We start from the raw sequence: 230,686 nt of genomic DNA on the forward strand, positions 1-230,686 counted from the left end.
TGGATATCCGCCGCCAGCAGGGCCGTGCGCTGTCGTTCGGTGGCGGCATTCACCACTGCCTGGGCAACCGGCTGGCGCTGATCGAAATGGAGGCCGCGCTGGCCTGCCTGCTGGCGCGTCTGCCGGCGCTTCGGCTGGAGCAGCTGGACACGCTGAGCTGGAACGATCGCGCCAACCTGCGTGGTGTGGACGCGCTGCTCGCCTCCTGGTGAGCTGCGGCCAGGCGGCGCAGTGCCGGGCCGGGCCAGGTCGGCACGCATTGTTGCTGCAGTCGTAGTGCTGGCAATCACCGCGGCAGATGACGCAGGGCCGCTGCACGCGAATCGAGATGCCACAACGACAAACACCGCCGATCACTCGGCGGTGTTTGCGTTGACGCAGGCGCGGATCGTCAGGTCCGCTCAAACCCGCCAATCAGAACCGGTAGGTGACCCGCCCGTACCAGTAGCGGCCGTTGAAGCCGAACGGCGACAGCGACGAATACTGCAGGCCGCCGGCGCGGTCGTCGTAGGCGGTGGTCAGCTGCGCCTTGGTCGGATACTGATTGGTGAGGTTGTCCGCGCCCACGGTGAAGGTGAACGCGTTCCAGGTCTGGCTGGCGGCCAGGTTCAACAACCAGCGCGCGTCGTAGGTCTGGTCCTGGCTGCCATCGGCCGGGTCGCTGATGCGCTTGATCGATCCGTAGCGGGTGGCGTTGAAGTTCAGCGCAAAACCGCCCAGCGTCCAGTCCGCCGCCGCCATGTACTTGGTGCGCGGGGTGGCGTCGGTGAGCAGGCCCTGGCTGGCGCGCCCGAAGTTGGGGTTGGACAGTTCCAGGATCGTGGTCTTGTTGTAGTTGGCGCTGGCACTGAGATTGAGCTTGCCGTAGCTGCCCAGGTCGGCGAGATAGCTGTTGATCCAGTCCACGCCACGGGTGCGGCTGGTGGCGCCGTTGACGAAGAACTGCACCGCGGCCACCTGACCGATCGGCTGTGCCAGCTGCAGCTGGTCCGAATACAGGATCTGGTCCCAGATGCGGATCTGGTAGACGTCCAGGCTGGAAGTGAAGCTGGCGGTCGGCTGCCACACAGCGCCCAGGCCGTAGTTGGTGGATTTCTCCGGGCTCAGCGGGCCGGCGCCCAGTGCCACCGCGACCGGGTCGGAGGTGCGGTAGGTACCGACCTGCACCAGCTCGCCGTTCTGGATCAGCGTCACCACCGAGGCGTAGTTCTGCTGGGCCAGCGACGGTGCGCGGAAGCCGTTGGAGATGGTGCCGCGCAGCGAGAAGGTGTCGCTGAAGGCGTAGCGCGCCGACAGCTTGCCCGAACGCGTGGAGCCAGCGTCGCTGTAGTTTTCGTGGCGCCCGGCGATGCCGCCGGACAGCTTGTCGGTGATGTCCGCTTCCAGGTTGGCGTAGACCGCATTGCTGTGGCGTCCGAACTTGCCGGCCACCGTCGGCTCCAGGCCGGAGAACACCTGTGCGCCGCCCGGATACGGCGCGCCGTCGTCGGGATTGATGGTATTGGGATCGAAGAAGTACGACTCCGGCGAGCCGGCGGTGATCTGGTAGCGGTCCTGGCGATGTTCGGCACCGAAGGCCACATTGACCGGATACGCCAGGCCCCAGTCGAAGGACTTGTTGACGTCCAGGTTGATCGTGCCCTGTTCGGTTTCGAAGCCACCGGAATTGAAGTTGGTCGGCGAGCTGCCGGTGGTGTAGTACAGGTTGGTGTTGATGCTGTTGAGGATGTTGAAGGTCATGTCGTTCTTGCCGTAGGTGGCCGACACGTCCCAGTTCCATTCGCTCTCGGTGCTGCCTTTCAAACCCAGCACGGCCGAGCGGTCGTTGGTGGGGTTGTAGATCTGCGGCAGGAAGCCGTTCGGGTAGATCGCCTGCACATTGCGCGCGGTGTTGTCGGCGGCGCGGTAATAGCCGTTGGAGGTGACCTCGCGACGGCTCATGCTGAGATGGCCGTACAGTTCCAGGTTGGGCGAGAACGCGTAGCCGAATGCGGCCAGCCCCTGGTAGAACGTGGAGGCCGGGTCGCCGTGGCGCTGGTAGGGGACACCGCCCGGATTGGGCGTGCCCGGCACGGTGGTGGCGCGGTTGGTGTTCTCGCCGCGGTTGGTGCTCATGGTGTTCTGGTAGTTCCACGACAGCCGCACCCAGCCCGGTGCGGTGTCGCCGCCGCTGCCGCCGAACGGCAGGCCGACCGAGCCGTCGATGCCGTTCTGCTCGCCATCGCCCTTGTCCATGATGCCGCCATTGACCGACACGCTGTTGCTGCCGGCATCGGCGCCATGCTTGAGCACGATATTGACCACGCCGGCGATCGCATCGGAGCCGTACTGGGCCGAGGCGCCGTCACGCAGCACTTCGATGCGTGCGATGGCCGACATCGGCAGCGAGTTCAGGTCGGCCGGCGCCGAGCCGCGGCCGACGTACGGGTTGTAGTTGATCAGCGAGGAGGTGTGATAGCGCTTGCCGTCCACCAGCACCAGCACCGCATCCGGCGACAGGCCGCGCAGCGTGGCCGGGCGCGCGGCATCGTTGCCGTCGGAGATCGCCGGGCGCGGGAAGTTCAGCGACGGCAGCAGCTTGCCCAGCGCGGTGGCGATGTCGGTGGCGCCGGTGGCCTGCAGTGACTGCTCGGTGATGATGTCGATCGGCGATTCGGATTCGGCCACCGTGCGGTCGCTGACGCGCGTACCGGTGACGATCAGGGTGTCCAGGGTCTTCTGCGGCTGGGCAGGCTGCGATTGCGCACTGGCAGCGAACGTACAGACGGTGAGTGCGACCGAGATCGCAAGCGAGAGTGCGTTGGAGGTGTGCATGGGAATGGGGACTCAAAGGGGATGGTGGACGCAGCGATGCGCTGCGCGCATTGCCGGGGGAAAGACGACGGCGGACTGCGTGATCCGTGTTGCCTGCGCGCAGCGCGTGTGCGCTGGCAAGGCGACGTGCACAGCAAGACAGCAGACTGCAACGCAGCGTCTGCTGCGTGGCGCATCCTTGCGAAAGAAGGGGGGGGAACTCGCCCTTTCGCGACAATCGGAAAGGGCGAGTGATGCTGCGGGCGTGCTGCCTCGTCTCAGCGAGGCGGGACGAGGTGATCGACATGCCGGTCGCTGCCGACCGGCACGCGGCGATTTACCACCTGTAGCTCACGTTGGCGTACACCAGCGCACCGTTGAAACCGAACGGCGAGGCGCTGCTGTAGGGCAGGTAGGTGCGCGTGCCCAGGCCGGCTTCCTGACGGTCGGGATACTCGTTGAGCACGTTGTCGCCGCCGATGGTGAAGTTCCAGTCGTTCAACTTGTAGGACGCGGCAAGGTCCAGCGTCCATTTGGCCGCATAGGTCTGGTCGCTGCCGGCGTTGGTGCCGAAGGTGCTGAACTCGCCCCAGCGCGTGGCGGTGCCGGTGAACGACCAGTTGCCCGGCGACCAGGTGCCGCCCAGGAAGAACTTGTCGCGCGGCGTGCCTTCGGTGATGCGACCGAGTTCGGCGCGGCCGATGCGCACCGCACCCGGATCGATCGCTTCCAGCGCTGCCGGGTTGTCGGCGACCCGTTCCACTTCGGTCTTGTTGTAGTTGTAGCCGGAGGTCAGCTCCGCGCTGCCGCCGTCCAGGTTCCAGCGATAGGTGCCGACCGCATCCACGCCCTGGGTCTTGGTGTCCACCGCGTTGGTGAAGTAGCGCCCGCCACCGATGCCCGGGAAGCCATTGGCCTGCAGGTAATTGCGCGCTGCATTGGAGGTGAGGTTTTCCGACAGCACGATGCGGTCATCGATATCGATGCGGTACGCATCGACCGTGATGTACAGGTTTTCGATCGGCTGCAGCACCACGCCAAGACCGTAGTTCTTGGATTCCTCGGCCTTCAACGGCTCGGCGCCGAGTGCGATCGCGGCCGGGTTGTCGGTACGGAAGGTGCCGATCTCGAACGGGATCGCGGTGACCGTGCCGTTGGGCTGGGCCACGTTGAGGAACTGCGTGGCGATCGACTGGAAGTTCTGCTGCTGCAACGACGGCGCACGGAACCCGGTGGAGGCGGTGGCGCGGACGGCCACCTTGTCGGTGAACGCGTAACGCAACGACAGCTTGCCGGTGGCGGTATCGCCGAAATCGCTGTACTTCTCGTAGCGCCCGGCCAGGCCGGCCGAAAGCTTTTCGGTCAGATCCGCTTCCAGGTCGACGTACGCCGAATGGCTGTTGCGGTTGTAGTAGCCGGCGTCGGAGAGTTTGAAGCCGGGAAACACCTGTGCGCCCGGGATCAGTGTGCCTGCCGCAGAGGGAATGCCGCCATTGGCCGAGGACGCCGCATCGCCGGGCGACTGGTTGAACTTCTCACCGCGCCATTCCGCACCGAAGGCCAGCGTGACCGGATACGCCAGGCCCCAGTCGAGCGTCTTGGTGAAGTCGGCATTGAGCACGTTCTGGGTCACTTCCAGCGTACCGGCATGGAAGTCGGTCGGGCTGGCCAGGCCCAGGCTGTTGTTCAAGCTGTTGCGCACATCGAAGGTGAGATTGTTCTGGCCGTAGTTGTAGCTCAGATCGATGTTCAAGCCGCCTTCGGTGGAGGTCTTCAAGCCGCCCACCCACGACACGTCCTTGCTGACGTTGTAGATCTGCGGCAGAAAGCCGTCCGGATAGATTTCCGGGCGGTTGCGGTTGTCGCCGGCAAAGCGGAAGTAGCCGTTGGACAGCACTTCGCGGCGGCTGACCATGCCGAACGAGTAGAAGGTCAGGTAATCGGTGGGGCTGTATTCGCCGTTGAAGGAGATCGCGCCCTGGTCGATGTCCGGATCGCCGTAACGCTGCTCCACGCGGCCCTGGAATGGCAGTGCGCGGTTGGTCTGGTCCGAATGTCCCGCCTGTGCGGCCAGATGCACCTTGCCGGTGCCGGCAAAGCTGAAACCGGCATCGCCGGACAGCTGATATTGCTCGCCATCGCCGGCGCTGTACTTGCCGTAGCGGCCATTGACGCTGCCGCCTTCGCCGCTGCCCTTGAGCACGATGTTGATCACGCCGGCAATCGCATCCGAACCGTATTGCGCCGATGCGCCGTCACGCAGCACTTCGATGCGCTCCACTGCGGCGATCGGAATGGTGTTGAGATCGGCCGGCGACGAACCACGGCCCTGGGTGTCGTTGAGATTGATCAACGCGGTGCTGTGATAGCGCTTGCCGTTGACCAGCACCAGCACCTGGTCGGGCGACAGGCCGCGCAGCTGCGCCGGGCGCACTGCGTCCGAGCCGTCGGAGATGGCCGGGCGCGGGAAATTCAACGAGGGGATCGCGCGTGACAGCGCGGTAGCCAGCTCGGTGGTGCCGGTCGATTCCAGTGCCTGTGGCGAGATGATGTCGATCGGCGATGCCGATTCGGCCACGGTGCGATCGGCCACGCGCGTGCCGGTCACGATCAAGGTATCGAGCGTTTTCTGGGTGGGAGCCTGTGACTGCGCGGACGCGTTTGAAGCGGAAAACGACAGTGCAAGAACAACGGCAACTGCGAGTGGACTGGTCTTGCAATTCATGCGGTGACAACTCCGAGTGGGGAACGGATGCATCGCAGGGGGCCCCCTCCCGGGCCGCGTCCGTTGCGGCAGCTGCGGTGCGTTCCCAACCATTAACCACGTGTAACCGCATGTCAAATTTTGGTTACGTTGCGCAAGTAACTGTCATGTATGACGTGCTACTGCCATCGTTGTCATCGTGCACCAAAGTGATGCGTGGTTTGCACCAGACCTGCGGTATCAGCCGCTTGCCTGCACCATCATGGACATCGATACGAGATATGAAACTTCTGCATCAGAACGTGATCTGCACCGCATCGACACTGCGTTGCGCAGGACCATGGAACACCGCTTCGATGTTGTTGCCATCCGGGTCGAGCACGAACGCGGCGTAGTAGCTCGGGTGATACGGGCGCACGCCCGGCGCGCCGTGGTCGCGACCGCCGTGGGCGAGGGCGGCCTGATGGAATGCATGCACCATGGCCACGTCGTGCGCCTGGAAGGCGAGATGGTGGCGGCCAGTGAGTTGGCCTTGCGCCATCGTGTCGCGATCGGACACGAACAGCTCGTCGGCCCAGAAGAATCCCTCGCCTTCGCCACCGATCGGAATGCCCAGCACATCGAGCACCGCCTGGTAGAAATGTCGGCTCGCTGCCAGGTCGTGGACGACCAGATGCAGGTGATCGATCAGGCGGCCACGTGAGAGCTGCGCTGCGTCCATGGTGGGTGCTCCGGCAGGGTGGAAGCGGTGTTGATACCACCGCGGCCGCCGGCAGCTCTTCACGGCGCATCGATGCCCGCGCCTGGATGGCTGCATCAGAACGCCGCACGGACAACGGGCAAAAACGCACACGCCCCGGGCAGGCCGGGGCGTGTGGTCAGGCGTCAGGATGCGGCCGTGCCGCATGCGTCAGCAACCAACGCGTGGCAACACCGCAGCAGTGTGGATCGCTGTCTTGATTACCAGCGATAGTTGATGCGGCCGTACACGTAGGCACCGTTGAAGCCAAACGGCGACAGATTGCTGTACGGGAACTGCCCGCTGGTGGAGTTGGCGAAGTTGTTCTCGTCCGGGTACTCGTCCAGCAGGTTGTCCGCACCCAGGGTCAGCGTCCAGCGATCGATCTTGTAGCTGGCCGAGGCATCCACCACCCACTTGGCGCCGAAGGTCTGGTCGTTGGTCGCCGCGGCCGGACGCGTGCTGTACTTGCCATAGCGCGTGGCACCCAATGCCAGCGTCCAGTGCTCCAGGTTCCAGCTACCGTTGACCAGGAACTTGTCGCGCGGGAAGCCTTCCTCGATGCGACCGCGTTCGGTGCGGTCGATGCGCTCCAGGCTCAGCCCGTTGGCCGACAACGCAGCCGGGTTGGCGGCGACGCTGCGCACTTCGGTTTCCGAATAGTTGTAGCCGGCGGTCAGGTCCACGCTGCTGGCGGCGAGCTGCCAGCGGTAGCTGCCGACCACGTCCACGCCGCGCGTACGCGTGTCCACCGCATTGGTGAAGTAGCGCCCGCCGTTGATGCCGAAGATGCCCTGCGCTTCGAGCAAGTTACGCACGCCGGTGCCGGTGAGGTTGGACGACAGCACGATGCGGTCGTCCACATCGATCTGGTACGCATCCACGGTGAGGTAGAGCGCATCGGTCGGCTGCAGCACCAGGCCCAGGCTGTAGGACAGCGAGGTCTCGGCATCCAGCGGCTCTGCGCCCAGCGCGCGCGCCACGTTGCTGTCGGCCGGGAAGGTGCGGATCTCGAACGGGTTCGGATTGCCGGCCAGGAAGGTGGTGCTGGTGGACTGGAAATACTGCTGCGCCAGCGATGGCGCGCGGAAGCCCGACGCCACCGTGCCGCGCAGCGCAATCTTGTCGGTGAACGCATAGCGCCCGGACAACTTGCCCGATGCCTGGCTGCCGAAGTCGTTGAAGTCTTCGTAGCGCCCGGCCAGGCCGGCGGAGAACTTGTCGGTGAAATCGGCTTCCAGATCTGCGTACAGCGCGTAGCTGTCACGCGAGTATCGCCCGGACACGCTGGGCGCGAATCCGCCAAAGCCCTGCGCGCCACCGGCCAGCGTGCCGGCCTGGAAATACGAGCCCACTTCGCCCGGCGACTGATTCCACTTCTCGTTGCGGTATTCGGCGCCGAAGGCCACCGTCACCGGGTACGCCAGGCCCCAGTCGAAGCCGCGCTTGACGTCCAGGTTGACGATGTTCTGCGTGGTCTCCAGCGCGCCGTCGTAGAAGGAGGTCGGCGAGCTCGGCCCCAGGCTCACGTTGAGCGTGTTGCGGGTGTGGAAATCGATCTTGTTGTAGCCGTAGTTGTAGCTGGCATCCCAGTCCCAGCCGCTGGCGGTGGAGCCGCGCACGCCGGCCACCAGCGAGCGGTCCTTGGCGTAGGTCTGGATTTCCGGCAGGAAGCCCTGCGGATACACCGACAGGATGTTCTGGCTGCTGCCCGGCGCGCGGAAGAACGCGAACGAGGTGATGTCGCGGTTGCTGGCGGTGGCGAAGGCGTAGCCGGTGATGCTGTCGCTGAAGGCGAACTCGGTATTGGCCGACACCGCCTGCGCATTCACGTCCGGGTCGCCGATCTTGAACGCCTTCTGGCCCACGGCCGGCTGCGAGGCGCTGGGTGCGCCGGCATAGCCGCGCGCGCGGTCGGTGGGGTCCTGCTGGTTGAGCTGGGCGGCCACGTGCAGCCAGCCGCGCTCGTTGCCGTAGGCCACGCCGGTGTCGCCGGACAGCTCGTAGTTGCTGCCGTCGCCGGCCGAATACTGGCCGAAGCCGGCCTGCAGGCTGCCGCCCTTCTCCGCGCCCTTGAGCACGATGTTGACCACGCCGGCGATGGCATCGGAGCCGTACTGCGCCGAGGCGCCGTCGCGCAGCACTTCCACGCGCGCGATCGCCGCCACCGGAATGGTGTTCAGGTCCACTGCCGCGGCGCCACGGCCGATGGTGCCGTTGAGGTTGAGCAGCGAGGAGGTGTGGCGGCGCTTGCCGTTGACCAGCACCAGCACCTGGTCCGGCGACAGGCCGCGCAGCTGCGCGGGACGGATCGCGCTGGTGCCGTCGCTCAGGGCCGGGCGCGGGAAGTTCAGCGACGGCAGCGCGCGGGCCAGCGCGGTGGCCAGCTCCGAGGTGCCGGTGGCCTGCAGCGACTCGGCGCTGATGATGTCGATCGGCGACTGCGACTCGGCCACGGTACGGTCGGAGACGCGGGTGCCGGTGACGATGACGGTATCGAGCGTATTGGCGGGCGCGCTGGCCGGGGTGGCGGTCTGGGCGAAGGCGGGGGAGGCGAGCAGCGCCGCAACGACGGCGGTTGCGAGCGTGGACAACGGGTAATTCATGACAACTCCGAACGGGGGTCCAGGCAGGACCAGCAAGGCTGGGCGGGGTCTGGTCGCGGCGATGCGAAGGGAACGACGGCCAGCCCGAAGGCGCTAATTATTCGTTAACGCTAGAATGGCGTCGCAGGAGTGCTGCTCATCTGCTCATTCCTTTTCGTTCTATCGGACTGTCCATCAATGATTTCCCTGCGCAACTTCTCCATGCGACGCGGCGAGCGTCTGCTGTTGTCCAACGTCGACCTGACCATGCATGCCGGCTACCGCGTCGGTGTGGTGGGCCGCAATGGCACCGGCAAGTCGAGCCTGTTCGCCGCGGTCAAGGGCGAACTGGAAGCGGACAAGGGCGATGTCGACCTGCCCGGCAAGGTGCGCACCGCCAGCGTCTCGCAGGAAACCCCGTCGCTGCCCGATCCGGCGCTGTCGTTCGTGCTCGGTGGCGACATCGAGGTCTCGGCGATCCTGCAGGAAGAGGCCGCAGCCACCGCGCGCGAGGATTGGGAAGCGGTCGCCAACGCGCACCAGAAGATGGCCGAGCTGGGCGCCTACGACGCCGAGGCGCGTGCCGGCAAGTTGCTGCACGGCCTGGGCTTCCCGGCCGACACCCATCACCGCGCGGTGTCCTCGTTCTCCGGCGGCTGGCGGGTGCGCCTGAACCTGGCGCGCGCGCTGATGATGCCCAGCGACCTGCTGCTGCTGGACGAACCGACCAACCACCTGGACATGGATGCGGTGCTGTGGCTGGAGCAATGGCTGCTCAAGTACCCGGGCACCTTGCTGCTGATTTCGCATGACCGCGAGTTCCTCGACAACGTGGCCACGCATACGCTGCATCTGCACGGCGGCACCGCCAAGCTGTATGTCGGCGGCTATACCGATTTCGAGCGCCAGCGCATCGAGCACCTGCGTCAGCAGCAGATCGCCCACGACAAGGAACAGGCCGAGCGCGCGCATCTGCAGAGCTTTATCGACCGCTTCAAGGCGCAGGCCAGCAAGGCCACCCAGGCACAGAGCCGCATGAAGCGCCTGGCCAAGATGGCCGGCACCGAGGCGGTACGCGCCGAGCGCGAATTCCGCATCCAGTTCGCCCAGCCCAATCGCTTGCCGTTTTCGTTGATCCGGCTGAATCACGCTGCTTGCGGGTATGCGGCTGCGCCGCGGGAATCGGGAATCGGGAATGGGGAGTCGCAAAAGCGCGGGTCCAGCGATGCGATTACCGTGTTGCACGATGTTGGATTCGGATTGGAGGCGGGTGACCGGATCGGGTTGCTGGGGCCGAATGGTGCGGGTAAGTCAACGCTGGTCAAGACGCTGGTGGGCGAGCTGCAGCCGCTGTCGGGCGAGCGCAGTGCGCATCCGGATCTGCGGATCGGCTACTTCGCGCAGCACACGGTGGAATCGCTGCACGAGGGCCAGTCGCCGATGGATCACTTCCGCGAACTGTCGCCGGATGGCGCCAATCAGGCGTTCCGTGATTTCCTGGGCAAATGGAACTTCGCCGGCGACCGCGCCTTCGAAGTGGTGGATGGGTTCTCCGGCGGCGAGCGCGCGCGTCTGGCGCTGGCGCTGATCGCCTGGCAGCAGCCCAACGTGCTGCTGCTGGACGAACCGACCAACCATCTGGACCTGGAAATGCGCGAGGCCCTGGCCGAGGCGCTGAGCGACTTCGAGGGCGCCATCGTGATGGTCTCGCATGACCGCCATCTGATCGGCCTGGTCTGCGACAGTTTCTGGCGCGTGGCCGATGGCGTGGTCGAGCCGTTCGCTGGCGATCTGGACGAATACGCCGCCTGGCTGCGCAGCCGCCCGGCCGCCCAGGGCACCAAGCAGAAGATGGCCGAAGTGGCGCCGACTCCGCCGCCGCCGACCAAGCCACTGCCGCCGAAGAAAGCCGTCAACCCGCACAAGCTGGCCAGCGCGGAAAAGCGCGTCGGCGAGCTGGAAGCCGCGTTGGCAGAGCTCGACCGCCAGCTGGCCAACCCGGCGAACTATGCCGACACCGACAAGATGGCGGTCCTGGGCCGCGACCGCGAGGCGACGGCGCAGCAGCTGGCCACAGCCGAGGCGGCGTGGATGGAGTTGATCGAAGGCGCGTAACGCGCAGGCGTTACGATGCGCGTGGGGCCAAGCACAGGGAGGTAGGCAACATGATCAGCGCCACCATCAGTCTGGAAGACCATCTGGCCGCGCAGCGCCTGCATGCGCGACAGACGGCCAAGCTGTTGATCGTGATCCTGGTGGTCCTGCTGTTGATCGGGGCGGGGTTGCTGCAACTGATCGGGGCCGGCGAAATCATCGGCCCGATGCTGATCGGTGCCGGAGGCGGCGGCTTGATCGGCCTGGTGGTGTTGCACGTCTGGGGCTTGCCGCGGAAGATCAAACGCCTGCACGCGCAGCAGGCCGCGCTGCGGCATACCTACACCTTTGCGTGGGACGAGACCGGGCTGGAGATCACCTGGGCAGACGGGCGACTGCGCCGGCCCTGGTCCGATTACATCCGCTACCGCGAGAACGAGCGGGTGCTGCTGCTGTATCACAACGACCGCTTGTTCGAGCTGTTCGCCCCGCACTGGTTCGCCGACAGGGCGCACTACGAGGCGTTTCGCCGCGTGGCGGTGCAGGGGATCGCGGCATCCGCGCGCCGCTGAGCGCAGCGGCGGGCTCGCTCAACCGGAGCGCTGTTGCTCCGTTGTCAGCCAGTCGCGCAATCGTGCATCGGCATCGCCTTCCGGGCGCGAGCGCAGCCGGGTGAGCCAATAGCGTCCGGCGTCGATCTGGATCGGGAACGGGCAGACCAGGCGCCCGGCATCCAGATCCTGGCGAAACATCGGCAACGGCAACAATGCCACGCCGGCACCGGCGGCCGCCGCGCTGGCCAGCGTCAACGACGAATCGAACATCGCCCCGCGTGCGGCGACTTCGGCCACGCCCGCCGCGCGAAACCACTGCGGCCATTCGTCCAGACGGTACGAGCGCAATAACGGCAGCTGGGCCAGATCGGCCGGTGTGCGCAGGCCCCGCGCCATGCTGGGCGCGCACACCGGCGCAAACGGCGCCTCCATCAGCGCATGGGCGATCTGGCCCTGCCAGTCGCCGTCGCCAAAACGGATCGCCAGATCCAGCCCTTCGCCAGCCAGATCGACCCGGTTGTTGTGGGTGGAAAGGCGCAATTCGATATCCGGATGCGCGGCATGAAACGCTGGCAATCGCGGCAGCAGCCAGCCGGTGGCGAAGGTGCCGACCACGCCGACGCTGAGCACCTCGCGATAGCGCCCGTCGGCAAAGCGCTCCAGGGTCGCCGCGATGCGGTCGAAGGCCTCGCCGAGCACCGGTGCCAGCGCCGCGCCCTCGTCGGTGAGCGCCACGCCGCGTGGCAGGCGGTGGAACAGGCTGCTGCCCAGTTGCTGTTCCAGCGCCTTGATCTGGTGGCTGAGCGCGGCCTGGCTGACGCACAGCTCGCTCGCGGCGCGGGTCAGGTTCTGGTGGCGCGCGGCGGCCTCGAAGGCGCGCAGGGCATTGAGCGGAAGACGGGGCCGGGGCATGCACAGAGATTAGTTCAATTCATGCCAGGGATCGAAACATCGCAATAGTCCGGTGGCCGGCATGCGCCGATACTGCGGGCTCTCACCGGGAGGCTGCTGCATGTTGAACCGTCGACAATTCTTGTACGCAACCGGCGCGGGCGTGCTGCTTGCTGCCTCCAGACCTGCATGGGCACTCACGCCGGCGATGACGCTGGACGATGTGCTGCGGGCACAGTGGGCGGAGATCGAACGCCGCACCGGCGGCCACCTGGGCATCAGCCTGCTCGACAGCGCCACCGGCAAGCGCCTCGGCCAGCGCGAGGACGAGCGCTTTCCGATGTGCAGCACCTTCAAATTTGTATTGGCTGCGGCAGTCTTGCAGCGGGTGGACCAGGGCAAGCTGACGCTGGTGCAACGGGTCAAGATCCGTGCCTCCGACATGCTCGAGCATGCCCCGGTCACCGAGCGCCATGTCGGCGGGGCGCTGAGCGTGGCCGAGCTCTGCCGGGCCACGATGATCTACAGCGACAACCCGGCCGCCAACCTGCTGTTTCCGCTGGTCGGCAACCCGGCCGGCCTGACCGCGTTCCTGCGCGGCATCGGCGATGCGCACACCCGCAGCGACCGCCGCGAGCCGGAGATGAACCGGTTTGCCCCGGGCGACCCGCGCGACACCACCACGCCGGCGGCAATGGCCGCCACCTTGCGCACCCTGCTGCTCGGCAACGCGCTGCAACCGGCCTCGCGCAAGCAGCTGACCGACTGGATGATCGACAACCGCACCGGCGATACCTGCCTGCGCGCCGGCCTGCCGCGCGGCTGGAAGATCGGCGACAAGACCGGCAGCAACGGCAGCGACACCCGCAACGACATCGCCATCATCTGGCCACCGGCAGGCAAGGCGCCATTGCTGCTCACCGCGTACTTGAATGGCGCCAGCGTCGACAGCGATGCGCGCGACGCGGCGTTGAAGGCAGTGGCGGCCGCGGTGCGCGACAGCATGGTGGGGTGAGCGCAACGACCCGCTGCCTCCCGCGTTATGTCGCGTGTGAGTCCGCAAGCTGCTTGCGGTTTCCTGCCAGCTGTTCGAGGTACGACCGTGCGCATCAGGGGGTGTCATTGCCATCGCCGTCTATCCGGGCCATCTGTGGGCGCACGAGCACGACGACCGCGCCACACGCGATCCTACCCATCTGTCGCTGCGGCCAGACAGCACCGTCACTGCACGGACGCCGCCAACCTTCTTGCCGTAGGCCGAGGACTGATGCGGTGAATGGCGTGAGTCAATCGCTGGCCTACTACATGGCGCTCAAGCAAGCCGGCGTACCGGCAGAAAGGCGTCTCTATGCCGAAGGTTGGCATGCGTTCGGTCTACGCGCAGTTGCACTGCCGATCGCGCAATGGCCGCATCTGGTGGAAACCTGGTTGGGGACGATCGGCATGCTGGATGCGGCCGACGCGCACTGAGCGCGACCGTGCGCAGCAAAGCGGGCCAGCCAGCCACATGCGCGCTCACCGCATGCCCGGCTGCAAGGTTCAGCCGGGTGCGCCGATCGGCAAAGGCAGATCTTGCTGCAGCCGCGCCGGCCCGCCCATGGCTGGATCACTGACGCTGTCTGCACCGGTTTCGATACGTCCGGCCAGACGCTGGGCTGCGCCGGCGTGGTGCACCCACAGGTCGTACCAGCCGCCAGTTGCCGCCGCTTTCCAACGGCGCTGCTCGGTGGTGCCGGGTGCAACGCTCAGGCGTTCGTGCGGCTGCGCGGCTGAATATGCGGCCGGTTGCAGCTCCACCTGCACGGCAGTGCTGCCGGCATTGCGCAGCGATAACGACACGGCTGTAGGATCGTTTGCATCCTGTGTGATCTCGGTCACCAGCAACGGTGCGCTCAGATCGCCACGGTAGTGACGATGGAATCCGTTGGGGCCGAGCAACCACAGATCGTAACGGCCATCGGCGGTGGTCCACGTGGCGTCCACTGCTGCGCCGCTCCCTACGGTGTAACGGCGCGGAATCGCCGCAAGATCGAAGCGGTCGTAGACATGCAGGACCACCGCAGCACCCGCGTTGGACATGCGCAGCTTCACCTGGCCACGCTCGGGCAACGGGACCAGTTCCACGCCTGGGCGATACGGCAGCGCCCGCGAACGGCGTGTACCGAAGGGCTGCTGCGGCGGTTGCAACGCGGCAGGCAAGGGTGGCAGTGCGTGTTCGCGCAGGGCTGCTGCGCGCGCTGCGGTCGCGCTGACATCGGGCAGCGTCGCGGCGAACGGGCGCGCATCGGCCTTGCGGAAGTCGAACGCATTGACCAGGTCGCCACAGACCGCGCGCCGCCACGGCGTGATCTCCGGTGCGGGCACGCCGAAGCGGCGTTCCAGCAGCCGCAATACCGACGTGTGGTCGTACACCTGCGAATCCACCCAGCCGCCGCGGCTCCACGGCGAGATCACGTACAGCGGCACACGCGGGCCCAGGCCATAGGGGCGGCCGCGCAGCTCGGGCAGATCCACTTTCTGTTCGCCCGGTGCCGGGTGGCGGTGGTAATCGTCGTCGGTGGCAATGCTGGATGCGCCCGCAAAGCCGCCGGCCGCGCGTGGGTCCGGCGACGGCGGCGCCGGCGGCGGCATGTGATCGAAGAAGCCGTCGTTCTCGTCGAACATCAACAGCAATGCGGTGCGGCTCCATACCTGCGGATCGGCGGTGAGCGCATCCAGCACGCGTGCGGTGTAGGCCGCGCCTTGCGCTGGACTGGAGGGATCAGGATGTTCGCTGCTGGCCGCATCGGCAATGATGAAACTCACCGATGGCAGTTGCCCGCCCAGCACATCGGCGCGCAGCTGCTCGACACCGCGCGTGCTCACGCCACGCGCGCGCAGTTGCGCATCGTGCCCGGGCGCGGCAGTGAAGGCCTGCCGGAATGGCGCGAAGCCCGCCAGCGGGTTGTCGGTGAAGTTGTCGCGCATGTCCTGATAGATCTGCCAGGACACGCCGGCGTTCTGTAGCTGCTCGACGTAGGTCGTCCAGCGGTAGGAGTCGGGGAAACCGCCCAGCTCCGCAAAGTTGTCGTGCGAGTTGCCGATCACCGGGCCACCGGCACGCGCCTGCGGGTCGTTGCCGCCGCTCCACAGGAACACGCGATTGGAATTGGTGCCGGTCTGGATTGAGGCGTGGTACGCATCGCAGATGGTGAAGGCGTCGGCGAGCGCGTACTGGAACGGAATATCCGCGCGCCGGTAATAGCCCAGCGCATGGTTGTGCTTGGCGGCGGCCCAGTGGCCGAGCCGGCCGTGATCCCAGGCGTGTTGCGCATCCACCCAACTATGCGGCGTGCCTTGCACGCGCATGAAGCCGAATTGCGCTGCCGTATCCAGCGCAAACGGCGTCAGCCATTGGAGGCCGTCCTCGCTGGGCTGCAGCCACACCGTGCGCGCGGGCGCGCCCGGTAGCGGCGGTGCGGGAATCGGAAAACGATCGCCGAACCCGCGCACGCCGGGCAGGCTGCCGAAGTAATGATCGAAGGCGCGGTTTTCCTGCATCAGGATCACCACATGCTGCAGATCCTCCAGCGTGCCGGTGCGGCGGTCCGGCGCGATGGCGGCGGCCCGCGCGATGCTGGGCGGCAGCAGCGCGGCGGCGGCACTGGCAAGCCCGGTCTGCAGAACGCGGCGGCGGGGAAGGTCGATCATCGTGTCACCTGGTTGGCGTTCCCATCCTGTCTGCGCTGGAGCGGGCTGAGCGTAACCGACGCGTCAGCGGGTTTATTGTCTTGCGCTTGCAACACCGCCGATCCTCTCCGTTTGCACCTGCGTGGCAGGCGATGCAGGGAGCGGATCGGGCGGCGTGTCTTCAACCCGATCCGCTCGCGCACGTTGCAGGCCCATCTCGCGCAGATCGGCAATGCGCCGCCGACGTTAGAGATCCAGCGTCAACGTCAGCCCGACCGTGCGTGGCGCGGCGATAAAGGCGCTGTCGCTGCCGTCCACGCCTTCCAGGTAGCGTTTGTCGGTGAGGTTGCTGACGTTGAGCGCCAGCTGCAGGCCCTTGAGCTGCGACGACAGCTGCGACAGCTCCACCCCGAGGTTGGCATCGAAGGTGGTCACGCCATCGAGTGCGGCGCGGTTGGAGGCATCCAGGTAGCGCTTGCCCAGATAGCGCCCGGACACACCGAAGCGCCACGCCTGGCCGCGCCAGTCCGCCGACATCACCAGGGTGTTGCGCGGTTGGCCGATCACCTGCGCGCCCGGGGTGATCTCCAGCGCGGTATCGCGTGCGGCGTCGCCGCTGCCCAGGTAATCGGCCTTGTTGTAGGTGTAGGCACCGTTGATGCGCCAGCCGTTGTCCCAGCCATAGCCCAGTGCCGCTTCCACGCCGCGCGCATGCACGCCGCCGAAGTTCTCGTACACGCCGTCGGTTTCGCCCAGGTAATCGATGCCGGTGACGAAGTTGGCCGGCACATAGACGATGCGGTTGTCGAAGCGGATGTCGTACAGGGTCACGCTGCCGGTCAACGGCCAGCGGCTGAGGCGCAGGCCGAGTTCGACGTTGTCGGCGGTTTCCGGTTGCACGCGGCTCAGTGCGACCGGGTCGGTCTCGCCGAGCACGCCGGAGGGAATCGCAGCGAAGTTCTGCGAGTAGCCGGCAAAGGCTTCCAGGCCCTGCACCGGTGTGGTCCAGGTCAGGCCGGCCGACAGCAGCGGGTCCGAATGCGAATCCGATTCCACATGCTGCGCATCGCCGATGCGGCGGTCGCGGGTCTGGTCGACGAAGAACTGCTTGACGCCCACGCGCCAGGCGAAGGCGCCGTAGCGCATCACGTCCTCGACGTAATACATCTGCTCGTCGGTCTGGTAGTTGTCCTTGAACTGCACCCAGTACGGCTGATGATCGAAGCTGATGTTGGTGCCGACGTTGAGCAGGCGATGCCAGTCGCGGGTGACACTGCGGTCGTAGCGCTCCAGCCAGGCGCCGGCGCGCACGGTGTTGTCGATGGCGCCGAGATCGGCGCGCCATTCCACGTCGGCCATCGCACCGGCGCGGTGGTTGTCGTAGTGGCTGTGCCGATACGACTGCACCGGCACCGAGCCGGCCGGATAGCAGGCCGGGTTGGATTCGGCCGGCACCGCATCGCTGCCGGCGCAGCCGGCCAGCATGGTCGCGGCCGCGCCGCCGGGCGTGAGGTAATACAGCTTGCCCAGGTCGCTGCCGGCGTACACGGTGTTGCCGCCGCGGGCTTCGGATTCCGGCGCGCCGGAGCCATCGTTGGTGACATCCACCAGATACGGCGGAATCCAGTCGCCGCGGCCCTGCATGCGATGCGCATAGCCGGTCAGCGTGGTCTTGAAGCCGTTGCCGCCATCGAAGGCGCCACGCAGGTAGCCAAAGGTGTTCTTGCGCAGCGCACGCGAGCCGGAGCGGTAGTTCTGGTCCAGGTACGGAATGCCGGTGAGCGTGCCGGTCAACAGATCGTGCTCGGGGTCGCGCGCGAACTGCTCGGGCGTCACGCTGGTGTATTCGGATTCGTCGGCATCGTCGTAGGAGGCGTAGCCGCTGAGGGTCCACTTGTCCAGGATGCTGACGAACTTGCCGGCCAGATGATCGCGGCTGGTGTGGCCGCTGCCGTCGATCCAGTCGTCGTTGCGTGCCGACGAGCCGCTGACCCAGGCGCGTGTGCTGCCCCCGAGCAGGCCGGTGTCGTAGCGCGCGTAATACTTGCGCGCCTGGTTGTCGCCGATGCCGCCGATCACGCGCACGCGCTGCTCTTCCAGCGGCTCGCCGGTGAGATAGTTCAAGGTGCCGCCCAGCGCTTCGTTGGAGCGCGAGGCGATGTCGGCGGTGCCCTGGCTGACTTCCACCGTTTCCAGGTCCGGCATGTCGATGAAACGGTTGGCCTTGGAGCCGCCGCCATACGCCGAGCCGCCGTTGGGCACGCCATCGATGGTGGTGCCGATCTGCTGGGTATCGCGATTGCTGACAAAGCCGCGCATGCTGATCTGGGTGCCCCAATCCGACGAGCCGAAGGCATCGGCCTCGGTGACCACCACGCCGGGCAGTTCGTTGAGCGCATCGTTGACGCTGCCGAGCACGAACTGGCGGTCCAGCATTTCCTTGCTGACGTTGGTCTTGGAATACGTCATCGCCTGGCCGACCACCTGCACCTGGTCCAGCGTGGACACCTGTTCGCCAGCGCTGCCCGGTTCGGCCGCAGCCGGGCCAGACGCTGCGCCATCGGGGACTTGTTGCGCGTAAGCGGGCAGGGTGAGCGGAACCAGCAACAAGGCGAGCGTGGCCGGACGGCGCACGCGCGAGGAGGACGTCGAATCCATTGCAATCCAACAAGCGGGGAGGGTCTGCAAAGACTGCCGCGCTTGCATTGCGTGATGATGACCGCGCTAAAGGTGTGGACGGGATCACCAGATGGACTTGGGAAGTCCTAACGTCGGGACGATGGCGATTCAGCGCTTTTTCGATGTTTCTGGGCTGCGCTATTGCAAGACACCCGGAGTTTCGTGTTGCAGCGTTGTCTCCACTTCAAGACAAGCGATTTCGAGTCGTCGCGTTGTTGTAGATGCACTCAAGTGCTCAGGTCAAAAGCCTGCTGAGTCGAGTGCGCAGTGCCCTCACCACTTGCGAGACACGCCGTGAATCCGTCCATGGAGGCTCCTTGGCGGCATCCATGCCGCCAAGGTTCCCGCAACCGGTAAGGACACCGCACCAGGAAGTTGGTCGATGCCCGCGCGAAAAGCTGCTTGTCGCACGTGTGTCGGGCTTCGAGCGGCACGCCACTATCGAGCAGCGCGCATCACGCACTGCTCTTAACCATGCACACCGACCATCTCGACTGGTCCTTGTCCGCTCACCGTCGCGGGACCTTACGCGGCATGGATGCCGCGTAAGAGCCTACAAGGACGTACTTGCGGCGTGTCCTGCGATGGTGGGCGGGCAAGGGCCTTGCAGCCAAGCGGCAGATCGACCGCTCCATAGCTGATCCATCCAAAAAGTCGTCCACCAGCTGCTTCGCCTTGCGGCGCCCCTCGCAATGGTGGGCGGGCAAAGGGGCCTCTGCAGCAACGCTGCAGATCGCCTGATCAGCAGCGCAGCGACTGACGACGGTGAAACAGGTGTGTCAGCCGCCCTTGACGTGCGGCGGTGCTTCGGCCTGTTGTGTTTCCGGCATCAACTCCAGCGCCGATGGCGTGGTGCGCAACATCGGGCGGAACGAGATCGGATGGGTGCGGCGGCGCGTGAAGCGCAGCAAGCGTGTCAGGGTAAATCCGGACAGCGCCAGCAGCATCACCGCGAAATACACCGGCAGTGCCGCTGGTCCGAATTTCTGCATTGCGCCACCGGCCAGGGCCGGACCGATCGCTGCGCCCACGCCATGCACCAGCAGCAGGCTGCTGCAGCCGGAGAGCAGATCTTCGCGCGGCAGGTAATCGAGCATGTGCGCCACCGCAAACGGATACAGCGAGAACGCCAACCCGCCGTACACGAAGAACAGCACGAACAGCAGGTGGGTCTGTGCCTGCACCATCGGCACCGCGGCAGCGATCGCAATGCCGGCCGCCAGCACGCTGATCGTGACCAGGCCGATGCGCCGGTCATGGCCATCGCTGATGCGCCCGATCGGCCACTGCAACACCGCGCCGCCGATGATGGCGGTGAGCATGAACATCGCCACGCCATCGGCATCCAGCCCGAGGCGGTTGGCGTACACCGGCAACAATCCCCAGAACGCCCCCATCGCCAGGCCCGACAGTCCCGCGCCGATGGTCGCCACCGGCGCCAACGCGTACAGCGTTTTCAGGCGCAGCCGCGAGACGTGCGGCACTTCGGGCGGAATCAGGCGCGTGGTCATCACCGGCATCACTGCCGCACAGATCAGGATTGCCGTCAGCGTGAACATCGCCGGTGCGCCCGCATCGCCTACAGTGAGCAGGATCTGGCCCAGTGCCAACGCCGACAGATTGATCGCCATGTACACCGAGAACACCCGGCTGCGCCGACGCGCGTCCGGCTCGGCGTTGAGCCAGCTTTCGATCACCGTGTACAGGCCGACCAGTGCCGCGCCGGTGACCAGGCGCAGCAGGCCCCAGCCCCAGGCGTTCAACCAGATCGGATGCAGCAACACGGCAATCGCCGCCAGCGCCGCGTAAAAGGCGAATGCGCGGATATGCCCGATGCGCCGAATCAGCGGCGGTGCGAAAAAGGTGCCGAGAAAGAAGCCGGCGAAATACCCGGACATGATCAGGCCCAGCGCACGCGCATCGAAACCGGCCTGGCCGCCGCGCACGGCAAGCAAGGTGCCGAGCAGCCCGCTGCCGGTCAGCAGCAGGGCAACGCCCAGCAATAAGGCAGTCAGCCGCAGCATGGATGCGGTCCTCGTGGGGGGAGAGGCGCGTCGATCACGTGTTCGAGTGTAGCAGCCCGGATTGTGCGGCTTGATCGAAACGACCTGGCTCAGTGGCTCTCGATAGCGGCCGGTGTGAGGTCAGGCCGATGCAAAGCGTGAGTTTGTGGCGTGCGGGATGGTCGCCTCATCTCTCTGCGCGGTTCGCGAGATCACGCCGATTTGATGACTGCTCGATGCGTAGGCTGCTACCTTCGATACGCGCGCGACACTCCGACCTCGTGTTTCTGCCGATTGGAACGGCGATGTCGAGCGAGCGCACCTGGCGCGCAAGCGCCACCCAGCCACCATCGATCGATGTCTCTCGCCCGCAAGATGTTCGCGCGCGTGCAGGGTCGCAGACGGCCCACTGCACCTGCCCGCCCGCATCCGTCTAGAATCTGCGCCCCGCATCGTCTTCAGCTGATCCTGCCATGCCCATCTACGGTTTCCAGTGCACCACCTGCGGTCACGCCTTCGACCGCCTGCAGAAGATGGCCGACCCCGATCCGCAGACCTGTCCGGCCTGCGCGGCGGCCACGATCAAGCGCCAGATCACCGCGCCCTCGTTCCGTCTGTCCGGCAGCGGTTGGTACGAGACCGACTTCAAGTCGGCGGGCGAGAAGAAGAAAAACCTCACCGAAAGCAGCAGCGCCGGCGGCGATGCCAAGCCGGCGGCCGCCGCCGAGAGCAAGCCTGCTGCCAAGCCCGCGGCCGACCCCGCCTGAGCCGGACCAGCGCGCCGCAGCCGCTGGCAGGGCGGACGTCCCAACCCCTGGGCCCAGCCGCCCGCGGCGCGCCTGTTCGCTGCTTCAACGCGCCTCGAAGCGTGCCCGGCAACCATCGTTGACCCACACCGTCGCGCGGCGCTCGTCGTACCCCCAGCTGCGGCCTTCTTCGCAACGGGTGTCGGACAGCTGGCGGGTCAGCACCGGGCGGCCATAGCGGCCATCCCAGCCGCAGGTACGCAGGCGGCGGTCGTCGCTGGCGCAGGTGATGGCGTAATCGTTGCGCGGGCGGTCGTCGCGGCCACCGTAGCCGCCGTCACCCCGGTCCCAGCCGCCGCCGCGTGCCTGCGCAAACTCGCCCCGGCAGCCGTCGTCCACCCAGATCCGGCCCCCATCCTGGCGCCAGTTGCGGCCTTCCACGCAGGGCGTATTGGACAGCTGGCGCACCAGCATGGCGCGGCGCCAGCCGGTGTCGCAGATCTTCTGGCGCTGGTCGTTGCTCTCGCAGCGCACCGTGCCGGCCACCCCGCCGCCGCCGGGGCCACCGGTGCCGCCCCAGCCGCCGCCGTTGCGGCCATCGACAAAGCGCGCGCGGCAGCCGTTGTCGACCCAGACGCGGCCGCGCTCGCTGCCCCAATTGCGGCCTTCGATGCAGCGCGTGCCGGAGATGTTCTCGACCAGCACCGCGCGGCCGCGGAACGGCGTATCGCACTCGCGGCGACGGTTGTCGTTGCTGGAGCAGGTGATGCTGGGGCCGTTCCAGCCGCGGTCCTGCGCGGCGGCAGGCGCGCTGGTCAGCAGGCCGGTCAGGGTGATCAGGCCGAAGCCGGAGAGCAGCAGGGCGGTGCGCAGCATCGTGGCGTCCTTGGTGCGGAAGGGTCTGGCGCCTATTCAGCCGGGCCCTGACTTAAGCGGCCATGAGCGCCCGCCGATTTGCTCCTGCCGCCCGCCGGCCCCAGAATATCCGGCTCTCCGGCGCTGTCCTGTGTCGGGTTTTCAGCGGAGCTTTCGATGCGTACCCACTTCTGCGGCCTGGTCGATGAGACCCTGATCGGCCAAACCGTCACTCTCGCCGGCTGGACCGACGTGGCCCGCAACCTGGGCGGGGTGTGCTTCATCGACCTGCGCGACCACGAAGGCATCGTGCAGGTGACGGTCGAACCGGTGGCCGGCGACGACGCCAGTGCCGAGCTGTTCAAGGTGGCCGCCAGCCTTGGCTACGAGGACGTGCTGCAGGTCGAAGGCGTGGTGCGTGCGCGGCACGCGGTCAACGACAAGCTGCGCACCGGCAAGGTGGAAGTGATCGCCACCCGCATCAGCATCCTCAACAAGGCCGCGCCGCTGCCGTTCCACGCGCACGAGAACCCGGGCGAGGAGACGCGCCTGAAGTACCGCTATCTGGACCTGCGCCGTCCGGAAATGCAGCGCATGCAGCGCACCCGCATCAAGCTGGTGCAGGCGCTGCGCCGGCACCTGGACGCACGCGATTTCCAGGACATCGAAACCCCGATCCTGACCAAGGCCACCCCGGAAGGCGCGCGCGACTTTCTGGTGCCGGCGCGCATGCATCCGGGCGAGTTCTACGCCTTGCCGCAGAGCCCGCAGCTGTTCAAGCAGATCCTGATGGTGGCCGGCTTCGACCGCTACTACCAGATCGCGCGTTGCTTCCGCGACGAAGCGCTGCGCGCCGACCGCCAGCTGGAATTCACCCAGCTCGACATGGAATTTGCCTTCGTGCGCGAGCGCGACGTGCAGGATTTCGTCGAAGACATGATCCGCGCCATCTTCGCCGAAGTGGTGGACGTCGAACTGGCCGCGCAGTTCCCGCGCATGACCTGGGCCGAGGCGATGCGTCGCTATGGCTCGGACAAGCCGGACCTGCGCATCGCGCTGGAACTGGTCGACGTGGCCGAACTGGTCAAGAGCAGCGAGTTCCCGGTGTTCACCGCCGCCGCCAACGATGCCGACGGCCGCGTGGCCGCGCTGCGCATCCCTGGTGGCGCCACGCTGTCGCGCAAGCAGATCGACGAATACGCCGCCCACGCTGCCAAGTACGGCGCCAAGGGCCTGGCCTACGTCAAACTGTCGGAGAGTGGCGAAGTCAGCTCGCCGATCGCCAAGTTCTTTAGCGAAGACGCCTTCGCTGCGCTGCTCAAGCACGTCGGGGCCGGCAACGGCGACATCGTGTTCTTCGGTGCAGGCGGCTACAACAAGGTGTCCGACTTCATGGGCGCGCTGCGTTTGAAGGCCGGCAAGGATTTCAACCTGATCGCCGATGGCTGGGCGCCGCTGTGGGTCACCGATTTCCCGATGTTCGAGTGGGACGAGGAGGCGCAGCGCTACGTCGCCCTGCATCACCCCTTCACCGCGCCGGCGGTGGACGACATCGCCGACCTGCGCGCCAATGCCCGCACCGCGGTGTCGCGCGGCTACGACATGGTGCTCAACGGCAATGAAATCGGCGGCGGCTCGATCCGTATCCACCGCCCTGACATGCAGAGCGCGGTGTTCGAACTGCTCGGCATCGGCGCCGAGGAAGCGCGCGCCAAGTTCGGCTTCCTGCTGGATGCGCTCAACTACGGCGCACCGCCGCACGGCGGCATCGCCTTCGGCATCGACCGCATCGCGGCGCTGATGGCAGGCACCGACTCCATCCGCGACGTCATCCCGTTCCCCAAGACCACCGGCGCACAGGACCTGATGACCGACGCCCCGTCGCCGATCGCCGCCGATCAGCTGGCCGAAGTGCACGTGCAGGTACGCCCCAAGCAGGTCTGACCTGCCACCCACACGGCCACCCCAGCGTGGCCGTGCAGCCGACACGCTGCGCCGTGCAGCGTGTCGCGTGCAGAGATGCCGCGGGCGCATCGCGCCCCCGCTCAACGATCGATGCCCGCATCTGCGGCCGCGCCTGCCGCAGAGCCCCGGCAGAGGGCCGCGCCCCTCGCTCGCCCTTATCAACGCACTGCGCGTAATCCAAACCCGCGCCGGCCCGCAAACGCGGATCGGATCGCGGATGCTCTTCCGATTCCCGATTCCCGATTCCCGATTCCCGAATCCCGAATCCCGAATCCCGAATCCCGAATCCCCGCTTGCGACCCCACCACCGCATGCGCGAAGCTGCCACGTCCACCCGGCACGAGACGCCCGCATGACCCGCATCCGCCGCGCCACACCGGACGATGCCGAAGCCTTGTCGCTGCTGGCTGCGCAGACCTTTACCGAAACCTTCGGGCATCTGTACCCGCAGGAGGATCTGCACGGCTTCCTGCAGGAGACCTATGCGGTCGAGCGCGCGCGCATCGTGCTGGCGCATCCGGACTATGCGATCTGGCTGCTGGAGATGGACAACCTGCTGGTCGGCCACGCTGCCGCCGGCCCCTGCGGGCTGCCGCACCAGGACGTGCGTCCCGGCGACGGTGAGCTCAAGCGGCTGTATCTGTTGAAGGACTACCAGAACAGCGGCTGGGGCAGCCGCCTGTTCGAGACCACGCTGGAATGGCTGGAGCGCGACGGCCCGCGCACGTTGTGGATCGGCGTGTGGTCGGAGAATTTCGGCGCGCAGCGCTTCTACGCCCGCTACGGGTTCGAAAAGGTCGGCGAATACGATTTCCCGGTCGGCAAGATCCTCGACCGCGAATTCATCCTGCGCCGCACCCCGCGCGTTGCGGCCGATTGAACGGCGCGCCGATGCCCGGCTGGCGCGGCGTGCGACCACGGTTGCCCGCGCCCGGCCACGCTGAGTGCCACCGGCACCATCCCTACCTCGGTCGCCTGCAGGCCGGCACGGGCATCGGTTGCCGGTCTGCCGGCCCGGCGCGGGTGGCGTTGATTCGCGCGCACCTGACTCACTGCAGATCCGGCACGCCGTCGCGCTCACCTGAAGCCGGCGCCAAGTCGCGGTCATGACCTCCGTGTCCGGCGCATTCTCGTTCATCCCGGGTCACTCCCAACGCATCCTGCGTGAGCGGGCGAGCGCCGCGACCGCCGACGTGCTGCTGGTGCACGGCATCTGGAACACCGCGCACTGGCTGTTGCCGCTCGCGCGCCGGCTGCGTGCCGAGGGCCTGGCGCCGGCGCTGTTCGGCTACGCCAGCGTGCTCGGCGGACCCGAACGCGCCGTGCCACGGCTGATCGAACGCCTGCAGGCGACCGGCGCGCAATTGCTGGTCTGCCACAGCCTGGGCGGGCTGGTCGCGCTGCAGGCCCTGCGCGCCGCGCCCGAATTGCCGGTGCGCCGCGTGGTCTGTCTGGGCTCGCCGTTGTGCGGCAGCGCCGCCGCGCGCGGCCTGGCCCGCCGCGGCGGGCGCTGGGCGCTGGGGCGCAGCGCGGCCTTGCTGCAGCACGGTGTCGTGCAATGGGAGGGCGAGGCGGAGATCGGCCAGATCGCCGGCACCGTCGCGCGCGGGGTGGGGCGATGGCTGGCGCCGCTGGACGGCAGCTCGGACGGCACCGTGGCGCTGGCCGAAACCCGCCTGCCCGGGCTGCGCGACCATTGCGTGGTGCAGGCCAGCCACAGCGGCCTGTTGCGCTCGCCCGAGGCGGCGCAGCAGGTGCTGCGCTTCCTGCGCCAGGGCCGGTTCCGCCACTGAACGCCGCCGCCCCGGTGCGGGCGAGCAATCAGGTAAAATCCGCGCCCTGTCATCCAAGCCAGTCTGGAACCACCCATGGGTAGAGGCCCCTCCATCGAAGGCCGCAAGAACGCCTCCGACGCCAAGCGCGGCAAGATGTTCACCAAGATCATTCGCGAGATCAGCGTCGCCGCGCGCGGCGGCGGTGGCGATCCGTCCAACAACCCGCGCCTGCGCGTGGCGGTGGACAAGGGTCTGTCGGCGAACATGTCCAAGGACGTGATCGAGCGCGCCATCAAGAAAGCCACCGGCGAGCTGGAAGGCGTGGAGTACGAGGAAGTGCGCTACGAGGGCTACGCCCCCGGCGGCGTGGCGGTGATCGTGGACTGCCTGACCGACAACCGCGTGCGCGCGGTGGCCGACGTGCGCCATGCCTTCAGCAAGTGCGGCGGCAACATGGGCACCGACGGCTCGGTGGCCTTCATGTTCAAGCGTCTGGGCGTGCTGAGCTTTGCCGCCGGCACCGACGAAGACACCCTCACCGACGCGGCGATCGAAGCCGGCGCCGACGATGTGGTGGTCTACCCGGAAGACGGCGCCATCGACGTGCTGACCGCCCCGGACGCCTTCGCCCAGGTCAAGCAGGCGCTGACCGCCGCCGGCCTGGAGCCGGCGCACGCCGAAATCACCTTCCGCGCCGAAAATGACATCGCCGTGGACGGCGACACCGCCGTGCAGGTCCGCAAGCTGCTCGACATGCTCGAAGACCTGGACGATGTCCAGGACGTCTATTCGAACGTCGATCAAGCGGCGCTTGGCGCCTGATGATGGCCGGGATGGCGGGATTCGTTATTCGGGATTCGCAACAGCAATGCGATCGCCGCACGGCAGGTGCGTCACCAATCCCGAATCCCGACTCCCCAATCCCGGCGTTTCGATGACCCGCATCCTGGGCATCGATCCCGGCTCCCAGCGCACCGGGCTCGGCATCATCGACGTCGACGAGAGCGGTCGCAGCCGGCATGTCTATCATGCGCCGCTGGTGCTGCTGGGCGAGGGCGACTTCGCCCAGCGGCTCAAGCGCCTGCTGCACGGGCTGGGCGAGGTGATCGAGACCTACCGGCCGCAGGAAGTGGCGATCGAAAAGGTGTTCATGGGCAAGAGCGCCGATTCCGCGCTCAAGCTCGGCCACGCGCGCGGCGCGGCGATCTGCGCGGTGGTGCTGCGCGATCTGCCGGTGCACGAGTACGCTGCCACCGAGATCAAGCTGGCGCTGGTCGGCAAGGGCGGGGCGGACAAGGTGCAGGTGCAGCACATGGTCGGCATCATGCTCAACCTGAAAGGCAAGCTGCAGGCCGACGCCGCCGACGCACTGGCGGTCGCCATCACTCACGCCCACGTGCGCGCCACCGCGCAGCGCCTGGGCGTCAATACCCAACAGGCCTGGAGCCGCAAGAAATGAGAATCGGGAGTCGGGAGTCGGGATTGGGGATTGGCAACGGCAGGTTCGTTCGCGCTGAGCTGATCGGGCTGTACGCGGCCGTTGTCAACGGCCGCGAGGGAACTAACCAATCCCCAATCCCCAATGCCCAATCCCGGCATCTCCTTGGAGGTGCCCAATGATCGGCCGCCTGCGCGGGCTGCTGGCCTACAAGCAGCCGCCGTGGCTGGTGATCGATGTCGGTGGGGTGGGGTATGAGCTGGAGGCGCCGATGAGCACCTTCTACGACCTGCCCGATGTCGGCCGCGACGTGATCCTGTTCACCCACTACGCGCAGAAGGAAGACAGCGTGTCGCTGTACGGATTCCTCCGCGAAGGCGAGCGCAGGCTGTTCCGCGACGTGCAGAAGGTCACCGGCATCGGCGCCAAGATCGCGCTGGCGGTGCTGTCCGGGGTCAGCGTGGACGAGTTCGCCCGCCTGATCACCAGCGGCGACATCACCGCGCTGACCCGCATCCCCGGCATCGGCAAGAAGACCGCCGAGCGTATGGTGGTGGAGCTGCGCGACCGCGCCGCCGACTTCAGCAGTGGCGCGCCGATCACCGGCCAGCTTGGCCCGGATGCGGTGTCCGAAGCCACGGTGGCCTTGCAGCAACTGGGTTACAAGCCGGCCGAGGCCGCACGCATGGCACGCGAGGCCGGGGCAGAAGGCGACGAAGTCGCCACGGTCATTCGCAAGGCCCTCCAGGCCGCGCTGCGTTAGGTCGCGCCGTCCTCCTCTCCTTCACGCCACTTGGCGATACCCTGCCCACTTCATGTCCCAGACCCCCACTTCCGCAGCTGGCCACGGCCATGCGCCTGCCAATAGCCATATGGCCTTGGTCATCGGCGCCATCGGCGTCGTCTTCGGCGATATCGGTACCAGTCCGCTGTACACCCTCAAGGAGGCGTTCTCGCCGCACTACGGGCTGACCAGCGACCACGACACCGTGCTGGGCGTGCTGTCGCTGGCGTTCTGGGCGCTGATGGTCACGGTGACGCTCAAGTACGTCACCATCATCATGCGCGCCGACAACGAGGGCGAGGGCGGCATCATGGCCTTGATGGCGCTGACCCAGCGCACCCTGCGCAGCGGGTCGCGCTCGGCTTACGTGGTCGGCATTCTCGGCATCTTCGGCGCCTCGCTGTTCTTCGGCGATGGCGTGATCACCCCGGCCATCTCGGTGATGGGCGCGGTCGAAGGCCTGGAAATCGCCGCGCCCAGCCTGCATCCCTTCATCGTGCCGATCACCGTGATCGTGCTGCTGGTGGTGTTCATGGTGCAGCGCTTCGGCACCGAAAAGGTCGGCAAGGTGTTCGGCCCGATCACCTGCCTGTGGTTCCTGTCGCTGGGGGCGATCGGCGCCTGGAACATCGTCGACGCGCCGGAAGTGATGAAGGCCTTCAACCCCTGGTGGGCGATCCGCTTCTTCATGGAGCACGGCTGGCACGGGGTGTTCATCCTGGGCGCAGTGGTGCTGGCGGTGACCGGCGGTGAAGCGCTGTATGCGGACATGGGCCACTTCGGCGCCAAGCCGATCCGCCATGGCTGGTATTTCTTCGTGTTGCCGATGCTGCTGCTCAACTACCTGGGGCAGGGCGCGCTGGTGCTCAATCACCCCTCCGCACTGAAGAACCCGTTCTTCGAAGCGGTGCCGGGCTGGGCGCTGTATCCGATGATCATCCTGGCCACGCTGGCGGCCGTGATCGCGTCGCAGGCGGTCATCACCGGCGCCTATTCGGTGGCTCGCCAGGCGATGCAGCTGGGCTACATCCCGCGCATGCTGATCAAGCACACCTCGCGCACCACCATCGGCCAGATCTACGTGCCCGGCATCAACTGGCTGCTGATGGTGATGGTGATCGCGCTGGTGCTGATCTTCCGCAGTTCCACCAATCTGGCGGTGGCCTACGGCATCTCGGTGTCGATGACCATGCTGATCGACACCCTGCTGCTGGCGCTGGTGGCGCGCTCGTTGTGGCCGCGCTGGCGCAACTGGGTGCTGCCGCTGTGCGTGGTGTTCTTCTTCATCGAGCTGGCCTTCGTCATCGCCAACGGCGCCAAGCTGTTGCAGGGCGCCTGGTTCCCGCTGGCGCTGGGCATCGTGGTGTTCACCCTGATGCGCACCTGGCGCCGCGGCCGCGCGCTGCTACGCGAGGAAATCCGCAAGGACGGCATCCGCATCGACAGCTTCCTGCCGGGCCTGATGCTGGCCCCGCCGGCGCGCGTGCCGGGCATGGCGGTGTTCCTCACCGCCGACCCGATGGTGGTGCCGCATGCGCTGATGCACAACCTCAAGCACAACAAGGTGCTGCACGAGCGCAACATCTTCCTCAACGTCGACACCTTGCCGATCCCGTACGCGCCGGCGGACAAGCGCCTGCAAATCGAGTCGATCGGCGACGAGTTCTACCGCGTCTATGTGCGCTTCGGCTTCATGGAAACGCCGGACGTGCCGCTGGCGCTGATGCGTTCCTGTGACCAGGGCGGCATCCATTTCGACCCGATGGACACCACCTTCTTCGCCAGCCGCGAGACCATCGTGGCCAGCGCCAACCGCGGCATGCCGATCTGGCGCGACAAGCTGTTCGCGCTGATGCATCGCAACGCCGCCCCGGCCACCGGCTTCTTCCGCATCCCCGGCAACCGCCTGGTCGAGCTGGGCGCGCAAGTGGAGATCTGAGCATGGCAGCGCTCAAGTGGATGATCTACGGTCGTTCGCCGAGCCTGGCCACCTTCTGGGACGAAGCGCTCAACCTCGGGCGCGTGCCGGCGAGCGAGGCCGCCATCGCAGCGGCGCAGGCGCGGCTCGGTATACGTCTGCCGGCGTGGCTGCGCAGCCTGTATGCACGCTATGACGGCGGCGCTGTGCAGATGGCGCGTGGCCAGTCGCTTGAGGAACCGGACAACTGGCTCAAGGCCGAATGGCTGATCCCGCGTGCACGCCTGCTTGGCAGTGCAGAATTGTTTTCCTTTGCACAGGTGCGCGCTCGCGAGGACTACCGCGATGACGCATTTGCCGGTCTGGCTGCCGGTCGCGATGACGGCCGCCTGATCGTCATTGCCGCCGATGACCGCACGCCCAGCCGCGCGCTGTGCCTGGACTACTCCGCATCCGATGTTGAGCCCACCGTGGTCTATGTCGACGCAGGCAATAATCGCAGGCTGGCGGAGTTCGCCAACGTGGACGCTCTGCTGTCGCAGTTGGTCGATGTCCACTACTGGTCGCCCGCCTTGCAGGCCAAGCACGATGGGGATGTGGTGCGTTGGCAGCCGCAGCCGCCCGCGTTGACCACGTTCTGGAGCGGCGCCGGGTACTGGAACGACGGCGGGGCCGCTGCGGACGCCTCTGTGTTGGCTGCCACCGAAGCGCGCCTGGGCGTGCGCCTGCCGGCGTTGTTCAAGCAGCTCTACAGTGTCCAGGACGGCGGCGACACCGGCTGGTGCTGGGTGCCGCGGACCCGCTTTCCCTCCGATCTTTACGTGGATTGGGAATGCGTGCTGGTGGATCGGTATCTGTCGCCGCTGGCGAAGATCGGCAGCCTGCTGGATCTGGCCGCTGCCTTCGAAGACCCCGACGACTTCAGCGCGGCGGCCTGCCTGCACGCCGGCCTGGATCGGGTGCTGGTGCTGTCAAGCCATAACATTGACTGTCTGTTGTGCCTGGACTATCGCGCGCGCGGCCCGCAGTGCGAGCCGGACGTGGTGTATTTCGATCGCTGGGAGGGGCTGGTCCCCACCTGGCGCGCGCCCAGCTTCGACGCGTTCTTCAGTGTGCTGCGGCAGGCCGATCTTGATTGCTAGATGCTGCGCCGCCCGCACGCGGCATGCGAAGATGGCGGGATGACCGAACAGCGCATCATCGCCAGCAGTGCCACCCGCGAAGACGATGCCGCCGATGCGAGCATCCGCCCCAAGCGCCTTGCCGATTATCTGGGCCAGCAGCCGGTGCGCGAGCAGATGGAGATCTACATCGAAGCGGCCAAGGCGCGCGGCGAGGCGATGGACCATGTGCTGATCTTCGGGCCGCCCGGTCTGGGCAAGACCACGCTCAGTCATGTCATCGCCAACGAGCTGGGCGTGAACCTGCGCTCGACCTCCGGCCCGGTGATCGAGAAGGCCGGCGATCTGGCCGCGCTGCTGACCAACCTGCAGCCGCACGATGTGCTGTTCATCGACGAGATCCATCGCCTCTCGCCGGTGGTGGAGGAAGTGCTGTATCCGGCGATGGAAGATTTCCAGATCGACATCATGATCGGCGACGGCCCGGCCGCGCGCTCGATCAAGATCGATCTGCCGCCGTTCACCCTGATCGGTGCCACCACCCGTGCCGGCCTGCTGACCGCGCCGCTGCGCGACCGCTTCGGCATCGTGCAGCGGCTGGAGTTCTATTCGCCGCAGGAACTGACCCGCATCGTGATCCGCTCCGCGGCGATCCTGGGCATCGACTGCACGCCCGAGGGTGCGGCCGAGATCGCCCGCCGCGCGCGCGGCACCCCGCGTATCGCCAACCGGCTGCTGCGGCGGGTGCGCGACTTTGCCCAGGTCAAGGCGGCGGGGCATATCGACCTGCCGGTGGCGCAGGCGGCGATGCAGATGCTCAAGGTCGACCCGGAAGGCTTCGACGAGCTCGACCGCCGCATGTTGCGCACCATCGTCGATCATTTCGACGGCGGCCCGGTTGGGGTGGAGTCGCTGGCCGCCTCGCTGTCGGAAGAGCGCGGCACGCTGGAAGACGTGATCGAGCCCTACCTGATCCAGCAGGGCTTTTTGATCCGCACCGCGCGCGGCCGCATGGCCACCCACAAGGCCTACATGCACCTGGGCCTGAAACCGCCACGGGACCGCGCGCCAGGATTCGGCGAGCCGGGAGAGCTGTTCTGATGATGCTCCGTTCATCGCGCGCCCAGGCCGTCTCGACCAACAATCCGTGCCCATGACCGCCGATTCCCGACTCCCGATTCCCCAATCCCCGCCTGTATTCAGTTGGCCGACACGCGTGTACTGGGAAGATACCGACGCCGGGGGCGTGGTCTACCATGCGCGCTACGTCGCTTTCATGGAACGGGCGCGCACGGAGTGGATGCGCGCACTCGGCTACGGGCAGGAGCGCATGCGCCAGCAGCACGATCTGGTGTTCGCGGTCCGCTCGATGCAACTGGATTTCCTCAAGCCGGCCCGGCTCGACGACGCGCTGTCAGTGTCGGCGGTACTGCTGCGATGCAAACGGGCCAGCCTGCTGTTTGCGCAGTCGGTACGTCGCGAGGGCGAAGTGCTGCTGACCGCCGAGGTGCGCATTGCCGCACTCGGCACCAGCGACTTCCGCCCGCGCGGGATGGACGATGCGCTGTATGACGTGTTGAAAGCTCTAGAAACCCCAGAATCCGATTACTGAGGAACAAACGGATGTCGATTGCATTGCTCCTGGCCCTGCAGGACACGGTAGTGGAAGCACTACCGCAGGACGTTGCCGCCGCTGCGGCACAGACCGCCAGCGTGGCGCACAACAGCAGCATCAACTATGTCGATCTGATCCTGCGGGCGAGTATCCCGGTCAAGATCATCGTGTTGCTGCTGCTGATCGGCTCGTTCATCAGCTGGGTGATCATTTTCCGCAAGGCGCGCGCCTTCAAGCAGGCCAACCGCGAGGCGGACGAGTTCGAGAACCGCTTCTGGTCCGGCGCCGATCTGGCCAAGCTCTACGCGTCGGCCACCGACCGTAACCGCACCGTCGGCGGCCTGGAGTCGATGTTCGAGAGCGGCTTCCGCGAGTTTTCGCGGCTGCGCGACCGCCGCCGGCTGGACGGGCGGGTGCAACTGGAAGGCGCACAGCGCGCCATGCGCACCGCCTTCACCCGTGAAGTCGACCAGCTCGAGCGCAATCTCGAATTGCTGGCCAACATCGGTTCCACCGCCCCGTACGTCGGCCTGGTCGGCACCGTGTTCGGCATCATGGTGACCATGCACGACATGGTCAGCAGCGGTGAGCAGGCCGGTATCGCTGCGGTCGCACCGGGTATTTCCGAAGCGCTGTTCGCCACCGCCATCGGCCTGTTCGTGGCGATCCCGGCGGTGTGGGCCTACAACCGCTTCACCACCCGGGTGGAACGGCTGTCGGTGCGCTACGAGACCTTCGCCGACGAGTTCAGCTCGATCCTGCAGCGCCAGGCCGGCGCGGACGAGTAATGCGCGTGCCCTGCGACAGCCGGCAGCCAGGCGAATGCCCCATCACGGCACGCACATCCCGCTGCGTGGACGTGGCAGGTGCGGCGTTCGCACATGCGCGTCTGGCGTGGCGCAGGGATTGGACAGGCAAGCCCCTCGCGACAGCGCGCACACGCATGTGCGATGGATTGGATGGGCGAGTCCCTCGCAAGAGCCCGCACATCCATGTGCGGGGGATCAATAGGAACGTTCCGCGATGATTTCCGGTATTTCCCGCCGTAAGAAGCGCAAGCTCAAATCCGACATCAACGTCGTGCCGTATATCGACGTGATGCTGGTGCTGCTGATCATCTTCATGGTGACCGCGCCGCTGCTGACCCTGAGCACCGACGTCAACCTACCCAGCTCGCGCGCCAAGGCGCTGGAGAGCAAGCAGGATCCGGTCGTGGTGGTGGTCGCCGCCGACGGCCAGCTCGCACTGCAGCTGCCCAAGGGCAAGCCGCAGGCGATGGACGTGGCGGCGCTGCAGGCGCAACTGGCCGCCATCGTGGCGCAGGACAAGGACGCGCGCGTGGTCGTGGCCGGCGATCGTGCCGCGCCGTATCAAAAGATCATGGACGCCATCGACGTGCTCAAGCAGGCCAAGGTCGAGAAGGTCGGCCTGATCTCCGACTCCGGCGGCACTGCAGGCAGCGATGCACGCTGACGCACTCCCCACTCAGACGGCGCGCGAGGATGGCTGGCTGCGGCCAGTCGTGCTGGCCCTGGTCGTGCACGTGCTGGTCGCGCTGGTGTTCATCGCCGGCTGGCTGTGGTCGCCCGAACGCTCGGTCGAGCCGGCCGCGGGCGACCCCAGCATGGACGCCTCGCTGGACGTGTCCGCCGCCGAAGCGCGCGTTGCGCGCCAAGCGCTGAAGGCCACGCCGGTGGAGGCGCCGCCACCTCCGGCACCGCTGCCCGAACCGGCGCCGGAAGACACCGTGCCGCCGCCGCAGCCGATTCCCGAACCGCGTCCGCAGGATGCGCCCACGCCGCAACAGGCGCAGGCGCAGGAACGTGTCGCGCAGCCGGACAAGGTCGACCAGGACCGCGTCGACGCGCTGGCGCTGTCGGCGGAAAAGGCCAAGCAGGAACAGGAGGCCAAGCGCCGCCAGGAGCAGATCGACCTGACCGAGCGCAAACGCCAGGAAGAGGCCGAGCAGAAACTGCGCCTGGCCAAGCAGCAGGAAGAAGCCGACGCCAAGAAGAAGCAGGCCGCAGCGCAGCAGGCTGCCGCCGATGCCGAACGCGAAAAGAAGATCGCAGAGATCCGCCGCCAGCGCGAACAGGCCACCAAGGAAGCCGCGCTGGCCGAGCAGAAACTGCGCCAGGTCGCCGCCGCGCGTGCGCAGCAGGCCTCGTCGGCTGCCGCCGCCACCGCGCAGCCGACCGCAGGGCAGGGCGGTACCAATACCGATCTGTCGGCCAAGTACGCCGCGGCGATCCAGCAGAAGGTGCTGGCGCAGTGGGTGCGCCCGCCGTCGGTGCCGCCGGGCCAGAAATGCAGCATCAACATCCGCCAGTTGCCGGGTGGCACCGTGATGGAGGCCAAGGTGGCGCCGGGTTGCCCTTACGACGAGGCCGGCCAGCGCTCGATCGAGGCCGCGGTGCTGAGCGCGCAGCCATTGCCGTACCGTGGGTTCGAGTCGGTGTTTCAGCGCAACCTGACATTTGTGTTCACCCCCCAGGATTAGTCATCCCCCTGATCCTGGATGGTCGGGGCGCGGCAGCATGACCTGCGCTGCGCCCCTCGTAGGAAGGTAGATTTGCGGGATGTGGCCGACTGCCTGGCGCAGTTCCGGCGGGTGAGTATTGCTGCGCCACCGCACGCAAGCTCGCTCGCTGGCCGCCGGAATCCCCAGTGGGCGACCACTCGCTTCATTTTCACGCTGTCTCGTTCACGATTGCGAGTATGTTCACTCGCTGATTGGTATCCCTTGCACACTTTTCCTGCCCGATCCGAGCCGTCCATGAAAAAACCGCTGCGTTGGCTAGCTGCCTTGACCGCCCTGTTGTTGCCGCTGAGCGCGCTCGCGCAACAGCAAGGGCTCACCATCGATATCGTCGGCGGTAGCGCTTCGGCGACGCCGATCACCGTCGTGCCCATGCCGTACCAGGGCTCCGGCACTGCGCCGCAGACCGATGTGTCTGCCGTCGTCGGCGCCGACCTGGACCGTTCCGGCCAGTTCCGCACGTTGCCGGTTGCGCAGATCGTCGAGAAGCCGACCCGCGGCACCGAGGTGCAGTTCCAGACCTGGCGTACGCTCAAGCAGAACTACATTGTGGTCGGCCGCGTGATGGATGCCGGCGAAGGCGCCTACCGCGTCGAGTACGAACTGTTCGACGTGGCCAAGGGCGAGCGTCTGCTCGGCCTGGCCATGACCGCACGTGCCAATGCGATGCGCGATGTCTCGCACCAGATGGCCGACGCGATCTACGAAAAGATCACCGGCGTGCGTGGCGCGTTCTGGACCCGGATCGCCTATGTGACCGCCAGCGGCAAGGGCGGCGCCATGCGCTATGCGCTGATGGTGGCCGACTCGGACGGCTACAACCCGCAGACCATCGTGCGTTCGGCCGAGCCACTGCTGTCGCCGAACTGGAGCCCGGACGGCAAGAAGCTGGCCTATGTGAGCTTCGAGCGCGGCAATTCCTCGATCTACCTGCAGGACATCGCCACCGGCGCACGTGAGCTGGTGTCCAGCTTCCGCGGCATCAACGGTGCGCCGTCGTTCTCGCCGGACGGCCGCCGCCTGGCGCTGGCACTGTCGCGCAGCGGCAACCCGGAAATCTACGTCATGGATCTGGGCAGCAAGCAGTTGACCCAGCTGACCAATCACTTCGGCATCGACACCGAGCCGACCTGGGCGCCGGACGGCGGCAGCATTTACTTCACCTCCGACCGCGGCGGTCGTCCGCAGATCTACCAGGTGGCCGCAAGCGGCGGCAGCGCCAACCGCGTGACCTTCCAGGGCAACTACAACGCCACCGCCAGCGTCTCGTTCGACGGCAAGAAGATCGCCGTGGCACAGGGCAGCGGCAACAGCTACCGCATCGCCATGATGGACCGCAGCCTGGGTTCGCCGAGCTGGAGCACGCTCTCGCCGGGGTCGCTGGACGAGTCGCCGAGCTTTGCGCCGAACGCCAGCATGGTGCTGTACGCCGCACGTGAAGGTGGTCGTGGCGTGCTCTACGCCGTGTCCGCCGACGCTCGTGTCCGCCAGCGCCTGGTCCTGGCGGATGGAGATGTGAGAGAACCTTCGTGGGGGCCTTACCGAACCGCGCATTAATGTTAATATTTCGCTGCGTTAAACCACTCATTGGCCCAGAGCCTCCATAGGTATCCCATGAACAAGTCCACCCGCGTCTTGCTTGTCTCCCTGTTGTCCGTTGCCGTGCTGGCCGGTTGTTCGAAGAAGGTGAAGGAAACTCCGCCTCCTGCGACTGACACCACCGCTGGTTCCTCCGTTCCCACCGGCCCGTCCACCTCTGGCCTGTACGGCCCGGGCGACCTGGATACCGATGCCTGCCTGCGCCAGCGCGTCGTCTACTTCGATCTGGATCAGGACTCCCTGAAGCCGGAATTCCAGGCCATCATGGCGTGCCACGCCAAGTACCTGCGTGACCGTCCTTCCTCGCGCATCACCCTGCAGGGCAATGCTGACGAGCGCGGTTCGCGTGAGTACAACATGGGTCTGGGCGAGCGTCGCGGCAATGCCGTGTCGTCGTCGCTGCAGGCTGCCGGCGGTTCCGCCAGCCAGCTGACCGTCGTCAGCTACGGCGAAGAGCGTCCGGTCTGCACCGAAACCAGCGAAAGCTGCTGGTCGCAGAACCGTCGCGTCGAAATCGTGTACACGGCTCAGTAAGAAGCGATGCGCTTTCGAGTGACATCCCTGTTCGTCGCGGCGGCCCTTGTGGTCGCCGCGCCGGCACACGCGCAGCGAGCCAGTCTCGCTGATCGTGTTGCCGTTCTCGAGCAGCAGCAGGCCAACAGCCAGGCCAACAACGATCTCCTCAACCAGTTGCAGCAGGCGCGTTCGGACCTGCAGGGCTTGCGAGCGACCGTGGAGCAGCTGCAGCACGACAACGAACAACTCAAGCAGCAGTCCAAGGATCAGTATCTGGACCTGGACGGACGCCTGAATCGGCTGGAAGGTGCAGGTGGCGCAACCCCGCCATTGCCATCTCCCACCGGCAGCGTCACACCCGCCCCGGCTCCGGCCGCGCGGCCTGCAGCGGCGGCAACTTCCGAGAAGCCGCCCAGCGTGCATGGCGACCCAGGCACCCTGGCCGTCAGCAACGAGGAGCGCACTGCCTACAACGTCGCTTTCGATGCCTTGAAGAACGGCAAGTACGACGATGCCTCGCAGTTGTTCCTGAGTTTTCTGGAGCTGTATCCAAACGGCGTCTACACCCCCAATGCCTTGTACTGGCTGGGCGAGAGTTACTACGCCACCCGAAATTTCCAGCTGGCCGAGGCGCAGTTCCGCGATCTCGTCAGCCGCTATCCCACGCATGACAAGGCCTCTGGCGGCCTGTTGAAGCTTGGCCTGTCGCAGTATGGCGAAGGCAAGAACGATCAGGCCCAGCAGACCTTGCAGCAGGTCGCAGCGCAGTATCCCGGCTCCGACGCAGCGCGCGTGGCCCAGGAGCGTCTGCAGTCCATCCGTCTCGGCCAGCAACTGCGCTGAGCCCGCGCGTGCGCGCCTTCGGGCGTGACGCATACTTTGCCAATGAACGCCGCCGCCGTCCCCAGCGAGATCGTCCAGTCGCCGTTGCCGCGATTGAAGATCACCGAAATCTTTCTGTCCCTGCAGGGCGAAGCCGAGGCCGCCGGCTGGCCGACCGTGTTCGTGCGTTTGACCGGTTGCCCGCTGCGCTGCCATTACTGCGACACCGCCTACGCCTTCCACGGCGGTGAATGGCATGACATCGATGCGATCGTCGCCGAGGTGGCTAGCCACGGCGTGCGCTATGTCTGCGTGACCGGCGGCGAGCCGTTGGCGCAGAAGCGCTGCCTGGTGCTGCTGCAGAAACTGTGCGATGCCGGCTTCGACGTCTCGCTGGAGACATCCGGCGCGTTGGATGTGTCGGCCGTGGATCCGCGCGTCTCGCGCGTGGTCGACATCAAGACGCCCGCCTCCGGCGAGGAACAGCGCAATCGCTGGGAGAATCTGCCGCTGCTGACCGCACGCGACCAGATCAAGTTCGTGATCTGCAGCCGCGCCGATTACGAATGGTCGCGCGAGATTGTCGCCGCGCATGCGCTGGACCGCCGCTGCACGGTGTGGTTTTCGCCCAGCAAGAGCGAAGTCACGCCGCGGGAGCTGGCCGACTGGATCGTGGCCGATCGTCTGCCGGTGCGCTTCCAGATGCAGCTGCACAAGCTGCTGTGGAACGATGAGCCGGGGCGCTAAGCCCGGGCGATAGAGCGACCGCGCTCACCCAAGAAAGGCAGGCGCGGCCGGTTGCCCGCAATCGGCGTGTACCACGCATCCGTTGCGGTTGCTGGCATGCCGTCCGCTCCCGCCTGACGATCACCCGCGACGCTTCGTTGGCTGCTTCCGGTCCCCCGTGCAAGGCGAGCCAGGAGGCAGCCGCCTGCGTTTACGCGGCGATCCTGTTCAACTCTTCGACGGCATCGGCCGGCAGTTTGAGTTCCGCCGCGAACAGATTGGCGCGCAGATGCGCCACCGACGAGGTCCCCGGAATCAGCAAGATGTTGGGCGAACGCTGCAGCAACCACGCCAGTGCCACCTGCATCGGGGTTGCGGCCAGGCGCTGGGCAACAGCGGCAAGCGTGGACGATTGCAATGGCGAAAAGCCGCCGAGCGGGAAGAACGGCACGTAGGCGATGCCGTCGCGCGCGAGCGTGTCGACGATTTCGTCGTCGTGTCGATGCGCGATGTTGTACATGTTCTGCACGCAGACGATATCGGTCATGGCGCGTGCCTCGGCCACCTGCGTCGCGGTGACGTTGCTGATGCCGATGTGCCGCACCAGGCCATCGCGCTGCAGCTTGATCAAGGCTTCCAGTTGCTCGGCGATCGAGCCTTCAGCTGGCTCCTGCGTCTTGAACATCACGCGCAGGTTGACCACCTCCAGCGTTTCAAGCCCCAGGTTGCGCAGATTGTCGTGCACCGCCTCGACCAGCTGCTGCGGCGAGAAGGCAGGTAGCCATGAACCATCCGTGCCGCGCGCGGCGCCGATCTTGGTGACGATGGTCAATTCCTGCGGGTAGGGATGCAGTGCCTCGCGGATCAGCTGATTGGTGATGTGCGGCCCGTAGAAATCGCTGGTGTCGATATGGTTGACGCCCAGCGCGATGGCTTCGCGCAGCACCGCCAGCGCACCCTCGCGATCCTTGGGCGGGCCGAACACGCCAGGCCCCGCCAGCTGCATTGCGCCGTAGCCGATGCGGGTGAGCTTGCGGTCTCCAAGCAAAAACGTTCCGGCTTTTTCGATGTTGGTCATGGCGTGGCGCTCGCGTGTCGTTGAGCCAACAACGATAGGAAACGTGGCGCGGCATGTGAATTCGCATTTGCTGCCGCGCCAGTCCACTGCCGCCAGGGCTTGTGGCATATGGGCGCAGCCGCAGCGCCCCGGGCCGATCGTCCGGCGGGATGTGCTGGAGTTTCAGGTTTTGCTGGCTGCGCGGGCAGTGCTTTCGCCGCGTTTCTTCGCGGCTGAAGCCGCCGCGTTGCACGTTCTGCATTGACAGGCGCCAAGCGGCGGCGCGAGTATGCCAACGTCGCCGCACAATCGGCGGCCGGGATTGGCGTCCCGAACCAAAAGGCGCACCAGCGCCCATCGACCGATGCACGGCGCTTTTTTATCGCCCGCATCGTCGCGGGCGCATGCCGGCCAGTTTTATGGCGGGCGGTGCGCGGGGGCCGCAAGGCCCACCGGGTCCTTTTGGCCGGCACGCCAACCGCGTACCGTCCGCCACCCCGATTGGCGTCTGGGTGGCGGATTCCAAAACACAAAAGGAATCCAGCATGTCTCACGACACCCATGAAGCACCCACGTCTGTGGCGTACCAGGTCGTCCATGATGTGGGGCCGATCTCCAATGCCCTCGAAGCGACGCGTGCCGCTTGGCGAAGCCCGAATGCCCATCTCGGCGTCGCAGGTAAGGCTGTGCATGCGCTCACGCTTGCCGGCGCCGATGCAATCGCTAGCGTCGATAGCGCGTTGACGGAGCCGCAGCGATGAGCCTGGGCAAACAGTTCCGCGTCTGCACGGGCGTCGTCCTCAGCGTCGAGATGATGCAGGGCTATGTGCTGGCCATGCTGCATTCCGACGCGCAACCCGGTGCCTCGCCCGTCCTGATCGCCTGCGAAGCCACTGGCTTTGACGATATTTTGCCGGGCGGCGATGCGCAGAGCGTCGTGCTGGGCCGCCTGCATGTCTGCATGCGCGTGGACGCTGCAGTGGACGTCCTCAGCTGGTTGCGCAAGCAGGCACGCGCCGCAGGAGCTGCGCGACGAACGCGGCGCGTGCAATCGCGTATCCAGAAGACGGGAGCCGCATGATTGGCGAGAACGCCACGGCCGCCTGCGCCGGGCCCACCACCTGCAAGATGACACGCGCGATCGGCAAAAGAGGAGCCGGCGTTGACGGCAGCGCGCCAGTCGCGGCAGATGGTGCATGCCATCCGACTTCGCGGCCGTGACGCAGGGTCCCTGGCGACGCAGGTCCCGGCAACTTTCCGGCGGACAAACAAAAAAAGCGCCTTCGGCGCTCTTCAAGTTGCTGATTTGATTGGTGGGCCGTGATGGATTCGAACCATCGACCAAAAGATTAAAAGTCTTCTGCTCTACCGACTGAGCTAACGGCCCACTGTCCCGGCAGTGCGCCGGGGTGCGCATTCTACCCTACAGCGGCGTCAAGGCGAAATGGCGTAGTGGGTGGGGTCCGCGACGCCGGCGTCGGCGAAACCGGCGGCACGCAGGCGGCAGGCGTCGCAGTGGCCGCAGGCGCGTCCGTCGGCGTCGGCGCGGTAGCAGGACACGGTCAGGCCGAAGTCCACGCCCAGGCGCACGCCTTCACGCACGATGTCGGCCTTGCTGAGGAACTGCAGCGGTGCGTGCACGCGCAGGCCGGCGCCTTCGACGCCGGCCTTGGTGGCCAGGTTGGCCAGCACTTCGAAGGCGCGCACGAATTCGGGCCGGCAGTCGGGGTAACCCGAATAATCGACCGCGTTGACGCCGCAGAACAGGTCGTTGGCGCCGATCACCTCGGCCCAGCCCAGTGCCAGCGACAGCATGATGGTGTTGCGCGCCGGCACGTAGGTGACCGGGATGCCGTCACCGCCGGCATCGGGCACGTCGATGTCGTCGGTGAGCGCCGAGCCGCCGATGCTGCGCAGGTCCACGTCCACCACCTTGTGCGCGATGACGCCCTGCGCCGCCGCCACGCGCGCGGCGGCGTCCAGCTCGGAGGTATGGCGCTGGCCGTAGCGCACGCTCAAGGCATGCACGGCAAAGCCCTGCTCCTGCGCAAGCGCGATGACGGCAGCGGAATCCATGCCCCCGGACAACAGAACAACGGCTTTTTTCATGACGGATCGGCAATCACAACGGAATAAGCGGAAAGGCTAGCAGGCTCGGCGTGGCACGGCGACCCGGCTGTCGCTGCGGCGGCAGCGGGATGCCGGGCAACGCGGCTGTGCCAAGCGTGCGCGGGCAGGGCAGCGATGCACCTGCAGGCCAATCCGGTGCGATAGCCTGCCGGCAGTTGCGCGCTCGTTCATGGGTATTGCCCGCCCGTTTCGCGTGCGGCACGGCCGGTCTCAGCGCAGGCTCGCAGCCGCGGCCTTAAGCAGGGCCTGGCCCAGCTGCTGCAGGGCGCTCGAGCGCACTGCGGCGCATTGCCAGTACAGCGGCACATCGAGCCAGCGTGTCTGGTCGATGATGACCACCTGTCTGTTGCGCACGGCAGGTACGACCATCGATTCCGGCGCCAGACACCAGCCGAGTCCGCGTGCGGCCGCTTCGACGAAACCGGTCGAGGTCGGCAGGTAGTGGATCGGCGGCGCCACCTGTGTGCGGGTGATGCGGCGGACGAAGCGGGTCTGCAGCGTGTCCTTTCGGTTGAACACCAGCATCGGTGCGTGGGCCAGGGCCGCTGCGCTGAAGCCCTGTTTGAAATGCGTCGCAACGAATGCGGGCGATGCGATGGCGTGGTAACGCATCACTCCCAGCGCCTGCACATTGCAGCCCTGCAGCGGCTTGCGCTCGGCGGTGACGGCACCGAGCACCGCCCCGGAGCGCAACAGCTCCAGGGTGTGGTCCTGGTCGTCCATCTGCACATCGAAAAGGACGCCGTGCTCCCGGTGCAGCGCCGACAGGGCCGCCAGAAACCAGGTCTGCAGCGAGTCGTCGTTGACGGCGATGGCCAGCGTGCGCGGATGCCCGGCGCTGCTGTCGCCAGGGAGGAAGTCGGCGATCGCTTCGGATTCCAGGACCTGCATCGGCTTCACCCGGCGTAGCAGGCGTTCGCCGGCCGGGGTAGGGCGGCAGGGGGCTTTGCGGATCACCAGCACCTGGCCGAGCCGGTCTTCCAGCGCCTTGATCCGCTGCGAAATCGCCGACGGCGTCACCGACAGCCGCCGCGCAGCGGCGTCGAAGCTGGCTTCCTCGAGAACGGCAGCGAATGCGGCCAGTTGCGGATGCAGAAGATCCATGGCGTTCGGCGGGATTAGAAGTTCTAAGCAGGATACAGAAGATTTAGTTTTCCTAATTGCAGCGGAACGCCCAGCATTGGCGCCTGTGATCCGGGAGGTGCTCGTGTTCCTTCAAGCCGCAATCTCTGGCTTTATCGCCAGCGCAGGTCTCATCATCGCAATCGGTGCGCAGAATGCATTCGTGCTGCGGCAGGGACTGCAGCGCCAGCATGTCGGTCTGGTGGTGGCGATCTGCGCGTTCGGCGATATCGCGCTGATCGTGCTGGGCGTAGCCGGGATTGGCGTGCTGGTGACGCAGTGGCCGGAGTTGTTGCAGGGACTTCGCTATGCGGGAGCTGCATTTCTCGCGGCATATGGCGCGCTGGCTGCGCGCAGGGCCTGGTGTGGCACCAGCGGGTTGGCGCCGTCGCAGGCGGGTGCGCAACGCTGGCAGCGCGCCATGCTGGCGTGCCTGGCATTTACCTTTCTCAACCCGCATGTCTATCTGGACACGATGCTGCTGCTGGGCAGCCTGGCCGCGCGTTACCCGGGCCAGCTGCGCTGGGCATTCGCGTCGGGTGCGTGCCTGGCCAGCATCGCCTGGTTTTCCGCTCTGGGCTATGGCGCGCGCTTGTTGCAGCCGGCCTTCCGCGATCCGCGCGCGTGGCGTGTGCTGGATGCGGCGATCGCAGGATTCATGCTGGTGCTGTGCGCACTGTTGCTGCTGCCTGCGCAGGCGCTACCCTGAGGCCCACTGTTGCCGGAGCTGTCGTCATGTCGCCGCTGCGCGTTTCCACCGATCACTCCGAACTCGATGTTGCGCTGGTCCATCGCTACCTGGCCCAGCACAGCAGCTGGGCCAGGGACATCCCGCTTGCGGTAGTACAGCGCTCCATCGCCAACTCGCTATGCTTCGGCGGGTTTCTGCAGGGCGGGCAGGTGGCCTTTGCGCGGGTGGTTTCCGACTATGCAACCGTCGCCTATCTGGGCGATGTGTTCGTGTTGCCCGAGCATCAGGGCAAGGGCTATGGCAAGGCAATGATGAATGCGGTCATGGCGCACCCCGATCTGCAGGGGCTGCGCCGTTTCAGCCTGGCCACAAGCGATGCGCATGGTCTCTATGCGCGCTACGGCTTCACGCCGCCGCTGGCTCCGCAGTCGCTGATGGAACGCTATCGTCCCGGTCTCTACACGCGCTAGCCGCGGCGGGCCGGCTGTTGCGCGGCCGCACCGGCATGGCACTGCGTCGGGGCAGAAGGACGGTTCAACGCGCTGCCGCGCCGCGTGGTATTAGGCAAGCACTGCGACCTCGTCACCGCACAGCGCCGGCCAGGCATCGGCAGCGCGCATTGCCGCCAGTGATGAATCGCAGTTGCCGCCGCACAGGTGTCGATCCTGCAGCAGGTCGATGGCTTCCCACTCCCAGCGCAGCGAATGCGGCATCTGCCAGGCCGCCAACAGCACCGACATGCCGCCCTGGAGCATGAGCTGCCGCCGCCAGATCACGCGCGTGTCGAGATGGGCTTGTTGCCAGTGCGAGAAGGCATCGTCGTATGGCTTTGCGTCTGCGGCCCCTGCGTATGCGCAAGCATGCACGTTGGCATGCTCATCGTTGATTGGGCGATGCAGATCATGACTGTCGATGCTGGTGTTCACGGGTGATCCTTCCTGATTGAGAAGGCGTGCCGAGCGGTGACGAGAGCAAGTACGGACACACCTGCAGTGCCGGCATCGCCGGCTGCGGATGTCGTGGGTACCGATGGCTAAGATGCCGCCTGCGCTGCAGACGGTGGCCGGGCTACCATCCGGCCTGCTCTCTTTCGACCGGCGCAGCGTAACCAGGCATGGCGCTGGAAACAAGCGCTTTTGAGTGACTTGAGCGCTTGTTTTCCAGCTTATTTTGTGAGCACTGGGCGCGCGTTGCGGTGCCTGAGCTGTCTGCGCCGAATGCCGGTGAGCGTGCGGGATAAACGCAGAAAGCGCCCTGGCGGGCGCTTTCTGTGTGTGCGATGGCATCAATGGCTGCGGGCACATCCGCGGTGTTGCATCAGCGTGCCTGCACCGACAACCGGTCGACGGCGCAGTACCGGCTGCTGGCTCAGGCGTTGCGGACCTTGCTCAGCAGCTGTGCGACCGGTGCCGCTATGCGCGAGGCGGCCTGCCGTGTCTGGCGTGCGTCGATCTTGAAGATCGCCACCGCATCGGTGAGCTGCACCGCCTGCTCTTCCATCGCGCGCGCGGCGGCAGTGGCTTCTTCCACCAGCGCAGCGTTCTGCTGGGTGGTTTCGTCCATATGCGTGATGGTCTGGTTGACCTGCTCGATGCCGGCCGACTGTTCCTGCGAGGCTGCAGAAATCTCGCCCATGATGTCGGTGACGCGTTGCACGCTGGCCACCACATCGCCCATGGTCTTGCCGGCGCTGTGCACCAGTGCCGAACCCTCGGCCACGCGTTGCACCGAGTCGTCGATGAGGTCCTTGATCTCCTTGGCGGCGCCGGAGGACCGCTGCGCGAGCGTGCGCACCTCCGAGGCCACCACGGCAAAGCCGCGGCCTTGTTCGCCGGCGCGCGCGGCTTCCACCGCTGCGTTCAAGGCCAGGATATTGGTCTGGAAGGCGATGCCGTCGATGACGCTGATGATGTCGGCAATCTTCCTGGACGAGGCTTCGATACCGGTCATGGTGTCCACCACCTTGCCGACCACGTCGCCACCTTGCGAGGCAACGCGTGCGGCGCCGATCGCCAGCTGGTTGGCCTCGCGGGCGCTTTCGGCATTCTGCTTGACGGTGGAGGTCAGCTCTTCCATCGATGCTGCGGTTTCTTCGAGGTTGGCTGCCTGCTGTTCGGTGCGCTGCGACAGGTCCTGGTTGCCGGCGGCGATTTCGCTGGCCGCGGAGTTGATCGACACGGCCGACTCCTGGATGTTGCCGACGATCTGCGCCAGCTGGCTGGCCGTGGTGTTGGCGTCATCGCGCATCTGTGCGAACACGCCGCGGAATTCGCCGCTCATGCGTGCGGTCAAGTCGCCGGCGGCGATGGACTGTAGCAACGACGACAGCGACTGCAGATTGCCGTCGGCCGTGGACATCAGGTGGTTGAGGCTTTCGACCATGATGCGGAAGTCGAACTGGAAGCGCTCGGCATCGCCGCGCGCGCTGAAGTCACCATTGGCGGCGGCCTGGGCGAGATGCTTGATCTCGTGGTTCATCGCCGACAGGTTGAGCTTGACCTGCGACATGGTGTCGCTGAAAACGGCCTTTTCGCCGGGCAGCGGCTGCATGTCTTCGGAGAGTTCGCCAACCGCATACCGGCCCATGATGCGCGCCAGATCGGTCTGCACTGCCACGTGCGAGGCAACCAGCAGGTTGGTGTCGTTGGCCATGCGCCCATAGTCGCCCGGGAATGCTGCCGCATCGATGCGGAAGCTGATCTGGCCGTTGTCGTGATGCCTGGCCATGTCGGTTTGCGCGGCGATCAGGTTACGTAGCTGCAGCTGCATCTTGTCCATGGCCTTGAGCAGACGGCCGGTTTCATCGTTGGCGTTGGTGTGCACATCGTTGTGCAGATTGCCGGCCGCGATCGCTTCTGCAGTGCGTGTGGCCTGGCTGAGCGGCTGGGTCAGGCTGCGTGTGATCAGCCACGCGAGCAGGCCGCTGATGACCAGTGCGGCAATGCCGCCGGTAGCCAGGGTGATCTTCCCTCGATGCATCGATGCAACCGCGGCCGCATAGGCATCCTTGCTGAGGCGGCGCTCCAGTGCAGCGTTCTCGCGGATCGCCGTCTGCTGCGCATCCATGGCCGCTGCGGCGTCGCCTTGCAGCAAGGCCTGCGCTTCCTGGTTCTGGTCGCGGAGGCCGTATTCGAGAATCTGGTTATTGAGCTTGACCGAGATGTCGCGCTTTTCCTGCACCAGGTCGAGCGCCTGTTTTTCAGGAACGCTGCTGGGCAGTGCGGCCAGGGCGTCGTGTGCCTGCTTGTAGCGTGCGCGGTTCTTCTCGATCATGTCCATCGCACGGCGATTGGCCGCGTCGCCAGCGACCATGACGATGTCGCGCAGGCCGATTGCCACGTTGGTGTTGGCGTCGAGCATTTCCGAGGACAGCTGGATCCTCTCCATGTTGCTGTTGACGATGGTGTCCAGTTCGAAACGCGCGTTGGACATGGTGACCAGGCCGGTGGCCACAAGCAGGCCCGACAATAGGATCAAGATGCCAAAGGCCATGCCCAAGCGGCGGCCGACATTGAGGCGTTGCAGATATGTATTCATGACCGCATCCAGGTAGTGCAACTGAGGGGCTCGATGAATGGGTCATCCACCAGAGCGTCTTGCCCCAGCTAGCGGCCGGATCGCGACGAGCTAAAGGCTCGTATTTGAAATTACTTATATTGAATTCATCGGATGGAAGAAATTTCCCGACAGCCGTCCGCAGCGGCCTGACATACGCGCAGAAATTGCTTGTTTATTGCGTTATGGCTGGATCGAAGCGTGCCAACGGCGGAACGATTTTCCGACGTTCTGGTGACAGGTGGCGATGCACCCAGGGCAAAGACGTTGCTGGGACAGGGTGCAATTCCTCCCGTGTCGCGATACCGGCAATGCGCTTGTCTTCAAGCAGCGGCGGCGCCATTGCTGCCGAGTGCTCAGGTGCTTGGATCGGCCGTGATGCGGTGCGACAAGCCCACGTTGCCGCGAGCGATTTGCGGGCCCGCACGTGCTGGCTGCTCTGCCGGCAACGCCCATCGCGCGTGAGGCATCACGCGCGTGACGGCACTGTGGGTCTTGCGCTCAACCTTCCAGTGCAGCGAGCACCTCTGCATGCAGCTGCTCGGCGCCGCTTTCGGTATTGAAGCGTGCAAAGATTTCCTCGCCGGAGAGCAGGCCGACCCGGACCGAGTGGCAATACGAGCCGAAGTTTTCGCCTGCATTGAAAGGGTCGCTGATGACGGAGATATGGTTGAGGCGGACCCGGGTGGTGCCGAACTTGATGAACATCTGCAATCTCCTGTGTGAGCGCCCAGTTTCCCATGTTGTCGGGCGGTGCAGAAGCCGGCCTCACGCATCCATCGACCCAGCACGTACACTGCCGTGCCCTGAAACCGAGCTCGCCCGATGTCCGATCCGATCCGTCTCGACAAATGCGTGGCCGCGCTGTTCGGCTGCTCGCGTGGCGAGGCGCAGCAATACATCGAAGGCGGCTGGGTCAGTGTGGACGGGGCCGTGGTCGAAGAGCCGCAAGCCTTGGCCACTGCAGCGCAGGTGACGCTGGCGGAAGACGCCGTGCTCGCAGCTGCCGAGCCTGCCACGCTGCTGCTGCACAAACCGGCAGGCATGAGTGCCGAAGCTGCGCTGGCACTGGCCACGCCGGCAACGCGCAGCGCACTGGACCAGCTCGAAATGCGGGTGCTGAAGCGGCACTTCCTGCGCTTGAACGCGCTGCTGCCGCTGGAGGACGAGGCGAGCGGCTTGCTGGTGCTGAGCCAGGACGGCCGCGTGCTGCGCAGGCTCAGTGCCGATGCGACCTCGATCGAACAGGAATTCCTGGTGGAGGTGCGCGGTGAGCTGCGCCCGTATGGCATGGCGCGGCTTGCGCATGGTCTGGTGTATCAGCAGCGCAGCCTGTCGCCGTGCAAGGTGAGCTGGCAGAACGAGGAGCGCCTGCGGTTCGCGATCAAGCATGTGCAACCCGGCCAGCTGCGTTACATGTGCGCTGAGGTGGGGCTGGAGGTGGTCAGCATCCGACGCCTGCGCGTGGGCCGTGTATCGCTGGGCAAGCTGGCCATTGGTGAGTGGCGCTATCTGCCGACAGGCGAGCGGTTTTGATCGGCGTCGGTTTTTTCTGCGCGCCTAGTCGCAACGCGGTCGTGTGCAGATGCTGCTGACACGTGCTGGTGACACGGCACATGCATCAAATTCCGCGCAGCCTCAACGCAGCGATGTCGCTGCGGGGCCTCGCTTTCCAGACAGCGTTAGCACTGCTGCGCTGTCACGCGGGAAGTAGTGGGTGTTAGCCGTGCCAGGCAGAGTCCGGCCTGGACCGGCGCCCGATATCAGCAACTCAGGGTAAGTGCGCATCGAGCGCGGGATATGTCGCATCCCGATGTCTGGCGCGCTTCCTGTGTTGCTTACTTCTTGTTGCGCTTCTTCTTGGCGCGGGTCACCAGCCAGAACACCACGGCAATCACGCCGATAACCAGAATAACGAAGGCCGGTGACAGAAACGAATTGTCGCCCATGGGAATTTCCTGAAAGTCTTCGCAGCCAAGTGCTGCACTGACATCAGCCTAGCGAGCGGCCTGCTTGATGGCGTGAAATACACTGCATTCGTCCCTGGCAGCAGCGGTGCATCGCCATCCGCGCAAGAGCACGCTACAGCTGCGAGTGCGGTTGCTGGGCATCTGGCTGCCGGCGCTGCCGTGGAGATACCGGCGCAATGATGCTGTGCTGGCGGTAACCGCAAACCGATAAGTCTCAAGCCACAAGCGCATGGGCAGCAGCGTTTGGAGATCGCTGTGCAGGTGATCAATTTAATGCGCATGCAACGCCGGCGCTTGAGCTCAGCCACGATAAGCATCAGCACAATCGAGCTGCAGGACAGATCGAGCTGCAGGTTGGAGCTCGTGACGTTGGAGCTCGGACACAGGGCTGGCGTGTCACCGAGCAGTTCGACTGCAAACCCAAGTGAGCCGTCTGCGCCTGCGCGAATGACTCTTTGTCCGAGTAAAGCGCGCGCAGCCAGGCTGATGGACGAACAACTCACCACGATGTGGGAGCCGCTTGCCCGGTGCCGGTAATGTCCCGGCAGGGGCGTGCTCAGCGCCCCGCGAGTTGAGCGGCCCAACAGGCCTCGCGTCCGGTGGCTGCAGTCTAAATGAGGTGTACATCACGTAAATCGGGGCCGCGCCGACAGCTTGTCGGGTCATCCCCGACAAGTGTCGTGCCGTCCGGCTGCACCCGCACCCGGGCGCAGCCTTGTCAGGTCACGGGAAGCTCGCGCTGCAGCGGAAGCCGGCGCAATCGATCTGCACCGTACTGCCGCCAGTGCAACTGGCGGTGAAGCGCGTGGCGCTGCGCGCCTGCACCGCGCCGCAACTCAGGCCAGTGCTGATGCCCTGCGCGCGCGTCATGGCCGATTCGGTGGACATCGCCGGGCCTGCAGGTGCAACGGTGGCTGCGGCGTTGCCGGCTGGTGCTGCTGCGCTGGCCGGTGCAGGCGGGGCGACATCGCCTGCCAGCGGCAGCGTGACCGCTCCGCCGGGCGAATTGCCGCGGCTGGAATCGATTGCTGCGACAGCGCGCCCTTGTGCCTTGTCGCCCTGCAACGGTTGGCCGCGGTCCTCGCGGTGGCGGTCGAAGCTCAGCGTCTGTCCGAATACCAGCTGGATCCAGCTCGGGTAGGTGTAGCCGGTACCTTTGCTGTGGTCGACGATGGCGCCGATCGCGCCGCCGATCAGGATGTTGCCCCAGATCCCGATGTTGGCGCGCGAGATGGAGCGGCCGGCGGCATCGCGCTGACCGGGCAGCACGCAGCTGACCTCCAGATCGCGCGAGGACCGATGTACCTGCACGGTCTGCCCAGACTTCAGGGTGAACCGGCCCTTGTCGTTGCTGAGCGCGCAGTCGGCGCCAGCGATGACGTGCCCGTCGGCGGTCTTGGTATCCACACGGATGGGCTGGGTCGCGTCGTTCATGACCGTCGCGCAACCGCTCAACGCAGCCATGGCAATGGCTGCGGTCACTAGGTGTTTCATGTTGTCCCCTGGCGTAAGACATGGTCGGGCCAGGTGGGCATGGCGCCGCGTCCCTGGCACAACCGTGTCGTGATCAATCCCCGTTGCCGACGCATCGCGCCGGCCGCCACTTCATACCGGGATTATGGGTCGCCGTCCAGTCGCGACCGTCTGCGTCATGCAACCGGGGTGGAGAGCACCCGGTGCTTGGCCATCACGCTGCGGATCGCGCTCAACAACTGCTCAGGGGTATAGGGTTTCTCGAGGAAGGCCACGCCGTCCGGCAGGATCTCTTCCACATATTCGACCGCCAGGCCGGAGGTCAGCAGCACGGGCAGGTTGTAGGGCGCGTGCGCCGTCTTGAGGGCCAGGTCCACGCCGGTCAGGCCGCCTGGGAAATGGATGTCGGAAAACAGCACATCCACGCGTGGGTCGCTTTCGATCAGGGCCAGCGCTTCTTCGACCGAGCCTGCGCTACGGCAGGTAAAACCATAGCTTTCCAGCACAAGGCAGCTGAGTTGTCGGGTGCCATCGCCATCTTCGACGACAAATACAACTGGCCGTTCCTTGTTCTGTGACATGAGCACGTCTCGTAAGGCAGGCCACATTCTCAGCGATGCGGCAGTGAACCCTCTGTCAACGCAGACGGAGCCGTACGGTTACCAGCCAAACGGGCCGGGGCCATAGCCGCCGGGGCCGTAGCGCGGCCCGAACAGTGCGCCTTCGCCGCGTCCGACGCTGATGCTGACGCCGATCTGGTGCGCCTTGCCGTCGTCGTCGTAATAGGTCTTGCAGGAATTCAGGTTGACGGCCTGCCAGTTGCTGTTGCCGCCGCGGTTGGAATAGCCCATGCCGGTTTCGACCGCGCCATGTAGCTTGCCCTGGCACTGCTCGGCGCGTTCGGCGGCAAGCGAGGCCGCGCTGGGGCGGCTCAGCGCAGGCTTGGGGCCGCTCTTGTCGCCGTAGAAGGTGCCCGGCGGGTCGGTGCTGTATTCCGGGTCGGAGCGGTACTGCACCGGGGCTTGCGGAACGCTCAGGTCCAGCGACCGCGCCGACCCCGGCTCGGCACTGCTCTCGCCGGCCTGGGCAAGCGCGCTGCCGGCGGCAAACAGAGTGGCCAGGACAAGCAGGCTGCGTTTCATGGGTGGACTCTACTCAAGAGGGACTGACAGCGCGTGCCAGATCGCCTTGTGAAACTAGCAATGGCTGATTGAATGCGCGCTGTCGATTCTGCGGATTTTTGTGCCAGCGCCGCCACCGCGATGACACATGCCGTTGCATCAGCCCTGCTCGCGCACGATCTCGATCAGTTGCGCGCCATAGCGGGCCAGTTTGCCGCCACCGATACCACCGACGCGCGACAGTGCATCGATGCTGGTCGGCCGCTGTTCGGCGATATTGCGCAGCGTGCTGTCGTGGAAAATCACGAAGGCCGGCACGTTCTGCTCCTTGGCCAGCTCCGCGCGCAGGCCGCGCAAGGCATTGAACAGCACCAGATCCTGCGGCTGCACCGGCAGGCCGGTCCGCTGCGCGCTGCGCTCGCGCCCGGCAGCCGGGTTCTCGCGCCGCATCATCACCTGGCGCTCGCCCTTGAGCACCTGGCGGCTGGCATCGGTCAGGCGCAGCCCGCCGTGGCCCTCGCTGTCGACCTCCAGCAGGCTGGCCGCCACCAGCTGGCGGAACACTCCGCGCCAGGTGCGCTCGTCCAGGTCGCGGCCGATGCCGTAGGTACTCAGCTGGTCGTGGCCGAGCTGCTTGATGCGCTCGTTCTCGCTGCCGCGCAGGATGTCGATCAGGTGGCCCACACCGAAGCGCTGCCCGCTGCGGTACACGCAACTGAGCGCCTTCTGCGAGGCTACCGTGGCGTCCCAGGCGGCAGCAGGCGTCAGGCAGTTGTCGCAGTTGCCGCAGGGCTTGGGATAGGTCTCGCCGAAGCCGGCCAGCAGCACCTGGCGGCGGCATTGCATCGATTCGCAGTAGCCGAGCAGGTGATCAAGCTTGGCGCGCTCCAGCCGCTTGCGCTCCTCGGCCGCTTCGCCCTGTTCGATCATCTGCTTGAGCAGCACCACATCGCCCAGGCCATAGCAGAGCCAGGCCTCGGCGGGGTCTCCATCGCGGCCGGCGCGGCCGGTTTCCTGGTAGTAGCCTTCCAGCGATTTGGGCAGGTCCACATGCGCCACGAAGCGCACGTCCGGCTTGTCGATACCCATGCCGAAGGCGATCGTGGCGGCCATGATGATGCCGTCCTCGCGCAGGAAGCGGCGCTGGTTTTCCGCGCGCACCTCGGCGGGCAGGCCGGCGTGGTAGGGCAGGGCATTGAATCCCTGCGAGCACAGATACTGCGCGGTCTCCTCGACCTTGCGCCGCGACATCGCATAGACGATGCCGGCAGAGCCGCGGTGGCGGCCCAGGAACTCCTGCAGCTGCTTGCGCGCGTTGTCCTTCTGCACCACGGTGTAACGGATGTTGGGGCGGTCGAAGGAGCTGACGAAGTGACGCGCGTCGACCAGGTCCAGGCGTTCGGCGATCTCGCGCTGGGTCGGCGGATCGGCGGTGGCGGTCAGCGCCATGCGCGGGATATGCGGCCAGCGTTCGTGCAGCACCGTGAGCTGGCGGTATTCGGGGCGGAAATCGTGACCCCATTGCGAGACGCAATGCGCCTCGTCGATGGCGAACAGCGCGATGCGGCTGCGTTCCAGCAAAGACAGGAAGCGCGGGTTCAGCAGGCGCTCCGGGGCGACGTAGAGCAGGTCCAGGTCGCCCGACAGCAGGGCACGTTCGACCCGCTGGGCGTTCTCCGCGTCCAGCGTGGAGTTGAGGAATTCGGCGCGCACGCCGAGCTGGCGCAAGGCCTCGACCTGGTCCTGCATCAGCGCGATCAGCGGCGAGACCACAATGCCGATGCCGTCGCGCAACAGCGCCGGCACTTGATAGCACAGCGACTTGCCACCACCGGTGGGCATCAGCACCAGGGCATCGTTACCCGCAGCGACGTGTTCGACAATGGCTTGCTGTGGGCCGCGGAAGTCGTCGTAACCGAAGACGCGGCTGAGCAGTTCGTGGGCGGGGGAAGACATCCGCTTAGGATACCGCGCGGGTCAAGCCCTGGTCGGTGTCAGGCTGGCGGTGTTGCGCAATGGTGCGTCGGGGATTGCCGCGATGTGGCGGGTGCGCCCACGAGTGCTGATGCGGACGTTGCTTGGTAGGGGGCGTGCGGCGTGGAAAATGGCCGGTGGCCGAGCGTTGCCTGAGGCGACTGGAGCTTCGCTCCGTACCCTCACCCCAAGCCCCTCTCCGCGCCCCGGCCCGCGCTTGCGGCGCGGGCGCTCCAAGGCACGCGCGCCCATGGCGCTCCAGCAGTGCCTCCTCGTCCCGAGGGGAGAGGGGCTCTGTGTCTAGCTTATGGAGCAGGAGCCCAAGGTTTCGGCGCAGCGAAACCTTGGGTAAACCCGCAGGGGTGAAGCCCAGGGGATTACTGCAGCAGCGAACGCAGCATCCAGGCGTACTTCTCGTGGGTCTGCAGGCGCTGGGTCAGCAGGTCCACGGTCGGATCGTCGCCGGCGTCGTCGGCGGTACCCAGCACCTTGCGTGCGGTGCGGCAGACCGCCTCGTTGCCGCTGACCAGCTGGCGCACCATTTCACGCCAGTCGGCGCTGTCGCTCAGCCCCTGTTCTTCCGGGATCGAGGTCAGGGCGACGAACTCGCTGTAGGAGCCCGGTGCGTTGTAGCCCAGCGCGCGGATGCGCTCGGCCACTTCGTCCAGCGCGGCCCACTGCTCGGTGTACTGGGTCTCGAACATGGTGTGCAGCGAGTTGAACATCGACCCGGTGACATTCCAGTGGAAGTTGTGGGTCTTCAGATACAAGGTGAAGGCGTCAGCCATGTAGCGGGCCAGACCGTCGGAGATCTGCTTGCGATCGCCGTCCTTGATCCCGATATCGATGTGTGGCGCCGATGCTGCGGCGACCGGCAGTGCACCCGCTGCTTCATTGATGACGACGGGCTTGTTGGCGTTCTTTTTCTTGGACATGGGAATGGTCCTCCTGAGGAACCTGATATCGGGTCACAATAGACAGGCTAAAGGATCTGTTGTCATTCAATCTTTCACATTTTTCCATCAATGAGCGCTATCGACACCGACCTTGCCAACACCTTGCGTGAGCGCCGCCGCGCCGTCGATGGCGCGATGAGCCGCGACCGGGGCCGGCTGCTCGGTCTATGGTCGCGCTGGCAAGGCAAGCCCGGCAACCCGCAGGTGCGCGCGGCGTTCGAGCAGGCGCTGGCGGCGTCGCAGGCGCAACGCCAGGCGCGCGCCGAGCAGCAGCCGGCCATCACGCTGGATCAGCAACTGCCGATCGCGCGCGAGGCCGAGCGCATCATCGCGCTGATCCGTGACCATCAAGTGGTTGTCATCGCCGGCGAAACCGGCTCGGGCAAGACCACCCAGCTGCCCAAGCTGTGTCTGGCGGCCGGGCGCGGTGCGGCCGGCATGATCGGCTGCACCCAGCCACGCCGGATCGCCGCGCGCGCGGTGGCGGCGCGGGTGGCCGAGGAGCTGAAGACGCCGTTGGGCACCACGGTGGGCTTCCAGGTGCGCTTCACCGACCGGGTCGGCGAGCAGTCGCGGATCAAGTTCATGACCGACGGCATTCTGCTGGCCGAGATCGCCAGCGACCGCTGGTTGTCGGCCTACGACACCATCATCGTGGACGAAGCGCACGAACGCAGCCTCAACATCGATTTTTTGCTCGGCTATCTCAAGCAGTTGCTGCAAAAACGCTCCGATCTCAAGTTGATCGTCACCTCGGCCACCATCGATACCGAGCGCTTCGCCCAGCATTTCGACAATGCGCCGGTGATCAATGTGGAAGGCCGCACCTTCCCGGTCGAAGTGCGTTACCGGCCACTCGAAGGCGAGGCTGGCGGGGCCGACGACACTGGCGACGGCGAGCGTGGCAATGGCCGCGATGGCGAACGCACCGTCACCGATGCGATCGTGGCGGCGATCGACGAGATCACCCGCATCGATCCGCGTGGCGATGTGCTGATGTTCCTTCCCGGCGAGCGCGAGATCCGCGACGCGCACCAGTCGCTGGAACGGCGCAAGTACCGCGAAACCGAAGTGGTGCCGCTGTACGCGCGGCTGTCGGCGGCCGACCAGGACCGCGTGTTCAACCCGGGGCCGCGTCGGCGCCTGGTGCTGGCCACCAATGTGGCCGAAACCTCGCTGACGGTGCCGCGCATCCGTTACGTGGTGGACCCGGGTTTTGCGCGGATCAAGCGCTATAGCCCGCGCCAGAAGCTGGACCGCCTGCATATCGAGCCGATCTCGCAGGCCAGCGCCAACCAGCGCATGGGCCGCTGCGGGCGCATTGCCGAGGGCATCTGTTACCGCCTGTATGCCGAAGCGGACTTTGCCGCGCGGCCGGCATTCACCGATCCGGAAATCCGTCGATCGTCGCTGTCGGGCGTGATCCTGCGCATGCTGCAACTGGGGCTGGGGCGGATCGAGGATTTCCCGTTCCTGGAAGCGCCGGACGAGCGCGCGGTCGCCGATGGCTGGCAGCAGCTGCTGGAGCTGGGCGCGATCGACGGCAACCGCCGCCTGACCGCGACCGGCCGCCAGATGGCGCGCCTGCCGGTGGACGTCAAGCTGGCGCGCATGCTGGTGGCTGCGCAACAGCACGGCTGCCTGCGCGAGATGATCATCATCGCCGCCTTCCTGGGCATCCAGGATCCGCGCGAGCGTCCGCCCGAGGCACGCGAAGCGGCCGACAACGCGCATGCGTTGTTTGCCGATGCACGCTCGGAATTCGTCGGCATCCTGCGCTTGTGGGAGGCCTACCGACAGGTGCACGAAGATCTCACCCAGTCCAAGCTGCGCGACTGGTGCAACCGGCATTTTCTCGGCTTCCTGCGCATGCGCGAATGGCGCGAGCTGCATCGTCAGCTGCGCCTGTTGTGCGAAGAGCTGGGTTGGAGCGAAGAGCCGGCCACCGCGATGCTGGCACCATTGCTGGCCGGTGCCAGCGCGCCTGCGCGCGAGGATGGGCACAACGCCAACCGGCCCACGCGCGGGCAGCTGCATCGCGCTGCGCGGCTGGCGCGCGAAGGCAAGCCGGATCCGAACGCGCCACCTGCACAACACGCTTCTGCTGCTGCCGCCAGGCAGGCCGAAGCGGCCGAAGCGGCGGCACGCACCAGCGAGCGCGAGCGTGCAGCGGCGTATCAGGCCCTGCATCGCGCGCTGCTGGCCGGCCTGCCCACGCAGATCGGCCATCGCACCGAAAAAGGCGACTTTCTCGCCGCGCGGCAACGCCGGTTCGTGCCGTTCCCCGGCTCGGCACTGGCACGCAAGCCGCCGCCGTGGATTCTGGCGGCCACGCTGCTGGATACGCAAAAAGTCTGGGGCATGACCAATGCCGCGATCGAGCCGGACTGGGCGATCGCTGAGCTGGGACATCTGCTGGCACGCAAGCACTTCGACCCGCATTGGTCGCGTGCGCAGGGGCAGGTGGTGGCGTCCGAACAGATCAGCCTGTTCGGCCTGGTGCTGGCACCGAAGAAGCCGGTCCATTTCGGCAAGATCGATCCGGCCGGCGCGCATGACCTGTTCGTACGCCAGGGACTGGTCACGGGCGAGATCAATACGCGTGCGGCGTTCATCGCCGACAACCTCAAGGTGCTGGAGCAGGCGCGCGAAGAAGAAGCCAAGCTGCGCCGGGCCGGCATCGTGGCCGACGAGGACTGGCAGGCGCGCTGGTATCTGGACCGCATCCCGGCCGAACTGCATTCGGCCAGCGGGCTGGATGCGTGGTGGAAAACCCTGCCGCCGGACAAGCGCCGCAGCCTGCACTGGACATTGAACGACCTGTTGCCGGGCGAAGGCAGCGAGGCCGATCGTTTCCCGAAGTATTTCCCGCTGGGCGATGCGCGGTTGCCGCTGCATTACCGCTTCGAGCCGGGCGCCATCGATGACGGCGTGACGCTGGACGTGCCGCTGCACCTGCTCAACGCGCTGGATCCGGCGCGGCTGTCGTGGCTGGCGCCGGGCTTCGTTGCCGACAAGGCATCGGCCTTGATTCGCAGCCTGCCCAAGGCGCAGCGGCGCAACTATGTGCCGGCCCCGGATTTCGGGCGCGCGTTCTACGAGGCCTACAGCATCGCCTCGGCCGACGACATCCGCGGCGAGCTGGCGCGCTTTCTGACCAAGACCACCGGTACGCAGGTGGCGGCGCTGGATTTCGACGAAGAGTCGCTGGACACGCATCTGCTGATGAACCTGCGGCTGCGCGATGACGACGGCAAGGTGCTGGCCGAGTCGCGCGATCTGGACGGATTGCGCGCCCGCTTTGGCGAGCGTGCCGGCCAGGCCTTCGCCGCGCGTGCAGGGCGCGCGCTGGCTGCCGAGGGCTTGCGCGATTTTCCGTCCACGCCGATTCCCGAACAGGTTGCCGGCGAAGCCGGCGTGCCGGCTTATCCGGCGCTGGTGGATCAGGGCGACGACGCGGCGTTGCGCATCTTTGCCGACCGCAACGAGGCGGCGCAGGCGCATCCGCGCGGCGTGCGCCGGCTGCTGGAAATCGCGCTGGCCGACAAGATCAAGCAGGCGCGCAAGCAGTTGCCGGTGTCGCCCAAGACCGGCCTGCTGTACGCGGCGATCGAGTCGCAGGAGCGCCTGCGCGGCGATCTGGTCGATGCCGCGCTCAACGCGGTGCTGGCCGATGGTCTGGGCGCGATCCGCGACCCCGGTGCCTTTGCGCAGCGCCGCGACGAGGCGATCAAGCGCCTGTTCGGCGAGGCGATGGAACGGCTGAAGCTGGCCGAAAGCATTCTCGCTGCGGTGGCCGAGCTCAAGCCCCTGCTGGAAGCGCCGTTGATGGGCTGGGCGCGTGGCAACCTGGACGATATGGAGCAGCAGCTGCGTGCGCTGGTGCACGCCGGCTTCCTGCGCGAAACACCGGCCGAGGCGCTGGCCAATTACCCGCGCTATCTCAAGGCGATGATCCTGCGGACCGAGCGCGCCAAACGCGACCCGGCCCGCGACCAGGCGCGCATGCTCGAACTCAAGCCGTTCGTGGATGCATTGGACCAGGCGGCTGCGCGCGGTCTGCAGCAACGTGATGAATGGCAGTCGCTGCGCTGGGACCTGGAGGAGTTGCGCGTATCGGTATTCGCGCAGGAGCTGGGTGCCAAATCGGGCGTGTCGGCGAAGAAGCTGTCACAGCGGGTGGCCGCGTTGCGCAACTGACTGGAGCCGGAGGCGCTGGTGACGACGGCTTGCCGCCATCGCCATCGCCATTGCGTTGTGTTGGCGCTGCTCCTGCCACCGACTGGTCACTCAGGCCAAGCACTGCGCCTTGAGCGGTGAACGCGACCCAGCGCGCAGTGGTCAGCTGGGCGTGGACGATGCGCGGAACCGGCGTGTACACCCGGTACATGCCGGTTCCGGATATCGGCCGCACCGCCTGGCGGTGCGCGCCGTCCGGTTGCCAGCCGCTGTCAGAACTTCATGTGCAGGCTCGCCATGTAGCGGCGCCCGCTCCTGTAGCGGCCGGCCAGATGGTCGGTGTCGCCGAGATACTGCAGGTATTGCTCGTCCAGCAGGTTCTGCGCGTCGACCTGCAGCGACCAGTTCGGGCTGAACGCATAGCCGATGCTCGCGCCGAGTTCGGCGTAGTCATCCACGCTTGCCGGCGCGGCGCCGGCCACGTAACCGCCGGCCAGATAGCTGTCGCGCCAGTTGTAGGTCAGCCGTGCGTTGAGCGGGCCTTTTTCGTAGTACGGGCTGACTGCCACGCTGTTGCGCGACTGGTAGGGCAGGGCATCGCCGGTGTTGTTTTCGCCATTGGCGTAGGTGTAGTTGGCGGTCAAACCAAAGCCGCTGTCGCCGAACGGCTGCTGGAACGCGATGTTGAAGCCCTTGACCTTGCCATCGCCGGCATTGCGTGGCCGCTGGATGCTGTAATCGCAATAACCATCGGCGCTGCAGCCGTTGCTGCCGAGCAACTGCGCCCAGCTCTGCGGTGCGGTATCGCGCAGCGCGTTGTACTGGCGCTCCACGCTGGCGCTGGTGTCGATGTAGTTGTCGATCTTCTTGTAGAACAGCGACCACGCCACCACCGACTGCTGCGCGAAGTAATACTCGGCCGACAGGTTGAAGTTCCAGGATTCGTACGGCGACAGCTCGGCATTGCCACCACTGCCGGTCAGTGTGGTGTCGTTGAGGAAGGTGTTGTTGACCATCTGGTTGTAAGGTGCCCAGGCGATCACCTTGGCCGCGGCAAAGCGGAACACCCAATCGTCGGCGGCCTCGTAGGAGAGCGTGAGCGAGGGCAGCAGGAAATCCTCCTTGCGCGTACGTGTCTGCCACAGGCTGTCGGCGTTCTGCAGTGTGGGCGTGCCGCTGTAGACGAAGCCGCTGCCCTCGGTTTTCGAATCGACATAACGCAGCCCGAGATTGCCGCGCAGGCCGCCGCCGGAGAAGTTCAACTGGGCATAGGCGGCGTTATTGGTTTGCTGCAGCGCCCAGGTGTTGTTGAGGTAGCTGGCCGGATCCGGCGCGCCGTAGTCGACCGGGCTGTTGCGGATCCAGTTCAGCACGTTGTTGCGGCCTGCCTGCACATGCCGGCCGTGGTCCGGATAGAACTCCTGCAGATCGGTCAGCCCGATCGTGCCCACGTCGACCAGCGTGCCCGGCGTTACGCCGCCATAGACGTTGAGCTCAAAGCGCTCCTCATGCTTGCCATGGCGCACACCCAGCAGCAGTTGGTTGAACACGCTGTCGAACTGCAGATTCAGATCGAGTTGGCCGTAGGTGTCCTTGCTTTCGGTGGAAAAGATGCCGTTATTGCCGAACCAGCCGCCGGCCGAGCCCCAGTTGGCCGGATCGCGCGCACGCGCCGGATCGTCGAAACGGATGCCGCGCCGCGTGTCCCAGCTGAAGCCGCCGTTGTAGAACGGCTCGATGAAATACTGCGACAGGTCCTTGTTCTCGGATCTGCTTTGGCCCACCTGCCCATTCAATCCCCAGCCATCGCCGCGGAATGCGCCGCGCAGGTCCAGGCCCTTGGTGGTGACTTCCGATTCGCGCACGTTGTTGTCGTAGATCACGGTGCCGCCGAGCGGGTCGGCATTGGCGCCGGAATGCCCGCTGGTCACCACGCCATTGCGCAGGCCGCCGAGTTGGTCCACTGCCGCCACCGTGCCGGCATTCCAGGTCAAAAAGCTGTACATCGACTGGTTGTAGTTGTCGAAGTTCTCGTTGATGTACAGGCCGCTGAGGTTGAATTCCAGGGCCTGGCTGGGCTTGAGCTGCAGGTTGACCACGGCGCTGTCGCGCTCGCGATCCTGCTGGAACCAGGCCGCGTTGATGGAGTTGGGCACGTCCGCATCGGCGGGCACGCCGCCTGCGGCATTGGCGAAGGTACTGGCTGGCGCATAGCCGAACACTTCCATACCGCGACGATCGACGCGTTCTTCGTAATGCTGCGCCGACACCGCGATGCCGAAGGTGTCGGCCGCGTTCTTCCAGCTATACAGCAGTGCCGCGTTCGGCTTGCCCTCGCTGGCCTGCGCGCTGTAGCTGTAGCCGATGGAGGCGGCCACCTCGTTGACGTCCAGGTCCAGCGGTTGCCGGGTGTGCATCAACACGGTGCCACCCAGGCTGCCTTCGGTCAGGCGCGCTTCGGAGGATTTAAGGATTTCCGCGCGGCCCAGGATCTGCGGCGCCAGCAAGGTGTAGTCGAATCCGCGGCTGGGTTGCTCGCCGTAGAGCCAGATCGCCTGCGCCACCGGGTGGCCGTCCAGGAAGGACAGATTGAGGCTGGGGTCGGTGCCGTCGATGCTGACGCGCTCGCCCTGGCCAAAGCGCCGGTCCAGGGTGACGCCGGGAATCTGCGACAGCGCCTCGGCCACGTTGGTGCTTGGAAACTTGCCGATGTCTTCGGCGGTGATCGCTTCGGAAATGCCGGCGTTGTTGCGTTTGGTGTCGAGCGATTTTTCCAGGCTGGCACGGATGCCGACGACCTGCACGGCATCCAGATCGGTGGCCTGGTCGACCGTGTCCTGGGCTTGCGCAGCGAATGCCAGCGACAACGCGATCGCGCTGGACAGCAGGGTGGTGCTGTATTTCATGATGTCTCTCCTCATCACGCACAGGGATGGACGGCGGGCTGCTGCTCGCCGGATGCGGGGTCTTGCAGACGCGCGCCCGGGGCCGAGCGCGTGGTGGATCGCTTACGTCAGGTCAGCGTGGTGTTGCAGATACCAGTTGGCCGCGCCGAGCACGCCCAGTTGCCCGTGCTCGACCAGCTTGACCGGAATGCGTTCGAGTACCGCGCGCATGCGTCCCTTGGCCAGAAAACGCTCACGAAAACGGCTGTTCTGCAGGAACGGCCCGATCGTCGGCAAAAAGCCGCCGGCCAGATAGATGCCGCCGGCGGCGCCGTAGGCCAGCGCCATGTCGCCGACCGCGCTGCCCAAGATGGCGCAAAAGACCTGCAGGCAATCGCGTGCCAATGCATCGTCTTCGTGCAGCGCGGCATGCGTGATTGCGGCCGGCAGCCGATGGCGGGGCGTGGCGCCCTGCAGTTCGCACAGGGCGTTGTACAGATGCAGCAGGCCGGGCCCGGACAGCACATGTTCGAGCGGCAGATAGCGCTCGCCACGCAGCAGGATCCGCAGCACCTGCAGTTCCATCTCGTCGTTGCTGGCCAGGGCGACCTGGCCGGCCTCGGTGGCGAGCACGATCGCCCGCGGCCTGGCATCGATCCAGACCGCCGCACCCAGCCCGGTGCCGGGGCCGACCACCAGGATCGGGCCGCTGGCGCGCGCATGCCGCGGCGTCGGCCCGCTCAGTTGCAGCGCGGCGCGTTGTTCCATCAGCGGTGCGGCGTAGGCCACCGCTTCGAAATCGTTGACCAGGTGCACGCTGGGCACGGCGAGCGCGGCGCGAATGCGGCCAGGCGAAATCGTCCACGGCAGGTTGTTGCTGATGAAGCTGCCATCGTCCAGCGCGACCCCGGCACTGGCGATCACCACCGCCTCGACGTCGCGCCGTGGCTGCAGGAAGTCGGCAAGAATGGCGTCCAGACTGGCGTGTTCGGCGCAGCGGTAGGTGCGGTAATGCGACAGCTCGGTCGCAGCAGTACCCGCCCGCGCGATGTGGCCGACCCGCACATGCGTGCCACCCACGTCGGCTGCGATAAAGCCGGTGGCCACCGGTGCGGTGGGCAAGCCAGAAGCGAGAGCAGAACGCGAAGTCGCAGCCACGTGCAGTCCTTTGGAGTCGTCCGAGCGGCCAATGCGATCGGCGAGTAGCGGCCTGTGTAGAAGTTGGTGACAACGATGTCAATGGTTCAGTCGGGTTGGATCGATCTTGCTGGCGGACTCAAGTGCAGAATCGCCCGTTTCAGGGCTGTGTGCATGGGCGTGATTGCGCAGTGCGGGAGAGCGCGCACGCCGCATTGCGCCGTCGCAACGGTCGCGTCTGTTGTCGCCATCTGGACGCTGAGCGGCGCTGGCATCGCTCCGTGACATCGACACTGCTTCGACGGTGGCTACCGCCAGCCTGATCGCGTCAGCGCTCGCGCAGTCGCCAGCTCAGCGCGCAGCCGCCGCAGAGGCAGCGCCCGGCAAGGTGCTGCAGGCCGCGCCGTCGCTGGGTGGCGCCTGCGTCGGGTAGCGCTGCTTGCCGAGCACGTAGGTCTGGCTGGTGGCGACGAAGCCGTCCGCGTAGGTGGCCTCGACGAAGTACGCGCTCCAGCCAGCGTCGGGAATCTGCACCGGTACCGACACCGTGTTGCCGCGTACAGGTGTGATCGGCGTGGCGCTGTAACGAATGCCGCAGGCATAGCGGAAATCGCGCGCCGCCGGATTGCGCGCCTGCCACAGACGCAACTGCGCAGGGCGCTCGGACGACTGGAAGCGGATCTGCGGGTGTTCGCCTGTGTGCAGGGAATCGCGCACCTTTGGCAATGCACGCTGCTGCTGCAGCCGGGTCACGAAGGGCACCAGGCTGTCGACGATGGAAGCGCGGATGCCGTTATGCGCGCTGTTGGGCACCATGCGCAGCGCCTTGCTGCCGGGCAGCGCGTCGTAGAAGAACTGCGTGTTGTCCGGCAGGAAGAAATCGTCGCCGCTGGCATTGACGATGTACTTGGGCACGGCCAGGCGTTTGCGCTGCGGCGTGTGCAGATAACTCAGCGGGTCCTGCAGTTGCACCAATTGCGCAAATGCCGGCGTGTGCAGCTGCGCGGTGATTCCCTGCCTGGCGTAGGCGCCGAATGCGATCGGCCAGTTGCCGCCATAGGCCCGGGACATGTGATCGAGCACGGCCGGCATATTGAGGATGTCGATCACGAACGGCACCACGGCCTCCACGCGCGCATCGGCGATGGTGGCGTGCCAGCTGGCCCAACCACGCTTGGAGGCACCGGCGAGAATGAAGCGACGAATCTGCAACGGCGCCAATTCGCGTTTGGCCAGGCTCATGGTGCGCGCGATCGCCGCAGCCATTGGTACGTGCAGCGGCATGGTCTTGCGTCGTTGCGGCGACGCCAGGAACAGCGACCAGCTGTAGGCGACGCTGTCGTCCTCGCGGCGCGGCGTGCCATCGTTGCGGTAGGTCAGTGCCTGGCTGGGCAGATCGCCGAGCGCGATCACCACGGTGCGGCTGCGCCGCGCCAATGCGGCCAGGGCCTCGGGTGGCAATTCGCTGGGCGGTTGTGGCGCGCCGCCATCGGCCGGTTGGCGGGTGCCATTGGTGGAGATCAGCAGCGCACGCGTCGGCAACGCATCTGCCGGGACGTAGATCGCCACATCGTGCTGCCAGCTGGCCGGCTGCACCAGGTCCTCCGGCGACCACTGCTGCGAGGTCAGCAGGTAATCGCGCCTATCGACACCGTCCACCGTGCGGGTGGCCACGCGGCGGTAGACCAGCGGCTGGCGCTCGATGGCATCGTGATAGCACACCAGCGCCTGGTCGATGCCGACCTCGGGCGCATCGGCGCACTGCTGCGCTGACAGGGTGGGCGCAGTGGCCGCATCGGCAGGCGCAACGCCTGCGAACCAGGCCAGCGACGCCAGCAATGCCAGGCTGCAACATGGCATCCAACGCATGCGTGTTCTCCGGGTGGCCTGCTCAGGCTGCGGTGGCGGGCCGGCAATGCCTGGACGCGCTTACTTGACCCGGCGCACCTTGGCCTGCGTGTTGTAGCCCTCGATCTGCAGATACCACACGCCGACCAGACCCGGCTTGATCTTGACCTTGGGTGACGCCTTGCGCACGCCCGACAACGTCGCAGCGTCGGTCTGCTCCCAGTCCTGGCCATTGGCCAGGGTGTACACGCGCCCCTTCGAAAAGCCTTTGAACTCGCCGACGATGTTGCTCTCGATCGGCTCGTTGCTGCCGAAATCGAAGAAGCCGCGGTTCTTGACGATCACTTCCTGGCGGCCGGCTTCCTTGGCTTGTTCGACCACGACCGCAGCTTCCTTGGCGACCTTGCCCTGCAGCCAGTCGTTGAGCGCGGCCAGTTCGCCGGCATCGAGCTTGTCCAGGCCGGCGGCCTTGAACTGTTCGGCGCTCATCTGCGACTGCAGGTCGCCCTGCACCGCGCGCTGCGCGAGGGCCGGAGCGGCGTTCAGGGCGAGGGTCAGGCAGACCAGCAAGGGAATGCGGCGCGCGAGCGACATGGATGCCATCCGATCAGAAGAGGCGGCTAGTGTAGACGCTAGCCCGCGCCTGCCGCAGCCGGCTACGGTGCGTCGGGGGTTCGTGGGTCTGCGCTGGCCGAAGCCACGCGTTCGGTACGGCCGGGGCGGCGGTAGACGAACTCCGGCGGCGGGGCGGCGGCCTCGCGTTCGGCGGTGGCGCGCACCTCGGTGTGCCGCGGCGAGCGTTCGCAGACCGGGTCCAGCGTGGCGGCATCGCCACTGAGCGCGAGCGCCTGGCAGCGGCAGCCGCCCCAGTCGATCTCGCGTTTGGGGCAGCCCTGGCAGACCTCCGGCATCCAGGCGGTGCCGCGGAAGCGCACGAAGGCCTCGCCGTTGTTCCAGATGTCGGCCAGCGACCGCTCGCGCAGGTTGTCAAAGCGCATGCCGTCGATGGTCTCGGCCGCATGGCAGGGCAGCACATCGCCACGCGGGGAGATATTGACGAAGCGCTGGCCCCAGCCGCCCATGCACGGCTTGGGCTGGCGGGCGTAGTAATCGGGGGTGACGAAGTCGATCGCCAAGCGGTCGCCGAGCTCGCGGCGGGCGGTTTCCACCGCGTCAATCGTGGCCATCAGCTGCTCGCGGCTGGGCATCAGCGCGGCGCGATTGCGCAGGCCCCAGCCGTAGTACTGGGTGTGCGCCACTTCGATGCGTTCGGCCTGCCATTCCAGCGCCAGCGCGATCATGCCGGGCACGCGCTCGGCGTTATGGCGATGCAGTACCGCATTGAGCGTCAGTGGCAGGCCGCGCGCGCGCACGGCGGCGGCGAACTCGCGCTTCTTCGCCAGGCTGTTGCGATAGCCGGCGATACGGTCGGCACCGGCCGGGTCGACGTCCTGCACGCTCAGCTGCACATGCTCCAGTCCGGCGGCCTGCAACTGGTCCAGCATCGGCTCGCCGCCGGCCACGCCGGAGGTGATCAGGTTGCTGTACAGCCCGAGCGCACGTGCATGCGCCACCAGCTCGGGCAGGTCCTTGCGCAGCATCGGCTCGCCGCCGGAAAAGTGTGCCTGCAGCACGCCCATGTCGGCAGCCTGCTGCAGCAGCGAGCGCCAGCCGGCGGTATCCATTTCCTCGCGCAGCGCCGCCAACGCGATCGGGTTGGAGCAATACGGGCAGGCCAACGGGCAGCGATGGGTCAGCTCCAGCAGCACCGACAGTGGCGGCGGGGCGATGGTCATAGCCGCAGCAGACGCTTCTGATGCAGCGTGGCGGTGAGTTCGATCACATCGACCTCGATATCGGCCGCGTCAGCATCGAATTCGCCTGCCAGTTCCTGCGCGATCTGCGCCAGCGAGCGCGTGCCGTCGTAGCGCTGCGCCACCACCAGTGCGATCTCGTCCAGCTCGACCACGCGTTCCGGCGCCAGCAGCACCCATTGGTCACGCGCGCGGTCGTGTTGCAGGCGCACGCCTGCGCGTAGGGCCGGCTGGCTGTCGCGGGTGATGCTGCTCACGCCGCGGCCCGGCCGGCGTGGCGGTCGGGCACGAACGCATCCGGCCACACGATGCCCGGGGCGACGTAGGCCACGTGCAATGCATCCAGCTGCGCCCACAGCACCGAGCACTTGAAGTGCAGCGCGGCCTTGACCAGGGCCTGTTTTTCGACGGTATCGGCGTGCTGCTTGACGTAGTCCAGCGCAAAATCCGAATCGCGTGGCGCCTCGGTCAGGCGATGCTCGAAATAGGCCAGCGCTTCGGGCGAGACGAAGTCGTAATGCTTGAGCATGCCGGCCACCCGCCGGCCGATGATGTTGGGGGCGAATAGCTCGGTCAGCGAGGAGGCGATCGCCTCGAGCAGGCTTTTTTCGCGCACGAACTGCAGGTAGGCCTGCACCGCGAAACGGGTACCGGGCAGCAGCGCACGGCCGGATTCCACCAGCGTGCGCTCCAGGCCGAGCGCGTCGGTCAGGTGCAGCCAACGCGCGATGCCGCCATCGCTGGGGCTGTTGCCGTCGTGATCGAGAATGCGTTGCCGCCAGATCCGCCGCAACGCCGGGTCTTCCATGCGCGCCAGGATCGCGGCGTCCTTCAATGGAATGCAGCGCTGGTATTCGAAGCGGTTCAGCGCCCAGGCCTGGACCTGGCCGCGATCGAGCTTGCCCTCGTGCAGGAGCGCATGGAAGGGATGCTGGTCGTGGTACAGGCGGGCGCCGATGGCACGCAGGTCCGCTTCCAACTGGTCCGGGGTGAGCAGGGTGGTCACAGGGTGATCTCCAGGCCGTCGTGCGCGACTTCCCAGCCGCTGGCACGCGCGCTGGCGTACTCCGGCGAACGGGTATCGAGCACGGGATTGGTGGTGTTGAGATGGATGAAGATCTTGCGCGCCACCTCCAGCGGGGCGAACGCGGCAATCGTGCCGTCGGGGCCGTCGATGCTCATGTGGCCCATGCGCTGGCCGGTCTTCTGGCTGATGCCCAGTTGCACCATCTCGTCGTCGCGCCACAGCGTGCCGTCGAAGAACACCAGTTCGGCGCCTTGCAGGCGCGCGCGCAAGGCATCGGTCATCGCCGCGCAGCCGGGAATGTAATGCACGCGGTGTTGGCCATCGTCGATGGTCAGCCCGAGGGTTTCTTCGTTGGAGCCGGCCAGGTCGCCGCCACTGCGCGATTCCATGAACAGCGGTACCTTGCCGGGCACCGAGAATGGCGTGAGTTGCAGGCCCAGTAGCGACACCGGCGTGTCCAGCGCAAACGGCTGACGCTGCACGTAGGCGGGATTGACCGCATCGAAGATGGGGTTTTGCGACAGCAGATCCAGCACGCGGCTGCTGGCATGCAGCGAGAACGCCTGGCTCTCGCGCATCGACAGCAATCCGGCGATATGGTCGATCTCGCCGCTGGTCAGCAGCACCGCTTCGATCGGCGAATGCCGCAAATCGCGCTGCGGCCAGAGTGCGGGCGTTGCAAGGATTTGTTGACGGAAGTCGGGGGAGGCGTTGATCAGGACCCAGCGCTGGCCATCGGCACTGACGGCGATGCTGGCCTGGGTACGACGTTGGGCACCGTCGGCTTGTTGCCACGCCCGCCTGCTGGCGGGTGTGTGGCAATTCCACTGCGGGTGCCCACCGCCGGCCGCCGATCCCAGAACGATGATGCGCATGGAGAACTTTTACCTATCTGCCGGCGATTGCCGGTCATGCATCGGGAGGAGGGGCGGCAGGTGAGCTCAGAATTCGCCGGAGACGTAGCAGTTGATCTCGGCGCCACAATTGACTTCACGAACGACAGGCTTCTTCCAGGTCTTCATCGGCTACCTCGCAGTTGGTTGGAATGACGTGGCCGCGGCAGAACGCAGCGACAACGCCACTGGAGGATAGGCAGGCGGTTTGGGCGAGTTGTAAAAAGCACGTAAAAACCCGATTGAGCGTGCCGATTGGCCTGCTGCGTTGCGGCACAAGCGGCGCACAGCGGTTGCGAATCAAGACGTTGGCGGGTGAACCGACCATAAGCGCAAGCGTGCGGGATTGCGCCGACGATGCAGCGATTGCGCGTTGTGGAGAAGGTGACGCGCACGTTACCGTAGCTGTCAGCCCCCCGTTGTTGCCCATCGCCGTGTCCACCGCTGTGACCAGTTCCTCACTCGAGCGCCTGCATGCCTTGCTGCAGCGTCCCGCCATCGCGTCGATCGCGCCAGATCTGCGCGACGCCCTGGCGCAGGCCTGGCAGCAGTTGCCGTCGCCGAGCGAGGACGTGGCCTGGACGCTGCTGGCCGATACGCTGGACGCGCTGGCGTTGCTGGCCGCCGATGAGGCCACCCTGATTGCGGCATTGCTGTTCGACCTGCCGGCATTGCGCGGCGCGATCGCCGGCCTGCCATGGCAGCCGGCCGAGCGCAGGGTGGCGGTCGAAGGCCTGCTGGACGGGCTGGATGCGGCCGACCAGGTCTGGGCCCTGCACGCCGGTCGCGAGGCCGGGCGCAACAGCGAAGGTCTGCGGCGGCTGCTGCTGTCCATCATCCACGACCTGCGGGTGGTGCCGATCCTGCTGGCGCGGCAGTTGGCGCGCATGCGCGTGGCCGACCGCCTGAGCGAAGAGCAGCGCCGCGCACTGGCCCAGCTCACCCGCGACATCCATGCGCCGCTAGCCAACCGGCTGGGCATCTGGCAGGTGAAGTGGGAGCTGGAAGACCTGGCGTTCCGGCATCTGGAGCCGGACACCTACCGCCGCATCGCCCGCGAGGTGGACGAAACCCGCGTTGCGCGCGAGCGCTATCTGGACGCGGTCAAGCGCACCCTGTCGACGACGCTGGCCCAGCAGGGACTGCGCGCGGAGGTGAGCGGGCGGCCGAAGCACATCTACAGCATCTGGCGAAAGATGCAGAAGAAGCGCCTGTCCTTTGACCAGCTGTACGACATCCGCGCGGTGCGGGTGATGGTCGATGACGTGGCCGCCTGCTATGCCGCCCTGGGGGCGGTGCACTCGCTGTGGGCACCGGTGCCGAGCGAGTTCGACGATTACATCGCCCGGCCCAAGGCCAACGACTACCGCTCGCTGCATACCGCGGTGGTCGGCCCGGAAGGGCGCACGATCGAAATCCAGATCCGTACCCACGAGATGCATGCGCAGGCCGAGCTCGGCGTGGCCGCGCACTGGAAATACAAGGAAGGCGGCAAGGGCGGCGAAAAAGCCTTCGACCGCAAGATCCTGTGGATGCGCCAGTTGCTGGAGCAGGTGCAGGAAGGCGACCACGGCGAGCTGGCCGGCGCGCTGGACGCCGAGCTGATCGAAGACCGCGTGTATGCACTGACCCCCAAGGGCGAGGTCATCGACCTGCCGCAAGGCGCCACGCCGCTGGATTTCGCCTATCACGTGCACACCATGGTCGGGCATCGCTGCCGCGGCGCGCGCGTCAACGACCGCATCGTGCCGCTGACCTACCGGCTGCGCAGCGGCGACCGGGTGGAGATCATGACCGCCAAGGAGGCCGACCCACGCCGCGACTGGTTGCTGGCGTCCAATGGCTTTCTGGCCAGCGGGCGCTCGCGCGACAAGGTGCGTGCGTGGTTCCACAAGCTCGACCGCGCGCGCAACGTACAGGCCGGCAAGGACCTGCTCGATCGCGAGCTCAAGCGGCTGGGCCTGCAGCACGCCGATCTGGGCGTGGCCACGCGCAAGTTCCATGCCGAGAATGTCGATGACCTCTACATCCAGGTGGCGCTGGGCGATACCGGGCCCAACCAGGTCAGCCGTGCCCTGTTGGAAGCCGAGCGGGCCGCTTCGCAGCCGGCGGTGCCGGCGCCGCCACGGCCCACCGCGCGCCGCGAGGGCCTGGGTAAATCCAAGTTCACCGTGCAGGGCGTGGGCAATCTGCTGGTGCAGCTGGCGCGCTGCTGCCAGCCGGTGGCGGGCGAGCCGATCGCCGGCTATCTGACCCGCAGCCGCGGCATCACCGTGCACCGCACCGATTGCGCGGCACTGTCGCGCCTGGCCGCAGCGCATCCGCAGCGGGTGTTGCCGGTGGAGTGGGGCCAGGCCGGCAGCGGCTACGAGGTGGATGTACAGGTGCGCGCGGTCGACCGCCGCTGGCTGCTCAAGGACATCACCAACCTGATCGCGCAGGAGGACGCGCACGTGTTGGAAATCAACAGCGACAACGTGCGCGACACCGGCAGGGCGCAACTGCGCCTGCGCCTGAAGGTCAGCGACTACGACCAGCTGTCCAGCCTGCTCGGCAAGCTGGACGCCTTGCCTGGGGTGAGCGAGGTGCGGCGACTCGGTTGAGTGCGCCGCAGCCCGCCGGCGCCCATCGCCTGGAAACAGACCGCACCCACAGCAAGCAAGGTGTGCTCGCCTGCCGAATCCCGCTTCCCGCTTCCCGCTTCCCAAGCCCACATCGTCTTCGCAGCAGACAGCTACCATGACGGGGTGAACGCGTCCCCGTCAGGTCGCGCCAAGGACGGACGCCACCGCATGCTCCCGCTTCCGCGCTGGGCAAGATCGCCTCGCCTCTGGGCACCACTGCGCAGCCGCGCGCTATGGCGCGTGGTGCTGGCGTTGTGCGCGTGTCTCTTGCTGGCCACGGTCGTGCTGCGCAAGCCGCTGGCCGATTGGCTGTGGCCGGACACGCGTATCCAGCAACTGCTGCAACGGGGCGATGCGGCGCTGTCGCGCGGCCATCTCAGTGCGGCCGATGGCAACGGCGCGCGCGAACTGTTCGCTGCTGCGCTTGCGCTGGACAGCGATCGCGGCGAAGCCCGTGCCGGGCTGGCGCGCACCGGTGCCGCCGCCGTGGTGCAGGCGCGCGCGGCGATTGCGGCCGGGGATGCCGCTGCTGCGCAGCGCGCGCTGACGCTGGCGGGCGCGCTGGAGGTGCCGCAGGCGCAGATCGCACCGGTGGCACTGCGCCTGCGGCAGTTGCAGGCGCGTCGGGCCGGCCTGGACGCCTTATTCGCACAGGCGGTGTCCGCGCAACAGCAAGGGCGCCTGGATGGCAGCCCGGACAGCGCGCTGCCGTTGTACCAGCGCATCCTGACCCTGGCACCGGACCGCACCGACGCGCTGGAAGGGCGCGAGGACGCCCTGACCGATCTGCTGGCGCAGGCACGCCAGGCCCTGGCGCGCGATGCGCTGGCCGATGCGGCGATGCTGCTGGCCGCGGCCAAGCGCTATGACGCCGGGCATGCCGATGTACCGCTGACCGAGGGCCACTACCACCGTGTGCTGGACCAGCGCCGTCAGCGCGCGCAGGGCCTGTTGCGGCGTGGCCGGTTGGCACCGGCCGCACGCGATTTCAGCGCAGTGCTGGCAGCCGAGCCGGCGGATGCGGCCGCCCAGCGTGGGCTGGAGCAGGTGGCAGGCGAATATGCCGCGCAAGCCGGCCGACAGGCGGCAGACTTCCAGTTCGACGCCGCGCTGCAGTCGCTGCAGGAAGCCAAGACCTTGCTGCCCGGCGCCGCCGCGATTGCGCAGGCCGAGCAGGCGATTGCGCGTGCACGCGATGCCCAACGCAGCCCCGAGACCGGGCTGTCGCGCGGTACCCGCGAGCGCCGCCTGCGCGCGCTGCTGCAACGGGTGGTAGCTGCCGAAGCGCAGCAGCAGTGGATGACGCCGCCCGGCGCCAGTGCCTACGACGCGGTGCGTGCCGCGCAGGCGCTGGCGCCGCGCGATCCACGCGTGCTGCAGGCCGCCGCACGTGTGGTGCCGGCCAGTCAGCGCTGCTTCGAGGACGAGCTACGCAACAACCGCCTGCGTGCCGCGCGCGGCTGTCTGGATGCCTGGCAGGCGCTGACGCCCAACGGCGATGCACTGGCCGGCGCGCGTCGACGGCTTGCGCAACGCTGGGTTGCGGTGGGCAGCGAACGCCTGGGACAGGAAGACGCCGCTTTTGCACGACGCGCGCAGGACGAGGCGCACCAGCTGGATCCTGGGCTGCCGGAATTGGCCGAGTTCACGCGCCGGGTCAAGGCCGTGACCGAGCAGCGTTGACCCAGCGGTTGTCTTCGACGGCGCCACTCACAGCGCCATCCCCGAGCGCCCAGCGCACACTCACTCCGCGATAAACAGCGCGCGCACCGTGCCACGCGCCGCATCCAGCGAAAAATGCCGGGCCACGTTGTGCAATCCGTTGTCGGCGAGGCGTTGCCACAGTGCTGCATCGCGATACAGGCGCACGATCGCTGCGGCGAAGGCATCGGCGTCATCGGCCACGCAGACATCCTCGCCGTCGCGCAGATGCATGCCTTCTACCGCACAGGTGGTGCCGACCACCGGCTGCCCGTGCGCCATGCTCAGGTTGATCTTGCCTTTGACGCCGGCGCCGAAGCGCAGCGGTGCCACCGCGATACGTGCGTTCTCCATGAACGGCAGCAGATCCGGCACATGCCCATGCAATTGCACGCCGAGGCATTCGTCGGCCAGCAGTGTCAGTGCCTCCGGCATGTCCGCGCCGATGCAGTGGAAGACCACCTGCGGCAATTGCGCACGCACCTGCGGAAAGATCGCGCTGATGAACCACTGCACCGCATCGACATTGGGTGGATGCCGGAAGCCGCCGACGAACACCAGGTCGTGGCGTTGCTCGAAGCCGCAGCCGCTGCCGGCCACCTCATGCAGGTTGGAGAGCAGGGCGGTGCGGATCTGCGGTGCATCCGCCTGCAGCTGCGCCTGTTCGGCCGCCGAGACCAGCAAGGTGACATCGGTGGCGGCCATGATCTCCAGCTCGCGCAGACGGGTGCGTTCGGCCGCGCGCAATAGGTTGGCATCGCCGGCCAGCTCGGCGCCACGGCGCTCGCGCAGGTAGTGCAGATCGACGGTGTCGAACAGGGTGCGCGCCTGCGGGGCGTATTGCCTAAGCAGCGGCAGGCAGGCATGCGCAACGTGGTGACGCACCAGCAGCACCACCGCAAACCGCGGGCCGTGTGTGCGCAGCCAGCTGCCGATGCCGTCCAGGAACGGCGCGTACCAGACTTCCACGCCCAGTTGCTGCAGTGCCTGCGTGTGCCATCCGGCGTGTTCGCGGCGGGTCGGCACGAACACCACGTGCGCGCCCTCTTCGCATAGCAGGCGGATCAGATTGAACTGCCGCAACGAGCCCGAGTCGCGATCGGGTTGCGGCACGCATTCGTCCAGGATCAGCACCTGACGTTGGCCACGGTGCAGCAGCGCAGGGCCGGGAACCGTGCCGACCGGCAACTGCATTGCCAGCGCCTGCTGCCACTTGTCGGCGAACACGCCTTGGTTGCGCACCTGGTACGCCTTCACCCCGGTGCGGGTGTCGGTGCCATTGCTGGTGCCCTCGTCGTGCACCACCACGCTGGCCGGCTGCACCAGCACCCGGTAGCCGGCGGCACGCACCGCAAACGCCAGGTCGGTGTCTTCGTAGTAGGCAGGCATGTAGCGGCGATCCAGCCCGCCCAGCGTCTGCAACAGCGCGCGTGGCAGCGCGATGGCCGCGCCGGAGCAGTAGTCCATCGCACGCACATAGGCATGGCGCGGGTCGTCGGCCGATTCGAAGCGACCGTAGCTCCAGGCGCTGCCGTCGGCGAACACCACGCCGCCGGATTCCTGCAGGCGTCCGTCCGGGTACACCAGTTGCGCGCCAACCAGCCCAGCGCCGGGGTGCTGGGCAAACGTGTCGATCAGCTGATCCAGCCAGCCGGGTTGCGGGATGGTGTCGTTGTTCAGCAGCACCACGTAGTCGCCGCGCGCCAGTGCGATGCCGTCGTTGCAGGCGGCGATGAAACCGCCATTGCTGGCGCGCCGGTGGTAGTGCAGCCCTTGCACCAGCGGCAGCTGCGCCTGCGTGGCGTCGCTGCTGCCGTCGTCCACGACGATGATCTCTACCTCCAGCAGCGGCGGATGTGCCGCCAGTGCGCGCAGGCACGCCAGGGTGTGCGCGATGTGGTTGTAGACCGGAATCACCAGCGTCACGCGCGGGGTGTCGCTGTGCGGGACCGCAAACGCGGCAAACGGCGCGGCCTCCGGCAACCACAGCGGCGTGCCGAGCGCCGCCGGCGGTGCCTGCGTATGCACGCGAATGCGCTGCCAGGTGGCGCGCCAGCCGCGTGTGCGCATGCTCGCCACGCTGCGGTGAATCAGCCCAAGCACGCGATTGAACAGATAGCGTGCATCGGCCAGTGACATCGACATTCCGTTGGAACTCCAGACGTGGCGTGACGAAGAAAACCCGGCGAGCAGTCGTCAGGCGGCGAGGACGGCGCAAGGCAAGCGCAGGGGACGCAGGGTACCCGCAGATGCCGGAGACGGTCCGTGCCCGCTGACGGTGAGCGTGGCCGTTTTGTTAGCCGCTCTTAAGTCAGAGGGGCCGGCCGGCCACAACCACGACAGCGCTGCGCTAGACTCGCCGGACTCTACATTCTCGCATTCCTGTGCCCCGACGCCACGACAACGACGCTCCCGACGATTTCGAGGACGACTCCACCGAGCAAGGTTCCCGCTGGCAACGCAGGCTGATTGTCTGGGCCTTTGCGGCATTCGCGCTGGCGCTCGGTTTTCTGATTCCCTACTCGGTGTATCTGAACAAGCAGGTCACCCAGCGGTTTGGCGAGCTGCGTTGGCAGATCCCGACCCGCGTGTACGGGCGGCCGTTGGTGCTGGCACCGGGCAATGCGCTGGATGCGGCCACGTTGAAGACCGAGCTGGACGCCGCCTCGTATCGTGACGACGGGCAAGCCAAGCTGGCCGGCACCTACCAGCAGGACGGCAGCCGCTTCACCATCGCCAGCCGCGGCTATATCGATGTGGATGGGCGCGTGCCTGCGCGGCGGGTGGAAGTCAGCCTCTCCGGCGGGCGCGTGGCCAGCCTGCGCGACGCCGGCGACCGCAAGGCGCTCAAGAGTGCGCGGCTTGACCCGGCGCGCATCGCCACGCTGTACGGACAGAAGCAGGAAGAGCGCCGCCTGGTGCGCATGGAAGAAGTGCCCGAGCTGCTGGTCACCGGCCTGCAGGCGGTCGAGGATCGCGACTTCAACAGCCACCACGGCATCGATCTCAGCGGCATGGTGCGTGCGGCCTGGATCATGGCGCGCTCCGGCGGCCAGGTTCGCCAGGGCGCCAGTACCCTGACCCAGCAGCTGGCGCGCAGCGGCCTGCTCGGCATCGGCAAGGAACAGACCGTCACCCGCAAGTTCAACGAAATTCTCTACGCAGTGATCATGGAGGCGCGTTACGACAAGCGCACCATCCTGGAGGCCTATCTCAACCAGGTCTATCTGGGCCAGCGTGGCGGGCAGGCGATCCACGGCGTGTCCTCGGGCGCGGAGCTGTGGTTCGGCCGCGAGCTCAATTCGATGACCACCGAGCAGATCGCCTTGCTGATCGGGCTGGTCAAGGGGCCGTCCTACTACGACCCGCGGCGCAACCCGGAGCGCGCGCTGGATCGGCGCAATTTCGTGCTGGGCAAGCTGCACGAAAACAACCTGATCGATGCGGCCGAATACAAGCGCGCGCTGGCCGCACCGCTGGGCGTGCCCACCGAGCCGGGCCTGGTCGCGGCCAACCGCTTCCCGGCCTATGTGGACCTGGTGCGGCGCCAGCTGGCGCACGACTACCCGGAAGGCGTGCTGCAGGGCGCCGGCATGAGCGTGCTCACCGGCATGTCGCCGTCCGCGCAGGCCTATGCCGAAGGCGCGGTGACCGGCACCATCAAGCGGCTGGACAACAAGAAGCGCCCACCGCTGCAGGCCGGCCTGGTGCTGACCGACGTGCATAACGGCGACGTGCTGGCGGTGGTCGGCAGCCGCGACGTGGCCAAGCCGGGCTTCAACCGCGCGGTCGAAGCGCAGCGGCAGGTCGGCTCGCTGCTCAAGCCGTTCGTCTACCTGCTGGCGCTGGCCTCGCCGGACCGCTGGGCGCTGTCCAGCTGGGTCGACGATGCACCGGTGACGGTGCAGCTCAGCCGCGGCAAGACCTGGTCGCCGGGCAATTCCGACAACCGCAGTCACGGCACGGTGCGGCTGATCGATGCGCTGGCGCATTCCTACAACCAGGCCACGGTGCGCGTGGGCATGCAGGTCGGCCCGGAGCGCATCGCGCAGCTGATCCAGGTACTGGCCGGCATCAAGGCCGACACCAATCCCTCGCTGATCCTCGGTGCCACCGACCAGAGCCCGTACGGCATGGCGCAGCTGTATCAGTTCCTGGCCGCCGGTGGCGAGATCCAGCCGCTGCATGCGGTGCGCGGCGTGCTCGATCCGCAGGGCAAGCTGCTCAAGCGCTACGACAAGACCCCGGCGCCGGCGCAGGAGGGCGATTCGGTGGCGGCCAACCTGATCAGCATCGCCCTGCAGCAGGTGGTCAGCGGCGGCACTGCGCGGCAGTTGCTGGGCGATGGCCTGGGCCGGTTGTCGCCGGCCGGCAAGACCGGCACCTCCAACGACGGCCGCGACAGCTGGTACGCCGGCTACACCGGCGACCACCTGGCGGTGATCTGGATGGGCAACGACCAGAACGAGCAGACCGGCCTGTACGGCGCCACCGGCGCGATGCGGGTGTGGTCGAGCATCTTCGCGCGGCTGCCGAGTGCGCCGTTGAAGGTCAGCGGCAAGGGCCTGGACTGGCAGTGGGTGGACGCGGCCGGTACCGGCGTGACCGATGCCGGCTGCCCGGGCGCGCGCCAGTTCCCGTTCGTGGTCGGCTTCACCCCGGCCTACGCCCCCTGTGCCGGCAATGCACCGTCGATCGAAGGCGTGCCCGGCGATGCATCCGCGCCGGCCGAGCAATCCAGCGGTGGTGGCTGGCGTCGCTTCTTCGGTCTGGAAAAGAAGCCGGAAGACCCCGCGCCGGCACCCGCCGCGGCTGCACCTGCACGTTGACTGGAGTGACCCGATGAACCGACTGCACCGTTTGCTTGCCCTCGCTGGCGTGTCTGCCGCACTCACCGCCTGCGTCAGCGCGCCGCCTGCGCCACCGCCGGCCCCGGTCGACCCGACCACGCCGACACAGCGGCTGCTGCTGATCGAACGCGAGGCCGGCGTCGACGATACCGAGCTGTCGGTACAACCATTGCGCGACCCGCAGGTGGACGACCTGCGCGAGACCGCCAAGAGCAAGCGCCAGGCCGGCGACCTGGCCGGCGCGGCGGCGTCGCTGGATCAGGCCGTGGGCCTGGTTTCCGGCGATCCCGCCATCCTGCAGGAGCGTGCCGAAGTGGCGGTGCTGCAGGCCGACTGGCCCGCCGCCGAGCGTTTCGCCAAGCAGGCCATCGAGCTGGGCTCCAAGACCGGGCCACTTTGCCGCCGGCATTGGGCCACCATCGAGCAGTCGCGGCTGGCGCGTGGCGAGAAGGAAAACGCCGCTTCGGCCAAGTCGCAGATTGCCGGGTGCACGGTGCCCGGCGTGAAACGCTACTGAGCACGGCCACGCCGCTGGCTGCGCCTGCTGCACGACAGGCGCGGCGAGCGTGATGCGGCCTGCGTTGCTTGCGCCCATCTGCTTCGACGCGAGCCGTTCGTTCCCGCGCGCGACCGCCAGCGGCGCCACGCCGCACATACTGACGCGTAAACGCCGGCTGCGCGGCCAGTGCCGCCACCGGCCCACCGGCGCAATCCAGGCAGCGGCAGCGCGCACGCGCTAGGCTGTCGCGCTTCCTGCTCCAGCTTCCGGTCCCATGTCCCAACTTGCCACTGCCAGCATCGAGGCGCTCAGCGAGGGCGGGGCGCTCGCGCGTCAGCTCGATGCGTTCGCGCCGCGTGCCGCGCAGTTGCGCCTGACCGGCGCCATTGCCGAGGCGTTCGAGGCCCGCGATGTGCTGCTGGCCGAAGCCGGCACCGGTACCGGCAAGACCTACGCCTACCTGGTGCCGGCATTGCTGTCGGGGCTGAAGACCATCGTCTCCACCGGCACGCGCGCGCTGCAGGACCAGTTGTTCCATCGCGACCTGCCGCGCGTGCGCGCCGCGCTCGGCATCGGCCTGCGCAGCGCGCTGCTGAAGGGCCGCGCGAACTATCTGTGCAAGTACCGCACCCAGCAGGCGCGTGGCGAGCCGCGCTTTGCCACGCCCGAGCAGGTCTCGCAGTTCCAGCGCATCGTGGCCTGGAGCGGGCGCACCCAGTTCGGCGACATGGCCGAGCTGGAAGCCCTGCCGGACGACTCGCCGCTGCTGCCGCTGGTGACCTCCACCGTCGACAACTGCCTGGGCACCGAATGCCCGTTCTACAGCGAGTGTTTTGTGGTGCAGGCGCGCCAGCGCGCGCAGGCGGCCGATCTGGTGGTGGTCAACCACCATCTGCTGCTGGCCGATCTGGCGCTCAAGCAGGAAGGCTTCGGCGAGATCCTGCCCGGCGCGCAGGCCTTCGTCATCGACGAAGCGCATCAGCTGCCGGAGCTGGCGGCGAACTTCTTCGGCGAAAGTTTCGGCATGCGGCCGTGGCAGGAACTGGCGCGCGACTGCATGGCCGAAGCGCGCCTGGTCGCGGGTGCGCAGGCCAGCCTGCAGGAGCCGATCCTCGCCCTGGACGAGGCTCTGCGCGGCCTGCGTGCGGGCATGGAGGGCCTGCCATCACGCGGCACCCAATGGCGTGCGCTGGCCAAGCCGCAGGTGCGCGAGGGTTTCGATGCGGTGCTGTCGTCGCTGGCGCGGCTGGGCGAGGCCCTGCTGCCGTTGCGCGAGGCCTCGCCCGGGTTCGATGGCTGCTGTGCACGTGCGCAGGAAGCGCTAGCGCGGCTGTCGCGGTGGCTGGGCGAGGATGCGCCGGTACCGGATTTCGAGCAGGAGCTGCCGGAGACCGTCGACAACGATGTGCTGTGGTACGAGCTCAGCCCGCGCGGGTTCCGCTGCCAGCGCACGCCGCTGGATGTGTCCGGCCCGCTGCGCGAGCATCGCGAAAAATCGCATGCGGCCTGGGTGTTCACCTCGGCCACATTGGCGGTGGGCGGCGAGTTCGACCACATCGCGCAGCGCCTGGGCCTGAGCGACCCGGTGACCTTGCTGCAGCCCAGTCCCTTCGATTGGGCGCGCCAGGCGCTGTGCTACCTGCCGCCGCATCTGCCCGATCCTGCCGCACGCGGATTCGGCACGGCGCTGATCGCGGCGCTGATGCCGGTGCTGGACGCCTCCAATGGCCGCGCGTTCCTGCTGTTCGCCTCGCACCGTGCGCTGCGCGAGGCGGCCGACGCATTGCGCGGCGCGCCGTGGCCGCTGTTCGTGCAGGGCGAGGCGCCGCGTGCCACCTTGCTGCAGCGTTTCCGCACTTCCGGCAACGGCGTGCTGCTGGGCTCGGCCAGCTTCCGCGAGGGCGTGGACGTGGTCGGCGATGCCTTGAGCGTGGTGGTGATCGACAAGCTGCCGTTCGCCGCACCCGACGACCCGGTGTTCGAAGCGCGCCTGGATGCGATCCGCCGCGACGGCGGCAACCCGTTCCGCGACGAGCAGTTGCCGCAGGCGGTGATCGCGCTCAAGCAGGGCGTGGGCCGGCTGATCCGCAGCGAGACCGATCGTGGCGTGCTGGTGCTGTGCGACCCGCGCCTGGTGAACAAGGGCTACGGCCGCACCTTCATGCAGTCGCTGCCGCCGTTTGCGCGCACCCGCGAGATTGGCGACGTGCGCGCGTTCTTTGGCGTCGCCGAGCCGGTGGGCGACAATGGCGTGCTCGCGTTGCCGTTCGGCGACGACTGAGCTTTCTCCTTCCTGCCTGCGGTCCTGCCATGAAAGTCCTCGCGTTCGAGACCTCCACCGAAGCCTGTTCCGTCGCGCTGCATGTGGATGGCCGCGTGCTGGAGCGCTTCGAACTGGCGCCGCGTCGCCATGCCGAACTGGCGCTGCCATGGGCCGAGCAACTGCTGGCCGACGCCGGCATTGCGCGCCGCCAGCTCGACGCGATTGCGGTCGGTCGTGGCCCGGGCGCCTTCACCGGTGTGCGGCTGGCGATCGGCATTGCGCAGGGCATCGCGCTGGGCCTGGACGTGCCGGTGCTGGGGGTGTCCACGCTGCAGGTGATGGCCCTGCGCGCGCCCGCCGAGGCGACGCAGGTGCTGGCCTGCATCGATGCGCGCATGGGCGAGGTGTACGCCGGCGTCTTCGCGCGCGCTGGCGATACGCTGCGCGAGCTGGTGCCGGAAGTGGTGTGCGCACCGCAGGAATGCGTCGTGCCGGACACGCTGCAGCGCTTTGCCGGTGTCGGCAGCGGGTTCGCCGCTGCCGAGGCAGTGCTGCAACAACGATTTGCGACCCGGCTGAGCAGCATCGATGCCGCCGCATTGCCGCATGCCGCCGACCTGCTGACGCTGGCCGTGCCGGCGTTGCTGCGCGGCGAGGGCGTGGCGCCGGAGCGGGTGGAACCGGCCTATCTGCGCGACAACGTGGCGCTGACCCTGCTTGAGCAGCAGGCCGCACGCGCAGCCAAGGCCGCCGGCGCCGCGCCATGACCGACGACCTGCAACGCGCGCGTTTCCGCGGCTGCCTGCTGGGCCTGGCGGTGGGCGATGCGCTCGGCACCACGCTGGAATTCTGCGCGCCGGGCAGCTTCACGCCGATCGACGACATGCGCGGCGGCGGCCCGTTCGCGCTGCGCGCCGGCCAGTGGACCGACGACACCTCGATGGCCTTGTGCCTGGCGCACAGCCTGCTGTATCGGCAGGGCTTCGACGCCGCCGACCAGATGAACCGCTATTGCAACTGGTACCAGCACGGCTACCTCAGCAGCACCGGCAGCTGCTTCGATATCGGCGCGACCGTGCGGCAGGCACTGGAGCGCTATCTGGATGGCGGCCCGGCCTTCAGCGGCAGCACCGATCCACGCTCGGCCGGCAATGGCTCGCTGATGCGGCTGGCGCCGGTAGCGATGTACTACGCGCATCGCCCCGCCGAGCTGGGCGAGCGCGCCGCCGACAGTTCGCGTACCACGCATGCTGCCGACGAAGCGCTGGATGCCTGCCGGCTGTTCGCCTTCCAGTTGCGTGCCGCGTTGCTCGGTGGCGAGCGCCAGCAGGTGTTGCAGACCCGCTGCGAAGGGCTGTCGACACCGGCGCTGCGTGCGTTGTCGGTGCGCGACCATGCGGCAGTTTCCGCGGCCCGGATCCGCGGCACCGGCTATGTGGTCGATGCGCTGTCGGCGGCACTCTGGTGCTTCGCCACCACCGACACGTTCGCCGATGCGGTGCTGCGTGCGGCCAACCTGGGCGACGATGCCGACACCACCGCTGCCATCTGCGGTCAGCTGGCCGGTGCATTCCATGGTATCGACGGGATTCCCACCGCCTGGCGCGCGCGCGTGCAGGATGCGGACGCGATCGTCGAGCTGGCCGACCGGCTGTACGCAGCCGCGCAGGCAGCATAAAGGCCGCCCGCAAAGCACTGGGCAACGCGGGCCGCCGGGAAGGCATGCCGCAGAAAGACGCGTCCCTGTCGGGACGCGCGACGGCTCAACGATCGTCGTGCAGCTCGCCGCCGGGCAGGAACAGCCAGGTGCGTGTGACCTGCAGGATATCCACGTCGTCCTTGGTCCTGGGCAGTGGCGGGAACGGCTGCGCCAGCTGCACCACCCGCAGCGCTGCCGCATCCAGCGCCGGGGTGCCGCTGGAGACCAGCACGCGGCTGCTTTCCACGCTGCCGTCGCGGCGCACGCCCACGCTGATCACCACCTTGCCGCCGAGTCGGCGCCGGCGCGCCTCGTCCGGGTAATTGAGATTGCCGACGCGCTCGGCACGGTCCACCCACGCGCGCAGGTAGTTGGCGTAGGCGTATTCGCGGGTACTGGCCGAGACGAACTTGCGATTGGGGCGCTTGGCATATTGCTCCGAGCGCAGATGCACCTCGGCGGCGAGCCGGGCCATTTCCGCGTCGCGCTGCACGCGTTGCGCATCGGTGGGCGAGGGCAGGTCGGTCTGCGGATTCGGCTGCGGGATGGGCACGGCCTGCTCGCCGCGGCGGCTGGCCACCACGCGGGTCTGGGTCGGCTTCGGCGCCTGCAGCGTGGTCGCACGCTGCGCCTGCGGTGCCAGCCCGCTGCGGTCCTGCGGCACCACGCCGGGCTGGCTGTCGCGCGGGCGTTGCGCGGTGGCGTGATTGCCGCCGCCCTGCTGGTTGGCCTGGGCCAGGAAATCGGCCTGCCTGGGCGTCAGCGGGGTGCTGGTCTGGCTGAAGATCACATCCAGCGTCGGCACCAGCGGTGCGTCCTCGCTGACCGCAAACCCCACGCCCAGGATCAGCACGCCGTGCAGCAGCAGCGAGATCACCAGCGTCGCGGTCAACCGGCGGCGCTCGTCCATGGGAGCCGGCAGTGCCGCGGCCGCGCTCATTGCGCCGCGCCGGCCTCGATCGCGTCGAACAGCAGCCCGGCGATGTTCAGGCCGAACTGCGCATCCAGCTCGCGCACGCAGGTGGGGCTGGTGACGTTGACCTCGGTCAGGTAATCGCCGATCACGTCCAGGCCGACGAAGCGCATGCCGCGGCGGCGCATTTCCGGGCCCACCTGCGCGGCGATCCAGCGGTCGCGCTCGGACAGCGGCCGGCCTTCGCCACGTCCGCCGGCGGCCAGGTTGCCGCGGAATTCGTCGCCCTGCGGAATCCGTGCCAGGCAGTAGTCCACCGGCTCGCCATCGACCAGCAGGATGCGCTTGTCGCCGGCGCTGATGTCGGGGATGAAGCGCTGCGCCAGGGTCAGCTTGCGATTGCCGTCGGTCAGCGTTTCCAGGATCACGTTGAGGTTGGGGTCGCCGGTGCCGCTGCGGAAGATCGAACGCCCGCCCATGCCGTCCAGCGGCTTCAGCACGGCCTGGCCGTGTTCGAGCACGAACGCCTTGAGCGCGGCGGAGTCGCGGCTGACCAGGGTCGGCGGGCAGCACTGCGGAAACAGCAATGCGGCCAGTTTCTCGTTGTAGTCGCGCAGGCCCTGCGGGTCGTTGACCACCTGCGCGCCGGCGCGCTGGGCCACGCTCAGGACCTGGGTGTCGTAGACGAACTCCGCATCCACCGGCGGGTCCTTGCGCATCAGCACCACCTGGCCGGGGCCGAATTCCAGTTCGGCGAACTCGCCGAGGGTGAACCAGCCGGCCTTGTCCTCGCGCACGCTCAGGGGCGCGACCTGTGCCACCGCGCGTCCCTCGCGCAGGCTGAGTCCGCCCGGACGCACATACTGCAGGCGGTGACCACGCCGCTGCGCTTCCAGCAACATGGCGAAGGTGGTGTCTTTGGCGATCTTGATGGAGGCGATGGGATCCATCACCACGACGACGTCGAGCGACATGGGGAGCTAAACCTTTAGAACAGGCTGCCGATGGTAACTTCAAGCGGTGGCGATGGCGCGCCCGGCCGGTCGTGAATGCGCGACTTGCCGCTCGGCCCGCAGCTGCACACGGTCGGAACGTCCGCCTGGCGGGCAGTCAATGCGGGTCTTGGGATATACATGCAGTTTCGTAGCGACGCCGGCAGGGAAGAAGCGTCGCGCGTCCGGGGATATTTGCATGACTGAAAACATTGCTGCGGGTGGGGAACTCGCAGGACTGAAGGTGATGGTGATCGATGATTCGAAGACCATTCGCCGCACCGCCGAAACGCTGCTGAAGCGGGAAGGCTGTGAAGTAGTGACAGCGACCGATGGTTTCGAGGCACTGGCCAAGATTGCCGACCAGCAACCTCAGATCATTTTTGTCGACATCATGATGCCGCGTCTGGATGGGTACCAGACATGCGCGTTGATCAAGGGCAACCAGCTCTTCAAGTCGACGCCGGTGATCATGTTGTCGTCCAAGGACGGCCTGTTCGACAAGGCACGCGGCCGCATCGTCGGCTCCGAGCAATATCTGACCAAGCCGTTCACCCGTGAAGAACTACTGAGCGCGATTCGCACGTACGTCCACGCCTGACCAGGGGGAAAGGCAACATGGCTCGAATTATATTGATCGAGGACTCGCCCACCGACAGGGCAGTCTTCAGTCAATGGCTGGAAAAAGCAGGCCATACGGTCGTCGCCACCGACAATGCCGAAGAGGGACTTGCGCTGATTCGCAGCCAGGCGCCCGATCTGGTGCTGATGGACGTGGTGCTGCCCGGCATGAGCGGTTTCCAGGCAACGCGTGCATTGGCGCGCGACCAGGCCACCAAGGACATCCCCGTGCTGCTGGTCAGCACCAAGGGCATGGAAACCGACAAGGCCTGGGGTTTGCGGCAAGGTGCCAGCGACTACATCGTCAAGCCGCCGCGCGAAGACGATCTGATCGCCCGCATCAAACAACTGGTGCGTTGATGCGTTCTCCATTCGACATTCTCGAAGACTACGAGCGTCGTAGTCTTGCGCACGCCACGCCGCTGCCGGAACGCCAGTTCTCGGCCGACATCTGGCGCGGCGTCGGCTATCGCGTCGGCACCCGGCGGCTGGTCTCGGATTTCCGCGAAGTCGCGGAAATCGTGCCGATGCCGCCGGTGACGCCGGTGCCGGGCGCACAGCCCTGGCTGCTGGGCGTGGGCAACCTGCGCGGCAACCTGTTCCCGGTGATCGATCTGAAGCAGTTCCTGGAGGGCCGGCGGACGGTGCTGCAGGAAGGCCAGCGCGTGCTGATCATGCGCCAGAGCGGCGGCGACGTCGCGCTGACCATCGACGAGCTGTACGGCCAGCGCAGCTTCGAGCAGGTCCAGGCGGTCGAACCCGGCGAGTTGGCGCAAGGCCGCTATGCCCACTTCATCGACCGTGCCTTCCGCAACGAGACGCAGGACTGGGGTGTGTTCTCCCTGGCGTTGCTGTCGCGCACTCCTGAATTCCGGCAGGCCGCGGCCTAAGCCGCGACCCCGCCACGTCATACAGATCGAGGTCGAACCATGAGTACCGCCCCGGACGCCCGCAAGACCAACAAGCTCGGCAGCGTCAGCACCAGCTTCTGGCTTGGTTTGCTGGTGTTGTCGATGATCGTGTTCGGCGCCAATACCGGCGTCGCCACCTGGCAGGGCAGTCGCCTGGCCGGTGCCGGCACCGGCGCGGCCGATCTGCAGGTGCTGTCGCAGCAGCTGGCCAACCAGGGCCGCGAAGCGGTCTCCGGTGACCCCAAGGCGTTTGCCGCGTTCAAGGAGACCAAGGCCCGCATCGACAGCACGGTCAGCGAACTGGATGGCCGCTACGGCCAGGAAGGCTCGGTCGCCAGTTCGATGGCCCAGCTCAAGGCGACCTGGGTGCCGCTGAGCAAGAACGCCGATCAGGTCATCGCCAGCGAACCGGCGGTGCTGGGTCTGTCCGGCAACGCCGAACGCTTCTCCGGCAGCGTGCCGCAGCTGCAGGCGCAGTTGAACGAAGTGGTGCGCGCGATGACGGTCAGCGGCGCGCCCGCCTCGCAGATCTACAACACGCTGCAGCAGGTCGTGGTCGCCGGCACCATGGCGCGCCGGGTGACCGAAATGCGCGCCGGTGGCGCCAATGCCGCCGCCTCCGGCGATGCGCTGGCACGCGACTCGGTGGTGTTCACGCAGATGCTCGAAGGCCTGCGCGCGGGCAACGACGAACTGGGCATCGCCGCGGTGCGCAACCCGGCCGCGTTGTCGGCGCTGGAGCAGTCGCAGGCGCAGTGGGCGACGATGAAGAAGGACGTCGACGCCATCCTGGCCAGCTCGCGCAACCTGTTCGCCGCGCAGTCCTCGGCCGCCGCGCTGACCGCCGGCTCGAACAAGATGCTGGACGACAGCAAGAAGCTGTTCGATGCGTTCTCGGCGTTCGGCTCGGTGCGCGACACGCGCCTGTTTCCGAACTTCTGGCTGGGCGTGGTGTCCGGCCTGCTGGCGCTGCTGGCGATCATCGGCTTTGTCTGGAGCTCGGTGCGGGTACGCTCGCGCGAGCAGGACGTGCGTTACCAGGCGCAGGTGGAATTCAACAGCCGCAACCAGCAGGCGATCATGCGGCTGCTGGACGAAATCAGCTCGCTCGGTGAGGGCGACCTGACCGTCAAGGCCTCGGTGACCGAGGACATGACCGGCGCGATTGCAGACGCCATCAACTACGCCGTGGACGAGCTGCGCCACCTGGTGACCACGATCAACGACACCTCGGCCAAGGTCGCCGTGTCGACCCAGGAGACCCAGGCCACCGCGATGCAGCTGGCCGACGCCGCCGGCCAGCAGGCCAACCAGATCACCACCGCCTCCGAGCGCATCAGCGAAATCGCCGCCAGCATCGAACAGGTGTCGCGCAACTCCACCGAGTCGGCCGAAGTGGCGCAGCGCTCGGTGGTGATCGCCGCCGAAGGTGCCGGTGTGGTGCGCGAGACCATCCAGGGCATGGACCAGATCCGCGACCAGATCCAGGAAACCTCCAAGCGCATCAAGCGCCTGGGCGAATCCTCGCAGGAGATCGGCTCGATCGTGGAACTGATCAACGACATTTCCGAGCAGACCAACATCCTGGCGCTCAACGCTGCGGTGCAGGCCGCCTCGGCGGGCGAGGCCGGTCGCGGTTTCGCGGTGGTGGCCGACGAAGTGCAGCGCCTGGCCGAACGCACCTCCGGCGCGACCCGGCGGATCGAAGGCCTGGTGCAGACCATTCAGGCCGATACCAACGAGGCGGTCAGCTCGATGGAGCAGACCACCTCCGAAGTGGTGTCCGGTGCACGCCTGGCCGAAGACGCCGGCACCGCGCTGACCGAAATCGAGCGCGTGTCCAACGCCTTGAACAACCTGATCAAGAACATCTCCATCGCCGCGCACCAGCAGTCGGCCGCAGCGACGGATATCACACAGACCATGGGCGTGATCCGTCAGATCACCAGCCAGACATCGCAGGGTGCGGAGCAGACGGCCGAGTCGATCGGCAACCTGGCTCAGCTCGCTGCCGATCTGCGCCGTTCGGTCGCCGACTTCAAGCTGCCGGCGTGAGCACGACGCGGAACGGGAAAGGATCAGCAGATGGCGCGTAGTAGCGTTACGTCGATGCAGGAACAGACCGGTGGCCGCCTCGGCGGTACCCCGGCCGTAGGCAGGGGGCTGCAATGAGTGCGCTTCGCGATGCGATGAGTCACGCCGCGCTGGGCTGGGTCAAGCCGGAGCTGGACGAGACGTTGCGCCAGGCGCGCAACGAGATCGAGTACTTTGCCGAAGAACCGTCCGACACCAGTCGGATGCGCTTCTGCGCCGGCTATCTGCACCAGGTGCAGGGCACCTTGCGCATGGTGGAGCTGTACGCCCCGGCGATGGTGGCCGAAGAACTCGAGCTGCTGGCCCAGGCGGTGCAGGTCGGCGAGGTGGCCGACCGCGACGAAGCCTGCGCCATGCTGATGCGCGGCACCGTGCTGCTGCCCGACTATCTGGAGCGCCTGCAGAACGGTCACCGCGACATTCCGATCGTGCTGCTGCCGCTGCTCAACGAAATCCGTGCCACGCGTGGTCAGCCCGGTCTGAGCGAAAGCGTGCTGTTCGCGTTCGATCCGCAGGCCGGCGTCGCCACCGAGGCCGAGCTGGATCACGCGCGCGGCAGCCTGAGCGGGCGCAATCGCGAGTTGCTCGACACCGTCGGCAACGCGGTCAAGGAAGAATTGCTGCGCGTCAAGGACGCGCTGGACCTGCACCTGCGTACCGGCGGCGAGATCGCCGAGCTGCAGACCCAGGTCAAGGATCTCGGCAGCGTTGCCGACACCCTGGGCATGATGGGCCTGGGCGTGGCGCGCAATGTGGTCGTGCAGCAGCGCGATGCGCTGGCGCGCGTGGTCGACGGCCAGGTGCAGATGGACGAAGGCGTGCTGCTGGATATCGCCGGCGCGCTGCTGTATGTCGATGCCTCGCTGGATGACCAGGTCGCCAGCCTGGGCGCCGATGTCGGCGACGGCAATGAAGCCAGCAACAGCGCCACCTCCTCGGAAGTGCGGCGCACGGTGGACGTGCTGGCGCAGGAGGCGATCGCCAATTTCGGTGCGGCGCGCGAGCATTTCGTCGCCTTCATCGAGACCAACTGGGACCACGCCCGCCTGGCCGACGTGCCGCATCTGCTCGGCGAAGTCGGCGGTGCGCTGCGCATCCTCGAGCTGCCGCAGGCGGCCGATTACCTGGAAGGCGTGCGCCGCTATGTCGATCTGGAACTGATCGGCAAGCAGCGCGTGCCCAGCGGGCGCCAGCTGGATACCCTGGCCGATGCGATGGCCAGCCTGGAGTACTACCTGGAAGCCCTGCGCGAGCGCCGTCCCGGCCGCGAAGAAATCCTGGACATCACCCGCAACAGCCTGGAAACGCTGCGCTATTGGCCGCTGCCCTCGGGCCAGCCGTCCGACCTGCCGGTCGGTGCCGACCAGCCGGGCAGCGTGGCCGAGCAGCTCGCCGCATCGCTCGCGCAGCAGGCCGCTGCCCCGGCGCTGGGGGCCAACGACGCTGCGCCGACGCCGTCGCTGGAATGGGCCAACGAAACCGTGGTCGAGGCGCCGTTCGCCGCCAGCGTGGTGCACGACACCGGCGCTGCCGCTACCGACACGGTGTTTTCGTTCGACCCGGTCGCCGCCGAGGAAACCGTCTCCGGCCAGGCGCACGTGCCGTTTACGGTTGCGCCGCTGGACCTGTCCGACGATGGCGCGCAGGCGCCCGGCGACTGGCAGCTGGAAACCACCGAGCACGCCGCACCGATCGCCACCTCGGTGTTCGACCCGGTGTTGGCCGAGCAGGACGGCAGCGTGTCGGCCGATGCCGCGCAGGTCAGCTACACCGTGGATCTGAGTGCGCTGGAGCAGGACGACAGCGCCACGCCGGCGGTTGCCGAACCGACGCCGCTGCAGATCGAGCAGATCGAGTTGCCGGGCGATGCCGACCAGAGCGAGGCACCGCTGGACTTCATCGCACAGGCCCAGACCGGCCGCGCGCAGACCAGCATCGAGGATGCGTTCTCGCCGCCGCCGCTGCCGCCCGTGGCGCCGCAAGAGCTGGACGACCCGTTCGTCGACTCCGCGCCCGAACCGCAGCCAGCCCCGGCCGACGACGCCGCCGAGCAGAGCGCACCGCGCGTGCAGCAGGCGGTGGTCAGCGAGTTCGAACTGGACGCCGCATCGACGGCGTTCCTGGCCCAGCTCGACGCGGCCGCCGCGCAGTTCGATGTGCAGCGTCCGCAGGTACAGCACACGACCGATGCCGACAGTCAGACTGCGAAGGCAGCGCCCGAGCCGGCAGCGAGCGAACCGGCCCAGGCCAGTGCCGATGCCGGCATCTTCGGCGGCTTTGGCGACAGCGATATCGACGACGACATCCGCGACGTATTCCTGGAGGAATTCGACGAAGAGCTGGTCAATCTGGGTCAGCTGCTGCCGGTCTGGCGTGCCGCGCCACACAGCCAGGACAACCTGCGCCCGATCCGCCGCGTCTTCCACACCTTGAAGGGCAGCGGTCGCCTGGTCGGCGCGCAGGTGCTCGGCGAGTTCAGCTGGAAGATCGAGAGCATGCTCAACCGCGTGCTCGACAATTCGCGGCCGGCCAGCCCGGCGGTGGTGGCGATGGTCGAACTGGCCTACGAAGTGCTGCCGCAGTTCAACGCCGCATTGCGCGACCAGGGCCGCATCAGCGCCGATCTGCCGGACATCCAGGCAGTTGCCGAGCGTGTGGCCGCGGGCGAAGAAGTCTACTACGTGGCCGCGCCGGCAACGCCGGTGGCTACGGATGTCGCCTTCATTCCGGCAGCGGCAGGCGTGTTCGCGGCGACCGGTGGCACACCGGCCTCGGTGGACAGCGTGCTGCGCGAGATCCTGGAAGCCGAAGTCGCCACCCATCTGGAAACCGTCAACGCATGGCTGCAGGCCAACCAGGCCGAGCCGCAGCTGGCGAGCGAAGAATTGCTGCGCGCGGTGCACACCATGAGTGGCGCATTTGCGATGACCGACGTGCCGGAAATCACGCTGGTGACCACGCCGGCCGAGAGCTACGTCAAGCGTCTGCTTGCCGCGTCGCTGCTCCCCTCGCAGGAGGGCATCGACGCCATTGCCGCAACGGCGTCGGCAATCGCCACCACCGTGACCGCCTTGCGCGCCGATGCGCCGTTGATTCCATCGTTTGCGCCGTTGAGCGAACGCCTGCGCGCGCTGGTGGAGACGCTGCCGGAAGCGCAGTGGCCACCGCAGGCGTTCCTGGACGAGCTGGAAGATCTGGATGCGCCGGGCGAGATGGCGGTCAGCAGCGAGTCGGCGGTCGAGCTGACCGGCGCGCAGGATCTGTCGCAGTATCTGGACGCCAGCGCGCTGCCGTCGGATACGAGCGATCACAGCGCGCCCGTGCATGTCGCCGATGACGCAGCGGATGCCGATGCGCACGCCGATGCCGACGCAGCGATCGCGGTGGACGAGCTGGCCGAGGCCGAGGCTGAAGACACCTCGTCGCTTGCGCTGGACGCACCGGCACCGCACGAACAGACGCAGACGGCTGAGGTTGCTGCGCTGGAGCAGGAGCAGGTTGCTGATTCGGTCGAGACTGCGCAGCCCCCGGCCGGTGATGCAGTCGCCTCCGATGCGGGAGCGGAGCAGCTCGCCGAGGCGTCGCATGGCGATGCTGCCCAGCGCCAGCGCCAGCACCAGCACCAGCACCAGCACGAAGCCGAGGCCGAAGCCGAGTCGCCTGGCGTCGATGCGCACGACACGCCGGCCGATGAGCCGGTGGTCGACGCCGATGCCTGGGATGCGACCGGATTGCAGCAGGCCGGCCATGTCGATGCGGCGTCGCATGCGCACGCAGGCGACGTGCCGCAAGCTGGCGAGCACGTGGCAGTGGACGAGTTGTCCGACGCGGAAGCCGCGTTGGGCGATGCGCAGACGCTCGCCGCACCCGAAGCCGGGGAGATTGCTGCCGAGCGTGCAGACGCCGAGCAGCAGTCGCCGGGCGAGCATGCTGCCGAGTACGAGCAGCACGACCAGCGCGAGGCTGACGCAAGCGTGCAGGATGCCGAAGCGGCATTGAGCGATGACGCGGCGTCCACGGACGAAGCGCCTGTCGAGACCATCGAGGCATTGGAAGCAGTGCATGCGCAGGCCCCGCTGGCCGACCACACGCATGCGGCGACCAGCGAAGACTGGACGCAGGACAGCGCGGCGCTGGATGGCGAGTCGACCGGGCAGGGCGACCACGTGTCCACCCCGCACGACGAGGCTATCGGTGCGCAGGCGCAGCCGCCCGCCGACGAGGCAGCGCAGCACGGCGATGCCGCGTTGCCGCAGGATGCCGACGCGCAGCTTGGCGACCAGTTGCAGGTGCAAGACACGGCGCAGTTGGGCGAGCATCCGTCTTCCGAAGAACATGCGCTGTCGGGCGAGCAGGTGCACCTGCAGGAACCTGCGCATACGGACGAGGCTGCGCAATCGGAAGCGCATGTCGATTCGGACGAGCAGGAACACCTAGACGCGCACACGCATGCCGACGGAGTCGAGCACGTTGCGGAAGCCGAGCAGACTCCAGAAGCAGGGCAGGCTGAAGCAGAGCAGGCTACAGAAACAGAACAGTCTGCAGCGGCGGAACAAACTGCAGAGGTTGAACAGCCCGCAGACGCAGACCACGCTGCAGACGCACAGCAGGCTGCCGAAGCGCTACCCGAACACACCATCGAGTCGGTGCAAGCCTTCGAGATGGCGCAGGTGGCTGATCAGGTCGAAGAGACCGGTGATCCGCAGTCGGACATTGCGCCGGAGCTGCATTCGGACGTCGCTGCTGACGCCGAGGCGGATACCCATGCCGATGCCGAGGTCCACGCGCAGCATCCAGACGCAGACGCAGACGCAGACGCAGACGCGACGCTCGAGGCTGCCAACACGGATGCTGTCGAGCATCCCGAGCAAGTCGAACACGCCGAACAAGTCGAGTATCCCGAGCACGCCGAACAGGTCGGACACACAGAGCAAGTCGTATCTACCGACTCCGCAAGCGAACACGAAGACGTCACAGCCGTGGCCTTCAGCGCGCCGGTGGAAGACGCTGCGGCGGGCGATAGCGCCGCCAACGACGTGGGCGCAGCCTTCGATACCGGCCCGCTCAACTTCGACCAGCTCGATGGCGAACTGGTCGACATCTTCGTCGAGGAAGGCCGCGACCTGCTCGACCATTGCGATGGTCTGATCGCCCGCATGCGCGAGGTGCCGGAAGACCGCGAGGTCCTCAACGGACTGCAGCGCGACCTGCACACGCTCAAGGGCGGCGCGCGCATGGCCGGCATCAACGCCATCGGCGACCTCGGCCATGCGATCGAATCGCTGCTCGAAGCGGTGGCGGCCAACCGGACCGACATCGACCGCGACGACGTGCGCCTGTTCGAGCGCGGCTTCGACCGCCTGCATCAGCTGTTGACCCGCACCGGCATGCACCGCGCCGTGGCGATGCCGACCGACCTGGTGGAAGCCTTCGAAACCCGTACCCGTGGCCGCAATGCCGCAGAGCCCAGCGACGCCGATGTGCGTGCGATCGCCAAGGCGTCGGTGGAACCGGCACCGCTGTCGGCGCCCATCCCGGTCGACGGCCAGGTCGAGGAAGAACTGCTGCCGCGCGCGCAGCAGGAACAGGTGCGCGTGCGTGCCGACCTGCTCGACCGCCTGGTCAATCACGCCGGCGAAGTGGCGATCTACCGCTCGCGCCTGGAACAGCAGATGGGCGCCTTCCGCGGCGCCATGGGCGAACTGGATCGCACCAACGCCCGTCTGCGCGACCAGTTGCGTCGTCTGGATCTGGAAACCGAAGCGCAGATCGTGGCGCGTTATCAGCGCGAGCAGGATCAGGGCGATCGCACCTTCGATCCGCTGGAACTGGACCGCTTCTCCACCCTGCAGCAGCTCAGCCGCGCGCTGAACGAATCGGCCGCCGACTTGGGCGGCTTGCAGGGCGTGCTGGAAGATCTCTCGCGTCAATACGACGGCCTGCTGCAACAGCAGTCGCGCGTCAGCTCCGAGCTGCAGGACGGCCTGATGCGTGCGCGCATGGTGCCGTTCGACGGCCTGGTGCCGCGTCTGCGCCGTGTGGTCCGCCAGGCCGCCACCGATACCGGCAAGCAGGTGCATCTGCTGCTGGAAGGTACCCAGGGCGAGCTCGATCGCAACGTGCTCGACCGCATGGTCGCGCCGCTGGAACACATGCTGCGCAACTCGGTGGCACATGGCCTGGAAGCGCCGGAGCAACGGCGCGACGCGGGCAAGCCGGAAGAGGGCAGCATCGCGATCCGTCTGCGCCGCGAAGGCTCGGAAATCGTGCTGGAAGTGGCCGACGACGGCGCCGGGCTGGACCGCGAGGCGATCCGTCGCCGCGGCGAGCAGCGCGGCCTGATCGAACCCGGCCAGGAACTCAGCGAGGCCGAACTGGATGGGCTGATCTTCGCCTCCGGTTTCAGCACCTCCGAGCAGGTCAGCCAGCTGGCCGGCCGTGGCGTGGGCATGGACGTGGTCCGCAACGAAGTGCGTCAGCTCGGCGGCTCGGTGGACATCCACTCGGTGCGCGGCCAGGGCGTCACCTTCACCCTGCGCCTGCCACAGACGCTGGCGGTCACCTAGGCGGTGTTCGTGCGCATCGGCGATACCACCTTCGCGGTGCCGGTGGCGTCGGTCAGTGGTATCGGCCGCATCTCGCGCGGCCGTTACGAGTCGGGCGAGGGCGGCTACCACTACGCCGGCGAGGAGTACGTGCTGCACGATCTTGGCTCGCTGGTCGGCCAGGCCGCCGCGCGTGCCGATGGTCAGGCGCAGGTGCCGTTGCTGCTGGTGCGTGCGGGCGACCTGCGCGCGGCGGTGGCGATCGATCAGGTGCTGGGCAACCGCGAAATCGTGGTCAAGCCGGTGGGCCTGCAGATCGCTTCGGTGCCGGGCATCTACGGCGCCACCATCACCGGCGATGGCCGCGTGGTGGTGATCCTGGACGTGGCCCCGCTGGTGCGCCGCTATCTCAGCCAGCCGGCGCGTCCGGCGCCGGAAACCCCGGCCGAATCGCAGCGCCAGGTGCCGTTGGTGATGGTGGTGGACGATTCGCTGACCATGCGCAAGGTCACCAGCCGCGTGCTGGAACGCCACAACCTGGATGTCACCACCGCACGCGATGGTGTCGAGGCACTGGAACTGCTGCAGGAGCGCGTGCCCGACCTGATGCTGCTGGACATCGAAATGCCGCGCATGGACGGCTACGAGCTGGCGACCGCGATGCGTGCCGACCCGCGCTTCAAGGCGGTGCCGATCGTGATGATCACCTCGCGCAGCGGCGAGAAGCATCGCCAGCGCGCCTTCGAGATCGGCGTGCAGCGTTACCTGGGCAAGCCTTACCAAGAGTTGGATCTGATGCGAAACGTGTATGACCTGCTGGGGATCGCCCGTGTCCGAGAATAATGGCGCAATGGGAACTCCGGTCGCCCTGCTGGGCCGCCCCGGGCAGGCGCGCGAGCGGCTGCGTGAAGCGCTCGGCCTGGCTGGCGCCCACGTGGTGCTGGAAGACGAGCCCTCCGCGGTAGATGTGCAGATGCTGCGCGATGCCGAGCCGGTGGCGGTGCTGGTCGCGCTGGAGCCGTCGATCGAAGACGCGCTCGAAGCGCTGGAGCCGGCGTTCAACATGCCCGGCGTCACGGTGATCTTCGACGAGGCCGAACTGACCGTGCGCCGCGAGGGCTGGGAAGCGCAGCGCTGGGTGCGCCATCTGGCCGCCAAGCTGCATGGCCATGCCGACGTACTGCCGCCAGGCACCGAGAGCGAGCCGTCGCTGCAGCCCGAACCGGGCCTGGAACTGGCGCCGCGGCAGCATTCGGACCTGCAGCTGGACCAGCATCTGCAGGCAGCCGCGCATGCGTTCGACAGCGTGCCCGGCGATGCCTTGTTCGCACGGGGCGTGGACACGTCCGAGGCCGCGGCCGACACGCCGGGCCTGACGCTGGGCGATTCCAGTACCTGGGGCCTGGTCGACGAGGTCGCGGTGGTGGTGCGCCCGCGTGCCGAATTGAACATGGACGCGTTGTCGACCGGCGGACTGTCGCTGGTGGAGCTGGATCAGGCCGGTGACACCACCGGTGCGGTGCTGGTACTGGCCGGTATCGGCGGCCCGGATGCGATCCGTCGCCTGCTGTCCGCGCTGCCGCCGGCGTTTCCGCGCGCCGTGCTGGTGCGCATGACCCTGGATGGCGGCCAGTACGGCAACCTGGTGCGGCAGATGGGACGCGTGTCGGCATTGCCGGTCGAACTGGGCGAAGCCGGCCAGGTGATTGCGGCGGGCAAGGTCTACGTGCTGTCCGACGACATCGGCGTGCAGCAACATGCCGGAGCGCTGGCGTTTGTCGCGCAGGCCGATCCGGCCGGGCTGGTGGCCGCGTTGCCGCCGACCGACAGCGCGGTGCTGATGCTCAGCGGCGCCAACGAGGCGCTGGTCGAGGCCGCGCTGGCGCTGGCCGAGCAGGGCGGCTGGCTGGCCGGTCAATCCGCCGACGGCTGCTACGACCCGGCCGCGGCGGCACGTCTGGCGCGCCAGGGCATTCTGACCGGCGACCCTGCGCAGCTGGCGCAGGCGTTGGCGCAGCGCTGGCCGGCATAAGCCGGGCGCTTCCTCTCAAGAACGGAACAGGTGCGATGAGCTACGCCAACAATGACGAAATCCGCGGCGTCCTGATCCAGGCCGGCCAGGAGCGCGTGCTGCTGCCCAACGCCACGGTGGCCGAGGTGATGTCGCGGGTGGCGGTCGAGCCGATGGCCGAGATGCCGCGCTGGGTGGTCGGGCGCATCGACTGGTACGGCTGGAAGGTGCCGCTGCTGTCGTTCGCGCGCTTGAGCGGCATGGGCGAGGAGCCTACGGCGGTCAACAACAAGGTGATCGTGCTCAAGGCGCTGGGCGGCAATCCGGTGCTGCCGTATTTCGCCTTGCTCACCGCCTCGTTCCCGCAGCTGATCTCGGTGCCGCGCGACGGCCTGCTGGCCGACGCTTCTGAAGATGCGCTGCCCGACGGCGTGCACATGCGCGTGCTGCTGGGCGAGCAGAGCGCATTGCTGCCGAACCTGGATGCGATTGAGGCGCAGGTTGCGCAGGCGCTTGCGGCGGTTGCCGCCTAAAGCGCCATTGCCGGGCGACGACGCTGCCCGGTTGCGGGCAGTGTCGAGATGAGGATCGGGTAGGCGCTGCGCTGCCCGGACGAGCGCCGCCTTGCTGCTTGCAGTGCATGCTGACACGGCATATGGCTGGGATGTCTTGCTGCCGTAGGGCAACCGTTTGCGGGGGCGTGATCCGTATGTGTCAGCCTGCTCCACACAACTCGCACGCCGCGCGCAAGGCGCGCCCGCGGCTGTCATGAGTCTTCCCGTCTTCGCGCCGGTCGAGCACGCCGACGGTGTGCTGCTGTGCGATCTGGCCATCGTCGATCCGGCCGCGATGGCCGATTACCACAGCCGGAATCGCGCGCATCTGGCCGCGGCGATGCCGCTGCGGCCACCGGCGTTCTACACCACCGAGGGCTGGCGCCGGCTGAGCATCGCCTACCGCACCGCGGTGCCGGGCGAGCGCGAGTTGCAACTGGTGTTGCTGCGCGATGCGCAGGTGATCGGCACGGTCGGCTTCACCCAGATCCAGCGCGGTGCCTTCCAGGGCTGTCATCTCGGGTATGGCCTGGATGCGCAGCAGCAGGGGCGCGGCCTGATTCAGTGGGCGGCCACGCAGGGCATCGAGTTTGCGTTCGGCCCGCTTGGCCTGCATCGGGTGATGGCGCAATACGTCCCCGACAACCTGCGCAGTGCGCGTGTGCTGCAGCGGCTGGGATTCCAGATCGAAGGCTATGCGCGCCGTTATCTGCAATTGAACGGTATCTGGCGCGACCATGTATTGACCAGCAGGTTGCGCGACGACGCTCCGGCGGCGGGTGCGTGAGCCCGGTTGCGCAGGCGGGTACAGCGATGCGCGATGTGCGGTGACCTAGGGGGTGGCGGTCAGCGGCTCGACACGCAGCTGGTCGGCTTCGAGCCCTGCATCCTGCAAGACCTCCACCTGTGTTGACCAGCCGCGTTGCCGGAGGCGCGCACGCAGTTGGGTGGCCCAGTCCTGCACCTCGGGTGCATCGGGTGTGGCGGCCAGGATGCGGATCCGAGCCGGCGCGTGATCGTCGGCAGCGGCGTGGCGCGCAAGCCAGTCGGCCGGGGGCATGGCGCGCTTTATCGGCGCGATGCGCACCGGGGCAGATTTTGCTCGAGACATCCCGGCATCGACCGCCGTGGTGCTGAAGGCTGGTTGGCTGGTTGGCGGTGTTGCGCGGGCGGCGTCCGTCTGCGCCAACGGCGCATGGAGCACACGCAGCGGTGCAGGCTGGCCTGCGCCAGGCGCGCGTGATTGCAGCGTGCCGTCTGTTGCGCTGATGACGATCTGCGCCTGCTCGGTCACCGGCATCGGGGCCGGCAGCGATGCCGGTGCGGGCGGGGGCGGGATGGGGGCAAGTGCTGCAGGCGCGCTGCGCCGGGCACTGGCTGCGAGCGAGCCACTTACCGACGCATCCTCGTGGAGTGCGGCGATTGGAGCCGGAGCTGGCGCAGGCGCCGCAGATGGCTGCGCGTCGGCAGATTGCAGGTCAGTGCCTGGCGTGGGTTCGGCGGCGAGTGCGGAGTCGACTGAAGGCGCAGGCGCTACAGGCGCCGCTGCACTGACTGGTTCCGGGGCCAAGGCGGGCGGTGCCAGGGGGGACGGCGCTGGCGGCGGGGAGGGCGCTGCCGCGCTCGGGCGCGCTGCGGTTTCGGGGACTTCGGCATCCGCTGGTGCCGGCATCGCAGGCAAAACCAACACATGCTCTGCGCCGGGATCGACCTGCTCAGGCGCGCGCCTGGCTGGGTGAACTGTCGACGGTTCGACGACTGCCGTCCCGACTGCAGCTGCTGCCGGCGCTTCCGCAGAGGGCTGACCGGCCTGCCACTGCAATCCGATGCCGACCACCAGGGTGATCGATGCAGCGAAGGCCAGCGTCGGCATCCAGCGCGGGCGACGGCTGCTGCGTCGGCGGGCGGCTGCGTTGCCGGCAGGGGCGGGATTTGAGCTTGCTGTGGCTGCTGATGCCTGCGCCTGCGCCGATGCATCGGAGGTGGATGTGGACGCGCTATCAGGCCCGGGAAGCGCGGCAGCTCCGGCTTCCTGCGCAGATGCCGGTGCCGCCGTAGCCAGCGACGCAGCTGCTGCTGCGGCCACGCCCGCGGTCGGACGCAGCTCTGCCATATCGGCGTGTGGCGGTTGCGCGGCGATCCACGCACGCGCGGACTCGCTCAGATTCGTCGTCCCGGCCTGATCGATAGGTTGGCCCTGTGCCAGACGCGCCTGCACGGCAGCACGCCGTACGGCCTGCGCCTGCTCCGCCTGCGCGGCGGCGGCCGCAAACATCGCCGCCATCGTGGCGGGTGCTTCGAACTGCAAGGTGTCCTGCGTTGGATGCACTGCCGCGCGTTCGGCATCGGCGTTGCGTGCGGCCTGTGCGAACCACGCCTGCATCGACGCTGGCGGCGTATGCGCCGGCAGTGCACGCAGCAGTGCGGCAAGCCCGTCGCTGCCGGCGACAAACCGTTCGAAGGACTGGCTCATCGGGTCGCGTCCAGGCTCAGGCGCAACTTTGCGAATGCATAGCGCAGCCGGCTCTTGACGGTCTCGAAACCTTCGCCGATCACCTGGGCGATTTCGTCGACGCCGAGCTCGGCAAAGAAGCGCAGCACCACCACTTCGCGTTGTGCGTCGGGCAATGCCATCACCGCGGCGCGCACGCGATGGTGTTGCTGGCCGAGCATGGCCAGCTGCTCGGTGGACAGATCGTCATCGGGCAGCTGCAGATGCGCGTCGTCCAGCGCCACCGAGGTGCTGTGAGAGGCGCTGCGACGGGTGTCGATCCAGCCGTTGCGCGCGATCTGGAACAGAAAACTGGTGAAGGCGGCTTGCCCGGGGCGGTAGTCGCTGCAGCGGGTCATCAGCTTGACCCAGGTCTTCTGCGCGAGGTCTTCGGCTTCGCTCAGGTTGCCTTCGCACAACCAGGCCAGGAAGTTGAACAGGGCGCGGTTGTGACGCGTGAACAACTCGGTGGCCGGCTGTTCGACAAAACCATTGGCGACGAGGAGCATGAGCTCCTCGTCGGGAAGATGCGCAAGGTCGGCAGGTTGCATGCGCGCAGTATAGGCAGGTGCCGCGCGCATCAGTCGGTGGTTGCGATTGGCCGGCTACTCAGTGCATCGGCCTGCTGCACCAGCTGCAGGAAATCGGCGCGGTAGCCGAAGCGGTCGCTGCCCAGGCTGGCCGCGGCCAGGGCGCGCACCCGCGGATAATCCCAGCCGTGCAGCTGAGTGCCGCCACGCAGGCGCTGACCGAACCCGGCCACTGCGGCGGAAAAGCGGAAGGCATCGCTGGTGGCGTTCAAGGCCCGGCGCTGATTGCTGCGGACCACCGTGTCGAGCAATTGGCTGCGTTGTGCATCGGGCAGTTTGTAGCGCAGTTTGACGTGTGCCAGTTCGCTGTCGATTGCACGCACTTTTCGAGGTGTGGGGGTGTTGGCATAGCGCAACGGGTCCACCGATGCGTGGCCGTCGGTCGGGGTGATTTCATACAGCGCGGTGACGGTGTGGCCGGCGCCGATCTCGCCTGCATCGACCTGGTCGTTGTTGAAGTCCTCGCGTTGCAGTGCGCGGTTTTCATAGCCGATCAGGCGGTATTCCTTGACCATGTCCGGATTGAATTCGACCTGGATCTTGACGTCGCGCGCGATCGTAGCCAGCGTGGCGCCGAGCTCATGGGTCAGTACCTTGCGTGCTTCCAGCGACGAGTCGATGTAGGCGTAGGCACCGTCGCCGGTGTCGGCCAGCTGTTCCATCAGCGTGTCGTTGTAGTTGCCGGTGCCGAAGCCGAGCGTGGACAGCGCCACGCCGGAGCGCCGCTTCTCGGCGACCATGCCCTTGAGCTGATCGAAGTCGGTGACGCCGACATTGAAGTCGCCATCGGTGGCGAGCAGGATGCGGTTGATGCCGCCGCGCAGATAGGCTTGCTGGGCAGCCCTGTAGGCCAGTTCGATGCCGCTGGCGCCGGCGGTGGATCCGCCCGATTGCAGGCTGTCGATGGCTTCGATGATGCGGCCCTGCTGGTCGCCGGGCGTGGGCGGCAGCACGACTGCGGTGTTGCCGGCATAGGTCACCAGGGTGATGCGATCTTTCGCCCGCAACTGACGCACCAGCAGCTTGAGCGAGGATTCCAGCAGCGGCAGTTTGTCGGGCGAGTCCATCGAGCCGGAGACATCGACCAGAAACACCAGGTTGGCCGGCGGCAGATCGGCGGTGGCGATGTCGCGGCCGGCAATGCCGACGCGCAACAGCAGGCTGTCGTTGTTCCAGGGCGTGGGCGCCAGTTCGGTGCGCACGGCGAACGGTTGGCCGTTGGTGGGTGCGGGGTCGTCGTAGCGGAAGTAGTTGATCAGCTCTTCCACACGCACGGCGTCCACCGGCGGCAGCGTGCCTGCGCTCAGGAAGCGTCGCACATTGTTGTAGCTGCCGGTGTCCACGTCGATGCTGAAGGTGGACACCGGATTCGCCGCGGTCTGCACGATCGGGTTGTCGCGTAGCGTTTGATAGGTTTCGCGGTCTTCGGCCGGTGCCGGCAGGAGCGGCGGCATCGGCATGCGGTTGTCGAGCATTGGGCGTTGTGCGACCCACTTGGCGCTTGGCGCCCGCTGTGCAACGGAGGCCTCAAGTGCGATGGGCGCTGCTGGCATCGGCATTGGCATCGGCATCGCGGATGGCGATGGTGCCGGTGCTGGACTCGGCAAAGACGGCGGCTGCATGGGGTGGGCGGGGGCAGGCGCTGCGAGACTGCCCTCGATCTGCGCGGGTGTCGAAGCGGTGGATGGCGATGGCTGCGCGGTGGCAGGTAGCACGGTGGCGCGCGAGCTGTCGCTGTTCGGTTCGGTCGGCTCGTGCGAGCAGGCGCTCAGCAGCAAGGCGAGCGCAAGAAGGCTGTGACGGGGCATGGGAATCCTTTGCGTGGCGAAGAGGGATGGGTGAACAACGGACCGCCCGAGGTCGCCGTGCACTGCGCCTCTGTTGAGTAAACGGGCCAGTGCGGCAAACGGGGTTAACTGGGGTGAAGATTTTTTTGATCGCTGCTGAGTGCTGCTGTGCCGTGCTCGCTGGGGATGGCTGGGCGACGGGCATCACTTGTCTGCGTACCCTCACCCAACCCCTCTCCCGTTGGAGAGGGGCTTGATGCTTCCCTTCTCCCATTGGAAGAAGGTGGCGCCTAGCGCCGGATGAGGGCACGGCGCTGCAGGGCGCTGCCGATCGCCCCGTACCCTCACCCCGACCTCCGCTCCGCGCCCCGGCCCTAGCCAGCAGCGCGGGCGCTCCAAGGCCCGCGCGCAAGCCGTGCCTTCTCGCCGCTGTGGGAGAGGGGCTTTACAGTCAGTGCTGCGCGTTATGCGCGAATCCGCACTGCTGGGCGGCGCAGGGCGGTTTATCCGCGCGCGGTGCTGCCGCATGATGGAAGGCTATGGCCGCGCACGGCGGTTGCCTGTCTTCTTCCTGCATGGAGTTCGCCCGGATGATCCAACGTCGTCACTTCCTCAAGAGCGCCACGCTTGGTGCGATCGCTTCCGGCCTGGCCGGGTGGGGCGCACGTGCGCAGGCCGCCGCCGGTGCCGGCACGGCCGGACGCGTTACCGCGCTGCCGCGCGGCGCGGCGCGGGTGATTTCCACCTGGGATTTCGGCATTGCCGCCAATCAGGCGGCCTGGAAAATTCTTGGCAGCGGCGGTATCGCACTGGATGCGGTGGAAGCCGGCGTGCGGGTGCCCGAAGCGGACCCGAGCAATCCCACCGTGGGGCTGGGCGGCTATCCGGACCGCGACGGCCGGGTGACGCTGGACGCCTGCATCATGGATCACCTGGGCAATTGCGGCTCGGTGGCGGCGCTGGAAGATGTGGTGCATGCGATTTCGGTGGCGCGCGCGGTGATGGAAAAAACCCCGCATGTGATGCTGGTCGGCGATGGCGCGCGGCAGTTCGCGCTGGAGCAGGGATTTCCGCAGACCAAGCTGCTCACGCCCAGCTCGGAAGCGGCGTGGAAAGAGTGGTTGAAGACCTCGAAGTATTCGCCGGAAGCCAATATCGAAAACCGCGCCTGGCGCGATGCGAAGCTGCCGGGCGGCAAGGACAATCACGACACCATTGGCATGCTGGCGCTGGATGCGCACGGCAACCTGTCCGGCGCGTGCACCACCAGCGGCATGGCGTGGAAGATGCACGGCCGGGTCGGCGACAGCCCGATCATCGGCGCGGGCCTGTACGTGGACAACGAGGTGGGCGGTGCGACCTCGACCGGCGTCGGCGAAGAGGTGATCCGCAATGTCGGCAGTTTTGCGGTGGTGGAAATGATGCGCCAGGGCAAGTCGCCGGCCGATGCCTGCCGCGAGGTGGTGATGCGGCTGATCCGGCGCAAGCCCGAACTCACCCGCACCTTGCAGGTAGGATTTCTGGCGATGAACAAGCGCGGCGAGGTGGGGGCGTTTGCGATCCAGAAGGGTTTCAGTTACGCGGTCTGCGATGCGCAGCGGCAGGATCTGCTGGTGCCCGGCGAAAGCCACTACACCACCGAGCCTGCAGCATGAGTGCGTTGGGGCTGGAAGTGGCCGCCGATTCGGTGGGGTCGGCATTGGCGGCGCAGGAAGGCGGTGCGATGCGGGTCGAACTCTGCGGGGGCCTGGATGGCGGCGGGCTGACGCCATCGTTCGGCACGCTGGCAGTGGTGCGTGAGCGATTGCAGATTCCGCTATACGTATTGATCCGTCCGCGCGTAGGCGACTTCGTTTTCGACGCGGCGGAGGTCGAGGTGATGCGGCGCGATGTGGAGCAATGCGTGCGGCTGGGATGCGATGGCGTGGTGCTGGGCGCGCTGGATCCGCACGGGCAGGTCGACATGGGCACGATGCGGGTGTTGATCGCCGCAGCCGGTTCGCTGGGCGTGACCTTTCATCGTGCGATCGACGTCAGTGCCGATCCGTCACGCGCGCTGGAAGACGCAATCACGCTGGGTTGCGAGCGTGTGCTGACCTCCGGTGCGCGTGCGAGCGCGCTTGAAGGTGTCGACACCATTGCCGCATTGGTGCGGCAGGCGGGCGACCGCATCAGTATCATGCCGGGTGCGGGCGTGTCCGAAAGCAATGTGCGTGCGCTGCGCGCCAACACCGGCGCGCGCGAGTTCCATGCCTCCTCACGTGGGCCGGTTGCGGCGCAGGTGCATGCGCCGCATGCGTACATCTCCGATCTGGGCGGCGACTACCAGCGTACCGATGTGGCGCGTGTGCGGCGGATCGTGGGGTTGCTGCAGGAGCTGTGAGGCGCGTGTGCCGATTGTGGAGCACGTGAGCTGGACCTTTTTGCACGCTATGGCTGGGCAATTTAGGTGAAGCGAAGACGTGGCATGTGAGCTGTAACTTGGCTGCCGGGCCCTTGCCCGCCCACCATCGCAGGACACGCCGCAAGTACGTCCTTGTAGGCTCTTACGCGGCATCCATGCCGCGTAAGGTCCCGCGACGGTGGGCGGACAAGGACCTGTCGAGATGGTCGGTATGCATGGACAAGAGCGGGAGCGGCGGTCTGCGAGTCGCTTGTGCAGTTCTATCAGCGCACGACCACCAGGCTTTGCTTCGTTGAAACGGCGGCAAAGCTTAAGAGCATGTTGTGTTGAGCTCAGACGGGGCACTGTGGAAGCAGCGAACGCAAAGCGTCTGATCTGGTGCTTGGTTGCAGGGCCCTTGCCCGCCCACCATCGCAGGACACGCCGCAAGTACGTCCTTGTAGGCTCTTACGCGGCATCCATGCCGCGTAAGGTCCCGCGACGGCGGGCGGACAAGGACCTGTCGAGATGGTCGGTGTGCGTGTTTGCAAGCAGAGCATGATGGATGCCGCCAAGGAGCATCCACGGACAGGTTTATGCCGTGTCCCGCAAGCGGCGAGGGCACCGCGCCCTCGATCGTACGATCTATTGCGCACTTCCGGGCAATGACTGCGGTGATCTCATGTCATCTGCCTCGCTGCCAAGTCGTGTCGGATCCAGGACGACATGCTTGATGCGTTGGCGCTTCCAGGTGTAGCTGATATGGACCAGGCCATCGCGGGTCTGGATCACCGCCGGATAGGAGAACTCGTCTTTTGCGCTGTTTTCCAGCGTGAGGGCACGTTGCCAATGCACGCCGTCGGTCGATAGCGCCACCGCAAGCGTGCCGCGACCATCCCACCAGTCCTTGCCGGCGATACCGGGGTTATAGACCAGCAGGGCGCGGCCGTCGTGCAGCATCACTGCGTCGGTGCCGGAGTTGGGGTTCTCCACATCCAGCAACTGCATCGGTTGCCAATGCAGGCCGCCATCCTGCGAGAAGGTACTGAACAACTTGTTCTGCTGGCTGCGCCCGAGCACCTGCACGCGCCCGTCTGCGTGCAGCAGGACGCTGGGCTGGATCGCACCGATCACACTCGGGTCGTTGAGCGGCATGCCGCGCTGCCAGTGCGCGCCGTCGTCGTCGCTCCATTCCAGATGCGCGCGCCAGCCGCGGTCTTCGCTGCTGCTGGGCGCAAGGATGCGTCCACTCGGCAATTGCACCGGCTTGTTCTTGATCGGGCCGAGAATGCCGTCGGGCAGGCGCTGCGGCGGCGACCAGTGCGCACCATCGTCATCGGAGGTGGTGCGCAGGCCCCACCAATCGCGCGGATTCGGGCCGAGCTTGTAGTACAGCTGCACCGGGCCGGTGCCGGACTGGAACAGCACCGGATTCCAGGCCGGCAGCGCGGCGCCATTGGTGCCTGCATGCGCGCCATCGGCGATGCGTCGTGGCGACTGCCAGTGCTGCACGCCGCGTTGTGCGAGCCAGATACCGACATCGGCCGCTCCCTCGTGCGCGCCGCCGAACCAGGCCGCCAGCAGCGTGCCGTCGCGGGTTTCCAGCAGCGTGGAGGCGTGCGCCTGCGGTGTCGGTGCCGGGTCGGCGATGAACTCGCTGAGCACGATGGGCGAAGGCGTCGGCATGGGCGATTCGGCTTGAACTGTGCAAGCGGCAAGGCTCGCAACAAGGCAGGTCAGCAGGCGTGACGGGAGCATCGTGGTGAAGTCCTGTGCGGATTTTAAAGATACCTATTTATTATCTATTAAATACCATGTGCTCTGGTTATCCCGGGGCCGTCGTCGCCCACCACGGCGAGGACACGCGATGTCGTCACGCCCACTTTCCCGTTGCGCTGGCTGGCTGCACTCGGCCTGACCGCGCTGATCCTGCCCACCGCCATGACGCAGGACTTTGCTGCGCCTGCGACGTCCATCGCGAAGCGGCGTTGCGGGGATTCAGTCGTACGCGAGCAGGCCGTTATCGAGATGACATGGTGTGCGGTGTGCCTGGTGTTTGGTCGGCGCACTGCGACGCGGTAAACAGCTGCGACCGGCTGTCAGGGCCGATTGGCGTGCAACAACGCGCAGTACCGTGTATCCGTCCACTCAGGAGCACACGTATGGCTTTTCCAACATCAGTCAACGACCAGATCACCGATGCTGTCACGCAGTCCAACGTCAAGGTCATTGGCGAGGCGCCTGCAATGGCCACGAGCACGATCTACCAGAGCATGGCGCATTCGACCGACATCCTGTTTCAGAACGCGGTATCGGTACAACAGCAGCAAAACACCCTGTCGCAGGCCGCCACCAACCAGGGCGTGATGCAGATCTACAGCCTTGATACGACCGCCTCGGCGGCGGATGTCGCGAAGGTCGCGCAGGCGGGTGTCGCCGACAATCTGACCAGTCTGCTCACCGTGCTCAATGCGTTCAACACCGGCAAATAATGGCGGCTGGCGACAGCGGCAGTGCTGTCGCCAATGTTGCTATCGCCATTGCTGACGCGAGCGTCGTCGCACTCAGGCCGCGTCGTCGTCGCGCGCCTGCGGCGGCAGCAGGATCTGCGGCTGCTTGGCCGAGTGGGTCTGGCACAGGAAGGTCATCAGGTGCGCCGCTTCGGTGCTGCCGATCGGCTGGCTGGGCGCGGGCTTGCTGTGGACGTGTTCGGCGAAGGCGTGCTGGGTCTGCTCCGGAACCGCGGAGACAGGGTCTTGCGTAACGGTGGACGACGACATGAAACGCTCCTGGAACTCACGATCTGACCGTCGCCCGATAGGACGACGGGAATGCGCCACTGCCTTCCACAACGGCGTGAGCCGGTGATCTTGCCTGGAATGCGATCGGTCCGATACCACAATTGGTAGCAGACGCTGCGCGGGCAGCGGACCTCCAGATAGCGGCGGGCGCGCGGCGGTCTGAAGGGGCGTCGCTCCGGGGGCGCCCGGCGGGTTGCCTGGCGGTTGGTTTGGGCGTCGGTGGGCATGGGCGTGCGGCTTTCGATCGCTACGCCGGGCCAGGCCGGTGCGCGATCGCCAGCGGCCCAGCATCCGCGTGCCGGTTACTCCTTCGGCGTGATCCACACCTGCTGCTGCAGGCCGCGCACGCCGGGCTTGGCGGTGCTGTCCAGGTCGAACACCACCACGGCGTTGTCGCCCTTGCGCTGGAACGGGGCAGGGAAATACAACGCCCGCTGCGGGCCGATGGCCCAGTGGCGGCCCAGGTTGACGCCGTTGGCCCAGGCCACGCCCTTGCCGAAGGCGCGCATGTCCAGATAGGTGTCGGTCGGTGTGCCGATGCGCAGCGTGCCGCGATGGAAGGCCGGGCCTGCGACGGGGTTGCGGGTCCAGCCGCGGATGCTGTCGGGCGAACGCATCGGCAGCGGGAAGGCCTGCCAGCCGGTGAGCTGCTGGTTGTCCAGCAGCACCGGGTCGACCAGCCCGGCGCGGCCGTCGGCCATGCGCGGGCCGTAGTTGATGCGGCCGCTGTTTTCGACCAGGACATCCAGCGTGTGCTGGCCGGCCGGAATATCCACATCGGTGGAGACCTGCTGCAGCCGGCGCTCGACACTGCCGACCGGCTTCTGGTCGACATACACCCGCGCCACATCGCGCACCTCGCCCAGGTACAGCGGCCCCTTGCGCGGGCCGGTGACGGTGGTGCGGTAGAGGATGTAGCCGTAGTCCTGGCCGAAGTGCTCCATCGGCTGCGGGGTGTCGATGGCGATCGGCGCGGGCAGGTTATCCCACAGCGAGGCGGATTCGCGCAGCGGCGTCTCCGGCAGCGCCGTGATCGCGATCGGCTTGGGCAGCGCGGGCGGTTGCACGCCGGTGACGCGGGCGATGGCGTCGCGCATCAGCGCGAACTTGGGGGTGGGGCGGCCGGCTTCGTCGAGGATGGCGTCGTAGTCGTAGCTGGTGGTCTGCGGGGCGTAATGGTCGCTGGGATTGCCCTGGAAATTGGCACCATTCATGAAGCCGAAACTGGTGCCGCCGATGAACATGTAGAGGTTGGCCGAATGCCCCTGGCGCAGGATCCACTCCAGTTCTTCGGTCTGTTGTTTGGCGTCGGTGCTGGCGTGCGGCTTGCCCCAGTGGTCGAACCAGCCGGCCCAGTATTCGCCGACCATGCGCGGTTGGTCGGGACGAAACTTGATCAGTTTGTCGAACGCGCTTTTGGCCTCGCCGGGGGCGAAGTTCACCACCGCCAGGGTGTCCGGCAAGGTGCCGTTGGCGAGCATGTCGGCGCCGTCGGAGGTGAACAGCAAGGCGTCGTCGAAGCCGGCCTTGACGTACATGGCGCGGTTGTCGGCCATGTAGGCATGGTCGTCGTCGTAGGAGCCGTATTCGTTCTCGACCTGCACGGCGATGATCGGCCCGCCGTTGTGATTGAGCAGCGGACGCACCTGTTGGGACACGGCATCCAGATAGGCCTGGCTGGCGGCGAGGAAGCGCGGGTCGCGGCTGCGCACACGGATGTTGTCCTTGCCGAACAACCAGGCGGGGTAGCCGCCGGCTTCCCACTCGGCGCAGGTGTAGGGGCCGGGCCGCAGGATCACGTTGAGGCCTTGCGCGGCGGCCTCGCGTACGAACGCGGCCACGTCGTTGTTGCCGGTGAAGTCGAACCGGCCCTGCTGCGGCTCGACCAGGTTCCAGAACACGTAGGTCTCCACCGTGTTCAAGCCCAGTGCGCGCGCCTTCTGCAGGCGGTCCTTCCAGTAGTCACGCGGGATGCGCTGGAAATGGATGGCGCCGGAGAGCAGTTGATACGGCTTGCCGTCGCGCACGAACTGCGTGCCCTGGGTGCCGAAGCTGGGCCAGCTGTGGGTGTCGGCGGCACTGGCGGCGACGGGAAGCGCCAGCGCGAGGGCCAGGACGAGGGGGCTGAGGGTGCTGCGCAACATGGGCGATTCTCGGCGGTAACGAGTGACGAGTGACGGGCAAGAACAGACTTCAAGCAAACGAAGGCGGCAGATCTTCCTTGTTCGCGCCGAAGGCCAGGTTCGGTTTGGCGCCCATGGTGAATTCCAGCGTGCCGCCAGCGGCCAGGTCGGCATGCCGCATCCAGCTGCGGTTGGTCGGTTTGCCGTTCCAGCTCAGCGCCTGCACATACACGTTCTGCGCGCTGCTGTTGTTGGCGACAATGCGCAGCGTGCGGCCGTTGCCGACATCGAGTTCTGCGCGCTTGAACAGCGGGCTGCCGAGGACGTAGTTGCCGCTGACTGGGTCCACCGCATACAGCCCGAGCGCGCTGAGCACGAACCAGGCACTCATCTGCCCGCAATCCTCGTTGCCGGACAGGCCGTTGCGTGCGTCGTGGTATTGCTCGCGCAGCAGCCGGCGCACCATCGCCTGGGTCTTGTACGGCTGGCCGGCGTACGCAAACAGATAGGCCACATGATGGCTGGGTTCGTTGCCGTGCGCGTACTGGCCGACCAGGCCGTCGATATCCGGTGGCGCATCGGCGGGCAGTTCGGAGCTGGTGGAAAACAGCTCGTCGAGCTTGGCGACGAAGCCGTCGCGGCCGCCGTACAGGTCCATGTAGCCGTACAGATCGTGCTGGTTGAGGAAGCTGGCCTGCCAGGCGTTGGATTCGGTGAAATCGCGCCACTTGCTGATGTGGCCCATGCCGCGCGGGTCGAACGGCGTGGCCCAGCTACCGTCTTCCAGACGCGCCTGCACGAAGCCGCTGTCGCGATTAAACACGTTGCGGTAATTGCGCGAGCGCTCGCGCAGTGCGCGTGCATCGTCGGTGGCACCGGCGGCCTGCGCCAGATGCGCGCAGGCCCAGTCGTCGTAGGCGTATTCCAGCGTGCGGCTGACCGCTTCGTCCACCTTGTCGGCGGGGATATAGCCGAGCTTGCGGTAGTACGCCAGGCCATGGGTGGTGTCGTCCATGGCGCGCTTGCGGTAGGCCGGCCAAGCGGCGGTGTAGTCGATGCCGGTGAAACCCTTGGCATGCGCCTCGGCCAGCACCACCGCCGAGTGGTAGCCGATCATGCAGCCGGTTTCCACACCTTGCAGCGGCCAGATGCCCGCGCCGTCCGGGCATTCGTTGGCGCCGCGCACCAGGCATTGCAGCAGGTCCGGCACGCGCTCGGGCTGCACCAGGGTGAGCAGCGGATGCGCGGCACGGTAGGTGTCCCACAGCGAGTAGGTACTGTAGTTGTGATAGCCCTTGGGGGCGGTGTGGATCTGCAGGTCCATGCCGCGGTAGCGGCCATCCACATCGCTGAAAAGGGTGGGCGCGAGCAGGCTGTGATACAGGCCGGTGTAGAAGATGCGGCGTTGCGCGTCGTCATCGCTGTCGATGCGTACGCGTGCCAGTTCCTTTTCCCAGGCGGCCACGGCTTGCGCATGCACGCGGGCGAAGTCGAAGTCCGGCAGTTCCGCATCCAGGTTGGCCAGCGCATTGTCGGCGCTGACGGCGGAGATGCCGACCTTGATCAGCAACGGTGCGTCGGCTGCGTCGGGGTAGTGCAGTGCGGCCTTGAGATGCACGCCGTCCACGTTGCGCGTGCCTGCGGCCAGCGGTTGGTCTTCGTTGTACAGCTGCACTTGCTTGAACGGCCGCGACAGCCGCATCGCGAAATAGATGTAGCGCCCCTGCGCCCATTGATAGACGCGCCGGCCACCGGTGAGCGTGCGGTCGTCGACCACGCGCAGTTGCGCGTCGGTGATGCGGGTGGGGATGCCGGGTTTGTCCTGCATGCCGTGGCACAGGTCCAGCAGCACATGCGCCGGCTTGCCCTGGGGAAAGTGGTAGCGGTGCAGGCCGGCGCGCGCGGTGGCAGTGAGTTCGGCATGTACGCCGCTGTCCTTGAGCCGCACGCGGTAATACCCGGGCGAGGCGGCTTCGTCGGCATGGTCGTAGCGCGAGCGGTAACCGCTGTCCGGTGCGTCGAGTGCGCCGGGCACCAGCTTCACTTCGCCGGTGGCGGGCACCAGCAGAAAATCCAGCATGTCGCCGATGCCGGTGCCGGACAGGTGCGTGTGCGAGAAGCCCATGATCGAGCCGTCGGACTCGTGATAGCCGGAGCACGAATCCCATACCGCGTTGTAGGTGTCCGGACTCAGCTGCACCATGCCGAACGGCAGGGTCGCACCGGGGAAGGTGTGGCCATGGCCGCCGGTGCCGATGAACACATCGACATGGCGGGTGAGCTCGGCGCGGGTGCGCGCATCGGCCGGCAGTGCGTAGTTGCCGGCGCGTGCGCGCGCCAGCCCGGAGAGGCCGGCGCTGCCGAACAGTGCCGCCGCGATGGCGCCTTGGAGAAAACCGCGTCGTGTTGCCATGGTGATGTGCTCTTGGATGTCACGAAGTGGGGCGGGCCGTACCCTCATCCGCCCTTCGGGCACCTTCTCCCGGCGGGAGAAGGGAAGATCAAGCGCTCTGCAGTTCCGCGTTGGAAGGGCGGGCCCTTCGCAAAATCAGGCGCTGCGCAGCAGCTGGGGTTTGCGTTGGTGCAGGTCGATGATCAGTTCGCCGAACAAGGTGTTGGCCCAGGCGAACCAGTCGCGGGTGAAGCTGCTCGGGTTGTCCTTGTCGAAGGCCTCGTGCATGAAACCGGTGCCGGCATGGGTGGTCTTGAGCCACTGCAGGCATTGGCGCAGTTGCGCGTCGTCGTCGCTGACCAGCGCGTATTGGATGATCGACATCGGCCAGATCGTACCCATGCCGCTGTGCGGGCTGCCGACGCCTTCGGCCGCGCTGCCGCGCGAGAAATACGGGTTGCGTTCGCTCCAGGCCAGCTGGCGCGTGCGCAGGAATACCGGGTCGGCGCGGTCGCAGCAGCCCAGGTAGGCCAGGCTGAGCAGGCCGGGGGCATTGGCGTCGTCGATAAACAACTGGTTGCCGTAACCGTCCACTTCGAATGCCCAGTAGGCCTGCCCATCGGCGTCGCGTTGCTGGCCGAACTTGCGTGTCGCCGCTTCCACTTCGTCGGCCAGCGCGGTGCAGTCGGCGGCGAACGCGGCATCGCGATGCAGGGCCGTGCTCATCGTCGCCAGCTGGCGCAGCGAGGCCACCGCGAACAGGTTGGCCGGCACGAACAACGGATACACGCAGGCATCGTCGGAGGGGCGGAACATCGAGTGGATCATGCCGTTTGGCTGGGTCGGCTGGCCGTAGCCTTCCAGCACCAGGGTCTCGGTCGCCAACGGCGAGGGGCGCTGGAACACGTAGGGGCCGCGGTTGTCCTTGCGCTGCTGCTCGCGGAAGGTCCTGACCACCACCTGCATCGCCGCACGCCAGTCGTCGTCGAACGGGGCGGCATCGCCGGTGGCGCGCCAGTATTCGTGCGCGATGCGGATCGGGTAGCACAGCGAATCGATTTCCCACTTGCGCTCGCCCACGCCGGGCTTCATCTCGGTGATGTCGTTGAGCGACCACTTCAGGCGCTGGGTCTGGCCATCGGGCAGGAAGGCGTTGGCGTACGGGTCCAGCCGGATGCAGGCGGCCTGGCGCTGGATCAGGCCATGGAACATGCGCCGCAAGGCAGGGTCGCGCCTGGCCAGCGGCACATACGGGTGCACCTGGGCGGAGGAGTCGCGCAGCCACATCGCGTGGATGTCGCCGGTGATGACGAAGGTGTCCGGCTTGCCGTTGCGGGTGCCGGTTTCCACCGTGGTGTCCAGCGTGTTGGGGTAGCAGTTCTCGAATAGCCAGGCCAGCTCGGGATCGGCGATGCGCGCCTTGATCTGCACGATCTGCTGCTCGACCGCCTTGCTGACGAAGCGGCGCTGCGCCTTGGGCGGGCGCTTGCTGACGAAGTTGCCGGCAGCCGTGGAGGTGCCGGCAACGGGGGCGGCGAAGGCGGGCAGTGCGCCGGCGAGCAGGCCGGCGCCCGCGCTGGCGCCCAGCAACTGAAGGATGTCGCGGCGGGTGTGCATGACCTGGAGCTCCCTGGGATTTCAGCAAGCGGTCGACGCAGCGGACATCCTTGCAGCGACGGCATCACGTGCCGGGCCGATGATGAGACCTATGCATGACCAATTCCCGATGACCATACAACGTGTGCGCCGAATGTGCATAGTGCGCCCGCACAATTCGGCGCCGTACGCGTGGCCTGCGGCCGTGCCTGCGGCGGCTGGTCCACCGCAGGCGCGCTCGCGCAGCACCGTCCTTCGCTCGAGCGCATGTCCGCGCCGCTAAGCCGGCACTGCGCAGTGGCCATCGTCCTGCGCATGCCGCCCGGACCACCTCGGCCAGCATGCGCCGCGACGGGCTACGTGCCGATCGCCGAGCGGATCAGCAACGCCTTGCAGGCGTCCAGGTGGCTGCCGCCGAGCGCCGGCCATGACAGCCGACGCCTGTTGCATGTTGCGCAGATGCCGCACTTATTTCGGCAACGGCGAACGCCCCGAGATCGAGAACGCTGCGGCCTCGCCAGCCGCGCCGGTGCCGGGCTGGCCACCGCCGACAAACAGCGTGTAGTCGCCGGCTTCCACCGCACGCTGCCCGGTGCGATCCACATCGCTCAGCGCGCGCGCATCCAGGGTGAAGCGCAGCGTGCGCTGCTCGCCGGGCTTCAGATGCACACGCTGAAAGCCGACCAGGCTGCGCAACGGAGACTGCGGGCGATCCGGATACTGCAGATACACCTGCGCCACTTCGTCGCCGGCACGCGTGCCGGTATTGCGCACGGTGGTGGTCACCTGCAACGGACTGCCGGCTTGCAGGGTTGCAGTGGACAGCTGCGGCGCGCCGTAGGCAAAGCTGGTGTAGCTCAGGCCGTAGCCGAACGGAAACAGCGGCTCGCCCTTGAAGTAGCGGTAGGTGCGGCCCTTCATGTCGTAGCTGACGTAGGGCGGCAGGTCCTTGGTGGAGCGATAGAACGTGACCGGCAGGCGCCCGCCGGGATTGTCGTCGCCGGCCAGCATGCGCGCGATCGCTGTGCCGCCGGACTGGCCCGGATACCACGCTGCCACGATCGCATCGGCATGCGTCTTGGCCCAGTTCAGGGCCACCGCGCTGCCGCTCATCAGCACCACCACCAGCGGCTTGCCGGAGGCCTTGGCCCGTTCCAGCAGCGCCTGCTGCGGGGCGGGCAGGGCGATGTCGTTGCGGTCGCCGCCGTCGAAGCCGGGCACATCGATGCGCAGTTCCTCGCCTTCCACATCCGGCGACAGGCCGACGAAGGCCACCACCGCATCGGCCTGCGCCACCGCCTGCTCGGCCTCGGCCAGTTGCGCGGCCGCCGGTGCCAGCCACTCCAGGCGCACGCCCTGGTCCTGGCCGCGGTGTTCCATTTCCAGGCGGATCTTGCGCGGGCGGGTGTCGCCGAAGTGCAGCACGGTTTCCACGCTGCGGCCGTCGGCGTTGTGCATGCCCGCCGGCACGTGCTTGTCTTCGGCATTGCCGGCGACCACCAGCTTGTCGTCGATGTACAGCCGCACCGGGTCGTGGCCGGCGCAGTCGAAGCAGCGCGCCACCCGCACCGCCAGCGTGTAGTCGCCCGCGCTCGGCGGCAGCAGTTCGCCGCTCCAGCGCACCGCGTAGCGATCGGCCGGCACGCCCTTTGCGGGGGCGACCTGATCCCAGTTGAAACTCACCGTGCGGTCCTGCCGCACCGTGCGCGGCGCACCGTCCAGCTCGACATTATCGAAATATTCGCCACGCAAGCCCGGCTTGCCGTCGCTGCGCAGCGCGGTTTCCGGAATCATGCCGGGTACGCCCGCGGCCAGCGGCGCACCTTGCGCATAGCTGACCTGCTGCGCGCCGAAGCGCTCGCGCAACCCAAGCAGCGGGGTGACCGGCGTGGACGAGGTGCCCTGGTAGTTGGCTTCCAACGCTGCCAGCGCATCGGCATTCGGCCCGATCACTGCCAGCCGCGTGCCGGCCTTCAACGGTAGTGTGCCGGCCTCGTTCTTGAGCAATACGATCGATTCGGCAGCGGCCTTCAGCGCCAGCGCACGGTTGGCGGCGTTATCGATATCCTTGGCACCGAGCTTTGCATACGGATCCTTGCGCGGCGCTTCCAGTTCGCCCAGGCGATAGCGCGCGGCGAACAGGCGCACCAGCGATTGGTCGAGCAGGGCTTCGTCCACTTCGCCACGTTCGATTGCCGTGCCGAGTTCGCGATAGGCATGCCCGCAATTGAGATCGTGCCCGGCCTTGAGCGCTGCAGCCGACGAGCCTGCATTGTCCGGGCGGAAATAATGGAACTGGGTCATGTCGTCCACCGCATCGCAGTCGGACACCACAAAGCCCTTGAAGCCCCAGTCGCCACGCACGCGGCCGTTTAGCAACCAGTCGGCCGCGCAGGCCGGCGTGCCGTGCAGCGAGTTGTAGGCGCACATCACCGAGCCGGCCTGGCCGTCGATCAGGGCGGCGCGGAAGGCGGGCGTATAGGTCGCTTCCACGTCGCGCGGCGACACGTCCACATCGAAGCTGTGCCGGCCAGGCTCCGGGCCGCTGTGCACCGCGATGTGCTTGGGCGTGGCGATGGTGCGCGGGTGATCCAGATCGTCGCCCTGCAGCCCTCGAATGAAGCCCACCGCCAATTGCCCGGTGAGGAAGGGATCCTCGCCGTAGGTTTCCATGCCACGGCCCCAGCGCGGGTCGCGGAAGATATTGATGTTGGGCGACCAGATGGTCAGGCCCGCGTAGCGCTTGTGATCCTTGCCCGGGGCGCCGGCCTGATTGAACTTGGCGCGCGCTTCGGTCGACACCACCGTGCCCACCTGCTGCATCAACGCAGTATTCCAGCTGGCCGCAAGACCGATCGACTGCGGAAACACCGTGGCGTAGCCATTGCGTGCGATGCCGTGCAGGCCTTCGCTCCACCATTCGTAGGCGGGGATGCGCAGGCGCGGAATCGCCGGCGCATCGTTCATCGCCTGCGCGACTTTCTCCTCGCGGCTCATCTGCGCGACCAGCGCGGCGGCGCGTTGCTCCGGCGTCGCATCGGGTTGTGTTGCGGCCAACGCCGGCGCGCCGACCAGCGGCAGGTACAGGCCCAGACTCAGCGCGACCGCCAGGCGGCATGGAAACACGGACAACGACATCTGCTCACTCCTGCGGGGCGGCGACTGGCCGTCACGCGTTGTTCTTGGATTGCCCGCAACGACACCGCGGGCAGCGGTTGGTGACACTTGGCGCAGTGGTAGTTACTGATCGGACGCCGAATCGGATGCGACCTGCGCCCGGGACTGCAGTCACTGCGCCACGCGCCGGCTTGGCGGATGGCGCAGCGCCCTGAGACGAGCGCTGCGCCATCGCCTGACGCCTGTTCCCGGCGCGGCTTACTTCGTCTCGGCCGGCTCCGGCGGTGCACCGGCCAGGGTGCTCGCCAGATCGCGCACCTGCAGCGTGGACTGCAACTGCGCCAGCGCCGCCTTGCTGCTCACATGCACGGTCAATGGCTCGCCCGGCAACAGGTCGAACGCGTTGTCCGACAGCGTGGCATCCACGTCGCCGAACGATAGCCAAACCTCGCGTGCCAGCGTGTTGCTGGACAGCGTCAGCGCGTAGCCATCGCCATCGGCGCGCCATTGGCTGTCGATATTGGCGGCCGGCAACGCCAGCTGCTTGGCCGGCGCGAAGAACACCACCTCGCGCGACAGCAGCTTGTCGCCGTCGAACAACTCGAACACCGCGTAGCTGCGCTTGGGGTCGGCGCTGCCCAGCAACTGCTTGTCGCTGAAGTTGCCCACCTGCAGGCTGCTGAGCGGTTTGACGGTGGCCTTTTCCTCGCGCTTGCTCAGCAGCTTGCCGTCCATGCTCATTACCCGCATGCGCCAACGCGCGGCCAGCGGGGTGGTGCGGTCGGAGACCAGCGACACCTCGGTCTGGCCCTTGTCGTTACGCAATGCGGCGATCAGCTCCGGCGCGTAGAAGCGGCGGGCGTGGTAGTGCAGCGCCTTCCAGCGGCCGTAGTAGTCCACGCTGGACCACGACGCACCCGGCCACACATCGTTGAGCTGCCAGTACAACGAGCCCATCGATTGCGGGCGCGAGGCGCGCAGATGCGAGGCGGCCAGGTTGATGCCTTCGGCCTGCATCAGCTGGCTCAGGTAGACGAAGCTCTCGAAATCCTTGGGCTCGCCGAATTCGCGCCGGATGTACAGCATCAGCCGCTTGTTGCCGTTGCCCTTGTCGAACTTCTGATGCACGCGCATCACCGGCGATTCCGGATCCATGTCGCCGGGTTCGGCGAAGGCACGCACGGTGCGCATGTCCGGGAACGACTGCAGGCCGTATTCGGACATGAAGCGCGGGGTGACGTTGAGGTATTCGGTCACCGGCAGCGCGGGGCCGCCCCAGACCTTCCAGTAATGCATGTCGCCATCGTTGGCCTGGTCGGCGGCGCCGTCGAAGTTGGTGCCCGGCGAGGTGGACCAGTACGGCACGTCGCTGTCGTAGGTGGCCACCACTTCGCGGAACACGGTGCCGAACAAGGTGGTCATGCCGCGCTCGATGCGGCTGCGTTCTTCCGGGTCCACTGACTGCTTGAACTTGACCCGGTCGCCCCAGTTTTCCCAGCCGGTCTGCACTTCGTTGTTGCCGCACCACAGCACGATGCTGGGATGGTCGCGCAGGCGCTTGACCTGTTCGATCGCCTCCTGCCGGGTGTTCTCGCGGAATTCCACGTCGTACGGCGGCACCGCGCCGCCGAACATGAAGTCCTGCCAGATCATGATGCCCAGCTCGTCGGCCACCTCGTAGAAGCGGTCGTCCTGATAGTGCCCGCCGCCCCACATGCGCAGCATGTTCATGTTGGCATCGCGCGCATCCTGCAAGGTGCTGCGCATGCGCTCGGGGCTCACACGTGCGGGGAACGCATCCAGCGGAATCAGGTTGGCCCCCTTGGCGAAGATCGGGATGCCGTTGATCACGATCTCCATGCTCTTGCCGTACTTATCTTTCTCACGCCGCAGCTCCACCGAGCGCAGGCCGGTCACCCGCTTGATCTGCTGGCTGTCGCCATCGGCATCACGCACGCTGGCCACGAAGGTGTAGCGGTCCTGCGCGCCGTAGCCGGCCGGGAACCAGCGCTTGGGCTTGGCGATGCGCACCGGCACATCGATGCGGTTCTGCCCCGGGTCGACCACCGCCTGCTGGGTGAATTGCCCGACTTTCTGCCCATCCGGTCCCAGCACGTCCAGCGTCACCAGCACCGGGCCGCTGCGGCCGGCCTGCAGTTCCAGCTGCGCCTGCAATTGCGCGCTGTCGGCATCCACGCGTTGCTGGGCGATATGCAGCCCGTCCACGCGCACCGCATCCCAGGCTTCCACGCGCACGTCCTTCCAGATGCCGGCATTGACCATGCGCGGGCCCCAGTCCCAGCCGAAGTTGTACGGCGCCTTGCGCACGTAGGTGGAGCTGTGGCGCGATTCGGGTTCGTCGCCAAAGGCGGAATCGTAGGCGCCCGGCAGCGCGTACGGCTGCTTGGCCAGCCACGGCTGGATCTTCTTGATCGGCGAGAACAGCTTGACCTCGAGCACGTTGTCGCCGCGCTTGAGCAGGGGTTTGGCATCCACGCGCCACTGCCGGAACATGTTGTCGGCGCTGAGCAGCGGCTTGCCGTTGAGGGTGACCTCGGCAAACGTATCCAGGCCGTCGAACACCAGCTCGACATGCTCGCGCTTGAGCGTGGCCGCATCCACGTTGAAGCGGGTCTGGTATTGCCAGTCGCTCAGGCCCGCCCACTGGATCTTGCCTTCGTTGTCGCGATAGAACGGGTCCGGCACGATCTTGGCGGCGATCAGATCGGTCTGCACCGCGCCCGGCACCTGCGCCGGCAACCACGCCGCCGCTTTCGGATAGGTCCTGGCCTGTTCCTGGCCCGGCACCAGCCGCACCTGCCAGCCGCTGTCCAGGGGCGTCGCGGTGGGCGGCGCGGCCCAGGCCTGCGAGATGGCAACGGCCAGGGCAAGCCCGAGGCGGGCGGGGGCGGGAACGCAACGATGACGGGACAGGGGCATGGATGACTCTCCTTGGATGGATCAGCGCGTGGCGGCGGGGGGCGCCTGCGCGGTGGTTTCAATCAACTGGACGGCGCCGATGGCGTACAGCGGGCCGCGAATCGGCGCGGTGAAGCGCAGGCATAGATCGTGGATGCCGGTGCGTGCAGGCAGTGCGGTTTCCAGCGTGAATTGTTCGCCCAGCGTGGCGCTGTTGGGCAATTGCACGCTGGCGATCAGCTCGCCCTCGCAGCCCAGGCGCACTTCCAGCTCGCCGCGGCGCGTCTTGGCGGGGTACTGCACCACCTTGGATTGTTCGTGGGCCAGGCCGAAATTGTTCGGCAGGCGTGCGGCCTCGATCCGGATCGCGCCGACGCCATCCAGGCGCGCCTGCGGATACAGCCGGCAAGCATGGAACAGGTCGACGTTGTAGACCGGCGTGTCGGCGCCGGTCAGCTCCGGCAACAACGGCAGGCGCAGGCCGAGCGCACCGGTGTCCACGCAATCGCGCAGGCCCTGGGTATCGGCGCGCAACAACCCGGCACGATCGAAAGTACGGCTGCGCGTGGCCGCCAGCGCGGTGCCGCCGGCATCGAAGGCGGTGGCCTTGACCGTGGTCGGCAGCTGGATCGTAAACGGCGCCGCATAGCGTGGCGATGCCGGCGTGGGATCGCTGCCGTCGACGGTGTAGTGCAGCGTGCCCGCACCGGCCTGGGTGCCGAGTGCCACCTTGGCCGGGCCACCGGCCAGCACCGGGTTGGGGCCGCTTTCCAGTGCGATATCGGCGGCGAAGGCGCCGTCGCTGTAGTCGATGCCCAGCGCTTTGTAGCGCTGCAGCTGCGCCGGCAGGCGCGCCAGGAAATCCTTCCAGTTGCGGGCAGCCACCGGCGACCAGGTCACTTCGGCGATGGCGGACAGACGCGGGAACAGCGCGTGATCCACATGCCAGCGCGAGGGAATGTATTCGGACCACAACGCGCCTTGCGCGCCGAGTACATGCTTGGACTGCTCGGCGGTCAGTGTGTCGGGCACCGGGTCGAAGGCGTAGACCTTGGACAACGGCAGTACGGTCAGGCGGCCGTTGGGTTCGTCGCTGCGGGTGGTCTGCAGGTTGTCCAGGTACAGCCAGTCGCCTGGCGCCAGCACCACATCGTGGCCCTGCCTGGCGGCGGTCACCGCACCGTCGGTGCCGCGCCACGACATCACCGAGGCACTGGCCGGCACGCCGCCTTCGAGAATTTCGTCCCAGCCGATCATGCGCCGGCCGTGCTGGGTGAGGTAGGCCGCAAGCTGTTCGTTGAACCAGCCTTGCATCGCGTGCGCATCCTTGACGCCCAGCTTGCGCATCTGCGCGCGCACCGCGGGCGAGGCTTCCCACTGATCCTTGACCGCCTCGTCGCCACCGATATGGATATACGCCGACGGGAACAAGGTCAGCACCTCGTCCAGCACGTTAGTGATGAAGCTCAGGCTGCGTTCGCTGGTGTTGAACAGGTACGGGTTGACGCCCCAGTCCACGCCCACCTGCGTACGCTGGCCGGGCACGCCGACTTCTTCCGGATACGCGGCCACTGCGGCCTGCGCATGCCCGGGCATGTCCAGCTCGGGCAGCACGGTGATGTGCAGGCGCGCCGCATAGGCGACGATCTCGCTGATCTGCTGCTGCGTATAGAAACCGCCATAGCGCTCGGGCGTGCCATGCTGGCCGGCGCCGGGCGGAGTGCGCCAGGCACCGACCTCGGTGAGTTTGGGGTAACGCTTGATTTCGATGCGCCAGCCCTGGTCATCGGTGAGATGCCAATGCAGCACATTGAGCTTGTGCGCGGCCATCGCGTCCAGCACATGCTTGACGGTGTCCACGTCGTGGAAGTGGCGGGCCACATCCAGATGCTGGCCACGCCAGCCAAAGCGCGGCCAGTCGCGGATCGCCACCGCCGGTACGGTGACATCGCCCTTGCCCGCATCCGGCGTCATCAATTGCCAGGCGCTGATCGCGCCATAGAACAGGCCGGCACCATCGCGCGCGGTGATGCGGATGCCGTTGCCGTCCACATCCAGGCTATAGCCTTCCTTGTGTGCCACCGGCGCCTGCGCTGTGCGCTCCAGGCGGATGCTGTGCGGCGAGGCGCTGGTTTCGGTGCGCACTTCCAGGGTCAGGCCGCGGGTGCGTTGCAACAGGCTGGCCAGCGACTCGGCGCTGCGGCGCACCTCGGCATTGCCGGTGGGGATGGAGATCACCGTGCCGGTGCCGACGCGGAAACTGCCGGTGCCGCGCCTGGCTTCGGCCGGGGCGGGAATCAGGGGCAGCGGTGCGTTGGTCGCAGGCAGTGTTGCGGTGTTGCCGGGGTTGGCTGCAGGTGCGGTCGCTGCATCGCGTTGGCCGCAGCCCGCCAGCACCATTGCCGCAAGCGCCATCGCAAGCAGGCGCGAGGAACGTCGGTGCGATGACAGCAGGCGCGACGACAGGCTGCGCGGCGACGGCGGCCCGGATAACGGTGAGCGCAGGCTCGGTGCGGAGTTCGACATCATGCAATCACATCCCGGTATGGCGGGGGAGATACGGCAGCCACGCACAGTAGCAAAGCCGTGCCGGATGGCGCAGGGACTGGCGCACGCTTCGTCGGGGTGCGCGGTGTGTGGTGTCGCGCAGCGCCCGCGCTCCGCATGGCGTGGTGCAGAACGGGCGCGGGCAGTGCACGCATCGGCTTGCAGTGGATGCATTCCGATGCGAACACCGACCGCGCCCGTCCTGTCGTGCAGCAGTGCGATGACGCGGTCAGCGCTGCGCGGTCGGCAACTCGTCCCACACCTTCGGGTCTTCGGCGCCCAGCACCCAGCAGCTGAAACCTTCCAGGCCGTACTGCTTCACCAGGTCGTAGCGTGCCTTGAAGCTGCGCGCATCCGGGCGGAACACCCACTCGCGCATGTCGTCGCGGTAGAAGTAGAACCACGATTCCTGCTCGACCGGATCCCATTGCACGGTGGCGTTCTGCTCGATCGCCAGCGGGAACGATTCGTCGGCATCGATATAGGTGGCGGAGATGTTCGACGCCTCGGTGCCGTCTTCCTTGACCGGATTGCCGGTGTACCAGCGGTAGCCGTAGGTGGCGATGCCGAGCGAGAGCTTGTCCTTCGGCACCTGGGTGATGGCGTAATCCAGGTGCTTCTTCATCCACACCATGCCGTCGACCGGGCCCGGCGTGGTCCAGCGGGTGTGCTGGTCGTAGGTCATGATGCTGACCAGATCCACGGCCTGGCCCAGCGCCTTGAGGTCGTACGCGCCGCGCCAGTATTCCCACATCCACTTGGAGAACTGGCCGCCTTCGGCATGGCCCGGGGCATTGGGCACCACCGCCACCGACATCTTGAAGCCGGCCTTGTGCAGCGCATCGGCGGTCTGCTTGACCATCAGCGTGTAGGCGTCGCGGTCGGTCCAGGCGATGTTCTCGAAATCGAACTGGAAGCCGTAGTACTTGTGCTGCTTGCCGTGGATCAGCAGCGATTCGATCATGCGCTTCTTGGCGGCTTCGTCGTGCATCAGCTTGTGGAAGCCGTCGCGCCCGGTGGTCATCGACAGGATCGGCATCACCCGCAGGTTCTTCTGCTTGGCGATGTCGTACAGGTACATGTTGGGCGTGCCGTTGACCAGGCCGTTCTGGTCGACGCCGTACCAGGTCGGCACCACCACGTCGATCTTGTCGACATTGGCCAGGAACGAGTTGGTCGATTTCTGCGTGTTCATCAGATAGAACAACGCCGTGGGGGTTTTGGCCAGGGCCGGCGCGCACAGCAGCGCCAGCGCCAGCAGGATCCAGGTCAATCGCTTGCTCATGAAAACAGCATCCGTCAGGGAGTGGAGGAAGAAGAAAGATCGATGCGCAGCACGTAGGCGTGTTCGCCGACCGGCTTGGCCGGCAGGCGCAGATGCAGGCCATCGGCCTGCTGCTCGAACGGCACCTTCTTGCCGTTGGCCAGCAGCGTCACGCCGCGCACGCCGTCGGCCGGTGTGAGCGAGCGGATCACCGCCTTGCCGCCGGCCGGCCAGCCGAGTTCGATCGCATACAGCGCGCCATCGCGCGTGGTGAAGCGGAAATCCTCGGCGGTGTAGGGCTTGGTCTTGACGTCCTGGAAGGTGCCGCCGACCACCTCGGTCGGGCCTTCGCCATACACGCGCCACGGCTTGCTGTCGTAGATCGCGCCGCCGTTGGTCTTGAGCCACTTGCCGATCGCCAGCAGGATGCCGCGCTCGGTATCCGGGATCGAGCCATCGGCACGCGGGCCGATGTTGAGCATCAGGTTGCCGTTCTTGGCCACCACATCGGCCAGCATGTGGATGATGAAGGTCGGCGACTTGTAGGTGTCGTTTTCGATATAGCCCCACGACGCATTGCTCACCGAAGTGTCGGTCTGCCAATGGGTGGGATGGATGCCGGTGAGCTGGCCGCGCTCGATGTCCAGCGTGCCGGCCCCTTCCGGAAACGCGCCCAGCTTGTAGTTCACCACCACGCCGCGATCGGCTTCGGTGCGCGCCGCGCCCTGGTTGTAGTAGTAGGCCAGCATGGTCGGCAGGCTGCTGCGGAACGTGGGGTGGGCAATCCACCAGTCGAAATAGATCAGGTCCGGCTGATAGGTGTCGATCAGCTCGGTGGTACGCGCCAGCCAGTCGTCCAGCCAGGCCTGCGACACCGGCGTCCAGTCGTTGGCCACATCGGCATCGTCCTTGCCAGGCAGGCGCACCTGCGCCGGGCCGTACAGCGCGGCATAGCGCGGGTCGTTGACGTCCGAATCGAACTTGCGCCCGCCATCGAAGAACCAGTTGTGCTCGGCGCGGTGCGAGGACAGCCCAAAGTGCAATCCCTGCGCGCGGATCGACTTGGACAACTCGCCCAGCAGATCGCGTTTGGGGCCCATCTTGACCGCAGTCCAGTCCGACAACCGGGAGTCGTACAGCGCAAAGCCGTCATGGTGCTCGGCTACCGGCACCACATAGCGCGCGCCGGATTGCCGGAACAGCTTGGCCCAGCCATTCGGATCGAACTTGGGCGCGGTGAACTTGGGAATCAGATCCTTGTAGCCGGAGCGCGCCTGCGGGCCATAGGTCGCCACGTGATGGGCGAATTCCTTGGAGCCCTCCAGGTACATGTTGCGCGAATACCACTCGCTGCCGAACGCCGGCACCGAGAACACGCCCCAATGGATGAAGATGCCGAACTTGGCGTTGTCGTACCACGCCGGCGATTGATAGGCCTTGAGTGCAGCCCAGTCGGGGCGGAACGGACCCTTGCGTGCGCCGGCTTCGGCTTCGCGCACCAGGCGCTCGCGTTCGGGTGCGTACTTGGCGGTGGCGCTGAGCCACTGCTGGTCGATCTGTTCCGGGCTGAGTGTGGTGGCGGTAGCCGCGGTGGGCGATTGCGCGCTGAGCGTGGCAGCAGGCAACGCGAGCAGCAGACCGAGCGCGAGCATTCGCGTTCTGGGTGCAGCTCCGGCGTGGCGGCGGGATGGAGCCGCTGGGCGGCTATCGGTCGTCATGGGAACTGCACTCCTTCAAGCGAGACGTGTCGGTTGCAGCGCAGCCGGCACGTGGATGGCAAAAGCGGGCCTGGCCATGCTCCCTCAACCGCGAAGGGGCGTGGCCAGTACCACTCCTTGGTACAACATCGAGCGGTGCACTGCATGCAACACACCGCTCAAAAAAAAGCGCGCCACCGTGGAGGGTCGGTGGCGCGCCGGTGCTACATCAGAACTTGAAGTTCAGCTGGGCCTGATAACCGCGGCCGTTCTTGTAGAACGCCGTGGGGGTCGAGCGGGTGTTGCTGAACAGCCGGTAGGTGGAATCCAGCAGATTGGTCGCGCCGAAGGTGATGCCCATGTAATCGGTGATCTGATACGAGGCGGTCAGATCCAGCTGCTTGTAGCTGTCTGCGAAGTCCTGCGAGGCCAGGCGGCCGATCTGGGTGAAGTACTTGGAACGGAAGCTGTAGTTCACACGCACCATCCAGTCGCCATGCTCCCAGTACGGGATGATGTTGTAGGTATCGCGCGACAGGTACGGCAGGTTCAGGCCCGAGCTCGAATCGGATTCGGCAAAGGTGTAGTTGGCCTGCACACCGAAGCCCAGACCCAGCGACTGCTGGTAGTTCACCGACACGCCCTTGACCTTGGCGTCGGAGACGTTGATCGGCGAGGTCACCGTGTAGATGCCGGAGTTGCCGCTGATCGGATCGGTCAGCTGCTGCTGGCTGGTGGTGTTGACGATGTAGGAGCTGATGTCGCGATAGAACACTTCACCGGACAGCATGCTGGACGGCGCGAAATACCACTCCGCAGCAAGGTCGTAGTTGGTGGACTCGTACGGCTTCAGGTCCGGGTTGCCGCCACCGGCGGTCAGGTTGCCGTTCGCACTGTTGATGCTGAACGTGCCGGCCAGATCGCCATAGCGTGGACGTGCGATCACCTTGGCAGCCGAGAAACGCAGCACGGCGTCGTCGGTGATGTCGTAGGCGATGTTGAAGCTCGGCAGCGCCTTGCGGTAGTCGTTGGTCTCGGCCACGCGCGAGTAGTTGGTGCCGCCATCGGCGGTCTGCCAGTACAGCGACTTGTCGGTGGTGTCGACCAAGCGCACGCCGACGTTACCACGCCACTTGCCGGTCTCGTAATTCAACTGGGTGTAGAAGTTCTGCGTGATCTCCTTCACCTCGAACGAGGAACCGTAATCGGGACGGTACGCACCCTGCGGCTGCGACAGCAGATAGTTGCGGATCGAGTTCAGGCTGGCGGTCGGCCAGGTGGTCAGGTCGCCACTTGCGCCCAGGCCGTCGTACAGACCGCTCGGGGTGGTGCCCGGGTTGAACTGGGTCAGCGAGATCGCATCGGTGGTATTGATGCGATTGCCGCGTGCGTCCACGCCGTTGTTGTGGTTGATGTACTTGTAGCCGAACAGCAGTTTGGTGAACGGGCCCAGCTCCAGATCGCGGGCCGCATCCCACTGGAAGTATTTCTCTTCGTCGGTGCTCTTCTGATAGAAGATGCCGCCGGCCTGCATCGCGCTGGAGTCCTGCGAACCGGCGGGCAGGCCGGCCGGCGAACCGGGCAGCGTCCAGTTCGAAGCGCCGCCGTTGTCGTAGTTCACCGCGGTGTTCTGACCATCGAAGGCGTAGTTGTAGCCGCCGTCGGTCATCAGGAACTTCATCAGGTACTCGGGGTTCTTGCCGCCGGTGGCCTTGGTGTCGCCGACCTGGGTGGTAAACACCCACTTCTCGCCCGACCAGTCGTGACGCAGGTTCAGGCTCTTGGTGGTGACGGTGCTCTCGCGGTAGTTCGCGTCCAGCTGAGCGTACGGCTGCCCCGCGGCGCCATCGCCGAAGGTCGCCGAGGTGACCACGCCGTTCTGCACATTGGCGCTGGTGACCTTCTGCAGGTCGTTGTTGCACGCCGGGCAGACGTAACGCGATTCGCTGAAGTTGTTGTACTTGCCCTTGATGTACAGGCCGGTCAGGTTGAATTCGTTCTGCTCGTTCGGCTTCCACTGCAACGCGCCCTGCACGCCGCTGCGTTCGCGGGTCTGCTGGAAGAATGCGCTGTTGATGCCGGCCGGTACACGGGCGGTGGCGACATCGCTGCCGTCGCCGGTGATGGTGGCGCTGGCGGGAATGTTGGCGCCGGTGGTGTAGCCGAAGTATTCGATACCGGCGCGTGCCAGGTCCTGCTTGTCATGCGTGGCGGAGATCAACGCACCGAAGGTTTCGTCGTCGTTCTTCCAGCTCCACAGCGCCGAGCCGCGCGGATTGCCTTCTTCCGAACGGTCGTTGTAGTTGTAGCCGACCGAGCCGCGGATGGTGTTCTTGGGCAGGTCCAGCGGCTTGCGGGTGTGCACGATCACGGTACCGCCGATCGAGCCTTCGTCGATGCGCGCTTCCGGGGTCTTGTACACCTCCATCAGACCGATGATTTCCGGCGACAGCAGGGTGTAGTTGAAGGTACGGCCGCTGGTGTCGGTCGGGTTGCCGCCCCAATCGCCCGAGGCGATGGTCTGGCCGTTGAGCAGCACGCGGTTCAAGGCCGGGTCGGTGCCGTTGATGCTGACCTTTTCGCCTTCGCCGAACTGGCGGTCGACGCTGATGCCCGGCAGGTGCGACAGCGATTCGGCGGCATTGATGTCCGGGAACTTGCCGATGTCTTCGGCGCTGATCGCATCGACGATCGAGTTGGCCGAGCGCTTGACTGACTGGCTCTTCTCCAGCGATGCGCGATAACCGGTGACGGTGATGGTATCCAGCTCGGTGGTCGCCGACGGCGTGGCGGCAGGAGCCTGTTGTTCTTGTCCGGCAGCCATTGCAGAGCCGGAGCAGTACAGAGCGGCGGTAATACAGAGTGCTAACGTCGTGGTGCGGCTGTGCATGGCTAAACCTCGTTGGTTAGTGCTGTGAGCGCGCCGCCTCTGGAAGGCGTCACGCGCTCGGCGTGGCCGGCAAAACAACACGCCCTGACCGATCGCGGTGATCGCACTGGCACGCGTCGCTAGAGGCGGGCCCGGGTGATTCGCGTGGTAGAGGAGGTGTCCCCCGTGTGGTGAAGCGGTAGAGCGAATGCGACTTCAGCGAGTCGAACATCGGGTGATGTCCCGCTCACGAATCTGGAATGCACCGGCGAGGGAGTAGCCCGTTCCTGAGTACCGAACAGTCCATGGCCCCTCCTGCCAGAACCCCGATTTGGATCGAGTCTCGCGTAGCGTTGACAGCGTTGTCAACACATCGTCACAGATCTCTGAAGCGGCTGCGATTGCGCTGCAATGCAGCATTTCTCCGCGATGCCATGCACTGCGCCGATACCGTTGCGCAATGCGCCGTCGGCGGCTCACGGTTTTGATCAGCTGTTTCTATGGGGAATGGCGCTTGTGCAAATGGCGGGTGCCGTTTTGTGCTGAAATCGCTGTCGCAAACGTGGAATTTGAGTGAATGATGAAATTGGCGGCATCCTGTTTAAATCGTGATCGCCACGGTTGCGTTACAGGGCGATTACTGACAACGTTGTCTATCCCGTTACCGTTCGTCGGACAATGGGCATGACGCCAGCCCGCGGCCACTTATCAGGAGAATGCGTGAGCGCAAGCAGTCCAATGGAAGCGGTGGCCTTTCCGCGCCCCGACACCTTCGTTGCCGCAGACGTGGGGGGGACGCATGTGCGTCTGGCGCTGGTGTGCGAAAGCCCCGATCCACGCCAACCGGTCACGGTGCTGGACTACCGCAAGTACCGGTGTGCCGACTACCCGGGCCTGGCCGAGATCATGGCCGCGTTCTTTGCGGAGCTGGGCTGCGCGCCGGTGCAGCGTGGTGTCATCGCCAGTGCCGGGTATGCGCTGGAAGACGGCAGCGTGATCACCGCCAACTTGCCGTGGGTGCTGGCGCCCGAGCAGATCCGCCGCCAGCTCGGCATGCAGGCATTGCATCTGGTCAACGATTTCGAAGCGGTGGCGCATGCGGCCAATTACATGGTCGGCAATCAGGTCCTGCAGTTGTCCGGCCCGCCGCAGGGTGCGCCGGGTCCGGCGCTGATCCTGGGCCCGGGCACCGGCCTGGGCGCGGCGTTGTGGATTCCAAACGGCGCCACCCCGGTGGTGTTGCCGACCGAGGCCGGCCACGCCGCGCTTGCTGCCGCCAGCGATCTGGAAGTCGCCTTGCTGCAGGAGCTACGCCGCACCCGCACGCATGTGGCCACCGAGCACCTGCTCTCCGGCCCGGGCCTGTTGAATCTCTACACCGCACTGGCCGCGCTGCGTGGCGTGCCGGCGCTGCATGCCAGCCCGGCCGATGTCACTGCCGCCGCACTGGCTGGCGAGGACGTGCTGGCGCGCGATGCGCTACAGGCGTTCTGCGGCTTCATGGGGAGCGTGGTCGGCGACATGATGCTGCTCTATGGCGTGCGCAGCGGTGTCTATCTGGCGGGTGGATTCCTGCCGCAGATCGCCGCATTCGTGGCCGCAAGCGATTTCGTCGCACGTCTGCTCGACAAGGGCGCATTGCGTCCGGCGCTGGAGCAGGTGCCGGTCAGCATCGTCGAGCACGGCCAGCTCGGTGTGATCGGCGCGGCCAGCTGGTTCCTGCAGCACGGCCGCTGAGCGCCCGCGCATCGCCAGGTGCAGCAGTCTGGCTGCACCAAACCGATCAACTCCACATCCCGTAGGAGCGCATCCGGGCGCGACGAGGCATTCCCGATAACGCCCGGTCGCGCCCAGGTGCGCTCCTACGAGCCGGCGCGGGTTTAGGGCCGGGACGCAGTGGACGGAGCCATCGACATGCAGCGGACGACGCAACGTCGGGCAACTCCACATCCCCCGTAGGAGCGCACCCGGGCGCGACGAGGCATTCCTGATAACGCCAGGTCGCGCCCAGGTGCGCTCCTACGAGCCAGCCGGGCTGTCGGGCCGGGACGCAGTGGACCGGGCAGTCAACATGCAGCGGACGACGCAACGCCGATCAACTCCACATCCCCGTAGGAGCGCACCCGGGCGCGACGAGGCATTCTCGATAACGCCCGGTCGCGCCCAGGTGCGCTCCTACGATGGCGTGGCGCTATAGGTCACCGAACCGCGACTGCAGCGCCGCAATTGCCGCCAGGCCCGCAGTTTCGGTACGCAGAATGCGTGGCCCCAGTTGCAGGCCGCTGAAACCCGTATCGGCGAGGGTGGTGCGATCGCGCGGCGACCAGCCGCCTTCCGGGCCGATCGCCACGATCACATGCGGTTGCGCACCCAGCGCCAGGCTACCCAGACGATGCGCGCCGTGCGGGTCCAGTGTCAGCCGTAACGCCTGCGGGTCGCTGGCCTGCGCCGCATCCTGCAGGCCGTGCGGCGCAGCGACCGTGGGAATGCGCGCACGCCCGGACTGCTCGCAGGCCGACACCACCACGCTACGCCAATGCGCCAGGCGTTTTTCCATGCGCGCCGCATCCAGCTTGACCTCGGTGCGCTCGGCGTTGACCGGCACGACCGCCGTCACCCCCAGCTCGGTGGCCTTCTGCAGGATCAGATCCATCTTCTCGCCGCGCGCAATGCCCTGGATCAGGGTGATCGACAACGGCGACTCGTTGCGCAGCGGCTCGGCACGTTCCACCAGTGCGCGCGCCTCGCGTTTGCCGGCCAGGGTGATGCGCGCGTGGTAGTCGCTGCCGTCGCCGTTGAACAGCACGCAGGCATCGCCCTCGCGCAGTCGCAGCACACGCAGCAGGTGATTGGCCGACTCTTCCGGCAGCGTCACCTCCTGGTCGCAGTGCAGCGGCAGTGCGACATGGGAGCGGGTCAGGCGCATGCAACGGCCTCCTCGATGGCGTGGCGGGTGGTCGCAGCCAGCAGCGCAAGTTGCGCGTCGTCCACGCAGTACGGCGGCATCCAGTACAGCACGTCGCCGAGCGGGCGCAGCACCACGCCCTTGTCGAGTGCGGCGCGATAGGCCTTCAGGCCCACCCGCGCCGCAGACGGAAACGGCGTGCGCTTGTCGCCGCCCTGCGTGAGTTCGAACGCCACGATCATGCCGGCCTGGCGCACGTCGGCCACCGCGGGGTGTTCGCCGATCTGCGCAGCCAGCGTGGTCATGTGCGCGGAGGTGCGCTGGTTGCGCGCAATCACATCGTCGTCTGCAAAGATCTGCAGGGTTGCCAGCGCGGCGGCGCATGCCAGCGGATTGCCGGTGTAGCTATGCGAATGCAGGAACGCACGTTCGCGCGAGTCGTCCAGGAACGCGTCGTACAACTGCTGGGTGGCCAGCACCGCCGACAGCGGCAGGAATCCGCCGGTCAGCCCCTTGGACAGGCACAACAGGTCGGGCATGATCCCGGCCTGTTCGCAGGCGAACAGGCTGCCGGTGCGGCCGAAGCCGGTGGCGATCTCGTCGGCGATCAGGAACGCGCCATGCGCGTCGCACAGTTCGCGTGCGCGGCGCAGATAGGCCGGGTGATACATGCGCATGCCGCCTGCGCATTGCACGCGCGGCTCCAGGATCAGCGCGCAGATTTCGTCGGGCGATTGTTCGAACACCGCCTGCAGCGCATCGGCCGCCTGCAATGCGTAGTCTTCCGCGCTCTGTCCGGGCTCGGCCAGGTAGGCGTCGGGCGAGGGCGCAAAGATCGACTCCAGCAGCAACGGCGCATACACGCGCCGATACAGCGGGATGTCGCCGACCGACAGCGCGCCGATGGTCTCGCCGTGGTAGCCGTTTTCCAGCGCGACGAAACGCGTGCGGCGGTGCTCGCCGCGGTTATGGAAATAGTGGAAGGCCATCTTCAAGGCCACTTCCACGCCGGCCGAGCCATTGTCGGCATAGAACACCTTGGACAACGGCGCGCGGCCGGCCTGGCGCGGCGCGATCGCCAACAGGCGCTCGGCCAGCTGCACGGCGGGCGCATGAGTGAAGCCGGCCAGCATCACCTGCTCCAGTTCGCCAGCCTGGCGCGCGATGGCCGCGCCGATGCGCGGTTCGCTATGGCCGAACAGGTTGGTCCACCAACTGCTGACCGCGTCCAGGTAGTGGCGACCGTCGTGGCCGATCAGCCACGCACCATCGCCACGCGCAATCGGCACCAGCGGAAGTGTGTGCGGGTGCTCGCGCATCTGCGTGCAGGGGTGCCACAGCACGGCAAGATCGCGTTGCCGCCAATGTTCGTCAGCTTGGGAGGCTGCCGGGTCTGCTAGGATTTCGGGCTCATGAACATGTCGATGCATACGCCTATTCTATCGGTCGGCTCCGCCGCTGCGTGCGACGCATGAGTCCGCGCCTGCCAACCATCCACAAGATCACCGATCTGGGTGACGGGCCGTTCCGTCGCCAGCAGCTGGATCTGGAATTTTCCAACGGCGAGCGTCGCCTTTACGAGCGCCAGCTCAGCCAGGGCCACGGCGCGGTGGTGGTGGTGCCGATGCTCGACGCGCAGACCGTGCTGCTGGTGCGCGAGTACGCCGCCGGCGTGCATCGCTACGAGCTGGGTCTGGTCAAGGGCCGCATCGATGCCGGCGAAACGCCGGAGCAGGCCGCCGACCGCGAGCTCAAGGAAGAAGCCGGTTACGGCGCGCGCCAGGTACAGGTGCTGCGTGCGATGACGCTCGCTCCTACTTATATGAGTCACCAATCCTGGTTGGTGCTGGCACGCGACCTCTATCCCGAGCGCCTGGTGGGCGACGAGCCGGAAGAGATGGAGGTGGTGCCCTGGCCGATCGCCCGTCTGGACGAATTGATGCTGCGCGAAGATTTTTCCGAAGGCCGCTCGCTGGCCGCCTTGTTCATTGCGCGCGAGTGGCTGGAGCGCAACCCATGATCCGCATCCCGATGGAACTGCGCGAAACCGTGATCGCCATCGCCCGCGAGGCGGGGGCGGCGATCATGGATGTCTATGCGCAGGATTTCGCGGTGGAGATCAAGGACGACGCCAGCCCGCTGACCCAGGCCGACCTTGCCGCCAACCGTGTCATAGTCGAAGGCTTGCGCCGGGTCACTCCGGACGTGCCGGTGCTGTCGGAAGAATCCGCGCACGTGGCCTGGGAAGACCGCCAGTTCTGGACCAGCTACTGGCTGGTCGACCCGCTCGACGGTACCCGCGAGTTCGTCAAGCGCAACGGCGAGTTCAGCGTCAACATCGCCCTGATCCATATGGGCGCACCGGTGCTCGGCGTGGTGCAGGCGCCGGTCGATGGCCGGGTCTGGTACGCCGCACGGGGCGAGAACGCCTACCGCCGCGATGGCGACCGCGACGAGATGCTGCACACGCGCACGCCGGCGGCCACGCCGCTGCGGGTCGCGGCCAGTCGCTCGCATCGCGACGCGCGCACCGCCGCCGCGCTGGAGCGCATGGGCGAGATCGATGTAGTTGCGCAAGGCTCGTCGTTGAAGTTCTGCCGCATCGCCGAAGGCGACCTGGACGTGTATCCGCGCTTCGGCCCCACCTCCGAGTGGGACACCGCAGCCGGCCAATGCGTGCTGCACGCCGCCGGCGGTGTGCTGCTGGCCGGCGGCACCGGCAAACCGTTCCGTTACAACCGCCGCGACACCTTGCTCAATGGCGATTTCATCGCGCTGGGCGATCCCAATCTGCCGTGGCGCAGCTGGCTGGTGTGAGCACGGCCGACCGCCGCTTGCGCGCTCGCCGGTTGGATCCTGCGGCTGCGCGCAATCCCGATGCAGTCACGTCCAATGCGGTCCCTGCGCATCGTCTGCCGCCAGGTGACGCGGCACGTGCCTGCGGCATCGCCCGGGCACGCCACTCCACTGCACCACACCTGCAAGGAACACCCCATGTCTCAGTCCCCGCCGACCGGCGACCTCCAGCGCCTGCTGCAGCTGATGGCGCGCCTGCGCGATCGTGAGCACGGCTGTCCGTGGGATGTGGAGCAGACCTTCGCCAGCATCGCGCCGTACACCATCGAAGAAGCCTACGAAGTTGCCGACGCCATCGATCGCAACGACCTGCCGGCTCTGCGCGACGAGCTGGGCGACCTTCTCCTGCAGGTGGTCTTCCATGCGCAGATGGCCACCGAGCAGGGCGCGTTCGGATTCGCCGACGTGGTCGCCACGCTCAGCGACAAGCTGGTGCGTCGCCACCCGCACGTGTTTGCCGAGCAACGTGCCGACGATGCGCAGGCGGTAAGCGCCAACTGGGAGCAGATCAAGCGCGACGAACGTCGCGCAGCCGGCCATCAGGACGACTCCGCACTTGCCGGCATCGCACGCGGCCTGCCGGAATGGCAGCGCTCCACCAAGCTGCAGGCGCGTGCGGCGCGGGTCGGCTTCGATTGGCCCGGCCCGGCCCCGGTGCTGGAAAAGCTGCAGGAAGAAATCGAGGAACTGCGCGTGGAGTTCGCGCGTGGCCCGGTCGCCGACAACCAGGCGCGGCTGGAAGACGAGCTCGGCGATGTGTTGTTCGTCTGCGCCAACCTGGCGCGCCACGCCAGGGTCGACGTGGGTGCGGCGCTGCGCCATGCCAATCTCAAGTTCGAGCGCCGCTTTCGTGCGATGGAGGCGCAGGCACAGGCGGACGGCACCTCCCTGGCCGCGCTGCCGTTGCAGCAGCAGGAGGCGCTGTGGCAACGGGTCAAGCGCGGCGAACGCGGCGGTGATCCGCCCGCTCTGGGTCAGGCTGCCGCAACGCCTGTCACTGACGCGCCCGCGGCTGGTGAGCAGGCGCGCGACACTGCGGAGCTGCAGCAGGCCGACGCTGGCAAGCAAGGCGTCGACAAGCAAGGCCGCGCATGACTGCTGCACCGACCACGCTGTTGCTGTTCGCGGCCACCGCGGTCGCCGAGCTGGTCGGCTGCTACCTGCCGTATCTGTGGCTGCGCAAGGGCGGCAGCATCTGGTTGCTGCTGCCGACGGCGCTGAGCCTGGCCGTCTTCGTCTGGTTGTTGAGCCTGCATCCCGATGCCAGCGGCCGCGTGTATGCCGCCTATGGCGGGGTCTATATCGCCAGTGCGCTGCTGTGGCTGTGGTGGGTGGACGGGGTGACGCCGACGCGTTGGGATCTGCTAGGCGCGGCCTGCTGCCTGCTCGGCATGGCGATCATCATGTTCTCGCCGCGCGGCGCCTGAGCGCGCCTTCGCAGCAACGGCTGCGCTTTGCAAAGCGCGGTCGCCTGCGCGTTGCGGCGTGCTGCGCAACGCCGACACGCTGCCCGAGGTGGTCAGCCACAGCGCCGCATGCAGGGTCGTGACCGCCGTTGCCGAAGGTAGGGCGCAGTGGGGAAAGGTGGCGCTAGGGCATACTCCAGCCAAGGATCGACTCGTCATCGCAAGGGGCTGCTCATGTTTCCGACTTCTTTCTTGGCCATCGCCGTTCTGGTCGCTGGCGTCATCGTGTTGTTCAAGACCGTGCGCATGGTGCCGCAGGGCTTCCAGTGGACGGTGGAGCGCTTCGGCCGCTACACCCACACCATGAGTCCGGGTCTGCACTTTCTGGTGCCGGTGGTCTACGGCGTGGGGCGCAAGATCAACATGATGGAGCAGGTGCTCGACGTCCCCAGCCAGGACGTCATCACCAAGGACAACGCGGTGGTGCGCGTGGATGGCGTGGTGTTCTTCCAGGTGCTCGATGCCGCCAAGGCCGCCTATGAGGTCTCCAACCTGGAGATCGCCTCGATCGCGCTGGTGCAGACCAACATCCGTACCGTGATCGGCTCGATGGATCTGGACGAATCGCTGAGCCAGCGCGAGACCATCAATGCGCAGCTGCTCAGCGTGGTCGACCAGGCCACCAATCCCTGGGGCATCAAGGTCACCCGCATCGAGATCCGCGACATCCAGCCGCCGCGCGACCTGATCGACTCGATGGCGCGGCAGATGAAGGCCGAGCGCGAGAAGCGCGCGCAGATCCTCGAAGCCGAGGGCTCGCGCCAGTCGGAAATCCTGCGCGCCGAAGGCGAGAAGCAGGCCGCCGTGCTCGAAGCCGAAGGCCGCAAGGAAGCCGCGTTCCGTGACGCCGAGGCGCGCGAGCGTCTGGCCGAGGCCGAAGCCAAGGCCACCCAGATGGTCTCCGATGCGATTGCCAACGGCAGCGTGCAGGCGATCAATTACTTCGTCGCACAGAAGTATGTGGAGGCGTTCAAGGCGCTGGCCACCGCGCCCAACCAGAAGTTCGTGCTGATGCCGATGGAATCCAGCGGCGTCATCGGCTCGATCGCCGGCATTGCCGAGCTGGCCAAGGAAGCGCTGAACAAACCCGACGCGAGCCATGTGCGCGTGCCGCCGATGCCACCGCGCGTGGGAGGCTGAGCCGTGCGTTGGGACGTGGTGGCCTGGGCGGTGCTGGCGTTGCTGTTGATTGCTGCCGAGACGCTGGTGCCCGGCGCGTTCCTGCTGTGGATGGGTATTGCCGCCGCAGCGGTGTGCGTGCTGGTGCTCGCGTTGCCGGGCATGTCACTGCTGCTGCAGATCGTCGCCTTCGTGCTGCTGAGTTTCGTGTCGGTGCAGGTGTATCGCAGCTGGTTTCGCGGCAAGGGCCGGCAGAGTGATCGGCCCCTGCTCAACCGACGTGCCGAGCAGTTGATCGGTCGCTGCGTGGTGCTCGACCAGGCAATCCACGAGGGGCGCGGCCGTGCCAAGGTCGACGATGCGTTCTGGGTGGTCAGCGGCCCGGACCTTCCGGCCGGCACGCCGGTGCGTATTGTCGGTGTCGATGGCATGACCTTGCAGGTGCAGGCGGCCGGTTGACCGGGCAGGGCACGTGCGTCGTGCCCATGCAGCGATGCTGCAGCGCGGCGCGATAGGGCGCGGCCAGGTCCAGCTGTCGGCGGCGCGTTGCCGCATCGCCTGCGCCGTTTCCCCAGGCACGGCCAGGCGGCGATAATGGTCCTCTTTCCCTTGGACCGGTGCGCATGACCCAGAAGACCATCCTCAACGACACCCATCGTGCGCTCGGCGCCAAGATGGTCGACTTCGGCGGTTGGGACATGCCGATCCATTACGGCTCGCAGCTGGACGAGCACCACCAGGTGCGTCGCGACGCCGGCATGTTCGATGTCAGCCACATGACCGTGGTCGACCTGCACGGTCCGCGCGTGCGCGAGTTCCTGCGCTATCTGCTGGCCAACTCGGTGGACAAGCTCAAGGTCTCCGGCAAGGCGCTGTACACCTGCATGCTCAACCCGCAGGGCGGGGTGATCGATGATCTGATCGTCTACTTCCTGCGCGAGGACTTCTTCCGCCTGGTGGTCAACGCCGCCACCCGCGAAAAGGACCTGCAGTGGATCGGCGAACAGGCCGCAGCCTTCCAGGTGCGCGTGGAAGAGCGCGGCGACTTTGCGATGATCGCCGTGCAAGGGCCCAGCGCGCGCGCCAAGGTGATCGAACTGGTGGATCCGGCCGATACCGTAGCGGCGAGCAAGCTCGGCCGTTTCGCTGCGCTGCAGACGCGTTCGCGCGATGGCGTGGAACTGTTCCTTGCGCGCACCGGCTACACCGGCGAAGACGGTTTCGAAATCGTGTTGCCGCAGGAGGCAGCAGTGGCGTTCTGGAACGCGCTGCTCGCGCAGGGCGTCAAGCCGGCCGGTCTGGGCGCACGCGACACCTTGCGTCTGGAAGCCGGCATGAATCTCTACGGCCAGGACATGGACGACACGGTCAGTCCGTACGAGGCCGCGCTGGCCTGGACGATCGCCCTGGACGACGGCCGCGACTTCATCGGTCGCGCCGTGCTCGAGTCGCAAAAGGCGCAGGGCGCACCGCGTCAGCTGATCGGTGTGGTGATGGACGAGAAGGGCGTGCTGCGGCATGGCCAGACCGTGCTTAGCGCCAGCGGCGAAGGCGAGATCCTGTCCGGCACCTTCTCGCCCACGCTCGGCAAGGCAATCGCGTTCGCGCGCGTGCCGGCCGGCAGCATCGACGCGCTGCGCGTGGACATCCGTGGCAAGCAGGTGCCGCTGCGCGCGGTGAAGTTTCCGTTCGTGCGCGACGGCCAGGCGCAGCCTGGCGTCCTTGGCGAATGAGTCAGACCTCTGCCGGGCGTGCAAACGTCCGGCAGCGTGCGACATCTATCGCCACCCACCGGCCGACACGCGCGTGCACCTGTCTTGTCGTGCGGTCTAAACTAGCCACCTGTCCCCAACCCAACAGTTTCCCCGGAGCACACCCATGAGCGAGATCCCTGGCGACCTCAAGTTCCTCAAATCCCACGAGTGGGCCCGCGTCGAAAGCAGCGGCCGCGTGACCGTCGGCATCTCCGACCACGCGCAGGGCTTGCTGGGCGACTTGGTCTACGTCGAACTGCCCGGCGTCGGCGACACCGTGCAGGTCGGTACCGGCGCGGCGGTGGTGGAGTCGGTCAAGGCCGCCTCCGACGTCTACAGCCCGGTCAGCGGCACCGTCGTCGAGGTCAACAGCGCACTCAGCGACAAGCCGGAAACCATCAATGAAGACGCCTACGGCGAAGGCTGGATCTTCGTGGTCGAACTCGACGACAAGGAAGAGCTCAACGACCTGCTGTCGCCGGACGACTACGCCGAGCTGCTGGAAGACGACGCGCACTGACCGCGCCCCGCCCGTCGCACACCCGGATGGCCGCTCGTTGGAGCGGCCATTTTTTTGTCTGCGTGGCGATGGCCGCGCGTCGATCCCGCCTGCCGATGGCGTGCGTCTTGCCGATCTGCGCGCGACCGACCGGTGCCGACTCTGGATCGCAGTCGAAGCCTTTGCCGATGTTTGACGACCGCGCATTCGCCAGCGGCATGCGCGCGCGACATCGTCGACTGCGTTGCGACCGTCGCGGTGTCGGATTTCCGACGTGAGCCGGTCGTGAGGAGATGGCGTGCAGCCGGTGAAAAATATTTGCAGTGTCGCCTGCATCCAACCTTGGACACGGTGCGCAACGGATGCCGTTGGCAGTGCACGCGGATGCACGCATGGGTCGAAAAACGCGCAATAAGTTTGCGCATTTTTGCTTGTGCGAGGCCTTGGGCAAGCTTGGTCGATAAAAAATTTTCAGCTGGCGGACAGGCGGCGCGTACCGCGGCGAGCGGGCGTGCGCTGTTGTGCCGCTGCAGTGGATAACAGCGTGCGCGTCTGCATCGCTAAAAAAAAACAGCACAAAAGAAGTGCTTTTTTGAAAACGTCGTTGCGCCGCTGCATGCCAAGGGCAGCGGCGCGCGCCACCGCACGGCGTCTTTGGACACGCTCGACGGGACGCGCCGCGACGAGGCGTTGAAAAAAAAATGCAAAAGAGTGTTGACAGTAAAAAAAAGCGTGATTAGGTTTCGCCCAGCAGACGTTGCTGCGAAAGAGAGTGAGCAGAATCGACATCAAGCCGACACGCTTGTTCCCTATGTCCACCGAAGCGCTATCCACGGTGGAGTTGGGTCCGCTTCTCTCCAAAAAAGCAGCAGTCGCTCCGATCACGCACCCGCGTCGCTGTTCGATGCGGGTGTTTCTGTATCCGTCCCGTCGCGCATCACCTGCGGACGGTTCCCGACGACGGCGTGCCGTTGCGGGGTTTGCTTCAACTGGGCGTTTCACCTCCATAGTTCACTGACGAGGAGCCAATTACATGGCCACTGCAAAAGCTGCGAAAAAGAAACCCACTGCCAAGAAGGCAGTGAAGAAGACTGCCGCCAAGAAGGCAGTCAAGAAGGTCGCCCAAAAGGCAACCGCCAAGAAGGCAGTGAAGAAGACTGCTGCGAAGAAGGCCGTCAAGAAGACTGCAAAGAAGGCAACCGCCAAGAAGGCAGTGAAGAAGACTGCAAAGAAGGCAACCAAGAAGACTGCCGCCAAGAAGGCAGTGAAGAAGACTGCAAAGAAGGCGACCAAGAAGACCGCCGCCAAGAAGGCCGTCAAGAAGACCGCCAAGAAAGCGGTAAAGAAGACCGCCAAGAAGGCAGTTGCCAAGAAGGCGACCAAGAAGTCCGCCACCAAGAAGACTGCCGCCAAGAAGCCTGCTGTGAAGAAGGTCGCCAAGAAGAAGCCGGCCGTTCGCAAGAAGAAGGCCGCTCCAGTCGCGCTGCCCGCAACCCCGGCGCCGCTGATCTGATCCGCACCACCCGATCGCCGTAAACATCGAGCTCTCTCCCCGACGCCCAGCGGGGAGGGAGCTTTTTTATTGACGTGCCCAGGGCGTCCGTGATCGAGGAAGTCCCGGTCGCACGCAGGCAGCCGAAGCTATCGCCGCCGGATGCGTTGCGCTATGCGTGACGGGATGTCAGGCCGGGACGTTGTAGCTATCGCCGCACTATCGCCGCTTGCCACCCGCCACCCGCTTTCTCCGGTCCAACGCTAGCAGTGGGCTGGGCCGCTGCGCCGCCCGCCCAACTGACCATCGTCTGTCCCGATCGGTCGTGCCGCCATCGATTGGCGTAGCGGTGCGGTGTGTTGGTCGTGCCAAGCGGGAGTAGATGCATTGGGCCGCATCGTGGGCAGCCACGCTCTCGCTTTTCAGTCAGGTCTGGCGCGCTTACTCGACAAGGTGACTCAGACCTGCGCCTGCCATGACCGTCATCGCATGGCCATGGAGCGATGCCCGGCTTCCGGCCACCGATGTCGATATGCTCGACTCGATTCTGCAGGCCGGAAACGACACAGGCGGCCGAAGCCGCCTGTGCGCGAGGTTGCCGCAACGCCAACTCAGCGCGGCGATGCCACCGACTTGCCCGACGAGGCGCCCTTGCCGGCAGGATCGGGGCGCTCGGCCAGCATGTTCTCGCTGCCGAAGTCGCCATCCACATCGATATCCAGCCAACGCTTGGCGGGCAGACCCAGCGCTCGATCCAGAATGGTGGGCAGCATGCCGGAGGGCAGGCCGCTCTCGCCGTTCCACATGATCGCGATGCCGAGATCACGTTCGGGCAGCAGCGCGACCAGGCCGCGATAGCCTTGCACTGCGCCGGCATGGAAGACGACCTGATGGCCGGCGTAGTCGAACACGCGCCAGCCCAGCGCGTAGCTGGCGGCGTCAACACGCTCGTGGCGCCAACCCGAGCGCATCTCCCCTGGCGTGGAGATCAGCGGCGCGTGCAGCGTCGCCAGCAGCGGCGCAGGCAGCACGTCGGTGCGGTGGCCGGTGTGCGCGAGCAGCCACTGCGCCATGTCGCTGGCGCTGGCATTGACGCCGGCAGCGGGGGCCAGACGGTAGTAGGTCGGCTTGGGCGTCAACGACACCCAGCCATTGCGGCTGCGCACATGCGGGCGCGCCCAGCGCGGGCTGGCCTGGATACCGGCCAGACCCATGCTCGCATCGTTCATGCCCAGCGGCTTGAAGATGCGGCGCTCCACCGACTGCTCGTAGAAGCTGCCGGACGCAGCGAACACCACATCGCCGACCAGGCTGAAGGCCACGTTCTGGTACGCATAGCAATCGCCGGGCGCGCAGCGCAACGGCGCGGCGGCGAGCTTGTGGCTGAGCGAGTAGTAGTCGACGTTGGATTCGATATCGTTGTCGTAGGCGTTGCGGGTCAGCCCGACGCGGTGGCTCAGCACCTCGGCGACGGTGAGCTGCCGGGTGGCGACGTCATTGCTGAGCTGGAACCCGGGCACATAGTCCACTACCTTGCTGTCCCAACGCAGCACGCCGTCGTTGACCAGCAACCCGGCCATGGTGCCGGCGAAGGCCTTGGACAGCGATGCCAGACGGAACACGGTATGCGCGTCGACCGGCTGCGGGTGATTGACGTCGGTGACACCATAGCCGCGCGCGCTCAGCACCTTGCCGCCCTGCACGATCGCCATCGCCATGCCGGGCAGGCGATTGCCGTAGGTCAACTGGTTGGCCATCGATTCGAACGCGGCCACATCGAACCCGGCCGCCGGGGCCAGCACCTGGCTGGCCGGAAGCGATGCACGGTATTGCAGCGGGGCGGTGGGCGACTGCACGACGGTGGCCGGCTGCAGCGCAGAAGCAGCCGGCGCAGGTGTCTGCGCGGTGGAAGAGAGGGCCAGAGGCAATAACGCCCCGAGCAGCCCGATGGCCAACGGTCGGAACCGTCGGCGCCTGCGCATTTGAGTCATGGTTGTCCCGCCTGTTCCACTGCCTCCGACGATTCTAGCGCCGCGCTTTGCAATAGCACAAACTGCCGGAAGATGAATGGGCATCGTGTTGATCCTATTGATGATTTTAGGTTCATAAATCGAACTGCCAGGACCCTTTGCAACGCAATCGGGAGCCTGTGCGGAGACAGCTGCAAGCGGCGTGCCGTCTCCGCAGGCAATCGATTTAGTCGGTGCCGCCCGCTGCTGCTGGTGATGCAGCGCGGCATCGGCTAACTTGCGCGCTTGTTTCGCGGGTGTTGCCGCTGCCATGTCCCTGCTGTCGCGCTCGTCGATGCGAGCGAGCCTTACCCGATGACCAGCCTGTCTTCGCCGCGCTCTGCGGCTGGCCGTCTGAGCGTGGCATTGCGCAGCTCGCCGCCGCTGGCGTGGTCGTTCCTGTATTTCTTCTGCCTGCTCAGCGGCTACTACGTGCTGCGCCCGGTGCGCGAGGCGATGAGTGCGTCGGCGGATGTGGAAGCGATTTTCCCCACCGGCATGATCGCCTTCTTTGCCACGCACGGCATACCGCTCAAGGATTTCACCCTGCAGGTGCTGTTTACCTGCACCTTCCTGATCATGGTGTTGCTGCAGCCGGTCTACGGCGCGCTGGTCAGTCGCTACCCGCGCCGGGTGTTCCTGCCGGCGGTGTATGGCTTCTTCATCGCGACCCTGTTGCTGTTCTACGTATTGTTCGACAGCGGCGTGCCTGGGCGCGGCCTGGCGTTCTTCCTGTGGGTGACCGTCTTCAACCTATTTGCGGTGGCGGTGTTCTGGAGCTTCATGGCCGACGTCTTCAGCAATGCCGAAGCGCGCAGCTACTACGGTTACATCGGTGCGGCCGGCACGCTGGGCGCGTTTCTCGGGCCGATCCTCACCCGCACGCTGGTCGAGCGCATCGGCATCGCGCATCTGATGTTGGTCTCGGCCGGGTTTCTGACCGTGTGCGTGGTCTGCGTGCTGCGTCTGCGCCTGTGGGCGGTTGCGCGCGAGCAGGAGCGACAGCTGGGCTCCGGCGAGGTGCCGATGGGCGGCGATGTGCTGGGCGGGCTCAAGCTGATCGTGCGCGAGCCGTTGCTGCGCTGGCTGGCCTTCATGGTGCTGTTTGGCGTGGGCGTCGGCACCTTGCTCTACAACGAGCAGGCAGCGTTGGTACGTCGGCTCTACACGGACGCAGCGGCGGCCACCGCCTATTACGCCAGCATCGACCTGGCGATCAACGCGCTTACCCTGGTGTTGCAGCTGCTGGTGACGCGCGCGCTGCTGTCGCGTTTCGGCATCGCACCGGCGCTGCTGATTCCGGGCGTGGCGATCACGCTGGGCTATGCCGTGCTGACGTCCTCGCCGCTGCCGATGATGCTTGCGATCGTGCAGGTGATCACCCGCTCCAGCGAGTTCGCACTGGCCAAGCCGGCGCGCGAGACCTTGTACACGCGGGTGGATCGGGAATGGCGTTACAAGGCCGGCGCTGCGATCGACACCGTGATCTACCGCGGTGGCGATCTCACCTTCGTCTGGGTGCACAAGCTGGTGTCGGCATTCGGCTCCAGCGCGGTGTTTGGGGTCGGTCTACTGGTGGCATCGGGCATGACCCTGGGCGCGTTCGGCCTGCTGCGCGAGGCGCGCAAGCTGCCCGCAGAGCGCGATGCGGAGACTGGCAATAAGGTCTCCGACTAGGAGCGGTCAACAAATGGCCTGGTTGCAGCGCCCTTGCCCGCCCACCCTCGCGGGACACGCCGCAAGTACGTCCCTGTAGGCTCTTACGCGGCATCCATGCCGCGTAAGGTCCCACGAGGGTGAGCGGGCACGGACCGGTCGAGATGGTCGGTGTGCACTGGCAAGCAGGGCATGACATGCATTAGCGATGCCGCTGTTTGGACTAGCCGCTTTTACCTTTGGGAGAGCGTGGCGAGCAGATAGATCAGGCTATTGCAGGACACGCCGCCGATATCCTCAGTCGCGACGCTCCGATCATGCATGCAGGTCCTGCACATTCCCCGTCTCTTGCCGGCGCGCCGGGTTCCGTCGCCTGTTCCGAGCAGCAGGGCCGCGATCGCGGCTATGCTGGTCGCCACATCCATCACGCCGATCCGCCATGTCCCTGTTCGCCATCGTTGCCGGCCTGTGCGTCGCTCTGCTGCACGTTTACATCCTGGTCTTGGAGATGGCGTTGTGGACGCGGCCGCTGGGCCTGAAGACCTTCCGCAATACTCCCGAGAAGGCGCAAGCCACGCGCGTGCTCGCGGCCAATCAGGGCTTGTACAACGGCTTCCTGGCAGCGGGCCTGTTCTGGGGCGCGTTGCAGGCCCGCACCGACGTGCTGGGCTTCTTTCTGGGCTGTGTCGTCGTGGCAGGCTGCTATGGTGCCTACAGCGTCAACCGCCGCATCTTTTTCGTGCAGGCCTTGCCCGCGCTGATTGCCCTGGCGTTGCTGTGGTTGCCGCGCTGAGGCCGTGTGCTCGCTTCCTGTAGGAGCGGGCCTGCCCGCGATGAGGCGTTACCGGTAGAGCTTCATCGCGGGCAAGCCCGCTCCTGCCAGGTGTCTACCGAGATTGCAGTTGCTTGGAACTGATCGAAGACACTGGCGGCAGGCAGCGCAGTTGCGAATGCTCGGCCTCCACCACAGCCAGTCTCCACAAACGACGACGGCGGGCCGAAGCCCGCCGTCGTCTGCCGTCACTTGGCCTGCGCCTTATGCCGCTTCGCGCGGCTGCTGGACTTGCGGCTTGTCGTAGTAGCTGGCCGCACGCAGTTCGTGCGGGTCGAAATCGTCCACGGTGATGGTGTCCATCATCATCTCGCGCAACTCTTCCAGCTGCCTGCGCTCGTCGCCGGTGATCACGCCTTCGGCCACGGCTTCGTCCAGCTGCGCGGTGAAATCCAGCGCCTCGATGCCCTTGGTCTTGAGCGCCTTGAGGAACTTGCGCTCCACCGGCTCGGCCAGCACGGCCTTGGCCAGATAGCTGGCGATACGTCCGCCCGGATTGTTGGCGCAGGGGGTCAGAAACACGCCCTGGCCCAGACGGTCGCGCGCTTCGTTCGGCGTCATCAGGATCGATGCCACGCGGTGTCCCAGCCGGTCGCCCGGTGCTTCGGCACGACGGCCCAGCGGGAAGATCAGCACCCACATCAGCCAGCCCACCGGACGGATCGGGAAGTTGCGCAGCGCCGCAGACAGCGCGGTTTCGATCTTGTGCACGCTGTCATGGAACGCCCAGGCCAGCAGCGGCTGATCGGTCGCCGGCGCGCCTTCGTCGTGATAGCGCTTGAGCATCGCGCTGGTCAGGTAGATGTGGCTCAGCACGTCGCCCAGACGTCCGGACAGCGATTCCTTGAACTTGAGCTTGCCGCCGAGCATCAGCATCGACACGTCGGCCATCAGCGCCAGGTTGGCGGAATAACGATCCAGCTTGCGGAAGAAGCGCCGCGTGTACGCATCGCCCGGCGCTGCCCCGATGCGCGCACCGGTCAGCCCGAACCAGAACGAACGCACCGCATTGGAGATGCCGAAGCGGATATGCCCGAACAGACTCTGGTCGAACTCTTCCAGGCCACGACGCGTGTCCGGATCCTGCGCCGCCTGCATTTCCTTCATCACCCACGGATGGCACAGGATTGCGCCCTGCCCGAAGATCAGCAGGCTGCGGGTCATGATGTTGGCGCCTTCCACGGTCACGCCGATCGGCGCCGCCTGCCAGGCACGGCCGGCAAAGTTGCGCGGCCCCAGGATGATGCCCTTGCCACCGATCACATCCATCATGTCGCTGACCACTTCGCGTCCCATGGTGGTGCAGTGATACTTGGCGATCGCCGATGGCACCGATGGCACATCGCCACGGTCCACCGCCGCAGCGGTGGCCTGCGACAACGCGCTGATGGCATAGGCCTTGCCGCCGATCCGCGCGAGCGCTTCTTCGACGCCCTCGAAGCGTCCGACCGACAGGCCAAACTGCTTGCGAATACGCGCATACGCGCCGGTGACCACGGCGGCATACTTGCTGCCACCGCTGGCCGTGGAGGGCAGGGTGATCGAACGGCCCACCGCCAGGCACTCGTTGAGCATGTTCCAGCCCTTACCGACCATCTCCACGCCGCCGATCAGCTGGCTCAGCGGGATGAACACTTCCTCGCCGTGGATCGGGCCATTCTGGAACGGCGAATTGAGCGGGAAATGGCGACGGCCGATTTCCACGCCGGGGGTCTCGCGCGGCAACAGGGCCAGGGTGATGCCGATGTCCTTCTTGTCGCCGATCAGGCCATCCGGATCGTAGGCGCGGAATGCCAGGCCGATCAGCGAGGCCACCGGCGCCAGGGTGATGTAGCGCTTGTCGAAGGTCAGCTTGACGCCAAGCACGTTGGCGCCATTCCACTCGCCCTTGCAGACGATGCCGTAGTCGGGGATCGAGGTCGCATCGGAACCGGCGAACGGACCGGTCAGGCCGAAACACGGCACTTCTGCGCCGACCGCCAGGCGCGGCAGGTAGTAATCCTTCTGTTCCGGCGTGCCGTAATGCAGCAGCAGCTCGCCCGGCCCGAGCGAGTTGGGCACGCCGACGGTGGAGCTGACCACGCTGGAGATCGAGGACAGCTTCTGGATCACCTTGTGATGCGCCAGCGCACTGAAGCCCAGCCCGCCGTACTGCTTGGGAATGATCATGCCGAAGAACTTGTTCTTCTTGATGTATTCCCACAGCTCCGGCGGCAGGTCGGCGTGGACGTGGGTGATCTCCCAGTCGTTGACCATCCTGCACAGCTCTTCGACCGGGCCATCTAGGAAGGCCTGCTCTTCGGCGCTCAGTTGCGGCTTGGGATAGTTGAGCAGCTTCTGCCAATCCGGGTCGCCGGTGAACAGTTCGCCTTCAAAGCCCACCGAACCCGTTTCCAGCGCGATGCGCTCGGTCTGCGACAGCGGCGGCAGCACCTTGCGGAAGAAGCCCATCAGTGGCGTGGTCAGCAGCGGCTTGCGCAGGAACGGCAGCAGCACTGGCGCGGAAATCAGCACCACCAGCACGGCAGCGACGATGGTTGCGGTGAGATTGGCACCCAGCAACCAGCAGGCCACCAGCACACAGGCGCTCAGCGCGACCCAGGTGGCAAGGCGCATGCGGTGATAGGCAGCGATGCCCGCCGCCAGGATGACGAGGAGGAACGGTGCAACGATGCTCATGGTCTTGCTCCAGTGACATGCTCGGTAATGTTGGACGCTGCGATGGTGCCAACCGGGGGCAGTGCGTCCAGATAATGCAACACGGTTGCGGTAAACGTGGTGTTGTCGTCGCCGGCCAACATGTGCGTGGCATCGGGCAGATGCACGTGCTGCGCATGCGGCGCGATCGACAGGAATTCCTTGATGGTGTCCGGAGTGACCAGGTCGCTGCGACCGCCGCTGATCAGCAACATCGGGCAACGCGTCCGCGCGGCGGCGTCCAGCAAGGTCTGTTGTTGTGCGTGCGGATCCTGTCCCGCCAGCTCATCGACCAGCCGTGGATCCCAGTGCCAGTGCCAGCGCCCGTCCGCGCGCTGCCTCAGCAAGGCCCGCAACTGCTCGGCCGTCTTGCGTGGGCGCTGTGGCAAATAGGCTGCAATCGCATCGGCGGCGGCATCCAGCGATGCGAAGCCATCCGGATGTGCGGTCATGAAACGCAGGATGCGCTCCACGCCCGCGGTATCCCAGCGCGGCGTGATGTCGACCAGCACGATCGCGCGAAACAGACCTGGCCAGCGCGCCTCGGCAAGCAGGCCGAACAAGCCGCCCATCGATGCGGCAACCAGCACCGGCGGCTCGGCCTGCTCGCCTGCTAGCACGATCAGGTCATCGGTGAACTGCGTGGCCGAGTAGGGCAGGTCTGCATCGTTGAAACCGGAATCGCCATGGCCGCGCGCATCGTAGGCCAGCGCCCGGTAGCCAGCTTCGGCCAGTCGGGCCGCAGTGCTTTCCCACGCGTGCCGGGTTTGTCCAAAGCCGTGTGCCAGCAGCACCGTCGGCGTGTGGTCCGCGCCCCGCACCGACACCGCAAGCGATGTCTCGCCAGCGTCGATGCGCGAGGTAGACACACGGTGGGCGAGGCTAGGAGAAGAGGTGACCATACCTCATGGTATGGACCTGTCTGGGTGGCTGTCAATACTCCTTGGTATGGACGGTTAAGCCATTGAATCGTGGCAGTTGTGTGTCCTTTTTGTGATGCATACTGCAACTGACTCAAGCGTATGGTTAAATCGCGGCAATGAATGACATCACCGACCCAAGCCTCACCACGCCCCGCGCCACGTCCGGTCGCGGCAACCGCCTCAGCGCGGACGATTGGGCGCAGGCCGCACTGGACCTGATCGCCGAACAAGGGGTGGGTGCCGTCGCGGTGGAGCCACTGGCACGCCGTCTCGGGGTGACCAAGGGCAGCTTCTACTGGCATTTTCCCTCGCGCGATGCCTTGCTGCAGGCAGCCCTGGAACGCTGGGAAATCTTCGAACAGAAGGAAGTATTCGGCAGCCTGGAGGACGTGCCCGACCCCAGCGCACGCCTGCGCGCGCTGTTTCAACTGGTCGCGCACGAAGTCAAGCCGCACGTCATCTACAGCGAACTGCTCAAGGCACTCGATCACCCGGCCGTGCGCCCGGTCATCGACCGCGTCTCGCAGCGCCGTCTCGACTACCTGATCGCCTCGTTCCGCCAGGCCGGCCTGAGCCGCACCGATGCCCAGCACCGCGCCCGGCTGGCCTACGCTGCCTACGTCGGTTTCCTGCAGCTCTCGCTGCAACTGCAGCAACCCAAGCAGGCCCGCGAAGACTTCGAGGCCTATGTCGAGCATGTGATCCAGACCTTGATTCCGGGGTGACCGGCACGCGTTGGATGCCGCGTCCGGTTCCCGGTTTTTAAACTCCAGACGCAACTACGGCCCCATTCGGGGCCGTAGTTGTTTTACGCCGCAGGCTCTATCAGAAGCGCTGGCGGTACTGCATGTACATGTAGCGGCCCGGCAGATCGTATTGCGGATCGAACATGTTGTAGGACGTGCTGTACGCGACCGGCGGATCCTTGTCGAACGCGTTGTTCAGGCCGACCGACACGGTTGCATTCCAAGGCGTGTTGTAACGCACCTGGATGTCGTGATACGTCGTCGCGCCGATGTGGTTACGCGGCGATGCGCCGTCGGCGGTGACGCGATCAGGCTCCGAGCAATACGCCTGGGCCAGCGCTGCAGACAGCGGGCAGACTTCTTCCATGCCGGACTTGTAGCGAATGCCCCAGTTGATGCCGAAATCGCCGAGGGACCAATCGACATAAAGATTGGAACGAATGCGCCAGTACGGATCCTGATTCAGGTAACGGCCCTGGAACTGCTCCAGTTCGGAATCGGCAGTCGCCTTGGTTTCCCAGCTCGACAGGTAGGTCGAATCCCAGCTGATGGTGAACTGGCCGAACGCCGTCTCCGGCAAGCGGTAGTTGATACCCAGATCCCAGCCTTCCACCTTGTACGACGCCAGATTCAACAGCGGCATGTTGATGTTGGTGATGGTGTAGGCGCCATCGGCGTAGGTCGGATCACGCGTGACAAGCGCGCAGTACTGAGCCTGTTCGCCGGCACTGCCGCCGTAGCACTTGTCGAGGATGAACTGTGCTGCCGGACGCGTGATCGCGTTTTCGATCTCGATCTGCCACCAGTCCAAGGTGACATTCAAGCCCTGCGCGAAGCTGGGGCTGAACACCAGGCCCAGGGTGCGGCTGGTCGAGGTTTCCGGCTGCAACTGCTCGTTGGAGGTGTAGGTGAACGGCTCCAGCGTCTGCTTGGCGCCGGTGCCTGCACCGGGCTGCACAAAATTGGCAGGCACGCCGGCTGCGGTGCAGTTCTGTGCCACGACCGGGTTGCTGAGCTGACCAGCCTGGATCGAGCAGGGATCGGCGTAGGTTTCGAACGAGTCGGCGTTACCGGCAAACAGGTTGTTGATGCTGGGCGCGCGGAAGCCTTCGCTGTAGTTGCCGCGGATCATCAAGTCCTGAATGGGCTTCCAGCGGAAGCCGAACTTGTTGTTCACGGTGTCGCCGAAGTTGCTGTAGTCCGAGTAACGCGTCGCGAGGCTGAAGTCCAGCAGCTGGGCGCCCGGCAGATCGGCCAGCACCGGGACCGACAGTTCCAGATAGAACTCGTCCAGGCTGTAGGAGCCTGCAGTCGGGCGTGCGCCGTTGCCGGTGCTGAGGCCCGCCGCAATGAAGGCGTCCGGATCGAACTGGCCGCTTTCCTTGCGGTATTCGTAGCCGGCCGCGAAGGCCAGCGGGCCAGCCGGCAGGTCGACGATGTCGCCGCTGAGATTTGCGGTGTAGCCCTTGGATTCAACCGAGGACGAGTCGTGCGCGGTGAAACCGGTGTAATCCAGCGCCGCCTGGCTGATCGAGCCGCGCGGGCCCAGCGGATTGACCGGGACGCATCCGGGAATCACATCGCCACCGGGTGCGGTGACGCAGACCGGCACGCCGCCACGCAGCTCGGAGGGGCCGTAGGCGTTGTTGAGGTTGGCAAGGTTGAACAGGCCGTAGGTCAGATCGTTCTGATCGGACTTGTCGTAGCGATAGCCCACATCCCAGTCGAAGCTGTGGTCGGCAAATTCGAAGAAACCTTCCAGGCCACCGTAGAAGTGCCAGTTCTTGACGTTCTGATTGAACGAGCGGCCACCGGTTTCGATAAAGCGGCGGTTGACGCTGGTCAGGTTCTGGTCGAAGGGGTTGTAGAGGCTGTCGGCGCTCAAGGTCAGGCCGGTGACCGGCATTGCCGCCAGCAACTGCTCCGACTTGCGCTCGTTGTACATCGCCTCGGTGCGGAACGTCACGTTGTCGGTGAAGTTGAAAGTACCTTGAGCGAACAGCGAGGTGCGTTCCTGCGGGGTCAGCAGGTAGTTGTCCGGCGCGGTGTTGTAACCGTGGACATTGGCCACGTAAGGCGTTTCGACGCCATTGATCAGGATGCGGCGTGCACCGTTGCGCACATACGAACCCGGAAATCCGGTGCCGCTCTGGCCGCTGAAGAACGGAGGACCGCCAGCGGAGATCTGCCGATCGCCCGCCATGACGGACTCTTCCTGCACGTACGAAGCGCCCAGCAGCAGGCTTGCGCGATCGGTGGTGGTGCCGATCGTGAAGTCGTAGGCCTGGCGCTGGCCATCGCCATCGCTGTACTGGCCAACGTTGACGCCTGCCTCGGCACCGTCGAAGTTCTTGCGGGTGATGATATTCACCACGCCGGCAATGGCATCGGAGCCGTAAATCGTCGACGCGCCATCCTTCAGGATGTCGATGCGCTCAACCATCGCAGTCGGAATGGTGTTGAGGTCGACGCTGCCGTCCAGACCCGTGGTCCAGCGGCGGCCGTTGACCAGCACCAGGGTACGTGCGCTGCCGAGGTTGCGCAGCGCGATGCCTGAGCTGCCGTCGCCGCCGTTATTGAAGGTGCGGTTCAGCGCCGCGCCGTTGGCTGCCACGCGCTGCAACACATCGGCAACAGAGGTGACGCCCTGCTTGTCGATGTCCTGACGGGTCAGCGTCAGAACGGGCTGCGACGTTTCAACGTCTGCGCTCTTGATGCGCGAACCGGTCACTTCGATCTTGTCGAGGTTGGTGGTGCCGGCTTCCTGAGCGATGGCGGTACCGGTACCGCCGACGCCCACGACAAGCGCGAGGACGACTGCATCGCGCAGCTTGTTGGACTTGCAATTCATTAGCTCTCTCTCCAAGTGATCTTGGGTACTGCCAAGGGTTGTTTGCCTGTCGGGGGTCCGAAAGAAGCGGATCCAAAACGTCAGGGTGAACCGATGGTATATGCGTTATGCGAGAAATTAAAGTCCCGTTAACGAAAAAGAAGAAAGACGTGAAAGGCTGCCGCAGGCCGGGTGCTGGAACGCAAAACGCCACCGGCTGCAAGCCGGTGGCGCCAGGTAAAATAATTTAAAATCAATTACTTAGAGGTCTTGCTCATACCGAACGTACGGGATCGTGCCGTCGCTGTTGCTCTCGTTGCTCGGCGCAAACGGGTTCTTGCCGCGGGAGATGACGTTCTCTGCGCCGACGGTCAGCTGGCCGCTCCAGGGGGTGCGCCAGGTCAGACCCAGGCCCAGACCTTCCCACTTTTCCGGCTGGCCGGGGACGTCGACGACGCGGCCGATGACGTTGGCGCTGAAGGCACCGTAGCCGCCTCCGACGCTCAGGGTCTTGCTGTCCCACTGGTCGGCGATCGCCGGCGAAACGTCGGCCAGCGGTACCAGGCGCGCGCGCGCATAGGTGCCGCCGATCGAAACGAAGCCTTCGCGGCCGATGTTCTTCTGTCCGAACACGGTCAGGTCGTTCTGTTCGACGCGGGTCAGCGGTGCCTTGCCGGCGCCGACCAACCAGGCCGGCAGGGTATCGCGGCCGGTACCTGCAGTGACGCCGGCGCGTGCGCCGCCACGGTTGAAGCCCAGGGTTGCCGACACGCGGCGCGATGCGGCGGCGCTGTCTTCTTCGTCATCGCCGATGCCTGCGAGCAGGCAGTGGCTGGCGAGTCCGTTGATGTTGGTGCCGCGGCTGCTGTTGCAGATCAAGCCCAGCGAATCGCCGGAGGTCAGGCCGAACGCCGCGTCCAGCGAGTTGCGGCCGAAGTGCCAGCGTGCACCGGCCCTCTGCTCGCCGGTGGGCTCCAAGTACAGAAAGGCTTCGACCTTGCCGCTGCCCTTGTTCCACACCGGCAGGATGGTGCTTTCACGTACCTGCTGGGTCGACTGCGCATGCACACCCGTAGCCGCCGCAAGGGCAACCATCAGAGCAAGCGGAAGGCGCAGTAGGTGTCGCATACCAGAGTTCAGACCCAGCGGCAGTTGTTAAGTTCCCGGAAGCGGGCAGTCGGAATGCTAGGGTGTTTATGATTATTTAACAAGTACTCACGATCCCCGGATCGCACCTGTCAAACCTTTCTACTGCAACCGTTCCGGCGCCTCCTGCAGGGGGCGCGCCTCGCTGAAAAGTACGTCCAGTGCGGTCAACGGAAAGTGATACTCACGCCCACAGAACTCGCAGCGGACCTCGACCTCGCCGGTCGCCTCGGCAGCGGCACGGGCCTCGTCTTCGCCCAGGGACTGCAGCATCGAGGCGACCCGCTCGCGCGAGCAAGAGCAGCCGAAGCTGAGCGGCTTGCTGCCCAGTAATTGGGTGTCTTCCTCGTGGAACAACCGGTGCAGCAGGTCCTCGCTGGCGACCGAGAGCAATTCCGGTGCGCCCAGGGTGTCGAACAGCGCGCCGATGCGGGTCCAGCCATCGGTGTCGCCCTCGTCGCCGGGCAGCTTTTGCAGCAACAGGCCAGCGGCCTGATCCGGGCCGGCGGCCAGCAGCAGGCGGGTCGGCAGTTGCTCGGACTGCTGGAAATAAGTTTCGAACGCTTCGGCCAGATCCGGCGCCTGCATGCCGACCAGGCTCTGGTAGCGCTGCGGTTCGCGGGGGTCCAGGCCGGGGTTCTCGATGGTGATGGCCAGCAGCGCGGCCTCACCCAGTTCGCGCAGGTCGGCGGGCGCATCGGCGCCGTCGGCCAGCTGCACGATGCCGCGCAAGGTGCCGGCCGCGGTGCATTCGGCGAACAGGGTGCGCAGCGTCTGGTTGCCGCGCAGCTGCACCGACAGACGCCCGTCGACCTTGGTGTGGCCGGTGAACAGGGCGGCGGCCACCGCCGCCTCGCCGAGCAACTGGCGTGCGGCGGGCGGGTAGTCGGCGGCCCCCTGGATGTCGTGCCAGGCCTGGGTCAGGCGGACATGGACGCCGCGCACGCCGGCAGCAGGCAGCAGGAAACGGGAAAGCTGATCGTGATCGGTCATGGGAACATCGGACGTAAGGGACGCCGGTTGCCGGATAATGCAACGAGCATCGGGATGAAAGGTCGTAGCGAACAATGGGGACGGATGCATTGGATGGCAAGCAGGTGGCGCCACCGCGGCGCGCGGGTCGCTGGCTGCGTTGGCTGTTGGCAGCGCCGCTGCTGTTTGCCGCCGCGAGCGTGCTGCAGGTGCTGGTGCTGCGGGTGGTCGATCCGCCGATCAGCAGCATGATGGTGGGGCGTTATCTGGAAGCCTGGGGCGAGGGCGATTGGGATTTTTCGCTGCACCAGCAATGGCGCGACTACGACGGGATCGCCGCCAGCCTGCCGATTTCGGTGGTGGCTGCGGAGGATCAGCAGTTTCCGGTGCATCACGGCTTCGACCTGCAGGCGATCGAAAAGGCGCGCGATCACAATGCGCGCGGTGGGCGCGTGCGCGGGGCCAGCACGATCAGTCAGCAGGTCGCCAAGAACGTGTTCCTGTGGCAGGGCCGCAGTTGGGTACGCAAGGGCCTGGAGGCCTGGTACACGGTGCTGATCGAGTTGCTGTGGCCGAAGCAGCGCATTCTGGAGATGTATCTCAACGTGGCCGAGTTCGGTGACGGGGTGTATGGCGCGCAGGCCGCTGCCCGGCAATTCTGGGGCAAGGATGCGGCTGGGTTGTCACCGACCGAGTCGGCGCGCCTGGCGGCGGTGCTGCCCTCGCCACGCCGTTATGACGCGCGTCGGCCCGGCGCCTATGTGCAACGGCGGACGGCATGGATCCAGCGGCAGGCACGCCAGCTGGGTGGCCCTGCGTACCTGCAGGCGCCGTGAGCGTGCAGACGTCCGAGCCCGCACAATTGCCGGTGGCAGCAGACCGCCTCACGGTGGTGATTGCAGCCTATAACGAGGAGACCAGCATTCCACAGCTGCATCCGCGCCTGTGCGCAGTGCTGGCGGGCCTGAGTGGCGTGCAGACGCATGTGCTGTATGTCGACGATGGCAGCAGCGATGGCACCTGGAGCGTGTTGCAGGCACTTGCCGATGCCGATGCGCAGGTGAGTGCGGTGCGGCTGTCGCGTAACTTCGGCAAGGAAGTGGCCATTTCTGCAGGCTTGGACCATGTGCTGCCCGGTGCGGTGGTGCTGCTCGATGCCGATGGACAGGACCCGCCGGAGTTGATCCCCGAGTTCGTCGCGCTGTGGCGCGCCGGTTACGACAACATCTTCGGCACGCGGATTTTTCGCGAGGGCGAGAGCTGGCTGAAGCGCAGTGCGGCGCATGCGTTCTACCGGGTGATCCGGCAGTTGTCGCGCACGCCGATTCCGGCCGACACGGGGGATTTCAGGCTGTTGTCGCCGCGGGTGGTAGAAGCCTTGCAGCAGCTGCGCGAGCGCCACCGTTTCATGAAGGGGCTGTTCGGTTGGGTCGGGTTTCGCCAGGTGGCATTGCCGTACCGGCGTGCGCCACGGCTGTCGGGACGCAGCAAATTCACCGTGTGGCGGCTGTGGAACTTCGCGCTGGATGGCATCACCAGCTTTTCCACCGTGCCGCTGCGCGTGGCGACCTATCTGGGCTTGCTCACCGCGCTGGTGGCATTCCTGTTCGGTGGCTGGGTGGTGATCAAGGCGGCGCTGATGGGCGACCCGGTGGCCGGCTGGCCGACCATGATGTCGGTGATCCTGTTCCTGGGCGGCATCCAGCTGATCGCCCTGGGCCTGATCGGTGAATACCTGGGCCGCTTGTACGACGAGGCCAAGCAGCGTCCGCTGTATCTGGTCGATACCCACCGCGGCGCGGTGGGAGTAGGCTGCGACCATCAGATCAAGCGCGGAGCGGGCCATGCAGACCGTACGACAGCTATTGGGGACCAAACAGGTTGAGGTATTCGCGGTAGCGGCAGACGCTGCAGTGATCGAGGCGATCCGCCTGATGGCCGACAAAGGCATCGGCGCGGTGTTGGTGATGGACGGGCCACGCCTGGTCGGCATCGTGTCCGAGCGCGATTACGCGCGCAAGGTGGTGCTGCGCGATCGCGCCTCATCGACCACCAGCGTTGCCGACATCATGAGTACCGAGGTGGTGACAGTGTCGCCGTCGGACACGGTGGAGCGCTGCATGCAGTTGATGACCGACGGCCGCTTCCGGCATCTGCCGGTGGTCGACAACGGCCGCGTGCAGGGCGTGATTTCCATCGGTGATCTGGTCAAGGCGGTGATCGAGAACCAGCAGCGCGATATCGATCAGTTGCAGCGTTACATCGCCAGCTAGGGCCGTGCCGGCGATGTTCCCTGCGTCTTGTCCTGAACGCTGTTGATCGACATAGCTCGAGAAGTGTGGCGAGCAGATAGATCAGCTTTGGAGCGTTTGATCTGCGGCCTGGTCGCAAGGGTCAGTTGAGATGGTCGGGGTGCATCGCTCTCAATAACACAGGCAGCAAACTCTCTGGTGCGGTGTTCTCGACGCTGGGAGTTTGCTGCAAGGCCCTTGCCCGCCCACCATCGCAGGACACGCCGCAAGTACATCCTTGTAGGCTCTTACGCGGCATCCATGCCGCCTAAGGTCCCGCGACGGTGGGCGGGCAAGGACCCGTCGAGAAGGTCGGTCTGCATGGTGCAAGCAGTGCAGGCCGTGCGGTCGTTCGAGGACTGCGGTCTGATCAGTTCCTGTTGATCCGGCCATCACTGCAGGTTTCGGGATCACTGCATCCGACAATGCACTTGCATGCAATCGACATCTTGCCTTTATCGCTACAGCGGTCGACAGGTTTGCTGACGGCGCAAGGTCGTGCAGTGAACTTACTTTGCGAACTTGCCGCCGCAGTCGCTGTCCTTGCCGGGACCCGGTTCGAAGGTTGCGAGCAAGGCGGCGGGTGGAGCGATCATGCCCAGGCCGACCGCAAGCGCGCCGCGCAGACCCAATGCCTTGAAGTCCGGACGGAAGGTCGGGTCCTTGAAGCTGCCGCCAATCCGCAATGGCGAGCGCAGGCTCAGGATGCTGCGATCTTTCGGGCGTGGGCGCAGCAGCAGGTCCAGCGTCTCGTCCTTCAAGCTGATGCTGCCTTCGCCAATGATGATGGTGTCGGTGCTGTCGAACGCCAGCGCACGCGATTGCATCAGGCCGTCCTGCACGCCGAAGTCGCCGAAGATGCAGCGCACCGGAATCTGTCGGTCCTTGGTGACCAGATACTTGAGCGACTCGGCGATATCCAGCCCGGCCAGCTCCATGATCAGATTTCCGACATGGCCGCGGCCCATGCCCACGCCGATCGTGCCGTCGGCGGTACCGAGCATCGCGCCGATCGAGTTGCCGCGTCCACGCAGATCGAATTCGCCACCGATGGCACCCGAGGCCTGCTTGGCGAGGGCGGTATCGGGGAAGAGTTGATCCAGCCGGATGCCGCGAAGACCTGCCTTGAGGTGCGTGGTGATCACCTCGCTGCGCGCATCCATGCGGATGATGGAGCGGATATCGCCACCGGCAACGCCGAAGTTCAGCGGGTCCAGCTGCAGCAAGCCGTCCTTCAATGTCAGCGAGGCATCCATGTCGTCCAGCGGCCACGATGGCGCATTGATGCGCTGCGCGCGCCAGCGTACCTGCGCATCCATCGCGCGTAGCTTCGACAAGTCGTACGGGGTGTTGGGGAGCACGCGTGCACTGGCTGCGAGCTGTGCCGCCTGTTTTTTCTGTTCTGCATTTGCCGACTCGTTCGCGCCGGTCTTCGGTGGCGCGCCGATGAACCCTGCCAGGTCGTCGAAGTCCAGGCGTTTGGACGCCAGATCGGCACGCAGGAACGGACGCTTGTTGCGCAGGTCCACTTCTGCAGTGCCCGACAGATCGCTGTCGCCGGCGGTACCGGTGAACTTTTCGTAGCGCCAGAGCTGGCCGTTGCGGCGCAAATGACCGTCTAGCTTGTATGGCGGCGTCGACGGCATGGCCACGCCGGTCAGCGGATACAGGTCCTGCATGTCCTGGCCACTGAGCGCCATTTGCAGATCGAAGACCTGGAACTGGAACGGGTTGGTCAAGGTGCCGCGCACGTGGGTGCGGGTGGCGCCGGCGCTGCCGCGCAGATCGATGCGGAATGGGTGCTCGCTCTGGCTCAGTTCCAGCGGCGAGGCAGTATTGCCCTTGAGCGTAAAGGGATAGCCCTTCCAGCGGCCCTTGCCGTCGATGCCGATCGGCGCGGCACGTTGGTCGCTGCTCGGTGGTGCGAGGCTGTTGATTGCCACATCCACGTTAGAGCGATTGGCTGCATCGATGTATTGCAGGCGCCCGTTGTTCACCAGCAGGCGGCCAAGGCGCGGCATGGTGCCATCGCCACTGTCCTGATCGAATACCCAGTTGCCGGGATGGGTGTCGTCGCCGGCTTCCAGCAAGAGGGTTGGGTGATCCAGGCGGATTTCCGGTAGACGCACTTTGCCGCGCAGCAGTGGCCACAACTCGACATCGATCTCGGCCGAGTTGAGCTCGGCCATCGGCCCGCGCTTGGACCATGCTGCGTTCGCCAGGCTCAGCCGATTGCCGCGCACGGTGGTCGTGCGGCCCAGCTTCACGTCCAGATAGCCGAGATGGAACTGGCGACCGGTCTTGGCGCTGACCACGCGCTCGACCGGACCGCGCAGCCAGTTCCACTGGAACAGCAGCACGAAGATCACCACGGCGGCGGAGACGATGGCAAGCCCGACCAGCCAGCGTCGACGACGTGGGCTGGGGGGCGATGGTGCAGCTGAGGTGTCGGTCACGTTGTTCACGCTGGCCATGGTTGGCGATGCCTCGTGCACGGCGCGCGAACGTGCCGCAGATCGCGTCTCACATCACCTGCGCAATCACCGCAACGAAGTGACAGGCACTGCCGGCCAGTACGAACAGGTGCCAGATCGCGTGGAAATAGCGCTGGGTGTCGCGTTGGTAGAAATACGTGCCCAAGGTATAGAAGAGTCCGCCGGCCAGCAACCAGCACAGAGACCAGGTATCGACCGAGCGCAGCAAGGGCTGGATCGCCACCACGATCAGCCAGCCCATCGCCAGATACAGCACCGTCGACAGCAGGCGGAAACGACCGGTGAAAAACAGCTTGAAGACCACTCCGGCGGCGGCGATCGTCCAGATCGCGGCGAACAATCCCCAGCCCCAGGAGTCGCGCAGATTGATCAGCGTAAACGGGGTGTAGGTACCGGCGATCAACAGATAGATCGCGCAGTGATCGAGCACCTGCAGGCGCGCCTTGGCGCCCGGGTGCGGGATGGCATGAAACAGCGTGGAGGCAACGTATAGCAACACCAGGGTGGCGCTGAACACGATGGAGGTGGCCAGTTGCCAGCCGTCGCCATAGACGGCGGCCAGCGTGATCAGCACCGAGCCACCGGCCAGTGCGGCAATGGCACCCAGGCCGTGGGTCACGGCGCTGGCTATCTCGTCGCGCAGGTCGGTCGAGGGGGAGGCGTCTGCGTTCATGCCAAAAAGGTACCGCAATTGCGAGCAATTCGCATCGCCAGCAAGTGCGGTCGCAGGCGCCGGTTCAAGCCGCGGTCAATCGATCGCCTTGGCATGCGCGTGTTCGCGCGTGGCAGAGAAGCGCACGTCCGGCGCGCGTTCCTGCGCCAGCTGCAGATTCACCCGCGTCGGTGCGAGATACACCAGCTGGCCGGCCGCGTCGATGCCCAGGTTGCCGGCGTTTTTCTCGCGGAACTCCTCCAGCTTCTTGGCGTTGTCGCAATGTACCCAGCGTGCGGTGGTGACACTGACCGGCTCGAAGATCGCGTCCACGCCGTATTCGTCCTTGAGCCGGTAGGCCACCACGTCGAACTGCAGCACGCCCACCGCGCCCAGGATCAGATCGTTACTCATCAACGGGCGGAAGAACTGCGTGGCGCCTTCTTCGGACAGCTGTGCCAGGCCCTTTTGCAGCTGCTTGAGCTTGAGCGGGTCGCGCAGGCGTGCACGCCGGAAAAGCTCCGGTGCGAAGTTGGGAATGCCGGTGAACGACAGCGATTCGCCTTCGGTGAAGGTGTCGCCGATGGAGATGGTGCCGTGGTTGTGGATACCGATCACGTCGCCCGGCCAGGCTTCGGCGGCGATTTCGCGGTCGGAGGCCATGAAGGTCAGCGCGTTGGCCAGCTTGACGTCCTTGCCGCTGCGCACATGCAGGGCCTTCATGCCGGCGGTGAACTTGCCCGAGCACACGCGCATGAAGGCCACGCGGTCGCGATGCTGCGGGTCCATGTTGGCCTGGATCTTGAAGACGAAGCCGCTGAGCTTGGCTTCGGTCGCCTCGACCCGGCGGCCGGTGGTGTCGCGCGCCTGCGGCGGCGGTGCATGTTCGACGAAGAAATCCAGCAGCGGTTGCACGCCGAAGTTGTTGACGCCCGAGCCGAAGAACACCGGGGTCTGCTGGCCGGCGCGATAGGCGTCCAGATCGAATGGATTGCTGGCACCCTGCACAAGTTCCAGCTCGTCGCGCAGCTCGGCCAGCATCTGCGCGCCGATCTTTTCGGCAAGGCCGGGCGCATCCAGCGACGGGAAGATGGTCGAATCCTGGCGGGTGAAGTTGCGGCCCTGTTCGTACAGGTGCACCTCGCCGGTGATCAGGTGCACCACGCCCTTCAGGCGCTGGCCCATGCCGATCGGCCAGGTCACCGGCGCGCACTGGATGCCGAGCACGGTCTCGACTTCATCCAGCAGATCGATCGGGTTCTTGCCCTCGCGATCGAGCTTGTTGATGAATGTCATGATGGGGGTGTCGCGCAGGCGGCAGACCTCCATCAGCTTGATGGTGCGTTCTTCCACGCCCTTGGCGACGTCGATGACCATCAGCGCCGAGTCCACCGCGGTCAGCACCCGATAGGTGTCCTCGCCGAAGTCGGCGTGGCCGGGGGTGTCGAGCAGGTTGACGATCTTGCCCTCGTACGGGAACTGCATCACCGAGGAGGTGACCGAGATGCCGCGTTCCTTTTCCAGCGCCATCCAGTCCGAGGTGGCGTGACGGGCGGCCTTGCGGCCCTTCACCGAGCCGGCCATCTGGATCGCACCGCCGAACAGCAGCAGCTTTTCGGTCAGCGTGGTCTTGCCCGCATCGGGGTGGGAAATGATGGCGAAGGTGCGGCGGCGCGCGGCTTCGTTGGAGACGTCGGACATGGGCTGAGCGCGCCCGGTCGGACGCCTGCGGAAACTGAGGAAGCCGGAGATTATAGCGGCTTCGCCGCAGCCGGCCTCTGTAGCGCCGGTCAGGGGCTCTCCGGGCCGCAGGTTGGCGCTCCCGGGTGCCGCCACTCACGGTGCCGGCGAGGGGAACTGCAACTCGCCCTGCGGGCCCAGCATCCGGAACGGCAACGAGATCAGGCGCATGTCCGCATTGCGCTGGAGCGAAAAATGCAGGTGCGGGGCCGTGCTGAAGCCGGTACTGCCCGAGGCGCCCAGGCGCTCGCCGGTGCGCACCACCTGGCCCGGGCGTACCGCCACGCCATCGGGCGCCAGGTGGGCATAGATGGCCATGCTGCCGTCGGCGTGCAGCACCCGCACCAGGTTGCCGGCGCCGGCGGCCTGGTCATGCGGGCCGCCTTCGCTCACATCGCGCCGTACCTCCATGACCGTGCCCGCGCGCGCCGCCAGCACCGGCGTGCCCTGCGGCAGCGCGAAGTCCACCGCGTACCAGTTGGGCGCATCGGTATGGCTGAAGGTCCCGCCAAAGCCCTGGTCCACTTGGATCGGCGCATCGCGGAACGGGAGCTGGTAACGCACTTGCTGCTGCGGGCGGGCCTGCGGATCGCCGGGCACCAGGTCGAGCTTGAGTCCAAGCCCACCCAGGCTGCGCTGGCTACTGACCGGATACAGCCGGGCGAGCAGGCGACGCTCGTGCGCAGCCAGTTGCACCGTCAGCGGCAACTGCGGCACGGCGCGGTAATCCTCGCTAGGCGGTGCGCTCAGTTGCACCTGTGCGGGCCCGGCCAGCGGGTTGCTGACCCAGGCCAGGTAGGCCGCCGCCTGCCATTCCAGTTGCAATGAGGGGCCGGTGCCGGGCGATGCGGGCGCCGTCTGTGCCGCTGCGACTGATGGCGAGCTCGCAGCCGTGTTTGCGGCACCGGGCCAATGCCAGCGTTGCTGCGCGTCGGCGGACGCGGCGTACGCCAGAAACGCGATGAAGCACTGCCGGGCGAGGGCGGGCAGGGCGCTGCGAGACACGTGGTCGGGCACGCGATCGGCTCGAACGAAGGAGCCTCAAGTATGCGGTCCATCACAGGCCGCAGTGGTATCGGATGAAAATATATCTTTCCATCCGCATGAAGAGATTGACATCGCAAAAAAGCGGTGGCATCTTGGCTTCACCATCGAGACCGGCGGAGGGACAGGCCCTTTGATGCCGGGGCAGCCAGCGGAGCGCGCAAGCGCCCGCGTTTGGTGCCAAATCCTGCGGGGACCTCCGCGTCCGCCGAAAGATGGTTCGAATCGTGCCTTGCGCACGTCGAACGCGAGCTCCCGCGAAGCTCGATGGCCGATCCACCCCGGATATCGCCATGAGCCTCGTGAATACAGCATCGCCGACACCGACCGAATACGCCGATACACCCGCCGCTACCGACGACGGCTTGATTGCCGTGCGCGGCGAGCGTGTCATTGCCCTGCCGATGCGCCATGCCGGCATGCGCGAGTTGCGGCTGCGCTATGAACTGATCGGCGCTGGCAACGCGCCGGTGGTGTTCGTGGCCGGCGGGATTTCCGCGCATCGCCATCTGGCCGCCAGCGACCTGTTCCCCGAGAAGGGCTGGGTGGATGGCCTGGTGGGTGCCGGCCGCGCGCTGGATCCGGCATCGCGGCGCCTGCTGGCGTTCGATTTTCTCGGTGCGGATGGCACGCTGGATGCGCCGATCGATACCGCCGACCAGGCCGATGCGATCGCCGCCTTGCTGGATGCGCTGGGTATCGCGCGTTTGCACGGCTTTGTCGGCTACTCGTACGGTGCGTTGGTCGGCTTGCAGTTCGCGACCCGCCATGCCGCCCGTGTCGGTACCTTGGTTGCGGTCAGTGGCGCGCATCGCGCCCATCCCTATGCCGCCGCCTGGCGTGCATTGCAGCGCCGCGCGGTGGCGCTGGGTCAGCTGCAATGTGCCGAAAACCATGGGCTGGCGCTGGCACGGCAGTTCGCCATGCTCAGCTATCGCACCCCGGAAGAATTCAGCGAGCGCTTCGACGCGCCGCCGGAAGTGATCAATGGCCGCGTGCGCGTGGCCGCCGAAGACTACCTGGATGCCGCCGGCGCGCAGTACGTCGCGCGCACGCCGGTGACCGCCTACTTGCGACTGTCCGAATCCATCGACCTGCACCGCATCGACCCGGCGCAGGTGCGCGTGCCCACCGTTGTCGTTGCGGTGGAGGGCGACCGCCTGGTGCCGCTGGCCGACCTGGTCAGCCTGGTCGAAGGGTTGGGGCCGCGCGGCAGTCTGCGCGTGCTGCGCTCGCCGTATGGCCACGACGCCTTCCTGAAAGAAATCGATCGCATCGACGCGATCCTCGCCACTGCCCTTCGCATCACCGGAGAAACCGCATGAGCTTTCGTGACCCCGCCGACGCCCCCTGTACCGCCGCCACCGCCGCCGTCCGCGCCGGTATCGATCGCGACACTGCCTATGGTGCGGTGACGCCGCCGATCGTGCTGTCGTCGAACTTCTCCTTCGATGGTTTCGGCAACAAGCGCCAGTACGACTACACGCGCAGCGGCAACCCGACCCGCGATCTGCTCGGCGAAGCACTGGCCGAGCTGGAAGGCGGTGCGGGCGGGGTGATCACCTCCACCGGCATGGGCGCGATCAATCTGGTGCTCAATGCGTTGCTGCAGCCGGGCGATACCCTGGTGGTGCCGCACGATGCCTATGGCGGCAGCTGGCGCCTGTTCAACGCGCTGGCCAAGAAGGGCCACTTCGCGCTGATCACCGCCGACCTCACCGACCCGCGTTCGCTGGCCGATGCTTTGGCGCAGTCGCCCAAGCTGGTGCTGATCGAAACCCCGTCCAACCCGCTGTTGCGCATCACCGATCTGCGCTTTGTCATCGAGGCGGCGAAGAAGGCTGGCGCGTTGACCGTGGTGGACAACACCTTCCTGTCGCCGGCGCTGCAGAAGCCGCTGGAGTTCGGGGCGGACCTGGTGCTGCACTCCACCACCAAGTACATCAACGGCCACAGCGATGTGGTGGGCGGTGCGGTAGTCGCGCGCGATGCCGAACTGCATCAGCAGCTGGTGTGGTGGGCCAATGCGCTGGGGCTGACCGGTTCGCCGTTCGATGCCTTCCTCACCTTGCGCGGTCTGCGCACGCTGGATGCGCGCCTGCGCGTGCATCAGGAAAACGCCGACGCCATCGCCGAGCTGCTGGACGGGCATGCGGTGGTCAACCAGGTGTATTTTCCCGGCCTGGCGTCGCACCCGGGTCATGCACTGGCTGCGCGCCAGCAGAAGGGCTTTGGCGCGATGATGAGTTTCGAGCTCGACGGTGGCGAGGCTGCGGTGCGCGCGTTTGTCGATGGTCTGCGTTATTTCACCCTGGCCGAGTCGCTGGGCGGTGTGGAAAGCCTGATCGCGCATCCGGCCTCGATGACGCATGCGGCGATGACCGCCGAAGCCCGCGCTGCCGCCGGGATTTCCGATGGCCTGCTGCGGCTGTCGATCGGTATCGAATCGGCAGAAGACCTGTTGATCGATCTGCGCGCCGGCCTGGCGCGTGCCGAAGCGACGCTGACCAGCGCAAGCCGCAAACAGGTCGACGCGTGAGCACCGTGCTGCCTGTTTCGCGCCGCGCTTCGGCGGCAGCGGTGACGCCGACACCACGGCTGGCCTTGCTGGGCACCGGGACGGTGGGGCGCGCGTTCGTGGCGCGCTACACCGCGCTGCAGGAGCGCCAGCTGCAGTTGCCGCGCTTTGACTGGTTGGCCAACTCGCGTATTGCCCACGATTGCGGCACCAGCGCCGCACAGGCCCTGCACCAGGCCAATGCCGCGCCGCGGGGCCAGGCCGTGCTGCAGCCGTGGGCGGAAACCACGGCGTTACGTGCCGGCGATGTGCTGGTGGATGCGACCGCCAGCGAGGTCGTTGCCGACTGGCATGCGGAATGGCTGCTGCGTGGCGTACACGTGGTCACTGCCAACAAATTGGGCCAGGGCACCGCGTTGTCGCGCGCGCAGGCCTTGCACGCGGCGCGTCACGCCAGCGGTGCGCACTACGGCGACAGCGCCACCGTGGGGGCGGGGCTGCCGGTGCTGAGCAGCGTGCGCGCGCTGGTGGCGGGCGGCGACCATATCCATTCGATCGAAGGGGTGTTGTCCGGATCGCTGGCATGGCTGTTTCATCGCTACGACGGCAATGGCGCATTTTCCGATTGCGTGCGTGAGGCGATGGCGGCCGGCTATACCGAGCCGGATCCGCGCATCGATCTGTCGGGCGAGGACGTGCGGCGCAAGTTGCTGATCCTGGCGCGCGCGGCGGGCTGGCAGCTGGAAGCCGAACAGGTGCATGTGGAATCGCTGGTGCCGGCAAGCATTGCGCGGCTGCCGCTTGATGCCTTGGATGCGCAGCTGGGCGCACTGGATGCGGTGGTCGGCGCGCGCTGGCAGCAAGCACGTGCCGCGGGGCGTTGTCTGCGCTTCGTCGGCCGTGTGGACACACATGGTGCCAGCGTCGGCTTGCGCGAGTTGGCGCTGGATCACCCGCTGGCCGGCGGCGCCGGCACCGATAACCGTGTCGCCATCAGCAGCGATCGCTATCGCCAGCAGCCATTGCTGATCCAGGGGCCGGGCGCGGGTGCCGAGGTCACGGCGGCGGCGTTGCTGGATGATGTATTGCGGATTGTGGCTGGGTAGCCGGTTAGGGACATGGAGAGGCGCCGGCGCTCTTTGAGCGCGGCGGTGGGTGCGCGCGCTGTTGGTTGGATCGCCACGCGTGTTGATGGCCTGCCGGGTGTTCTGCACCTTGCAAACGGCTCAGCTGCAGCTCGCCCTTGCGCAAGCTGCAGCTTCTGAGGATGCGTTGGTCATGCCAATCGCACCGCCGCTGGCATTGCTTACGGCGCAATCGCCTTCAGTAATGCGGCATTGAATCGTGTTGGGTCCTGCACCTGCGGCGAATGTCCGAGATCGGCGAATTCGACGAGCTTCGCGTTCGGAATCGCCTCGGCCGCACGCTTGCCCAGCTTGGTGTAATCGCCGACACGTGCCTTGACCTCGGGCGGTGCGGTGTCCTTGCCGATCGCGGTGCGGTCCTTGAGACCAATGAACAGCGTGGTCGGCACGCTGAGTTTGGGCAGTTCGTAGACCACCGGTTGGTTGAACACCATGTCGTAGGTCAGCGCCTGGTTCCAGGCAACCGCCTGCCTGCCGTTGCCCAGCGACATGCCGGCCTGCATGCGCGCCCAGCGCTCGAACTCGGGCTTCCACTGGCCGGCGTAGTAGACCTCCATCTGATACTTCTTGATGCGCTCGAAGCTGATCTTCAGTTCGTTGTCGTACCAGGCATCGACGCTGCGCCACGGAATGCCTTCGGCCTTCCAGTCTTCCAGGCCGATCGGGTCGACCAAGGCCAGGTGCTCGGTGGCCTGCGGATACATCAGCGCGTAACGGATGGCGAGCATGCCGCCCATCGAATGGCCGACCACCACCGCACGTTCTATACCCAGCCTCTTCAGCAGCGCCTGGGTGTTGTCGGCCAGTTGCGCGAAGGAAAACTGATAGGCGGCCGGCTTGCTGGATTTGCAGAAGCCCACCTGGTCAGGCGCAATGACGCGGTAGCCGGCGGTACTCAACGCGGCAATGGTCTGTTCCCAGGTGGCGGCGCAGAAGTTCTTGCCATGCAGCAGCACGGCGGTGTGCCCGTTGGGTTTGCCGGTGGGCGCGACATCCAGGTACGCCATTTCCAGCGGCTGCCGTTGCGAGGTGAACGCAAAGGTTTTGACCGGATAGGGGTAGTCGAAGCCTTCCAGGCGCGGGCCGTAGCTGGCTTCCTGTGCCATCAGAGGGCCGCAGGCCAGGGCCAGGGCGAGAGTGCAGGCAAGCTGTCGCATCGCGATCTCCGTCGGAATCCAGCGTCAGACGGTACATGGCGGCATGTGGTGGGGACGTACAGCGCTGGCATGCGACTGCATCGGCAGCCGCTGCCGTTGGACGCATTGCCCAGTTTCGCGATGCCTGGAGAGTGACTGCAATACATGGCGCGGCCCGGGGCCGCGCCCGGCTCAGCATTCGATAACGTTGACCGCTAGGCCGCCGCGGCTGGTTTCCTTGTACTTGTCCTGCATGTCGCGGCCGGTGTCGCGCATGGTCTTGATGACCTTGTCCAGCGACACCTTGTGCTTGCCGTCGCCGCGCATGGCCATGCGGCTGGCGTTGATCGCCTTGACCGCGCCCATTGCATTGCGTTCGATGCAGGGGATCTGCACCAGGCCGCCGATCGGGTCGCAGGTCAGGCCCAGGTTGTGCTCCATGCCGATTTCCGCGGCGTTTTCGATCTGCCCCGGGTTGCCGCCCAGCGCGGCGACCAGGCCACCGGCGGCCATCGAACAGGCCACGCCCACTTCGCCCTGGCAGCCGACTTCGGCGCCGGAAATGGAGGCATTTTCCTTGTAGAGGATGCCGATGGCCGCAGCGGTGAGCAGGAAGTCGAAGATGCGCTGCTCGGATGCGCCGGGGCAGAAGCGGTCGAAGTAATGCAGCACCGCCGGGATGATGCCGGCGGCGCCGTTGGTGGGCGCGGTGACCACGCGGCCACCAGCTGCGTTTTCCTCGTTGACGGCCAGTGCGTAGAGATTGACCCAGTCCAGTGTGGTCAGCGGGTCGCGCATTGCCGCTTCCGGTTTAGACGACAGTTCGCGATACAACGCCGGTGCGCGCCGCGAGACATTCAGGCCACCCGGTAGCGTCCCTTCCTGGCGGATGCCGCGCTCCACGCAGGACTGCATCGCGCTCCAGAGTTCGCGCAAGCCTGCGCGAATCTCGTCCTCACTGCGCCAGCTCTTTTCGTTTTCGAACATCAGCGCGGCGATGCTCAGGCCGCTGCGCGCGCACTGCGCGAGCAATTCGTCGCCGCTGAGGAAGGGGTAGGGCAGCGGCGTTTCGTCGGCCACGATGCGGTCGTCGGCGGCATCGTCCTGGTTGACCACGAAGCCGCCGCCGACCGAGTAGTAATCGCGCGTGGCGATCACTGCTTCATCGGCATCGTAGGCGGTAAAGCGCATGCCGTTGGTGTGGTAGGGCAGCTTCTGCCGCTTGTTCATCGGCAGGTCGCGTTTTTCGTCGAAGGCGATGACGTGCTGGCCCATCAGGCTGATGCGCTTGCTGGTGCGGATGCGCTCCAGCGTGGCCGGGATGATGTCCGGGTCGATCAGGTTGGGGCGGTGGCCTTCCAGGCCGAGCAGCACGGCCTTGTCGGTGCCATGGCCGCGGCCGGTCAGGGCCAGCGAGCCGAAGACCTCGGCGCGGATGCGCACCACGTCCTGCAGGCGGCCGGCATCCAGCAGCCAGCGATGCACGAAGCGCTCGGCCGCGCGCATCGGCCCCACGGTGTGGGAGGAACTCGGACCGATGCCGATCTTGAACAGGTCGAACGTGCTGACAGCCATGCTTGCCGGAGAGGTGAGCGTAAAGGCGGCTATTCTAGTCGCTCGGCGCTTGCGGCACGGCTGCAGCGCAGCATGAGACTTCCCGATGGCCTTGATCCTGTACCAGCGCGACGATTGCCACCTGTGCGACCAGGCCGTGGAAGTGCTGGCGCAGGCACGCGCAGGCGAGTTCGGCAGCGTCTTCATCGACGGCGATGCGGCGCTTGAGGCCGCTTACGGGGAGCGCGTGCCGGTGGTGGGCGATGCGCACGGGCGCGAGCTGGATTGGCCATTCGACAGCCGGCGGTTGCGCGAGTGGTTGAATGCCGGCACGCGATGAAGCGGCGTGTTCGCCTCCGGTGCGCGCCATATTTTGGATCTGGAGTGGCTGAAAACGACTTCGTGCCGGTCTGGTGCGGAGCGGATGATCTGGGCCTTCGCTGCAAGGCGGCCGATCTGCTGCTTGGCCGCAGGGCGCTTGCCCGCTCACCCTCGCGGAACACGCCGCACGTATGTCCGTGTAGGCGCTTACGCCGCATCCATGCCGCGTAAGGTCCCGCGACGGTGGGCGGACAAGGACCCGTCGAGCTGGTCGGTGTGTATGGTTCTCAACAACACAACCGGCATCTGTCTGGTGAGGGCACCGCGCCTTCGACCGACTCAGCGTTTAACCTCGGCTTTTGACTGCATCCAACACGATGGGGCTAACAAACGAATCGTGTCGGCCGCCCGTTCAAGGTGTCAGCCGTATTGATTCAATGGCACCACTGCTGCTCGCAGGGCACGCCATCGTGGTCGCCGTCCATCGTTGTGTCGGGGCAGTTGCGCAGCACCCAGGTGGCATCGTCGCAGGAGGTCATCTGCGAGCAGTGTTTGCGGCCGCCGCAGCTGTAGTGCGGCGTGGGTGCGGGTGTGGCCGATGTTGTGCCTGCTGCTGCAGCTGGCGTTATCGCTGGCGAGCTCTGGAGCGCTGCGCGGTCTGGCAGCGTCCTGGTTGCCGGTGCCGGTGCCGGAGCTGCTGACGCAGTTTCAGTGGGTGCAGGGGCTGGCATCAGCGCGTCCCGACTGAGGTACGCATAGCCGCCAGCACCTGCCACAAGCAGCAGCAACATGACCTTGCCCAGCCCGAGCGAGCGATGGGGCAATGGCGATCGCGCTGCCGCATGCTGCCGGCGCGCACCACGTCCGGCTGCATGCTGGCCAGCGCGTATCACGCGCACGGCCTGCCGTCGCCCATCCTTGCCCGGTTCGATCTCGAAGGAAATCACTTCGCCGATGCGTGGCGTTTCGAAGCCACGGGGAAACGCTGAAATGTGCACGAACAAATCATCCCCCGGCTGCGCCGGCGTGATGAAGCCGAAGCCGCGATCGGTATTCCAGCGGGTCAAGGTTCCATGCGTGCGCATCGGCGGTGTCCCTGGGATGGATGCCGAGTCTAGCGGTCGCGCGGTGTCATCCGGCCGCCAGGCACAAAAAAACGGCGGACCCGACGAGGTAGTCCGCCGTTCAATGGCCGCGTCCGGTTGCGGCCGGTGGCGTTACTTCGCCTTGAACACGACCTTGGTGCTGATCGCGGTTTCGTTGGGAATGGTCTTGGTATCGGCCCAGTCGCCGCCGCCGACGCCGAAGTCCAAGCGCTTGACCAGTGCCTTGCCGGCCAGCACCGGCTGCGCGCCGGGTGTCCAGGTGAAGGTCAGCGTGACCGGCTTGCTGACACCGCGCAGTTCCAGCGTGCCGTCGGCCGCGTACTGGTTGCCGCCGAGTGCGCGGAACTTGTCGGCGCGGTAGCGCGCGGTGGCGAACTTGGCGACATTGAAGAAGTCCGGCCCCTGCAGGGTCGAATCGCGGTCGTTGTTGCCGCTGATGGCACTGGCCAGCGGGATGCGCACATCGAGCTTGGCGCCGGCAAGATTGGCCGGGTCGAAACTCAGCGTGGTGTCGAAACCGGGGAACTTGCCGGTAAACACTTCGCCGTCGTACTTGCTGGCAAACACCAGCGACGAGCCGGGCGCCTGCACGTAGTCGGCAGCGAGGACCGGGGCGGTGGCGAACGTGGTCACCAGCGAGGCGGCGACCAGCAGGGGAGAGGCGAACAACCTGGACGACATGGGGAATCCTTTAGGGTTTGGAAGAGAGCCAGCCGCGCGGCAACATCCGCACCAAGGTGGCGTCACGCTGGAACAGGTGGTGGTAGAGCGCAGCGCCGGCATGCGCCAACACCACGGCAATCAACAGCCAGAAGCCCCACTCGTGGATGAAGTGCGCAACCGCACGCAATTGTTCGTCCGGCGGGCTGAGCTTGGGCACGGCGAACAGGCCAAACCAGCGGAACGGGCGCAGGCCGCTGGTGGAGTCGTACAACCAGCCCGACAGCGGCATCGCAAAGATCATCGCGTACAGCAGCCAGTGGGTCAGCCCGGCGATGCGTTCCTGCCAGCGTGGGGTGCCGGCCACCGGCGGCGGCGCGCCCGCATAGAGGCGCCAGCCCAGCCGGACGATCACCAGTGCCAACACGGTCAGGCCCACCGACTTGTGCGCGGTGTAGACCCAGAAGTATTTCGGCGTCTTGGGCAATTCGCCCATGGTCAGGCCGACGATGCCCAGCACCAGGATCAGCAGTGCGATCAGCCAGTGCAGGGTCTGGCTGACACCGCCCCAGCGTTCGATGTTCTTCAGGGTCATGCTCAGGATTCCGGGCTGGGCGCAGCGTCAGGGGCGGCGGGTGCGTTTTGGGGTTGCGGCGTGTCGTCGTCGGCGCGGCCTTCGCGCACGGCTTCGGCTTCGATGCGCAGTTCCACCGTATCGCCGATCATCGATTTCCACGCATCGATGCCAAACTCGGCACGGCTCAGCGTGGCGGTGGCGGAGAACCCGGCGGTGCGGCGGAACGGCGGCAATGGATGGCGCTTGAGCGCATTGAGGGTGACGTCCAGGGTGACCGGGCGGGTGACCCCGTGCAGGGTCAGGTTGCCGGTGACCTTGGCGTGGTTCTCGCCGCTGGCTTCCACCTGCGTGGAGACGAAATGCGCGTCGGGAAAGCGCTCGGCGTCGAGTAGGTTGCGTGCCAGGGTGGCCTCGTTCCACTTGGCATCGCCCAGGTCGGTGCGGTGCAGCGGCACGGTCACGTCCAGCCGTGCCGAGGCCCAGTCGTCCGGGTCGAACACCAGCGTGCCGCTGGTTCCGGAAACGGTGCCCAACGCCTTGGAAAAGCCGGCATGTTCGACTGCAAATAGCACCCGCGTGTGCACCGGATCCAGCGCGTAACGCACCGGCGCGGCGGTCGCGGCAAGGCTGGTCACGACCAGGGCGGGAAGCAGCAACAGGCGGGCGAGGGTTGTCATGGGCGGATTCTAGACATATCCCGCTGCACCGCGCTTGGCTTGCGCTCGCAACGATCCGTTGCGAGCATGCGGGCTCGACGTGGAAAGGATGCCCACATGCGTGCGCTTGCTGTTTTGTTGGTCTTGCTGCTGGGCGCAATGCCCTGTGTGGCGAAGATTCCGGAGATTCCGCGTTTCCGGATCGTGGGTCCCAGCGACGGACTCCCATCGACCATGGTGGTTGCGATCCACCAGGACCGCGCCGGCTATCTGTGGCTTGGCACCCTGGATGGTTTGGTGCGGTACGACGGCGCAGGATTCAGGACCTGGCGACATGATCCTTCCGACCCGACATCGTTGCCCTGCAACGCGATCCAGGCGCTGCACATCGACGCGCTTGACAGGATATGGATCGGCTGCGGCAAGACGCTGAGCGTCATGGATGCCGGACGAGGCCATTTTCGGCACTACCGCGCGGTTGACTATCCGTCGATGAAGGACGGCGAGATCTACAGCATCACTGCGTTCGACGGCGATATCTGGGCCGGAACCACGACCGGCGCGCTGATTCGCATCGATACTTCCGGCGTGATGTCGTCGGTGGATCTGGGTACGCTCGATGGCGACCTTGACCAGGCCATGGTCATGAATCTTGCGGCGGACAACCGGCAGCGGCTGTGGATCGGAACCACCGCTGGACTGGCGTATTACGACGGAAAACGTCTGCATCGCGTCTATGTCCCGGACGAGCCTAATCGGCAGTCTGCCATCTTCGGTCTGCAATGGGCGGGGGACCGTCTGTGGCTGGGCAGCGAGTCGGGGCTGCACGTCATGGGATCCGACGATCGATGGCAGCCGCTTCCCTGGGGGACGATGTTCGGCACCGGCAACGAATTCTGGGGTGCAGTGGCTGCCCCGGACGGCGAATTCTGGTTGGGAAGCGGACGCGGTCTGTGGCGGACCCGCGGCGAGCGTCCACCGGTCCCTGCCTTCAGCGGAGAGGGGGCTTTGTCACGCCGGAATGTCATTGGCCTGCTTGGAGCCGCTGATGGCGGGCTATGGGTTCCGATGCATGGCACCGGCCTTGGGTACTTGCCGGCAGACTGGAAGCGCACTGCCGTGCTCAAACCCGCGGTGCCGACGGGTGATGCAATCTATTGCAACCTGGCCCCTGCCACACGTTCCGGTGGTCTGTGGCAAGTCGATGCGGAAGGTCGCTTGTTGCGCGTCGATCCAAGCACTGGCGACACGTTTCAGACAGGGTTGCAGTCGTCGCAACTCAAGGACATGGAGTTGGTGTCGGCGCTGGAGGATCGCCTGCAACGTGTCTGGCTAGGCAATTTGAGCTTTGGCCTTTCCCGCATGGACCTGCGGACCGGTGAATTCATCCACTGGCCGTCCGATGGCCCCGAACCGGCGTCGGCGCTATCGGCGCCTGACTGGATCATCGAGCATGGCGATACGGTGTGGATGGCCTTCATCGACATGCTGCAGCAGCGCGATCTGCGTAGCGGTCGTGTCTTGCAGCGCATCACGCAGCAGGACTTGCACGGTTTGCGCGATATCGCCGTACAGCAGCTGGAACAGGGCCCGGACGGGCGTGTCTGGGTTGCAGGCGAAGGCGGCATGTTTGCCTGGGACGAAGCGTCACACCAGTTCGTGCCGGTCCCAGGGTTGGAAGGGACGCAGATCCAGGCGTTTGCCAGCCAATCGCCGGAGATGGTGTGGGTGTATCGGGCCGTCGGTGCAGAACAATGGAAAAAAACCGCAACACGTTGGGTGCGCGTGCGTCAGGTGGGCCAGGTGGATGGCCTGACCGGGTTCGATGCGTCCGCAATGCGGATCGACCCGCGTGGCAGGGTCTGGATTTCCAGCTTGCGCGGGCTATGGCGGATCGACCCTTCGGTGACGCCGGCACGCCTACGCAATATCGGTACACGCGATGGATTGACCAGCCAGGAGTTCATTCAGCATTGTCTGCTGATGGCGGGCGATAGCCTGATCGGGGCGACCAGCGATGGCTCCACCGTGCTGCTGGATACCGCAATGCCCGATATCGCACCGTTTGTTCCGGCACTGCAGCTGGAACATGTCAGTGTGCTACGCAATGGTGCACGCGTCGCGCTGCCAATGGATCGCCCGTTTCAGCTTGGCCCTGGAGATCGGCAGCTGCAGATCGTCAGCCGTCTGCTGTCGTATAGCGACCCGCTGTCCAATCGTTATCGCAGTTTCTTGAAAGGCTTCGACACCGAATGGCAGACCTCGGGCAACGCGGGAATCCGGGAATTCGCCAGCTTGCCTGCCGGTAGCTACGAACTCACGCTGCAGGGGGTGGATCCGCTGGGCAATCGCTCACAGATGCGCTCGCTGCGGTTCTCGGTCAATCCACCGTGGTGGCGCAGTGACGCAGGCATCGCGCTCATTTGCCTGCTTGTGCTGCTGCTGGGCGCATTGCTTGCGGCAGCCTACCGCCGCCGTGTGCGCATGCGCGCGCAGTGGCAGCTGGCCCAGCACAAACGCGAGCTGGCCGAGCAGGCATCGTTGGCCAAGACACGCTTTCTTGCGACCCTGGGGCACGAAGTGCGAACGCCGATGACCGGTGTGCTGGGCATGAGCGAGTTGCTGCTGCAGACGCCCTTGGACGGACGCCAGCAGGGTTATGCCAGCGCGATCCAGCTGGCCGGCAAGCATCTGCTGCGGCTGGTCAACGATGCATTGGACCTGGCGCGGATCGAGGCCGGCAAGCTGCCGCTGGATTACCGCGACTTCGATCTGCGTCAGCTGATCGGGCAGGTGGCCGAGCTGGTGCGCCCGAGCGCCGAGCAGAAGCGGCTGGCCTTCGCCTGCGAGCTGGATGACGCGCTGCCGCCTGCATTGCATGGCGATGCCAGCCGGGTGCAACAGATCCTGCTCAACCTGTTGTTCAACGCGGTCAAGTTCACCGAGCGTGGCAGCGTCAGCCTGCGTGTGGGGGTGGTGCCGCAAAGCCACGGGCAAGGCATCCGGATCGAAGTGTGCGACACCGGCCCGGGCATGAGTTCAGAACAGCGCGGGCGCCTGTTCCAGCGCTTCGAGCAGGCCGAAGGCGCCGTGACGCTGGCCCGGCATGGCGGCAGCGGCCTGGGCCTGGCGATCTGCCGCGAACTGGCAGCGGCGATGGGCGGTGCGGTGACGGTCAGCAGCGAACTGGGGCAAGGAGCGTGTTTTGTGGTGGAGCTGCCGCTGCGCTGGGTGAGTGCGCTCCCCGCAGTGCCTGCGCCTGCACGGGCAAGCTCGCCGCAGGCACAGGCGCCATTGCAGTTGCTGCTGGTCGAAGACGACCCGACCGTGGCGCAGGTGATCGTTGGCCTGTTGCAGACGCGTGGCCATCAGGTCACCCATGTCCTGCATGGTCTGGCGGCGTTGGCCGAGGTGAGTACGCGCCGCTTCGACGCGGGGCTGTGCGATCTGGACCTGCCGGGCATCGACGGTGCGGCGCTGGTGGCGCAGTTGCGCGCGCGCGGCGTGCGTTTTCCGATCGTCGCGGTCACCGCACGTGCCGATGCCGACGCAGAACCGCAGGCGATGGCCGCCGGCTGCAATGGCTTCCTGCGCAAGCCGGTCACCGGCGAGCTCCTTGCACAGGCGTTGGCACGCGTGCTGGCCGATGCCGCCGCTGCGCATGACGTCCCGGCCGTCGGCTGAGCTGTCATCGCTTGCCCGGTCGTACGGTTGCCGCCTGGCGCCGCTGCAACAGCGTTGAGCCGGATCGAGGCCCCCTGCATGCGCTGGTTCGGGCCGGGGAGTGAAAACGGGCGAGCGACGCGACAAGCCCGCTCGGGCTTGCTCGCACCGCGTGCGGCCCGCACTATGCGGCGACTTGTCGTGAAACCTGTCCCGTGCGCCTTTTTTCGTGTTTTTCCTACTGGTTGATCGCAGCGGTGTCGCTGTGTGTGTACGTCACGGTGCCACCTGCACGGGCGGCCACGGGCGCGCTGCTCACGCCGGTGCCCAGCCAGGTCACGGTCGCCGACGGGCTGCCCTCGGACACCGTCAGTGAGCTGGCCGAAGACCAGCAGGGCTATCTCTGGATCGCCAGCGATGACGGCCTGGCCAGATTCGATGGGCGCAACTACCGCATCTGGCGGATGGAAGACGGCTTGACCAGCAACGCGATCTGGACCATCTGCGTCGATCGCGACAATCGGGTGTGGATGGGATTCGAGAACGGCGGAGCCGGTTTTCTGGAGCCCAAGACGCGCGCGTTCAGGCGGCTGGAGAACCCGCAGTTTCCGGAGCTGCGCGAAATCACGGTGTGGGCGCTGGCCTACACCCCGAACGGCGATATCTGGCTTGGTACTGCGGCCCACGGGCTGTATCGGCGACGTCCCGACGGCAGCATGCAGCGCTTTTCCAACGTGCCCAGCGACCCGACCAGCCTGCCGTCCGACAGCGTGATCGGGTTCGAGGTCGCGCCCGACGGAACATTGTGGATCGGGACCCATGGCGGGCTCGCACGCTGGGACGGCGCGCATTTTCAGCGGGTGTCGTTGCCCGGAACCACGCAGGCGGTCAACCGGCTGCACATGGAGCGCAGCGGCAACACCTTATGGGTCTCGGATGTGGTCGGCGACGCGTTTCGCGTGGACGCCGACGGCCAGGCGAGGCCCCAGCCGTGGCAGAAGGCCGTGAGCAAGCGGCGGGTGATGGGAGTGTTGCTGCACGACCGCAGCGGACGCTATTGGCTGGACACCGAGAGCGGCCTGGGCCTGTCCACCGCAGGAACCGACATCAGCAGCGTGCCGGTCTACAGCCTGTCGGCGCATGGCCTGGTCAGGCGCAACTGGATTGCCGCTTACGAGGATCGGGAGGGCGGGTTGTGGTTTGCGGCGCTTGAAGGTGGCCTGTGGCACCTGCCTCCGCATTGGGACACCTTTGCGGTACTGGCCCACCACGGTGCTGATCCACAGTCGCTGACCAATCCGTCGGTGCTGGCGACGGCGTCTTCGGCTGCGGGCGGTGTCTGGCTGGCTGGCTCGCGGCATGCGCTGGAGTATCTCGATGCGGCGACCGGCCAATTGCAGACGCATCTGACGCAAATCGATGCCCGTCCGCCCGACTCCATGCTCGAAAGCCGGCGCGGGTTGGTCTGGATCGGCGTCGAAGGAAAACTGGTCCGGTATGACCCGCAAAGCGGGCAGGTCAAACGCTTGCAGCTCCGTGAGGACGTCGAGCCTGATCCGGACGGTGCGGCGGACCGTCCGGGCTGGATGGCTGAGGACGCGCAGGGCCGCCTGTGGGTGACAGTGCTGGAATATGGCCTGCAAATCCGCAACCAGGACGGGCAACTGCTGCGGACCATCGTCAATGGCAGTCATGGACTGGAGGTGTTGACCATCCTGGACCTACGCCTCGGCCCGGATGGTCAGATATGGCTGAGCAATAACGCCGGCCTGCGGCGCTGGGACCCCGCCGCCGACCGATTTGTCCCCGTCGACGGTACACCGTCCCTGCCGACCTATCTGTTCCGGCTGGGAGAGGGGGGCGTGCTCTGGACCGGGTTGGCCGGCGAGATCCGGCGGTATCTGTGGGACGGAAAGCGGCTCAAGCACCTGGACACGGTCGGAAAGGAGCAGGAGTTTCCGTTGGTGGCACCCAACGGCCTGGTGGTCGACGCCAGGGGCGTGGCGTGGGTGTCCAGTCAACGCGGGCTGATCCGGATCGATCCCGGCAGCAGGTTGGTGCGGGTGTACGGGGTGCACGATGGGCTGCCCAACCAGCAGTTGCAGATCAACACGCTGGTGCAGGCCGGCAGCGGGCGCATCGTCGCCGCATCGCCCGACGGCGTGGTGGTGTTCGACCCGGCCACGATGCGCCCCAGCACCCGCAGGCCGCCGTTGATCATCGAACGCGTGGGCCTGCGGCGCGGGGAGCGTGGTCTGGATATCACCGGGCAAGAGCCGCTGACGATGCAGGATGGCGACCGCGATCTGCATATCGTCGCGCGCCTGCTCAGTCTGGCCGATTCCGAATCCAACAGCTACCGATTTCGGTTGAGTGGCTACGATCCGGACTGGATCGATGTCGGTCCCAGCGGCGAGCGGCAGTTCTCGCGGCTGCCCGCGGGGCATTACACGCTGGAAGTGCAGGGGCGCACCGCCGACGGCATCTGGTCGGCCAGCCAGACGCTACGTTTTCAGGTGCTGCCGCCCTGGTGGTTGTCGCCATGGGGACTGGTGTTTCTGGGCGTGCTCGCGCTCTGCGCCATCGCCGCGGCGGTGTTGTTGTATCGCCGCCGCCTGCGGCGCTTGAACGCCTGGCAGCTGGCCGTGCACAAGCAGGAGCTGGCCGAGCAGGCGTCGCTGGCCAAGACGCGCTTTCTGGCCACGCTCGGCCACGAGGTACGTACCCCGATGACCGGCGTGCTGGGCATGAGCGAGCTGTTGCTCAAGACCTCGCTGGACAACAAGCAGCGCAGCTATACCGAATCGATCCGTCGTGCCGGCGCGCATCTGCTGCGCCTGGTCAACGATGCGCTGGACCTGGCGCGGATCGAATCCGGCCGTCTGGAACTGGATCTGGAGCCGTTCTCGGTACGCCAGCTGGTGGCCGAGGTGGAAGGCCTGATGGCGCCCCTGGCGCAGGAGCGTGGCCTGCGTTTCAGCCTGGAAGTAGGGCTGCTTGGCGACATCACCGCCAGTGGCGATGTCACCCGCATTCGCCAGATTCTGCTCAACCTGCTCAGCAATGCGATCAAGTTCACCGAGCGCGGCGTGGTCGGGCTCAAGCTGACCACGCTGGGCTCGTATCAGGGGCTGCGTTTCGAAGTGGCCGATACCGGCCCGGGCATCAACGCCGACCAGAAAGCGCGCCTGTTCCAGCGCTTCGAACAGGGCGACGGCGCCAAGACCACTTCGCGCTATGGCGGCAGCGGCCTGGGCCTGGCCATCTGCCAGGAACTGGCGATGGCGATGGGCGGGCATATCGAAGTGATCAGCCGGCTCGGCGCGGGCACGCGCTTCGTGGTGGATCTGCCGCTGCGCTGGGTCGCTTCCAACGCCACGCTCGGTGGCGAGGTGGCGCGCACCGGCGGCACGGTCGCCCCGCAGCGCATCCTGCTGGTGGAAGACGACCCCACCATCGCCGAGGTCATCGTTGGCCTGCTACGTTCGCAAGGGCACTCGGTGGTGCATGCGCCGCACGGGCTGGCCGCGCTGACCGAAGCGGCCGACAACCCTTTCGACCTGGCCTTGCTGGATCTGGACCTACCCGGGCTGGACGGCTTCGCCCTGGCGCGGCAGCTGCGCGTGTTCGGTTACGACATGCCGCTGGTGGCGGTGACCGCACGCTCGGACGAGGAGGCCGAGCCCACCGCGCAGGAAGCCGGGTTCGACAGTTTCCTGCGCAAGCCGCTCACCGGCGACATGCTGGCCGACACCATTGCCGAGGCATTGCGGCGCGAACGCCCGCGCGAGCAGATCTAGAGCCGTGCACCGCAGTTGAAATCGCACACGGCGCTGCGCTGGCGCGCGGCACTGGTCGATGGCGCAGCGGCCGCGTCATTCGGCGACTTCTTCCACCTGCCTGGGATGTGGCCGCGTCTCGGCCAACTGCCAGAAGATCAGCGTCGACGACAAGGTGATGCCACCGACGCACAGGAAGGTCGCATGCAATGCGGCAGTGGCGCCGTGGCTGTCGCCCAGATGTGTGTTGAAGGCGGCCAGCAGACTGCCCGCTGCCGCCGCGCCGAACCCGGTGGCCAACATCATCACCATCGATAGCAGGCTGTTGCCGGGGCTGGCCTGCTCACGATCCAGGTCGCGCAGGGTCACGGTGTTCATGACGGTGAACTGCAGCGAGTTCACCGCGCCAAAGCAGGCCAGCTGCACCAGCCGCAGCCATAGCGGCTGGCCCAGATCGATCAAAGCAAAGCTGGCCATCGCCAGGCCCACCAGCACGGTGTTGAGCATCAGCACACGGCGATAGCCGAAGCGACCGACCAGCTTCACCGCAGCACGTTTGGCCGCCATGCCGGCCAGCGCCACCGGCACCATCATCAGACCGGCATTCATCGGGCTCATGCCCAGGCCAACCTGCAACAGCAGTGGAATCAGGAACGGCATCGAGCCGCTGCCCACCCGCGCAAACAGGTTGCCCAGGATGCCGATGCGATAACTGGCCACCTTGAACAAGGCCAGTGGAAACAACGCCGCCGGCGTGCTGGCCGCATGCAGCCAGTAACCGGCCAACGCGGCCAGCCCGCCGATGGCCAGCAGCATGACAAAGGCATGGCGCAGGCCGAGCTCGGAGATGCCGTCCAGCGCCAGCGACAGTGCCACCATGCCGAACGCCAGCATCAGATAGCCGATCAGATCGAAGCGCTGGCGTGCATCGCCGTAGTGGTCGGGCATGATCTTCAGCGCGGCGATGAACCCGATCACGCCGATCGGCAGGTTGATCAGGAACACCCAGTGCCACGAGGCGACTTCCACCAGCCAGCCACCCAGCGTGGGGCCAATGAGTGGGCCGATCAATGCGGGAATCGCGATGAAACTCATCGCGCGCAGGAAGTCGGCGCGCGCCACGGTCTTGAGCACTGCCAGCCGGCCCACCGGCAGCAGCATCGCCCCGCCAATGCCTTGCACCACGCGCGCCGCCACCAGCTGCGGCAGCTGCTGCGCGGCGGCGCACAGCAGCGAGCCCAGCGTGAACACGATGATCGCCGCAAGGAAGGTGCGCCGGGTGCCGAAGCGGTCCGCAATCCAGCCCGATGCAGGGATGAACATCGCCACCGCCAATGCATAACTGAAGACCACCGACTGCATCTGCAGCGGGCTTTCGTGCAGGCTGCGCGCCATCGACGGCAACGCCGTATTGACGATGGTCGCATCCAGCATCTGCATGAAGATCGCCAGCGACACCAGCCACAGCAGCGGCTTGATGGTGTCGTAGGCGCGCAAGGTGGGCACGGGCTGGGACATGAGCATCGCCATCGGGAAGACAGCGCATTATCCCTGCGCGCGCGTGCAGAACGTCGCAACACCATATACGACGCCATTGCTTGAGCCCGTCGCAGCGTCGCATCGCCGCAGCGGCAACGAGTGAGACGCGCCGCACCCAATCCAATTGCGGACAAGCCCGATGCTACGAATCGTCGGGAACGGGCTGTGGCGGCGTGCTAATGCCAGATCTGGCTTGCACCAAGCGGTTGCTTTGCTGGCGAATCGTTTTGCGCCTGCCACCGTCCAGTCACCGCAAGCGAGCGTTGTCTCACATCAGGGTGGATCGACCGAGGGCGGGCGAGGGGAGCGTTCGTAGAAAAAGCGGAATGCACGCTTGGAGCTTTGCCGACGGTCTGGTCAGGGATGGCGCGACTTGGGTCTGGCCGCCTTCCGAGCGCGCCAGTAGATCAGGTCGAAAGCATCCATGGAAAAGCAAGTCTTTGATGTAGTGCAGCGCGCCTATTTCCCAGGCGATCCCTTGGAGAAAATGCTGGGAAAGATCGCTGCACAACTGTCGCAGAGCGCGATCACGAGCGGCGCGGTATGTAAGTTTGTCGCGGTGGAGCATCACGGTCCATCGGGCCCGGTTCTGGCAGAAATCCAGCCCCCGCCCACGCAGTGTTTTCCCGTCCAGCACGGCCGGCAAGTGCTCGGCACACTGAATGTCACGCCGGCTCAAGAACGAATGACCCCGGAGGCGATGACGCTGTGCCAGCAGATCGCAAAGTATTGTGCGTACCTGATCAAGCGCGATGCCGCGCGGGCGTTCGCGCAAGACCGGTTTGGTCGCGCGCTGTCGATCGTGGGCGTGAGCGAAGAGGTCTTGACGATCGACGAATTTGTCGAGCACGGCGCGTACAGTCGCTTGCCGGTCATCGTGCGCGGCGAGTTCGGAACCGAGAAGGAAACGGTGGCCGTTTTGCTGCATGCAGCTGCACCCTGGCGGGAGGGGCCGTTCGTTGCGATCGACTGCGCCGCTCCCGACGACGCACCGGCGGCATGGTTCAAGCGCGGGGCCGGGGGAACGCTGTTCCTGCAGAGCGTGGACGAGCTCGACGACGCGCTACAGCGCCAGTTGGCCGGGCAGCTTTGTGGCCTCGGCGGGCCATGGTCCGCCGTGGACGGCGAGGACTCGCCACGCGTGGTCGCCTCCACGACCGCTGATCTGTCGCGCCGCGTACGTGCCGGACGCTTCTCGCGGGCGCTGCTGTCGCAACTGGATGTCCTGTCGATCGAACTTACCCCGTTGCGCAAGCGACGGACAGATATCGGCTTTCACGTCGAGCATGTGCTGGACCGGCATGGCCTGGATCACGGTCAGGTGGTCACCGAGGTGTTGATGGACGCCCTGACCCACTACCCATGGCCGGAAAACCTCCAGGAGCTGGAGCGGGTGGTGCTGCGCCTGGCGGTCATGACAGCCGGCAGGCCGATCGGCAGCGCCGACATCCAGCGCCACGCACCGCGTCTGTTGGAAGGCCGGGTGAAGGGAGCGCAGCGCGATGCATGCGCCACGGTGTCGCAACCGGCCGATCTTCCGGCTGAGCCCACGCCGCCGGGAACGCCTGTCGACTGGATCGACGGCCTTCCGCATCGCCCCGGGCAACGTCTCGCCACCCTGCACGACGCACTGCGGCGCGCATTGGTGCATCTGGGCGAGCACTATGCCGAGCCGCTGACCCTGGGCGATCTGGCACGGCAGGCGCACGTTAGCCAGTCGCATCTGGGCTTTCTGTTCCGCGACGAACTCGGCACCTCGTTCAAACCGATGTTGCAGCAGCTTCGCATCGAAAAGGCCAAGGAGCTTTTGCATCAGCAGCGCAAGCTGCGCATCACCGAAGTGGCGCTGAAGGTCGGTTTCGGCGACCTGAGCCATTTCGAAAAGAGCTTCCGACGGCTGGTTGGGGTGAGCCCGCGTGAGTTCCGTAGGGTCTATGGCCAGGATTGACCGTCAGAGATGAGGCCCCAACTTCGTGCTGGGTTCATCGGCTGGGCCCAGCATGCGGTTGCTTACAAATGCGCCGCCTCTCAGAAAAAATTCTATTCAAGCACCGATTGGTTGGGGTGGCCGACTTGCGGCGCCCGAAAAGATCGCCCGCGCCGGGTCGTGCCCATCGGCTGTCTCTACCTCTACTACATGCGCGGCATCGATCGCGTGCGTCAGCAATCCGTCCAATCCCGCTTCACTCCTGCGCTGCCGACAACGAGCTGGCATCATTCGGCCACGGGTACGGCAGTGCAAGGATGGTCCCGGATTGCTAGCGATCAGGTCCAGCGTAGCGAAAAAGCGCAGTTGTGGCACGGTTGGGCTGCCTGTAACGCATTGGGGCGGTCGGGCGAGTGACGTCTTTCAGGGACGACTAATAAACCGCCCTGTGGTTACCGGGAACCACTGAGCCAGCAAGTCCCTTTCAATGGCCTCGGGCCTTCCTGTCAGATCGGCATAGTGCTTGATGTAAACACTGCGATGGTGCCAATTTACAAAGATCGGATCGGGGTGCAGCATCGGTAGCGATGTCAGGCCCGCAACAACCGCACCGGAACCCACGGCTGCCCATCGGTCTCCGCTTTCCGTTTCCACACATCCCATGCCGTAGCCCAGTTGCCGCATTGCGATGTAGCTTCTATCGTCCTTGAGAATTTGTTCGTAGAGTTCCAATAAGCCGGTATCCTTCAGATTCAGGCATGAGCCGAGCTGCGTCCCATTATCCCGCAGGAATGTCTCCGCAAGATGCCGTACCATTTGTCCTGGTTCCGGAAAGATCTGGTTGCCGCCGCCCTTGCCATTCTTGGATGCGTTTCCGACAAGGGTCACATGGGCACCAGGCATGAGGATTAGTTCCTTCTTTACTTTTACGTCCGGGATGATCGGAGTAAAGCCGCGCGCCCTCTCATCGCGTGCGTATACGGCGCGGTATTCCAGCACGTTGGTATTCAGTGTTGTCCTGTTTAACTGGAAATTCAAAGGACCGGGTACCGGGTCTATCGCAAAAATGTTGACGCAGATGTGGCGGAGCTGCGGGTCGGCATACATTGCATTGGCCATCATGTGGCAGGTAACTGCGCCACGGCTCCAGCCAATGAGGTTGACGCGGTCAGGCAGTGGTGTTCGCAGGACTTTTGCTCGCGCCTTTTGTAAGGCTTGGGGAACGATTTTTCGGTGCTTATTGGCAGGGGTCCAGCCACCAAAAGTGTTCTGCGGCTCAAGTCCAGCTGCTTCGGCAGCTGCCTTTTCCCTTTGTAGGATGCGTATTTCCGCATCTGTCATTAAGGTCCTCATATGGCTGGGGTCCTTCTTGATCACCGCAATCGCGTGCTTGACGTTCTCCTCCCAGCCCGAGCCAAAAGTAGTGCCCCGAGCATCAGTGTAGTTCCCCGGGAGTGTCCATTTATCGTTTTCTTGTTGATTCCCGCTGCCCGGTCCATCCGCTATGAGCCAATCATCGAACTCCACCCCGAGATGGTTGCGTGCCAATGTGGAGATAAGCTGTCCTTCGCTGTAGTTTGCACTGTCGTAATCCAGGCTGTTCGATCCTGTCCCGCAAAAAAATACTGTGAATGTTGACATTCTTGATGTCTCCAGAATCTCGGGTGATTGGGTCGCTGTATTAATCTATGTGTGGATTACGGGGCTCGTGCATTACGGTGGTATGAGGGTGAACTTTTGATGCATTCATGGAGTGAAATGTGGCTTTTTCTGCTAAACTTTCGCTGTAGTCGAGTTGCGTGATTATTCAATGCACTGCTGTTGGCCGGGGTTGTGATTGCGGCGGACGTGTCATGTGGTGGATTTATATAAATCCACCCATGATGTTTTGCATCAAATGGCCTTGAAGCGAGTCGCGTACTTTTGTCAGTTGGATGACATAGGAGGAATAGTCGTTCTCCGACTCGAGAAGGTAGTTGATGAGCAGCGTGAGAGAAGCTAGGACGCAATTGAAGCTATTGAATCCGTCACCATTCTTCAGTGCGAAGACATTGATTTCCGGAGCCACAGCACGGAACCATCGCGGGAAATTTCCGGCATCCTCCTCTGTTACAGGTATCTCGAAACTGACGCAGGTCGGGTCGTCAAGCATGGCGCTATCATCTTGCCAGTGGCCTCCACCGCCTTGGCCAAAGAACGCCCATGGATAACCCGACACATTCGGTACCAGTCCCCTGACGAACTGGACCCGCCCGCGAAGACGAGACAGAACGGCCGTATGACCTGTAAATTGCTGTAACAGGGGAGAGCGCGATAATCTTGAGGATCCGATTCCCATGTTTTGCTCGGTCCAAGCGATCAATGTCGGGTCGGGGTCGACTTCATAGCGCATGTCTGGCCGGTGCCTCCAACGTCCTTGGTGTCGTGAGATGCCTGCGATGCCGACGGAATTGGTTTGTTCTGACATCAAATCAACTATTACTGTCATTTCACATCTCCTTTCGAGGCGGAAGGTGCAGGCCGGCATATGCCGTACCGAGATCGAGCGACCTGATGGCGGAGTTCTCTTGCCGCTGCGGTAATGCGTACTCGTGGGCTGGCTGCTGCAGGCGCGAGGTTTTATGCGGTGAGATCGGCATGATCCCGGTCTGCGGGGATACGCGTATGCACGCTCGATACAGACGTGGGCTCTTGGACAGGGGTGTCGGAGCGTTTGGTAATACCGCCGATTTCTCTATACTTTACTGGGGAAAGTCACAGTTATTATTTTTTCCGAGGGCGCTAGCCAATCGTTGCAGGGCCCTTTGGGCGAGGGTTGCTATGGAATAATGATGTGATTCCATGGGGCTAGGTCCGCACCAGGTGTTGATCCGGATTCGGCTTTGGCCTGGTTTCGACGAGTGCGTTGGCGGATTGATTGACGCAGGTGATGCGCTTATCCGGTCGTTTAATGCATTGAATCAGTGCGGGGGAAAGTGGGGTGACGCGTGGTGTCGTCTATCGATGCAGGGAGTGTCGGGTTGGTTGCAAGGGATCTTCATGCATTGCTGGAGTTTATGGGTTCCTGCTTTTTCCCGATGCAGGAAATACGCGCAATCACGCCGAGCTCGGATCGGCTAAACTCGAATAACTGAGGTCAACTTCCAGCCCATCGCACGGCGTACCAGGAAGCGACAGCACCGCATCCTGTTCGTATTGCCAGAGCATGGCCTGGGAATAGCCGCAGCCGGCCGGATCGGAGGGCTGGACGTGCCGGATGTCGCCGGCGTAGAGGTGACGCCCTGCCGTGGAGACCCGCCAGGCCCAGACGCGCGGGGAGGGGCAGGGGCCGATCCGCGACAGCAGTTCCACTGCGCGCGCGTGCGAGCAGTACAGGCCGGGCGAAAAACCATTGCCCAACAGCGCGGCGATCCACATACGGATGTAGTCGATGGCTGCCTGTGGCGGGCTGCCGCCATCTTCCCAGTCAAGATAGACCACCGCGCCATCGGGAAAGCCTTCGGCGCGTGCCAGCGCTGCGGCCTGTGCACCATCAAGGCTGCCCTGCCGGGCGGTGACGTCGTGCGAACCGGGGCCGATCGTCTGCTGACCAAGGTAGACGGGCGCCAGGCCCCAGCCTTGTGCGATCAACGCAGCGCGTTGGCCCATCCAGCCGGTGTCGGCATGGCTTGGCGCCGGTGCCAGGTAGTAGCCGCACCACGCCAGCTCGGCCTGGGTCTTTAGCCAGTCAAGGGCGGGCAATCCGGGGAATTGATCGGTGTCGAAGCCTGTGTAGAAGGTCATGTCGGAATTCCTTCGGATCGGGCGTTGGCTGGGCCGGGGCTAGATGGCCGCGGCAAGTGGGGCTGTGCTGCTGGATCAACGTGGCGGCGGGGAGCCGGCAGACCGGCGCCAATGAGACCTGACGGGTTCATCGCGAGACCGGCTTCATCGCAACGCCGAAACGCATCGCTCCGTCAGCTGGCTATTCCGTCGTCGGCGTTCGGAGTGGCCGGCGACGTCGCCGCCATTGCCTGCTCGGTCTGCTGCTGCGCGGCGGTCACCGCCGCAGCGGCGGCCTGTTCGGCCTGCTGCAGTGCCTGGTTTGCGCTATCGATCGCCTGGTCATTGCCAGCTGCGGCGGTCGCGGCGGTTGCGGCCTGCATGGCCGCCCGTACTGCCCTATCGCTGGCCGCCATCGCCTGATCGATCTGGGCTTGCGCCGCTTTCAGCGCCGCTTCGATCTGCGAGGATCCTGACGATTGCGCAATGGAGGCTGGTGTCTGGTACGGGGGCGTGGGCTGAGTATCGTCGGACATGCGGGTATCTCCTGAAGTGGACGTGGAATGGAGCGGGGTGACGGCATCGGCACGCGATGGTCGCATCGGCACGGCGAGTGGTGCGGTTTCGGTTGGGTGCTGCGCTGCAAGCGCGCGCAGCCTCTCACCCAGTGCGTTTTCGGCCTGCGCCATGCCCTGGCGTGCGGCCGCTAGGGCAGCGGCGCGACCTGCATGCACCGCTTCGCGCGCCGCGTCGGCGGCGCTGGTCGCAAGCGGGGCCTGGTCGCCGGCCGCAGCAGGCGGGGGCGGTGCGCTCACTGCGTGGCCTCCGCATCCGTGTCTTGCGAGGTGGTGGGTGATGCAGGTGCGGCACCGAAGTCGCGGAGCGAGATGATGCCGCCGTTGACCTGCAGCAGTGCAGCCAGGGCGTCGTTCTGCATGGTGAACACGCAGCTGCTGCCATCCTGGCCCAGCACCCCACGGCTGGGCCGGTTGGCCGCCAGGAAGGCCTGCGCCGACTGCAGGTAGAGGCGGATCGCATCGCTCGCCGCCTGGTCGTCGCCGTCGCCTCGGTAGCGGGTGTGCTGGACGATCTGCTGGGCCGCCAGCGATAGCCGCGCGAAGCCGATCTGGCGACCGCGTGCCAGCCATTCGGCAACGCTGCGCTCGACCTCGTTGGGCGAAGGCAGCCCCTGCACCTGTGGGCAATCCAGGGTGGTGAACAGCTGCGGCAACAGCGTCTGCAGTGCCGAGGCCGCCGCATGCGCACGTTCGTCCACAGCGGCGATGGTGGAAGTGCAGGCCAGATAGAAGCGGTAGTAATCGCAGAACTCCAGCGGCGTGCGCGCCTGCTCGACAGCGAATGCTGCTGCCTCCTGCTGCAGTGCTGGCGTGACGTCGGCTGGCGGCGCTTCGGCGGCCAGTTGGCGGAGCGCCAGGCTTTCTTCAAGGTCCAGCGACTGGAACACGCCGGCGCCATCGACCTTCAACTGGGTCAGCAGGCTGCGGCCTGCGGCCAGGTCGCTTGCGGTGTACAGGGCGTTGTCGCGAAAGATGCGCTGCAGCTGCGCCTTGACCACCGAGCCGGTGTCGCCTGCTTCGGCCTGCGCCAGCGTGCCCAGGTCGGTCGGACTCAAGGTCATCAGCTTGACCGGGCTGACCCTCAGCTCCAGCTGCGGCAACAAGGCCAGGCGCGAGCCATGCAGGCCTTGCTGCACTTCGTCGAGCAGGCTGCTCTCGTCGGGAAAGTCGTAGCGCACACCGGGCGACTGGATCGCCCAGGCCAGCCACTGCGTGCCTCCATCGATGAAGGCCAGGCACTGCCTGCCCAGCGTCGAGAGCATCGTCGGCATCGAGATCAGGCGGCCTGCGATTGAAACGGACATTGCGTGACTCCTTGTGAGTTCAACCAGCGGGGAAATTCTTCAGCACCAGCCCGGCCGCCGAACCGATCCTGGCGAAGTCGTCGGTGGCGCCCTGCATCAGTGCCTGCGCCTGGGTAAGTGCAGTGACGTACTTGTCATCGCCGGTGGCCAGGTACTGCGCCATCGCGACGCCAACGGCCGTGGTGGCGATCGTGGAGACATTGCGCAACGCGTCGGTGGCGTCCTGCACCGCAATGGCAGTGGACTGCGCCACCGATTGGTAGGCTTTGCCGGCTCCGCTGGTCAGCACGACCTGCGGGCTCATGGTCGCCAGCTGCACCTGGTTGATGACATCGATGACCTGCGCATTGACCTTTGTCGGTTCCATCTTGATTCCCATGGAATGATCGGCCGCCTTTCAATGAGGCCTGGTGGTAGGGGGGGCTGACCTCATCTCTGCGGACGCCCTATGACTGAGCAGGCGGCGCAGGTGCAGGTGCAGGGATAGATGCAGATGCAGGTGCAACAGGAGCAGCAGATGCAGATGCAGCAACGACAGGGGGTGTGCCTGTAGCTGCAGCTGCGGGTGAAGTTGCGGCTGCAGCAGCAGGAGCATCAGAAGTGGCAGCATCATCGGGGCCGGCACCGGAGGCGGGGGGAGTAGCGGGCAGGGGCGGCGGTACGCTCAGCGCATGCACTTCCAAGAGGTCGGCGGTTGCGGTCGCGGCATCTGCCGAGGCGCCTTGCGCTTGCGTTTTCAGCACGTCGACGGCCACCTTGGCCTCCGCCGCTGCGGCGGCGATGAGCGCTGCAGGCGGGGGCGGTACGGGGGGCGGGCCGGGCAACGGCGCGACCGTCGGTGGTGGTCCGGGTGGTGCAGGCGGTGGTGGCGGCGCAACCGGGAACGGTGCCGAGATCATCTTGGCGCAGGCGGCGGTGATCGCTGCTGCATTGATCATGCCGGCGCCTTGCTGCCGGTTGACGGCGTTGTGCATCGCCATGCCCAGCGTCTCCAGCATCACGGCATCGAGCATGCCGAGCGCCTGTGCGGGCGCCTGACCGGTGGTCAGCGTCACGATGCTGCTCACCGCATCGACGACCTGGCTGTTCACGCTACTGTCGTCGATCATGACGAAGTCGCTCCCTTCTGGATGATTAAGGCAAGGATTTGAGTAAGGGCTGCATCGGCAAGCACCTGTCCGCGCTGCTGGTTGGCGACTGCGTTTTCCATTGCGAGGGCGATGGAATCCGACAGCGCCAGATAGGTCGCCCCCATCGCGAAGGCCGGCGCCTGGCCGATCGCCATCGCCGCACCTGTAGCGGCGGTACCGATCAGGTTGGCGACGCTTGCAGCCTGCGCGCTTGGCTCCATGACGGGGCACTGGCATCAGTGTCCTAGGCCAACGACGGCCTGCGCTGTGCGACGCCAGCCGACGCCGAGAACAGCACGGTGTTCTGTGGTTCGTGTCTGCACGCGTACTGCAAGGCCACGCCATCGGGCACGCGTTCCAGGAATGCAAAATTGCCCTGCGGCACGTCGATCATGTTGTCCAGCTTCCGGCGATAGACCAACGGCTGCGCTCCGGGAATCACAGGCAGGATGCCGTCGAACTCGACGTTGATCACTGCCTTTTGATGCGGCGCGAATGTCGCCACGATGGTGCGGCCCCGGATCAGTCTGACGACGACGTCCAGGGTGTTGGACGTAGGGATATGACGTAGTTGCAGCATGAGGCGTCCTTTCTCGATTCGGCCAGCGAACTGCGTGGTGGTTGCAAAGGCTTCGCGTATCGAACCAGGCGCCGCTCTCGCTGTGACAGCGGCGCCTGGCTGCCGATTACCGGAGACCGGCGCTCAGGATTTCCCGGGTGGCGACGCCATCGGACGCGGTATCGATCGAATACAGCGTGGACACGCCCTGGGTCGTCGACGCCTGCATCGTCACGTAGGACTGCTGCTGGTTGTTGGTGGCGTTGTGGGCGGCATTGGACAGCGCCTGGCTGGTGGCAACAAACAGGTTGCCCATTGCAATCGCCGGCGCATCGCCGAGGACCTTGGTGTTGACCTGGGAAACGGAATCGGTGATCTGGCTGTTGACGGCGGTCGGAAAGGCCATGGTGATAGCTCCTTGAGGTAGGGAAACAACGAAGACGCTGCGGCGTTAGCGGTTAGCCGAGGATCTTCCTGGTGGCGGCACCCGCGGTGCCGGTATCGAGCGAATACAGCAGCGAAACGCCCATCGTGGTTGCTGCCTGTGCGGTGACATACATCTGCTGTTGCGCGAGGGTTGCGTTGTGGGCCGCGTTGGCCAGCGCCTGCGCGGTGGCCTGGTACAGATTGCCCATGGCTGCGGCTGGAGCGCTTCCCAATACCTGCAGATTGGCCTGGGTAACCGAGTCGGTGATCTGGTCGTTGACGGCGGTGGGAAATGCCATTGGCGAATGTCCTTGGCGTTAGCCGGGCCGTCAGACGCCCAGGATCTGCTTGCTGACGACGCCGGTGGTGGCGGTGTCGATGGAGTACAGCGTCGCCACGCCCATCGTGGTAGCCGACTGCGCAGTGACGTAGCTCTGCTGCTGCGCGTTGGTGGCGTTGTGGGCGGCATTGGCCAGCGCTTGCGCGGTTGCCTGATACAGATTGCCCATCGCGATCGCCGGTGCGTCGCCCAGGACCTTGGTATTTACCTGGGTGACGGAATCGGTGATCTGATTATTGACTGCGGTCGGAAATGCCATTGCTTGCTCCTTATGTGCCAGAAATCACGGTCGGCTTAGCCCAGGCCCTTTATGCCGGTGCTCAGAACCTGCTTGGTCGCAACCCCGGTGGTGGCGGTGTCGATGGAATAGAGGGTGGCCACGCCCATGGTGGTGGCCGACTGCGCAGTGACATAACTCTGCTGCTGCGCATTGGTCGCGTTATGGGCGGCATTGGCCAGTGCCTGCGCGGTGGCCTGGTACAGATTGCCCATGGCGATGGCGGGGGCATCGCCCAGCACCTTGGTATTGGCTTGTGTGACGGAGTCGGTGATCTGGTCGTTGACGGCGGTTGGAAATGCCATGCGTTTCTCCCTGTTCTCGAATGAGTGGAGCGTTTGAACAAATGTGACGATGTCGAGGTTCGGCAGGCGGCCTGCCTGTCCGGAGATGTGTTGCAGTGGCACCGCATCACCGTGGAGAAACAGTAAATCTCCTTGCTCCGGGAAAATTGGTTTAAACGACGGCAATGCCGGGCTTATCGACGTGAAGCCGATCCGCTTTAGGGCGGCATGCGATGCAATGACGCGTTTTGGAACCGCGTGCGGGGAATGTCGTGGTGAATCGCAAAGGGAGTAACGGAAGGACCATGCAGAGCAGGCGAGCACAGGCTGCTGCTGACGCAAGGCAGCAACGCTCGCGTCCGCTTGGCGACTCTCTGCGGCAAGTCAATGGCCGGCCGGTACGCTGTCGGTACCCCGCGAAACCGGAGCCCACGCGCATCGATGATTGACCGCGTTGCGGCTGAGCTCGGCGCGCATCACGTCGCAGTGACGTCGGCAGGGCGCTCACTGCGCACATCACTGGAGTGGCGAGATCACGTTCAACGGAACGAGGCGGGAGGGCCGTGTTTGGAGCGGATGCAGACGTGATCCGGGTGACGGCATGGAGGCTGGTCTTGCTATCGCTGAAGACTGCCTTCGTCACTGTGCCGCGTGCCTTGCGCGGCCTGGCAGCATCCCATACGTATCGGCGGTGCTGCCGATCTATTGCTGATGCAGCCACCTCCGGTCATCGCGTTCAGCGTGCACTCCCCGGGCGCGCGCGCTGAGCGGCGGTCGACAGCACACCGGTGCGCTGTCGACCCGTGCCTTGGGTTACCGCTTGCTCAGCGTCTGCACCGCTTCCACCAGCACGCCCACATGGTCGGGATTCATGTCGGGCGACATGCCGTGGCCGAGGTTGAAGACATGGCCTTCGCGCGAGCCGCCGTTGCCCTGGGCGTAGCTGTCCAGGGTCTTGCCGACTTCGGCGCGGATCGCGTCGGGCGAGCCGTACAGGGTGGCCGGGTCCAGGTTGCCCTGCAGCGCGACGCGGCCGCCGGCGCGCTGGGCGGCGTCGGCCAGCGCGATGGTCCAGTCCACGCCTACCGCTTCGGCGCCGCTGGCCGCCAGCTCGCTGACGTAGGCACCGTTGCCCTTGCCGAACAACACCAGCGGGGTGCGCTCGGCACCGTCGCCGCGTTCCAGCTCGCGCGCGATGCGGGTGAGGTAGGGTAGCGAGAATTCGCGGTACATCGCCGGCGACAACACGCCGCCCCAGGTGTCGAACACCTGCAACGCCTGTGCACCGGCTGCGCGTTGCGCGGACAGGTAGGCGATCACCGCATCGGTGACGGTGCCGAGCAGGTGATGCAGCACCTCCGGCGCGTTGAAGGCCATGGCCTTGATGCGCGCGTATTCCTTGCTGCCGCCGCCTTCGATCATGTAGCAGGCCAGTGTCCACGGGCTGCCGGAGAAGCCGATCAACGGCACCGCGCCATCCAGCTCACGGCGGATCAGGCGCACCGCATCCATCACGTAACGCAGCTCGGTCTCCATGTCCGGCACGCCCAGCCGATGGATTGCGGCGGCATCGCGCACCGGGTGGCGGAACTTGGGGCCTTCGCCTTCGACGAAATACAGCTCCAGGCCCATCGCATCGGGAATGGTCAGGATGTCGGAGAACAGGATCGCCGCGTCCAGCGGAAAGCGTTGCAGCGGCTGCAGCGTCACTTCGCAGGCGATTTCGGGATTCTTGGCCATGCCGAGGAAGCTGCCGGCGCGCGCGCGGGTGGCGCGGTATTCCGGCAGGTAGCGGCCGGCCTGGCGCATCAGCCACACGGGGGTGCGGTCCACGGGCTGACGGTTCAGGGCGCGCAGCAGGCGATCGTTCTTGAGCATGGGAGGTGTGTCCTCAGCGCGGCGCGTCGGCGCCGCCGGTGATGAGTTGGAAGCCGCGTTTGAGGTGGGTGTCGCGCGCCTTGTCGAAGGCCCGGTCCGCTTCGTCCTGCAGCAGGTATTGGTCGCGTCGCAACTGCGAGCGTCCACCGATCTCGCCGCTTTCGCGCAGCAGCTCCCAGCCGCCGAACAGATCCGGTTGCAGGGTCAGCTGGACGTAGCGGAGCGGCGCGTTGCCGCCAGGATCGTGTTGCAAGTGGATGCGCATGGCGCCGATTGTAGCCGGGCGGTGCTGAAGGCTGGGGGCAATGGGCGCGCCGGGTTGCTCCGCTTGCGAAGGGAGGTTGGCAAGCAGGGATGGCGTAGGAGCGCACCTGGGCGCGACGGGATTTACCGGCAAGCCCTGTCGCGCCCGGGGGCGCTCCTACGAATGTGCCGGAGACAAGCGGCGTTGCTCAGCCCGCCAGGATCTCCAGCACTGCCGCCTCGTCGACATCGGGTACCACCTCGGCCTTGCCGATGCCGCGCCACAACACCAGCCGCAGGCGGCCGGCGATGTTCTTCTTGTCCAGCCGCATGCGCCCCAGCAGGGCCTGCGGCGACAGGCCGGGCGGAATGTCGGTGGGCAGGTCGAAGTCATGCAGCAGCGCGCGCAACGCGTCGGTGTCCTGCGCATCGCTCATGCCCAGCGCGGCCGACAGCCGTGCGGCCAGCACCATGCCGACGGCCACTGCTTCGCCATGGTTGAGGTTGTCGTTGCCGGGCGCGCCATAGCCCTGTTCGGTCTCGATCGCATGGCCGAAGGTGTGGCCCAGGTTGAGCAGGGCACGCTCGCCCTTTTCCAGCGGGTCGCGCGCCACGATGTCGGCCTTGTGCTCGCAGCTGCGCGCGATCGCCTGCGCCAGCGCGTCGGCATCGCGCTCCAGCAGCGCGCGGCGTTCGGCATGCAGCCACTGGAAGAACAGCGGGTCGCGGATGGCGCCGTACTTGATCACCTCGGCCAGCCCGGCGCGCAGCTCGCGCGCGGGCAGGGTGTGCAAGGTGTCGGTATCGGCGATCACTGCGCGTGGCGGATGGAACGCGCCGACCAGGTTCTTGCCCTGCGAGATGTCCACCGCGGTCTTGCCGCCGACCGAGGAATCCACCATCGCCAGCAGGCTGGTGGGCAGTTGCACGCAGTCCACCCCGCGCATCCAGCACGCCGCCGCGAATCCGGCCAGGTCGCCGACCACGCCGCCGCCGAGTGCGAACACGCAGGCGTCGCGGGTGGCGCCCAGCTCGGCCAATGCCGTGATCGCGGCGCCGAAATTGTCCAGCGTCTTGGAGGCTTCGCCGGCGGCAATCACCAGCTCGCCCAGTTGCAGGTCCGGGCGCGCCTGCAGCAGCGCCTTGCGCACGCCGGCGGCGTACTGCGGGGCCACCTGCGAGTCGCTGAGCAGCAATACGTGGCGGCCGCGCACATGGCTGGCCAGGCGCGCGCCATCGGCCAGCAGGCCGGGCGCAATGGTGATGGTGTACGGCTGCGCACCGTCGACATCGACGCTGCGCGAGGAACGGGGAAGTGTCATGCGGGGGGACTCGACATGCGCCATTGCGCGGCCAGGCGCAGCACCAGCTGCGCGGTGGCCTCGGCGGGGGAGAAATGATCGGTTTCCAGACTGAGGTCGGCGACCTCCTGGTACAGCGGGGTGCGTTGCGCGGCCATCGCATGCAGCACCTGCTCGCGGTCGGCGCGTTGCAACAGCGGCCGGTTGCGGTCGCGCGCCAGCCGGGTGAGCTGTGCCGGCACGCTGACGTGCAGGTACACCACGAAGCCGCGCGCGCGGATGCGCTGGCGGTTGAGCGGATCCAGCACCGCGCCACCGCCGGTGGAAATCAGCTTGTTGTCCTGCTCCAGCAGCGTCTGCAGGGTCTGGACCTCGTGCTGCCGGAACCGCGCTTCGCCGTGCTGTTCGAAAATGGCCGGGATGCTGCTGCCGACCTGCTCGACGATGGCCTGGTCCACGTCGACGAACTCCAGCCCGAAGCGCTCGGCCAGACGGCGGCCGATGCAGCTTTTTCCGGCGCCCATCGGGCCGACCATCACGAGATTGGAAGCGGGGTTCATGCGCAGGGATCGTAGCATTCGGGCCCGCGCATCGGGCCGATCGGCATGGACTGAAACCATTCCGGCGCGGCGACCGCCGGCTGCGCGCAGCAGCATCGACACCCACGCTGCGCGGACAACGGCTGGGACGACCGCTGAAGATGGAGTGGCTGCACGCAACCCGTGGCGAGTGCTTGGCAGCCAGCGTCAGTGACGCGAAGACGCCGAAGAGCATGCGCGCGACCTGCTTTTCAGGCATCAGCCGCAGGTCCTGGCAGCGGCGCAGGCCTGTCGACCGCTGCGCATAGGCGAAGCAGGCCCGATGCGCCCACAATAGGCGTCAATCTTGCTGCCCTCGCACCGTCATGACCGATCTGTACGCAGAAGCCCTTGCCACCTTTACCGCGCTGTACGCCGAGGCGCAGGCCGGCGCCGAACTCGAAGCCAGCGCAATGACCGTGGCCACTGCCAACGTGGACGGCCGGCCGAGCGCGCGCACCGTGCTGCTCAAGGCCTTCGATGCGCGCGGGTTCGTGTTCTATACCCACCTGGATAGCGCGAAGGGCCGCGACCTGCAGACCCATCCGCAGGCCGCCCTGCTGTTTCTGTGGCGCAGCCTGCGCGAGGCCGGCATCCAGGTGCGCATCGAAGGCGGCGTGCAACTGGTCGGCGCGGAGGAATCGGATGCCTACTTCGCCTCGCGCCCGCGCATGAGCCAGATCGGCGCCTGGGCCTCGCTGCAGTCGCAGACGCTGGGCTCGCGTGAGGAGTTCGACGCGGCCATCGCCAAGGTCGAAGCCACCTTCGAAGGCCGCGCGGTGCCGCGCCCGGAGGGCTGGGGCGGGTTCCGGGTGGTGCCGCAGGCATTCGAGTTCTGGTACGGCGCCAAGTTCCGCCTGCACGAGCGCTGGCGTTACGAGGCCGATGCGGCCAGCCACTGGAGCAAGCGGATGCTGTATCCGTGAGCGCGCAGGCCGGCTGGCGGGTGCGCGCGGCGGTGGGCGCCGATGCGCAGGCCTTGCTGGCCCTGCGCCTGGCCTTGTGGCCCGATGCCGACGATGGCCTCGCCGAGCTGCAGGCCGCGCTGGCGCAGGCAGACGCCAGCCACCTGCTGGCGGTGGACGACGCGGATGCGGCGCTGGGGTTTGCCGAGGTGTCGGTGCGCCACGACTACGTCAATGGCACCGAGAGCACGCCGGTGGGCTTCCTGGAAGGCTGGTATGTGAGTCCGGCCTGGCGCGGCCGCGGGCTCGGTCGCGCGCTGGTGGCCGCGGCAGTGGAGTGGACGCGGGAGCAGGGCTGCGCGGAGCTGGCCTCCGATGCGCGGCTGGACGACAGCGGCGCCCAGGCGGCGCATGCGGCATGCGGCTTCGAGCCAACTGAACGGGTGGTCTACTACCGCCTGCAGCTGGCCTGACCGGCTGACTTCTGGCCCTTTCTGCCGGTCGCGGACAGTCTGTAGTATGTCCGCCCATTGCACGGCCGCTGCTGCATCACCGCAGCGGCAACTGCATCACCACCGCTGCATGACCAAAGGACAGGACATCGTATGACGCAGTACACCACTGTCGAATTGCACGGCCTGCTGGCCGAGCGCTACCGCGACCAGCCGATCGAGGTCGAGCTGATCGACGGGCTGGAGCCGGCCATCAACCTCACCCTGGCCGACCACGGCGACATGCAGATCCAGGTCGCCGCCTCCGGCTCGCAGGTGTTCGTTTCCACGCTGCTGGCCAATGCCGACCAGGTCAGCGACCGCGCGGCGTTCAACGACGCCTGCCTGCGCCTCAACCCGCTCAATCCCTTGTCCAACCTGGGCCTGGTGCAGGTCGACGGCCAGGATAGCTATGTGGTCTTCGGCGAACTGTCGGCGTCGTCCACGCTCGACCAGATCGACGAGGAAATCCAGACCCTGGCGGCCAATACGCTGGATGCCGCCGAATCTCTCAAGCCGTTCTTTTCCTAAAGGCGTGTTGTCATGAGTATCTTTTCAAAGCTGATCACGCTGCTGCGTGGCACTGCACACGAAACCGGCCAGAAAGCGGTCGACGCCAACGCGCTGCGCATCCTGGACCAGGAAATGCGCGATGCCGGCGCCCAGCTCACGCGCTCGCGCGAGGAGCTGACCAAGCTGATGGCGCAGAGCAAGCTCGCCCAGCAGAAGATCGACGCGCGCGCCGGCAAGATGGCCGAATACACGCGTTATATCGAAGGTGCGCTGGCCAAGAACGACGAGGCACTGGCGCACGACGTGGCGGTCAAGCTGGCGGCGCTGGAAAGCGAGGACGCCGGCGACAAGGCCTCCAAGAGCTCGCTGGACCAGTCGGTGGTGACGCTCAAGGCCACCATCCAGAAGACCGAGAACCAGCTGCGCGGCATGCGCCAGCAGATCGACACCGTCAAGGCCACCGATGCGGTGCAGAAGGCACAGGCGGCGATTGCCGCGCGCCATTCCGGTGCCAGCAGCAAGATGGGCTCGGCACTGGAATCGCTGGAGCGAATCAAGGCGCGTCAGGCCGAGACCTCCGCACGCATCGAATCGGCCGAAGAGCTGGAGGCAGCCAGTGGCGACGGCGATCTGAATCGGCGTCTGGCTGCGGCCGGCCTGATGGAAGGCGAGTCCAACGCCGCCGCAGTGCTGGCACGCTTCAAGAAGCCGGCCCAGCTCGGCCACGACACCGCCGGCGGCAGCGCGCCGCTGATCGGCCAGGTGCGCGACGTGCAGCAGGTTCCGCGCAGCGACAGCTGATCCGCCGCACGGCACAGGACGCGCCATGATCATCGTCGGAAAGCTGTTGCGGATAGTGCGGCGCCACGTGCGCCGCGTCAGCTGGGGCATGGTGGCGCTGGCATTGCTGGCGCACATGGGGCTGAGCTGGGTGTTGCTGCTGCTGGCCGGCGAGCAAAAGCTCGTTGGCCTGGACGCGTTTCCGTACTACTACATGACCACCGCCACCACCATCGGCTACGGCGACCTGTCGCCGGGTTCGGTGGCCGGGCGCTATATCGCCGCGTTCGTGCTGATGCCGGGCGCGGTGGCGCTGTTCGCCACGGTGCTGGCCAAGACCAGCGGCGTGCTCATCACCTTCTGGAGGCGCCACCACATGGGCAAGATGGCTTACGCCGATCTGCGCGGGCACACCATCCTGATCGGCTGGCAGGGCGCCGCGTCCACACGCTTGCTGGAACTGCTGCTGTCCGATACCGCTACCGACGACGAAGGCGTGGTGCTGATCGCCGAGGGCGTGGCCGAGAACCCGATGCCCGACCATATGCGCTTCATCGCCGCCGAGTCCTACACGCATACCGAGGTCTACCTGCGTGCCGGCATCGCCGGTGCGGCGCGGGTGATCGTCAACCCGCCCTCGGACGACCAGACCCTGGCGGCGGTGTTCGCGCTGATGGCGCATGCGCCGCGTGCGCACGTCGTGGCGCACTTCGATTCGGGCAGCGCCGCGCGGCTGGTCAATTGCCACTATCCGGCGATCGAATGCACGCGGCCGATGACCGCCGAGATCCTGGCCCGCGCGGCGCAGGATCCGGGCAGCGCGGCGATCACGGCCGAACTGCTGTCGGTGGACGATGGCCCGACCCAGTTCAGCCTGGCGGTTCCTGCCGATGTCGACCCGCTGGATTACCGCCTGCTGGCCGCCGATTTCGGCCAGCGCGGCGCCCTGTTGCTGGGCCTGCGCGCGCCCGATGGCGCGCTGCGCTTGAACCCGCCCGCACACACCGCGGTGCCGGCCGGTGCCATGCTGTATTACCTAGCCGAACAGCGCGTGCCGGTGCATGCCATTGCCTGGCAGGCCCTGCGCACTGCCGCCGTGTCCCATTCCCCATCGCCACAAGGTGCATGACGATGAGTTTTTTCAGCAAGTTGTTCGGTCAACCACAACCACCGCCGTTGCCCACCTCCGGCACTGGCGCCATCGGTCACGCGCTGCCGCTGGGCTTGCGCGTGGGTGGGCAGCTGGAGATCGATACCACGTTGTACCGCATGGCACCGGAGGCCATGACCGCCGAGTTGCCGGGCGGGCATCAAGGCATTCCGTGCTACGGCCACGTCAATCTGGGCGATGGCTATGCCCTGCATCGTTTCTATCTGGACGACGACGCGTTCCTGCAGGTCACCACGGTTGGCGGCGATCTGGAGGCGATGAAGGCCTTCGTGTATTGCGAGACGGTCAATCCGCCCAGCAAGCAGGCGTTTCAGGAGTTCGTGATGCAGCATCCGCATCTGGGTGCGGCGCAGATCGAGTACGCCGGCAAGCGCTGGCAACGCGCCACGCAGTCCACCGACGATGGCGCGCGCATCCCGCCGATTGCCTACGACGAGGTGCTGTACCGCTATCAGCCGCCGCGCCGCGATGGCGATCTGACCCACTACGCCATGCTCTACAGCCGCGATGTGCCGGAGCTGCAGCGCGAGGAATTCCTGCTGGTCACCGGCGAGGATTCCGGCCCCAACGAGTTCTGCGTCACCTACGCGGTCGGCATCGATGTCACCGTCGCCGATCTGGATATCACCTGAGCGTGCGCGCTCGTCTTCCACTTACCCTGGTCCTGTCATGAACCCGATCAACCTGCAGAGTTTTCTCGCGTTTCTTTCCTACTTCGGCACCGGCCTGGGCGTGTTGATCGTGGCGGTGGTGCTGGTGACCCTGGTCACCCCGCACAAGGATTTCACCCTGCTGCGGCAGGGCAACGTGGCTGCGGCCACCGCCTTGGCCGGCAACCTGATCGGTGTGGCATTGCCGCTGCATTCGGCCATCACCCATTCGGTGAGCCTGGTCGATGCGCTGATCTGGGGCGCGGTCGCCTGCGGCATCCAGGTCGTGGCGTATCTGCTGGCCAACCTGGTGGCCGGGCGCATCTCGCGGCAGATCACCGACAACGTCACCGCCGCCGGCATCTTTTCGGCCGGCGTGTCGATCGCCGTTGGGCTGATCAATGCCGCGGCGATCACGCCGTAACGGAGCGCAGGCATGAAGCGATCACGCAATCTCAAGCTCACCCTGATGGCCGCATTGCCGGCCGCCCTCGTCACCGGCTGCGGCTCCGAACCGGAAACCGGCGTGGTACTGCAGTCGGCCTCCGACTGCTACCAGATCAAGCAGGAACAGACCGACATCCAGCAATGCCTCAAGGCCTATGACGAGGCGGTGACCAAGCACCAACAGGCCGCGCCGCGCTTCAGTACGCGCTACGAGTGCGACGAGCAGTTCGGCAGTTGCACGGCGGTGCAGACGGCGCAGGGCCAGCAGAGCTGGATCCCGCCGATGGGCGGGTTCCTGCTGGGCTATGCGCTGGGCAACATGACCGGTGGTGGCGGCTACCGCTATGGCGGCTCGATTCCGCTGTACCGCGATTACCGCAGCGGCGGGTACTACAAGCCCAACGGCGATCTGGCCAGCAACCGCGTCGGCACCGTCCGCGGGCGCAGCGGCGCCATCGACATGCCGTCGCGGGCGATCACCGTGTCGCGCTCGGGTTTCGGCTCCAGTGCGGCGGCGCGCAGTTCGTTCGGCAGCGGCGGGCGCAGCTCCGGATACGGCGGCTGACATGCAACGGATCGCAATTGCCGAGCGCCCGGACTGGCGCGAGCAGGCCGAGTCGCTCGGCTTCCATTTCCACACCATCGACGGCGAGCGGTACTGGGACGAAAGCGCGTACTACGCGTTTACGCTGCAGCAGATCGAAGACGACATCGAGGCGCCCACGCAGGAACTGCACGACATGGCGATGCAGTTGGTGGACGAGGTGGTGGGCTCGGAGCAGCTGATGACGCAGCTGGCGATCCCGCCGTTCTACTGGGACTGGATCGCCAACTCGTGGAAAAACCGCGACCCGCATCTATACGGCCGCATGGACCTGGCCTATGCCGGCAACGGCCCGGCCAAGCTGTATGAGCTCAACTACGACACGCCGACCTCGCTGTACGAATCGGCATATTTCCAGTGGCTGTGGCTGGAACAGCAGATCGCCGCCGGTGCGCTGCCCAAGGGCACCGATCAGTACAACCTGATCCAGGACCTGCTGTGCGAAACCCTGGGCGCGCTGGCGGTGGATGGCGCGATCGGTGCGCAGATGCATTTCTCCGCGGTGCGCGATTCGCTGGAAGACCGCGCCACGGTGCGCTACCTGCGCGACTGCGCGCATCAGGTGGGCATCAGCACCGAGGAAGTGGCCATCGAAGACATCGGCCTGAGTGCCGAGGGCTGGTTCACCGATGAGCAGGACCGGGTGATCCACACGCTGTTCAAGCTGTATCCGCTGGAATTCATGATGGAAGAGCGCTTCGGCCCGGCGTTGTGCGCCAACCGCGTGCGCCTGATCGAGCCGGCGTGGAAATCGGTGCTGAGCAACAAAGGCATCCTGCCGCTGTTGTGGGAGCGGCATCAGGGCCATCCCAACCTGCTGCCGGCGCGCTTTGCGCAAACCGGCGAAGCGCCCACGGCAGGCTGGGTACGCAAGCCGCTGCTGTCGCGCGAGGGCGCCAATATTTCCCTGGTCAGCGCACAGGGCGATGCTGCGCAGACCGATGGCCCGTATGTGGACGGGCCGGCGATCCTGCAGGCGCATCATCCATTACCGGTGTTCGATGGCCGGCATGCGCTGGTCGGCAGCTGGGTGGTGGCCGATCGTCCGGCCGGGCTGGGCATGCGCGACGACGATGGTCCGATCACCCGCGACACCTCGCGCTTCGTGCCGCACGTGATCGTGAACTGATGCAGCAGTGGGTGAGGCAGCGCCGCTGCGACGCGGCGCTGCCGTGTGGCGAGATCGCCCTTGCATGTGGTCGTGAGTAAAGCGCTGCTTCCGCATGGCCGGGTTGTACGTAACGGCCCGCGCTGTATGAGGCAGCTGTTGCCCCGTATCGCGTGACACATGCTGCAGTGACGCGCAAGCCCTGCGCTGCCTGCCGCGCAGCGCAGGTTTTCCACACCCCCTGTGGATGGAACTTGCACAAGGCTGTGGACAAGTGGGTGCAGGCCCCGGCCTGCAACGCTGTCAAGATGGGTGGCGAAAAAATGACCAGCCGCTCGCGGATACGTTTTTCCGGTCCCGATCGCAGCGATCTCGACAGGATCGGCAAAGTCGGTTGCGCTATCGGCGATGAGATGTGCCGGGTTTGCGTCATGCCAACGCGACGTGCCGAGCAGGCGGATCCAGCAAGTCGTGCAGACCGTACGCGCGCTGCATGCGATGCGGGCGATACACATCGACTGAGCGCGACACGTCAGCCTCGCGATCAGTGTTCTCTTGCTTCGATACACCGCGCACACCGCACACCCATTACACCCGCTGCGCCACCAACAGGCCCGCCACCGCCAGCAGCCATGCCAGGGCGAACACGCTCAGGTAGGCGGCCGCAGTCGCCGAGGCCAGCAGCGCGGCGAACAAGGCGCCGGCCAGCGCCAGCATGCCGGCCACCGCAATCGCCTCGCTCAACTGCAGCGCCGAACTGTTGGCGCCTTGCTGCGCCGGCGGCGACAGCGACAACGTCAACACCGACAGGCTCGGATACAGCAGGCCCATGCCCAGGCCGGTCAGCGCCCAGCCGGCAATCGCCACCGGCACCGGGATGACCGGCCACACCGCTCCCGCGCTGATCACGATGCCCAGCGACATGAAGCACGCACCGGTCTTGAGCAGGCGTGGGCGCGACCAGCCGGCGCGGCTATGGCCCTGGTACCAGGAGCCACTGAACCAGCCCAGCGCGCCGACGCTCAGCGCCACGCCGGCCAGCAGCGGCGACAGGCCGCGTTCGCGCGACAGCAGCAACGGCAGGAACGCCTCGAAGCCGAAGAAGGCCGCCGCCGCGATGCCGCGCAGCGCGATCACGCTGGGCAGCCCGCGCGCAAGCCGTAGCGTGCCGGCAGGCAACAGCTGCCAGGCGCAGTACCCGGTGAGCGCCAGTGCCGGCAGCATCGCCAGCAACGCGCTCGTGCCGTGCAGCTGCCCGCCCAGATACACGCCGAGCACACCCAAGGCCGCACCCACCGCCCAGCGCAACGCGGAATCCGACGCGCCGGCTGTGTCGCTGGACCAGGTGCGCCCGCGGATCGCCGGCCACAGCATCAGCCCGGCCGGTATCGCCAGCAGCGGCACCGACAGGAACACCCAGCGCCAGCCCACGTGCTGCACGATCAATCCGCTGATGCCCGGCCCGATCAACGACGGCACCACCCAGCCGGCCGAAAACGCAGCAAACACGCGGGGCCGCAAGGCTTCCGGATACAGACGCCCGACGATCACGTACAGCGCCACCGAATACGCGCCGGCCCCCAGGCCCTGCAGCAGGCGGCCGGCAATCAGCACCGGCATGCTCGGCGCCAGCCCTGCCACCAGTAGGCCGATCACGAAGCACAGCAGGCCGTAAGCCAGCGCGCCGCCGGGGCCACGCCGGTCGCTCCAGCGCCCGGCGGCGGTCATGCCGACCACGCTGGTCGCCAGGGTGCCGCCGAACGCCAGCGCATACAGCGGCAAGCCATTCAATTCGCGCGCGACGGTCGGCATGGCGGCGGCCACCGCCAGCGATTCGAAGGCATTGAGCGATACCAGTGCCACCATGCCCAGCGTTGCGGCGCGATACGGCGCGGCCAGGATGGAAGTGGGTTGGGCCGCATTGAGTGGCGTGGCGGGCAGGGCGGTATCGGCGGGCATCGAGCATCCAGAAACTGAAATGTGTAGAGCCATGACCACGGGGCTTGCACCGGTCATGGCCGCGCAGCATCCTGCCTCAACCAAGGTTGAGGTCAAGGCAATGCAGCGTGAGTTGTCCGTGGGCGAGGTGGCCAAGCGCAGTGGCGTGGCGGTGTCGGCTTTGCATTTCTACGAGCGCAAGGGGCTGATCCGCAGCCTGCGCACTGCCGGAAATCAACGCCGCTATGCGCGCGACGTGCTGCGGCGCATCGCCGTGATTCGCGTGGCGCAACGGCTCGGCGTGCCGTTGCAGCAGGTGCTGGATGCGTTCTCGGTGCTGCCGGACCAGCGCACGCCTACGCGTGCGGAATGGGCACGCATGTCGGCACGTTGGCGCGCGCAACTGGATGCGCGCATCGCCGAGCTGCAGGCCCTGCGCGACCAGCTCACCGACTGCATCGGTTGCGGCTGTCTGTCGCTGCGCCGCTGCCGGTTGAGCAACCCGGGCGATGCGCTGGCCGAGGGTGGGGATGGCGCGTTGCGCTTGTCGCGGCTTGCTGCCGACTGAGGTGGCAAGCGCGGGCTAGCCGCCGCCAGGGCAGGGCTGGTGCGATCGGCATCTGCAGATCGCGCGCGGGCCGCGGCCTCTGCGCCCCGGACAGCCTGTCACCGTCGAGAAGTTCGATGCCGCAACCGGGACCAATGGCAGTGCCGTGCCGGGCAAGGGCGACCGTAGGATGGGGATCCCCTCCGCCGCAGGATTTCACGCATGTTCCCCACCTTGCGCCGATCGCTCGCCGTTGCGCTGTCGCTGGCATGCATCACCTCGTCCGCGCATGCCGCGCCCGCCGCCAGTGCCGCCGCGCCGGCAAGCGTCTTCGATCCGCTGGCCTTGTTCGCACCGCTGCAATTGCCCGACGCACCCAACGCCTACCGCAGCGGCAGCGGCGTCCCCGGCCCGCTGTTCTGGCAGAACCGTGCCGACTACAGCCTCAACGCCAGCATCGACCCGGCGACCCACACGCTCACGGGCGAGGCGGCGATCCACTACACCAACCGCAGCCCGGACACGCTGGACGTGCTGTGGCTGCAGCTGGACCAGAACATCTACCGCGCCGATGCGCGCGCTGCCGCCAGCCGGCCGTCGCGCCGCACCCAGTTCACCGACGGCATGCAGATCGCCAGTGTCGAGATCGACGATGGAGGGCGTCGCCAGCCTGCGCATTTCGTCGTCGACGACACCCGCATGCGGGTGGACCTGCCGCAGCCGTTGGCCGGGCAGGGCAAGGCGCTGACCGTGCATGTCCGCTACCGCTACACGATTCCGGGCACCTGGGGCGGGCGCACCGCGGTCAGTGCCAGCAAGCAGGGCGAGATCTACGAGATTGCGCAGTGGTATCCGCGCATGGCCGTCTACGACGATCTGCGCGGCTGGGACACGCAGCCGTATCTGGGCTCGGAGTTCTATCTGGAGTACGGCGACTTCGACTACGCGGTGACCGTGCCGGAGGGCTTCCTGGTCGCCGGTTCGGGCGCGCTGACCAATCCGGCCGAGGTGCTCAGCCGCAGCGAGCAGCAACGCCTGCAGCAGGCACGCAGCAGCGATCGTACGGTGCTGATCCGCACGCCCGAGGAAGTAAGCGCGCGCGCTGCCAAACCTGCGGGAAACGCCACGCGCACCTGGCGCTTCCATATGGACAACACCCGCGATGTCGCGTTTGCCGCCTCACCTGCGTTCGTGTGGGATGCCGCGCGCATCAAGCTGCCGGGCGGCAAGCAGTCGCTGGCGATGTCGGTGTATCCGCTGGAGGGCGTGGGCGCGGACAAGTGGAACCGCTCCACCGAATACGTCAAGGGCGCGATCGAACATTTCTCGCAGTGGTACCCGTATCCGTGGCCGGCCGCGATCAACCTGGGCGGGTACGGTGCGGGCATGGAGTATCCGGGCATCGTCTTCGACGGTTTCGAAGACAGCGGCAAGGAGTTGTTCTGGATCACCGCGCACGAGATCGGACACACCTGGTTCCCGATGATCGTCGGCTCCAACGAGCGCCGCCACGCGTTCATGGACGAAGGCTTCAACACCTTCATCGACGTCTATGCATCCGATGCCTTCAACAAGGGCGAGTACGCGCCCAAGCGCGATTCGGAATATGCGCCCAAGGGCGGCAACCCGGTCGACGAAATCCTGCCGCTGCTGGCCGATGCCGGTGCGCCGACATTGATGGACAACGCCGATTCCACCAGCGAGACCTACCGGCATTCGCTGACCTATTTCAAGGGCGCGTTGGGGTTGGTGCTGTTACGCGAGCAGATCCTGGGGCCGGAGCGTTTCGATCCGGCCTTCCGCAAGTACATCGCGACCTGGGCCTACAAGCACCCGACGCCGTCGGATTTCTTCCGGCTGATGGAAAGCGAGAGTGGCGAGAATCTGGCCTGGTGGTGGCGCGGCTGGTATCTCAACAACTGGCAGCTGGACATGGGGATCAGCGAGGCCCATTACGTCGATCACGATCCTGCCAAGGGCCTGCAACTCACGCTGCGCAGCCGCCAGAAACTGGTGATGCCGGTCACCGTGCGGGTGGACCTGGCCGACGGCAGCCATCTGGACCGCCGCGTGCCGGTGGAAACCTGGCTGCAGAACACCGCGCCCACGCTGACGCTGCCGACCACGCAGAAAGTGCTGCATGTGACGCTGGATCCGGACCATGTGTTGCCCGATGCCCAGCGTGGCGACAACCAGGTCGATACGATCGGCTAGCGGCTGCCGATCGCTGGCGTCTGCGCTGCAATGGCGCAGATGCTGCGGGCGTTCCGCCCATGCGGTTCACCGTCACCAGCGGCGCAATCGATTGCAGCGATTGCGCCGTTTTTTCGTTGCGCCCTGCAGTCCGATGTCGCGCGCAAGCGCGCAATGACGTGCCCGCATCGGCGTCCACTGCCACGCGTGTGCGCCTCAGCACATCGCCGTTGAAGGCGGCCGCGCTGCGATTCTCGCGCTGCTTTGCGCAACTGCTTCGTATGGTGTTGCTGCGGCCAGGCGACGACATGCAACTGCGCCGTTGCGGCGTAGTTATCGCCATCACTGGCTGGTAACGCTTACAGCCGCGCTGCGCCTGCTTTCGCGCTGCGGACTCAAGCGCACGCGGTGTTTTGTGTCTGCATGTGGCTTGGTGTGTTTGCTGCAACGCACGGTGACAAGCCCCGCCACGCGTGACTAGGCTGCGCCCCGTGTTAGCGCTATCAGTCCTGCATTGCCCGCTGGTACGCGGTTGCATGCAGAGGCGCAGGGCGAGACACGTGGTGCAGGGCGTACTGGTTGGGAAGGCAGTCGCAGGTGCGGTACAGCGCCAGGTGCACGGCGCGTCCGTGAGGACGTGGCACGCACATGGCTTGCATCAGGGGGGATGCGCCGGCAGTCGAGGCGGCGGATCAGAGCAAGTGCTGTGCAGGGATGTATGTCGCGTGCCGTCCAGGCGCGTGGCCAGGCAAGCGCCGCGTCGCATTCCGCGACCACGGCCGTGGGTGTTGGACTCCAGACCCGAGGATAGATCGATGCGTCGTACGTTAAGCAAGTTCAAGTCGAAGGCCATGTTTACCTTCGTCGGTGGCATCCTGGTGATCAACCCCGCCTTTGCGCAGGACGTTACCGCGCAGCAGGTGCCGCCACCGCAGTCCGGCGCACAAACCGCCACCACCTTGGATGCGGTCAATGTCACCGGCATCCGCAGCAGCCTGGATCAGTCGATGGGCATCAAGCGCGATGCTGCCGGCGTGGTGGATGCGATCAGCGCCGAAGACATCGGCAAATTTCCCGATACCAATCTGGCCGAGTCGCTGCAACGCATCACCGGTATCTCGATCGAGCGCCGCGATGGCGAAGGCGCGCAGGTCACCGCGCGCGGCTTCGGCCCGCAGTTCAATACCGTCACCCTCAACGGCCGCCTGATTCCCGGTGCCGATGCGTTCGGTGCGCCGGGCCAGACTCCGATCGGTGGTGTGGATGTGGGCACGCGCGCGTTCAACTTCGCCCAGCTCGCCTCCGAAGCCATCACCGGCATCGAGGTGTTCAAGACCAGCCGTGCCACCGCGCCCAGCGGCGGCATCGGCGCCACCATCAACATCCAGACCGACAAGCCGTTCAATCACGAAGGCGTGGTGGCCAATGCCGGCGCCAAGATGGTGTCGGATCGTTCGCAGCCGTTCGGCGATTCGCTCACTCCTGAAGTCTCCGGCATCTTCAGTTATACCAATCCCGACAAGACCTTCGGCATCGGCCTGAGCGGCAGTTACCAGAAGCGCCATGGCGGCTCGGTGCAGGCCACCGAAAACACCTGGAACATCCAGCGCTGGACCGGTACCGACCCGGCCCTGCGCCCGGATGCGGTGGTGACCAACGCGCCGGCGATCGGTCAGCTCTACGGCATGCCCAACGATCTGCGCTATGCCTTCGCCGACTTCCAGCGCGAGCGCACCAATGGCCAGGCGGTGATGCAGTTCGCGCCCAGCGACAGCCTGACCCTGACCCTGGACTACACCTATTCGTCCAACGAAATCCGCGAAGAGCGCGGCGAGCAGGGCATCTGGCTGCAGCGCGCCAACAGCTTCACCGATCTGACCTTCGACACCGGCCAGGCGGTGGCCACCCCGGTGTATCTGCGCGACGTGCCCAACGGCGCCAAGGACTTCGGCATGGAGCAGCAGCGCAACGAGCAGAAGTACACGCTCGGCTCGCTCGGCTTCAATGCCGACTGGCAGGTGAGCGACCGCTTCCAGCTGTCCTTCGATGCGCACAACTCCAAGACCAAGAGCCTGCCCAACGACCCGGTCACCGGCGGCAGCGCCACGTACTTCAGCTTCGCCGGCACCAACAACTGCAGCAACGGCCCGTCCTGCGGCGGTCAATGGGGGCAGGAGCTGCGCTTCAACAATGGCCTGCCGATTGGCGCACGCACCTGGTATCCCACCGCGGCCGATTCCCTGGCTGGCACCAACGGCGTGCTCAACCCGGACTTCACCCCCGCCGAGCTTGGCTCGCAGGTCCTGCGCATCTTCTATCAATCGCAGGTCACCGAGATCAAGGAAGGCCGCATGGACGGCACCTTCGATTTCGAGGACGGGCGCTTCCAGTTCGGCGTGAGTACCGCCAATACCACCATGAACCGGCTCACCAGCGACACCAATTCCACGCTGGGTGACTGGGGCGTGGCCAACGCCGGCAACGAGCCCGGCATGCAGGCGCTGCTGCGGCCGGTGAGCATCACCGGCATGTTCAAGGACTTCAACGCCAATGGCGCCGCGCCCAATGCATGGCGCGGCGATGCCGATCAGCTGGCGCTGTGGGGTGGCAGCCAGTACGGCGCCACCACCCGCTACAACCCGCAATACAGCGCCGACAACCAGGTCGAAGAGAAGACCCGCGCTGCCTACGTGCAGCTGGAACTGAAGGGCGACATCTCCGGCATGACCACCAATACGCGGCTGGGCTTGCGCTACGAGCGCACCGATGTGGAATCCACCTCGCAGGTGGCCACGCCCACAGCGTTGTTGTGGCAGGCCAACAACGACTTCCAGCTGTTGCGCTCCACCGAGCAGCAGCCCTTCAGCGAGAAGACCAGCTACAACTACATCCTGCCCAATCTGGACTTCAGCATCGACATCTCCGATCAGCTGAAGGGGCGCGCCTCGTTCGGCCAGACCATCGCACGCGCGCCCTACAACAACCTGATTGCCGGCCCGACGCCGAATACGCCCAATGGCTCGATTCTGATCAATCCGTCCAACCGTGCCGGCGGCAGCTCGCAGAACCCGCAACTGGACCCGCTGGAATCGGACAACCTCGATCTGGCGCTGGAGTGGTACTTCGCCGATGCCAGCTACGTGTCGGCCACGTTCTGGAACAAGCGCGTCAGCAACTTCATCGGCAACACGGTCTCGCGCGAATCCCTTTACGGGCTGAGCGATCCCACCTCCGGTCCTGACGCGCAGGCCGCGCTGGCGTTCCTGCAGAGCGGCGCCTGTGCCGCGCAGGTGGGCGCCTCCGGCAACGACGTCGCGGCGGCGTGCTCGGCCAACGACACCTCGCTGTTTGCGGCGATGGCGCTGCTGCGCAATGCCGCGGCCACCGGCGGGCTGGCCGCCTACAACGGCAGCTCCGCGCAGAGTCTGGCACTGGAGAACGCCTACGATATCGTCGGCAATGCCTCCGATCCGCTGTATCAGTTCGACGTGTCGCGCCCGGTCAACCAGAACAAGGCCAACATCCACGGCTGGGAATTGGGCGGGCAGTACTTCTTCGACAGCACCGGCTTCGGCATCTACGCCAACTACACCATCGTCGAAGGCGATGTGGGCTTCGACAACACGGTGATCGATCGCGACCAGTTCGCGCTGCTCGGCCTCAGCGACACTGCCAACGTGATGCTGATGTACGAAAAATACGGCTGGAGCGCGCGCCTGGCCTGGAACTGGCGTGACGAGTATCTGATCGCCGCCAACCAGGACAATGCCAACCGCAATCCGTACTACGTCGAGGCGTATCAGCAGTGGGACCTCAGCGTCAGCTACAGCTTCAGCAAGCAACTTTCCGTGGGCTTTGAGGCGATCAACCTCACCGGCGAAGACGTGCGTTGGCACGGGCGCTCGGACAAGCAGATCATCCGCCTGATCGACCAGCAGCCGCGCTACACGCTGGGTGTGCGTTACGCGTTCTGACCCACCGGCTGCGCTCACTTCCCTCCCGGTGAGCGCAGCCGGTGCCTGGTGGGGCAGATGCCGACGTGCAGGCTGGTGCGGGCCAGCCGCGCGCTTTTTCGAAGGCGGCCGGCGAGCGTTCGCTGGCTGCGCCACGTGGCCGCATCGAGTCGTCAGCCTGCGTGGCACCGGTCCGGCGGCCGCAACCGCAGGCGCGAGCTGGATGCCGCCGCGCATCCCTTGGTGTCGCCGGCACACGCGGCGCTTGCTTGCACCCACACACGGCCGCCGCCGGGTCACAGCGGCGATATAGGTTGCTGCAGGCCTGGTCCCGATGCTGCTGTGCCGCTTGCCGGTCTGCCGCTTTTTGGCAATGCTCGCCACCAGCAAGTGCGGTACCTGGCCGCGCGATCGACGCATTCCACGCAATGCGGTACTCCGTGGCGGAGCACCGTTGGAGTTTCAGATGACGCGATACGCAGTGCTCAACAATGTGGCGCATCACGATCTACGCGTCGTGCTGCGCTTCGGTGCCGAGTTCGGCGATGCGCTGGGCCTGGTGCCGGCATTCGTCACCGAATACGCCGAGCTGCAGCGCGAGTACCCGCTGTTCTTTCGCAAGGATCCAGCCACCGGCGGCTACCAGTCGGTGGCGCTGCTGGGCTTTGCACAGGACGAGAATCTGTTCCTGCAGGACGGCCGTTGGACTGCCAGCTATCTGCCCGGCATCGTCGCCAAGGGCCCGTTCCTGATCGGCTTCCAGGAGCAGCGCATCGAGGGCGCCTTGGTGCAGGAGCCGGTGATCCACGTCGATCTGGAGCACCCGCGCATCAGCCGTCACGAAGGCGAGGCGGTATTTCTTCCGCAGGGCGGCCATAGCCCGTACCTGGAGCACATCATCGGTGTATTGCGCGGCATCCGCGACGGTGTGGATGCCGGCCAGGCGATGGCGGCCGCGCTGGATGCGTTGGGGCTGATCCAGCCGGTGCAGCTGGATGTCACGCTGGATGCCACCCACGCCAACAAGCTGGAAGGCCTGTTCGCCATCGACCGCGAGCGGCTTGCCGCACTCGATGCGTCCTCGTTGCAGCAACTGCATCGGGCCGGCTATCTGGAGGCTGCGTTCCTGATGCTGGCCTCGCTGCACAACGTGCGTCGGCTGATGGCCGAGAAGCAGCGCCGCCTGCAGCAGGCGCACACTGCGTCTGCGACTGCTGCGTTCGCCTGAGCGCATGACGACCGGCGCAGCCTTCTCCTCCCTCGCGGCCGTCGCCGAGCGCAGCGATTGCCACCCAGACGCGCTGCCGCTTGCCGCGCTGTGCGATGCCGCCGAGCCGGTGGTGCTGCGTGGCGTCGCACGCGACTGGTCGCTGGTGCGGGCCGGGTTGCGCAGCCCCGAGGAGGCGATGGCGCTGCTGCGCGCGCACGATAGTGGACGCCCCCTGCAGTATTCCTGCGGCGGCCCGGAGATCGCCGGCCGGCCGTTCTATACCGACGATTGCAGTGCGCTGAATTTCGAGGTGCAGCGCGGCAGCTTGAGCAGCTTGCTGGAAGCGATCGTGACGCATCGCGACGACCCGCAGCCGCCCACGTATTATCTGGCGTCGTTGCCTATTGACGACAATCTCCCAGGCTTGCGCGCAGGCAATGATCTGGATTTCGCCGCCAGCGGCATCGCGGTGCAGCCGAGTATCTGGATCGGCAATCGCGTCACTGCTTCCTGCCACTACGATGCGCCCAACAACCTGGCCTGCTGCACGGTGGGGCAACGTCGCTTCACGCTGTTTCCGCCCGAGCAGGTGGCCAACCTGTATCCCGGCCCGCTGGATCCCACGCCGGGTGGGCAGGTCGTGAGCATGGTGGATATCGCCAATCCGGATCTGCTGCGGTATCCACGCTTCGCTGAAGCGTTGGCGCAGGCACGCACCGCCGTGCTGGAGCCGGGCGATGCAGTGTTCATTCCCGGCATGTGGTGGCATCACGTGCAATCGCTGCAGCCCTTCAACGTGCTGGTCAACTACTGGTGGAGCAGCGTGCCCGCGCATCTGCCGGCGCCGATGCCCGCGCTGTATCACGCGCTATGGGCCATCCGCGACCGCCCGGCAGCGGAGAAGGAAGCCTGGCGCGCCCTGTTCGACTACTACGTGTTCGGCCCTGCCGAGCGCGCGGGCGAGCACCTGCCCGAGCAGGCACGGCATGCGCTGGGCCCGATCGACCCCACGCTGGCGCGACAGCTGCGCGCGCTATTGCTCGGCAGGCTCAACCGCTGATGCGCGCGATCGGCTCCAAGGCCACTGGCCGGACAACTGCGCAGCTGCCGGGCGGGCAGGGCCGATGTGCGGCATTGGCAGGTGCCACTCACGCGTTCCGCTCCCGGCGGGCCACCTGCGTTGTCCAGACGATCGATCAAGACCTCATCCCGGATCCATCACCCAGGAGCGCGCAGTGAGCCAGGCCCCGATTCGCAAGGTCGTCATCGCCGGCGGCGGCACCGCCGGCTGGATCGCCGCCTGCGCACTGTCGCATCAATTCCGCGAGCTGCTGGAGATCACGCTGGTCGAGTCCGAGCAGATCGGTACCGTGGGTGTGGGCGAATCCACGGTGCCGCCGATCCGCAGCTTCCATCGCTTCCTGCAGATCGACGAGCAGGAGTTCCTGCGCGCGGTGGCCGGCACCTTCAAGTTGTCGATCTCCTTCGAGCATTGGCGCCACCAGGGCGAGCGCTATATTCATCCGTTCGGCATCACCGGGCAAAGCACGCTGGTGTGCGCCTTCCACCATCTGTGGCTGGAGAGCCAGCGCCGCGGCATGCCGGGCAGCTTTGGCGATTACTGCCTGGAAACCGTGGCTTCGCGCGTCGACCGTTTCGCCTTGCTGCGCGAGCCTGCGGTCAACTATGCCTATCACCTGGATGCCGCACTGTATGCCAGGTTCCTGCGCACGCGCAGCGAAGCCTGTGGCGTCAGGTGTATCGAGGGCAGGATCCAGCAGGTGACATTGCAGCCGGACAGTGGCGATGTCGCCAGCCTGCTGCTGGAAGACGGGCAGGTGCTCGAGGGCGACCTGTTCATCGATTGCAGCGGTTTTCGCGGCCTGCTGATCGAGCAGGCATTGCACACCGGTTATGAAGACTGGAGCCATTGGTTGCCGTGCGATCGCGCCGTTGCGGTGCAGACCGAAGCGCTTGGCCCGCCGGTGCCGTATACCCGCGCCATCGCGCACGAAGCCGGATGGCGCTGGCATATCCCGCTGCAGCATCGCGTTGGGAATGGTCTGGTCTTTTCCAGCAAACACCTGTCCGACGACGAGGCACATGCCAAGTTGCTACGCGATGTGGCCGCGCCTGCGCTGAAAGACCCCTGGCTGGTGCCGTTCCGCACCGGCCGCCGCCTCAAGGCCTGGAACAAGAACGTGGTGTCGCTGGGCCTGGCCAGCGGCTTTATCGAGCCGCTGGAATCCACCAGCATCCATCTCACCATCGCCGCCGTGGTGCGCCTGATCAGCTTGTTCCCGGCGGAGGGCATTGCGCCCTCGCAGGTGGAGCTGTTCAACGACATCAGCCGCGCCGAAATGGAACATGTGCGCGACTTCATCATCCTGCATTACCACGCCACCCAGCGCGAGGAACCGCTATGGCGGCAATGCCGCGCGATGGAGCTGCCCGAATCGCTGGCGCTGCGCCTGCGCGCCTGGCGCGAACGCGCACACGCGTGGCAAGCGGCCGATGAACTGTTCCGCGTCGACTCCTGGACCCATGTGCTGATGGGGCAGGGCATCGCGCCCGAGCAGCATCATCCGCTGGCGCGCGCGTTGTCCGATCGCGACCTGCGCCGCCTGCTCGAGGGCATCGCCCAGCCGATCCGGCACGCGGTGGAGCAGATGCCGTCGCAGCAGGCGTTTATCGACGCGTATTGCAAGGCAGGTGCGGGCGTGTGGGGCCTGCGCAGTCCGGTGGTGGCGTAGAGCGGCTGGCAAGGCTGGGGCGCCGCCGGCAGGCAGGCGCAGCCGCTGCCCACAACCGGCACGGCACCAGCACGTCCTGGCCCGGCTCGGCAACGCGACACGGCACGGGCAGGCGGCACGGGCCAGACCAATGTAGGAGCGCGCTCGCGCGCGATTGAGCATCACCGGAAACGCTCGTCGCGCCCTTCCACCCCGGTTCCGAGCGCGCCGTCCACGTCCACCTGGCGACTGCTTGCTACGTGTTAGCCGCTCTTGGACACACAAGACCACAGATGCAGTGTCGCGTGCTGTGCCATGCCCGCTCTGCACGATGTCTGGTGATTGCGTGCCGCTTGATAGCGATTGGCGATATCACCGCTGGATACGGGTCGAATGCGCTGATGACAGTGCGCAGCCGGATCCATCGCTACAGTGCCCAACTGCTTCGCTACAAGCGCATCAGATCCTTGCCGACCACAATCGGCCCGGCATAGTGCTTGCGCGCGCCCTCGCTCCACATCGCATCGGTGATCGTGGGGTCGCCGCCAGGCACAAAGTGATTGAGCACCAGCATCCTTGCGTTGGCCGCTGAAGCGATCCTGCCGACTTCCTCGCTGGTGGAATGGCTCTTGAGCAGATGGTCGAGCAAGGTCGGTGCGTTGTCGTTGGTCTTGAGCATCTTTTCCAGCGCGGGCAGATACATCACCTCGTGCACCAGGATGTCGGTGTCCCTCGCGAATTCGGCCAGTGCAGGCAGGTAACGCGTATCGCCGGAGAACACCACCGTGCGATCGCGCGCGGCAAAACGATAGGCGAACGCCGGCTTGAGCGTGTAGTGATCCACCAGCGTCGCGGTGACAGTGACCTGGTCGTTCTGCAGCACCGTGCCGGGCTGGTCGAACTCGTGCACATGGATCAGCTGCTTGAACGGCGGGCGGCCTTCTTCGCGGATGCGCGCATCGATGTCGATGGCATTCATCTCGACAAACGCATCCACCATCCTGGCGATACCGGGCGGGCCATAGAGATGCACCGGTGTCTGCAGACCGCTGGCCCACGCCAGCCAGACCACGTTGAGCAGGTCGGCGTTGTGGTCGGAGTGGTGATGGGTCAGGAAGATGTCGCGCAGCGCAGGCAGGCGGATGCCGGCCTTGGCCAGTTGCTGTGCAACGCCATTGCCGCAGTCGATCAGGTAGGGCTGCCCGTCGATGACCAGCGCATTGGCGGCCGCGGCGCGCAGCGGTGATGGCGTGGGGCCGCCCTTGGTGCCGAGCAGCACCAGCACGCTGCCCTTGGCCGGAAAGGGTGCCGGCGGCGACGGGTCGGACGACGCAGGGTCTTCCTTCGGTGCGCGCCGCGGTGCGGCACCCAGCTGGCTCGTCACGCTCAGCGTGGCCGCTGCCAGCGCGATGCGCAGCACCTGGCGACGGGAAGGGCGTGGCGAAGCTGCGGACATGACGGCTCCTGTCGAAGCGGGAAGAGGATGTGCCAGGCGGGGCGTGGAAGTGCCTCAGACTAACGTGGGGCTGCCGGGTTTGCGAATGGCTCACGCAAACCTCGGGACTGGCATGCCCGCGCCCGATGCAGCAGAGCTGCAACTGCGACGCACGCGGTGCGTGTACTGCTCGATCCGATGGCCCGCACCGAATCGGTCACGCCGATCCATCCGTTGCCTTCCAACGGTGGGCTTGCATCGATTGCCTTCAGAGTTCCTGTGCAATGAACGCGTTCAACGCAGGCGAACGATAAAACGCCATGCATTGCGCGAAGATCCTGTTGAACGGGCCGCGGCGGGCCTCGTCCTTCATCGGCACTTCGGCGCGATGGAAGTCCGCCGTCTGCTCGGCCACGAAACGGTGCAGGCGGTCGGTGGCACCGGTCTTGGCATTGTCGAGCGCGTAGGTCGTCAGCAGATACGAGCGATCGCGCAGCTGGTCGGCGGTGTATTTGCCGCTACGCTCATAGTTGTTGTCCAGGCACAGCTGCAGCGCGTAGGCCTTGACGTCGTCGCGATTGGCGGGTTTGCCGGCTGCATGGGCGGTGACCTGTAGCGACAAGGCCAGGAGTGCAGCTACGGCGATGACACAAGGAGTGCGTTGAACGGGCATGCCGATCCAGGTGAAGGACGAGCTGCCAAGTCTGCATCATCCGGGCACTGCAGATGAAGTGCATGACGACAGACGCGCGTGACCGACGGGGTTCAAAGGTCAGCGCACAAAACATCAACCCGTACAGATCGATCCACACAGCACATCAAACAATCGACCACACTCTGCACAGGCCAGGCGCAGTCGCACGTGGCAGGCGCTACCCGCCTGCCACGCGCAGCACCCGCTTACGGGCCGAAGTAGGTGGAAATGCTGGAATACACGTCCGAGAAGCGCGAGTAGTAATCCGGATCGGTCTGCGCGGTGCAGAACGAGTAGCCGCCGTACAGGCCGCCGCGCAGCTGGTAGGCGCCACCGCTGGCGACGGTGAACAGGCCCGAGCCGGACGAGCCGCCCTCGGTGACGCCATCGTTCCAGACCACACGGTACAGCGGGCTCTTGCCGTCGATGCTGGTGCTCAGCCCATTGACGGTGCCCAGCGAATACTTCTTGACGTCACCGGACGGGTGGTGGATGCCGACGATCGATGTGCCGGTCGCGCCGATCGCCGCGCTGTTCCATGCCGCGTAGAACGCGCCGCTTGGCGGTGCGGTCTTCAGCTCCAGCAACGCGGTATCGCGCGTGGTGTTGGCGTGGCGCAGGAATGCACCGCCGGTCAAGGTGGTGGCCTGCGAGCTGGCGGTATTGCCATTGCAGCTGGCCGCGTCGTAGAACCAGTAGGTCTGCAGTGTGTTGGCGACCGTCTGCGTACTGATGCAATGCGCTGCAGTCCAGAACAGGTTGCGCTTGGGCGAGTTGGTGTTGTTGAGCAGCGTGCCGGTGCACAGGAACGAGCCCTGGCTGGTGGTGAACACCATGCGCGCCACCGCCTTTGCGGCATTGGTGAAGCCGGCGGTGGGATTGGCGCGGCAGACGATATCGTTCTGGCAGGAATCGCTCTCGCCGATGGCGATGGTCATCATGTCGCGCGCGCTGGCGGTGGGGCTGATATCCAGGTGCGACAGCTGCGGGATGCTCAGGCTGAAGTTCTCCGGATACTGGCCGGCCGGCAGTGACAGCTCCACCAACAGATTCTCGCCGCTGACGGTGGGCGACCAGCCGATGGCGTCGCCGCTGGCGGCGAAGCTGGCACCGGATTGCTCGAATACCCGGCCATCGTCGCCGGCAAAGCGCAGCGTCACCTTGGACGGATCGCCCGGCGTGGCGCCGGCACCACGCAGGATCAGCGATGCACGCAGCGAGGCCGCCTGCGCGGAGCCGACCTTCAGGGTCGCCACGCGTGAGCCATCTTTGGCCATCTGCCAATCGAGCGTGGCCAGATTCACCAGGGGCTTGGCCACCGCGCGCGAAAACCCGATCTGCAGGGGCTGCCCATGTTTGACCTGTGCGATGCGACGCTCACGCACGCGACCGATCTCGGTACTGGTGGGCGCAGTGAGTTGCACCACACGCGTGGGCAGGATGCCGCCACGCAGACTTGCCGACTGCAACGTCGCCGCGCCGAGCTTGGCCGCCTGCGGTGCGGTACTTACCGGCGCCGCATCCATTTCGGTCGGCGGCGTTGCCAGTGCAGTGCCGGAAACGGCGGAAAACAGCGCCAGGTACAAGGCATTCTTGCGATTCATGGGTAGTCCTTCTCGTCAGGGAACGACAGGCTGCGGCGGGGGCCACAGCCTGCGGGCGCCATCGTTGGCGCCGAACGAGACTAGCGAATGTTTAAAGCTGAATATGTGCTGAAAATCTCGTTCAGAGATTGGCGGTCGATAAAAAGATAATCGTGTTTTGCACGCAGCAGTTGACGTGTGCGCGCCTGCCAGTGGCCTTGCGCATGCGCATGCGCATGGCGCCGCATATCTGCAACACGTACGACGCTCTACCTGCGGCAACTGCGATCGCGCAGCGCACCGGCAGCGCTGCCTTGATCAAGCTGTCAGGCGATGCAGGTAGCTACGCTGCATGCGGGATGGCGAACGCGCATAACCTTGGCGGGCTTTAACAAGGTGCGCTCAACGTTCCTGCAAGCAGGCATGTCGCCGCATGCCGGCAGCCAGCAGCAAGGCTGCATATCGGCTCGCGACGGATTATTCCAGCGCGTCGCTGGCGCGGAAGTCGGTCGAGCGACCGCTGGCTTTCAAAAACCCCAGCACTGCAAGTCCGACCACCATCCAGGCCGTGCCGCCGAGTTGTGCATGCTGGTCGGCATTGATCAGCACATAGGCCAGGATCACGATGCCGATCAACGGCGTGGCGACATGCAACAGCACGCGGCGGCCCTGTCCGCGGAAATGCCACAGCACCGCCACGTGCAACAGGATGAAGGCGGTCAGCGCACCGACATTGCACAACGAGGACAGCAGCGCGATCTGTCCGACGAAGACTTCGCCCAGCACCATGCTCAGGCCTGCCACCAGCAGGATGGCGCGCTGCGGCACGCCGGTGCGTGGATGGATGTAGCGCAGAAAGGCCGGCAGCTGGCGGTCGCGCGCCATGGCGAACAACAGGCGCGAGGTGGCGGCCTGCGCCACCAACGCGTTGGCGATCGCCGCACTGATCGCGACCGTGAGCGCAATGACGATCTGCAACCACGGCCCGGCGATCAGGCGCCCGATCTCGAAGAACGCATCGTTGGAGGCCTGCGCGTCGGGATAGCGTTGCAGGGTGGGCTGCAGCAGCGCGGCCAGCCAGGTCTGCAGCACGAACAAGCCCGCCACCAGCAACAGCGCCAGCAGGGTCGCGCGCCCGACCACGCGATTGCCGCCACGGGCTTCTTCGGACAGCGTGGAGATCGCATCGAAGCCCAGGAACGACACCACCGCCACCGACAAGGCGCTGAAGATCAGCTGCGGCGAAAAGGCCTGCGGGTTGTAGAACGGACGCAGGTTCCAGTGCGCACCATTGACGCCACGCTGGATCGCCAGGCTGGCCAGCACCACGAACACCGCCAGCACCACCAGCTGCGCGTAGAGGAAGAAGCGATTGGCACGCGCGGTGGTTTCAATGCCGCGCAGGTTGACCAGCGTGTTGAGCACCACGAAGAAGGCGATCCACGCCGGTTGCGGCAGTGCCGGCAACACGTTGTGCATGGCGTTGGCGCCGACCACGTAGAGCAGGGTGGGCACCAGCAGATAATCCAGCAGGATCGCCCAGCCGGCCAGAAAGCCCATGCCGCTGCTCAGGCCGCGTCCCACATACGCATACACCGAGCCGGCGACCGGAAACGCCTGCGACATCTGCTGGTAGCTCAACGCGGTGAACAGCATCGCCACGAAGCCGAGCAGGTAGGTCAGCGGCACCATCCCGGCACTGATGTCGAACACGCCGCCGAAAATGGAGAACGGCGCGGTCGGCACCATGGACACCAGCCCGTAGATCAGCAGGTCCTTGAGCGTCAGCTGCCGCTTGAGCTCCTGGGTGTAGCCAAAGCGTTCCAGCGCGGCCGCATCGTTGCGGCGGGAGGTATCGGTCATGCAGGTGTCCGCTGAAAGGAATGCCGGGTCGCGACGCAGGCGCCGTGGGAGCGTCTGCAGGTCGATGCTGCAGTGCAGCCATCTGACCGGCATTGTGACGATAATGTGGCCGCCAAGCCCATCCATTGGTAAAAGTGCTAGGTTTTCCCTGCTGGATGTCATCCAGCGGCATACGTCGACACCGAAGGACCCACCATGTTCGACACTCTGGCCAGCCTGGGCCGCGACCTGCAGGCGCTGCACACGCTCAATGCCTGCCTGGACCGGGTGTTTTCCGACGTCTGCGGGCTGGGCTTCCAGTCCCTGGTCTACGACTACGCGCCGGTCCCGCTGAGCCTGGAAGGGGCACTGATCACCCCGTCGGTGTTCATGCAGCGCAATGCGCCGGGCGACATGCAGCACATCTGGTGCGAGCACGGCTATTACCAGCACGACCCGGTGCAGCAGCGTGCGACGCGCCGCACCACGCCATTCGTGTGGTCCTACCGCAGCGACGGCGAGATGGAGGGCGTGGAATACGTCGGCAGCCAGCATCGGCAGGTCACGCGTTATCTGTGCGATAGCGGTATGGGAACCGGTGTCACCGTGCCCCTGCACCTGCCGGGTGGCGCGTTCGCGACATTCAGCGCTGCGGTCGACGCGGTCGCGGCCGAGGCGCCACGGCTGGCCGAAGCGCAGCTGTCGCCATTCCTGCTGCTGGCGCATACCTTTCAGGCACGCGCACAGGAGCTGCTCGATCCGCAGGAACGCCGCTGCCACCACATCGTGCTGACCCGCCGCGAGCGCGAATGCCTGCAGTATTCGGCCAAGGGGCTGACAGCCAAGAGCATCGCCGCTGCGCTCAACCGTTCCACCGCCACGGTGAACCTGCATCTGAACTCGGCAGCGCGCAAGCTGGGCGCGCGCAATCGCGTCGAGGCCGTCGTGCGCGGCATGCACTATCGATTGCTGGAGCCGTAAGCCCGGCGTGCTCGGCTGCGGCGACATGCCGCGATAGATGATTTCGCTGCGGCGAGAATTTGCGATCGGCAGGCGCAATCTCTGCCCTGATTGATGCCCGTCCTGGCGACCAAATACGCGTTCAGCTGGATCGCATCGCCCGCGCAGCCGGCCCCGAGCTTCGAAAGCGCCACGAACCTGGGAGTTTTGCCAGTTAACGCGCGGCGGTTGCCTCGCTAGGCTCGGCGCTCATTCTTGCCGTTAGCAGGCGCAGGTCATGCAGTCCACCGAGGGTTACGTCGAATTTCGTGGGTACCGGACCTGGTACCGCATCACCGGCGACCTGCGCAGCGACGCCTGCCCGCTGATCGTGCTGCACGGCGGCCCCGGCTGCACCCACGATTATGTGGACAGCTTCAAGGACCTGGCGGCCAATGGACGCGCGGTGATCCATTACGACCAGCTCGGCAACGGCAAGTCCACCCATCTTCCCGATGCGGACCCCGGTTTCTGGACGGTGGGGCTGTTTCTGGACGAGTTGCAGGCCCTGATCACGCAGTTGGGGCTGTCGCAATACGCGCTGCTCGGGCAGTCCTGGGGCGGGATGCTGGCGGCCGAGCATGCGGTGCGGCGGCCGGCCGGCCTGCGTGCGCTGGTGATTGCCAACTCCCCGGCATCGATGGGCTTGTGGCGCGCTGCGGCGCTGCGGCTGCGCGCGCGCCTGCCCGAGGACATCCAGGCGGCGCTGGACGCGCACGAGGCGGCCGGCACCCTGGACGACCCGGCCTATCGCGCCGCAAGCCAGGTGTTCTACGCCCAGCACGTCTGCCGCGTGCTGCCCTGGCCTGCCGAAGTGGCGCGCACCTTCGCCGCCATCGATGCCGACCCGACCGTGTATCACGCCATGAACGGCCCGACCGAATTTCACGTGGTCGGCAGCCTGCGCAACTGGAGCATCATCGAGCGCCTGCATCGCATCAACGCGCCCACGCTGGTGCTGTCGGGCAAGTACGATGAGGCCACACCGGAAACGGTGGAGCCGTACGCACGCCTGATTCCGGACGCGCGGTGGCATGTGTTCGCCAATTCCAGCCATATGCCACATGTGGAAGAACGCCCGGCGTGCATGCGCCTGGTCGGCAACTTCCTCGACGACCAGACGCCGTGGCCCGGCGAGCAGCTGGTGCATGCCTCCATACAGGCCAGCCGCGCTGTTTGAGTGGATGGGGTGGGGTGTATGTAAGTGCCGTGAAGCTGAGCGTGCCCGGCTGCGGTGCGCCGCTGCGACGCGTCGCGATTGAGCATGCGCTGCCTTGCTTGCGCATCGTGCGAGCAAGGTTCGAAGAGTGGTCGTGAAGAGCAGTCGTGTTGATACACGCAGCTGTGCCTCAACCGCGTGTCGTTGAGTCGACACATCCAATGCGGATTGCCAGCTACGGTCTAACACCACCTGACGCACCACGTGGTCGGACCTACGCGGCCTGACCATGTCGAGAGAGGCTGGTCGTCGCGCCAGTGCTCGCCCATTGTCGCGATTGCGCCAAAAGCGCAATCACGCATCGTCTTCTGCAACGCGGCATCAAATGCCGTGTAAACCACACAAGCCTCGCAAACCGCATGTGCCTGCGATGGCGCTGCTGCTACGCACCAATGACGCTCACAACACACGTTCGTGTGCAGTGACCACCGCGCAGCATTGCGTGTTGCACTTCGATGCTTAGAAACGCATTTGCCACCAGCAACTGCGGTCGAAAGCGCGCGTGAGCGAACCGGCATCGGCCTGCGTTTGCATGCATGAAAAACACATCTGCATAAGCACAAAAACACTGCGCACGCCACAACGGTGTCCTGTCCCGGGTGTCTCGTGCTGTCTCTTTTGCATGTCCTGCACGGAGAACACCGTGGTGCGTCAAAGTTTCAGTGATGGATAATTGTTTTATGTGTTAAATCGCGCGAAGAATGCGGCCCCCACGCACCGCTTTGCTGTTGTCGTCGCCCCGGCGCAGGCAGCACGCATCGCTTTTCCACACTTTGGGAGAGGCTGCATGATCATCAAGACATTTCAGGGCGCAGTTGCGCTTGCCCTGTCCGCCTGCGCTGCGGGCGCCATCGCCGGCCCGGTCGGGTACGGTGCCGGCACCACCGGCGGCGGCAACAAGACACCGGTCACCGTGACCACCTTCGAGGCGATGCAGGCTGCGATCGACAGTTATTCCGGCAGCGGCGGGTTGGTGCTCAACTACACCGGCAAGTTCGACTTCAGCAGCATCAAGGACGTCTGCGCGCAGTGGAAGTTGCCGGCCAAGACCGTGCAGATCAAGAACAAGAGCAACATCACCATCAAGGGGGCCAACGGCTCGTCGGCCAACTTCGGGCTTTGGGTGGTGGGCAACTCCAGCAACGTCATCATCCAGAACATGACCATCGGCCTGCTGCAGGGCGGTGAAGATGCCGACTCGATCTCGCTGGAAGGCAATTCCAGCGGCTCGCCGTCCAAGATCTGGGTCGACCACAACACCGTGTTCGCCTCCTTGACCAAGTGCTCGGGCGCCGGCGATGCATCTTTCGATGGCGGCATCGACATGAAGAAGGGCGTCCATCACGTCACCGTGTCCTACAACCACGTCTACAACTACCAGAAGGTCGCACTCAACGGATACAGCGACAGCGACACCAAGAATTCGGCCGCGCGCACCACCTATCACCACAACCGCTTCGAGAACGTCGAATCGCGTGTGCCGTTGCAACGGCGTGGGCTGAGCCACATCTACAACAACTACTTCAACAACGTCACCACCTCGGGCATCAACGTGCGCATGGGCGGGGTGGCCAAGATCGAGTCCAACTACTTCGAGAACATCAAAAACCCGGTGACCTCGCGCGACAGCAGCGAGATCGGCTACTGGGACCTGATCAACAACTACGTCGGCAGCGGCATCACCTGGGGCACCCCGGATGGCAGCAAGCCGTACGCCAACGCCACCAACTGGATCACCACCAAGGTGTTCCCGGAACCGCTGGGCTACACCTACAGCATCACCCCGGCCGCACAGGTCAAGGCCAAGGTGATCGCCACCGCCGGTGCGGGCACCAACCTGGCCGAGTAAGCGGCAACAGGGTGCGGTCACATGGATCCCCGGCCTGGCCGGGGATTCTTGTCTGTGGGGTGCAGCTGGTTCGCGCCTGGCCGGTTCGCGGCAAGGCACGGCGGCCACCGGTGGTTGCACGTGGCAGTGATCCCTGGCGGTGGATACAGGCAAGCGCCCCCCAAGGTTGATCGACCTCGCTCCGGCGCCGGCGTCAAGAGGCGCGGCAGGCCCCGCGACGCGGTATCGTGTCGCGATCCCATCCATGCAAGCCCGTCCATGCCGCTTCCAACCGATCCCGTTGCTGAGCACGCTCCGTCCGCCGCGCCCACCTTGCGCCACGCGCTGAAACCGCGGCAATTGATGATGATGGGCCTGGGCACGGCGATCGGCGCCGGGCTGTTTCTGGGCTCGGGCGTGGGGATCCACGCGGCGGGGCCGGCAGTGCTGGTGTCGTACCTGATCGCCGGAGCGCTGGTGATCATCGTGATGAACGCGCTGGGCGAAATGGCCGCGTCCAAGCCGGCCAGCGGTGCGTTTTCGGTATACGCAGCCGACGCGATGGGGCCGACCGCTGGTGCGACGGTGGGCTGGTTGTGGTGGCTGCAGATCGTGGTGGTGATCGCCGCCGAAGCGGTCGGCGCGGCGGGCCTGCTCGCCTCGATATGGCCGGCATTGTCGGTGCCGTTGCTGGCGGTGGTGTTCATGGCCACCTTCACTGCGATCAATCTGCTCGGCGTGCGCAATTTCGGCGAGTTCGAATTCTGGTTCGCCATCCTCAAGGTCGTTGCGATCGTGGTGTTCCTGCTGATCGGTGTGGCCTTGCTGGCCGGCTGGCTGCCCGGCGTGGTGTCGCCGGGGCTGTCCAACTTCACCCAGAACGGCGGATTCGCGCCCAAGGGGCTGGCCGGCATCGGCTCGGCATTGCTGGTGGTGGTGTTCGCCTTCGGCGGCACCGAAATCGTCGCAGTGGCCGCGGCGGAAACCGCCGACCCGGGCCGCAGCCTGGCACGCACGATTCGCACCGTGGCCTGGCGCATCCTGGTGTTCTACATCGGCTCGATCAGCGTGATCGTGGCAGTGGTGCCGTGGACCAGCGCGGCGCTCAGCTCGCCGTTTGCCGCCGTGCTGGAGGTGGCGCGCATTCCAGGCGCGGCCACTGCCATCACCCTGGTCGCCGTGGTGGCCTTGCTGTCGGCGCTCAATGCCAATCTGTACGGCGCCTCGCGGATGATCTTCTCGCTGGCCCAGCGCGGCGAAGCGCCGCGGCTGCTTGGCAGGACCAGCGGCGAGCAGGTGCCGCTGGTGGCGGTGATCGCCAGCGTGCTGTTCGGGTTTGCCGCAGCCGCGCTGGAACTGCTGTACCCCAACAAGGTGTTGCCGATGCTGCTCAACATCGTCGGCGCCACCTGCCTGCTGGTGTGGACGATCTCGCTGCTGTCGCAGCTGATCCTGCGTGCACGCGCTGACCGCGCCGGCATCGCGTTGCCGTTCCGCATGCGGGGTTATCCGTTTCTGACCCTGCTGGCCCTGGCGATCCTGGCGGTGATCTTCGTGCTGCTGGCGTCTTCGGCGGACACCCGCGCGCAGTTCCTGTCGATGGTCGGTCTGACTGTCTTCATCGCCGTGGTCAGCGAAGTGGCGCGACGCGTGCGTGCGCGGACATGAACGTGTAGGTCAACGCGGCTGAGTGCGTGATCGTCCAGCAACGCAACCACGGCGGCAGTGCGCTGTTGCACACCGTCGAAGCGAGAACACGCAAGCAGTCTTGCGGTTTCCTTCTCCATTAGACAGGCGAGTAGCTGGATCTGCCGATCCAGCTCGGCTACTGTCATTCGGCCGATTCTGTTCGTTGCATTGGTTGGCTGGAATCATCGGCGCGCCAGCGCGCGACGATGAAAATGCATCGCTTCATTCCTTGATTGTTTCAGCAATCATCGCCGGGGTTCGTGCATGCATGCCGTTTCGTCCAAGAGTTCTGCTGCCTTGCCTGCCGCCCGCACCCTGGAGGCGGTGCATGCGCTGGCCTATCCGGTCGATACGCATCTGGACTCGCTGTATCTGTCGCGCCTGGGTGGCTTCGATTACTGGAAGGGCGACTGGAAAGCGCAGCGGCGCTCGCTGATCCTCTGGCTGATGTCCAAGACCTCGCCAAGAGGTCGCAACCAACCGCTGATGTACCACGTCAGCGGCCCGGACTTTCTGGCCGGCGGCTACGGCGCTGCCTGCTTCAGCGCCCACGCGTTGTGGGAGAACCTCTTCGGCGCGCCGTTTCTCGACCCCTGGAACAACTGGGTGGAGCATCAGCGCTATGTCGAGGAGATGGTGGTCGCGAGCAAGGGTCGGATGCGGCTGGCACGCAGCGCCGCCGAGCTGCGCGCGGTTCGGGCCGAAGGTCTTTGCTGCGCCATCCTGTCGCTGGAGGGCGCGCATATGCTCGGCCCACGCGGAGTCCGCAGCCAGGCGCTGCGGCTGGAGCGCCTGGACATCGCTGCCAGGGCCGGCGCCGCCTATGTGACGCTCAACCATTTCAGCCATACCGACATCTCCCAGGCCGGCTATGCGCCGCTCAATCCGTGGCGCGGGATCGAAGGGGCGGGGCTGTCGGAATTCGGCCGCAAGGTCGTGGAGCGCTGTATCGATGCCGGACTGCTGGTGGATCTTTCGCACACCTCCAGCCAGGGCGTCCTCGATGCCTGCGCCATCTGCGTCCGTCGCAACGTGCCGGCCTTCGCCTCGCATGCCGCCTCGCGCAGTGTCACCCGTGGTGCCGAAACGCGGCCTTCGCGTCATCTCGACCGCGGGCTCGACGACGCGGCGATCCGCGCCATCGTCCAGACCGGTGGCTGCATCAGCGTCATCCTGGCGCCGTACTTTCTGCAACATGCCTATCTGGCCGACGGCAAGCCGAACATGGATGCCGATCTCGCCTTTGTCGTCGGCTACTACGAAGCCTTCGCCCGACAGATCGCCGCCATGGGGATCGTCGAGGATCCGTGGAAGCACCTGAGTTTCGGCAGCGATTTCGATGGGGGCATTTCCAGCCTGCCGACCGGTCTGCGCAGCGGTGCGGATCTGCCCAGGCTCACGCAGGCGATGATGGATGCCGGCTGGCCCACGCAACGCATCGTCGATGTGTACAGCGGCAATTTCCTGCGGGTCTGGGAGCGGGTGCGGCCGTAGCGTTTCCCGGTGCCCTGCGTGCGGATGAGGTGGGGCAGCGCGGTGACCTTCCAGCGCGTGCCGGTGTGCATCTGCGAGAGCCGGGTGCATCGCGGTGACCGGCCTGTGCGCAACGCGTCTGCGTGCAAGGAATGCGCGCTGCAGTGCACACCGGGTGTAGCATCGCCGAGAGGGCCAACAAGGCTACAACGTCAGGCAGGCGCGGCCGGTACTACGAATCGGCATGAGCCACGCCTGCGCTGCGGTTCCGGGCGCGCCGTCCGCACCCACCTGACGGCCACTCGCGGCATGTTGTGGGCCGCTGCTGGCTGCACAAGCGCGGCAATTTGCCGCAGATGCGACGCCGTGTCGCATCGGGAACGAACACGACCGTCCTTATCATGATCCCGTAGCGCAGAGGTCGCGATCGACCGGCACTGGTGTTCGGCAATCGACCTGCAGCCTGTGCGCTGATGCTGCCCCATCTTTTTCCTGGAGGATTCTCCATGGATGCCTTGCTGTTATCGCGGATCCAGTTCGGATTCGTCATCGCATTCCACGTGCTGTTTCCCGCGTTCACCATCGGGCTGTCCAGCCTGCTGGCATTTCTCGAGTGGCGCTGGCTGCGCACCCGGTTGCCGGTGTGGCGCGAGCTGTATTTCTTCTGGCAGAAGATCTTCGCGGTGTCGTTCGGCATGGGCGTGGTCAGCGGCATCGTGATGGCCTTCCAGTTCGGGGCCAACTGGCCGGAGCTGAGCCGGATCGCCGGCAGCGTGATCGGCCCGTTGTTGAGCTACGAAGTGCTGACCGCGTTCTTCCTCGAAGCCAGCTTCCTGGGCGTGATGATGTTCGGCTGGGGGCGCATCTCCGAGCGCCTGCATTTCCTGGCGACCTGCATGGTGGCGCTGGGCACGCTGTTTTCCACGTTCTGGATCCTGTCGTCCAACAGCTGGCTGCAGACCCCGGCCGGCTATGAGGTGGTCAACGGCATCGTGCATCCGGTGGCGTGGCTGAAGATCATCTTCAACCCCTCGTTCCCGTACCGGCTTGCGCATATGGCGCTGGGCTCGTTCATCACCACCTGCTTCGTGGTCGGTGCGGTGGGGGCGTGGTATCTGCATCGCGGCGTGCATCGCGAGGCCGGGCTGCGCATGCTCAAGCTGGCGGTGGCCTTCGCGGCGATCACCGTGCCGCTGCAGATCTTCGTTGGCGACATGCATGGCTTGAACACGCTCAAGCACCAGCCGATGAAGATCGCGGCGATGGAAGCGCACTGGCATGACGAAGGCCAGGGCAAGGGGTTTCCGCTGGTGCTGTTCGCCCTGCCCAATGCGCAGGCCGAGCGCAACGATTACGAGGTGGCGATCCCGCGCCTGGGCAGCCTGATCCTGACCCACAGTGCGGAAGGCAGCATTGCGCCGCTGACCTCGGTGCCGGCGGCCGATCGCCCGCCGGTGCTGCCGGTGTTCTTCGCCTTCCGCATCATGGTCGGGCTGGGCTCGTTGATGCTGCTGGTGGCCTGGGTCTCGGCGTTCGCCTGGTGGCGCGGCAAGTTGCTGCAGTGGCGCTGGCTGCTGGCGACCTGGCGCTGGATGTTGCCGAGCGGCTTCATCGCGCTGGTGTCGGGCTGGTTCGTCACCGAGATGGGGCGGCAGCCGTATGTGGTCTATGGCCTGTTGCGCACTGCCGATGCCGTGGGCCCGCAATCGACGCTGATGACCGCAATCTCGCTGGCGGTGTACGTGGTCGGCTATGCGTTCGTGTTCGGCTGGGGCATCTGGTACCTGGTCAAGATCGGCAAGATCGGCCCGACCCCACATGACGCGCCGCAGCTGGACCACGGCGAACACACCCCGGCGCGGCCGCTGTCGGCGGCCGACGAACCGATCGACGGAGCCGCATGATGGACATGACCAGCGTATTGCCGGTGGCGTGGTTCGCGGTGATCGGCTTCGGGGTGCTGATGTACGTGGTGCTGGACGGCTTCGTGCTCGGCATCGGCATCCTGGCGCCGTTCCGCAAGGACGAAGCGCAGCTGGATCTGATGATGAATACCGCCGCGCCGATCTGGGACGGCAACGAGACCTGGCTGGTGTTGGGCGGGGCAGGGCTGCTGGCGGCGTTTCCCAAGGCGTATGCGGTGATCCTGTCGGCGTTGTATCTGCCGGTGCTGTTGATGGTGATGGCGCTGGTGTTCCGCGGCGTGGCGTTCGAGTTCCGCTTCAAGGCGCACCGCTCGCGGCGGCTGTGGAGCAATGCCTTCGCTGCCGGCTCGATCCTGGCCACGTTTGCGCAGGGCGTGATCCTGGGCGCGCTGGTGCAGGGCCTGCCGATCGAAGACGACCGCTATGTCGGCGGCATCTGGGGTTGGTTCAGTCCGTTCGCGATGCTGACTGGCGCGGCGCTGGTGTTCGGCTACGCGCTGCTCGGCAGCACTTGGCTGATCCTCAAGACCGAAGGTCATGTGCAGCAGCTCGCGCGGCAGTTGAGCCGGCCGCTGACCATCAGCGTGCTGATCTTCATCGGCCTGGTCAGTGCGTGGTTGCCGTCGCTGCAATCGCATGTGATGGACCGCTGGTTCAGCGGTGCGCATTACCTGTGGCTGATGCCGGTGCCGGTGCTGGTCGCCATCGTCGGCTTCGCGCTCTGGCGTTGCACCGAAGCGGGGCGGCCGGATACGCCGCCGTTCCTGCTGGCGATGGGCCTGTTCGTGCTCGGTTTCCTCGGCCTGGTGCTGGGCATGTGGCCGTATCTGGTGCCGCCGGTCTACACCATCTGGCAGGCCGCCGCGCCGCCGTCGTCGCAGCTGTTCGCACTGATCGGTTTGGTGGTGCTGCTGCCGCTGATCCTGGGCTATACGGTGTGGTCGTACCGCGTGTTCCGCGGCAAGATCACCGCCGATACCGGCTATCACCACTGAGCGGGCGCAGACCGCATCGGCGCGATGCGCCGCCCGCTCAGCGCAGGCGTTGCTTGAACATCCACTCCCACATCGCCGGGTCTGCGTAGGTCGCGTCCCAGGCGTTGTGGTTGCCGTCCGGATATTCGCTGTAGCGCACGTTGGCGCCGATGCCCTTGGCGGCGCGGTACAGCGCACGGTCGTCGTGCGGTGGCACCGAGTCGTCCTTGGCGCCATGGAACATCCAGATCGGCACGTGTTTGAGCTGGGTGACCGCAGCGGTGTACGGGTCGGCTTCCTTGGCCACCAGGCTGACGTAGAGCGTGCGACGCTCATCGCGTGGCGCCTTGAGCGCACCGCAGATCGGCACGATCGCGGCAAAGCGCTGCGGCTGCATCAGGCCGATTTCCCAGGCGCCATAGCCGCCCATCGAGATGCCGGTGAGATAGGTGCGCTGCGGGTCGGCACCGAATTCGGCGCTGGCCGCATCCAGCGCCGCGATCGCCATGCGTGCATTGATGCCCAGCCACTCCTCGTCGTCGGGCACCTGCGGCAGCACCACCAGCGCCGGGAACTCGGCGGTGTGTTCGCTCAGGTAAGGCC

General features: G+C 66.2%; 180 protein-coding genes, 1 tRNA gene, 2 other RNA genes, 2 pseudogenes and 1 riboswitch (2 of these 186 only partly in view). Of the genes and pseudogenes, 94 read left to right on the top strand and 91 right to left on the bottom strand.

Annotated features, from left to right (window positions below; translation table 11 throughout):
- On the top strand, positions 1 to 212 hold the 3' end of the coding sequence (locus GGR73_RS09975) for a cytochrome P450 (RefSeq protein WP_184456753.1). The gene continues 982 nt to the left of window position 1, outside the view; only the last 212 of its 1,194 coding nucleotides appear in the window; the start codon falls outside the window, past its left edge; its stop codon occupies positions 210 to 212.
- A gap of 202 nt (positions 213 to 414) precedes the next feature.
- Here the strand turns inward: GGR73_RS09975 and GGR73_RS09980 are convergent, their stop codons facing one another.
- The 4 genes from GGR73_RS09980 to GGR73_RS09995 form a co-directional block, all read right to left on the bottom strand.
- Entirely contained in the window at positions 415 to 2,814 is a 2,400-nt protein-coding gene (locus GGR73_RS09980) for a TonB-dependent receptor (RefSeq protein WP_184456755.1), read from the bottom strand.
- A gap of 316 nt (positions 2,815 to 3,130) precedes the next feature.
- Complete coding sequence (locus GGR73_RS09985; RefSeq protein WP_184456757.1) at positions 3,131 to 5,518, bottom strand: TonB-dependent receptor; 2,388 nt, start codon at positions 5,516 to 5,518, stop codon at positions 3,131 to 3,133.
- A gap of 274 nt (positions 5,519 to 5,792) precedes the next feature.
- Positions 5,793 to 6,218: a VOC family protein gene (locus GGR73_RS09990; protein ID WP_184456759.1), complete on the bottom strand. Its 426-nt coding sequence runs from the start codon at positions 6,216 to 6,218 to the stop codon at positions 5,793 to 5,795.
- A 239-nt stretch (positions 6,219 to 6,457) separates the two neighbouring features.
- Positions 6,458 to 8,842 (bottom strand): TonB-dependent receptor plug domain-containing protein, encoded by a 2,385-nt coding sequence (locus tag GGR73_RS09995; RefSeq protein WP_102256035.1) that lies wholly within the window; start codon positions 8,840 to 8,842, stop codon positions 6,458 to 6,460.
- A gap of 177 nt (positions 8,843 to 9,019) precedes the next feature.
- Between GGR73_RS09995 and GGR73_RS10000 the strand changes: the two genes are divergently transcribed.
- The gene (locus tag GGR73_RS10000; RefSeq protein WP_184456760.1) at positions 9,020 to 10,936 is read left to right on the top strand and encodes an ABC-F family ATP-binding cassette domain-containing protein; all 1,917 of its coding nucleotides are present in this window, start codon (positions 9,020 to 9,022) and stop codon (positions 10,934 to 10,936) included.
- Positions 10,937 to 10,986: 50 nt separating this feature from the next.
- The gene (locus GGR73_RS10005) at positions 10,987 to 11,487 is read left to right on the top strand and encodes a YcxB family protein (protein WP_046343867.1); all 501 of its coding nucleotides are present in this window, start codon (positions 10,987 to 10,989) and stop codon (positions 11,485 to 11,487) included.
- A gap of 18 nt (positions 11,488 to 11,505) precedes the next feature.
- Here GGR73_RS10005 and ampR read toward each other — a convergent pair whose 3' ends face one another.
- Entirely contained in the window at positions 11,506 to 12,381 is an 876-nt protein-coding gene (ampR, locus tag GGR73_RS10010) for a LysR family transcriptional regulator AmpR (RefSeq protein WP_102251473.1), read from the bottom strand.
- 100 nt (positions 12,382 to 12,481) lie between these two features.
- Between ampR and bla the strand changes: the two genes are divergently transcribed.
- Positions 12,482 to 13,375, top strand: a complete 894-nt coding sequence (gene bla / locus GGR73_RS10015) for a class A beta-lactamase (RefSeq protein ID WP_184456761.1) — start codon at positions 12,482 to 12,484, stop codon at positions 13,373 to 13,375.
- A gap of 109 nt (positions 13,376 to 13,484) precedes the next feature.
- Positions 13,485 to 13,830, top strand: a pseudogene (locus tag GGR73_RS10020) (alpha/beta hydrolase); the annotation flags it as partial.
- A 69-nt stretch (positions 13,831 to 13,899) separates the two neighbouring features.
- Here the strand turns inward: GGR73_RS10020 and GGR73_RS10025 are convergent.
- The 3 genes from GGR73_RS10025 to GGR73_RS10035 form a co-directional block, all read right to left on the bottom strand.
- Positions 13,900 to 16,050 (bottom strand): phosphocholine-specific phospholipase C, encoded by a 2,151-nt coding sequence (locus tag GGR73_RS10025; protein ID WP_184456762.1) that lies wholly within the window; start codon positions 16,048 to 16,050, stop codon positions 13,900 to 13,902.
- A gap of 225 nt (positions 16,051 to 16,275) precedes the next feature.
- On the bottom strand, positions 16,276 to 18,687 hold the full coding sequence (locus tag GGR73_RS10030) for a TonB-dependent receptor domain-containing protein (RefSeq protein ID WP_184456763.1): 2,412 nt from the start codon (positions 18,685 to 18,687) through the stop codon (positions 16,276 to 16,278).
- Positions 18,688 to 19,487: 800 nt separating this feature from the next.
- Positions 19,488 to 20,732 carry an MFS transporter gene (locus GGR73_RS10035; protein ID WP_184456764.1) on the bottom strand — a complete coding sequence of 415 codons (1,245 nt, stop codon included), beginning with the start codon at positions 20,730 to 20,732 and terminating at the stop codon, positions 19,488 to 19,490.
- A 452-nt stretch (positions 20,733 to 21,184) separates the two neighbouring features.
- Here GGR73_RS10035 and GGR73_RS10040 point away from each other — a divergent pair, with 452 nt between their 5' ends.
- Entirely contained in the window at positions 21,185 to 21,478 is a 294-nt protein-coding gene (locus GGR73_RS10040; RefSeq protein WP_016904137.1) for an FmdB family zinc ribbon protein, read from the top strand.
- Between the two features lie 84 nt (positions 21,479 to 21,562).
- On the opposite strand, the gene GGR73_RS10045 is transcribed toward GGR73_RS10040, so the two are convergent.
- Positions 21,563 to 22,333, bottom strand: coding sequence for a DUF3011 domain-containing protein (locus GGR73_RS10045; protein ID WP_184456765.1), 771 nt, complete (start codon positions 22,331 to 22,333; stop codon positions 21,563 to 21,565).
- 156 nt (positions 22,334 to 22,489) lie between these two features.
- Here GGR73_RS10045 and aspS point away from each other — a divergent pair, with 156 nt between their 5' ends.
- The 17 genes from aspS to queE all read left to right on the top strand — a co-directional run bounded on the left by aspS (position 22,490) and on the right by queE (position 39,151).
- On the top strand, positions 22,490 to 24,256 hold the full coding sequence (aspS, locus tag GGR73_RS10050; protein ID WP_039525940.1) for an aspartate--tRNA ligase: 1,767 nt from the start codon (positions 22,490 to 22,492) through the stop codon (positions 24,254 to 24,256).
- Positions 24,257 to 24,629: 373 nt separating this feature from the next.
- Positions 24,630 to 25,157: a GNAT family N-acetyltransferase gene (locus GGR73_RS10055; RefSeq protein WP_184456766.1), complete on the top strand. Its 528-nt coding sequence runs from the start codon at positions 24,630 to 24,632 to the stop codon at positions 25,155 to 25,157.
- A gap of 226 nt (positions 25,158 to 25,383) precedes the next feature.
- Positions 25,384 to 26,070, top strand: a complete 687-nt coding sequence (locus tag GGR73_RS10060) for an alpha/beta hydrolase (protein ID WP_184456767.1) — start codon at positions 25,384 to 25,386, stop codon at positions 26,068 to 26,070.
- Between the two features lie 75 nt (positions 26,071 to 26,145).
- The gene (locus GGR73_RS10065) at positions 26,146 to 26,874 is read left to right on the top strand and encodes a YebC/PmpR family DNA-binding transcriptional regulator (protein WP_024940614.1); all 729 of its coding nucleotides are present in this window, start codon (positions 26,146 to 26,148) and stop codon (positions 26,872 to 26,874) included.
- A gap of 112 nt (positions 26,875 to 26,986) precedes the next feature.
- A complete protein-coding gene (gene ruvC / locus GGR73_RS10070; RefSeq protein WP_016904120.1) occupies positions 26,987 to 27,511 on the top strand; it encodes a crossover junction endodeoxyribonuclease RuvC in 525 nt (174 codons plus the stop codon).
- Between the two features lie 157 nt (positions 27,512 to 27,668).
- Entirely contained in the window at positions 27,669 to 28,253 is a 585-nt protein-coding gene (gene ruvA, locus GGR73_RS10075; RefSeq protein WP_016904121.1) for a Holliday junction branch migration protein RuvA, read from the top strand.
- Between the two features lie 52 nt (positions 28,254 to 28,305).
- Positions 28,306 to 30,213 carry a potassium transporter Kup gene (locus GGR73_RS10080; RefSeq protein WP_026064726.1) on the top strand — a complete coding sequence of 636 codons (1,908 nt, stop codon included), beginning with the start codon at positions 28,306 to 28,308 and terminating at the stop codon, positions 30,211 to 30,213.
- Between the two features lie 2 nt (positions 30,214 to 30,215).
- Positions 30,216 to 31,334 carry an SMI1/KNR4 family protein gene (locus GGR73_RS10085; RefSeq protein WP_184456768.1) on the top strand — a complete coding sequence of 373 codons (1,119 nt, stop codon included), beginning with the start codon at positions 30,216 to 30,218 and terminating at the stop codon, positions 31,332 to 31,334.
- Positions 31,335 to 31,373: 39 nt separating this feature from the next.
- Positions 31,374 to 32,414: a Holliday junction branch migration DNA helicase RuvB gene (gene ruvB, locus GGR73_RS10090; protein WP_046346028.1), complete on the top strand. Its 1,041-nt coding sequence runs from the start codon at positions 31,374 to 31,376 to the stop codon at positions 32,412 to 32,414.
- A gap of 52 nt (positions 32,415 to 32,466) precedes the next feature.
- On the top strand, positions 32,467 to 32,925 hold the full coding sequence (gene ybgC, locus GGR73_RS10095; protein WP_024939950.1) for a tol-pal system-associated acyl-CoA thioesterase: 459 nt from the start codon (positions 32,467 to 32,469) through the stop codon (positions 32,923 to 32,925).
- A gap of 11 nt (positions 32,926 to 32,936) precedes the next feature.
- Positions 32,937 to 33,716: a protein TolQ gene (tolQ, locus tag GGR73_RS10100; protein WP_016904125.1), complete on the top strand. Its 780-nt coding sequence runs from the start codon at positions 32,937 to 32,939 to the stop codon at positions 33,714 to 33,716.
- A 235-nt stretch (positions 33,717 to 33,951) separates the two neighbouring features.
- Entirely contained in the window at positions 33,952 to 34,401 is a 450-nt protein-coding gene (gene tolR, locus GGR73_RS10105; protein ID WP_016904126.1) for a protein TolR, read from the top strand.
- The gene (gene tolA / locus GGR73_RS10110; protein WP_184456769.1) at positions 34,391 to 35,428 is read left to right on the top strand and encodes a cell envelope integrity protein TolA; all 1,038 of its coding nucleotides are present in this window, start codon (positions 34,391 to 34,393) and stop codon (positions 35,426 to 35,428) included. Before tolR ends, tolA begins: the two co-directional genes overlap by 11 nt.
- A gap of 276 nt (positions 35,429 to 35,704) precedes the next feature.
- Complete coding sequence (tolB, locus tag GGR73_RS10115) at positions 35,705 to 37,024, top strand: Tol-Pal system beta propeller repeat protein TolB (protein WP_024939948.1); 1,320 nt, start codon at positions 35,705 to 35,707, stop codon at positions 37,022 to 37,024.
- A 57-nt stretch (positions 37,025 to 37,081) separates the two neighbouring features.
- On the top strand, positions 37,082 to 37,600 hold the full coding sequence (gene pal, locus GGR73_RS10120) for a peptidoglycan-associated lipoprotein Pal (RefSeq protein ID WP_016904129.1): 519 nt from the start codon (positions 37,082 to 37,084) through the stop codon (positions 37,598 to 37,600).
- Between the two features lie 6 nt (positions 37,601 to 37,606).
- A complete protein-coding gene (ybgF, locus tag GGR73_RS10125) occupies positions 37,607 to 38,425 on the top strand; it encodes a tol-pal system protein YbgF (protein ID WP_104576450.1) in 819 nt (272 codons plus the stop codon).
- Positions 38,426 to 38,467: 42 nt separating this feature from the next.
- Positions 38,468 to 39,151, top strand: coding sequence for a 7-carboxy-7-deazaguanine synthase QueE (queE, locus tag GGR73_RS10130; RefSeq protein ID WP_104576449.1), 684 nt, complete (start codon positions 38,468 to 38,470; stop codon positions 39,149 to 39,151).
- A gap of 190 nt (positions 39,152 to 39,341) precedes the next feature.
- Here queE and GGR73_RS10135 read toward each other — a convergent pair whose 3' ends face one another.
- The gene (locus GGR73_RS10135; protein WP_104576448.1) at positions 39,342 to 40,208 is read right to left on the bottom strand and encodes an aldo/keto reductase family oxidoreductase; all 867 of its coding nucleotides are present in this window, start codon (positions 40,206 to 40,208) and stop codon (positions 39,342 to 39,344) included.
- 524 nt (positions 40,209 to 40,732) lie between these two features.
- Here GGR73_RS10135 and GGR73_RS10140 point away from each other — a divergent pair.
- Positions 40,733 to 40,948, top strand: coding sequence for a hypothetical protein (locus GGR73_RS10140; protein ID WP_146095707.1), 216 nt, complete (start codon positions 40,733 to 40,735; stop codon positions 40,946 to 40,948).
- Complete coding sequence (locus tag GGR73_RS10145) at positions 40,945 to 41,268, top strand: hypothetical protein (protein WP_181142416.1); 324 nt, start codon at positions 40,945 to 40,947, stop codon at positions 41,266 to 41,268. Before GGR73_RS10140 ends, GGR73_RS10145 begins: the two co-directional genes overlap by 4 nt.
- Positions 41,269 to 41,498: 230 nt before the next feature.
- Here the strand turns inward: GGR73_RS10145 and GGR73_RS10150 are convergent.
- From GGR73_RS10150 to GGR73_RS10160, 3 genes are all read right to left on the bottom strand, one after another.
- A tRNA-Lys gene (locus tag GGR73_RS10150) sits at positions 41,499 to 41,574 on the bottom strand.
- A 47-nt stretch (positions 41,575 to 41,621) separates the two neighbouring features.
- Positions 41,622 to 42,296 (bottom strand): 7-cyano-7-deazaguanine synthase QueC, encoded by a 675-nt coding sequence (queC, locus tag GGR73_RS10155; RefSeq protein ID WP_039519526.1) that lies wholly within the window; start codon positions 42,294 to 42,296, stop codon positions 41,622 to 41,624.
- Positions 42,297 to 42,527: 231 nt separating this feature from the next.
- Complete coding sequence (locus tag GGR73_RS10160) at positions 42,528 to 43,421, bottom strand: LysR family transcriptional regulator ArgP (protein ID WP_104576447.1); 894 nt, start codon at positions 43,419 to 43,421, stop codon at positions 42,528 to 42,530.
- A gap of 103 nt (positions 43,422 to 43,524) precedes the next feature.
- Between GGR73_RS10160 and GGR73_RS10165 the strand changes: the two genes are divergently transcribed.
- Together GGR73_RS10165 and GGR73_RS10170 are read left to right on the top strand one after the other, a co-directional pair.
- On the top strand, positions 43,525 to 44,148 hold the full coding sequence (locus GGR73_RS10165; RefSeq protein WP_181142420.1) for a LysE/ArgO family amino acid transporter: 624 nt from the start codon (positions 43,525 to 43,527) through the stop codon (positions 44,146 to 44,148).
- A gap of 26 nt (positions 44,149 to 44,174) precedes the next feature.
- Complete coding sequence (locus tag GGR73_RS10170) at positions 44,175 to 44,600, top strand: GNAT family N-acetyltransferase (protein WP_104576446.1); 426 nt, start codon at positions 44,175 to 44,177, stop codon at positions 44,598 to 44,600.
- Positions 44,601 to 44,690: 90 nt separating this feature from the next.
- Here GGR73_RS10170 and GGR73_RS10175 read toward each other — a convergent pair whose 3' ends face one another.
- The 3 genes from GGR73_RS10175 to GGR73_RS10185 all read right to left on the bottom strand — a co-directional run bounded on the left by GGR73_RS10175 (position 44,691) and on the right by GGR73_RS10185 (position 48,393).
- On the bottom strand, positions 44,691 to 45,056 hold the full coding sequence (locus GGR73_RS10175) for a hypothetical protein (RefSeq protein WP_104576445.1): 366 nt from the start codon (positions 45,054 to 45,056) through the stop codon (positions 44,691 to 44,693).
- 442 nt (positions 45,057 to 45,498) lie between these two features.
- Positions 45,499 to 47,667, bottom strand: coding sequence for a methyl-accepting chemotaxis protein (locus GGR73_RS10180; protein WP_104568943.1), 2,169 nt, complete (start codon positions 47,665 to 47,667; stop codon positions 45,499 to 45,501).
- Positions 47,668 to 48,186: 519 nt separating this feature from the next.
- Entirely contained in the window at positions 48,187 to 48,393 is a 207-nt protein-coding gene (locus tag GGR73_RS10185) for a hypothetical protein (protein WP_016904346.1), read from the bottom strand.
- A 117-nt stretch (positions 48,394 to 48,510) separates the two neighbouring features.
- Here GGR73_RS10185 and GGR73_RS10190 point away from each other — a divergent pair, with 117 nt between their 5' ends.
- Positions 48,511 to 49,221 carry an rRNA pseudouridine synthase gene (locus GGR73_RS10190; RefSeq protein WP_104576444.1) on the top strand — a complete coding sequence of 237 codons (711 nt, stop codon included), beginning with the start codon at positions 48,511 to 48,513 and terminating at the stop codon, positions 49,219 to 49,221.
- A gap of 1,157 nt (positions 49,222 to 50,378) precedes the next feature.
- On the opposite strand, the gene GGR73_RS10195 is transcribed toward GGR73_RS10190, so the two are convergent.
- The 5 genes from GGR73_RS10195 to GGR73_RS10215 form a co-directional block, all read right to left on the bottom strand.
- Positions 50,379 to 51,149: a hypothetical protein gene (locus tag GGR73_RS10195; protein ID WP_456362947.1), complete on the bottom strand. Its 771-nt coding sequence runs from the start codon at positions 51,147 to 51,149 to the stop codon at positions 50,379 to 50,381.
- A 155-nt stretch (positions 51,150 to 51,304) separates the two neighbouring features.
- A complete protein-coding gene (locus GGR73_RS10200) occupies positions 51,305 to 51,709 on the bottom strand; it encodes a response regulator (protein WP_024939936.1) in 405 nt (134 codons plus the stop codon).
- Positions 51,710 to 51,787: 78 nt separating this feature from the next.
- Positions 51,788 to 52,270 carry a hypothetical protein gene (locus GGR73_RS10205; RefSeq protein WP_046343838.1) on the bottom strand — a complete coding sequence of 161 codons (483 nt, stop codon included), beginning with the start codon at positions 52,268 to 52,270 and terminating at the stop codon, positions 51,788 to 51,790.
- A 138-nt stretch (positions 52,271 to 52,408) separates the two neighbouring features.
- Positions 52,409 to 54,205 (bottom strand): DNA helicase RecQ, encoded by a 1,797-nt coding sequence (recQ, locus tag GGR73_RS10210; RefSeq protein ID WP_039519542.1) that lies wholly within the window; start codon positions 54,203 to 54,205, stop codon positions 52,409 to 52,411.
- Positions 54,206 to 54,600: 395 nt separating this feature from the next.
- The gene (locus GGR73_RS10215; RefSeq protein WP_024939933.1) at positions 54,601 to 55,158 is read right to left on the bottom strand and encodes a Dps family protein; all 558 of its coding nucleotides are present in this window, start codon (positions 55,156 to 55,158) and stop codon (positions 54,601 to 54,603) included.
- A gap of 90 nt (positions 55,159 to 55,248) precedes the next feature.
- Between GGR73_RS10215 and hrpA the strand changes: the two genes are divergently transcribed.
- Complete coding sequence (gene hrpA, locus GGR73_RS10220; protein WP_184456770.1) at positions 55,249 to 59,379, top strand: ATP-dependent RNA helicase HrpA; 4,131 nt, start codon at positions 55,249 to 55,251, stop codon at positions 59,377 to 59,379.
- Between the two features lie 115 nt (positions 59,380 to 59,494).
- Here hrpA and GGR73_RS10225 read toward each other — a convergent pair.
- The 10 genes from GGR73_RS10225 to pqqA all read right to left on the bottom strand — a co-directional run bounded on the left by GGR73_RS10225 (position 59,495) and on the right by pqqA (position 69,091).
- Positions 59,495 to 59,569: non-coding RNA, sX9 sRNA (locus tag GGR73_RS10225), on the bottom strand.
- 61 nt (positions 59,570 to 59,630) lie between these two features.
- A complete protein-coding gene (locus GGR73_RS10230; RefSeq protein ID WP_184456771.1) occupies positions 59,631 to 62,264 on the bottom strand; it encodes a TonB-dependent receptor in 2,634 nt (877 codons plus the stop codon).
- A gap of 102 nt (positions 62,265 to 62,366) precedes the next feature.
- Positions 62,367 to 63,401 carry a glucokinase family protein gene (locus tag GGR73_RS10235; RefSeq protein ID WP_184456772.1) on the bottom strand — a complete coding sequence of 345 codons (1,035 nt, stop codon included), beginning with the start codon at positions 63,399 to 63,401 and terminating at the stop codon, positions 62,367 to 62,369.
- 330 nt (positions 63,402 to 63,731) lie between these two features.
- A complete protein-coding gene (locus tag GGR73_RS10240; protein ID WP_184456773.1) occupies positions 63,732 to 65,249 on the bottom strand; it encodes a PhoPQ-activated protein PqaA family protein in 1,518 nt (505 codons plus the stop codon).
- 60 nt (positions 65,250 to 65,309) lie between these two features.
- Positions 65,310 to 65,822 carry a hypothetical protein gene (locus GGR73_RS10245; protein ID WP_054591015.1) on the bottom strand — a complete coding sequence of 171 codons (513 nt, stop codon included), beginning with the start codon at positions 65,820 to 65,822 and terminating at the stop codon, positions 65,310 to 65,312.
- Positions 65,823 to 65,884: 62 nt separating this feature from the next.
- The gene (gene pqqE, locus GGR73_RS10250; protein ID WP_184456775.1) at positions 65,885 to 67,024 is read right to left on the bottom strand and encodes a pyrroloquinoline quinone biosynthesis protein PqqE; all 1,140 of its coding nucleotides are present in this window, start codon (positions 67,022 to 67,024) and stop codon (positions 65,885 to 65,887) included.
- Complete coding sequence (pqqD, locus tag GGR73_RS10255) at positions 67,021 to 67,299, bottom strand: pyrroloquinoline quinone biosynthesis peptide chaperone PqqD (RefSeq protein WP_047129146.1); 279 nt, start codon at positions 67,297 to 67,299, stop codon at positions 67,021 to 67,023. Before pqqD ends, pqqE begins: the two co-directional genes overlap by 4 nt.
- Positions 67,296 to 68,048, bottom strand: a complete 753-nt coding sequence (pqqC, locus tag GGR73_RS10260; RefSeq protein WP_184456777.1) for a pyrroloquinoline-quinone synthase PqqC — start codon at positions 68,046 to 68,048, stop codon at positions 67,296 to 67,298. The genes pqqD and pqqC overlap by 4 nt, the downstream gene beginning before the upstream one ends.
- Positions 68,045 to 68,944 carry a pyrroloquinoline quinone biosynthesis protein PqqB gene (gene pqqB / locus GGR73_RS10265; RefSeq protein WP_184456779.1) on the bottom strand — a complete coding sequence of 300 codons (900 nt, stop codon included), beginning with the start codon at positions 68,942 to 68,944 and terminating at the stop codon, positions 68,045 to 68,047. Before pqqB ends, pqqC begins: the two co-directional genes overlap by 4 nt.
- Before the next feature lie 66 nt (positions 68,945 to 69,010).
- A complete protein-coding gene (gene pqqA, locus GGR73_RS10270) occupies positions 69,011 to 69,091 on the bottom strand; it encodes a pyrroloquinoline quinone precursor peptide PqqA (protein WP_002812057.1) in 81 nt (26 codons plus the stop codon).
- A 290-nt stretch (positions 69,092 to 69,381) separates the two neighbouring features.
- Here pqqA and GGR73_RS10275 point away from each other — a divergent pair, with 290 nt between their 5' ends.
- The gene (locus GGR73_RS10275) at positions 69,382 to 71,565 is read left to right on the top strand and encodes a RelA/SpoT family protein (RefSeq protein ID WP_184456781.1); all 2,184 of its coding nucleotides are present in this window, start codon (positions 69,382 to 69,384) and stop codon (positions 71,563 to 71,565) included.
- A gap of 189 nt (positions 71,566 to 71,754) precedes the next feature.
- Positions 71,755 to 73,269, top strand: coding sequence for a hypothetical protein (locus GGR73_RS10280; protein ID WP_184456783.1), 1,515 nt, complete (start codon positions 71,755 to 71,757; stop codon positions 73,267 to 73,269).
- A gap of 60 nt (positions 73,270 to 73,329) precedes the next feature.
- Here the strand turns inward: GGR73_RS10280 and GGR73_RS10285 are convergent, their stop codons facing one another.
- Positions 73,330 to 75,432, bottom strand: a complete 2,103-nt coding sequence (locus GGR73_RS10285) for a glycosyltransferase (protein WP_184378973.1) — start codon at positions 75,430 to 75,432, stop codon at positions 73,330 to 73,332.
- A 239-nt stretch (positions 75,433 to 75,671) separates the two neighbouring features.
- Here GGR73_RS10285 and mrcB point away from each other — a divergent pair, with 239 nt between their 5' ends.
- The 5 genes from mrcB (at position 75,672) to GGR73_RS10310 (ending at position 82,577) form a co-directional block, all read left to right on the top strand.
- Complete coding sequence (gene mrcB / locus GGR73_RS10290) at positions 75,672 to 78,116, top strand: penicillin-binding protein 1B (protein ID WP_184378971.1); 2,445 nt, start codon at positions 75,672 to 75,674, stop codon at positions 78,114 to 78,116.
- A 13-nt stretch (positions 78,117 to 78,129) separates the two neighbouring features.
- Complete coding sequence (locus tag GGR73_RS10295) at positions 78,130 to 78,654, top strand: tetratricopeptide repeat protein (protein WP_024940334.1); 525 nt, start codon at positions 78,130 to 78,132, stop codon at positions 78,652 to 78,654.
- A 256-nt stretch (positions 78,655 to 78,910) separates the two neighbouring features.
- Positions 78,911 to 80,917, top strand: a complete 2,007-nt coding sequence (locus tag GGR73_RS10300; protein ID WP_184456785.1) for an ATP-dependent DNA helicase — start codon at positions 78,911 to 78,913, stop codon at positions 80,915 to 80,917.
- Positions 80,918 to 80,946: 29 nt separating this feature from the next.
- Positions 80,947 to 81,666 carry a tRNA (adenosine(37)-N6)-threonylcarbamoyltransferase complex dimerization subunit type 1 TsaB gene (tsaB, locus tag GGR73_RS10305; protein WP_184456787.1) on the top strand — a complete coding sequence of 240 codons (720 nt, stop codon included), beginning with the start codon at positions 80,947 to 80,949 and terminating at the stop codon, positions 81,664 to 81,666.
- Positions 81,663 to 82,577 carry an ADP-ribosylglycohydrolase family protein gene (locus GGR73_RS10310; protein ID WP_184456789.1) on the top strand — a complete coding sequence of 305 codons (915 nt, stop codon included), beginning with the start codon at positions 81,663 to 81,665 and terminating at the stop codon, positions 82,575 to 82,577. Before tsaB ends, GGR73_RS10310 begins: the two co-directional genes overlap by 4 nt.
- Positions 82,578 to 82,662: 85 nt before the next feature.
- Here GGR73_RS10310 and GGR73_RS10315 read toward each other — a convergent pair whose 3' ends face one another.
- Together GGR73_RS10315 and gshB are read right to left on the bottom strand one after the other, a co-directional pair.
- The gene (locus GGR73_RS10315) at positions 82,663 to 83,538 is read right to left on the bottom strand and encodes an energy transducer TonB (protein ID WP_184456791.1); all 876 of its coding nucleotides are present in this window, start codon (positions 83,536 to 83,538) and stop codon (positions 82,663 to 82,665) included.
- Positions 83,535 to 84,485, bottom strand: coding sequence for a glutathione synthase (gshB, locus tag GGR73_RS10320; RefSeq protein ID WP_024940329.1), 951 nt, complete (start codon positions 84,483 to 84,485; stop codon positions 83,535 to 83,537). The genes GGR73_RS10315 and gshB overlap by 4 nt, the downstream gene beginning before the upstream one ends.
- A gap of 217 nt (positions 84,486 to 84,702) precedes the next feature.
- Between gshB and pilG the strand changes: the two genes are divergently transcribed.
- From pilG to GGR73_RS10360, 8 genes and pseudogenes are all read left to right on the top strand, one after another.
- On the top strand, positions 84,703 to 85,104 hold the full coding sequence (gene pilG, locus GGR73_RS10325; protein ID WP_024711139.1) for a twitching motility response regulator PilG: 402 nt from the start codon (positions 84,703 to 84,705) through the stop codon (positions 85,102 to 85,104).
- 17 nt (positions 85,105 to 85,121) lie between these two features.
- A complete protein-coding gene (locus GGR73_RS10330) occupies positions 85,122 to 85,484 on the top strand; it encodes a response regulator (RefSeq protein WP_024940328.1) in 363 nt (120 codons plus the stop codon).
- Positions 85,484 to 86,014, top strand: coding sequence for a chemotaxis protein CheW (locus GGR73_RS10335; RefSeq protein WP_003482487.1), 531 nt, complete (start codon positions 85,484 to 85,486; stop codon positions 86,012 to 86,014). Before GGR73_RS10330 ends, GGR73_RS10335 begins: the two co-directional genes overlap by 1 nt.
- Before the next feature lie 39 nt (positions 86,015 to 86,053).
- A complete protein-coding gene (locus GGR73_RS10340; RefSeq protein ID WP_016904289.1) occupies positions 86,054 to 88,090 on the top strand; it encodes a methyl-accepting chemotaxis protein in 2,037 nt (678 codons plus the stop codon).
- 113 nt (positions 88,091 to 88,203) lie between these two features.
- Positions 88,204 to 95,517, top strand: a pseudogene (locus tag GGR73_RS10345) (Hpt domain-containing protein).
- Between the two features lie 7 nt (positions 95,518 to 95,524).
- Positions 95,525 to 96,706, top strand: a complete 1,182-nt coding sequence (locus GGR73_RS10350; RefSeq protein WP_054591004.1) for a chemotaxis protein CheB — start codon at positions 95,525 to 95,527, stop codon at positions 96,704 to 96,706.
- A gap of 35 nt (positions 96,707 to 96,741) precedes the next feature.
- The gene (locus GGR73_RS10355) at positions 96,742 to 97,218 is read left to right on the top strand and encodes a chemotaxis protein CheW (RefSeq protein ID WP_024940325.1); all 477 of its coding nucleotides are present in this window, start codon (positions 96,742 to 96,744) and stop codon (positions 97,216 to 97,218) included.
- Positions 97,219 to 97,453: 235 nt separating this feature from the next.
- Positions 97,454 to 98,026, top strand: a complete 573-nt coding sequence (locus GGR73_RS10360) for a GNAT family N-acetyltransferase (protein WP_184456793.1) — start codon at positions 97,454 to 97,456, stop codon at positions 98,024 to 98,026.
- A 45-nt stretch (positions 98,027 to 98,071) separates the two neighbouring features.
- Here GGR73_RS10360 and GGR73_RS20300 read toward each other — a convergent pair whose 3' ends face one another.
- From GGR73_RS20300 to GGR73_RS10375, 3 genes are all read right to left on the bottom strand, one after another.
- Positions 98,072 to 98,539, bottom strand: coding sequence for a hypothetical protein (locus GGR73_RS20300; protein WP_184456794.1), 468 nt, complete (start codon positions 98,537 to 98,539; stop codon positions 98,072 to 98,074).
- Between the two features lie 1,169 nt (positions 98,540 to 99,708).
- The gene (locus GGR73_RS10370; RefSeq protein WP_104576486.1) at positions 99,709 to 100,281 is read right to left on the bottom strand and encodes a sigma-70 family RNA polymerase sigma factor; all 573 of its coding nucleotides are present in this window, start codon (positions 100,279 to 100,281) and stop codon (positions 99,709 to 99,711) included.
- Between the two features lie 29 nt (positions 100,282 to 100,310).
- Complete coding sequence (locus GGR73_RS10375; protein ID WP_456362948.1) at positions 100,311 to 101,795, bottom strand: vWA domain-containing protein; 1,485 nt, start codon at positions 101,793 to 101,795, stop codon at positions 100,311 to 100,313.
- Between the two features lie 61 nt (positions 101,796 to 101,856).
- Between GGR73_RS10375 and GGR73_RS20305 the strand changes: the two genes are divergently transcribed.
- The 3 genes from GGR73_RS20305 to GGR73_RS10385 all read left to right on the top strand — a co-directional run bounded on the left by GGR73_RS20305 (position 101,857) and on the right by GGR73_RS10385 (position 104,490).
- The gene (locus GGR73_RS20305; protein WP_456362949.1) at positions 101,857 to 102,120 is read left to right on the top strand and encodes a hypothetical protein; all 264 of its coding nucleotides are present in this window, start codon (positions 101,857 to 101,859) and stop codon (positions 102,118 to 102,120) included.
- 577 nt (positions 102,121 to 102,697) lie between these two features.
- Positions 102,698 to 103,762, top strand: coding sequence for a N(4)-(beta-N-acetylglucosaminyl)-L-asparaginase (locus tag GGR73_RS10380; protein ID WP_046346022.1), 1,065 nt, complete (start codon positions 102,698 to 102,700; stop codon positions 103,760 to 103,762).
- Positions 103,759 to 104,490 (top strand): copper homeostasis protein CutC, encoded by a 732-nt coding sequence (locus tag GGR73_RS10385; RefSeq protein WP_024940207.1) that lies wholly within the window; start codon positions 103,759 to 103,761, stop codon positions 104,488 to 104,490. The genes GGR73_RS10380 and GGR73_RS10385 overlap by 4 nt, the downstream gene beginning before the upstream one ends.
- Before the next feature lie 645 nt (positions 104,491 to 105,135).
- Here the strand turns inward: GGR73_RS10385 and GGR73_RS10390 are convergent.
- Positions 105,136 to 106,248, bottom strand: coding sequence for a sialidase family protein (locus tag GGR73_RS10390; RefSeq protein WP_184456798.1), 1,113 nt, complete (start codon positions 106,246 to 106,248; stop codon positions 105,136 to 105,138).
- 404 nt (positions 106,249 to 106,652) lie between these two features.
- On the opposite strand from GGR73_RS10390, the gene GGR73_RS10395 reads away from it, so the two are divergent.
- Positions 106,653 to 106,982 (top strand): RebB family R body protein, encoded by a 330-nt coding sequence (locus GGR73_RS10395; RefSeq protein WP_126966186.1) that lies wholly within the window; start codon positions 106,653 to 106,655, stop codon positions 106,980 to 106,982.
- A gap of 72 nt (positions 106,983 to 107,054) precedes the next feature.
- Here GGR73_RS10395 and GGR73_RS10400 read toward each other — a convergent pair whose 3' ends face one another.
- From GGR73_RS10400 to GGR73_RS10445, 10 genes are all read right to left on the bottom strand, one after another.
- Positions 107,055 to 107,270 carry a hypothetical protein gene (locus GGR73_RS10400; RefSeq protein ID WP_016904393.1) on the bottom strand — a complete coding sequence of 72 codons (216 nt, stop codon included), beginning with the start codon at positions 107,268 to 107,270 and terminating at the stop codon, positions 107,055 to 107,057.
- A gap of 323 nt (positions 107,271 to 107,593) precedes the next feature.
- On the bottom strand, positions 107,594 to 109,435 hold the full coding sequence (locus tag GGR73_RS10405; protein WP_184456800.1) for a glycoside hydrolase family 35 protein: 1,842 nt from the start codon (positions 109,433 to 109,435) through the stop codon (positions 107,594 to 107,596).
- A gap of 49 nt (positions 109,436 to 109,484) precedes the next feature.
- Entirely contained in the window at positions 109,485 to 111,827 is a 2,343-nt protein-coding gene (locus GGR73_RS10410) for a GH92 family glycosyl hydrolase (protein WP_184456802.1), read from the bottom strand.
- Between the two features lie 135 nt (positions 111,828 to 111,962).
- Positions 111,963 to 113,423, bottom strand: coding sequence for a glycoside hydrolase family 125 protein (locus GGR73_RS10415; protein WP_184456804.1), 1,461 nt, complete (start codon positions 113,421 to 113,423; stop codon positions 111,963 to 111,965).
- Between the two features lie 447 nt (positions 113,424 to 113,870).
- Positions 113,871 to 116,540 (bottom strand): glycoside hydrolase family 3 C-terminal domain-containing protein, encoded by a 2,670-nt coding sequence (locus GGR73_RS10420; protein ID WP_184456806.1) that lies wholly within the window; start codon positions 116,538 to 116,540, stop codon positions 113,871 to 113,873.
- Between the two features lie 237 nt (positions 116,541 to 116,777).
- Entirely contained in the window at positions 116,778 to 119,459 is a 2,682-nt protein-coding gene (locus GGR73_RS10425) for a glycoside hydrolase family 2 protein (protein ID WP_184456808.1), read from the bottom strand.
- A gap of 21 nt (positions 119,460 to 119,480) precedes the next feature.
- Positions 119,481 to 121,904: a family 20 glycosylhydrolase gene (locus GGR73_RS10430; RefSeq protein WP_184456975.1), complete on the bottom strand. Its 2,424-nt coding sequence runs from the start codon at positions 121,902 to 121,904 to the stop codon at positions 119,481 to 119,483.
- Positions 121,905 to 122,214: 310 nt separating this feature from the next.
- Positions 122,215 to 123,270: a glycosyl hydrolase family 18 protein gene (locus GGR73_RS10435; RefSeq protein ID WP_039519620.1), complete on the bottom strand. Its 1,056-nt coding sequence runs from the start codon at positions 123,268 to 123,270 to the stop codon at positions 122,215 to 122,217.
- Between the two features lie 14 nt (positions 123,271 to 123,284).
- Positions 123,285 to 124,967 carry an alpha-L-fucosidase gene (locus GGR73_RS10440; protein ID WP_184456810.1) on the bottom strand — a complete coding sequence of 561 codons (1,683 nt, stop codon included), beginning with the start codon at positions 124,965 to 124,967 and terminating at the stop codon, positions 123,285 to 123,287.
- 208 nt (positions 124,968 to 125,175) lie between these two features.
- Complete coding sequence (locus GGR73_RS10445; RefSeq protein ID WP_184456812.1) at positions 125,176 to 127,836, bottom strand: TonB-dependent receptor; 2,661 nt, start codon at positions 127,834 to 127,836, stop codon at positions 125,176 to 125,178.
- Between the two features lie 717 nt (positions 127,837 to 128,553).
- Between GGR73_RS10445 and GGR73_RS10450 the strand changes: the two genes are divergently transcribed.
- A complete protein-coding gene (locus GGR73_RS10450; RefSeq protein WP_184456977.1) occupies positions 128,554 to 129,552 on the top strand; it encodes a glucokinase family protein in 999 nt (332 codons plus the stop codon).
- Between the two features lie 454 nt (positions 129,553 to 130,006).
- On the opposite strand, the gene GGR73_RS10455 is transcribed toward GGR73_RS10450, so the two are convergent.
- Positions 130,007 to 130,741: a 16S rRNA (uracil(1498)-N(3))-methyltransferase gene (locus tag GGR73_RS10455; protein WP_184456814.1), complete on the bottom strand. Its 735-nt coding sequence runs from the start codon at positions 130,739 to 130,741 to the stop codon at positions 130,007 to 130,009.
- A complete protein-coding gene (gene bioA, locus GGR73_RS10460) occupies positions 130,732 to 132,150 on the bottom strand; it encodes an adenosylmethionine--8-amino-7-oxononanoate transaminase (protein WP_184456816.1) in 1,419 nt (472 codons plus the stop codon). Before bioA ends, GGR73_RS10455 begins: the two co-directional genes overlap by 10 nt.
- Before the next feature lie 41 nt (positions 132,151 to 132,191).
- Here bioA and nudE point away from each other — a divergent pair, with 41 nt between their 5' ends.
- The 8 genes from nudE to gcvH all read left to right on the top strand — a co-directional run bounded on the left by nudE (position 132,192) and on the right by gcvH (position 138,435).
- Positions 132,192 to 132,740 (top strand): ADP compounds hydrolase NudE, encoded by a 549-nt coding sequence (gene nudE, locus GGR73_RS10465; protein ID WP_016905001.1) that lies wholly within the window; start codon positions 132,192 to 132,194, stop codon positions 132,738 to 132,740.
- Positions 132,737 to 133,537 carry a 3'(2'),5'-bisphosphate nucleotidase CysQ gene (gene cysQ, locus GGR73_RS10470; RefSeq protein WP_016905000.1) on the top strand — a complete coding sequence of 267 codons (801 nt, stop codon included), beginning with the start codon at positions 132,737 to 132,739 and terminating at the stop codon, positions 133,535 to 133,537. The genes nudE and cysQ overlap by 4 nt, the downstream gene beginning before the upstream one ends.
- Positions 133,538 to 133,714: 177 nt before the next feature.
- On the top strand, positions 133,715 to 134,671 hold the full coding sequence (gene mazG / locus GGR73_RS10475) for a nucleoside triphosphate pyrophosphohydrolase (RefSeq protein ID WP_184456818.1): 957 nt from the start codon (positions 133,715 to 133,717) through the stop codon (positions 134,669 to 134,671).
- On the top strand, positions 134,668 to 135,003 hold the full coding sequence (locus GGR73_RS10480; protein ID WP_024939264.1) for a YnfA family protein: 336 nt from the start codon (positions 134,668 to 134,670) through the stop codon (positions 135,001 to 135,003). The genes mazG and GGR73_RS10480 overlap by 4 nt, the downstream gene beginning before the upstream one ends.
- A gap of 213 nt (positions 135,004 to 135,216) precedes the next feature.
- A complete protein-coding gene (locus GGR73_RS10485) occupies positions 135,217 to 136,182 on the top strand; it encodes an SPFH domain-containing protein (RefSeq protein ID WP_024939263.1) in 966 nt (321 codons plus the stop codon).
- A gap of 3 nt (positions 136,183 to 136,185) precedes the next feature.
- A complete protein-coding gene (locus GGR73_RS10490) occupies positions 136,186 to 136,620 on the top strand; it encodes an NfeD family protein (RefSeq protein WP_039526063.1) in 435 nt (144 codons plus the stop codon).
- A gap of 164 nt (positions 136,621 to 136,784) precedes the next feature.
- Positions 136,785 to 137,894 carry a glycine cleavage system aminomethyltransferase GcvT gene (gcvT, locus tag GGR73_RS10495; RefSeq protein WP_184456820.1) on the top strand — a complete coding sequence of 370 codons (1,110 nt, stop codon included), beginning with the start codon at positions 136,785 to 136,787 and terminating at the stop codon, positions 137,892 to 137,894.
- Between the two features lie 145 nt (positions 137,895 to 138,039).
- Positions 138,040 to 138,435, top strand: coding sequence for a glycine cleavage system protein GcvH (gene gcvH, locus GGR73_RS10500; RefSeq protein ID WP_024939260.1), 396 nt, complete (start codon positions 138,040 to 138,042; stop codon positions 138,433 to 138,435).
- A 450-nt stretch (positions 138,436 to 138,885) separates the two neighbouring features.
- Here the strand turns inward: gcvH and GGR73_RS10505 are convergent, their stop codons facing one another.
- Positions 138,886 to 139,203: a hypothetical protein gene (locus GGR73_RS10505; protein WP_184456822.1), complete on the bottom strand. Its 318-nt coding sequence runs from the start codon at positions 139,201 to 139,203 to the stop codon at positions 138,886 to 138,888.
- A 244-nt stretch (positions 139,204 to 139,447) separates the two neighbouring features.
- Here GGR73_RS10505 and GGR73_RS10510 point away from each other — a divergent pair, with 244 nt between their 5' ends.
- Positions 139,448 to 139,927: a hypothetical protein gene (locus tag GGR73_RS10510; protein WP_184456824.1), complete on the top strand. Its 480-nt coding sequence runs from the start codon at positions 139,448 to 139,450 to the stop codon at positions 139,925 to 139,927.
- A 590-nt stretch (positions 139,928 to 140,517) separates the two neighbouring features.
- On the opposite strand, the gene GGR73_RS10515 is transcribed toward GGR73_RS10510, so the two are convergent.
- Complete coding sequence (locus tag GGR73_RS10515) at positions 140,518 to 141,861, bottom strand: serine hydrolase domain-containing protein (RefSeq protein ID WP_024939258.1); 1,344 nt, start codon at positions 141,859 to 141,861, stop codon at positions 140,518 to 140,520.
- 369 nt (positions 141,862 to 142,230) lie between these two features.
- Here GGR73_RS10515 and GGR73_RS10520 point away from each other — a divergent pair, with 369 nt between their 5' ends.
- Complete coding sequence (locus GGR73_RS10520; RefSeq protein ID WP_184456826.1) at positions 142,231 to 143,592, top strand: MFS transporter; 1,362 nt, start codon at positions 142,231 to 142,233, stop codon at positions 143,590 to 143,592.
- Positions 143,593 to 144,010: 418 nt separating this feature from the next.
- Positions 144,011 to 144,364 carry a DUF1304 domain-containing protein gene (locus GGR73_RS10525; protein WP_046343744.1) on the top strand — a complete coding sequence of 118 codons (354 nt, stop codon included), beginning with the start codon at positions 144,011 to 144,013 and terminating at the stop codon, positions 144,362 to 144,364.
- A gap of 243 nt (positions 144,365 to 144,607) precedes the next feature.
- Here GGR73_RS10525 and GGR73_RS10530 read toward each other — a convergent pair whose 3' ends face one another.
- Together GGR73_RS10530 and GGR73_RS10535 are read right to left on the bottom strand one after the other, a co-directional pair.
- The gene (locus GGR73_RS10530; protein ID WP_184456827.1) at positions 144,608 to 147,082 is read right to left on the bottom strand and encodes an acyl-CoA dehydrogenase; all 2,475 of its coding nucleotides are present in this window, start codon (positions 147,080 to 147,082) and stop codon (positions 144,608 to 144,610) included.
- On the bottom strand, positions 147,079 to 148,002 hold the full coding sequence (locus GGR73_RS10535; protein WP_184456829.1) for an alpha/beta fold hydrolase: 924 nt from the start codon (positions 148,000 to 148,002) through the stop codon (positions 147,079 to 147,081). The genes GGR73_RS10530 and GGR73_RS10535 overlap by 4 nt, the downstream gene beginning before the upstream one ends.
- 137 nt (positions 148,003 to 148,139) lie before the next feature.
- Between GGR73_RS10535 and GGR73_RS10540 the strand changes: the two genes are divergently transcribed.
- Positions 148,140 to 148,748, top strand: coding sequence for a TetR/AcrR family transcriptional regulator (locus GGR73_RS10540; protein ID WP_016902764.1), 609 nt, complete (start codon positions 148,140 to 148,142; stop codon positions 148,746 to 148,748).
- 100 nt (positions 148,749 to 148,848) lie between these two features.
- On the opposite strand, the gene GGR73_RS10545 is transcribed toward GGR73_RS10540, so the two are convergent.
- The 3 genes from GGR73_RS10545 to hslO form a co-directional block, all read right to left on the bottom strand.
- Positions 148,849 to 151,620 (bottom strand): TonB-dependent receptor, encoded by a 2,772-nt coding sequence (locus GGR73_RS10545; RefSeq protein WP_166770612.1) that lies wholly within the window; start codon positions 151,618 to 151,620, stop codon positions 148,849 to 148,851.
- A gap of 240 nt (positions 151,621 to 151,860) precedes the next feature.
- Positions 151,861 to 152,694 carry an XOO1806 family protein gene (locus GGR73_RS10550; RefSeq protein ID WP_184456831.1) on the bottom strand — a complete coding sequence of 278 codons (834 nt, stop codon included), beginning with the start codon at positions 152,692 to 152,694 and terminating at the stop codon, positions 151,861 to 151,863.
- 153 nt (positions 152,695 to 152,847) lie between these two features.
- Entirely contained in the window at positions 152,848 to 153,738 is an 891-nt protein-coding gene (hslO, locus tag GGR73_RS10555) for an Hsp33 family molecular chaperone HslO (protein WP_024939249.1), read from the bottom strand.
- 74 nt (positions 153,739 to 153,812) lie between these two features.
- Here hslO and mtgA point away from each other — a divergent pair, with 74 nt between their 5' ends.
- The 3 genes from mtgA to GGR73_RS10570 are packed head-to-tail and all read left to right on the top strand — an operon-like array spanning position 153,813 to position 155,990.
- Positions 153,813 to 154,553 (top strand): monofunctional biosynthetic peptidoglycan transglycosylase, encoded by a 741-nt coding sequence (mtgA, locus tag GGR73_RS10560; protein ID WP_167709324.1) that lies wholly within the window; start codon positions 153,813 to 153,815, stop codon positions 154,551 to 154,553.
- Between the two features lie 2 nt (positions 154,554 to 154,555).
- Entirely contained in the window at positions 154,556 to 155,602 is a 1,047-nt protein-coding gene (locus tag GGR73_RS10565; protein ID WP_184456979.1) for a glycosyltransferase family 2 protein, read from the top strand.
- The gene (locus GGR73_RS10570; RefSeq protein ID WP_046343736.1) at positions 155,562 to 155,990 is read left to right on the top strand and encodes a CBS domain-containing protein; all 429 of its coding nucleotides are present in this window, start codon (positions 155,562 to 155,564) and stop codon (positions 155,988 to 155,990) included. Before GGR73_RS10565 ends, GGR73_RS10570 begins: the two co-directional genes overlap by 41 nt.
- 527 nt (positions 155,991 to 156,517) lie before the next feature.
- On the opposite strand, the gene GGR73_RS10575 is transcribed toward GGR73_RS10570, so the two are convergent.
- The 4 genes from GGR73_RS10575 to GGR73_RS10590 form a co-directional block, all read right to left on the bottom strand.
- The gene (locus tag GGR73_RS10575) at positions 156,518 to 158,482 is read right to left on the bottom strand and encodes an AsmA family protein (protein ID WP_184456833.1); all 1,965 of its coding nucleotides are present in this window, start codon (positions 158,480 to 158,482) and stop codon (positions 156,518 to 156,520) included.
- Positions 158,483 to 158,531: 49 nt separating this feature from the next.
- Positions 158,532 to 159,176 (bottom strand): PAQR family membrane homeostasis protein TrhA, encoded by a 645-nt coding sequence (gene trhA / locus GGR73_RS10580; RefSeq protein WP_024939244.1) that lies wholly within the window; start codon positions 159,174 to 159,176, stop codon positions 158,532 to 158,534.
- 75 nt (positions 159,177 to 159,251) lie between these two features.
- Entirely contained in the window at positions 159,252 to 160,856 is a 1,605-nt protein-coding gene (locus tag GGR73_RS10585) for a peptide chain release factor 3 (RefSeq protein ID WP_102580862.1), read from the bottom strand.
- Between the two features lie 135 nt (positions 160,857 to 160,991).
- Positions 160,992 to 161,912, bottom strand: coding sequence for a M23 family metallopeptidase (locus GGR73_RS10590; protein WP_184456835.1), 921 nt, complete (start codon positions 161,910 to 161,912; stop codon positions 160,992 to 160,994).
- Between the two features lie 128 nt (positions 161,913 to 162,040).
- Positions 162,041 to 162,161: riboswitch (SAM riboswitch) on the top strand.
- 71 nt (positions 162,162 to 162,232) lie between these two features.
- On the opposite strand from GGR73_RS10590, the gene metX reads away from it, so the two are divergent.
- The 3 genes from metX to GGR73_RS10605 are packed head-to-tail and all read left to right on the top strand — an operon-like array spanning position 162,233 to position 165,563.
- Positions 162,233 to 163,264: a homoserine O-succinyltransferase MetX gene (gene metX, locus GGR73_RS10595; RefSeq protein WP_184456837.1), complete on the top strand. Its 1,032-nt coding sequence runs from the start codon at positions 162,233 to 162,235 to the stop codon at positions 163,262 to 163,264.
- Positions 163,261 to 164,478 (top strand): O-succinylhomoserine (thiol)-lyase, encoded by a 1,218-nt coding sequence (locus GGR73_RS10600; protein WP_039519681.1) that lies wholly within the window; start codon positions 163,261 to 163,263, stop codon positions 164,476 to 164,478. Before metX ends, GGR73_RS10600 begins: the two co-directional genes overlap by 4 nt.
- Positions 164,475 to 165,563 carry a homoserine dehydrogenase gene (locus tag GGR73_RS10605; protein WP_184456839.1) on the top strand — a complete coding sequence of 363 codons (1,089 nt, stop codon included), beginning with the start codon at positions 164,475 to 164,477 and terminating at the stop codon, positions 165,561 to 165,563. Before GGR73_RS10600 ends, GGR73_RS10605 begins: the two co-directional genes overlap by 4 nt.
- Positions 165,564 to 165,763: 200 nt before the next feature.
- On the opposite strand, the gene GGR73_RS10610 is transcribed toward GGR73_RS10605, so the two are convergent.
- Both GGR73_RS10610 and GGR73_RS10615 read right to left on the bottom strand, forming a co-directional pair.
- On the bottom strand, positions 165,764 to 166,759 hold the full coding sequence (locus GGR73_RS10610) for an alpha/beta fold hydrolase (protein WP_184456841.1): 996 nt from the start codon (positions 166,757 to 166,759) through the stop codon (positions 165,764 to 165,766).
- A gap of 171 nt (positions 166,760 to 166,930) precedes the next feature.
- Positions 166,931 to 168,313: an L-serine ammonia-lyase gene (locus GGR73_RS10615; RefSeq protein WP_039519687.1), complete on the bottom strand. Its 1,383-nt coding sequence runs from the start codon at positions 168,311 to 168,313 to the stop codon at positions 166,931 to 166,933.
- 85 nt (positions 168,314 to 168,398) lie between these two features.
- Here GGR73_RS10615 and GGR73_RS10620 point away from each other — a divergent pair, with 85 nt between their 5' ends.
- A complete protein-coding gene (locus GGR73_RS10620) occupies positions 168,399 to 168,632 on the top strand; it encodes a glutaredoxin family protein (protein ID WP_024939239.1) in 234 nt (77 codons plus the stop codon).
- Between the two features lie 415 nt (positions 168,633 to 169,047).
- Here GGR73_RS10620 and GGR73_RS10625 read toward each other — a convergent pair whose 3' ends face one another.
- The 4 genes from GGR73_RS10625 to GGR73_RS10640 all read right to left on the bottom strand — a co-directional run bounded on the left by GGR73_RS10625 (position 169,048) and on the right by GGR73_RS10640 (position 171,633).
- Complete coding sequence (locus GGR73_RS10625; protein WP_456362950.1) at positions 169,048 to 169,680, bottom strand: cold shock domain-containing protein; 633 nt, start codon at positions 169,678 to 169,680, stop codon at positions 169,048 to 169,050.
- A gap of 150 nt (positions 169,681 to 169,830) precedes the next feature.
- Complete coding sequence (locus GGR73_RS10630; protein ID WP_184456845.1) at positions 169,831 to 170,400, bottom strand: YceI family protein; 570 nt, start codon at positions 170,398 to 170,400, stop codon at positions 169,831 to 169,833.
- A 10-nt stretch (positions 170,401 to 170,410) separates the two neighbouring features.
- A complete protein-coding gene (locus GGR73_RS10635; protein ID WP_054591487.1) occupies positions 170,411 to 170,974 on the bottom strand; it encodes a cytochrome b in 564 nt (187 codons plus the stop codon).
- Between the two features lie 2 nt (positions 170,975 to 170,976).
- Complete coding sequence (locus GGR73_RS10640; protein WP_184456847.1) at positions 170,977 to 171,633, bottom strand: YceI family protein; 657 nt, start codon at positions 171,631 to 171,633, stop codon at positions 170,977 to 170,979.
- Between the two features lie 96 nt (positions 171,634 to 171,729).
- On the opposite strand from GGR73_RS10640, the gene GGR73_RS10645 reads away from it, so the two are divergent.
- The gene (locus GGR73_RS10645) at positions 171,730 to 175,296 is read left to right on the top strand and encodes a hybrid sensor histidine kinase/response regulator (protein ID WP_184456850.1); all 3,567 of its coding nucleotides are present in this window, start codon (positions 171,730 to 171,732) and stop codon (positions 175,294 to 175,296) included.
- A gap of 242 nt (positions 175,297 to 175,538) precedes the next feature.
- Positions 175,539 to 179,075 carry an ATP-binding protein gene (locus GGR73_RS10650; RefSeq protein ID WP_221234083.1) on the top strand — a complete coding sequence of 1,179 codons (3,537 nt, stop codon included), beginning with the start codon at positions 175,539 to 175,541 and terminating at the stop codon, positions 179,073 to 179,075.
- A 75-nt stretch (positions 179,076 to 179,150) separates the two neighbouring features.
- Here the strand turns inward: GGR73_RS10650 and mdtD are convergent, their stop codons facing one another.
- Positions 179,151 to 180,572, bottom strand: a complete 1,422-nt coding sequence (gene mdtD, locus GGR73_RS10655; protein ID WP_104568948.1) for a multidrug transporter subunit MdtD — start codon at positions 180,570 to 180,572, stop codon at positions 179,151 to 179,153.
- Between the two features lie 445 nt (positions 180,573 to 181,017).
- Between mdtD and GGR73_RS10660 the strand changes: the two genes are divergently transcribed.
- A complete protein-coding gene (locus tag GGR73_RS10660) occupies positions 181,018 to 182,541 on the top strand; it encodes an AraC family transcriptional regulator (RefSeq protein WP_184456854.1) in 1,524 nt (507 codons plus the stop codon).
- A gap of 402 nt (positions 182,542 to 182,943) precedes the next feature.
- Here GGR73_RS10660 and GGR73_RS10665 read toward each other — a convergent pair whose 3' ends face one another.
- From GGR73_RS10665 to GGR73_RS10745, 17 genes are all read right to left on the bottom strand, one after another.
- Positions 182,944 to 184,161 (bottom strand): hypothetical protein, encoded by a 1,218-nt coding sequence (locus GGR73_RS10665; RefSeq protein WP_184456856.1) that lies wholly within the window; start codon positions 184,159 to 184,161, stop codon positions 182,944 to 182,946.
- A 223-nt stretch (positions 184,162 to 184,384) separates the two neighbouring features.
- Positions 184,385 to 185,008: a hypothetical protein gene (locus GGR73_RS20310; RefSeq protein ID WP_223293132.1), complete on the bottom strand. Its 624-nt coding sequence runs from the start codon at positions 185,006 to 185,008 to the stop codon at positions 184,385 to 184,387.
- A 608-nt stretch (positions 185,009 to 185,616) separates the two neighbouring features.
- Entirely contained in the window at positions 185,617 to 186,303 is a 687-nt protein-coding gene (locus GGR73_RS10675; RefSeq protein WP_054591483.1) for a glycoside hydrolase domain-containing protein, read from the bottom strand.
- Between the two features lie 173 nt (positions 186,304 to 186,476).
- Positions 186,477 to 186,971 carry a hypothetical protein gene (locus tag GGR73_RS10680; RefSeq protein WP_258071406.1) on the bottom strand — a complete coding sequence of 165 codons (495 nt, stop codon included), beginning with the start codon at positions 186,969 to 186,971 and terminating at the stop codon, positions 186,477 to 186,479.
- Positions 186,972 to 187,093: 122 nt separating this feature from the next.
- Complete coding sequence (locus tag GGR73_RS10685; RefSeq protein WP_104568157.1) at positions 187,094 to 188,164, bottom strand: hypothetical protein; 1,071 nt, start codon at positions 188,162 to 188,164, stop codon at positions 187,094 to 187,096.
- Positions 188,165 to 188,183: 19 nt separating this feature from the next.
- The gene (locus GGR73_RS10690) at positions 188,184 to 188,531 is read right to left on the bottom strand and encodes a hypothetical protein (RefSeq protein ID WP_024939226.1); all 348 of its coding nucleotides are present in this window, start codon (positions 188,529 to 188,531) and stop codon (positions 188,184 to 188,186) included.
- A 79-nt stretch (positions 188,532 to 188,610) separates the two neighbouring features.
- Positions 188,611 to 189,273 (bottom strand): RebB family R body protein, encoded by a 663-nt coding sequence (locus tag GGR73_RS10695; RefSeq protein ID WP_080689427.1) that lies wholly within the window; start codon positions 189,271 to 189,273, stop codon positions 188,611 to 188,613.
- Complete coding sequence (locus tag GGR73_RS10700) at positions 189,270 to 189,515, bottom strand: RebB family R body protein (RefSeq protein WP_024939223.1); 246 nt, start codon at positions 189,513 to 189,515, stop codon at positions 189,270 to 189,272. The genes GGR73_RS10695 and GGR73_RS10700 overlap by 4 nt, the downstream gene beginning before the upstream one ends.
- A gap of 23 nt (positions 189,516 to 189,538) precedes the next feature.
- Complete coding sequence (locus tag GGR73_RS10705; RefSeq protein ID WP_104568159.1) at positions 189,539 to 189,874, bottom strand: hypothetical protein; 336 nt, start codon at positions 189,872 to 189,874, stop codon at positions 189,539 to 189,541.
- Positions 189,875 to 189,980: 106 nt separating this feature from the next.
- Positions 189,981 to 190,259, bottom strand: coding sequence for a RebB family R body protein (locus GGR73_RS10710; RefSeq protein ID WP_022973268.1), 279 nt, complete (start codon positions 190,257 to 190,259; stop codon positions 189,981 to 189,983).
- 52 nt (positions 190,260 to 190,311) lie between these two features.
- Positions 190,312 to 190,578, bottom strand: a complete 267-nt coding sequence (locus tag GGR73_RS10715; protein WP_065032603.1) for a RebB family R body protein — start codon at positions 190,576 to 190,578, stop codon at positions 190,312 to 190,314.
- Between the two features lie 30 nt (positions 190,579 to 190,608).
- Positions 190,609 to 190,878: a RebB family R body protein gene (locus GGR73_RS10720; protein WP_024938705.1), complete on the bottom strand. Its 270-nt coding sequence runs from the start codon at positions 190,876 to 190,878 to the stop codon at positions 190,609 to 190,611.
- A 35-nt stretch (positions 190,879 to 190,913) separates the two neighbouring features.
- Positions 190,914 to 191,201, bottom strand: coding sequence for a RebB family R body protein (locus GGR73_RS10725; protein ID WP_024938706.1), 288 nt, complete (start codon positions 191,199 to 191,201; stop codon positions 190,914 to 190,916).
- A gap of 792 nt (positions 191,202 to 191,993) precedes the next feature.
- Complete coding sequence (gene hemE / locus GGR73_RS10730) at positions 191,994 to 193,058, bottom strand: uroporphyrinogen decarboxylase (RefSeq protein WP_154832403.1); 1,065 nt, start codon at positions 193,056 to 193,058, stop codon at positions 191,994 to 191,996.
- A 13-nt stretch (positions 193,059 to 193,071) separates the two neighbouring features.
- Entirely contained in the window at positions 193,072 to 193,323 is a 252-nt protein-coding gene (locus GGR73_RS10735; protein ID WP_006449079.1) for a WGR domain-containing protein, read from the bottom strand.
- 187 nt (positions 193,324 to 193,510) lie between these two features.
- The gene (aroB, locus tag GGR73_RS10740) at positions 193,511 to 194,623 is read right to left on the bottom strand and encodes a 3-dehydroquinate synthase (RefSeq protein WP_104543166.1); all 1,113 of its coding nucleotides are present in this window, start codon (positions 194,621 to 194,623) and stop codon (positions 193,511 to 193,513) included.
- Positions 194,620 to 195,162 carry a shikimate kinase gene (locus GGR73_RS10745; RefSeq protein WP_005995037.1) on the bottom strand — a complete coding sequence of 181 codons (543 nt, stop codon included), beginning with the start codon at positions 195,160 to 195,162 and terminating at the stop codon, positions 194,620 to 194,622. Before GGR73_RS10745 ends, aroB begins: the two co-directional genes overlap by 4 nt.
- 344 nt (positions 195,163 to 195,506) lie before the next feature.
- Here GGR73_RS10745 and pdxH point away from each other — a divergent pair, with 344 nt between their 5' ends.
- The 9 genes from pdxH to GGR73_RS10790 all read left to right on the top strand — a co-directional run bounded on the left by pdxH (position 195,507) and on the right by GGR73_RS10790 (position 201,870).
- Positions 195,507 to 196,106 carry a pyridoxamine 5'-phosphate oxidase gene (gene pdxH / locus GGR73_RS10750; protein ID WP_005995039.1) on the top strand — a complete coding sequence of 200 codons (600 nt, stop codon included), beginning with the start codon at positions 195,507 to 195,509 and terminating at the stop codon, positions 196,104 to 196,106.
- Positions 196,103 to 196,558 (top strand): aminoglycoside 6'-N-acetyltransferase, encoded by a 456-nt coding sequence (aac(6'), locus tag GGR73_RS10755; protein ID WP_104568161.1) that lies wholly within the window; start codon positions 196,103 to 196,105, stop codon positions 196,556 to 196,558. Before pdxH ends, aac(6') begins: the two co-directional genes overlap by 4 nt.
- 132 nt (positions 196,559 to 196,690) lie before the next feature.
- Complete coding sequence (locus tag GGR73_RS10760) at positions 196,691 to 197,107, top strand: YjfI family protein (RefSeq protein WP_024938710.1); 417 nt, start codon at positions 196,691 to 196,693, stop codon at positions 197,105 to 197,107.
- A gap of 12 nt (positions 197,108 to 197,119) precedes the next feature.
- Positions 197,120 to 197,890: a PspA/IM30 family protein gene (locus GGR73_RS10765; protein ID WP_024938711.1), complete on the top strand. Its 771-nt coding sequence runs from the start codon at positions 197,120 to 197,122 to the stop codon at positions 197,888 to 197,890.
- A gap of 25 nt (positions 197,891 to 197,915) precedes the next feature.
- Positions 197,916 to 198,998 carry an ion channel gene (locus tag GGR73_RS10770; RefSeq protein WP_047126965.1) on the top strand — a complete coding sequence of 361 codons (1,083 nt, stop codon included), beginning with the start codon at positions 197,916 to 197,918 and terminating at the stop codon, positions 198,996 to 198,998.
- Positions 198,995 to 199,672, top strand: coding sequence for a YjfK family protein (locus GGR73_RS10775; protein WP_184456858.1), 678 nt, complete (start codon positions 198,995 to 198,997; stop codon positions 199,670 to 199,672). Before GGR73_RS10770 ends, GGR73_RS10775 begins: the two co-directional genes overlap by 4 nt.
- A 37-nt stretch (positions 199,673 to 199,709) precedes the next feature.
- Positions 199,710 to 200,114 (top strand): DUF350 domain-containing protein, encoded by a 405-nt coding sequence (locus GGR73_RS10780; protein ID WP_005995053.1) that lies wholly within the window; start codon positions 199,710 to 199,712, stop codon positions 200,112 to 200,114.
- A gap of 12 nt (positions 200,115 to 200,126) precedes the next feature.
- A complete protein-coding gene (locus GGR73_RS10785; RefSeq protein ID WP_016904951.1) occupies positions 200,127 to 200,702 on the top strand; it encodes a DUF1190 domain-containing protein in 576 nt (191 codons plus the stop codon).
- A 1-nt stretch (position 200,703) separates the two neighbouring features.
- On the top strand, positions 200,704 to 201,870 hold the full coding sequence (locus tag GGR73_RS10790) for a glutathionylspermidine synthase family protein (RefSeq protein WP_184456860.1): 1,167 nt from the start codon (positions 200,704 to 200,706) through the stop codon (positions 201,868 to 201,870).
- A 567-nt stretch (positions 201,871 to 202,437) separates the two neighbouring features.
- Here GGR73_RS10790 and GGR73_RS10795 read toward each other — a convergent pair.
- Positions 202,438 to 203,808, bottom strand: a complete 1,371-nt coding sequence (locus GGR73_RS10795; RefSeq protein ID WP_184456863.1) for an MFS transporter — start codon at positions 203,806 to 203,808, stop codon at positions 202,438 to 202,440.
- Positions 203,809 to 203,908: 100 nt separating this feature from the next.
- Here GGR73_RS10795 and soxR point away from each other — a divergent pair, with 100 nt between their 5' ends.
- The 6 genes from soxR (at position 203,909) to GGR73_RS10825 (ending at position 214,443) form a co-directional block, all read left to right on the top strand.
- Positions 203,909 to 204,355, top strand: coding sequence for a redox-sensitive transcriptional activator SoxR (gene soxR / locus GGR73_RS10800; RefSeq protein WP_065032607.1), 447 nt, complete (start codon positions 203,909 to 203,911; stop codon positions 204,353 to 204,355).
- A 201-nt stretch (positions 204,356 to 204,556) separates the two neighbouring features.
- Positions 204,557 to 206,548 (top strand): M1 family metallopeptidase, encoded by a 1,992-nt coding sequence (locus GGR73_RS10805; protein ID WP_184456865.1) that lies wholly within the window; start codon positions 204,557 to 204,559, stop codon positions 206,546 to 206,548.
- A gap of 794 nt (positions 206,549 to 207,342) precedes the next feature.
- On the top strand, positions 207,343 to 210,501 hold the full coding sequence (locus GGR73_RS10810; RefSeq protein WP_054591471.1) for a TonB-dependent receptor: 3,159 nt from the start codon (positions 207,343 to 207,345) through the stop codon (positions 210,499 to 210,501).
- A 445-nt stretch (positions 210,502 to 210,946) separates the two neighbouring features.
- Positions 210,947 to 211,708, top strand: a complete 762-nt coding sequence (locus GGR73_RS10815) for a SapC family protein (protein ID WP_184456867.1) — start codon at positions 210,947 to 210,949, stop codon at positions 211,706 to 211,708.
- Between the two features lie 4 nt (positions 211,709 to 211,712).
- A complete protein-coding gene (locus GGR73_RS10820) occupies positions 211,713 to 212,750 on the top strand; it encodes a cupin-like domain-containing protein (protein WP_184456869.1) in 1,038 nt (345 codons plus the stop codon).
- 175 nt (positions 212,751 to 212,925) lie between these two features.
- A complete protein-coding gene (locus GGR73_RS10825) occupies positions 212,926 to 214,443 on the top strand; it encodes a tryptophan halogenase family protein (RefSeq protein ID WP_184456871.1) in 1,518 nt (505 codons plus the stop codon).
- Between the two features lie 427 nt (positions 214,444 to 214,870).
- On the opposite strand, the gene GGR73_RS10830 is transcribed toward GGR73_RS10825, so the two are convergent.
- From GGR73_RS10830 to GGR73_RS10845, 4 genes are all read right to left on the bottom strand, one after another.
- Positions 214,871 to 215,878, bottom strand: a complete 1,008-nt coding sequence (locus tag GGR73_RS10830) for an MBL fold metallo-hydrolase (protein WP_184456873.1) — start codon at positions 215,876 to 215,878, stop codon at positions 214,871 to 214,873.
- Between the two features lie 247 nt (positions 215,879 to 216,125).
- Entirely contained in the window at positions 216,126 to 216,530 is a 405-nt protein-coding gene (locus GGR73_RS10835) for a hypothetical protein (RefSeq protein ID WP_054591468.1), read from the bottom strand.
- A gap of 227 nt (positions 216,531 to 216,757) precedes the next feature.
- Positions 216,758 to 218,155: a trypsin-like serine peptidase gene (locus tag GGR73_RS10840; RefSeq protein WP_154832398.1), complete on the bottom strand. Its 1,398-nt coding sequence runs from the start codon at positions 218,153 to 218,155 to the stop codon at positions 216,758 to 216,760.
- Between the two features lie 456 nt (positions 218,156 to 218,611).
- The gene (locus GGR73_RS10845) at positions 218,612 to 219,997 is read right to left on the bottom strand and encodes an APC family permease (protein ID WP_184456875.1); all 1,386 of its coding nucleotides are present in this window, start codon (positions 219,995 to 219,997) and stop codon (positions 218,612 to 218,614) included.
- A gap of 195 nt (positions 219,998 to 220,192) precedes the next feature.
- On the opposite strand from GGR73_RS10845, the gene GGR73_RS10850 reads away from it, so the two are divergent.
- The 8 genes from GGR73_RS10850 to cydB all read left to right on the top strand — a co-directional run bounded on the left by GGR73_RS10850 (position 220,193) and on the right by cydB (position 230,104).
- Positions 220,193 to 220,957, top strand: a complete 765-nt coding sequence (locus GGR73_RS10850; RefSeq protein ID WP_039515206.1) for a LuxR family transcriptional regulator — start codon at positions 220,193 to 220,195, stop codon at positions 220,955 to 220,957.
- 256 nt (positions 220,958 to 221,213) lie between these two features.
- Positions 221,214 to 222,155 carry a proline iminopeptidase-family hydrolase gene (locus GGR73_RS10855; RefSeq protein WP_166770654.1) on the top strand — a complete coding sequence of 314 codons (942 nt, stop codon included), beginning with the start codon at positions 221,214 to 221,216 and terminating at the stop codon, positions 222,153 to 222,155.
- An 826-nt stretch (positions 222,156 to 222,981) separates the two neighbouring features.
- A complete protein-coding gene (locus GGR73_RS10860) occupies positions 222,982 to 224,043 on the top strand; it encodes a pectate lyase family protein (RefSeq protein WP_046343682.1) in 1,062 nt (353 codons plus the stop codon).
- 258 nt (positions 224,044 to 224,301) lie between these two features.
- Complete coding sequence (locus GGR73_RS10865) at positions 224,302 to 225,690, top strand: amino acid permease (RefSeq protein WP_184456877.1); 1,389 nt, start codon at positions 224,302 to 224,304, stop codon at positions 225,688 to 225,690.
- A gap of 285 nt (positions 225,691 to 225,975) precedes the next feature.
- Positions 225,976 to 227,205, top strand: coding sequence for a dipeptidase (locus GGR73_RS10870; RefSeq protein WP_184456879.1), 1,230 nt, complete (start codon positions 225,976 to 225,978; stop codon positions 227,203 to 227,205).
- A gap of 223 nt (positions 227,206 to 227,428) precedes the next feature.
- A non-coding RNA gene (locus GGR73_RS10875) (sX9 sRNA) lies at positions 227,429 to 227,505 on the top strand.
- Between the two features lie 185 nt (positions 227,506 to 227,690).
- Entirely contained in the window at positions 227,691 to 229,088 is a 1,398-nt protein-coding gene (locus tag GGR73_RS10880; RefSeq protein ID WP_024938732.1) for a cytochrome ubiquinol oxidase subunit I, read from the top strand.
- Positions 229,088 to 230,104 (top strand): cytochrome d ubiquinol oxidase subunit II, encoded by a 1,017-nt coding sequence (gene cydB / locus GGR73_RS10885; protein ID WP_184456881.1) that lies wholly within the window; start codon positions 229,088 to 229,090, stop codon positions 230,102 to 230,104. Before GGR73_RS10880 ends, cydB begins: the two co-directional genes overlap by 1 nt.
- 37 nt (positions 230,105 to 230,141) lie before the next feature.
- Here the strand turns inward: cydB and GGR73_RS10890 are convergent, their stop codons facing one another.
- Positions 230,142 to 230,686, bottom strand: the 3' portion of a protein-coding gene (locus tag GGR73_RS10890; protein WP_184456883.1) for a carboxylesterase family protein. 295 nt of this gene lie beyond the right edge of the window; 545 of the gene's 840 nt are visible here — the last part of the coding sequence; its start codon lies off the right edge, out of view; it ends in the stop codon at positions 230,142 to 230,144.

The sequence above is a fragment of the Xanthomonas sp. F14 genome (genome assembly GCF_014199865.1).

Coding starts and splice junctions, on each gene's coding strand:
- GGR73_RS09980 (WP_184456755.1), bottom strand. CDS start 2,814: ATGCACACCTCCAACGCACTCTCGCTTGCGATCTCGGTCGCACTCACC.
- GGR73_RS09985 (WP_184456757.1), bottom strand. CDS start 5,518: ATGAATTGCAAGACCAGTCCACTCGCAGTTGCCGTTGTTCTTGCACTG.
- GGR73_RS09990 (WP_184456759.1), bottom strand. CDS start 6,218: ATGGACGCAGCGCAGCTCTCACGTGGCCGCCTGATCGATCACCTGCAT.
- GGR73_RS09995 (WP_102256035.1), bottom strand. CDS start 8,842: ATGAATTACCCGTTGTCCACGCTCGCAACCGCCGTCGTTGCGGCGCTG.
- GGR73_RS10000 (WP_184456760.1), top strand. CDS start 9,020: ATGATTTCCCTGCGCAACTTCTCCATGCGACGCGGCGAGCGTCTGCTG.
- GGR73_RS10005 (WP_046343867.1), top strand. CDS start 10,987: ATGATCAGCGCCACCATCAGTCTGGAAGACCATCTGGCCGCGCAGCGC.
- ampR (WP_102251473.1), bottom strand. CDS start 12,381: ATGCCCCGGCCCCGTCTTCCGCTCAATGCCCTGCGCGCCTTCGAGGCC.
- bla (WP_184456761.1), top strand. CDS start 12,482: ATGTTGAACCGTCGACAATTCTTGTACGCAACCGGCGCGGGCGTGCTG.
- GGR73_RS10025 (WP_184456762.1), bottom strand. CDS start 16,050: ATGATCGACCTTCCCCGCCGCCGCGTTCTGCAGACCGGGCTTGCCAGT.
- GGR73_RS10030 (WP_184456763.1), bottom strand. CDS start 18,687: ATGGATTCGACGTCCTCCTCGCGCGTGCGCCGTCCGGCCACGCTCGCC.
- GGR73_RS10035 (WP_184456764.1), bottom strand. CDS start 20,732: ATGCTGCGGCTGACTGCCTTATTGCTGGGCGTTGCCCTGCTGCTGACC.
- GGR73_RS10040 (WP_016904137.1), top strand. CDS start 21,185: ATGCCCATCTACGGTTTCCAGTGCACCACCTGCGGTCACGCCTTCGAC.
- GGR73_RS10045 (WP_184456765.1), bottom strand. CDS start 22,333: ATGCTGCGCACCGCCCTGCTGCTCTCCGGCTTCGGCCTGATCACCCTG.
- aspS (WP_039525940.1), top strand. CDS start 22,490: ATGCGTACCCACTTCTGCGGCCTGGTCGATGAGACCCTGATCGGCCAA.
- GGR73_RS10055 (WP_184456766.1), top strand. CDS start 24,630: ATGACCCGCATCCGCCGCGCCACACCGGACGATGCCGAAGCCTTGTCG.
- GGR73_RS10060 (WP_184456767.1), top strand. CDS start 25,384: ATGACCTCCGTGTCCGGCGCATTCTCGTTCATCCCGGGTCACTCCCAA.
- GGR73_RS10065 (WP_024940614.1), top strand. CDS start 26,146: ATGGGTAGAGGCCCCTCCATCGAAGGCCGCAAGAACGCCTCCGACGCC.
- ruvC (WP_016904120.1), top strand. CDS start 26,987: ATGACCCGCATCCTGGGCATCGATCCCGGCTCCCAGCGCACCGGGCTC.
- ruvA (WP_016904121.1), top strand. CDS start 27,669: ATGATCGGCCGCCTGCGCGGGCTGCTGGCCTACAAGCAGCCGCCGTGG.
- GGR73_RS10080 (WP_026064726.1), top strand. CDS start 28,306: ATGTCCCAGACCCCCACTTCCGCAGCTGGCCACGGCCATGCGCCTGCC.
- GGR73_RS10085 (WP_184456768.1), top strand. CDS start 30,216: ATGGCAGCGCTCAAGTGGATGATCTACGGTCGTTCGCCGAGCCTGGCC.
- ruvB (WP_046346028.1), top strand. CDS start 31,374: ATGACCGAACAGCGCATCATCGCCAGCAGTGCCACCCGCGAAGACGAT.
- ybgC (WP_024939950.1), top strand. CDS start 32,467: ATGACCGCCGATTCCCGACTCCCGATTCCCCAATCCCCGCCTGTATTC.
- tolQ (WP_016904125.1), top strand. CDS start 32,937: ATGTCGATTGCATTGCTCCTGGCCCTGCAGGACACGGTAGTGGAAGCA.
- tolR (WP_016904126.1), top strand. CDS start 33,952: ATGATTTCCGGTATTTCCCGCCGTAAGAAGCGCAAGCTCAAATCCGAC.
- tolA (WP_184456769.1), top strand. CDS start 34,391: ATGCACGCTGACGCACTCCCCACTCAGACGGCGCGCGAGGATGGCTGG.
- tolB (WP_024939948.1), top strand. CDS start 35,705: ATGAAAAAACCGCTGCGTTGGCTAGCTGCCTTGACCGCCCTGTTGTTG.
- pal (WP_016904129.1), top strand. CDS start 37,082: ATGAACAAGTCCACCCGCGTCTTGCTTGTCTCCCTGTTGTCCGTTGCC.
- ybgF (WP_104576450.1), top strand. CDS start 37,607: ATGCGCTTTCGAGTGACATCCCTGTTCGTCGCGGCGGCCCTTGTGGTC.
- queE (WP_104576449.1), top strand. CDS start 38,468: ATGAACGCCGCCGCCGTCCCCAGCGAGATCGTCCAGTCGCCGTTGCCG.
- GGR73_RS10135 (WP_104576448.1), bottom strand. CDS start 40,208: ATGACCAACATCGAAAAAGCCGGAACGTTTTTGCTTGGAGACCGCAAG.
- GGR73_RS10140 (WP_146095707.1), top strand. CDS start 40,733: ATGTCTCACGACACCCATGAAGCACCCACGTCTGTGGCGTACCAGGTC.
- GGR73_RS10145 (WP_181142416.1), top strand. CDS start 40,945: ATGAGCCTGGGCAAACAGTTCCGCGTCTGCACGGGCGTCGTCCTCAGC.
- queC (WP_039519526.1), bottom strand. CDS start 42,296: ATGAAAAAAGCCGTTGTTCTGTTGTCCGGGGGCATGGATTCCGCTGCC.
- GGR73_RS10160 (WP_104576447.1), bottom strand. CDS start 43,421: ATGGATCTTCTGCATCCGCAACTGGCCGCATTCGCTGCCGTTCTCGAG.
- GGR73_RS10170 (WP_104576446.1), top strand. CDS start 44,175: ATGTCGCCGCTGCGCGTTTCCACCGATCACTCCGAACTCGATGTTGCG.
- GGR73_RS10180 (WP_104568943.1), bottom strand. CDS start 47,667: ATGAATACATATCTGCAACGCCTCAATGTCGGCCGCCGCTTGGGCATG.
- GGR73_RS10185 (WP_016904346.1), bottom strand. CDS start 48,393: ATGTTCATCAAGTTCGGCACCACCCGGGTCCGCCTCAACCATATCTCC.
- GGR73_RS10190 (WP_104576444.1), top strand. CDS start 48,511: ATGTCCGATCCGATCCGTCTCGACAAATGCGTGGCCGCGCTGTTCGGC.
- GGR73_RS10195 (WP_456362947.1), bottom strand. CDS start 51,149: ATGAAACACCTAGTGACCGCAGCCATTGCCATGGCTGCGTTGAGCGGT.
- GGR73_RS10200 (WP_024939936.1), bottom strand. CDS start 51,709: ATGTCACAGAACAAGGAACGGCCAGTTGTATTTGTCGTCGAAGATGGC.
- GGR73_RS10205 (WP_046343838.1), bottom strand. CDS start 52,270: ATGAAACGCAGCCTGCTTGTCCTGGCCACTCTGTTTGCCGCCGGCAGC.
- recQ (WP_039519542.1), bottom strand. CDS start 54,205: ATGTCTTCCCCCGCCCACGAACTGCTCAGCCGCGTCTTCGGTTACGAC.
- GGR73_RS10215 (WP_024939933.1), bottom strand. CDS start 55,158: ATGTCCAAGAAAAAGAACGCCAACAAGCCCGTCGTCATCAATGAAGCA.
- hrpA (WP_184456770.1), top strand. CDS start 55,249: ATGAGCGCTATCGACACCGACCTTGCCAACACCTTGCGTGAGCGCCGC.
- GGR73_RS10230 (WP_184456771.1), bottom strand. CDS start 62,264: ATGAAATACAGCACCACCCTGCTGTCCAGCGCGATCGCGTTGTCGCTG.
- GGR73_RS10240 (WP_184456773.1), bottom strand. CDS start 65,249: ATGCGTTGGATGCCATGTTGCAGCCTGGCATTGCTGGCGTCGCTGGCC.
- GGR73_RS10245 (WP_054591015.1), bottom strand. CDS start 65,822: ATGTCGCTCGCGCGCCGCATTCCCTTGCTGGTCTGCCTGACCCTCGCC.
- pqqE (WP_184456775.1), bottom strand. CDS start 67,024: ATGACCATCGCCCCGCCGCCACTGTCGGTGCTGCTGGAGCTGACCCAT.
- pqqB (WP_184456779.1), bottom strand. CDS start 68,944: ATGCGCATCATCGTTCTGGGATCGGCGGCCGGCGGTGGGCACCCGCAG.
- pqqA (WP_002812057.1), bottom strand. CDS start 69,091: ATGAAGACCTGGAAGAAGCCTGTCGTTCGTGAAGTCAATTGTGGCGCC.
- GGR73_RS10280 (WP_184456783.1), top strand. CDS start 71,755: ATGCTCCCGCTTCCGCGCTGGGCAAGATCGCCTCGCCTCTGGGCACCA.
- GGR73_RS10285 (WP_184378973.1), bottom strand. CDS start 75,432: ATGTCGATGTCACTGGCCGATGCACGCTATCTGTTCAATCGCGTGCTT.
- GGR73_RS10295 (WP_024940334.1), top strand. CDS start 78,130: ATGAACCGACTGCACCGTTTGCTTGCCCTCGCTGGCGTGTCTGCCGCA.
- GGR73_RS10300 (WP_184456785.1), top strand. CDS start 78,911: ATGTCCCAACTTGCCACTGCCAGCATCGAGGCGCTCAGCGAGGGCGGG.
- tsaB (WP_184456787.1), top strand. CDS start 80,947: ATGAAAGTCCTCGCGTTCGAGACCTCCACCGAAGCCTGTTCCGTCGCG.
- GGR73_RS10310 (WP_184456789.1), top strand. CDS start 81,663: ATGACCGACGACCTGCAACGCGCGCGTTTCCGCGGCTGCCTGCTGGGC.
- GGR73_RS10315 (WP_184456791.1), bottom strand. CDS start 83,538: ATGAGCGCGGCCGCGGCACTGCCGGCTCCCATGGACGAGCGCCGCCGG.
- gshB (WP_024940329.1), bottom strand. CDS start 84,485: ATGTCGCTCGACGTCGTCGTGGTGATGGATCCCATCGCCTCCATCAAG.
- pilG (WP_024711139.1), top strand. CDS start 84,703: ATGACTGAAAACATTGCTGCGGGTGGGGAACTCGCAGGACTGAAGGTG.
- GGR73_RS10330 (WP_024940328.1), top strand. CDS start 85,122: ATGGCTCGAATTATATTGATCGAGGACTCGCCCACCGACAGGGCAGTC.
- GGR73_RS10335 (WP_003482487.1), top strand. CDS start 85,484: ATGCGTTCTCCATTCGACATTCTCGAAGACTACGAGCGTCGTAGTCTT.
- GGR73_RS10340 (WP_016904289.1), top strand. CDS start 86,054: ATGAGTACCGCCCCGGACGCCCGCAAGACCAACAAGCTCGGCAGCGTC.
- GGR73_RS10350 (WP_054591004.1), top strand. CDS start 95,525: ATGGGAACTCCGGTCGCCCTGCTGGGCCGCCCCGGGCAGGCGCGCGAG.
- GGR73_RS10355 (WP_024940325.1), top strand. CDS start 96,742: ATGAGCTACGCCAACAATGACGAAATCCGCGGCGTCCTGATCCAGGCC.
- GGR73_RS10360 (WP_184456793.1), top strand. CDS start 97,454: ATGAGTCTTCCCGTCTTCGCGCCGGTCGAGCACGCCGACGGTGTGCTG.
- GGR73_RS20300 (WP_184456794.1), bottom strand. CDS start 98,539: ATGCCGGTGACCGAGCAGGCGCAGATCGTCATCAGCGCAACAGACGGC.
- GGR73_RS10370 (WP_104576486.1), bottom strand. CDS start 100,281: ATGCAACCTGCCGACCTTGCGCATCTTCCCGACGAGGAGCTCATGCTC.
- GGR73_RS10375 (WP_456362948.1), bottom strand. CDS start 101,795: ATGCTCGACAACCGCATGCCGATGCCGCCGCTCCTGCCGGCACCGGCC.
- GGR73_RS20305 (WP_456362949.1), top strand. CDS start 101,857: ATGGGCGCTGCTGGCATCGGCATTGGCATCGGCATCGCGGATGGCGAT.
- GGR73_RS10380 (WP_046346022.1), top strand. CDS start 102,698: ATGATCCAACGTCGTCACTTCCTCAAGAGCGCCACGCTTGGTGCGATC.
- GGR73_RS10385 (WP_024940207.1), top strand. CDS start 103,759: ATGAGTGCGTTGGGGCTGGAAGTGGCCGCCGATTCGGTGGGGTCGGCA.
- GGR73_RS10390 (WP_184456798.1), bottom strand. CDS start 106,248: ATGCTCCCGTCACGCCTGCTGACCTGCCTTGTTGCGAGCCTTGCCGCT.
- GGR73_RS10395 (WP_126966186.1), top strand. CDS start 106,653: ATGGCTTTTCCAACATCAGTCAACGACCAGATCACCGATGCTGTCACG.
- GGR73_RS10400 (WP_016904393.1), bottom strand. CDS start 107,270: ATGTCGTCGTCCACCGTTACGCAAGACCCTGTCTCCGCGGTTCCGGAG.
- GGR73_RS10405 (WP_184456800.1), bottom strand. CDS start 109,435: ATGTTGCGCAGCACCCTCAGCCCCCTCGTCCTGGCCCTCGCGCTGGCG.
- GGR73_RS10410 (WP_184456802.1), bottom strand. CDS start 111,827: ATGGCAACACGACGCGGTTTTCTCCAAGGCGCCATCGCGGCGGCACTG.
- GGR73_RS10415 (WP_184456804.1), bottom strand. CDS start 113,423: ATGCACACCCGCCGCGACATCCTTCAGTTGCTGGGCGCCAGCGCGGGC.
- GGR73_RS10420 (WP_184456806.1), bottom strand. CDS start 116,540: ATGTCGTTGTCCGTGTTTCCATGCCGCCTGGCGGTCGCGCTGAGTCTG.
- GGR73_RS10425 (WP_184456808.1), bottom strand. CDS start 119,459: ATGCCCCTGTCCCGTCATCGTTGCGTTCCCGCCCCCGCCCGCCTCGGG.
- GGR73_RS10435 (WP_039519620.1), bottom strand. CDS start 123,270: ATGAGCAAGCGATTGACCTGGATCCTGCTGGCGCTGGCGCTGCTGTGC.
- GGR73_RS10440 (WP_184456810.1), bottom strand. CDS start 124,967: ATGACGACCGATAGCCGCCCAGCGGCTCCATCCCGCCGCCACGCCGGA.
- GGR73_RS10445 (WP_184456812.1), bottom strand. CDS start 127,836: ATGCACAGCCGCACCACGACGTTAGCACTCTGTATTACCGCCGCTCTG.
- GGR73_RS10450 (WP_184456977.1), top strand. CDS start 128,554: ATGGAAGCGGTGGCCTTTCCGCGCCCCGACACCTTCGTTGCCGCAGAC.
- GGR73_RS10455 (WP_184456814.1), bottom strand. CDS start 130,741: ATGCGCCTGACCCGCTCCCATGTCGCACTGCCGCTGCACTGCGACCAG.
- bioA (WP_184456816.1), bottom strand. CDS start 132,150: ATGCATCGACATGTTCATGAGCCCGAAATCCTAGCAGACCCGGCAGCC.
- nudE (WP_016905001.1), top strand. CDS start 132,192: ATGAGTCCGCGCCTGCCAACCATCCACAAGATCACCGATCTGGGTGAC.
- cysQ (WP_016905000.1), top strand. CDS start 132,737: ATGATCCGCATCCCGATGGAACTGCGCGAAACCGTGATCGCCATCGCC.
- mazG (WP_184456818.1), top strand. CDS start 133,715: ATGTCTCAGTCCCCGCCGACCGGCGACCTCCAGCGCCTGCTGCAGCTG.
- GGR73_RS10480 (WP_024939264.1), top strand. CDS start 134,668: ATGACTGCTGCACCGACCACGCTGTTGCTGTTCGCGGCCACCGCGGTC.
- GGR73_RS10485 (WP_024939263.1), top strand. CDS start 135,217: ATGTTTCCGACTTCTTTCTTGGCCATCGCCGTTCTGGTCGCTGGCGTC.
- gcvT (WP_184456820.1), top strand. CDS start 136,785: ATGACCCAGAAGACCATCCTCAACGACACCCATCGTGCGCTCGGCGCC.
- gcvH (WP_024939260.1), top strand. CDS start 138,040: ATGAGCGAGATCCCTGGCGACCTCAAGTTCCTCAAATCCCACGAGTGG.
- GGR73_RS10505 (WP_184456822.1), bottom strand. CDS start 139,203: ATGTCGATTCTGCTCACTCTCTTTCGCAGCAACGTCTGCTGGGCGAAA.
- GGR73_RS10510 (WP_184456824.1), top strand. CDS start 139,448: ATGGCCACTGCAAAAGCTGCGAAAAAGAAACCCACTGCCAAGAAGGCA.
- GGR73_RS10520 (WP_184456826.1), top strand. CDS start 142,231: ATGACCAGCCTGTCTTCGCCGCGCTCTGCGGCTGGCCGTCTGAGCGTG.
- GGR73_RS10525 (WP_046343744.1), top strand. CDS start 144,011: ATGTCCCTGTTCGCCATCGTTGCCGGCCTGTGCGTCGCTCTGCTGCAC.
- GGR73_RS10530 (WP_184456827.1), bottom strand. CDS start 147,082: ATGAGCATCGTTGCACCGTTCCTCCTCGTCATCCTGGCGGCGGGCATC.
- GGR73_RS10535 (WP_184456829.1), bottom strand. CDS start 148,002: ATGGTCACCTCTTCTCCTAGCCTCGCCCACCGTGTGTCTACCTCGCGC.
- GGR73_RS10540 (WP_016902764.1), top strand. CDS start 148,140: ATGAATGACATCACCGACCCAAGCCTCACCACGCCCCGCGCCACGTCC.
- GGR73_RS10545 (WP_166770612.1), bottom strand. CDS start 151,620: ATGAATTGCAAGTCCAACAAGCTGCGCGATGCAGTCGTCCTCGCGCTT.
- GGR73_RS10550 (WP_184456831.1), bottom strand. CDS start 152,694: ATGGTTGCCCTTGCGGCGGCTACGGGTGTGCATGCGCAGTCGACCCAG.
- hslO (WP_024939249.1), bottom strand. CDS start 153,738: ATGACCGATCACGATCAGCTTTCCCGTTTCCTGCTGCCTGCTGCCGGC.
- mtgA (WP_167709324.1), top strand. CDS start 153,813: ATGGGGACGGATGCATTGGATGGCAAGCAGGTGGCGCCACCGCGGCGC.
- GGR73_RS10570 (WP_046343736.1), top strand. CDS start 155,562: ATGCAGACCGTACGACAGCTATTGGGGACCAAACAGGTTGAGGTATTC.
- GGR73_RS10575 (WP_184456833.1), bottom strand. CDS start 158,482: ATGGCCAGCGTGAACAACGTGACCGACACCTCAGCTGCACCATCGCCC.
- trhA (WP_024939244.1), bottom strand. CDS start 159,176: ATGAACGCAGACGCCTCCCCCTCGACCGACCTGCGCGACGAGATAGCC.
- GGR73_RS10585 (WP_102580862.1), bottom strand. CDS start 160,856: ATGTCCGACGTCTCCAACGAAGCCGCGCGCCGCCGCACCTTCGCCATC.
- metX (WP_184456837.1), top strand. CDS start 162,233: ATGAGCCTCGTGAATACAGCATCGCCGACACCGACCGAATACGCCGAT.
- GGR73_RS10600 (WP_039519681.1), top strand. CDS start 163,261: ATGAGCTTTCGTGACCCCGCCGACGCCCCCTGTACCGCCGCCACCGCC.
- GGR73_RS10610 (WP_184456841.1), bottom strand. CDS start 166,759: ATGCGACAGCTTGCCTGCACTCTCGCCCTGGCCCTGGCCTGCGGCCCT.
- GGR73_RS10615 (WP_039519687.1), bottom strand. CDS start 168,313: ATGGCTGTCAGCACGTTCGACCTGTTCAAGATCGGCATCGGTCCGAGT.
- GGR73_RS10620 (WP_024939239.1), top strand. CDS start 168,399: ATGGCCTTGATCCTGTACCAGCGCGACGATTGCCACCTGTGCGACCAG.
- GGR73_RS10630 (WP_184456845.1), bottom strand. CDS start 170,400: ATGTCGTCCAGGTTGTTCGCCTCTCCCCTGCTGGTCGCCGCCTCGCTG.
- GGR73_RS10635 (WP_054591487.1), bottom strand. CDS start 170,974: ATGACCCTGAAGAACATCGAACGCTGGGGCGGTGTCAGCCAGACCCTG.
- GGR73_RS10640 (WP_184456847.1), bottom strand. CDS start 171,633: ATGACAACCCTCGCCCGCCTGTTGCTGCTTCCCGCCCTGGTCGTGACC.
- GGR73_RS10645 (WP_184456850.1), top strand. CDS start 171,730: ATGCGTGCGCTTGCTGTTTTGTTGGTCTTGCTGCTGGGCGCAATGCCC.
- mdtD (WP_104568948.1), bottom strand. CDS start 180,572: ATGTCCCAGCCCGTGCCCACCTTGCGCGCCTACGACACCATCAAGCCG.
- GGR73_RS10660 (WP_184456854.1), top strand. CDS start 181,018: ATGGAAAAGCAAGTCTTTGATGTAGTGCAGCGCGCCTATTTCCCAGGC.
- GGR73_RS10665 (WP_184456856.1), bottom strand. CDS start 184,161: ATGTCAACATTCACAGTATTTTTTTGCGGGACAGGATCGAACAGCCTG.
- GGR73_RS20310 (WP_223293132.1), bottom strand. CDS start 185,008: ATGACAGTAATAGTTGATTTGATGTCAGAACAAACCAATTCCGTCGGC.
- GGR73_RS10675 (WP_054591483.1), bottom strand. CDS start 186,303: ATGACCTTCTACACAGGCTTCGACACCGATCAATTCCCCGGATTGCCC.
- GGR73_RS10680 (WP_258071406.1), bottom strand. CDS start 186,971: ATGGCGCAGGCCGAAAACGCACTGGGTGAGAGGCTGCGCGCGCTTGCA.
- GGR73_RS10685 (WP_104568157.1), bottom strand. CDS start 188,164: ATGTCCGTTTCAATCGCAGGCCGCCTGATCTCGATGCCGACGATGCTC.
- GGR73_RS10690 (WP_024939226.1), bottom strand. CDS start 188,531: ATGGAACCGACAAAGGTCAATGCGCAGGTCATCGATGTCATCAACCAG.
- GGR73_RS10695 (WP_080689427.1), bottom strand. CDS start 189,273: ATGATCGACGACAGTAGCGTGAACAGCCAGGTCGTCGATGCGGTGAGC.
- GGR73_RS10700 (WP_024939223.1), bottom strand. CDS start 189,515: ATGGAGCCAAGCGCGCAGGCTGCAAGCGTCGCCAACCTGATCGGTACC.
- GGR73_RS10705 (WP_104568159.1), bottom strand. CDS start 189,874: ATGCTGCAACTACGTCATATCCCTACGTCCAACACCCTGGACGTCGTC.
- GGR73_RS10710 (WP_022973268.1), bottom strand. CDS start 190,259: ATGGCCTTTCCGACCGCCGTCAACAGCCAGATCACCGATTCCGTTTCC.
- GGR73_RS10715 (WP_065032603.1), bottom strand. CDS start 190,578: ATGGCATTTCCCACCGCCGTCAACGACCAGATCACCGACTCGGTTACC.
- GGR73_RS10720 (WP_024938705.1), bottom strand. CDS start 190,878: ATGGCATTTCCGACCGCAGTCAATAATCAGATCACCGATTCCGTCACC.
- GGR73_RS10725 (WP_024938706.1), bottom strand. CDS start 191,201: ATGGCATTTCCAACCGCCGTCAACGACCAGATCACCGACTCCGTCACA.
- hemE (WP_154832403.1), bottom strand. CDS start 193,058: ATGCTCAAGAACGATCGCCTGCTGCGCGCCCTGAACCGTCAGCCCGTG.
- GGR73_RS10735 (WP_006449079.1), bottom strand. CDS start 193,323: ATGCGCATCCACTTGCAACACGATCCTGGCGGCAACGCGCCGCTCCGC.
- aroB (WP_104543166.1), bottom strand. CDS start 194,623: ATGACACTTCCCCGTTCCTCGCGCAGCGTCGATGTCGACGGTGCGCAG.
- GGR73_RS10745 (WP_005995037.1), bottom strand. CDS start 195,162: ATGAACCCCGCTTCCAATCTCGTGATGGTCGGCCCGATGGGCGCCGGA.
- pdxH (WP_005995039.1), top strand. CDS start 195,507: ATGACCGATCTGTACGCAGAAGCCCTTGCCACCTTTACCGCGCTGTAC.
- GGR73_RS10760 (WP_024938710.1), top strand. CDS start 196,691: ATGACGCAGTACACCACTGTCGAATTGCACGGCCTGCTGGCCGAGCGC.
- GGR73_RS10765 (WP_024938711.1), top strand. CDS start 197,120: ATGAGTATCTTTTCAAAGCTGATCACGCTGCTGCGTGGCACTGCACAC.
- GGR73_RS10770 (WP_047126965.1), top strand. CDS start 197,916: ATGATCATCGTCGGAAAGCTGTTGCGGATAGTGCGGCGCCACGTGCGC.
- GGR73_RS10775 (WP_184456858.1), top strand. CDS start 198,995: ATGACGATGAGTTTTTTCAGCAAGTTGTTCGGTCAACCACAACCACCG.
- GGR73_RS10780 (WP_005995053.1), top strand. CDS start 199,710: ATGAACCCGATCAACCTGCAGAGTTTTCTCGCGTTTCTTTCCTACTTC.
- GGR73_RS10785 (WP_016904951.1), top strand. CDS start 200,127: ATGAAGCGATCACGCAATCTCAAGCTCACCCTGATGGCCGCATTGCCG.
- GGR73_RS10790 (WP_184456860.1), top strand. CDS start 200,704: ATGCAACGGATCGCAATTGCCGAGCGCCCGGACTGGCGCGAGCAGGCC.
- GGR73_RS10795 (WP_184456863.1), bottom strand. CDS start 203,808: ATGCCCGCCGATACCGCCCTGCCCGCCACGCCACTCAATGCGGCCCAA.
- soxR (WP_065032607.1), top strand. CDS start 203,909: ATGCAGCGTGAGTTGTCCGTGGGCGAGGTGGCCAAGCGCAGTGGCGTG.
- GGR73_RS10805 (WP_184456865.1), top strand. CDS start 204,557: ATGTTCCCCACCTTGCGCCGATCGCTCGCCGTTGCGCTGTCGCTGGCA.
- GGR73_RS10810 (WP_054591471.1), top strand. CDS start 207,343: ATGCGTCGTACGTTAAGCAAGTTCAAGTCGAAGGCCATGTTTACCTTC.
- GGR73_RS10815 (WP_184456867.1), top strand. CDS start 210,947: ATGACGCGATACGCAGTGCTCAACAATGTGGCGCATCACGATCTACGC.
- GGR73_RS10820 (WP_184456869.1), top strand. CDS start 211,713: ATGACGACCGGCGCAGCCTTCTCCTCCCTCGCGGCCGTCGCCGAGCGC.
- GGR73_RS10830 (WP_184456873.1), bottom strand. CDS start 215,878: ATGTCCGCAGCTTCGCCACGCCCTTCCCGTCGCCAGGTGCTGCGCATC.
- GGR73_RS10835 (WP_054591468.1), bottom strand. CDS start 216,530: ATGCCCGTTCAACGCACTCCTTGTGTCATCGCCGTAGCTGCACTCCTG.
- GGR73_RS10840 (WP_154832398.1), bottom strand. CDS start 218,155: ATGAATCGCAAGAATGCCTTGTACCTGGCGCTGTTTTCCGCCGTTTCC.
- GGR73_RS10845 (WP_184456875.1), bottom strand. CDS start 219,997: ATGACCGATACCTCCCGCCGCAACGATGCGGCCGCGCTGGAACGCTTT.
- GGR73_RS10850 (WP_039515206.1), top strand. CDS start 220,193: ATGTTCGACACTCTGGCCAGCCTGGGCCGCGACCTGCAGGCGCTGCAC.
- GGR73_RS10855 (WP_166770654.1), top strand. CDS start 221,214: ATGCAGTCCACCGAGGGTTACGTCGAATTTCGTGGGTACCGGACCTGG.
- GGR73_RS10860 (WP_046343682.1), top strand. CDS start 222,982: ATGATCATCAAGACATTTCAGGGCGCAGTTGCGCTTGCCCTGTCCGCC.
- GGR73_RS10865 (WP_184456877.1), top strand. CDS start 224,302: ATGCCGCTTCCAACCGATCCCGTTGCTGAGCACGCTCCGTCCGCCGCG.
- GGR73_RS10870 (WP_184456879.1), top strand. CDS start 225,976: ATGCATGCCGTTTCGTCCAAGAGTTCTGCTGCCTTGCCTGCCGCCCGC.
- GGR73_RS10880 (WP_024938732.1), top strand. CDS start 227,691: ATGGATGCCTTGCTGTTATCGCGGATCCAGTTCGGATTCGTCATCGCA.
- cydB (WP_184456881.1), top strand. CDS start 229,088: ATGGACATGACCAGCGTATTGCCGGTGGCGTGGTTCGCGGTGATCGGC.